The organism is Neobacillus canaveralius (assembly GCF_047237705.1).
In the GTDB taxonomy this organism is placed as follows: Bacteria; Bacillota; Bacilli; order Bacillales; family Cytobacillaceae; genus Neobacillus; species Neobacillus niacini_K.
Genome location: NZ_JBDFLL010000001.1, coordinates 5,495,001 through 5,725,686, shown reverse-complemented (window position 1 = coordinate 5,725,686; position 230,686 = coordinate 5,495,001). Strand labels below are relative to the sequence as shown.

At 38.6% G+C, this 230,686-nt stretch carries 184 protein-coding genes, 2 rRNA genes and 1 pseudogene (2 of these 187 only partly in view); 144 read left to right on the top strand and 43 right to left on the bottom strand.

The window, feature by feature from the left end:
* A protein-coding gene (locus ABC255_RS27870) for an ABC-F family ATP-binding cassette domain-containing protein (RefSeq protein ID WP_412998358.1) crosses the window boundary here: on the bottom strand, positions 1-90 show its beginning. Its footprint begins 1,464 nt before the window's first position; 90 of the gene's 1,554 nt are visible here — the first part of the coding sequence; its start codon is at positions 88-90; its stop codon lies off the left edge, out of view.
* Between the two features lie 296 nt (positions 91-386).
* Here ABC255_RS27870 and ABC255_RS27865 point away from each other — a divergent pair, with 296 nt between their 5' ends.
* Positions 387-1,655 carry a mechanosensitive ion channel family protein gene (locus ABC255_RS27865; RefSeq protein ID WP_412998357.1) on the top strand — a complete coding sequence of 423 codons (1,269 nt, stop codon included), beginning with the start codon at positions 387-389 and terminating at the stop codon, positions 1,653-1,655.
* 196 nt (positions 1,656-1,851) lie between these two features.
* Here the strand turns inward: ABC255_RS27865 and ABC255_RS27860 are convergent, their stop codons facing one another.
* Positions 1,852-1,998 (bottom strand): hypothetical protein, encoded by a 147-nt coding sequence (locus tag ABC255_RS27860; protein ID WP_412998356.1) that lies wholly within the window; start codon positions 1,996-1,998, stop codon positions 1,852-1,854.
* A 388-nt stretch (positions 1,999-2,386) separates the two neighbouring features.
* Positions 2,387-3,286, bottom strand: a complete 900-nt coding sequence (locus ABC255_RS27855; protein WP_412998355.1) for an aldo/keto reductase — start codon at positions 3,284-3,286, stop codon at positions 2,387-2,389.
* A 436-nt stretch (positions 3,287-3,722) separates the two neighbouring features.
* On the opposite strand from ABC255_RS27855, the gene ABC255_RS27850 reads away from it, so the two are divergent.
* The 5 genes from ABC255_RS27850 (at position 3,723) to ABC255_RS27830 (ending at position 11,270) form a co-directional block, all read left to right on the top strand.
* On the top strand, positions 3,723-4,964 hold the full coding sequence (locus ABC255_RS27850; protein ID WP_412998354.1) for an anaerobic sulfatase maturase: 1,242 nt from the start codon (positions 3,723-3,725) through the stop codon (positions 4,962-4,964).
* 529 nt (positions 4,965-5,493) lie between these two features.
* A complete protein-coding gene (locus ABC255_RS27845; RefSeq protein ID WP_412998353.1) occupies positions 5,494-6,255 on the top strand; it encodes a MurR/RpiR family transcriptional regulator in 762 nt (253 codons plus the stop codon).
* 274 nt (positions 6,256-6,529) lie between these two features.
* Positions 6,530-8,428, top strand: a complete 1,899-nt coding sequence (locus tag ABC255_RS27840) for a beta-glucoside-specific PTS transporter subunit IIABC (protein ID WP_412998352.1) — start codon at positions 6,530-6,532, stop codon at positions 8,426-8,428.
* Positions 8,429-8,517: 89 nt separating this feature from the next.
* Positions 8,518-10,290: a sulfatase gene (locus ABC255_RS27835; RefSeq protein ID WP_412998351.1), complete on the top strand. Its 1,773-nt coding sequence runs from the start codon at positions 8,518-8,520 to the stop codon at positions 10,288-10,290.
* Positions 10,291-10,307: 17 nt separating this feature from the next.
* The gene (locus tag ABC255_RS27830) at positions 10,308-11,270 is read left to right on the top strand and encodes a formylglycine-generating enzyme family protein (protein ID WP_412998350.1); all 963 of its coding nucleotides are present in this window, start codon (positions 10,308-10,310) and stop codon (positions 11,268-11,270) included.
* 447 nt (positions 11,271-11,717) lie between these two features.
* Here the strand turns inward: ABC255_RS27830 and ABC255_RS27825 are convergent, their stop codons facing one another.
* From ABC255_RS27825 to ABC255_RS27815, 3 genes are read right to left on the bottom strand one after another with little or no spacing between them, the layout of a single operon-like run.
* Positions 11,718-12,605 carry a LysR family transcriptional regulator gene (locus tag ABC255_RS27825; RefSeq protein WP_412998349.1) on the bottom strand — a complete coding sequence of 296 codons (888 nt, stop codon included), beginning with the start codon at positions 12,603-12,605 and terminating at the stop codon, positions 11,718-11,720.
* 39 nt (positions 12,606-12,644) lie between these two features.
* Positions 12,645-13,604 (bottom strand): formylglycine-generating enzyme family protein, encoded by a 960-nt coding sequence (locus ABC255_RS27820; protein ID WP_412998348.1) that lies wholly within the window; start codon positions 13,602-13,604, stop codon positions 12,645-12,647.
* Positions 13,605-13,608: 4 nt separating this feature from the next.
* Complete coding sequence (locus ABC255_RS27815) at positions 13,609-14,661, bottom strand: LacI family DNA-binding transcriptional regulator (RefSeq protein WP_412998347.1); 1,053 nt, start codon at positions 14,659-14,661, stop codon at positions 13,609-13,611.
* 330 nt (positions 14,662-14,991) lie between these two features.
* On the opposite strand from ABC255_RS27815, the gene ABC255_RS27810 reads away from it, so the two are divergent.
* The 14 genes from ABC255_RS27810 to ABC255_RS27745 all read left to right on the top strand — a co-directional run bounded on the left by ABC255_RS27810 (position 14,992) and on the right by ABC255_RS27745 (position 30,622).
* On the top strand, positions 14,992-16,770 hold the full coding sequence (locus ABC255_RS27810; protein WP_412998346.1) for a sulfatase: 1,779 nt from the start codon (positions 14,992-14,994) through the stop codon (positions 16,768-16,770).
* A 34-nt stretch (positions 16,771-16,804) separates the two neighbouring features.
* A complete protein-coding gene (locus tag ABC255_RS27805; protein ID WP_412998345.1) occupies positions 16,805-18,190 on the top strand; it encodes an MFS transporter in 1,386 nt (461 codons plus the stop codon).
* A gap of 83 nt (positions 18,191-18,273) precedes the next feature.
* Entirely contained in the window at positions 18,274-19,770 is a 1,497-nt protein-coding gene (locus ABC255_RS27800; RefSeq protein WP_412998344.1) for a sulfatase family protein, read from the top strand.
* Between the two features lie 190 nt (positions 19,771-19,960).
* On the top strand, positions 19,961-20,866 hold the full coding sequence (locus ABC255_RS27795; protein ID WP_412998343.1) for an ROK family protein: 906 nt from the start codon (positions 19,961-19,963) through the stop codon (positions 20,864-20,866).
* 346 nt (positions 20,867-21,212) lie between these two features.
* A complete protein-coding gene (locus ABC255_RS27790) occupies positions 21,213-22,574 on the top strand; it encodes a PTS sugar transporter subunit IIC (protein WP_412998342.1) in 1,362 nt (453 codons plus the stop codon).
* 32 nt (positions 22,575-22,606) lie between these two features.
* Positions 22,607-22,918: a PTS sugar transporter subunit IIA gene (locus ABC255_RS27785; protein WP_412998341.1), complete on the top strand. Its 312-nt coding sequence runs from the start codon at positions 22,607-22,609 to the stop codon at positions 22,916-22,918.
* Between the two features lies 1 nt (position 22,919).
* Positions 22,920-23,225, top strand: a complete 306-nt coding sequence (locus ABC255_RS27780) for a PTS sugar transporter subunit IIB (RefSeq protein WP_412998340.1) — start codon at positions 22,920-22,922, stop codon at positions 23,223-23,225.
* 83 nt (positions 23,226-23,308) lie between these two features.
* Positions 23,309-24,760 carry a sulfatase family protein gene (locus tag ABC255_RS27775; RefSeq protein WP_412998339.1) on the top strand — a complete coding sequence of 484 codons (1,452 nt, stop codon included), beginning with the start codon at positions 23,309-23,311 and terminating at the stop codon, positions 24,758-24,760.
* Positions 24,761-24,786: 26 nt separating this feature from the next.
* Positions 24,787-26,643: a BglG family transcription antiterminator gene (locus ABC255_RS27770; protein ID WP_412998338.1), complete on the top strand. Its 1,857-nt coding sequence runs from the start codon at positions 24,787-24,789 to the stop codon at positions 26,641-26,643.
* Between the two features lie 357 nt (positions 26,644-27,000).
* On the top strand, positions 27,001-27,627 hold the full coding sequence (locus ABC255_RS27765; RefSeq protein WP_412998337.1) for a chromate transporter: 627 nt from the start codon (positions 27,001-27,003) through the stop codon (positions 27,625-27,627).
* Between the two features lies 1 nt (position 27,628).
* A complete protein-coding gene (locus ABC255_RS27760; protein WP_412998336.1) occupies positions 27,629-28,168 on the top strand; it encodes a chromate transporter in 540 nt (179 codons plus the stop codon).
* A gap of 95 nt (positions 28,169-28,263) precedes the next feature.
* Complete coding sequence (cysK, locus tag ABC255_RS27755; protein ID WP_412998335.1) at positions 28,264-29,187, top strand: cysteine synthase A; 924 nt, start codon at positions 28,264-28,266, stop codon at positions 29,185-29,187.
* 145 nt (positions 29,188-29,332) lie between these two features.
* On the top strand, positions 29,333-30,040 hold the full coding sequence (locus ABC255_RS27750) for a M48 family metallopeptidase (RefSeq protein WP_412998334.1): 708 nt from the start codon (positions 29,333-29,335) through the stop codon (positions 30,038-30,040).
* A 57-nt stretch (positions 30,041-30,097) separates the two neighbouring features.
* Positions 30,098-30,622, top strand: coding sequence for a YehS family protein (locus ABC255_RS27745; protein ID WP_335535648.1), 525 nt, complete (start codon positions 30,098-30,100; stop codon positions 30,620-30,622).
* Between the two features lie 54 nt (positions 30,623-30,676).
* On the opposite strand, the gene ABC255_RS27740 is transcribed toward ABC255_RS27745, so the two are convergent.
* The gene (locus ABC255_RS27740; protein ID WP_412998333.1) at positions 30,677-31,597 is read right to left on the bottom strand and encodes a LysR family transcriptional regulator; all 921 of its coding nucleotides are present in this window, start codon (positions 31,595-31,597) and stop codon (positions 30,677-30,679) included.
* A gap of 186 nt (positions 31,598-31,783) precedes the next feature.
* Between ABC255_RS27740 and ABC255_RS27735 the strand changes: the two genes are divergently transcribed.
* The 3 genes from ABC255_RS27735 (at position 31,784) to ABC255_RS27725 (ending at position 35,519) form a co-directional block, all read left to right on the top strand.
* Complete coding sequence (locus ABC255_RS27735; protein WP_412998332.1) at positions 31,784-32,533, top strand: MurR/RpiR family transcriptional regulator; 750 nt, start codon at positions 31,784-31,786, stop codon at positions 32,531-32,533.
* A 151-nt stretch (positions 32,534-32,684) separates the two neighbouring features.
* A complete protein-coding gene (locus ABC255_RS27730) occupies positions 32,685-34,139 on the top strand; it encodes a glycoside hydrolase family 1 protein (protein WP_412998331.1) in 1,455 nt (484 codons plus the stop codon).
* Between the two features lie 186 nt (positions 34,140-34,325).
* Positions 34,326-35,519: a nucleoside transporter C-terminal domain-containing protein gene (locus ABC255_RS27725; RefSeq protein ID WP_412998330.1), complete on the top strand. Its 1,194-nt coding sequence runs from the start codon at positions 34,326-34,328 to the stop codon at positions 35,517-35,519.
* A 59-nt stretch (positions 35,520-35,578) separates the two neighbouring features.
* Here ABC255_RS27725 and ABC255_RS27720 read toward each other — a convergent pair whose 3' ends face one another.
* Positions 35,579-38,662 (bottom strand): efflux RND transporter permease subunit, encoded by a 3,084-nt coding sequence (locus ABC255_RS27720; protein ID WP_412998329.1) that lies wholly within the window; start codon positions 38,660-38,662, stop codon positions 35,579-35,581.
* Between the two features lie 100 nt (positions 38,663-38,762).
* Between ABC255_RS27720 and ABC255_RS27715 the strand changes: the two genes are divergently transcribed.
* The 9 genes from ABC255_RS27715 to ABC255_RS27675 all read left to right on the top strand — a co-directional run bounded on the left by ABC255_RS27715 (position 38,763) and on the right by ABC255_RS27675 (position 47,467).
* Complete coding sequence (locus ABC255_RS27715; protein WP_412998328.1) at positions 38,763-39,596, top strand: TetR/AcrR family transcriptional regulator; 834 nt, start codon at positions 38,763-38,765, stop codon at positions 39,594-39,596.
* A gap of 19 nt (positions 39,597-39,615) precedes the next feature.
* Positions 39,616-39,885, top strand: a complete 270-nt coding sequence (locus ABC255_RS27710; RefSeq protein ID WP_412998327.1) for an iron-sulfur cluster biosynthesis — start codon at positions 39,616-39,618, stop codon at positions 39,883-39,885.
* Between the two features lie 193 nt (positions 39,886-40,078).
* A complete protein-coding gene (locus ABC255_RS27705) occupies positions 40,079-40,852 on the top strand; it encodes an IclR family transcriptional regulator (protein WP_412998326.1) in 774 nt (257 codons plus the stop codon).
* A 55-nt stretch (positions 40,853-40,907) separates the two neighbouring features.
* Positions 40,908-41,795 (top strand): acetaldehyde dehydrogenase (acetylating), encoded by an 888-nt coding sequence (locus ABC255_RS27700; RefSeq protein WP_412998325.1) that lies wholly within the window; start codon positions 40,908-40,910, stop codon positions 41,793-41,795.
* 22 nt (positions 41,796-41,817) lie between these two features.
* Positions 41,818-42,834, top strand: coding sequence for a 4-hydroxy-2-oxovalerate aldolase (dmpG, locus tag ABC255_RS27695; RefSeq protein WP_412998324.1), 1,017 nt, complete (start codon positions 41,818-41,820; stop codon positions 42,832-42,834).
* Between the two features lie 173 nt (positions 42,835-43,007).
* Positions 43,008-44,417 (top strand): GntP family permease, encoded by a 1,410-nt coding sequence (locus ABC255_RS27690; protein ID WP_412998323.1) that lies wholly within the window; start codon positions 43,008-43,010, stop codon positions 44,415-44,417.
* Between the two features lie 247 nt (positions 44,418-44,664).
* Positions 44,665-45,735, top strand: coding sequence for an ATP-binding protein (locus ABC255_RS27685; RefSeq protein ID WP_412998322.1), 1,071 nt, complete (start codon positions 44,665-44,667; stop codon positions 45,733-45,735).
* 192 nt (positions 45,736-45,927) lie between these two features.
* Entirely contained in the window at positions 45,928-46,644 is a 717-nt protein-coding gene (locus tag ABC255_RS27680; RefSeq protein ID WP_412998321.1) for a Na-translocating system protein MpsC family protein, read from the top strand.
* 142 nt (positions 46,645-46,786) lie between these two features.
* Positions 46,787-47,467, top strand: a complete 681-nt coding sequence (locus tag ABC255_RS27675) for a Na-translocating system protein MpsC family protein (protein WP_412998320.1) — start codon at positions 46,787-46,789, stop codon at positions 47,465-47,467.
* 69 nt (positions 47,468-47,536) lie between these two features.
* On the opposite strand, the gene ABC255_RS27670 is transcribed toward ABC255_RS27675, so the two are convergent.
* From ABC255_RS27670 to ABC255_RS27660, 3 genes are all read right to left on the bottom strand, one after another.
* Positions 47,537-47,962: a MarR family winged helix-turn-helix transcriptional regulator gene (locus tag ABC255_RS27670; protein ID WP_412998319.1), complete on the bottom strand. Its 426-nt coding sequence runs from the start codon at positions 47,960-47,962 to the stop codon at positions 47,537-47,539.
* Between the two features lie 23 nt (positions 47,963-47,985).
* Positions 47,986-48,465 (bottom strand): glutathione peroxidase, encoded by a 480-nt coding sequence (locus ABC255_RS27665; RefSeq protein WP_412998318.1) that lies wholly within the window; start codon positions 48,463-48,465, stop codon positions 47,986-47,988.
* Positions 48,466-48,593: 128 nt separating this feature from the next.
* Positions 48,594-50,084, bottom strand: a complete 1,491-nt coding sequence (locus tag ABC255_RS27660) for a peptide MFS transporter (protein ID WP_412998317.1) — start codon at positions 50,082-50,084, stop codon at positions 48,594-48,596.
* 835 nt (positions 50,085-50,919) lie between these two features.
* Here ABC255_RS27660 and nagE point away from each other — a divergent pair.
* Positions 50,920-52,365, top strand: a complete 1,446-nt coding sequence (gene nagE / locus ABC255_RS27655; protein ID WP_412998316.1) for an N-acetylglucosamine-specific PTS transporter subunit IIBC — start codon at positions 50,920-50,922, stop codon at positions 52,363-52,365.
* A 51-nt stretch (positions 52,366-52,416) separates the two neighbouring features.
* Here the strand turns inward: nagE and ABC255_RS27650 are convergent, their stop codons facing one another.
* A complete protein-coding gene (locus ABC255_RS27650; protein ID WP_412998315.1) occupies positions 52,417-53,235 on the bottom strand; it encodes a PRD domain-containing protein in 819 nt (272 codons plus the stop codon).
* A 153-nt stretch (positions 53,236-53,388) separates the two neighbouring features.
* Here ABC255_RS27650 and ABC255_RS27645 point away from each other — a divergent pair, with 153 nt between their 5' ends.
* Positions 53,389-53,817, top strand: coding sequence for a DUF4395 domain-containing protein (locus ABC255_RS27645; RefSeq protein WP_412998314.1), 429 nt, complete (start codon positions 53,389-53,391; stop codon positions 53,815-53,817).
* 36 nt (positions 53,818-53,853) lie between these two features.
* Here ABC255_RS27645 and ABC255_RS27640 read toward each other — a convergent pair whose 3' ends face one another.
* Positions 53,854-55,047 carry an MFS transporter gene (locus ABC255_RS27640; RefSeq protein WP_412998313.1) on the bottom strand — a complete coding sequence of 398 codons (1,194 nt, stop codon included), beginning with the start codon at positions 55,045-55,047 and terminating at the stop codon, positions 53,854-53,856.
* Between the two features lie 275 nt (positions 55,048-55,322).
* On the opposite strand from ABC255_RS27640, the gene ABC255_RS27635 reads away from it, so the two are divergent.
* Positions 55,323-55,547 carry a hypothetical protein gene (locus tag ABC255_RS27635; RefSeq protein WP_335527561.1) on the top strand — a complete coding sequence of 75 codons (225 nt, stop codon included), beginning with the start codon at positions 55,323-55,325 and terminating at the stop codon, positions 55,545-55,547.
* A gap of 39 nt (positions 55,548-55,586) precedes the next feature.
* On the opposite strand, the gene ABC255_RS27630 is transcribed toward ABC255_RS27635, so the two are convergent.
* Positions 55,587-56,645, bottom strand: a complete 1,059-nt coding sequence (locus tag ABC255_RS27630; RefSeq protein WP_412998312.1) for a potassium channel family protein — start codon at positions 56,643-56,645, stop codon at positions 55,587-55,589.
* Between the two features lie 100 nt (positions 56,646-56,745).
* Between ABC255_RS27630 and ABC255_RS27625 the strand changes: the two genes are divergently transcribed.
* The 6 genes from ABC255_RS27625 (at position 56,746) to ABC255_RS27600 (ending at position 62,357) form a co-directional block, all read left to right on the top strand.
* On the top strand, positions 56,746-57,336 hold the full coding sequence (locus tag ABC255_RS27625) for a shikimate kinase (protein ID WP_412998311.1): 591 nt from the start codon (positions 56,746-56,748) through the stop codon (positions 57,334-57,336).
* A gap of 23 nt (positions 57,337-57,359) precedes the next feature.
* Positions 57,360-58,124, top strand: coding sequence for a type I 3-dehydroquinate dehydratase (gene aroD / locus ABC255_RS27620; RefSeq protein WP_412998310.1), 765 nt, complete (start codon positions 57,360-57,362; stop codon positions 58,122-58,124).
* A gap of 329 nt (positions 58,125-58,453) precedes the next feature.
* Positions 58,454-59,812 (top strand): arsenic transporter, encoded by a 1,359-nt coding sequence (locus tag ABC255_RS27615; RefSeq protein ID WP_412998309.1) that lies wholly within the window; start codon positions 58,454-58,456, stop codon positions 59,810-59,812.
* 27 nt (positions 59,813-59,839) lie between these two features.
* The gene (locus tag ABC255_RS27610; protein ID WP_412998308.1) at positions 59,840-60,517 is read left to right on the top strand and encodes a DUF2642 domain-containing protein; all 678 of its coding nucleotides are present in this window, start codon (positions 59,840-59,842) and stop codon (positions 60,515-60,517) included.
* Positions 60,518-60,807: 290 nt separating this feature from the next.
* Positions 60,808-61,308, top strand: a complete 501-nt coding sequence (locus ABC255_RS27605; protein WP_412998307.1) for a hypothetical protein — start codon at positions 60,808-60,810, stop codon at positions 61,306-61,308.
* On the top strand, positions 61,308-62,357 hold the full coding sequence (locus ABC255_RS27600; protein ID WP_412998306.1) for a DUF418 domain-containing protein: 1,050 nt from the start codon (positions 61,308-61,310) through the stop codon (positions 62,355-62,357). The genes ABC255_RS27605 and ABC255_RS27600 overlap by 1 nt, the downstream gene beginning before the upstream one ends.
* A 72-nt stretch (positions 62,358-62,429) precedes the next feature.
* Here ABC255_RS27600 and ABC255_RS27595 read toward each other — a convergent pair whose 3' ends face one another.
* Positions 62,430-64,265, bottom strand: coding sequence for an LTA synthase family protein (locus ABC255_RS27595; RefSeq protein ID WP_412998305.1), 1,836 nt, complete (start codon positions 64,263-64,265; stop codon positions 62,430-62,432).
* 196 nt (positions 64,266-64,461) lie between these two features.
* On the opposite strand from ABC255_RS27595, the gene ABC255_RS27590 reads away from it, so the two are divergent.
* A complete protein-coding gene (locus tag ABC255_RS27590; protein WP_412998304.1) occupies positions 64,462-65,730 on the top strand; it encodes an MFS transporter in 1,269 nt (422 codons plus the stop codon).
* A gap of 20 nt (positions 65,731-65,750) precedes the next feature.
* On the opposite strand, the gene ABC255_RS27585 is transcribed toward ABC255_RS27590, so the two are convergent.
* The 3 genes from ABC255_RS27585 to ABC255_RS27575 all read right to left on the bottom strand — a co-directional run bounded on the left by ABC255_RS27585 (position 65,751) and on the right by ABC255_RS27575 (position 69,041).
* A complete protein-coding gene (locus ABC255_RS27585) occupies positions 65,751-67,523 on the bottom strand; it encodes an ABC transporter ATP-binding protein (protein ID WP_412998303.1) in 1,773 nt (590 codons plus the stop codon).
* A 205-nt stretch (positions 67,524-67,728) separates the two neighbouring features.
* Positions 67,729-68,184 carry a peroxiredoxin family protein gene (locus ABC255_RS27580; RefSeq protein ID WP_412998650.1) on the bottom strand — a complete coding sequence of 152 codons (456 nt, stop codon included), beginning with the start codon at positions 68,182-68,184 and terminating at the stop codon, positions 67,729-67,731.
* Between the two features lie 113 nt (positions 68,185-68,297).
* Positions 68,298-69,041: a C39 family peptidase gene (locus ABC255_RS27575; RefSeq protein WP_412998302.1), complete on the bottom strand. Its 744-nt coding sequence runs from the start codon at positions 69,039-69,041 to the stop codon at positions 68,298-68,300.
* A gap of 331 nt (positions 69,042-69,372) precedes the next feature.
* Between ABC255_RS27575 and ABC255_RS27570 the strand changes: the two genes are divergently transcribed.
* Genes ABC255_RS27570 through ABC255_RS27550 form a run of 5 tightly spaced genes read left to right on the top strand, consistent with a single transcriptional unit; the run spans position 69,373 to position 73,346 of the window.
* The gene (locus ABC255_RS27570; RefSeq protein WP_412998301.1) at positions 69,373-70,323 is read left to right on the top strand and encodes an ABC transporter permease; all 951 of its coding nucleotides are present in this window, start codon (positions 69,373-69,375) and stop codon (positions 70,321-70,323) included.
* A complete protein-coding gene (locus ABC255_RS27565) occupies positions 70,316-71,266 on the top strand; it encodes an iron chelate uptake ABC transporter family permease subunit (protein WP_412998300.1) in 951 nt (316 codons plus the stop codon). The genes ABC255_RS27570 and ABC255_RS27565 overlap by 8 nt, the downstream gene beginning before the upstream one ends.
* Entirely contained in the window at positions 71,263-72,024 is a 762-nt protein-coding gene (locus ABC255_RS27560; protein WP_412998299.1) for an iron ABC transporter ATP-binding protein, read from the top strand. Before ABC255_RS27565 ends, ABC255_RS27560 begins: the two co-directional genes overlap by 4 nt.
* A gap of 18 nt (positions 72,025-72,042) precedes the next feature.
* Positions 72,043-72,990, top strand: coding sequence for a siderophore ABC transporter substrate-binding protein (locus ABC255_RS27555; RefSeq protein ID WP_412998298.1), 948 nt, complete (start codon positions 72,043-72,045; stop codon positions 72,988-72,990).
* A gap of 50 nt (positions 72,991-73,040) precedes the next feature.
* Positions 73,041-73,346 carry an antibiotic biosynthesis monooxygenase family protein gene (locus tag ABC255_RS27550; protein WP_412998297.1) on the top strand — a complete coding sequence of 102 codons (306 nt, stop codon included), beginning with the start codon at positions 73,041-73,043 and terminating at the stop codon, positions 73,344-73,346.
* A gap of 67 nt (positions 73,347-73,413) precedes the next feature.
* Here the strand turns inward: ABC255_RS27550 and ABC255_RS27545 are convergent, their stop codons facing one another.
* On the bottom strand, positions 73,414-73,896 hold the full coding sequence (locus ABC255_RS27545; protein WP_412998296.1) for a hypothetical protein: 483 nt from the start codon (positions 73,894-73,896) through the stop codon (positions 73,414-73,416).
* Positions 73,897-74,542: 646 nt separating this feature from the next.
* On the opposite strand from ABC255_RS27545, the gene ABC255_RS27540 reads away from it, so the two are divergent.
* A complete protein-coding gene (locus ABC255_RS27540) occupies positions 74,543-76,921 on the top strand; it encodes a M14 family zinc carboxypeptidase (protein ID WP_412998295.1) in 2,379 nt (792 codons plus the stop codon).
* A gap of 97 nt (positions 76,922-77,018) precedes the next feature.
* Here ABC255_RS27540 and ABC255_RS27535 read toward each other — a convergent pair whose 3' ends face one another.
* On the bottom strand, positions 77,019-77,795 hold the full coding sequence (locus ABC255_RS27535; protein WP_412998294.1) for a GNAT family N-acetyltransferase: 777 nt from the start codon (positions 77,793-77,795) through the stop codon (positions 77,019-77,021).
* A 151-nt stretch (positions 77,796-77,946) separates the two neighbouring features.
* Here ABC255_RS27535 and ABC255_RS27530 point away from each other — a divergent pair, with 151 nt between their 5' ends.
* The 3 genes from ABC255_RS27530 (at position 77,947) to ABC255_RS27520 (ending at position 81,594) form a co-directional block, all read left to right on the top strand.
* Positions 77,947-78,726 (top strand): hypothetical protein, encoded by a 780-nt coding sequence (locus ABC255_RS27530; RefSeq protein WP_412998293.1) that lies wholly within the window; start codon positions 77,947-77,949, stop codon positions 78,724-78,726.
* A 227-nt stretch (positions 78,727-78,953) separates the two neighbouring features.
* Positions 78,954-80,297, top strand: coding sequence for an alkaline phosphatase (locus ABC255_RS27525; RefSeq protein WP_412998292.1), 1,344 nt, complete (start codon positions 78,954-78,956; stop codon positions 80,295-80,297).
* A 202-nt stretch (positions 80,298-80,499) separates the two neighbouring features.
* Positions 80,500-81,594 (top strand): cytochrome-c peroxidase, encoded by a 1,095-nt coding sequence (locus ABC255_RS27520; RefSeq protein ID WP_412998291.1) that lies wholly within the window; start codon positions 80,500-80,502, stop codon positions 81,592-81,594.
* Between the two features lie 59 nt (positions 81,595-81,653).
* Here ABC255_RS27520 and ABC255_RS27515 read toward each other — a convergent pair whose 3' ends face one another.
* The 5 genes and pseudogenes from ABC255_RS27515 to ABC255_RS27495 form a co-directional block, all read right to left on the bottom strand.
* Positions 81,654-82,637 carry a metal-dependent hydrolase gene (locus ABC255_RS27515; RefSeq protein ID WP_412998290.1) on the bottom strand — a complete coding sequence of 328 codons (984 nt, stop codon included), beginning with the start codon at positions 82,635-82,637 and terminating at the stop codon, positions 81,654-81,656.
* A gap of 26 nt (positions 82,638-82,663) precedes the next feature.
* Positions 82,664-83,805 (bottom strand): annotated as a pseudogene (locus tag ABC255_RS27510) (glycosyltransferase family 4 protein).
* Between the two features lie 32 nt (positions 83,806-83,837).
* Positions 83,838-84,365, bottom strand: a complete 528-nt coding sequence (locus ABC255_RS27505) for a phosphatase PAP2 family protein (protein WP_412998289.1) — start codon at positions 84,363-84,365, stop codon at positions 83,838-83,840.
* 19 nt (positions 84,366-84,384) lie between these two features.
* Positions 84,385-85,713 carry a UDP-glucose dehydrogenase family protein gene (locus tag ABC255_RS27500; protein ID WP_412998288.1) on the bottom strand — a complete coding sequence of 443 codons (1,329 nt, stop codon included), beginning with the start codon at positions 85,711-85,713 and terminating at the stop codon, positions 84,385-84,387.
* Between the two features lie 185 nt (positions 85,714-85,898).
* Positions 85,899-86,435, bottom strand: a complete 537-nt coding sequence (locus ABC255_RS27495) for a ribonuclease H-like YkuK family protein (protein WP_412998287.1) — start codon at positions 86,433-86,435, stop codon at positions 85,899-85,901.
* Between the two features lie 297 nt (positions 86,436-86,732).
* On the opposite strand from ABC255_RS27495, the gene ABC255_RS27490 reads away from it, so the two are divergent.
* Positions 86,733-87,833, top strand: coding sequence for an amidohydrolase (locus ABC255_RS27490; protein WP_412998286.1), 1,101 nt, complete (start codon positions 86,733-86,735; stop codon positions 87,831-87,833).
* Between the two features lie 48 nt (positions 87,834-87,881).
* Here the strand turns inward: ABC255_RS27490 and ABC255_RS27485 are convergent, their stop codons facing one another.
* Positions 87,882-88,382, bottom strand: coding sequence for a DinB family protein (locus tag ABC255_RS27485; RefSeq protein ID WP_412998285.1), 501 nt, complete (start codon positions 88,380-88,382; stop codon positions 87,882-87,884).
* A 189-nt stretch (positions 88,383-88,571) separates the two neighbouring features.
* Here ABC255_RS27485 and ABC255_RS27480 point away from each other — a divergent pair, with 189 nt between their 5' ends.
* Together ABC255_RS27480 and ABC255_RS27475 are read left to right on the top strand one after the other, a co-directional pair.
* Positions 88,572-88,919, top strand: coding sequence for a PadR family transcriptional regulator (locus ABC255_RS27480; protein WP_412998284.1), 348 nt, complete (start codon positions 88,572-88,574; stop codon positions 88,917-88,919).
* A complete protein-coding gene (locus ABC255_RS27475) occupies positions 88,906-89,910 on the top strand; it encodes a hypothetical protein (protein ID WP_412998283.1) in 1,005 nt (334 codons plus the stop codon). The genes ABC255_RS27480 and ABC255_RS27475 overlap by 14 nt, the downstream gene beginning before the upstream one ends.
* Before the next feature lie 33 nt (positions 89,911-89,943).
* On the opposite strand, the gene ABC255_RS27470 is transcribed toward ABC255_RS27475, so the two are convergent.
* Positions 89,944-91,140 carry an MFS transporter gene (locus tag ABC255_RS27470; protein ID WP_412998282.1) on the bottom strand — a complete coding sequence of 399 codons (1,197 nt, stop codon included), beginning with the start codon at positions 91,138-91,140 and terminating at the stop codon, positions 89,944-89,946.
* Positions 91,141-91,296: 156 nt separating this feature from the next.
* On the opposite strand from ABC255_RS27470, the gene ABC255_RS27465 reads away from it, so the two are divergent.
* The 6 genes from ABC255_RS27465 to ABC255_RS27440 all read left to right on the top strand — a co-directional run bounded on the left by ABC255_RS27465 (position 91,297) and on the right by ABC255_RS27440 (position 97,547).
* Positions 91,297-93,207 carry an HD domain-containing phosphohydrolase gene (locus ABC255_RS27465; protein WP_412998281.1) on the top strand — a complete coding sequence of 637 codons (1,911 nt, stop codon included), beginning with the start codon at positions 91,297-91,299 and terminating at the stop codon, positions 93,205-93,207.
* 37 nt (positions 93,208-93,244) lie between these two features.
* Positions 93,245-93,748, top strand: a complete 504-nt coding sequence (locus ABC255_RS27460) for a hypothetical protein (protein ID WP_412998280.1) — start codon at positions 93,245-93,247, stop codon at positions 93,746-93,748.
* Positions 93,749-93,753: 5 nt separating this feature from the next.
* Positions 93,754-94,422: a PspA/IM30 family protein gene (locus tag ABC255_RS27455; protein ID WP_412998279.1), complete on the top strand. Its 669-nt coding sequence runs from the start codon at positions 93,754-93,756 to the stop codon at positions 94,420-94,422.
* 330 nt (positions 94,423-94,752) lie between these two features.
* Positions 94,753-95,469, top strand: coding sequence for a M50 family metallopeptidase (locus ABC255_RS27450; protein WP_412998278.1), 717 nt, complete (start codon positions 94,753-94,755; stop codon positions 95,467-95,469).
* 19 nt (positions 95,470-95,488) lie between these two features.
* The gene (locus tag ABC255_RS27445; protein ID WP_412998277.1) at positions 95,489-96,160 is read left to right on the top strand and encodes a response regulator transcription factor; all 672 of its coding nucleotides are present in this window, start codon (positions 95,489-95,491) and stop codon (positions 96,158-96,160) included.
* Positions 96,150-97,547: a sensor histidine kinase gene (locus tag ABC255_RS27440; RefSeq protein ID WP_412998276.1), complete on the top strand. Its 1,398-nt coding sequence runs from the start codon at positions 96,150-96,152 to the stop codon at positions 97,545-97,547. The genes ABC255_RS27445 and ABC255_RS27440 overlap by 11 nt, the downstream gene beginning before the upstream one ends.
* Before the next feature lie 79 nt (positions 97,548-97,626).
* On the opposite strand, the gene ABC255_RS27435 is transcribed toward ABC255_RS27440, so the two are convergent.
* Positions 97,627-98,493, bottom strand: a complete 867-nt coding sequence (locus tag ABC255_RS27435; protein ID WP_412998275.1) for a hypothetical protein — start codon at positions 98,491-98,493, stop codon at positions 97,627-97,629.
* Between the two features lie 181 nt (positions 98,494-98,674).
* Between ABC255_RS27435 and ABC255_RS27430 the strand changes: the two genes are divergently transcribed.
* Positions 98,675-100,057 carry an L-cystine transporter gene (locus tag ABC255_RS27430; protein ID WP_412998274.1) on the top strand — a complete coding sequence of 461 codons (1,383 nt, stop codon included), beginning with the start codon at positions 98,675-98,677 and terminating at the stop codon, positions 100,055-100,057.
* A gap of 365 nt (positions 100,058-100,422) precedes the next feature.
* On the opposite strand, the gene ABC255_RS27425 is transcribed toward ABC255_RS27430, so the two are convergent.
* From ABC255_RS27425 to ABC255_RS27415, 3 genes are read right to left on the bottom strand one after another with little or no spacing between them, the layout of a single operon-like run.
* A complete protein-coding gene (locus ABC255_RS27425) occupies positions 100,423-101,070 on the bottom strand; it encodes a TetR/AcrR family transcriptional regulator (RefSeq protein ID WP_412998273.1) in 648 nt (215 codons plus the stop codon).
* A 36-nt stretch (positions 101,071-101,106) separates the two neighbouring features.
* Complete coding sequence (locus ABC255_RS27420) at positions 101,107-102,207, bottom strand: ABC transporter permease (protein ID WP_412998272.1); 1,101 nt, start codon at positions 102,205-102,207, stop codon at positions 101,107-101,109.
* On the bottom strand, positions 102,204-102,926 hold the full coding sequence (locus ABC255_RS27415; RefSeq protein WP_412998271.1) for an ABC transporter ATP-binding protein: 723 nt from the start codon (positions 102,924-102,926) through the stop codon (positions 102,204-102,206). The genes ABC255_RS27420 and ABC255_RS27415 overlap by 4 nt, the downstream gene beginning before the upstream one ends.
* 149 nt (positions 102,927-103,075) lie before the next feature.
* Between ABC255_RS27415 and ABC255_RS27410 the strand changes: the two genes are divergently transcribed.
* The 15 genes from ABC255_RS27410 (at position 103,076) to ABC255_RS27340 (ending at position 125,237) form a co-directional block, all read left to right on the top strand.
* A complete protein-coding gene (locus ABC255_RS27410; protein WP_412998270.1) occupies positions 103,076-103,648 on the top strand; it encodes a TetR/AcrR family transcriptional regulator in 573 nt (190 codons plus the stop codon).
* A gap of 110 nt (positions 103,649-103,758) precedes the next feature.
* On the top strand, positions 103,759-105,867 hold the full coding sequence (locus tag ABC255_RS27405) for an MMPL family transporter (RefSeq protein ID WP_412998269.1): 2,109 nt from the start codon (positions 103,759-103,761) through the stop codon (positions 105,865-105,867).
* 296 nt (positions 105,868-106,163) lie between these two features.
* Entirely contained in the window at positions 106,164-107,636 is a 1,473-nt protein-coding gene (locus ABC255_RS27400) for an ATP-binding protein (RefSeq protein ID WP_412998268.1), read from the top strand.
* 374 nt (positions 107,637-108,010) lie between these two features.
* Positions 108,011-109,447 carry a GntP family permease gene (locus tag ABC255_RS27395; RefSeq protein ID WP_412998267.1) on the top strand — a complete coding sequence of 479 codons (1,437 nt, stop codon included), beginning with the start codon at positions 108,011-108,013 and terminating at the stop codon, positions 109,445-109,447.
* A gap of 51 nt (positions 109,448-109,498) precedes the next feature.
* Complete coding sequence (locus tag ABC255_RS27390; RefSeq protein ID WP_412998266.1) at positions 109,499-110,275, top strand: 3-hydroxybutyrate dehydrogenase; 777 nt, start codon at positions 109,499-109,501, stop codon at positions 110,273-110,275.
* Between the two features lie 112 nt (positions 110,276-110,387).
* Positions 110,388-111,800: a sigma-54 interaction domain-containing protein gene (locus ABC255_RS27385; protein WP_412998265.1), complete on the top strand. Its 1,413-nt coding sequence runs from the start codon at positions 110,388-110,390 to the stop codon at positions 111,798-111,800.
* A gap of 224 nt (positions 111,801-112,024) precedes the next feature.
* Positions 112,025-113,320: an ABC transporter substrate-binding protein gene (locus ABC255_RS27380; protein WP_412998264.1), complete on the top strand. Its 1,296-nt coding sequence runs from the start codon at positions 112,025-112,027 to the stop codon at positions 113,318-113,320.
* Between the two features lie 60 nt (positions 113,321-113,380).
* Positions 113,381-114,298, top strand: coding sequence for a carbohydrate ABC transporter permease (locus tag ABC255_RS27375; RefSeq protein ID WP_412998263.1), 918 nt, complete (start codon positions 113,381-113,383; stop codon positions 114,296-114,298).
* Positions 114,285-115,187 carry a carbohydrate ABC transporter permease gene (locus ABC255_RS27370; protein WP_335534941.1) on the top strand — a complete coding sequence of 301 codons (903 nt, stop codon included), beginning with the start codon at positions 114,285-114,287 and terminating at the stop codon, positions 115,185-115,187. Before ABC255_RS27375 ends, ABC255_RS27370 begins: the two co-directional genes overlap by 14 nt.
* Before the next feature lie 15 nt (positions 115,188-115,202).
* On the top strand, positions 115,203-118,031 hold the full coding sequence (locus ABC255_RS27365; protein WP_412998262.1) for a beta-galactosidase: 2,829 nt from the start codon (positions 115,203-115,205) through the stop codon (positions 118,029-118,031).
* A gap of 56 nt (positions 118,032-118,087) precedes the next feature.
* Positions 118,088-118,696, top strand: a complete 609-nt coding sequence (locus ABC255_RS27360) for a YesL family protein (protein ID WP_412998261.1) — start codon at positions 118,088-118,090, stop codon at positions 118,694-118,696.
* 216 nt (positions 118,697-118,912) lie between these two features.
* A complete protein-coding gene (locus ABC255_RS27355; protein ID WP_412998260.1) occupies positions 118,913-120,256 on the top strand; it encodes an ABC transporter substrate-binding protein in 1,344 nt (447 codons plus the stop codon).
* Between the two features lie 65 nt (positions 120,257-120,321).
* A complete protein-coding gene (locus tag ABC255_RS27350; RefSeq protein WP_412998259.1) occupies positions 120,322-122,163 on the top strand; it encodes a sensor histidine kinase in 1,842 nt (613 codons plus the stop codon).
* Positions 122,141-123,760: a response regulator transcription factor gene (locus tag ABC255_RS27345; protein WP_412998258.1), complete on the top strand. Its 1,620-nt coding sequence runs from the start codon at positions 122,141-122,143 to the stop codon at positions 123,758-123,760. Before ABC255_RS27350 ends, ABC255_RS27345 begins: the two co-directional genes overlap by 23 nt.
* A gap of 196 nt (positions 123,761-123,956) precedes the next feature.
* Positions 123,957-125,237: a glycoside hydrolase family 27 protein gene (locus ABC255_RS27340; RefSeq protein ID WP_412998649.1), complete on the top strand. Its 1,281-nt coding sequence runs from the start codon at positions 123,957-123,959 to the stop codon at positions 125,235-125,237.
* Positions 125,238-125,321: 84 nt separating this feature from the next.
* Here ABC255_RS27340 and ABC255_RS27335 read toward each other — a convergent pair whose 3' ends face one another.
* Positions 125,322-126,197, bottom strand: a complete 876-nt coding sequence (locus tag ABC255_RS27335; RefSeq protein ID WP_412998257.1) for a helix-turn-helix transcriptional regulator — start codon at positions 126,195-126,197, stop codon at positions 125,322-125,324.
* A 208-nt stretch (positions 126,198-126,405) separates the two neighbouring features.
* On the opposite strand from ABC255_RS27335, the gene ABC255_RS27330 reads away from it, so the two are divergent.
* The 21 genes from ABC255_RS27330 (at position 126,406) to ABC255_RS27230 (ending at position 161,341) form a co-directional block, all read left to right on the top strand.
* Positions 126,406-128,175: an ABC transporter ATP-binding protein gene (locus ABC255_RS27330; RefSeq protein ID WP_412998648.1), complete on the top strand. Its 1,770-nt coding sequence runs from the start codon at positions 126,406-126,408 to the stop codon at positions 128,173-128,175.
* Positions 128,162-129,943 carry an ABC transporter ATP-binding protein gene (locus ABC255_RS27325; protein WP_412998256.1) on the top strand — a complete coding sequence of 594 codons (1,782 nt, stop codon included), beginning with the start codon at positions 128,162-128,164 and terminating at the stop codon, positions 129,941-129,943. Before ABC255_RS27330 ends, ABC255_RS27325 begins: the two co-directional genes overlap by 14 nt.
* Before the next feature lie 169 nt (positions 129,944-130,112).
* Positions 130,113-131,939 (top strand): heparinase II/III family protein, encoded by a 1,827-nt coding sequence (locus ABC255_RS27320; protein WP_412998255.1) that lies wholly within the window; start codon positions 130,113-130,115, stop codon positions 131,937-131,939.
* A gap of 5 nt (positions 131,940-131,944) precedes the next feature.
* Positions 131,945-133,075, top strand: a complete 1,131-nt coding sequence (locus ABC255_RS27315) for a glycoside hydrolase family 88 protein (protein WP_412998254.1) — start codon at positions 131,945-131,947, stop codon at positions 133,073-133,075.
* A gap of 50 nt (positions 133,076-133,125) precedes the next feature.
* Complete coding sequence (locus ABC255_RS27310) at positions 133,126-134,976, top strand: DUF2264 domain-containing protein (protein WP_412998253.1); 1,851 nt, start codon at positions 133,126-133,128, stop codon at positions 134,974-134,976.
* Between the two features lie 655 nt (positions 134,977-135,631).
* Entirely contained in the window at positions 135,632-139,075 is a 3,444-nt protein-coding gene (locus ABC255_RS27305; protein WP_412998252.1) for an OmpL47-type beta-barrel domain-containing protein, read from the top strand.
* A gap of 165 nt (positions 139,076-139,240) precedes the next feature.
* Positions 139,241-140,758 (top strand): response regulator, encoded by a 1,518-nt coding sequence (locus ABC255_RS27300; RefSeq protein WP_412998251.1) that lies wholly within the window; start codon positions 139,241-139,243, stop codon positions 140,756-140,758.
* 14 nt (positions 140,759-140,772) lie between these two features.
* Positions 140,773-142,530 (top strand): cache domain-containing sensor histidine kinase, encoded by a 1,758-nt coding sequence (locus ABC255_RS27295; RefSeq protein ID WP_412998250.1) that lies wholly within the window; start codon positions 140,773-140,775, stop codon positions 142,528-142,530.
* Between the two features lie 175 nt (positions 142,531-142,705).
* Entirely contained in the window at positions 142,706-143,995 is a 1,290-nt protein-coding gene (locus ABC255_RS27290) for an ABC transporter substrate-binding protein (protein ID WP_412998249.1), read from the top strand.
* 251 nt (positions 143,996-144,246) lie between these two features.
* Positions 144,247-145,062, top strand: a complete 816-nt coding sequence (locus tag ABC255_RS27285) for a carbohydrate ABC transporter permease (protein ID WP_335535008.1) — start codon at positions 144,247-144,249, stop codon at positions 145,060-145,062.
* Positions 145,055-145,873, top strand: coding sequence for a carbohydrate ABC transporter permease (locus ABC255_RS27280; RefSeq protein ID WP_412998248.1), 819 nt, complete (start codon positions 145,055-145,057; stop codon positions 145,871-145,873). Before ABC255_RS27285 ends, ABC255_RS27280 begins: the two co-directional genes overlap by 8 nt.
* A 37-nt stretch (positions 145,874-145,910) precedes the next feature.
* Positions 145,911-148,937: a beta-galactosidase, LacZ type gene (gene lacZ / locus ABC255_RS27275; protein WP_412998247.1), complete on the top strand. Its 3,027-nt coding sequence runs from the start codon at positions 145,911-145,913 to the stop codon at positions 148,935-148,937.
* A 120-nt stretch (positions 148,938-149,057) separates the two neighbouring features.
* Complete coding sequence (locus ABC255_RS27270) at positions 149,058-151,286, top strand: alpha-galactosidase (protein WP_412998246.1); 2,229 nt, start codon at positions 149,058-149,060, stop codon at positions 151,284-151,286.
* A gap of 134 nt (positions 151,287-151,420) precedes the next feature.
* Entirely contained in the window at positions 151,421-152,602 is a 1,182-nt protein-coding gene (locus ABC255_RS27265; RefSeq protein ID WP_412998245.1) for a galactokinase, read from the top strand.
* Entirely contained in the window at positions 152,603-153,592 is a 990-nt protein-coding gene (galE, locus tag ABC255_RS27260) for a UDP-glucose 4-epimerase GalE (RefSeq protein ID WP_412998244.1), read from the top strand.
* A 5-nt stretch (positions 153,593-153,597) separates the two neighbouring features.
* Complete coding sequence (gene galT / locus ABC255_RS27255; protein WP_412998243.1) at positions 153,598-155,079, top strand: UDP-glucose--hexose-1-phosphate uridylyltransferase; 1,482 nt, start codon at positions 153,598-153,600, stop codon at positions 155,077-155,079.
* A gap of 69 nt (positions 155,080-155,148) precedes the next feature.
* A complete protein-coding gene (locus ABC255_RS27250) occupies positions 155,149-156,207 on the top strand; it encodes an aldose epimerase family protein (protein ID WP_412998242.1) in 1,059 nt (352 codons plus the stop codon).
* A 3-nt stretch (positions 156,208-156,210) separates the two neighbouring features.
* The gene (locus ABC255_RS27245) at positions 156,211-157,200 is read left to right on the top strand and encodes a LacI family DNA-binding transcriptional regulator (protein WP_412998241.1); all 990 of its coding nucleotides are present in this window, start codon (positions 156,211-156,213) and stop codon (positions 157,198-157,200) included.
* Positions 157,201-157,296: 96 nt separating this feature from the next.
* Positions 157,297-158,199, top strand: a complete 903-nt coding sequence (locus tag ABC255_RS27240; RefSeq protein ID WP_412998240.1) for a family 43 glycosylhydrolase — start codon at positions 157,297-157,299, stop codon at positions 158,197-158,199.
* Entirely contained in the window at positions 158,196-160,538 is a 2,343-nt protein-coding gene (locus tag ABC255_RS27235) for an alpha-L-arabinofuranosidase C-terminal domain-containing protein (RefSeq protein ID WP_412998239.1), read from the top strand. The genes ABC255_RS27240 and ABC255_RS27235 overlap by 4 nt, the downstream gene beginning before the upstream one ends.
* A 59-nt stretch (positions 160,539-160,597) precedes the next feature.
* Positions 160,598-161,341, top strand: coding sequence for an NRDE family protein (locus ABC255_RS27230; RefSeq protein ID WP_412998238.1), 744 nt, complete (start codon positions 160,598-160,600; stop codon positions 161,339-161,341).
* 74 nt (positions 161,342-161,415) lie between these two features.
* On the opposite strand, the gene ABC255_RS27225 is transcribed toward ABC255_RS27230, so the two are convergent.
* The gene (locus ABC255_RS27225) at positions 161,416-161,577 is read right to left on the bottom strand and encodes a DUF3934 domain-containing protein (protein ID WP_412998237.1); all 162 of its coding nucleotides are present in this window, start codon (positions 161,575-161,577) and stop codon (positions 161,416-161,418) included.
* Positions 161,578-161,622: 45 nt separating this feature from the next.
* Positions 161,623-161,865: a hypothetical protein gene (locus tag ABC255_RS27220; protein WP_412998236.1), complete on the bottom strand. Its 243-nt coding sequence runs from the start codon at positions 161,863-161,865 to the stop codon at positions 161,623-161,625.
* 246 nt (positions 161,866-162,111) lie between these two features.
* On the opposite strand from ABC255_RS27220, the gene ABC255_RS27215 reads away from it, so the two are divergent.
* Positions 162,112-163,344, top strand: coding sequence for a Zn-dependent hydrolase (locus tag ABC255_RS27215; RefSeq protein ID WP_412998235.1), 1,233 nt, complete (start codon positions 162,112-162,114; stop codon positions 163,342-163,344).
* 39 nt (positions 163,345-163,383) lie between these two features.
* Here the strand turns inward: ABC255_RS27215 and ABC255_RS27210 are convergent, their stop codons facing one another.
* Positions 163,384-164,844 carry a M20 family peptidase gene (locus ABC255_RS27210; protein ID WP_412998234.1) on the bottom strand — a complete coding sequence of 487 codons (1,461 nt, stop codon included), beginning with the start codon at positions 164,842-164,844 and terminating at the stop codon, positions 163,384-163,386.
* A 246-nt stretch (positions 164,845-165,090) separates the two neighbouring features.
* Here ABC255_RS27210 and brnQ point away from each other — a divergent pair, with 246 nt between their 5' ends.
* Together brnQ and ABC255_RS27200 are read left to right on the top strand one after the other, a co-directional pair.
* Positions 165,091-166,419: a branched-chain amino acid transport system II carrier protein gene (gene brnQ / locus ABC255_RS27205; RefSeq protein ID WP_412998233.1), complete on the top strand. Its 1,329-nt coding sequence runs from the start codon at positions 165,091-165,093 to the stop codon at positions 166,417-166,419.
* Between the two features lie 243 nt (positions 166,420-166,662).
* Positions 166,663-166,797: a hypothetical protein gene (locus tag ABC255_RS27200; protein WP_307305598.1), complete on the top strand. Its 135-nt coding sequence runs from the start codon at positions 166,663-166,665 to the stop codon at positions 166,795-166,797.
* Positions 166,798-166,867: 70 nt separating this feature from the next.
* Here the strand turns inward: ABC255_RS27200 and ABC255_RS27195 are convergent, their stop codons facing one another.
* Positions 166,868-167,104, bottom strand: a complete 237-nt coding sequence (locus ABC255_RS27195) for a YciI family protein (protein WP_412998232.1) — start codon at positions 167,102-167,104, stop codon at positions 166,868-166,870.
* 209 nt (positions 167,105-167,313) lie between these two features.
* On the opposite strand from ABC255_RS27195, the gene ABC255_RS27190 reads away from it, so the two are divergent.
* The 6 genes from ABC255_RS27190 to ABC255_RS27165 all read left to right on the top strand — a co-directional run bounded on the left by ABC255_RS27190 (position 167,314) and on the right by ABC255_RS27165 (position 173,578).
* Positions 167,314-168,756 (top strand): PstS family phosphate ABC transporter substrate-binding protein, encoded by a 1,443-nt coding sequence (locus tag ABC255_RS27190; RefSeq protein WP_412998231.1) that lies wholly within the window; start codon positions 167,314-167,316, stop codon positions 168,754-168,756.
* 373 nt (positions 168,757-169,129) lie between these two features.
* A complete protein-coding gene (mtnK, locus tag ABC255_RS27185) occupies positions 169,130-170,362 on the top strand; it encodes an S-methyl-5-thioribose kinase (RefSeq protein WP_412998230.1) in 1,233 nt (410 codons plus the stop codon).
* Between the two features lie 5 nt (positions 170,363-170,367).
* The gene (gene mtnA / locus ABC255_RS27180) at positions 170,368-171,432 is read left to right on the top strand and encodes an S-methyl-5-thioribose-1-phosphate isomerase (protein ID WP_412998229.1); all 1,065 of its coding nucleotides are present in this window, start codon (positions 170,368-170,370) and stop codon (positions 171,430-171,432) included.
* 115 nt (positions 171,433-171,547) lie between these two features.
* Positions 171,548-172,261, top strand: a complete 714-nt coding sequence (locus tag ABC255_RS27175; protein WP_412998228.1) for a class II aldolase/adducin family protein — start codon at positions 171,548-171,550, stop codon at positions 172,259-172,261.
* Positions 172,262-172,339: 78 nt separating this feature from the next.
* The gene (locus ABC255_RS27170) at positions 172,340-172,954 is read left to right on the top strand and encodes an MFS transporter (RefSeq protein WP_412998227.1); all 615 of its coding nucleotides are present in this window, start codon (positions 172,340-172,342) and stop codon (positions 172,952-172,954) included.
* 3 nt (positions 172,955-172,957) lie between these two features.
* Entirely contained in the window at positions 172,958-173,578 is a 621-nt protein-coding gene (locus ABC255_RS27165) for an MFS transporter (protein ID WP_412998226.1), read from the top strand.
* Between the two features lie 767 nt (positions 173,579-174,345).
* On the opposite strand, the gene ABC255_RS27160 is transcribed toward ABC255_RS27165, so the two are convergent.
* A complete protein-coding gene (locus ABC255_RS27160) occupies positions 174,346-175,290 on the bottom strand; it encodes an AraC family transcriptional regulator (RefSeq protein ID WP_412998225.1) in 945 nt (314 codons plus the stop codon).
* A gap of 92 nt (positions 175,291-175,382) precedes the next feature.
* Here ABC255_RS27160 and ABC255_RS27155 point away from each other — a divergent pair, with 92 nt between their 5' ends.
* The 5 genes from ABC255_RS27155 (at position 175,383) to ABC255_RS27135 (ending at position 181,233) form a co-directional block, all read left to right on the top strand.
* A complete protein-coding gene (locus tag ABC255_RS27155; RefSeq protein WP_412998224.1) occupies positions 175,383-176,549 on the top strand; it encodes a TraB/GumN family protein in 1,167 nt (388 codons plus the stop codon).
* A gap of 140 nt (positions 176,550-176,689) precedes the next feature.
* Positions 176,690-177,316 (top strand): histidine phosphatase family protein, encoded by a 627-nt coding sequence (locus ABC255_RS27150; protein ID WP_412998223.1) that lies wholly within the window; start codon positions 176,690-176,692, stop codon positions 177,314-177,316.
* Between the two features lie 257 nt (positions 177,317-177,573).
* The gene (locus ABC255_RS27145; RefSeq protein WP_412998222.1) at positions 177,574-178,785 is read left to right on the top strand and encodes a hypothetical protein; all 1,212 of its coding nucleotides are present in this window, start codon (positions 177,574-177,576) and stop codon (positions 178,783-178,785) included.
* Between the two features lie 28 nt (positions 178,786-178,813).
* Complete coding sequence (locus ABC255_RS27140; RefSeq protein WP_412998647.1) at positions 178,814-180,055, top strand: Zn-dependent hydrolase; 1,242 nt, start codon at positions 178,814-178,816, stop codon at positions 180,053-180,055.
* A gap of 2 nt (positions 180,056-180,057) precedes the next feature.
* The gene (locus ABC255_RS27135; RefSeq protein WP_412998221.1) at positions 180,058-181,233 is read left to right on the top strand and encodes an amidohydrolase; all 1,176 of its coding nucleotides are present in this window, start codon (positions 180,058-180,060) and stop codon (positions 181,231-181,233) included.
* 159 nt (positions 181,234-181,392) lie between these two features.
* Here the strand turns inward: ABC255_RS27135 and ABC255_RS27130 are convergent, their stop codons facing one another.
* Positions 181,393-181,980, bottom strand: a complete 588-nt coding sequence (locus tag ABC255_RS27130) for a DUF624 domain-containing protein (RefSeq protein WP_412998220.1) — start codon at positions 181,978-181,980, stop codon at positions 181,393-181,395.
* 95 nt (positions 181,981-182,075) lie between these two features.
* Between ABC255_RS27130 and ABC255_RS27125 the strand changes: the two genes are divergently transcribed.
* On the top strand, positions 182,076-182,480 hold the full coding sequence (locus ABC255_RS27125) for an HAD family hydrolase (protein WP_412998219.1): 405 nt from the start codon (positions 182,076-182,078) through the stop codon (positions 182,478-182,480).
* Positions 182,481-182,560: 80 nt separating this feature from the next.
* Here ABC255_RS27125 and ABC255_RS27120 read toward each other — a convergent pair whose 3' ends face one another.
* Positions 182,561-183,688: a GntR family transcriptional regulator gene (locus tag ABC255_RS27120; protein WP_412998218.1), complete on the bottom strand. Its 1,128-nt coding sequence runs from the start codon at positions 183,686-183,688 to the stop codon at positions 182,561-182,563.
* Between the two features lie 438 nt (positions 183,689-184,126).
* Between ABC255_RS27120 and ABC255_RS27115 the strand changes: the two genes are divergently transcribed.
* From ABC255_RS27115 to ABC255_RS27030, 18 genes are all read left to right on the top strand, one after another.
* On the top strand, positions 184,127-185,488 hold the full coding sequence (locus ABC255_RS27115; protein ID WP_412998217.1) for an ABC transporter substrate-binding protein: 1,362 nt from the start codon (positions 184,127-184,129) through the stop codon (positions 185,486-185,488).
* Between the two features lie 153 nt (positions 185,489-185,641).
* Positions 185,642-186,532, top strand: a complete 891-nt coding sequence (locus ABC255_RS27110; protein ID WP_412998216.1) for a carbohydrate ABC transporter permease — start codon at positions 185,642-185,644, stop codon at positions 186,530-186,532.
* 85 nt (positions 186,533-186,617) lie between these two features.
* Positions 186,618-187,460 (top strand): carbohydrate ABC transporter permease, encoded by an 843-nt coding sequence (locus ABC255_RS27105; RefSeq protein ID WP_335534611.1) that lies wholly within the window; start codon positions 186,618-186,620, stop codon positions 187,458-187,460.
* Positions 187,461-187,601: 141 nt separating this feature from the next.
* Positions 187,602-189,065 (top strand): arabinan endo-1,5-alpha-L-arabinosidase, encoded by a 1,464-nt coding sequence (locus ABC255_RS27100; RefSeq protein WP_412998215.1) that lies wholly within the window; start codon positions 187,602-187,604, stop codon positions 189,063-189,065.
* A gap of 360 nt (positions 189,066-189,425) precedes the next feature.
* A complete protein-coding gene (gene araB / locus ABC255_RS27095) occupies positions 189,426-191,120 on the top strand; it encodes a ribulokinase (protein WP_412998214.1) in 1,695 nt (564 codons plus the stop codon).
* On the top strand, positions 191,114-191,833 hold the full coding sequence (gene araD / locus ABC255_RS27090) for an L-ribulose-5-phosphate 4-epimerase (RefSeq protein WP_412998213.1): 720 nt from the start codon (positions 191,114-191,116) through the stop codon (positions 191,831-191,833). The genes araB and araD overlap by 7 nt, the downstream gene beginning before the upstream one ends.
* Before the next feature lie 77 nt (positions 191,834-191,910).
* Positions 191,911-193,395, top strand: a complete 1,485-nt coding sequence (araA, locus tag ABC255_RS27085; RefSeq protein WP_412998212.1) for an L-arabinose isomerase — start codon at positions 191,911-191,913, stop codon at positions 193,393-193,395.
* Between the two features lie 85 nt (positions 193,396-193,480).
* Positions 193,481-194,968 (top strand): alpha-N-arabinofuranosidase, encoded by a 1,488-nt coding sequence (locus tag ABC255_RS27080; protein ID WP_412998211.1) that lies wholly within the window; start codon positions 193,481-193,483, stop codon positions 194,966-194,968.
* A gap of 20 nt (positions 194,969-194,988) precedes the next feature.
* On the top strand, positions 194,989-195,261 hold the full coding sequence (locus ABC255_RS27075) for a DUF6171 family protein (RefSeq protein ID WP_412998210.1): 273 nt from the start codon (positions 194,989-194,991) through the stop codon (positions 195,259-195,261).
* Between the two features lie 73 nt (positions 195,262-195,334).
* On the top strand, positions 195,335-196,849 hold the full coding sequence (gene arfA, locus ABC255_RS27070; protein WP_412998209.1) for an arabinosylfuranosidase ArfA: 1,515 nt from the start codon (positions 195,335-195,337) through the stop codon (positions 196,847-196,849).
* A gap of 97 nt (positions 196,850-196,946) precedes the next feature.
* Positions 196,947-197,999, top strand: a complete 1,053-nt coding sequence (locus ABC255_RS27065) for an aldose epimerase family protein (RefSeq protein WP_412998646.1) — start codon at positions 196,947-196,949, stop codon at positions 197,997-197,999.
* 40 nt (positions 198,000-198,039) lie between these two features.
* On the top strand, positions 198,040-199,245 hold the full coding sequence (locus tag ABC255_RS27060) for a sn-glycerol-1-phosphate dehydrogenase (protein WP_412998208.1): 1,206 nt from the start codon (positions 198,040-198,042) through the stop codon (positions 199,243-199,245).
* A 221-nt stretch (positions 199,246-199,466) separates the two neighbouring features.
* Positions 199,467-200,417, top strand: a complete 951-nt coding sequence (locus ABC255_RS27055) for a glycoside hydrolase family 43 protein (RefSeq protein ID WP_412998207.1) — start codon at positions 199,467-199,469, stop codon at positions 200,415-200,417.
* Between the two features lie 41 nt (positions 200,418-200,458).
* Positions 200,459-201,424 (top strand): glycoside hydrolase family 43 protein, encoded by a 966-nt coding sequence (locus tag ABC255_RS27050; protein ID WP_412998206.1) that lies wholly within the window; start codon positions 200,459-200,461, stop codon positions 201,422-201,424.
* A gap of 75 nt (positions 201,425-201,499) precedes the next feature.
* Complete coding sequence (locus ABC255_RS27045; protein WP_412998205.1) at positions 201,500-202,870, top strand: MATE family efflux transporter; 1,371 nt, start codon at positions 201,500-201,502, stop codon at positions 202,868-202,870.
* 20 nt (positions 202,871-202,890) lie between these two features.
* A complete protein-coding gene (locus tag ABC255_RS27040) occupies positions 202,891-203,865 on the top strand; it encodes an aldo/keto reductase family protein (protein ID WP_412998204.1) in 975 nt (324 codons plus the stop codon).
* 34 nt (positions 203,866-203,899) lie between these two features.
* A complete protein-coding gene (locus ABC255_RS27035; RefSeq protein ID WP_412998203.1) occupies positions 203,900-204,736 on the top strand; it encodes an MBL fold metallo-hydrolase in 837 nt (278 codons plus the stop codon).
* A 48-nt stretch (positions 204,737-204,784) separates the two neighbouring features.
* Positions 204,785-205,726 (top strand): family 43 glycosylhydrolase, encoded by a 942-nt coding sequence (locus tag ABC255_RS27030; protein ID WP_412998202.1) that lies wholly within the window; start codon positions 204,785-204,787, stop codon positions 205,724-205,726.
* A 49-nt stretch (positions 205,727-205,775) separates the two neighbouring features.
* On the opposite strand, the gene tatC is transcribed toward ABC255_RS27030, so the two are convergent.
* The 3 genes from tatC to ABC255_RS27015 form a co-directional block, all read right to left on the bottom strand.
* Positions 205,776-206,501, bottom strand: coding sequence for a twin-arginine translocase subunit TatC (gene tatC, locus ABC255_RS27025; protein WP_412998201.1), 726 nt, complete (start codon positions 206,499-206,501; stop codon positions 205,776-205,778).
* A gap of 67 nt (positions 206,502-206,568) precedes the next feature.
* Positions 206,569-206,766, bottom strand: a complete 198-nt coding sequence (locus tag ABC255_RS27020; protein WP_412998200.1) for a twin-arginine translocase TatA/TatE family subunit — start codon at positions 206,764-206,766, stop codon at positions 206,569-206,571.
* Positions 206,767-207,164: 398 nt separating this feature from the next.
* Positions 207,165-208,784 carry a PhoX family protein gene (locus ABC255_RS27015; RefSeq protein ID WP_412998199.1) on the bottom strand — a complete coding sequence of 540 codons (1,620 nt, stop codon included), beginning with the start codon at positions 208,782-208,784 and terminating at the stop codon, positions 207,165-207,167.
* 304 nt (positions 208,785-209,088) lie between these two features.
* Between ABC255_RS27015 and ABC255_RS27010 the strand changes: the two genes are divergently transcribed.
* The 11 genes from ABC255_RS27010 to ABC255_RS26960 all read left to right on the top strand — a co-directional run bounded on the left by ABC255_RS27010 (position 209,089) and on the right by ABC255_RS26960 (position 221,030).
* Positions 209,089-209,937: a VOC family protein gene (locus ABC255_RS27010; RefSeq protein WP_412998198.1), complete on the top strand. Its 849-nt coding sequence runs from the start codon at positions 209,089-209,091 to the stop codon at positions 209,935-209,937.
* A gap of 136 nt (positions 209,938-210,073) precedes the next feature.
* Entirely contained in the window at positions 210,074-211,084 is a 1,011-nt protein-coding gene (locus ABC255_RS27005) for a substrate-binding domain-containing protein (RefSeq protein WP_412998197.1), read from the top strand.
* A 22-nt stretch (positions 211,085-211,106) separates the two neighbouring features.
* Complete coding sequence (locus ABC255_RS27000; RefSeq protein WP_412998196.1) at positions 211,107-212,900, top strand: cache domain-containing sensor histidine kinase; 1,794 nt, start codon at positions 211,107-211,109, stop codon at positions 212,898-212,900.
* Between the two features lie 19 nt (positions 212,901-212,919).
* Positions 212,920-214,143 (top strand): response regulator transcription factor, encoded by a 1,224-nt coding sequence (locus ABC255_RS26995; RefSeq protein WP_412998195.1) that lies wholly within the window; start codon positions 212,920-212,922, stop codon positions 214,141-214,143.
* A gap of 192 nt (positions 214,144-214,335) precedes the next feature.
* Positions 214,336-215,412, top strand: a complete 1,077-nt coding sequence (chvE, locus tag ABC255_RS26990) for a multiple monosaccharide ABC transporter substrate-binding protein (protein ID WP_335534589.1) — start codon at positions 214,336-214,338, stop codon at positions 215,410-215,412.
* A 79-nt stretch (positions 215,413-215,491) separates the two neighbouring features.
* Entirely contained in the window at positions 215,492-217,021 is a 1,530-nt protein-coding gene (gene mmsA, locus ABC255_RS26985) for a multiple monosaccharide ABC transporter ATP-binding protein (protein ID WP_412998194.1), read from the top strand.
* A gap of 4 nt (positions 217,022-217,025) precedes the next feature.
* Entirely contained in the window at positions 217,026-218,189 is a 1,164-nt protein-coding gene (gene mmsB, locus ABC255_RS26980; protein WP_412998193.1) for a multiple monosaccharide ABC transporter permease, read from the top strand.
* Between the two features lie 139 nt (positions 218,190-218,328).
* A complete protein-coding gene (locus ABC255_RS26975) occupies positions 218,329-218,709 on the top strand; it encodes a GntR family transcriptional regulator (RefSeq protein ID WP_412998192.1) in 381 nt (126 codons plus the stop codon).
* On the top strand, positions 218,706-219,608 hold the full coding sequence (locus tag ABC255_RS26970; protein WP_412998191.1) for an ABC transporter ATP-binding protein: 903 nt from the start codon (positions 218,706-218,708) through the stop codon (positions 219,606-219,608). Before ABC255_RS26975 ends, ABC255_RS26970 begins: the two co-directional genes overlap by 4 nt.
* 120 nt (positions 219,609-219,728) lie before the next feature.
* Positions 219,729-220,325, top strand: a complete 597-nt coding sequence (locus tag ABC255_RS26965) for a hypothetical protein (protein ID WP_412998190.1) — start codon at positions 219,729-219,731, stop codon at positions 220,323-220,325.
* The gene (locus ABC255_RS26960; RefSeq protein WP_412998189.1) at positions 220,326-221,030 is read left to right on the top strand and encodes a hypothetical protein; all 705 of its coding nucleotides are present in this window, start codon (positions 220,326-220,328) and stop codon (positions 221,028-221,030) included.
* A 60-nt stretch (positions 221,031-221,090) separates the two neighbouring features.
* Here the strand turns inward: ABC255_RS26960 and ABC255_RS26955 are convergent, their stop codons facing one another.
* A complete protein-coding gene (locus tag ABC255_RS26955) occupies positions 221,091-221,990 on the bottom strand; it encodes a DMT family transporter (RefSeq protein WP_412998188.1) in 900 nt (299 codons plus the stop codon).
* 163 nt (positions 221,991-222,153) lie between these two features.
* Between ABC255_RS26955 and ABC255_RS26950 the strand changes: the two genes are divergently transcribed.
* The 3 genes from ABC255_RS26950 to ABC255_RS26940 form a co-directional block, all read left to right on the top strand.
* Positions 222,154-225,378 (top strand): DEAD/DEAH box helicase, encoded by a 3,225-nt coding sequence (locus tag ABC255_RS26950; protein WP_412998187.1) that lies wholly within the window; start codon positions 222,154-222,156, stop codon positions 225,376-225,378.
* 559 nt (positions 225,379-225,937) lie between these two features.
* Positions 225,938-227,536, top strand: a 16S ribosomal RNA gene (locus tag ABC255_RS26945).
* 242 nt (positions 227,537-227,778) lie between these two features.
* Positions 227,779-230,686: ribosomal RNA gene (locus ABC255_RS26940) — 23S ribosomal RNA — on the top strand; it runs 29 nt beyond the window's last position.
* The 16S and 23S rRNA genes sit together here, the layout of an rRNA operon.

Here is a 230,686-nt window from a genome sequence, read left to right as displayed (position 1 = left end):
CTCTCCTTTTAAGAGACGAAAAGACACATTATTAAAAATCGCACGATCACCAAAACCGTGGCTTAAATTTTTTACGTTTAATACGCTCATTTTTTTAACCCCTTATCTAATGTCACATGTGGATATCATACTAGATTTTTTCTGCTTTTTCTATCTTGAAGTTGCTTTTGCATAAAAATGGAATTCGATTTTTGGGCTAGTTGTTATCTTTTAACGTTTCCTGCAACGTATGAACACTTCCATTTGAATGACTCAGTTAAACTGAAACGTTACAACTCAGGGGCTAAGGTACCATTTTTTCGTTTTTGATGAAGTAGTGATTGACAGGTTAGATGATTTCCCCGTAAAGTTGCTTATGATGCAAATGAATACGGAGGAATACAAAAATGCAATTCATTAATAATCTACTTCTGGATATGGAACTAGACCCTAGATTAGTAGAATATCTTTCGATTATCATCAAGATTCTGCTAATAGGGTTTATCTGTATCGCAGCAAATTTTATTTCAAAGAAAATCGTGATCAGAATCATTACTCGTATCGTAACAAACTCCAAAGTCAAGTGGGGTCCAATCATCTTGGATAGGCAAGTTTTTCGAAAGTTATCCCATATTGTCCCTTCGATCATTATTTACTCGTTTTCATCAACCTTTCCAACCTATCAATCAACCATTGAGAAATTGGCCATTGCCTATACTATTATTGTAGGGTTGGTGTTTATACAAAGCTTACTTAATACATTTAATGATATTTATCAAACCTTTGAGATATCCAAAGTTAAGCCTATTAAAGGATATATTCAGGTGGTTAACATTATTTTCATGACTATAGGGTTTATCTTAGTTATCTCGAACCTAATAGGAAAGAGTCCTCTTATTTTATTAAGTGGTATTGGTGCTCTCTCGGCCGTTTTGATGTTAGTATTTAAAGATTCGTTATTAGGACTAGTGGCAGGAATTCAGTTGACGGCCAATGATATGGTTCGGGTTGGTGACTGGATTGAAATGCCAAAGTATGGAGCAGATGGTGACGTTATTGATATTTCTTTAAATACCGTAAAGGTTCAAAATGGGGACAAAACGATTACAATGATACCCAGCTATGCCCTTATTTCCGATTCTTTTAAAAACTGGAGAGGGATGCAAGGATCCGGTGGAAGACGAATCAAACGCGCATTGTATGTAGATACCAGCAGTATCATGTTTTGCACAGAGGAAATGATTGAGAAATTTGTAAATGTTAATTACCTATCTGACTACATTATTCATAAGGAAAGGGAAATTGCTGAGTACAATGCCAAAAATGGTATAGATAGGAACAATCGCGTGAATGGAAGAGCCCTTACCAATATTGGTGTATTTAGGGCGTATATCAGCAATTACCTCAAAAATAATCCTGGAATCAATCAGAATATGGCCATAATAGTGAGACAGCTGGCACATAATGAACACGGATTGCCTCTGGAAATTTATGCATTTACCAATGATGTACAGTGGGCCGTTTATGAAACGGTACAATCTGATATCTTTGACCATCTATTTGCTGTTGCACCAGAGTTTGGACTAAGAGTATTCCAGAAGCCATCTGGGGCTGATTTAAGAAACATGGTAGAAGAATCGAGCAACAAAGCTATGGTTGGTGAAAAAAGCTATTGAAATAATTAATCACCCTGACCATGGGGACGGTTCTTATGGCTTTTTTGGTTATGACACTAACCTGAACCATGAGAACCGTCTCTGCGGCATCCTCCCTGCAGCATTCAGCTGCACACAAAAAAAGCTCAGAGTATGCCTCTAAGCTTTTTTGTGCTATTTGAATTGTGATATTGAAGTATTTATAATCGAATGTTTCTTAAGCAGCAGTGTTTTCATTCATTTTCATCAGTGTACCATAATAAATAACATGGCTAAATTCCTCATCTTGCTTTGGAATACTGGAGACGATAACCTCGTAATTAAATTTACCATAATCTGAGAGTAATTTAATCAAAGCTTTCATTTAAATTCCCCCTTTGAGATTTATATGGTTATCATAATGTAAATGTTATGAATGCTCAAATTCGATATTTTGCTTTGTAAGCGTCTATCAACACATGTTTTGGCCGTTTTATTCTTTATATGTCACTATTTCGCCATATTTTGTAGAAGAGAATCATTCTGTTTCATTTTTTTATCAAACACTTTTTGTGATTTTGTATATATAAATCAATAAATCAATAATCTGTTTATAAAAAACTTGTCCATGCAGTAGTACAGATAAGTGACCAAAGCAAAAGGTGTTTTGCATCCTTACAATTTTACTTGTATCTATGAAGGCTTCCGCTGGTTAAATAGAAGATTTCACAGTCAGCTTTTGAAGTTAATGAGGAAGGAACCCTTTTTCCAGACTAAACGATATCCAAATGAGTCTTCTTACGTGGTTTCGGAAAGACTTGATCTAGCTTGTCTAAATCTACTTGTGTTAATTGAATGGAAGCTGCAGTAGCATTTTCAATAACGTGTTCTTGTTGGACAGCTTTCGGAATAGCAATCACATCATTCGTACGTAAAGCCCATGCTAGAGCAATTTGAAGAGGCTTTACATGATGAGCCTTTGCTATTTCATTAATAGTAGAATTCGTCATTATTTGTTTTCTTAATGTGCCACCTTGAGCAAGTGGACAATAAGCCATGATTGGCATGTTCTGTTCGCGTTGCCAAGGGAGTAAATCAAATTCAATTCCTCTAGATCCTAGATGATATAATACTTGATTCGTTACGCAATTTTTCCCTTGTGGTGCACTTACTAGCTCTTCCATATCAGCTGTATCAAGGTTTGAAACACCCCAACGTAAGATCTTCCCTTCTTTTTTCAATTGCTCCATGCCGTTAATCGTTTCCTCTAATGGAATTCCACCTCTCCAGTGTAAAAGGTACAAGTCGAGACGATCGGTTCCTAAATGTTGCAAACTTTGTTCACAAGCATGTGCTATGGATGATAAACCAGAATTATGAGGGTAAACCTTTGACACTAGGAAAACATTATCTCTAAGTCCCTTAATTGCTTCCCCTACTAAAAGCTCGGCGCCACCTTCTCCATACATTTCAGCTGTGTCAATTAATGTCATTCCTAATTCGATACCTAGCTGCAATGCTTGAATTTCTTGCTCTTTTACTCGTGGATTTTCACCCATGAACCATGTACCTTGTCCTAGTTGAGGTACTACTGTTCCATCCCCTAAAGTTACCTTTTTGCTTTCCACGTGACTTCTAATAGCTGCTATGGTCTTGTCATCAAGTGTTTTCAATTCAACCTCTCCTTTTACTAAAACATATTGTACTAGACCATGGGGACGGTTCCGATGGCTTTAGTTGTGACACTAACCTTTAATTGAACCATCAGAACCGTCCCTGCGTCATCTGCGTCATCCTGTGTCATCTGTCAGAACCGACCCAGAGTCATCTCTTACTAAATTTTGGCTTCTTTTCCTATCTTTAATTTATTTTTATGTCAGTTCTTGGGATAAATTAAGGTTCTTCCATGTGGAACTACTGTCCATTATAAACCTTTTTAGCGTTATGGTTATTGGTAAGATATTTTCAAAAAAGGTAACACGGTTTGCTTAGGGAGTATTGAATTCACTCTGTCTCTATATTCTATAAACAATAAAGTGATTTATATCATTTCGTTTATCTTAATCTACTACTAACATAAGATTAAATACCAAAAGGGAGTAGACAGAAATGAAGTTAGGGGAAATCAGAGTAAGTCCTATGTTATCTGGTGTAATGTGGAAAACAGTCTCGGAAGCATGTAATCTGGCATGTGATTATTGCTACTATAGTAGATGCAATGGAAGACCTGACAACATTAAGAAAATTGAGGATGTTGTCCTTGAAAAATTTATACGTGAATATATGGCAATAAAAAAAGGAGCTGTCCCTTTTGCCTGGCAAGGTGGGGAACCATTATTAGCGGGCCTTGACTTCTTTAAGAAAGTTATACGATTACAAGCAAAGTACGCTCCCAAAAACACAATCATTAGTAATGCGATTCAAACGAATGGAACATTAATCAATCAAGAATGGGCGCAATTTTTTAAAAAGTATAACTTTTTGGTAGGGGTTAGTTTGGATGGACCTGAAGAACTTAATGATGCTAGAAGAGTGACTGGGTCAGGAAAGGGCAGTTTTAAGTCTATTATGAAGGGGATCCAATATTTAAGAGAGGCAAATGTAGAATTTAATATATTAACTGTCCTACATGAAAATAATATTACTAAAGCTAAGGAATTAATGGACTTTTATAAAAAAGAAGGCTTTAGCTTTATTCAATTTATCCCGTGCATGGATTTTCAATCTCAAGAACCCGGTCAACCGGGTAAATACTTAATAACTCCACAGCAATATGGAGATTTTCTCTGTGAAGCGTTTGATATCTGGTATAATGATGGGCAACCTGAATTATCCGTTCGATTCTTTGACAATATGCTTGCGGCATACCTACATCAGTCCGCAGAAGCTTGTATTCATCAAAAGACCTGTCCTAAAATGCTGGTTTTTGAACAAAATGGTGACGCCTATCCTTGTGATTTTTTTATTGATGGGCAGTATAAACTTGGAAATATAAAGGAAGATTCTTTAGAGAGTATCATCAATAATGAAAGAATGGATCATTTCTTATTACAAAAACCCTCTCTTCCTGAACAATGTAAGTCTTGTGAATTTCTCCATTTATGTCATGGAGGGTGCCCAAGAAACCGTATAACTGAAAATAATCTGACAGGTGTAGAGTTTTTTTGTAAGAGTTACAAACAAGTGTATCAATATGCGCATGAAAAAATGTTGATCCTTTCCAAGAATATAAAGAAACAAAGAATTAACGAGACGAAAGCAGCAGGCTATCCATTACCAGCGCGAAACGAAGATTGTATATGCGGCAGCGGCAAGAAATACAAAAAATGCTGTGAACCACTTTTAAGTTGAATATGAATAGAGAAAGAGGCAGCTGAGCTGCCTCTTTCTCTGTTTTGGATAGATGAAAATAATAATTTTGAACAAATTTGGTAATCTATTTCTGTTTCAGAGCCGATTAGATAATTTACATAAGTAAGGGCAGGCGAGTTATAACGTTCTATTATAGCCTATGCATTTATTGCAATTTATCTTATATAGTAAACGTGATAACGTATCAATGTCGATAAAATAAACATAAGTAGTCTAGTCTTTTTTACCGAAAAATGAGGGAAATAATGAGGTTATTTAATCAAATTTATTCCCGCGAAGACATTGAATTTTATGGGGTATAAACAACGGTAATACCCACTAATATGGTGGGAATAAATGCGAACTTGAATAGTAAACAGATAGTAAGTTTCAAATCTTATCATGGACTGCAAATGGTAAATATGTTTTTTATTCTTATAAGATTTCCTTTATAATTGATTGTTAATAAAAGGTGACATTCAATCAAATGCTATTGGAAGAGTATTTTTAAGTATGGGGAGGGTTACAAATGAAACTTGAGGATCTAATAAAAGAAAAATATACTTCGTTTACTGAGGGAGAAATTGCGATAGCAAGATATTTATTGAATCATACAGAAGAGATTCCAAAGCTAAATATAAATCAACTAGCTAAAAATAGTTTGACATCGAAATCATCTGTATTAAGATTTGCTCAGAAATTGGGGTTTTCTGGGTTTACAGAGCTTAAAAATTTCCTGAAATGGGGAAACTTTTTTTCTGAGAATCCAATAACATACAGTGAACTAGGTGATCTTTTAGGAGAGAGTATTCATAAAACAATAGATAATTTTAAGAGTATGAATCTCAATAACATTCATCAAGCCATTGATGAATGTGAACATATTTATTTAATTGGAACAGGACTCTCACAGCAAGGTATGGCAGCGCAAATGCAAAGAATATTCCTAGGGTTAGGTAAAGAAATGCAAGTTCTTCCTATAGGGATGCAGGCTACTCTTTATCAATTAATGATTGAAAGAATGGGTGAAAAAGACCTGCTAATTGTTTTTTCTGGGTCCGGTAATAACCCAATCTTAAAGGAAGAACTAACAACTCCCATTCTTAAAAATGTAAAAATATTAGCAATCACTTCTAATGGGGATAATTGGTTAGCTAATCATTCCACTTTTAGTATTACTGCTCAAGTGAACTTAGATAATACTATATCTAATTTAATTTCAATCGCCAGCCCATTCAATGTCATTATTGAAATGCTAGCTTATAGTTATATAAAATATAAAAATTTATAGTAGTGCTAATATATGTGTCATTGACTTTCAGTTAGCCTACCTTTTGACGTAAAAAACTGGATATGCATCGAATCCAGTTTTTTCTCTTTTTTAATTAATAGTATTTTCCCAAATGATGAAACCGTTTCCCAAAAGGTTTCCGAAACCTATTATTCACTTTGGTATTAAAATATAATCCGATGTAAGGCGCTTTCAGTCTTAACTAATATAGATTTGAGTTAGAGGAAAGAGGAGAGTCTATTATTAAATCAATAAAAGGGGAGAAGGGTTCATTATGAAATATGAACAATTAGCAAAAGACATCATTAAAAATGTCGGCGGCAAAGAAAATGTAATTAGTTTAGCCCATTGTATTACTCGTTTGCGTTTTAAACTCAAAGACGAGAGTAAAGCAAATACAGACGTCTTAAAAAATATGGACGGCATCATCACGGTCGTACAAAGTGGCGGACAGTATCAAGTGGTTATCGGCAATCATGTTCCGGATGTCTTTAAAGTAGTCCAAGATGTTGGCGGGTTTCAAACTCAAACAACTGTAGAAGAGGATGGAAAAAAACAAGGTTTATTTAATAGATTTATTGATATGATTTCGGGTGTATTCGCACCTACATTGGGCTTACTAACCGCAACAGGGATGATTAAAGGATTTAATGCCTTGTTTGTTGCATTGGGCATGTATACCAATACAACTGGAGTCTATCAAATTTTAAACGCTGTAGGCGATGCTTTGTTCTACTTCTTCCCTATATTTTTAGGTCTCACAGCTATGAAAAAGTTTAATGGAAGCCAATTTATTGGGATGGCAATAGGAGCAGCGTTAGTTTACCCGGCATTATCCGGTTTAAGAGCTGGAGAGCCACTTTATACTTTATTTGAAGGTACGATGTTCCAATCACCGGTTTATATTACCTTCCTTGGGATACCGGTTATTTTAATGTCTTATTCATCTTCTGTTATTCCGATTATCATTGCCTCATTTGTTGGAGCAAAATTGGAAAAATTCTTTACAAAAGTAATTCCAGATGTTGTTAAGACCTTTTTAGTTCCGTTTTTTACATTGTTAGTCATTGTTCCGCTGACATTTATTGTGATTGGACCAATTGCAACATGGTTAGGTATGCTTTTGGGTAACGTATCAGTCTGGTTTTTTGATTTAAGTCCTGTATTAGCTGGATTTGTAATCGGTGGATTCTGGCAATTATTCGTAATGTTTGGGCTTCATTGGGGACTTGTTCCAATCGGAATCAACAATTTAAGTGTATTAGGCAGTGATTCGTTATTAGCTTTTACTTCTGCTACATCAATGGCAACAACTGGTGTTGTACTTGCAGTATTAGTTAAGACAAAGCAGCAAAAATATAAATCACTAAGTTTACCAGCTGCTATTTCATCTCTCTTTGGTGTATCAGAACCAGCGCTTTACGGTATTACACTTCCATTAAAAAAGCCTTTTATTATTACCCTGATTACCTCATCAGTTGGTGGAGCGATCATGGGGTTAATGAATACAAAAATATATATGATGGGCGCTGGGGGAATCTTTGGCATCCCATCAAAAATTAGCCCAACTGAGGGCATCACTATGGGATTCTGGGGCGGTATTATCGCAATGTCCGTCAACTTGGTATTAGGCTTTATGCTAACCTACTTCTTTGGTCTTGGTAAGGAAAAGAACGAGGCGGAGTCTGCTAACGACAAGGGGTTGAATATGAACCCTAATAAGAGTGAAGATATTTCCAGCCCACTTAAGGGAGAAGTAAGATTATTGTCAGAAATAAAAGACCCTGCCTTTGCCTCTGGTGCACTTGGGCAAGGAGTCGCTATTGAGCCGGCTGAAGGAAGATTAGTTTCTCCTGTTTCTGGAACCGTCTCAGCCATATTCCCAACAAAGCATGCTGTCGGTATAACAACAGATGATGGTGCAGAAATATTGATTCATATTGGAATGGATACTGTACAACTAGAAGGGAAGTTTTTCTCTGCACATATACAACAGGGGGATAGGGTGGAGAAAGGCCAATTGCTTATAGATTTTGATATTGAAGAGATTAAGAAAGCAGGTTACTCGTTAACAACACCTGTCGTTATAACAAATACTGATAGGTATGAACAATTTATAGCAACTGCGAAAAAACAAATTAATCATGGCGATAGCTTAATCACACTAGTCTAATTTATTTTTGAAGGAAGGTATGTAATATTACTTTCCTTCAAGTTATTTACAGTAAGTAACTGTGATAAAGTGAAAGGAATGAGTAAGAAGTGAAAGTAATACAGGTTATGTTTGACACCTTAAGAAGAGATTATTTAACACCCTATGGCGGAACAGAGGTAGGTACACCTAATTTCAAAAGGCTGGCAGAAAAATCTGTTCGATTTGATAACTTCTTTGCTGGAAGTTTACCATGTATGCCTGCTCGCCGCGAACTTCACACAGGGCGATACAACTTTCTTCATCGGTCATGGGGGCCAGTGGAGCCATTTGATGACTCGATGCCAGAAATTTTAGCAAATAATGGCGTATATACTCATTTGGTAACGGACCATAAACATTATTGGAGAGATGGAGGTTCTACTTATCACCCACGATATTCTTCTTATGAATTAATCAGGGGTCAAGAGGGTGATCGCTGGAAGCCGAAGGTAATAAAGAATGTAGAAATCCAAGGACTAGAAAACCTGCACCCTAACTATAGGGAAAGGAAAATAGGCAGCATCTCTCAGGATTTGGTTAACCGTGAATATATGAAAAGAGAAGAAGATCATCCACTCAGTAGGACGGTAGAGGCAGGACTTCACTTTTTAAGAGAAAATAAAGATGCTGACAATTGGTTCTTACAAATAGAATGCTTTGATCCCCATGAGCCGTTTTTTGTACCAAAGAAGTATTTGGATATGTGCGGTATTTCCGATGAATATAATGGCTGGATCACGTATACACATGATGATTTTTCGAATGAAAAAAGACATATGGTACAAGGGTATTACAAAGCACTAGTCAAGATGTGCGATGAATATTTGGGGAAAGTGCTGGATTATATGGATGAATGGAATTTATGGGAAGATACCATGCTCATTGTTAACACAGACCACGGCTTTTTATTAGGTGAACATGAGTGGTGGGGGAAAAATATTATGCCTTTCTATAATGAAGTCGCTCAATTGCCATTTTTTATCTGGGATCCCCGTTTAAGGGTAAACAATGTTCATTGTGAACATTTGTCCCAGACAATTGATGTCCCTGCTACCATTTTAGAATTTTTTAATTTGCCAATTCCTGAGGATATGGATGGAAAGCCACTTTCAGCAATTATAGAGGAGGAACATCCAAATCATGAAGACATATTGTTTGGTGCCTATGGAAGCAGTATAAATATCTCTGATGGGAAATTCGTTTATATGCGGTTTCCAAGTCCAAACTATGAGGGGAAATTATACGAATATACCTTATCACCTATGCGAATGGAAAGACGTTTTTCGCCAAAAGAGCTTGCTACTATTACGTTAGAAGATACGTTTACCTTTACAAAAGGAATCAGAGTGTTAAAGGTTGAATCTGATACTAGTATGATGAAAAGCTATCAAAGATATCAAAATAGACTTTATAACTACCAAGAAGATCCAAAACAAGAAAATCCAATCCATGATTTTAAGAAAGAATTCGAGATGATTCAGAGAATGAAAAGCTTGATGAAGGAAAATGATGCCCCACAAGAGCTTTATGCTTATTATGGGCTTGATAAGATTCATACCGAAAACGATCTGATAAAGGAATATGAAATCCTAGATAAAGAAAAATCAATATTAATAAATGGGCTTAGATTTAACAATAGTGGTACCAAAGAGGGATACTTATTATTACAGGGTATAATTAATGGACAGCAGAAGGAAGATTTAACAAATTATTTTATAGCGCTGGGACAGAACCATATTATTGATGCTGAGGAACTTCAACTTTGGGTAGAGGGAAATGTGAACAAGGAAGTACAACCCTTTACTACCTATCAATTAAATATGGCTTTAAGAATTGATTAAGTTAAGAGGGGTCCTCTATGAGTAGGGAGATTACTAAGTCATGTTGTTCAATCAATAGGAGTGAAGGGAAAAAAATTGCAGAAAAAGAGGAAAGGGACGCTAAGAGGGATTCTATCAACGATCAACCGACCAAAACAAATGGACAAATGATCCTGATTCCAGGTGGTACCTTTTATATGGGGGATTCATTCCAAGAAGGTTTTCCTCAAGACGGAGAAACGCCCGTAAAGGTAGTTGAGTTATCTCCTTTTTATATGGATGCTTTTGTTGTAACGAATAAGGAGTTTTCTAATTTTGTAGAGGATACTGGTTATATTACTGAGTCAGAGAAATATGGTTGGTCTTTTGTGTTTTATCAATTAGTTGATAAGGATAAGGCTAAGTTAGTTGAACCATCAAATCAATGGTGGTTACCAGTTAAAGAGGCTTATTGGTCGCAGCCTGAAGGGAATGGTTCTACCATTGAAAATCGCATGAACCATCCTGTTGTCCAGGTGACATGGAATGATGCAATGGCTTACTGTCAATGGGCCGGAAAAAGGCTACCTACTGAAGCAGAATGGGAGTTTGCTGCAAGAGGGGGATTAGCTAAAAAGCGCTATCCTTGGGGGAATGAATTAACACCTGATGGAGAACATCGCTGCAATATTTGGCAAGGGTTATTCCCTACTTATAACGATATGAGCGACGGTTATTTAGGGACAGCACCTGTAAATACGTATAAACCAAATGGTTATGGACTTTATAATATGTCCGGAAATGTCTGGGAATGGTGCGCTGATTATTTTGATCCTAGATATAATCATGGTCAAGAAAAAGATCCCAAGGGGCCAAAGAGGGGTAGAAATCGCTCCATGAGAGGCGGGTCATTTCTTTGTCATGATTCTTATTGCAATCGATATCGCGTTGCTGCACGTAATTCCAATCCACCTGATACTTCTTCAAGTAATTTAGGGTTTCGATGTGTCGTTGACATTTGATCTGTATGTTTATGATAATTTTGATTCGTTGGAGGCAAATTCTTTTTGCCTCCTTTTAGTTACCTAGAAATAAAAAGGTAGTATTTTTTATGAACATAGAAATTACTCGACTGATTGGGATGAATTATTTTTAAAAGCCCGGGGTAATGTATATGATCGTACATCCAAGGACGCTGGCATGATTTTAGGAGGGGGATGGGTGTTGAACCTTCCAATTGCATAGTAAAACCTAGAAGTGCAGCACAAACTTCAAATTCTTTGACAATGCTAAAACTGGGAGAGAGTAAAATATTTTATATAGAAATCGAAATAAAAGTGGTCTTTACAAGTTTAGTATAGGTGTCTAGGTTATATTATATGCAAATGATGAAAAAAAGCTGTGAAATTAAATTTTAAGTTTAAAAGAGGCAGATTTCACCTGCCTCTTTTAATTGTTTTGGATTGAAGTTAATAATAACTCCGGATAAAATTAATAAAATCCTTCAAACCTGTTTTCTTAAACCGATTTGATTTTTGGACCATCCATAAATCTCTTGAAATATTGAAGTTTTGGACTTTTAACTCATGGAGAATACCGTATTTTAACTCCTTAGCAACTGTTAACTTTGGAAGAATACTAACACCTAAGTCCGCTTCCACAGCACTTTTAATGGATTGGTAACTTCCTAGCTCCATTGCACTATTGATTTTTTCTAATACTCCATATTCTTGTAAGGAATTCTCTACAATTTGCCGTGTTCCGGAATCAGATTCTCTCCAAATCATCTTTTCTTCAGGCAATTCTTCAATATTAATCTTGCCCTTATTCTTCCAACGGTGCTGGGATGATGTAACTAAAATCAACTCATCATCCGTAAATTTTTCTGTAATAAACTCCTCATTCTCTACGGCACCTTCAACAAAGGCGATATCAATATCATAGTTTTCTAACTTTGATAAGATATTCGGAGTATTACCGATGGATAGGCTAAACTTTAATTCAGGGTAGTTTTTGCTGAAGTTGCCAAGCAAACCTGGCAGTAAATATTCCCCTATGGTTGAGCTTGCTCCCACATTAAGCACGGTTTCTTGGTTTGCGGTTACCTCTTGAATCGCCTCAAAAGATCTTTTTGAGTATTGAACGATTTCTTTTGCATAAGGATAGAGGACTTCTCCAGCCACCGAAAGGGTCAACTTACCAGCAGTTCTTTCAAATAATTTCGCTCCATATTGTTCCTCTAATTGACGAATCTGCCTCGTTACAGCAGGCTGTGAAACGAAGTTTAAACGGGCTGCCTTACTAATACTTCCTTCGTCGACTACTAGACAAAACATTTTTATACTGTCTAAATTCATTCTATCCCACCTTAGTTATAATAAGGCTACATCTATAAGTTATACATCTGCTACACAACGGAAACCAAGGTGCCCTGATGAACTATCAGGTGTATTGGAGGTGCGTGCAGCTACGCGGTACCGGTTACAGTATGACTGATGGCACATATACGAACCTCCACGCATCACTTTTGTTTCCCCGGTTGCAGGTCCCTCGGGATTGGTTCGCCCTCCTCTATTATGGATGCTTCGAGTAAACCAATCAGAACACCACTCCCACACGTTGCCGGAAACATTGTAAAGACCATAACCGTTAGGAGGAAAAGATTTAGCGGGAGCTGTTCCTGCGTAACCGTCCTCTTTGGTATTTTGCTTTGGGAAATTTCCTTGCCAAATATTGCAGTAATGTTCACCATTCGGAGTAAGTTCATCCCCCCATGGATACATTTTTTGCTCAAGACCTCCACGAGCCGCAAATTCCCACTCCGCCTCTGTTGGCAATCGCTTACCAGCCCATTTGCAAAAGGCATCTGCGTCATTCCAAGATATATGGACGACAGGGTGGTCCATCCGATTTTCAATAGTTGAGTTAGGTCCCTCCGGCTGGTACCAATAAGCACCTTTGACACCATACCACCAAGGCGTATTTACTACTTGTTGTACTTGAACAGAGGGGTTTGGAGAAAGGAAACCATAAAATACGAATGACCAGCCAAACTGTTCCGCTTCTGTTTTATATCCTGTCGCTTTAACAAATTCGTTAAATTCAGCATTTGTAACAGCATAACTGTCTATTAAAAATGGTTTAACTTTTACTTTTCGTACCGGCCCTTCGCCATCTGTGGGGAATCCTTCTTTTGAATCCGTCCCCATTAAAAATTCCCCACCAGGGATAAACACCATTTTTTCCTTAAATACTGTTTGTTCACTTTCTTGAATCGTCTGAGTAGTTAATTCGCTTTCCTTGGAGGCAGCTAGTCTTTTTACGGCACAGCATGACATTTTCACTTCGTTTGCCATCATTTCACTTCCTTTTTACTAATTCATTTAAGATTGTTTTTACAGAATGACGTTCAATGATGTTTGAATTAACAATAACTTCTTTAGTGAAATTTTGGTTACCCTGCAAATAGTCAAAAAGAAGCTTTGTAGCTTCGACAGCCATTTGATAAGCAGGTACATATACGCTTGTAACAGCTGGAAAGAATTGTTCCCCAGCCTGGAAATTATGTTCGACTGTTATGAGTGAAACATCATCAGGGACTTTTAATTGTAAGTTGTTTAAATAGTTAATGGTCTGTTGGACTTTGGCTATATCTTGAACCAATAATCCTGTAGGTTTTTCGTTTTGAGTAAAGATCGTCCGTAATGTCTCTAAATAGGAATCAAGGTTTCCTGAGTAACTGAAAAGTTCAACCTTAAGATTGTCATCATTTTGGTCCATTTTAAATTCACGAATAATGGACTCCATTAAATTTTTTTCTGAAGAGATTACAGCCACATGTTGATGATTCCGTTGATAAAAGTACTCCAATATATCTTTATTGTATTGTTTATATTGGGCATATACATTCAGGCCAGCATTGTTAAAGCGTTTTTCACCAATGTATACCACTGGCATTTTAAGATTAAGCAGCTCAAAAAAAGACGAACAGTCAACGGGATTAGCACCTAATATAAGTCCATCTATTCTTTTCTGTTTCAAAAAAGAATAGTATTGAGGTTTACATTCATCCGCCATGATCTGTTCTCTTCCGTTCATTTCGTTAATTAATAGTAGGTGATAACCATGTTGAATTAAAACCTCATTCACGCCATTGATAAATTCCAAAATATACGTATTGGATATAGACCATTTTGAATCAAGTAGAGAAGGAAAATATAATCCAATTAATTTTGTTTCATTATTGGCGAGATTTTGTGCCATTATGTTAGGTGTGAAATTTAGCTTTTCTACTGCATCGTATACTTTTTTTTCTGTTTTACTGCTAACATATCCGCTCTTATTTAAGACCCTCGAAACGGTAGAGATAGAAACACCAGCTAAATTAGCTACATCATAAATCGATACTTTCATTTTAATCACCATTTATTTTTTTTATAGAAGTAGAAGTGCCTTAAAATGTGGAAGCGCTTCTATGTTTATTGATTTAAATGTAACAAAAAGTATGATTTTGGTCAATTGCCTATAACAGTTTGTTATACCCTATAAAATAAAAAGTTGTTGAAAAAGATTAATTTCTCTGATAAATTTATTGCTAACAAGGAAATGTAGAAGCGCTTCCATAATTTAATCTTCCAGTGGAAGCGTTCATTTTGATGATTTATAAAAGCGCTTTTATATATGGAGGTGTTATAAGGCTAAATAATCTAATTTTAATAAAACTAGAACTGGAGGCAAAATAACATGCGCGCTATCATGGTTATGTTCGATTCACTTAATAAGCACATGCTCCCTAACTATGGATGCGATTGGACTCATGCACCGAATTTTAAAAGGTTAGAAGAAAAAACAGTTGTGTTTGATCAGTGTTACGCTGGAAGTTTACCCTGTATGCCAGCAAGGCGTGAATTACACACAGGTCGTTATAACTTCCTACATCGGAGTTGGGGGCCAATTGAACCGTTTGATAACTCCATGCCGGAGCTTTTGAAAAAAAATGGTGTATATACTCATTTAGTCACCGACCACCAGCATTATTGGGAAGATGGCGGAGCGACTTACCACCCAAGATATAGTTCTTTTGAAATGATCAGAGGACAGGAAGGAGACCCTTGGAAGGGTCACGTCAGAAACCCAGAATTTCCTGAAACCGAAACATCTGAATCACTTGCGAGTTCTAATATGTATAGACAAGACGTTATTAATCGCAGCTATTTTCAATCTGAAGAGAACCACCCACAGGCAGTTACATTCTCTTTAGGGATGGACTTTATCGAAAAGAATAAGAGTGAGGATAATTGGTTTTTACAGCTTGAGACATTTGATCCTCATGAACCGTTTTTTGCTTATCAGCAATACAAGGATTTGTATCCTCATGAATACAATGGAAAGCATTTTGATTGGCCGCCGTATTATTTTGTACAAGAGCGTGAGGAAGTAGTAGAACATGGTAAGTATGAATACGCTGCGCTTTTAAGTATGTGTGATCATTATTTAGGGCGAGTCCTCGATTTGATGGATCAACATGATATGTGGAAAGATACAATGTTGATAGTGAATACCGATCATGGCTACTTATTGGGTGAACACGGATGGTGGTCAAAGAGTGTCATGCCAGTTTACCAAGAAATAGCTCACATTCCGTTATTTGTTTGGGATCCTAGACTTGGGATTAAAGGAGAAAGAAGACAATCCATTGTTCAAACCGTGGACTTAGCTCCAACTTTACTTGACTTTTTCGGAGTATCATTACCGGAAAATATGGATGGGCAGCCATTGAGACAAACCATTCAAACTGATCGGCCAATACGTGAAACCGCTTTATTTGGCTACCATGGGGGCCATGTCAATATTACGGATGGAAATTATGTTTATATGCGAGCTCCGGTTTCATCAGAGAATAAACCATTATTTGAATATACACTGATGCCAACGCATATGAGAGAATTGTTTACAACTGGTGAATTACAAAATATCGAAATTCAAGAACCATTTCCATTCACAAAAGGGTGCCAAGTAATGAAAATCCAGGCTGGAAAGGGATTTATAAACCCATTCCAATTCGGATCGAAATTGTTTGATTTAACAACTGACCCAAAACAAAAAGAGGAAATTGAGAATCTTGAGATAGAATTGAAATTTATAAAAAAGATAGCTGAGAAGATGAGAGAAAATGACGCACCAACAGAGCAATATGAAAGATTAGGGATTCCAGAAGACGGAATAATGACAGTTGAGGAGTTAATGGTTCAAAAAATAGCCATTCATAAGGCTGAACAATTAAGCGTTTTGGAAGACTATCAATGTGATAGGGCTGCACAAAATCAAATAAAAGCCTTACTAAATATTACACCAGTGAACTTACGCCAACAAAAATTAACTGAATTTAAAGAATTTATAGCCGGTTCGCACTCCAATGAGATCACCATAGACGTAGTTATGCAATATGTCGATTCGGCTTTGCCAAAAGGTGAAAAAGAAAAAGCAAAGTACTTCGTAGAGTTAGCCGGACGTACAAGCTAAGGTTTTATATGATACCCATAGAGGAGGAAAGCGTATGAGTTCACAGAATGTTAGTGTCAAAAAGAGTGAAATACTTTTATATTCTTTTGGTGGATTTGGGTCAAACCTGTTATTTGTTTTTACAACATCTTTCTTGATGTTTTTTTATACGGACGTTTTCAAGATATCACCTGCCGCTGTTGGTACCGTATTTTTAATAGTAAGGCTGATCGATGCCTTTTTGGATCCTTTCCTAGGTATAATGACAGATAGAACAAGAAGCAGATGGGGAACATATAGACCTTGGCTACTATTTGGTTCGCCTCTATTAGCAATGATGACTCTCTTATTATTTACTGCTCCTGATCTAAGTCCATCAGGTAAAATAGCTTATGCAATTGCAGTTTATATAGGGTACTCTTTTGTATCTTCTGTTGTGAACATACCCTACCATGCATTGAGTGCATCAGTCAGTAACGATACGACTCAAAGGAACTGGATTGTAACAGCGAAGAATTTTATGGGTAACCTTGGAAGTCTAGTGGTTTCCGCTTCAGTATTACCTTTAGTTGCGCTTTTTGGAAGCGGTTCAAAAGGTTGGTTTTTTGCGACACTCCTTTTTTCAATATCATCCATTTTTTCTTATTGGCTTTGTGCTCGTGGTGTAAAAAGCCATGATAACAACGAGGTGAATATTCAGAGGATTTCAAAATCAGATAATACTCATCCTTCAATGAAAGAACAACTGAAATTAATTTCGACAAATAGACCATTGACCATTCTTTTACTTGCAACTGTCGTTAAGATGGCTGCATTGATGTCTACAACTGCAATAGCTATTTATTATTGGCAATATAACATAGGCAGACCTGATTTATATTCCCAATTATTTATTTGGGGAACCGTATTAGCCGTTCCAGCCTATTTAATTACACCATACTTAGCTAAAAAGATTGGAAAGAAAAATCTATACAATTATAGTTGTGCGATCACGATTATTCCATCTGCAATTTTATTGTTTACTCCTCCTCAGTATGTAGCGAGTATCTTTATCCTTTCGGTTTTTGTAAAGGTTTTAGGGCCATTTACTACAGTATTGCCTTGGATGATGCTTCCAGATTGCGTTGACTACGGGAGATTGAAAACAGGTATTAATGGTTCCGCAACGGTTCATTCCATGATGATATTTATTAATAAGGTTGGGGCAGCAATTGGAGGTCTCCTTTCTGGGGTACTACTAGGGGCAGTGGGTTATGTTGCCGGACAGCAACAGTCACCTGAAGTTTTAAACATGATTAATTATGTATACTTCCTTGTACCAATCATCGGATATGGCCTAGGGCTAATCATTATGAAGTTCTATCCCATTACAAATGCATATCATTCGGATCTATTAAAGGAACTTGATGAGAAGGAAAATCAAACCAAAGCAGTAGTCTAAAATTGTAATGAAATCATCCCAAAAAATCTCATGGTGGATAGTCGAGAGATTTTTTGGGGTTAGATTAAAGGAGCAAATTGTATATGAATAAGAAAAAACCCCATATTATATTGTTTAACCCTGATCAATGGAGAGGCGATGTGTTGGGCCATATGGGCAATCCTGCTGCAGTGACTCCAAATTTAGACGATTTTGTCGATAATGATGCCGTTTCGTTCAGCAATGCATTCTGTCAAAACCCCGTTTGTACACCTAGCCGATGTTCGTTTATGTCAGGATGGTATCCGCATGTTAGGGGACATCGGACCATGTATAATATGATGAGCCCTGAAGAGCCAGTTTTATTAAAAACGTTAAAGGATGATGGCTATTTTGTTTGGTGGGGCGGGAAAAATGATCTTGTTCCAGCGGAAAATGGATTCGGTGCTTATTGCGACATAAAATATGTGCCTGAACGAAAACCGAAGCCTATGTTTGGCGGAGCGTTTGATGGAAAGGGGGATAACTGGAGAGGCTTGCCAGGCAGTGATACGTATTACTCCTTCCTTGTAGGCGAACTTGATAAGGGAACAGACGAAGAGTACTATTATGACTCAGACTGGGCTAATATTCTAGGTGCCATTGAGCTTATAAAAAATGCACCGCAAGATCAGCCTTTATGTATCTATTTGCCGATTCTCTACCCGCATCCGCCATATGCAGTAGAGAAGGAATGGTACAATCTTATAGATAAGTCCCTTTTACCAGAACGAATTTCTGCTGAAACACTATCCGATGAGAAACCATCTATGCTTTCCGGATTGCGAGATAGGTATAATATGCAAGGTTGGTCGGAGGAACGCTGGACCGAGCTCCGGGCTACTTATTATGCTATGTGTTCACGTGTGGATTTTCAGTTTGGATTGTTGATGGAAGCACTTAGAGAAGCGGGGATTTATGACGATACGGCAGTGTTCTTCTTTTCGGATCATGGTGATTTCGCAGGGGATTATGGACTTGTTGAAAAAACACAGAATACTTTTGAAGATTGCTTGACTAGGGTCCCGTTTATCGTAAAGCCACCAGCAGAAAGCGCAGTACAACCAAGAGTCAATGATGCTCTTGTAGAATTGGTTGATTTAACTGCAACAGTGCATCATTATGCAGGGATTACTCCTGATTATACCCAATTTGGCAGGAACCTAGCTCCTGTTATTGCAGGAGAAACGAATAGCCACCGAGATGCTGTATTTTGTGAAGGGGGACGTCTTCATGGAGAATTCCATTGTAATGAGTCGGCACCTGCAAATGAAGATCCGTCCATGTTGTATTGGCCAAGAGGAGAGATGCAGCGAAGCGAAGGGCCGGAGCATACGAAGGCGACCATGATTCGTACCAAAAAGTATAAATATGTACGAAGATTCTATGAATCGGATGAATTATATGACCTTGAACAAGATCCTTTGGAAACTACAAATAGAATCAAAGATAGGGACTTAGCAGATGTCCTAATTGAATTAAAAGAAAGACTGTTGGATTTCTATCAAGAGACCTGTGACGTGGTACCTCATGTGAAAGCCGCAAGAGAAATGTCAAAGTGATTTCAAGAAGTTAGTATTTTACTAATTTTAAATTACTAAGTTCTGATTTTCTATATGTTCAGTAGCTTTATTTAACTCTTGATTTACATTTATGGAGATAGTCCCAATAGATGCCTCTATTGGGATTCCTTATTATATGTCAATTATGTGATTTTGGATTTTTTAAAGAATTTTCATCAGGAGGATACCTATGTATTTAGTAATCGATATTGGAGGAACATTTGCTAAGTATTCCCTTATGGACTCGGCAGGGAATATAACCACAAAAAATAAAAGGCTGGCACCAAGAACGAATTATACTGATTTTGAACAAATGCTTTTTTCTATTATTGAAGAGCAGGATTTAACGACGATAAAAGGGATTGCAATCAGCTGCCCAGGTACGATTGATACGGAAACAGGCACTATTTATTACGGAGGGTCTTTCCCATTCTTACATGAGGTAAACTTAGCTAAAGTCATCACTGAAAAGTACGGAAAAGAAGTAACGATTGAAAATGACGGAAAATGTGCGGCTCTGGCGGAATTATGGCTGGGCAGTGTAAAAGGAGCAAAAGATGCCGTTGTTATGGTGCTAGGCACCGGTGTAGGCGGTGGTATTATTATAGATGGAAAGATCCACAGAGGGATTAACCTTTCTGCTGGAGAACTGAGTTATGTCATGAATCGTATAGATCCTGTTACTAGGGAAGCTAGTTTTTTTGGATTGGATGGCTCCGCTGTTGAAATGGTTCGTAAAATTGCTGAAAAGAAGCAGCTGGAAGATGTAACAGATGGAGTAGGGGTATTCGAATTTATTAACGAGAATGACAGGGAAGCAATGGAGGTTTTTGACGAGTATTGTATAAACATAGCCTCTCAAATCCTTAACCTGCAGTATATTCTTGATCCTGAAGTTTTTGCGATTGGCGGGGGAATCAGCGTCCAGCCTATATTGTTGGAACGAATTAAATGGGCTCTCGAGGAAGTGAAAAAGGCAAACCCGTTGCACATGGCATCGCCTAATATCGTATCTTGCAAATTCAGGAATGATGCGAATCTTTATGGTGCCTTATATCATTTCTTTATAAGTAATGAAAAGCTTGTCCTTAACTAATGATTCCTCTAATAGAAAGAGAAGTTGCACCGATAAATATCATGTTGGGGGCATGAACACAAATATACCGGATAGTTCACAGTGAACATTGTCATTAGCTGAGTGTACGATATTTAGTTTGTTAAATTTTCTCAAAGTAAACAAACCAATGATATTTTGAAAAGGGGCAGGAATGCTTCTTTTTTTTATGAAGAACTATTGAACAAGTATAAACAACTAGATTCTATATTCAATTCTAATTTTTCCATTTCAAGTGGAAAAAGTGTGAATTGAAAGAAAACGTAAAAAAATAAATAATAAAGGCAGAAGAAAAACTATTAAAGTAATCATAAAAGGGGGAAAAAACATGTTTGATAAAGTAATGGGTTTTATTGAAAGATTTATGGCTCCTGTAGCTGATTGGGCATCTAACAACCATTATTTAAGGTCAATCATGACCGCAACAGTGGCAACGATTACATTATCAATCGTTGGAGCACTAGCAGTAATTATTGGAAAACCACCTGTACCACAAACTGTCATGGAGTCTAGTAATTTTTTTGCAGGTTGGCTGCAAGCTTGGGCACATTGGGGAGAAAACAATTTATGGTTACGTGGAATTAATGATATCTCTACGGGGATTACTGGAATCGCGTTTACCCTAATCCTTACCTATAACCTGGCAAAACATTATAAGCTAAATGAAGCTGGTTCAATCATTATTAGTATGATGGTCTTTTTCTTAATTGTGGGTCAGCCAACAAGTGTATTGATTAACGAGGTTCCAACATTACAGGTTAATATGTCTGCATTTGGTGCAATCAGTATCTTTACTGGAATAATCATATCTAGCTTAGTCATTGAAATCATTAGATTCTTTGAAGTTAAAAAAGTCGGTTTTAAGTTTCCAGACTCAGTACCACCATTTGTTAAGACATCATTTGATTCTATCTTACCAGGGATTGCTTGTGTAACTGCGTTTGTTGTAATCGATAAAGTGCTTATGAGCCTTTTCGATTTAAAGTTACCAGGATTAATTACTACCATTTTTGGTCCATTAGTACAAAATTTTGACAACGTTTTCTTAGTTGGTTTTTTTATGTTACTGATTAATTTATTCTGGTTTATGGGGATTCACGGTGGCAGTATTGTTACGCCAATCATTTTACCAATTGAGCTGCAAAATATTACTGAAAACCTTAATAATTATACAAATGGTCTGCCATATGACAAAATCTTTACAACACCGGTTATGTTTGGCTTTATCATGATTGGTGGTGCCGGCCTTTTTGCATTAGCTGTACTTAACTATTTCAGTAAATCTAAAGGGCTTAAACAAGTTGGGAAAGTTGGTATCATACCTGCTATCTTCAATATTAGTGAACCCACATTGTTTGGATCACCAATCCCATATAATACTTATTTATTTGTTCCCTTCTTAATGGTTCCTGTAGTGAATACAGTAATTGTCTATACGGCTATTGATTGGTTGAATTTATTTAGCCCGCCGATTCTGAATGTTCCAGCACAAACACCAGTTATCCTAATTGCCATGGCTGCATCAACATCTGTTAAAGCAGGTCTTGTAGCTCTTTTCACTATTATAGTGGACTTAGCAATATATTTTCCGTTCCATAAACGTTTTGAACAGAAAATGATAGAAGAAGAGAAAGCTGATGAACTAGAAATAGCAGCAAAAGAAGCTGCGAAATTAAAGGCAATAAACTAGCTAGTCTCTACTATAAGAAAGAAGGTTTTTATATGAGTAAAGCAACAGAGGTAAATTTAGAGCAGATTTGTTTAGAAATAATTTTAGCAAGCGGTAATGCCCGTGGCTACTTATTAGAGTCTATGGAGTATTTAAAGCCAAGAAACGAGGAAAAGATTAAAGAATTGTTTGAACTAGCTAGAGTTGAATTAAATAATGCTCATAGAAGTCAAACGGCACTATTATCCAAAGAAGCTAATGGGGAAGATATAAAAATGACTGTACTTTTAGTACACGCACAGGACCATTTAATGACTACCATTACTATTCGTGATTTAGTAGAAAAATTTGTGGAGGTTTTGTAAAATGAAAATTTTATTAGTATGTGCTGGCGGAATTTCAACAAGTATTCTTGAAAAAAGCATTAGGGATTCATTTGGACCTGACAGAAATGATTGGAATGTAGAAGCTCACTCAGTCGATAAACTGTCTGAATTGATAAATGATTTTGATGTTGTATTATTAGGACCACAAATACGTCATAAATTAAGAGCTGTTAAGAAGATTGCAGATGAGAATGGAAAACCTTGTGATGTGATTGATAGCAGGGATTATGCTTTGGCAAATGGAGAAAAGGTACTAAGTAAAGCAGTTCAATTAGTTGGTGCATAACAATAACCAAATAAAGGAGGATAGTACGAACAAACAGATATTATATTAAAGAATATTAATATCTGTTTTTGTTTGTTTAAATTATGAAAAAACCAAATATTGTTTTAGTTGTAGCAGATCAATGGCGGGCAGATTCTATTGGATATACCGGTAATACAGCAACAGTTACACCAAATATTGATGAATTAGTGGAAGAAGGAGTTGCATTTTCGAATGCATACTGCCAGCTTCCGGTATGTGTACCTAGTCGAAGTTCATTTTTATCGGGGTGGTATCCTCATACAAAGGGTTTCAGAACCATGCACCATTTAATGGGTGACGAAGATCCTAATCTATTAAGGACCCTGAAGGAAAATGGTTACCATGTTTACTGGGGCGGCCGTAATGATGTGCTTCGATTAGACGCAGATGTAGATAAGTACTGTGATACTAGAAATGATAAATATTTAGAAATGTTTTCCAAAATGCGTGAACTAAAAGAAAAACAAACTACTATTCCTGTAACAGAAGAGAATAAGGAGCATGATTACTCCCATTATCGGGGTATTATTGATAATCCAAATAACCCTGATAAATTACAAATTGATAATGCTATTGAATTTCTAAACAATAAGGTTTATGGGGATGACCCATTCTGTGTATACTTAGCTTTGGCATTGCCGCATCCACCCTATCAAGTGGGAGAGGAATTTTATAATCAAATTAATAAGGGGCGAATCCCTGCACCAACTCGTTTAACAGAAGAAGAATGGGAAGCAAAACCTAGTATATTAAGAGGAATACGTGAAAATCAAAAACTATACAATTGGTCAGATGAACAGCTAAAAGAAATGAAGCATGTTTATTATGCTATGGGCACGGAACTTGACCACTATATTGGGGGTTTAGTTGATAAACTAAAAGAGAAAAATTTATACGAAGATACCTTATTCATTTTCTTTAGTGACCACGGTGATTATACAGGCGACTATGAAATCGCTGAGAAAAATCAGAACACATTTGAAGATTGCTTGACCAATGTGCCTCTAGTAATTAAACCTGCGAAAGGGATGGAGGTAAAACCTCGTGTGACGGATGCTATGGTGGAATTAATAGATATTCAGGCAACTTTGCTAGACTTACTAGAAATCACTCCTAATTATACACATTTTGGAAAATCATTAAAGGATGTTATTAAAGGGGAAGATAAACACCGAGATGTTGTGTTTGCAGAGGGCGGACGACTTGAGCATGAGGAACATTGTATGGATGCCGGCCATTCACCAGCAAATGAATACTGGGCTAGGACCATTGAACAAACGAAAATGCCACATCACGCAAAAGCAATGATGATTCGAAATGAAAAATATAAATACGTATATCGTTTATCTGAACAAGATGAGTTTTATGTATTAGACGAAGACCCAATGGAAAGAAAAAATCAAATAAATAATGCTCAGTTTTCCTCTATTATTGCACAGTTTAAAGAACGCATGTTAAAACACTTCTTTGAAACAGCGGACGTTGTACCACATCGACATGATAAAAGGTTTTAAATGGTAACTAAAAAGGGTGATATATATTGAACGTAACAAAGAAGGAAATCATACTCTTAAATTATTTTATAAAAAATACTGAATATATTCCTTTAAAGAATATCGTGTTTGATTTAGGTGTAAGTGATAAAACGATACGGAACATGATTCAGAGTCTGAATGAAGTGCTGAAGGAATATGAGGCTGAAATTGTTCTGAAAAGAGGGCAAGGATATAGGCTTTCTTCTAACGATGTGGAAGCAATTCAATCGATTATCGAGGCTTCTGAATATTCTTCTTCAGAAAATAACTTACAGGAATTAATCATTCAAGTATTTATTGAAAATAACACCTATATAACTATAGAAGAGATGAGTAACCGGTTCTTTATCAGTAAGAGTAAATTGAATAAAATGTTAATCAATATTAAGTCACTCTTTGATACCTATGGGTTAAAAATTATTTCAAAGCCTCATTATGGTTTGAAACTTGAGGGGGATGAGCTGGGGAAACGTATGGCGCTAGCTGCTTACGTTAATGAAACCCGTTATATAGATCACTCTACTAAAAGTTTCATTGAACGAACGGTTATAGAAGAAATAAAAAAAGAGGATGTTGTCTGCTCAGATGTAATGCTAAGAAATCTAGTATCCCAAATAGGAATAATGATAAAACGAGTAGAAAAGGGTTATAGCATTGTACTTCAACATAAAACAGAAATACAGGTTAATCTAGAGTATAGATTAACCTGTGCAATACTTAAACGAATAGAAGATACTTTTGATGTATCATTCTCTAATGCTGAAACTATGTACTTATATTCCTATGTAATCGGTCAAATTACAGTGGAAACACAGCCTGAGCTTAACCCTGAGAACCCCAAAATCAACATAATAATAGATGGATTCCTGCAACGAATTGAGAATATGTATGATATCTCATTGTGGAATGACCAAGAATTAAGAGAGGGTTTATTGGTACATTTACGTCCTTTAATTCAACGATTGAAGAGTGATATTCATTTGAAGAACCCGATCTTAAATGAAGTCAAGCAACAATTTTCTTTCGCGTTTAATCTTGCCGTTCTCCTTGCAGAAGAAATTTATCTCATTTATAAAAAAATACTAATTGATGATGATATTGCTTACTTATCAATGCACGTTGGTTTAGCATTGGAACGAAATGTGCATGAAGTAACACAAAAATATAATAGGATAGCGATTATTTGTACAACCGGAAAAGGAACAGCGCAATTATTGAAGTTTAAGATTGAAAGAACCTTCCCAAAGGCTAATAATGTAAAATCATTTTCATTATTTAATAAAGAAGAAGTGATAGATTTTAATCCAGACATCATATTTTCAACTGTACCTGTTGAGATGGATACAATACCTGTAGAGATTATCAGTCCCTTTTTTTCTGAGAATGATGAGAAGAAACTAATGAAATATCAGATGAAAAAGAACACAGAATTGGTGTTGGCTAAATATTTCGCAAAGGACCTTTTTAGCCCCGATTTACAAGCGCAAACTCAGAGAGAATCCATTTCAAAAATGTGCGATTTAGTTGGAAGAACAGGGATTACCCCTGCTAATTTTGAAGAGCTATGCTTGAGAAGAGAATTATTAGCCAGCACTTGTTTCGGAAACTTAATAGCCTTGGTTCACCCGATTGAGCTTTGCTCAAAAGTAACAAAGGTAGGAGTCGGTATTCTAAAAAAGCCAATCGATTGGGGCGGATTGCCAGTTCGTATCATCTTTACAATAGCTCAGGCAAAAAGTAATGAGGCGAGAGATTTACTATTATTTATTCAGAACTTGGTTCATAACCAGGAGATGATTATGCAATTGAGTGATGTAGAGGATTTCGAGGAATTTAGGAATGTTTTGTTAAAAGAATCTTAGTTTATTATAGAAAAGATGCCGGAATCGTTTTTAAAGCCGATAAATCCTACTCTAATTAAGGTAAAGTAACAATAGTGGTGAATGAGATCATAAATCAGATGTTCAGAGCTATTAAGATATTTTTTTTATAGGAAAGTGCCCCGATAGATAACTCTATGGGGTTTAATTTTTATATAAGAAGGAAGTAGAATTTTGAACCAAGGTAGTCTTATAACATTCCCTTATATCCTATGCATTTATTGCAATATACCTCCCTTCTCATTCGTGTTATCGTTATTAATAAGAACAAAATATATATTGAAATATACAGATATAAAGAAATCTGCTTCATCTTGATGAAAGAAAGGAGTTATTAATATGAAGGAAGAATGGAAGAAGTTATTTTTGATTTTCTGGACATTCTTTAAAATTGGACCTGTAACTTTTGGCGGCGGGTATGCGATGATACCGATTATTGAAAAAGAAGTTGTAGATAAAAAGAAATGGATCAAAACAGAAGAAATTACAGATGTATTTGCGATAGCTGGGTCAATACCCGGAGCAATCGCCATTAATTCATCTACCTTTATTGGTTATAAAATAGGGGGCATAAAAGGAGCAATTGCTGCTCTGATAGGAGTGTTTTTACCAACTTTTTTAATCGTCGTTGCTCTTAGTGTCATTTTTTTGCAGATTCAGAACAATCCTAAAATTGAAGCCGCCTTTCAAGCCATTCGTGCTTCTATAGTGGCCCTTATTGCTTATGCAGGTTATTTAATTAGTAAAACAGCGATTGTGGATAAAACCACAGTATGTATATCGTTAGGTTCCATGGCTATGTTGTTTTTCTCCCCGATACATCCTGTATTAATTATTTTATTTGGAATACTATTAGGTATTTCAGTTGTTAAGGTTAAACACATTATAGGTAATCCTGGTAAAACAGAAAAAGTAAAGCACCCTTCTACAGACGAACTAGAATGGTATATGGGAGATGGAATATGACATGATACTTATTCAATTATTCTGGGTGTTTTTGTTAATCGGTTTTGTCTCATTTGGCGGTGGGTATGCGATTATTCCTATGATTGAGATGGAGATTTTAAAACAAGGCTGGATGACAACTCAGCAATTTACCGATGTCATCGCAATTGCTAGTATGTCTCCCGGGCCAATTGCGACCAATAGTGCTATTTTGGTAGGTTACCAGGTTCAAGGAATCACAGGAGCAATTGCAGCTGGTTTAGGTATGGTGCTTCCGTCTTTAATACTTGTTATTATTATTGCGATGTTCTTTAAGAGAATTAGTAAAAATAAACATGTTGAATCAGCCTTTTATGGATTGCGGCCTATCATCACAGGTTTAATTGGTTACGCAGCTATTAAATTTGCTATTAGCAATCACTTGGTTTCTTCTATTTCGTGGTATTCATTTTCGTTGTTGGTGATATGCGCCTTGTCACTATTTGCTTTAATTAGACTTCGTATGCATCCTGCATTGGTTATTATTTTGTCTGGCATAGTAGGAGCGGCCATTTACAGTTAGTACTGAGATCTTGAAACAGTCTATGTTTTCCCCCATTGGTATTTACCATGGGGGATCTTTTTAATATATAATATATATTGAAAGGTGGAAGAACAATGAAACTTTACAGTTCAATACTTGACTTAATTGGAAAAACCCCAATTGTAAAACTAAATAAATTACCTGACCCAACAGGCGGGGAAGTGTACATAAAATTGGAATCATTTAACCCAGGAGGAAGTGTCAAAGACCGTGCGTCCATTAATATGATTGAACGTGCAGAAAAAGAGGGTAAATTAATTCCAGGAAAAAGTACCGTTATCGAGCCGACTTCCGGTAATACCGGGATTGGAATTGCGATGGTATGTGCGGTAAAAGGGTACCGTTGTATTATTACGATGCCTGATAACGCGACACTTGAACGTGTGAAGATTTTAAAAGCATATGGAGCGGAGGTTCATCTAACTCCAGCGAATTTGCGAATGCAAGGAGCGATTGATAAAGCAAACACTTTGGCTGAATCTATTTCTGATAGTTTTATTCCAATGCAGTTTGAGAATACAGCAAATGCTGATGCACATCGTGAAACAACAGCAGTAGAAATCTTAGAAGCTTTTGAAGGGAAATTAGATGCCCTAGTGTTGACAGCAGGTACAGGAGGAACGGTAACCGGGGTTGGGGAAGAGCTGAAAAGGCATATTCCAAACTTGAAAATATATGTTGTAGAACCGTTTGGATCCCCTGTGTTATCTGGTGGCGAACCTGGGCCGCACAAAATCCCAGGAACTGGACCTGGTTTCATTCCTACCATATTAAATCGTGCTATTTATGATGAAATATTGCTCATTAAGGATGAAGACGCCCAAGTTACGGCACGCCGGCTGGCTGCAGAGGAGGGGATTTTTGTAGGTGCCTCAGGAGCCTCCTCTGCGTATTTTGCAGTTGAAGTAGCAAGAAAATTGCCAACTTCAGCAAGAGTTCTCTGTATAGCTCCAGACACAGGAGAACGTTATCTATCTTCCGACTTATTTCTGGCTTGATTTTTTCCAAAGTGTTCTCAAGAAATGCTGTGGTTAAAGAGGTACGCATGTTTACAACCACAATATAATTAGAGTAGAATGATTACTTCTACTCTAATTTTTTTTGCATTATTTTGCGGTTGGTTAGCGCAATAGAGGTGATTAGATGTTTCATACCTATTCAGGTCAAACCATAGGTTTCGAGATAAAGTATAAACAGCGGACATCGATGAGCATTCATATAGATAGTAATGGGTATATTGAAATACACGTTCCTAAAGGGATATCGGATGATCGCGTTATTCAGGCGGTAGAGGAAAAGTGGGATTGGATTCAGGAGAAATTAACTGAAATGAAGGATAGAACGCGAGGGTTTAAGGCAAAGGTCTATGAACATGGCGAGAGCTTTCTTTATTTAGGAAAAGAGTACCCTATTCAAATTGCTCATGATATTAATATCCAGCAAGACTATGTTGTGTTTGAAGAGGAAAAGTTACATATATATGTGAAACATCTTGAGGATGAAAAAATAAAACAGGCATTAAAACGGTTTTACTATCAGCAATGTAAGATGTTAGTAGAGAAGACTATTAAATCTTATCAAAGTAATTTTAAAATAAAACCACGGTCGATTCGGATTACAGATAATAAAACAAATTGGGGAACATGTGATTCGAGGCAGCAGTTAACCTTTAATTGGCGGCTGGCGATGGCACCACAGAGTGTGATTGACTATGTAGTCGTCCACGAAATGTGCCATATGCTACACATGAACCACGATCGTTCCTTTTGGCGTCTTGTTGGAAAAATACTCCCTGACTATAAGGCGCAAGAGAACTGGTTGGCATTATCAAATTGGAAAATGACTGTTTAACATTTGGAACGGATATACTTGTGCTAGGCAAATAGCAATATTATTGGAGGTTTTTGCATGGAGAATAATGATATATTAATACGATTACGGTATGCGGTAGATATAAAAAATACAGATATGGTGGAGATTTTTAAACTAGGCGGCGTTGAAGTAACAAAGGATGAAGTACTAAAAATCCTTACCAAACCAAAGGACAGTTACGACGAAGAAGATTACTATGAAGATGATATTGTCGAAGATGAGGAGCATATTAAATGCACGAATAGTATGTTAGAGTCCTTTTTAAATGGCTTTATTACTTTTAAAAGAGGCAAGCAAGAACCAAAGCCAGGGCAGCCTGATACACCCTTACCTTCAAAGAGTAAAGAAAGTATTAATAACCAGCTGTTAAAGAAAGTAAAGATAGCGCTGGCATTAACCTCTGAAGATATGCTCGATATATTCGATAAAACGGGAGTAACCGTAACAAAAGGTGAATTAAGCGCCATGCTTAGAAAAGAAGGTCATAAGAATTATAAGCAGTGCCTTGATAAATACGCCAGAAACTTCTTAAAGGGATTAGCTTTAAAATATAGAGGATAAGTGTACTTTAGAGAATTCCAAACAAAGGCAGCCATAAATTGGCTGCCTTTTGCATTATAGAAATGGGCTCATTTTTCTTAACCAGTAATCACTGCAAATCATAATAAGGTCCCTAGCAGCACCACTTAGATAGCTGCCTTTTTTATAACAGGCGGCTAATTCCCATACGGGGTTTTGCTCAATTGAAAAATAGGAGACGTTAGAGTTGTTCTTGGCGTATGTGATTGGAAATACAGAACAGCAAATACCCTCAACGACCATGTTAAATAAAGTATGACAACTCCTAGTTTCTAAGAGAATATGAGGTGAGACGTTTTCTTTAGCGATGAGATTATCATAGATTTCACGAAGGGTAGAACCCTTTTGCATAAGGGCAAACGAATCATTCTCAAAACACTTTAAGCTTATTTTTGGCAGCTTTTCGCCAAGCTTTCCTCCCAAATGCGCAAGAGGATGAGAGATTGGCACACCTAAGATGATTTCTTCGGAACAAATATTGATATACTCATCATTCGTTTTTTGGGAGTTTTGTAAGGTTAAAAAGCCAATATCAATCTTCCCTTGTGCAATTTCATATTGCTGCTGTTTTACGGTCAACTCAATAGGCTCAATTTTTATGGCAGGGTACTTTTTATAGAAAGTAGGATAGATGGCAGCAAACATTTCTGTGCCACGTTCCGGTGTTAACCCCAAAGTAATAATCCCCTTCTTTGTATCTACGATATCATTGATCCGATTGTATGTTTCTTTTTTTATTTGGATAATTTTCTTTGCATTTTCAATATAGATCTCTCCAGCCTGTGTTAGGTGCCAATTGCTTCTTGAGCGAACGAAAAGCTGGGTTCCCAGCTCTTTCTCAAGCTTTAAAAGCTGTTGATTTAAGGCGGATTGAGTGATAAAGAGTTTTTCAGCAGCTTTCGTTATATTGTTTTCTTCGGCAATTTTAATCATATACTCTAAAGGCAGTATGTCCATAAAAGAATCCCCTCTTTACTCTTAATTTTATTAAGAGAAGTCGAAAAACTAACACTCTTTCTTTTTTTGTGATTTCAGATTACGATGAAATTAACTAAATAACAAGAGTAAAAGTGCCTTGCCCAGTTGTGGGAAGGCGCTTTTTGTTGTTCTGTGTGTTAGAATTTCTTAGGTGAGGTGTGAATAGTGGAGCAACTGATTTATACTCTTTTGGCATATATAAATAATTCTCTTAATAAGGATATAAATTATTACTTAGCAAAGAGTCTCTTGGAACAAATTCATAGTATTGAGAGTTTTTCATTAGATAGCGTTGCCGAGGCATGCAATGTGGCCCCTTCGACAATTAATCGTTTTTGCAAAAGGATTGGTTTTAAGAATTTTTCAAACCTAAGAAATAGTGTTGCTGTTCCAATGGGATCTTCTATTCATGAAAACGACGATATGGAATTAAGTACACAGATGTTTTATAAAAAATTAATTGAGAATATTGAGATGATTGACAATATCCAAATGTCACAGATTGATCGGATTGTAAACCAAATTAAGCAATCAAGAAGAATTGTGATCTTAGGTTTTGAAAAACATCAAGTTCAAGCAATGGAATTGCAAAAAAAACTTTTCCTTCTTGGAAAGCTATGCGAATGTGATACAAATCTATTTAAACAAATTGATGCATTATCTGATTTAACGGATGAAGACATGATTATCACGATCTCCATTCAAGGAAATATCCTTTCTAATCATTTTACCATCAGTGAAAAAATCAAAACCGCTAAAGGCAAGAAATTGCTCATTACATTTTCTAGTGAATTCGGTAATATGAATCTATTCCATGAAATTTTACAATGCGGCAGAATTGAGAATAGCAGTGTTAGCAGCTATACTCTATTGAGATTGTTTGATGTCTTAATCAATCGTTATCGCATTTTTTAGAAATCTAACTATGATTTAACTGGTCTTAAATAGACCAGTTTTTTTTGTTGGTTGATAGTATGATTATCTTATTCGCAAAACCTTTTGTATTAATGAGAATCATTAATGTATTAAGGTCAAAACTAATCATTAAACAATAGGAGGTACTGATATGAAAAAAACACATTTTCCAGAAGGATTTTTATGGGGCGGAGCAACTGCAGCTAACCAATTAGAAGGTGCCTATAATGAAGGCGGCAAAGGATTATCGATTTTTGATATGGTTACATTTATACCTAAAGAAGAACGAAGCAACGAAATTGAGATGGATGTCAGAAGTGAAAAAGAATTAGAAGAACTTTTAGCAGGAAAGGGTGGAGATAACTTCCCTAAGCGCCGTGGTATTGATTTTTATCATCGCTATCAAGAGGATATTGCTCTGTTTGCTGAAATGGGCTTTAAAACATTCCGTATGTCTATTTCTTGGCCGCGTATATTTCCAAATGGTGATGAATTGGAGCCAAATGAAGAGGGACTAGAATTCTACGACAAAGTGTTTGATGAATTATTAAAGTATGGAATTGAGCCTTTAGTTACTCTTTCACACTATGAAATGCCGCTTAACCTGGTACGAAAATATAATGGCTGGACTGACCGCAGCTTAGTAGATTACTTTGTTCATTATGCAGAAACTGTATTTAATCGCTATAAAGGCAAGGTAAAATACTGGTTAACGTTTAATGAAATTAATGTATCAACACTATCTCCATATATTGGAAGTGGTATTCTTATTGACCGTGTAGAGCATAAGGAACAAGCCGTGTATCAAGCTCTCCATCATCAATTTGTTGCAAGTGCACGTGCGGTAAAAGCTTGTCATGAAATCATGCCGGATGCCATGATTGGTTGTATGTTAGCCCGTATGGAAGTATATCCAGAAACTTGCAGTCCAGATGATATTTTAGCGGCATTAGAAGAAGATCAAAAGAATCTATTCTTCACGGATGTCCAAGTACGCGGATATTATCCAAGCTTTATGTTAAGTTATTTTGAAAAGAATAATATCAAAATTGAGATGTTACCAGGTGATGAGGAAATCTTGTTACAGCATCCAGTAGACTTCTTATCATTCAGCTACTATATGAGCATGGTGGCTAGTGGTGCGCCTGAAAAATTAAAAGAAAAAGGAAACTTTTTCAGTGGTATTAAAAACCCTTATTTAGAAGCATCGGATTGGGGCTGGCAAATCGATCCTAAAGGCTTAAGGATTACCCTAAAGAAAATGTACGATCGCTATCAAGTGCCTTTATTTATCGTGGAAAATGGTTTAGGAGCCTACGATAAAGTAGAAGAAGATGGTTCAATCAAAGATGATTATCGGATTGATTATTTACGCGCCCATATTGAACAAATGGGAGAAGCCATCAATGATGGTGTAGAAGTTATGGGTTACACAAGCTGGGGTTGTATTGATTTAATCAGTGCAAGCACATCGGAAATGTCTAAACGTTACGGATTCATTTATGTGGACCAAGATGATTACGGTAATGGTACATTAGAAAGAAAGAAAAAGAAAAGCTTTGATTGGTATAAGAATGTCATTGCCACTAACGGTGGAGATTTATAATTAAGATATATAGTTAAACTGTAACTGACTCAGATAAACTTGAGTCAGTTTTTCTGTTTATAAAGGGAAATAATATTAAGCCCTTAAAATATTTGTAGAAGCCCCTTTTTTCATTCTTTCCCTTTTGTTGGGAATAATGAAAGAAAAGGGCTTTTTCATTGAATTTCACATCTAGGAGTTGCTTTTATGTATTTTTTAATAAATCTAATAGGCTTTTTTGTTGTGATGGGAGTTGTATTTTTATGTTCGCCACAAAAGAAAGACGTTAAATGGAAAGCAATTTTCTCGCTTATTGTAGTTGAATTGTTAATTACATGGTTTATGTTAGGGACAACCATTGGCAGCTGGCTGATTAATCAAATCGCTGCATTCTTTACTTGGTTAATTGCCTGTGCCAGTGAAGGGATTGCATTTGTTTTTCCAAGTTCGATGGCAAATGAGACCATCGACTTTTTCTTCAGTGCATTATTGCCAATTATTTTTATTGTGACGTTTTTTGATATTCTATCTTATTTTGGTATACTAACGTGGATTATTGATAAGGTGGGTTGGCTAATATCAAAGGTTTCAAAAATGCCAAAATTAGAAAGCTTTTTCTCCATTCAAATGATGTTCCTAGGGAACACGGAAGCGTTAGCGGTAATTCGTAATCAACTGTCTGTTTTAAAGGATTATCGCTTACTTACTTTTGGAATTATGAGCATGAGCAGTATCAGCGGCTCGATTATCGGTGCGTATTTATCGATGGTTCCAGCTACATACGTTTTTAGTGCCATTCCATTGAACTGTTTAAATGCTCTTATAGTTGTCAGCATTTTAAATCCAATCATGGTGCCAAAAGAGGAAGATATTATTTACGAACCGCCGAAATCAGAGAAAAAGGATTTCTTCTCTACGATTTCAAACAGTATGTTAGTCGGTATGAATATGGTAATCGTGATTTTAGCGATGGTTATCGGATACGTAGCGTTAACAGCTGCACTTAATGGAATATTAGGGGTTATCATTGAAGGACTAACGATCCAAAAAATCTTTTCGTTTGTCTTTAGTCCATTTGCTTTTTTACTTGGATTGCCAGTAAAGGATGCCCTTTATGTAGCTCAGCTAATGGGAATAAAATTAGCAACGAATGAATTTGTGGCTATGATGGACCTGAAAAATCAGTTGGATACACTGTCGCCACATACGGTAGCGGTTGCAACGACATTTTTAACCTCATTTGCTAATTTTAGTACAGTGGGAATGATTTATGGAACGTTTAATTCCATTCTTTCAGAAGGGAAATCAGCGATTATTGGTAAAAACGTATGGAAGCTTCTCGTCAGCGGAATTGCTGTTTCTCTACTAAGTGCAATGATAGTTGGGTTATTTGTTTGGTAATAAAAATAGACAAAAGGTCCTAAAAGAGTGTGTTCACACCTTTTTAGGACCTTTTGTCATTAATTTTCTTGGATTTCTTTACGGTTTTTCTTAAACATCTTAGATAATACTTCATAAACAATTGGAACAACAATTAATGTTAATAATGTTGAACTGGTTAAACCGCCGATTACGGTAATACCAAGACCTTTAGAAATTAAACCGCCACCGCCTTGGCCAATTGCTAATGGGATTAACGCACCAATCGTTGCAATAGCTGTCATTAGGATTGGACGTAGACGTGTTGCACCTGCTTCTAGTACTGCTTCACGCATCGTCATGCCATCCCGTTCCATATGAATAATCCGGTCAACCAGTACAATCGCATTCGTAACAACGATACCAATTAACATCAATAGTCCCATCATAACAGATACTGAGATGGTTTCGCCTGCGATTAATAAACCAACAAATGAACCAATAACTGCAAATGGTAATGAGAATAGGATGGCAAACGGTGCGACACCTTCACGGAAGGTTACAACTAGGATAAAGTATACAATCGCAATGGCTGCAAGCATAGCCATACCAAGCTGTGTGAATGTCTCCGTCATATCTGCCTGGACACCGGCAACGCCGATGGTAACACCTTTCGGTAAGTCTAATTTATCAATTTCTTTATCTACTGCAGCTGTTGCCTTTGAAATATCCTTATCAAGGATTGTACCTGAAACAGTTGCATAGTATTCACCTTTGCTGCGAGCAAGTGTATTTAATGTTGTACCTTTTTCAACTGTGACCAGTTCAGAAAGAGGCATTGTCGTACCAAGAGCTGTCGGTACTTGTGTTGCTAAAATATCGTCAATGGATTTTGGCGTTGCAGCTTGTTCCTGCTGAACGATTACTTCTAGTTCGTTACCGTCCTTTTCAACCGTTGTTAATACATCTTGAGTTTTTGTCGGGTTTAACATCATAACGATTTGACCCGTTGTTAAACCATACTGCAGCAATTCATCTTGTTCTACGTTGAATGTATATTCAACGTATGCTTCCTCAGCACTTGAAGAAACATCTTCAAGACGATCATTTTTGCTCAGAACGCCTTCAACCATTTTTACAGCTTCATTTAGTTTGTCTAAATCTTCACTGTAGAACGTGTAGCTGACTTCGTTTGTAGCCATTGACGTAGGAGCGAAATTTTGAGACTTCCATTCGCCTGACTGTCCAATATTGAACACATAATCTTCAATTTCCTCACGGACGTCCGAAAAGTTTTCCATTTCAGGGTCGAAAATTAGGTACATTAACGCACCATCTCCGCCGCCGCCCATCATCGCAGCCATTGGATCTCCACTTTCCGTTACAGAAATCTGAACGATATCAATATCATCACGTTTAAGCATTTCTTCTTCAACTGCTTCAACGTTTGCTAATGTTTCATCCTTTAACTCGCCAGCTTCTGGCGTGTACGTTAAGTACATAACCTTTTCTTCTTCGCTTCCCATAAAGCTGAATCCGATTAATGGTGTTAACGCCAAACTTCCTGCTAATAACACAACGGCAATAATGGAGGTAATCACTTTATGGTTAAGTGTCCATCCAAGGATGCCCTTGTACCAGTTAGCCAATTTGCCAGCCTCTTTATGGCTGCTTTCTGTTTTTTCACTATATAAATTTTTCTTAAATAAGAAGTGTGACAACGCAGGAACGATTGTAATCGCAACAATTAATGAAGCTCCGAGAGCGAATGTCATCGTTAATGCGAACGGCATGAATAGCTCACCGACCATACCGCCAACGAAGATAAGAGGTGCAAATACTGCAACCGTTACTAATGTTGAGGACAGGATTGGTTTAAACATTTCAATTGTCGCTTCACGGACAAGCGCACGACCTGATAATTTTTCTTCTTTTAAATGAAGACGTCGATATATATTTTCAACTACTACGATTGAGTCATCGATTACACGGCCGATGGCAACCGTAACCGCACCAAGCGTCATGATATTAAGGGTAATTTCCATCCAGTTGAGCAAAAGGAATGCCATGAAAATGGAAACTGGAATAGATACGATTGAAATAATGGTTGATTTAAAATCACGTAAGAATAAAAGGATAATTAATACGGCAATTAAACCACCGAATAATGCCTTTTCAACCATTGTTGAAACTGATTTTTCAATTGGTGCACCTTGGTCGAGTGATACTTCAATGACAAGACCATCAATTTTTTCCTTTTGTTCCTTGATTAAATCCTTTACACTGTTTACAACATCCACAGTGTTTGCTTCTTGACCTTTAACAATTTGAATAGCAATCGCATTTTCACCATTTGTACGTGAAATCGATTGTACTTTACCAACTACTTCAATATCTGCGATGTCGCTAAGTTTCACAAATGGTAAAGGTTGGTTTGCAGATGGTGTTACAGGAATAAGCATTTCCTTTAATTCATCCGCTGTCATAAACTTCCCGTCGATTGCTACAGCTTGTTCGCCTTCTTCAAATTCATAAAGACCTAATGAAACTGCTAGGTCACTTGCTTGAATCATTTGTTTAACAGTATCTTCTTTTAAACCGTATTCAGCCATTTTTGCATCTTTATACGTAAGCTGAACTTCTTCTATATGTTGACCAGTAATGGTGGCAGAGGCAACACCATCGATTTTCTCGATTTTTGGAAGGATAATATCCTCAACGGTCGACGTTAATTCAACGATATCCTCTGTTGTGCTACTTACACTAAGTGCCATAACAGGCATCATGTTCATACTAATTGCCGTAATAATAGGTTCTTGGGCATTTTCTGGCAGCTTCACGGCCTCTAACGCAGATTTTAAGGCACGATTTGCCTCGTCCATATCTTCGCCGTATTCATATTCCACTTGAAGACTTGCCATATTCGCATTTGAATTGGAATAAACGGATTTTACACCCTTAAGGTTTTCTATCGCTTTCTCTAAAGGTTTTGAGACATCTTCCATTACTTGCTCTGGAGTGGCACCAGGATATACATCCATTACCATTAAGTATGGAATTGATATATCTGGAATTGTTTCCATATTCATTCTTGTACCTGAATATATACCAGAAACCGTAATAATGATTGTCAGTAACCATACTGCTAGTTTATTTCCTAGTACAAAGTTAACTAAACCTTTCACACTTACACCTGCCCTTAATTGACTTATCTAACCCATTTACTTATAATACTGACTAACCGGTCATCTGTCAATGATTGACCCTAGGAGTGAAGAATGAACGATGAAAAAACAATTGATTATGGAAAAAGCGATAGAACTCTTTGCTAAACAGGGTTTTGAAGCTACATCTGTCCAACAAATTACAGAGCATTGTGGCATTTCTAAAGGTGCTTTTTATCTATCTTTTAAGTCGAAAGATGAATTGATTATCGAGATAATCGATCACTTTATGATCCAATTCACCTCTGAGATTGACTATCTAGTCAGAAATGCAAAGGATGGAGAAAAACTTCTATATAAATTTTATTATGCGATATTCGACTCATTTCGAAAGCATTCTGATTTTGGGAAAATACTAATCAAAGAGCAGTCACGTTCTTTTAATGAGGATTTCATCTTAAAAATGCGTTACTACGACAGATTAATGGATAAAACCATTCTTTCGATGGTTGAGCGTTTATATGGAGATGCTGAAGTAAAAGAGATAAAATATGACTTAATATTTTGTATCAAAGGCTTTATGAGTATGTATTCTCAGCTATTTTTGTTTTATAACGTACCATTAGATTTGGATTTATTGTCAACGTCATTGGTGGAAAAAACAAATCTGCTTGCAAAAAACTCTACCGTTCCTTTTATTTCAAAAGCGCTGATTCAGGTGTTGGAAGAGCCGGCATTAGAGGATTTAACAAAAGAACAGATTCTCTTAATGTTGGATCAAGAAATAGAAGAAATGGAAGAGTCAGTAGAGAAGGAATCATTACAACTGTTAAAACAGCAGCTGCATGAACCAACATTTGGCCGGGCGATTATTAAGGGGTTACTAGAAAATATTCGAAATCATCCTCAAACCAAATGGATTTCTTATTTACTGGATAGTTTTTTTAATATGTAGTGTAAAAGGTGGGCTAACGGTGTTTAGTTTAACAGAGGCTGCAAAAACGGAAATACAAAACCGGTTGGAATTATCAGATTCTGCTAAGTTTATCCGATTACAAATGCGTAAAAGTTGTTTCATGAAAGTGAAAGTAACCGTAGAAGGAACGATGGAAGTTAATGATAGTGAGATGATAAAAGATGATCTTCATTTCATCATCGACAAAGGTGAATGTCATTATTTTCGTGATAAGAAACTGGATTTTATTCCAGATCAAACAGGTTTTAAACAGTTTGAAGTAATTTAATATTCTATAAACCAAAAAGAGCTCATTCTAAAAAAGATGAGCTCTTTTTATATTGCAATAGAAATACAGCCTGCTTATTAAGAATAATGAAATCAAATTTTATTGACATACTAGTAGTTGCGAGGTAGTATAAATACATCGATTAGATATTTATGAACGCCGTTCGATAATGGCGAATGAAAGAAGGATGGTAATGTCTGAACGCCTCATTCAATCGATTGAAAGGGCAGCTGATGTCCTTGAATTGTTTTTAACCACAAGCAGGGAGCTAAGTGTTAAAGAGATATCTGATAAGCTTCAGCTATCAAAAAGCACCGTCCATGGAATCATTAAGACTTTAGAACATAGAGGGTATCTCGAGCAGAATCCAGAGGATTTGAAGTATAAGCTCGGAATAAAGCTTTTCACATTAGGTAACTTCGTGGGTAAACATCTCGATATTGGTAACATAGCCAGACCGATTATTGCAGATTTAGCTGTTGAATTAAATGAAACCGTTCACTTGGTTACATTACAGCGTGATGAAGTTATATATATTGAAAAAGTAGAAGGCCCAAGAGCTCTTACAATCTATTCCCATATAGGAAAAAGAGCACCCGTTCATTGTACAGGTGTGGGGAAGGCAATACTTGCTCATTTAAGTGAAAAAGAGGTTGATAGGCTGTTATCAGCAGTAAGTTTAGAAGCATTCACAGAGTACACGATGACCGATGTTAACCAAATTAAAAAACATTTAGTTTCTGTCCGTGAGACTGGATATGCGGTTGATGATGAAGAAATCGAGCTGGGACTCAAATGTATTGCCGCACCGATATTCAATCATAAAGGAAATGTAATCGCTTCAATAAGCTGTGCGGCCCCAAAAATGAGACTTGATGAAGAGAAGCTTCCGAAAGTAATAGCGGGGATTAAGAGAGCTGCTTCCGACATATCAAGATCTTTAGGTTATAAAGGTAACGTCTTTTAAAAAGTAGTTAGTGTAAAGAAAAATATAAAAAGTAAAGTCTAGGAGGAGAATAATTTTGTCAAAAGTTAAAGTTGCTATTCTTGGCTCAGGTAACATTGGTACTGATTTAATGATTAAACTTGGTCGCTCGCAAATTTTAGAGTTGACTGCTGTGATTGGAATTGACCCGCAATCGGATGGATTACGCCGTGCGAGAGAAATGGGTTATGCAGGGGTAGACACTGGAATTGATGGATTTCTTGCAGATCCTACTTTAGAAGCTGATATTGTTTTTGACGCCACTTCAGCAAAAGCTCATCTTTATAATGCAAAAGTGTTAAAAGAAGCAGGTATTAAAGTAATTGATATGACTCCTGCTGCTGTTGGTCCATATGTATGTGCTGCTGTTAACATTGACGAGCATTTAGAAAAAGAAAATATCAATTTGATTACATGTGGCGGACAGGCAACAATTCCAATGGTTCACGCTGTAAATCGCGTAAGTCCAGTGGAATATGCGGAAATTGTTGCAACAATCTCAAGTAAGAGTGCAGGACCTGGAACGCGAGCAAATATTGATGAATTTACTGAGACAACTTCACGTGCGATTGAAGTGGTGGGCGGCGCTAAAAAAGGGAAGGCAATTATGATCTTAAACCCTGCTGAACCGCCAATCATGATGCGTGATACTGTTTATACCCTTGTAGAAGAAGGAACAATGGATGAAGAGGGTATCAGAAAATCCATTGCTGAAATGACAGAAGTCGTTCAATCTTATGTGCCAGGTTATCAGCTCCGTACTGAACCTATTTTCGAAGAAAATAAAGTAACCATCTTTATTCAAGTGGAAGGCGCTGGTGATTACCTGCCAAAGTATTCAGGAAACCTTGATATTATGACGGCTGCGGGCGTAAAAATTGCCGAAGAGTTTGCTGAAAATCTATTAAAGAAAGAAACCGTTTAAGCGGTAGAAAGGGGAAAATAAAATGACAAACGAAAGAGATATTCTTATCACTGAGGTTGCATTACGAGATGGAAGTCATGCAGTCTCTCACCAATATACAGTAGATCAAGTATTAAAGGTCGCAAAAGCATTGAATGATGCAAATGTTCCATATATCGAAGTATCACACGGTGATGGGTTAGCGGGATCATCCTTGCAATATGGCCTTTCACGTACAAATGAAATGGAATTAATTGAAGCTGCGGTTTCCGTTGCAGATAAGTCCAAAATTGCTGTCTTATTATTGCCAGGTATCGGGACCTTGCATGAATTGAAAGAAGCAGCAAATTTAGGAGCAAAAATGGCGCGTATTGCAACCCATGTTACAGAAGCAGACGTGGCACCACAACATATTGCCTATGCAAAAGAACTAGGGATGGAAACGGTTGGATTCTTAATGATGAATCATATGGCACCAGTTGATAAACTAGTTGAACAAGCAAAATTAATGGAAAGCTATGGAGCGGATACGGTTTATGTAGTAGATTCAGCAGGTTACCTCCTTCCAGGACAAGTTCGTGAAAGAATTCATGCACTTAAACAATCTGTAGGCATTAACATTGGATTCCATGGTCATAACAATTTATCTCTTGCGATGGCAAATACGCTTGTAGCGATTGAAGAAGGTGCTACTCGTATCGATGGCAGTGTTCGCTGCTTAGGGGCAGGCGCCGGTAATACACAAACAGAAGTACTTATTGCAGTTTGTGAACGGATGGGAATTAAAACTGGGGTAGATTTATATAAAATGATGGATTTAGCTGAAGACATCATTGCACCAATTTTACCTGTGCCGCAAGAAATTACAAAAGATAGTTTAACACTAGGGTATGCAGGCGTATACTCAAGCTTTGCTCTTCATTCTAAACGTGCTGCAGAGAGATATGGTGTTGATTCACGTGATATTTTAATTGAACTAGGCAGACGTAAAGTAGTTGGCGGTCAAGAGGATATGATCGTAGAAGTAGCTGCGGAAATCGCGAAAAACAAAAATCGTTAATCATTAATGTGAGATTAATAGATTGGTTGAGGAACTAAACGCCAAAAAAGTGAGTGAAGTGAGTATTTATTTTCTTGCTTCACTTACCATTTGTTATATTTGAAAACGTTTTATAAGTTTTTAAAGCTGTTTCTTCTTAGATACAGACATCCCAGAGTTAGAGGAGAAAAACAATGGAATTAGTCATTATACTATTAGCACTCGGAATGCTGATGTTTGTAGCATATCGAGGATTCACCGTTATCATTTTTGCACCTATTTGTGCATTATTTGCCGTACTTTTAACAGAACCCGGATGGATCTTGCCTTTTTACTCAAATGTATTTATGGGGAAAATGGTTGAATACATTCAGCTTTATTTTCCAATCTTCTTACTAGGAGCGATTTTTGGTAAAGTAGTAGAGATGTCAGGGCTTGCAAAGACCATTGCTTCTACTATTGTCCAAGTTGTTGGTCAAAAAAGAGGAATGTTAGCGATCGTTTTACTTGCTGCTATTTTAACATATAGTGGAATTAGCTTAGTGGTAGTAGCATTTGCAGTCTATCCATTTGCTGCACATCTTTTCAGAGAATCCAATATTCCAAAGCGTTTAATTCCGGGTACAATTGCTCTTGGTTCATTCACCTTTACCATGGACGCATTGCCTGGTTCACCGCAAGTACAAAACGTAATTCCAACAAGCTTCTTTGGAACAGATCTATATGCTGCACCTACGCTTGGTATTATCGGAGCCATTTTTATCTTCGTAATTGGAATGTGGTATTTAAACTCTCGTCGTATTAAAGCAGGAAAAGCTGGGGAAGGTTATGACAGCTTCGGTACAATTAAGGAAGACAATGAAGTAACGATGGATTTAGGGGAACAAGAAAGTATCGGACGTAAGATTTTTGCTTTTGTTCCTGTTGTTTTAGTAGCAGTTTTAAACAAAGTATTAACAACGATTATTCCAAAATGGTATCCAAATGGTTTCGACTTCGAAGCCATAGGAATGAGTTTTCCAAGCATTGATACTGCAAAGGTAATTGGAATTTGGTCGGTTGAAATTGCTCTTTTAGTCGGTATTATTGCAACAATTCTTTATAATCGTAAACCAGTATTGTTGAATTTTAAAGATGGAATGAAAGTCGGAGTAGCAGGTGCGCTTCTTGCTATTATGAACTCAGCAACAGAATATGGATTTGGTGCTGTCATTTCAAATTTACCTGGTTTTTCAATTGCAAGAGATGGAATTGCTAAAGTATTTGGTCATCCATTATTAAATGGAGCTGTTACCACCAATATTCTTTCTGCTATCTCGGGTTCAGCCTCCGCTGGTATTGCAATCACTCTTGGAATGATGTCAGATAAATATATTGAATTAGCGAACCAATTCGATATTCCGCTAGAAGTTATGCACCGTGTCATTTCCATGGCCTCTGGAGGAATGGATACACTGCCGCATAACGGAGCAGTTATTACGTTATTGGCTATAACAGGCTTAACACATAAGCAATCTTATCGAGATATTTTTGCTATTACCATTATTAAAACACTTGCTGCTTTCTTCATCATTGCAGTTTATCTATTAACTGGAATTGTTTAATTTCTAAATATAAATATTTAAGGAAATATTAATTGAATATTCCTAAATAAAAGTTTAATATTAAAGGTGGAAATAGGGATAAATGCTCTGTTCTACTAAAAATGACTCTTTTTATTGAGTTTGATAATTTACTATTCGGTAATGGGTTTCTAGATATAGACGCTAGAATTTAAGCCAAAATAAGACGTAGGAGTCTCTACGCTTATTTTGGCTTTTTTAAATGCTAAAAACGGGAGGGATGTTTCTGATGGATAAGGATGAAATGAAGCGATTAAACTTCTTACTTGGAATATATGTGGATGTTAATGTGGATAAAGATTTCTCTGTGCTTTCAAAAAAAACAGATCCATTTTTTATATTGAACATGTCTGGTCACCTGGTTTATGTAAATGAAGTCTGCGAAGAATTATTGCAATGTTCAAGAAATGACCTAATCAGTAAAAAGCTTAGTAATATTTTCATCTCGTCTGTTTTAAATGACACTCAAACGTTTTTTATTAAAAAGCAGCGTGAAAAACTAACCAATTTTGATTCTAAAATTAGTATGAGACCTGGAAATACAATGGACGTAAACGTAACCGCTTTCCCCATTCTTTTTAATGATGATGTAGTGGGGAGTTATGTTGTGTTAAAAGATATCACAATAATTAAGAGAGAGAGGCAATTGCTGTCAGAAAAACAAGCTGCGGCAGGTCAGCTGGCCGCAGGGATTGCGCATGAAATCCGCAATCCCATTACAGCTATAAAAGGCTTTCTGCAATTAATGATGGGGGAACATAAAGGGGAGAAAACCTACTATAATATTGTTGAATCTGAGATTGATCGCGTTGAAATGATTCTAAAGGAGTTAATGGTTCTGGCTAAACCAACCAAAATTAACTACCAACAGTTGAATATCCGCAATTTGCTAGATAAAGTTGTGACCTTGATGGAGTCACAGACATTATTAAATAATATTGAGGTAATTAAGAATTTCCATGCACTTGAGATAACCATTGTTGGAGACGAAAATCAGTTGAAACAAGTGTTTATTAACTTTATAAAAAATGCAATTGAGGCAATGCCAGCTGGTGGAAAAATTATCATTGAAGGAATAACCTTACTGGATAGAGTTCATATTCGAATCATTGATCATGGCAGTGGCATTCCACCTGAAATATTAGAGCGAATAAGTGAGCCGTTTTTTACAACAAAGGAACATGGCACCGGACTGGGGATACTTGTTTGCAATGAGATCATCGAGGAGCATAAAGGAAAAAGTAATATTTTTAGCAGCTCTGAAGGCACATGTATTGAAGTAATTTTACCAACTGTATAAACGATTGCAGTATAGTTAAAATAGTGTTAAAATAGCTATGTCTAATGTCTTGCTGTCATTAGTTTTAGAAGTCTTATATTTTCACATAAAAAACAATACTCGTATACTGTATGGTAAATGGAAGAAACTATTAATATAGTCGTCTGAACCGTGGCCTAACTTCTTTTTGAAGTTAGGCCTTTTTTATTTTTTGTGAAAGGAGAGGTATATATTATAGTTAATCAAGAGAATCTAGTATATCTCAGCAGCACGTTTAGCAAATTGCTTAAACGCAGCTTTGGAAAGGGGCCAGAGTCCTGTAATGTTTTCTTAAAAGGCAACAGATTTTACATTTATATGAGAAATTTTATGACACCTGTAGAGGAAGTATTGATTAATCAGGGTCAATTAGAACTTGCATACAATTTCCGTTCCGCGGTGCTTCATTCAGTTACTCAAGAGTTTATTCCAGAGGTAACAATGACTTTAGGAACATCCTTTGATTTTGTCTTTCATGATTGGAACTATGATAAAAACACAGGAATCCTTTTATTAGACTATGCTCAATCAAATTATGAGGAGAAGTTAGATAACAGTTTTCAAAATAGCCTATTCCGCTTAATTGAAAATGTAGGATCCTATTACCATAAAAAACCTGCCAGCTTGAATATAGTGAAATTCACACAAAATATTTGTGCAATCGAATCGAAAGATGTACTTCTGCCTCTTGAAAAATTAGTTTATGAAAATGGGAATTTAGATACACTGACCCAACATGCCAGGAACATAAAAGATGGATATTGGAAGAGAAAGGAACAATTTGAAAGTCTTTTTGGTCGTTTAATCGAGGATATGTTTATAATGTGGGACTATAAGAATAATAGAAATTATCTTGTTTTTATTTTTAACAAATTATACACAATGAAATAGCCTAAAGAAACATGTTGTAAAGAAGGAATTCCTAAAATACAATATGTTTTTTTATTTGTGTTTAAATAAATTTTAATAAAGGGGGCTTTCGTACATACTAAAGGAATATAAAGGCAAAATCCCCAGTAAGGAGTCAAAGGTAATGACCGATCAAAAAAAGGAAGAGTATATCAGCAGTTATATTAGTAAATTGTTGCGAAAACAATTTGGCAGGGGTCCACAAAGCTGTCAAACTACTGTTTCCAAAAATCATCTCGTCACTTATATACGTGGATTTTTATCTCCGATGGAGGATATCTTGTTAGAATATGGTCAGAACAAGTACGTGGATTATGCGAGAAACGTTATAATCACCCACCTTCTAGATGAAGTAAAAGGGGTAGTACAAGTTACTCTCGGTGTTGAGGTAGTAGAATACTATCATGATTGGAATTTGCCGAATAACTCAGGTGTCCTTATTTTTGAATTAGGTACAGATTCGGGGCAGGAATATAAAACAGATGTCGATATCCAAAGGGTAGAATTGGAAGTAGGACGAATTAGCTTCATGGTGGAAAAAGTTCCGGATAAAATAAAAATCTTTCCTATTTCACCTGCTATTTACTTAATCGAAAGAAGCGGAATTCTTATTCAAATAGAAAAAGCATTAATTGAAAGAGGATTCGAAAATGAACTGAGATTCACAAAGGATGAACTTGAAAAAAGTTATTTTCATCGCGATGGCCGATTTGAGGATATCTTTAATAAGTCAGTAATGGATATCTTTCTTGATTGGAATTTTAAGAAAGATAAATCCATGATGGCAATTATCCTGCGTTCATAAGGAAACCTAGCCTATTTTTAGCAGAAGAGAGCGTTTATCAAAGGAACACTCTCTTTTTTGGCCGATTGATTATATTTTTCTTTCTCTCATTTTTTTCTGTAAAGCATTTAACTGCTGCATTAACAGCTCATATTCTTTGAGCTCTATTTGACAGCTTTGGATTACCTCTGCGACCTTACTGGTAATAGTATGTTTCTCTTCTACAGCCTTCTCTTGTAAATAGATAAAAACTTTTCTTTCGTCTTCTTTGGAACGTTGTTTTCTTACCCATTCATTTGTTTCCATCCGTGAAACCATAGGAGTCAATGTTCCAGTTCCCAAATTCAACTTTTCCCCTAGTTCCTTTAATGTCACCCCATCTTGTTCCCATAAAGCCAATAAGACTAAATATTGAGGATAGGTTAAACCAAAAGGCTGGAGGACACTCGTATATAATTTGTTAAATTCACCAGCAGTCTCATATACAGCAAAGCAAAGTTGGTTTTTTAATGTCATGAAGTCTTTCAAGCAATCACCTTTTAGGATAATAATTTTTCTACATCGGTCTTCATTTTGGCGGGTTCTGTTGTTGGTGCATATCGTTCAATTACCTGGCCATTTTGGTCAACAAGAAATTTTGTGAAATTCCATTTAATGTTTTTAGAAAGTAGGCCTTTTTTCTGTTCCTTCAGGTAAGTAAATAAAGGGTCCGCCTTATTACCGTTCACATCGATTTTCGCGAAGATAGGAAAGGTTACCCCGTAGTTTAACTGGCAAAATTGCGTCGTTTCATCAATATTATCAAATTCTTGATTATTAAATTGATCACAAGGAAATCCTAAAATTTCTAAACCTTGCTCCTTGTAGGTATCATATAGTTCCTGTAAACCCTGAAATTGAGGAGTTAATCCGCACTTACTGGCAGTATTCACGATAATTAGCGGTTTGCCTTCATATTCTTTAAGAGATTTTTCCTCACCGTTGGTCATTCTTACTGAAAAATCATGGACTGTTTTCATTCAAATTCCTCCTGATGGATAGCGTGTAATTTATATCGTGTACGATTAAATCATACACGATATAGTTGAGTTTGGCAAGAACAAAAAAGCAGTATCCCAATTATGCTGGAATACTGCTTTAATAAAATTTAGCGAATACCTTTCATTAGTTCCTGAATTTTCGGAGCTAATGCAAATAGAATTATACTTAGTACGATAGCCGCGCCGCCGATGCTGCCAAAGTAGGCCATTTCATTCTCGGGAGAATAAAATTTAACAACCTGTGCATTAAGTGCCTGAGCAGCAGCACTTGCTAAGAACCATAAACTCATCGTTTGTGCTGAGAATGCTGCAGGAGCTAATTTTGTAGTTGCCGATAAACCTACAGGTGACATACACAATTCACCAAATACAACAATTAAATAACTAAGGACAAGCCACATTGGGCTAACCAGTGAATCCGTACCGCCAAGATATGCTGGGATAAGAATGACAAGGAATGACAAACCAGCAAATAATAAAGATAATGAGAACTTTTGAGGTACTGTTGGCTGGCGTTTTCCTAATTTCATCCATAATCCCGCAAAAATAGGCGCAAATACGATAATAAATAATGGGTTTAAAGATTGGAACCAAGCTGGTGATATATGAATTCCCATCCAATCTAGTTGAGTACGCTTATCCGCATAACTTGCAAGGATGGTTGAACCTTGCTCCTGAATGGACCAGAACATAACCGCTGCAATAAATAGCGGGATATAAGCGATAATACGGGAACGCTCTACCTTTGTTGTTTTAGGGCTGCGGTACATGACCACAAAATAAATAGTAGGAATTAAGATACCAAGAAATGTAACGATGTTAATGAAGCTGGCGAATGTTAAAACTCCCATTGGGATTAAAACAGCGCATAAGACAGCTAAAACAACGACTCCTAAACCGATAAATGTAAAAGTTTTTTTCTTCTCCGCTTTTGAAAGAGGGTTTGGAATAGTAGTACCTGCAAGACCAAGGTTTTTCTTCTTAGTTAATACAAACATAACAAGTCCAAGGAACATACCAACAGCAGCAACACCAAAACCTAAGTGGAAGCTATAATCCATCACACTTCCGACAATTAGTGGTGATAAGAAAGCCCCAGCGTTGATTCCCATATAGAAAATGGTAAACCCTGCGTCACGACGTTCGTCTGTTTCGCTGTACATTTCACCAACCACAGTAGAAACATTTGGTTTAAGTAACCCTGTTCCTAGTACGATTAAAACCATAGAAACAAAGAACATAGCAACACTGCCAGGTACTGCAAGGACAATATGACCGAACATAATCAGTATTCCGCCGTAGAATACCGCTTTAGATGTACCGAATATCCGGTCAGCTAACCAGCCTCCAATGATACCGGACATATAAACAAGTGATCCATAAATGGACATAATGGATAGAGCTAAGTTTTCGTCGATCCCTAATCCGCCTTTAGAAACTTCATAGTACATATAGTAAACTAGGATGGCTCTCATTCCGTAATAAGAGAAACGTTCCCAGAATTCTGTAAAGAAAAGAGTGAATAAGCCCTTTGGATGTCCAAAGAAACCTTTCTGAGGGACACTATCCACAATTTTCTGCCTATTATAATTCGACATAATTCTACCTCCCTTTATATTATATTATAATACTTTCGATTGTTTTCAATTGTCAAAAACTATTTTTGGTAAATTGGATACTAATCATTAAAAACATTGTTATAACAGGAATGTTGCATTTGATTAGGTGAAAAGAAAGTTTTTTTAAAATAATAATGCTATTTAGATAAGACGGATTATTGAAAAAACTAATTAGAAAAATGGTTGATAATTTCATTGAAAATGATACCGCTTTCACTTGTTTTTTACTCTTTTCATGGTATTATTGAATTAATAGTAAATAGTGATCACATGTTACTGATACGATCAGGCATGGTGGTAAATAAGAGGCGTTTTCTACCCTTTTATTGTACCCCCATGCCTTTTTTTATTTATTTTTTGGCTCTGTTAAAGAAAGATGTTGATTTTTCTCACGGAAATCCTTATGAAGGACTAAACTCAATGAGGAATCTTCTGATTTGTCTTTCATCAATTTTTTATTCCGTTGTACTAATAATCAACAATAAAAATTAACAAAGCTTATTTTTTAAAAGGGAAGGGGATAAGATTTCAGTTGGGCAGGTGATAATCGAGGATAATTGGGAATATATCTTAGGTTTCTTATGTAATCTTTTATTAAAGGGGGTGGTTGAGCTATAAAATATAGTGTAAGAATCTGTCCAGTGATTCCAATCTGGTGTAAGGATGGTTTTTGTGATTTCCATGCCGCAAAGCAATTATTATTTATTTTTACACTGTCTAAAGCAGTTTCAATCTTATAAAAGTGGTTGGAGTCAAACTGGACAAGAAAGCTAAATGCTATTTCTTTTATACAAAAAAATAGGGGGAATAAACAATGATGAAATATCTTCAAAGACTAGGCCGTTCCTTAATGCTGCCAGTAGCAGTTTTGCCTGCAGCCGCAATATTGATGGGTATCGGGTACTGGATTGACCCTATAGGCTGGGGTGCTGATAGTCCGATAGCGGCTTTCTTAATTAAAGCAGGGGGATCGATTATTGATAATATCCCAATTCTATTTGCAGTAGGAGTTGGATTAGGTCTGGCAAAAGAGAAAGATGGTTCGGCAGCGTTGAGTGGATTGGTGGCATTTCTGGTTATCACAACCTTGCTCTCATCAGATGTTGTTGCTATGCTGCAAGGAATCGATGCAGCAGATGTCGATCCAGCCTTTGGGAAAATTAAAAACGCATTTGTTGGTATTCTTTCAGGGGTGATTGCGTCTATCATGTTTAATCGCTTCAGCCATGTGAAGTTACCAGATGCTTTGGCTTTTTTTAGTGGAAAACGACTTGTTCCAATAATGACGGCAGTTTCAATGTTAGTTGTTTCCTTAGTACTGTTCTTTGTATGGCCAGTCATTTATACGGCACTCATATCTTTTGGTAAAGGGTTTAGTGAATTAGGTGCTGCTGGTGCAGGACTATATGGATTCTTCAATCGACTTTTAATTCCCACAGGATTACATCATGCATTAAACCAAGTTTTTTGGTTTGATGTCGCTGGAATCAACGATATCGGTAATTTCTGGGCTAGTAAGGGAGAAAAGGGTATTACAGGAATGTATCAAGCAGGTTTCTTCCCAGTCATGATGTTTGGGCTTCCAGCCGCAGGGCTTGCAATGTATCATACAGCAAAAACGGCTAAGAAAAAACAAGTGGCCTCATTAATGTTAGCTGCTGGTTTTGCCGCATTTTTTACAGGGGTAACAGAACCGCTTGAGTTTGCCTTTATGTTTGTTGCACCTGCATTATATTTTGTTCATGCTCTATTAACAGGACTTTCATTAGCGATTGCTGCGATGTTCCATTGGACGGCAGGATTTGGTTTTAGTGCAGGCTTGGTTGACTTTGTGTTAAGCTTAAAAATTCCAATTGCTAATCAGCCTTATATGTTACTCCTTCAGGGTCTTGTATTTGCAGTCATTTATTATTTCCTATTCCGATTCATCATTACGAAATTTAACCTAATGACACCTGGTCGTGAAGATGATATGGAGGAAGAGACAGAGGTAGGTCCAGTAGCAGGTAATAAATTTGCCTCGCTGGCAGCTAAGATTTATGAAGGCTTAGGCGGAGACGCAAATGTAACTTCGGTTGACAATTGTGTAACACGTTTACGTTTAGAAGTAAAAGATATGGATGCAGTCGATCAGAAGAAGATTAAATCAACCGGCGTTCCGGGGATTAATATTGTTGGCAAAAACAGTATTCAAGTTATCGTTGGCACAAATGTCCAATTTGTAGCGGATGAAATTGCAAAAATCCGTAAGGAAAAATAAGAGTAAACAAAAATCCGCTTGGACCTTATTTGGTTCAAGCGGTTTTTTTAACTATCTGTTGCGTATTCTTTCTATATGAATGGTGATATATCCAAGTTCTTGTTCAGGAAGGTGAATTCCATGGTTATTCTCAAGAAGCTTGGCTACTTTTTGTGAAGTTTTGTAGGAGAAGGCAAATTTTTTCTTTAGCATAGCAAGCATTTCTTCATCCATTATTGGCTGGGATACATCATTAACTCTGGATAGCGTAAATCTCAGATGAGTCATTAATCGCTGATAAGAAAGGTCATCTTCTTCTATTGATATGCTAAGTGTATTTTTTATGGTCTGAATCATTTCACCAATGATAGCAGTCTGCCGTAGTGTCTGCTTCATATCGCTGCTTTGGGGTTTTGAGGTATGAATGTGCAGTGCAATATAGGCTGCTTCATCCACTGGCATTTTTACTCCTGTCATTTTTTCAATATGTCTTATCGCCCACATACCGATATCAAATTCTTTTTTATAAAGGATTTTTATTTCTTCAAATAGTTTATTTTTCAGGTGAATGCCCTCTGTTGCTCTTTCTATAGCAAATGACAAGTGATCTGTTAGTCCGATATGAATATGTTCGTTTAATTTTAATCCCAGATTATCTTCTGCATAGGAAATAATATCTTCAGAAATAGAAAAATGTTTTTCAGGTATTTGCTGCAGAAGCTGTTGGAATTTCTCATTTTCCTTCATAACAAATAGCTTTTCAATTTTACTTGGATTTATGATGTCATTCTTTCCTTTGTCATAGGCAATTCCTGCACCAATTGCTATCTTTTCTTCATTGTTGTCTAAAACCACAACAGCATTGTTATTGAGGATTTTTTTTATTTTCACGAAACGACAGCTCCTTGTTACGCTATTACTTCCATCTTACATGTTAAAATAAAATGGGTCTACCTTTTAAAAACAAAGCTATACAAAACCGCATAAAGTAGGTAAACTAAAAGATAAATAACCAATAATTCCTATAAGAAAGGTGGGTTATGTTTGTCTGATGAAGTATGTTCTATACCAAGACCGCTTGTGAAAACAAACCAATGGGTGATTGTGATTAGTGCCGTATTAACGCTGGTTTTCGCTCAGGGATGGTTTTTAATAATCCCATTACTTGCAGGAATTTCAGGAATTGTTTTTAAATATAATCCCGTAATGAATATTGCAAAGCTTTTTCTAAGGAAAAAACCAGAAGAGTATATTCCGGAGGACTGGGAGCAGCAGCAATTTAATCAAAAAGTAGCTGTATTTTGTTTGGCTGCCGGATTCATAAGTTTTCTGCTTGGCTGGAATACAGTGGGGTATGTGTTCACAATTATGGTTGCAACCGCGGCATTTGTAGCTATCCTCGGATTTTGCATTGGCTGTTTTATTCACTACCAGTGGAAGATGTATAAGCATAAAAGAGCAATTAAATCGTAAAAAAACTGATGCAGGCTTCTGCATCAGTTTTTTTTACTATAAAGCCGCTTTTGTTTTTAGTGATTTCTTTTGCCATGTAAAGGTAATGAACAGTGTTATGACTAATAATACAAATCCCAATATGAATGGATAGGTAATTTTGACATCATATAGTAACCCCGCAAGTGTTGGTCCAAGTACGTTACCAATACTCATATAAGCATTATTCATCCCCATTGCAAAGCCCTGTTCGTTTCCTGCAAGCTTGGAAATCAACGTATTCAATACTGGGCGGAGAATAGAGGTGGATAGGAAAATAAACAGTGAAATAATAAAGAATAAAGAGTAGTTGGTAGCGAACAGCGAAAATAAGAATCCAGCTGCAGCTACAGCAATAAATACATTCAATACAGATCTTTCACCGTAACGATTTACAATTCTATCGACCACAAAGAGCTGAACAATAACGCTGACAACCCCGGTGGCTGTAACCATTACTGCAATATCTTTCGCGGATGATTGAAATTGATTATCAAGGTATAAGCCTATAACCGATTCGTAGGCAATTAATCCAAAACTCATTACGAGTGTAATAACAAGTGGAATAAAATAAGGCATTTTCACTGAGCGGGCAATTTTGCGTCCCATGGACTCATCGTCGTGAGGCATATCTGCCGAGTCTCCAATAGGAGCTGTTTGACTCTCTTTTAAAAGAAGTACGGAAAACAAGACAGAGACTAAAGATACGAGTGCTGACACTAAAATAGGAAATTTCAAACCGAACCCTGCCAGGAAACCACCAATTCCAGGGCCAACAACAATTCCAAGAGACATAGCTGCGGAAACTAGGCTATTTCCTTTGGCACGTTGCTCCATCGTCGTAATGTCTGCGATATAAGCAAAAATAGCAGGAACAAGCATTGCACAGCCGATTCCACCAACTGCACGAGAGGCATAAAGTACCCAAATGGAGTTGGACGCGTAAAAAATAAACATCGACAGAGTTAAACCTGCTAGTCCGTAAATAATCATCTTTCTGCGACCATACTGATCTGTCCATTTACCTGCTATCGGAGAAAAGATAAACTGAGCTCCGGCAAAGATGGCTATGAACAGGCCTGCAGCCGTTCCACCTTGATTAATGGACTCCAAATAGGCAGGTAATATGGGAATGATTATTCCAAAACTCCCGATTGCTATAAACATGTTGATCATCAACATGGTGATTTTCTTTCGTTGATCTCCTGTCATCAAGAAGCCACCTTTCTTACAAAAAATTACACCTATCTTTAAAGTGTATTCTTTTTCACTGCTTTCTATCTTATATAGGCGTACATGCTTTTGTCAAAGAGAAAGATTGTTATGACAAAAGAAATGGCGTCATAAATATATTAGAGAAGCATGAAAGGCAAGCAATATAGGAGGGTTTTATTTTTTGATAATTCTGTACAAACTGTTTCTAGAATTTGTTATTATTTATCATGAGGGTAAGTTTATATTTATGTAACAGATTAGGAGGAAGTAGTATGACGGGAACAATTGCGGTTATTATGGTATTCTCTATTCCAATCATTGCTATTTTGACGACACATTTTCAAAAGCAAAATAAATTCAAATATAAAATAATTCAAGGGGAACTTGAACTAGAAAAGCTAAAACATCAGAATTATTTAATTGAGACAGAAAGAATGAGACTCGAACTGGAGCATATGAAGCTTGAGGAGCCTCAGGATAAAATTAAATTAAGTTAAGTGAAATAATAAAAATAGGTTCTATCCATTAGATAGGACCTATTTTTTTGCGGGCTTGTAATCAGGATTTATCTTCAAAAGCGTTTCTTTATCGCAAATCACAAAAAGCTGGGCATCCTCCGGAACGGGTTCGTCGAGTTTCTGATTAATATGAAGGTTCCCTCGATCTGCTACAAGCGTTGCTCCTTTATTGAGCAAATCCTTAAAGGCATCTCGGTAGGTTTTCCATTCAGGCTGTTTCGATATTTCATACATAGCTTCTTTATATTGAGTGCTCATCAACTCAGAATACATGTTGGTAACACCATGGGAAAAGAGGGAGCGCACGGCTGCATGCGAGATCATTTCCTGTGTTGGGATAAATTCATCCACCTTTACTCTCTGGAATAGGTGAATATGCTTTTGATAAACAACCTCTGCTGTTACATGAATAGGGGTTTTTAATTTTTCTTCAATGGATGTAATGGCTGTAGCGATCAGCAGTGTTTTTCCATCAACGAGCATGGGGTCCTTTGATGCATAGCTGTCTTGTGTTATTTGGTCGGCAAAAATTATAACACCCTTTGCTTCAGGCAAATTTGCTTGAAACAGGGTTTCTTCATCGGTTGCATCACCGCGGACATAATACAATCGTTTCTCGACCATTGGTGCATTTTCTAGTTCATCAATTATGACAATATCAATGGATTTGTCCGATTTCAAAATTTCCTGGATAGCGAGCTTGGATTTGTCACTCCAGCCAATAAGGATGATATGGTTTTTTCCTGTATATTTCATTTTTCCACCAACTTTTAGTTTATCAAACAGATAGACTATTTTTATCATTTTTCCAATAAAAACGCTGACGAGCCCAATACCCGTGATATACAAAACAATCGTGAAAGCCTGGCCAAGCTGGGTGACGGGAGCATAGTCGCCAAACCCGACCGTGGCAAGTGTTGTCAGGACCCAATAAATAGCAGTAAGATAGGTCCCAAATGTCTCTGGTTCAATGTATAAAATAATATAGGCAGCGAATAAAACATATAAAATAAATATCGGAAAAAAGATTCTATTACGCAGCTTCGTTAAGTAGTATAGAAATTTTTTAAAGTACATCCCCATTTATTTCCTCCCTGTAGAGTCACCGACTAAACTTATATTCCCAAAAAAAGATAGAAAATAACCATGATTGGTTTTAGCTATCGGAAAGCTTATAATGATATCAATATTATTTGTCTTTGGGAGATGGAAGCCGTTGTCAAACAATTCATTGAGAGAAAGAAATATCGTATTTATAGGGTTTATGGGTGCGGGGAAAACCACCGTTGGGAAGCTGGTAGCAAAGAAGTTATACCGAGATTTTATTGATATTGATGAAGAAATTGAAAAAGAGTACAACATGCCAATACCGAAAATATTTGCCGAAATTGGTGAAAAAACGTTTAGAGAAAGGGAAAAAGAATTAATTCAAAATCTATGTGACTATAAGTTAAAGATTATTTCTGTTGGAGGGGGAGCATTCCTTCAGGAAGAAATCCGAAAGGTATGTCTTTCATCATGTATTGTATTTTATTTAGATATTACCTGGGATGCATGGAAGGATCGGTTAGGTTCAATAATTGACAGCCGCCCTGTTCTGCAAGGTAAGTCAATGGAAGAAATAGAAGAGTTATTTTACAAAAGAAAAGAAATTTATAAAAATAACTATCACTCAACGATTGAAATAAGCAATCAAAATATGGACGAATTAGCTGATAGTATTGTAAAAACCCTAAAATTATCTTGGGAGTTGCACGAAACCAAGTAAAAGGTTCGAGTGGAGTGGAGACGATGAAAAAAAACGTTACAGTTAGAGGATTAACAATAGGAGAAGGCGCACCTAAAATATGTGTTCCAATGGTTGGGAAAACCATCACAGAATTAGTAGAAGAAGCCTCATTTCTTAAAACGATTGACTTAGATGTTGTAGAGTGGCGTGTAGATTTTTTTGAACATGTGGAGGATATGGAGAAAGTAAAAGAGGCATTAAATGCAATCCGATCCATTCTGCTTGATACACCGCTCGTTTTTACATTCCGCAGTGCAAAAGAAGGCGGAGAAAAGGAAGTTAGCACAGAATACTATTTCGAATTAAATAAGGTGATAGCAGAGAGTGGTCAGATAGACATCGTTGATATTGAATTATTCAATGATGAAGAAGAGATAAACAAGCTACTTTCTGCAGCACATAGCAGTAATGTATATGTCATCATTTCAAATCATGATTTTGACAAAACGCCAGAAAAGGATGAAATCGTCTCTCGTTTACGCAAGGCTCAGGAGTTAGGCGGGGATTTACCGAAAATAGCTGTTATGCCGAGGAACACTGCAGACGTTTTGACCTTACTGGAGGCCACCAATACTATGTACCAGCAATACGCAGATAGACCGATTATTACAATGTCAATGGCAGGTAAGGGAGTGATCAGCCGTTTAGCAGGTGAAATATTTGGTTCTGCGTTAACATTTGGCGCTGCAAAGAAAGCTTCCGCTCCTGGTCAGGTGCCTGTCACCGAATTACGGAACATTTTATCAGTAATTAATAGACACATATAATCGTTTACTTTTTTACAAAAGTAATGCCCTATTTTTACGGACAGAAATGAGACATCCTCATTACTGTCCGTTTTTTTTTGCTTGAATTAATAAAATTTCTAATGCTTGGGTTGTTCCCTCAAAGACAGGTGACCATAGATTTTAGTGGATTTATTGAGGAAAAGGGTACAAACCCAATGCCTGTAACAGTGAGGATACATATAAATAAAGTACACTCTGACAATAGGGATAGATGGAAGGGGGGGACATGAGCGGACTTGGGCCTATGAGGAGGTAGAGTCATCTCATGAAACATCATGAAGAAATAGTTAGATTGGAAGGAGAAAATTATGATTCAACCTATGGTTTGGATGACCATTTTCGCTTTTGCAGCTACGCTCATCTTTATTCTTTGGAGACCTAGAGGAATAAATGAAGCCATTCCTGCCACAATTGGTGCAATTTTTGTATTAATCAGTGGAAGTGTTTCTCTTACAGACCTTGGAGTTATTACCGAAACCATCTCGGGTGCGGCCATTACCATTATGGCAACCATTGTTATGGCTATTGTTTTGGAAAGTTTTGGTTTTTTTAATTGGGTGGCAGAGAAGCTCGCTGCTAAAGCAAAGGGGTCAGGTATCCGCTTATTCTGGTATGTTAACCTTTTATGCTTTCTCATGACACTTTTCTTCAATAATGATGGAAGTATTTTAATCACTACTCCAATCCTTGTCATGTTGTTAAACAATATGGGGTTGAAAAATCATCAAAAAATCCCCTATTTATTATCAGGAGGGTTAGTTGCTACAGCCTCGAGTGCTCCCATTGGTGTAAGCAATATCGTCAACCTCATTGCCTTAAAAATAGTAGATATGGATTTGTATTTGCATACAGCAATGATGTTTGTACCGGCAACACTCGGTCTTTTGCTGCTAGTAGGACTGCTTTTCCTTCGCTTTAAAAAAGTAATCCCGAAAACTGTTCCTATTAAAGTATCCGGATTGACTCGAAGTTCTTATCATCCACTAAAGCCTAGTCCTGCTTATTCCACTGAAAAAGAACGGTCTCGGTTTATGCGGAATGTCCTTCTGTTCGTGTTTGCTGTACGTCTTAGTCTCTTTGCCGCATCATACTTTGACATCCCAGTTTCGTTAATGGCGGTTATTGGGTCTCTTGTTCTTTTAGGCTGGAGATGGGTTTATTTAAAAATTACACCGGTTGATATGCTAAAGAAAACTCCATGGTATATTCTTGTTTTCGCCTTTAGCATGTATGTCATTATTTACGGTCTGCATAATATTGGTTTAACCAATTTGCTTATTGATTATATGCGTCCAATGGTATCAGGAAGCCTGCTCCATGCAAGTGTGATGATGGGAGCACTATTAACGGTCCTCTCTAACATCTTTAATAATCATCCGGCACTCATGGTCGGAACGCTTACGTTAATGAATATGGACCTTAGCCCGCTTGCCTTAAAAGTCTCCTACTTAGCCAATGTGATAGGAAGTGACATGGGGTCATTATTACTGCCAATGGGAACACTTGCAACATTAATGTGGATGCACATCGTTAGAAAAGGAAAGGTCATGATCACATGGTGGGAATATGTAAAAATTACATTTGTTGTTATTCCTCCAGCGACATTGTTTACATTAGTTGTCTTATATTATTGGGTTTCATGGTTATTTGGAGGAGTACTTCAGTGAAGTAAAGAAACGATCAAAGGAGAATAAATGATGGTGTTTAAAGAATTAATGGGAAAAAATATTGAGATAGAGATTTCAGGTGGGAATTTTTACTCAGGTATATTAGTTGATTCTGGATTAGATATTCTTGTTTTATATGTGGGAAAAAGTGATAGGTTCTTTTATATTCCAACAGTTCATATTCAGCGGGTGAAAGAAGCAAAAGTGGACCAAAATTCGGTAGTGTACGAACCACCTTCAGAAAAACCACTTGAACCTGAATCCCAAACTATCTCATTTCGGGGAATATTAACGAATGCCAAGGGAAGATTTGTGGAGGTATATATAACAGGTAATAAATCAATTCATGGCTATTTGACGAGTATCATGAATAATCACTTCGTGTTTTACTCACCTGTATACAAAACAGTGTTCATTTCGATGGAACATGTTAAGTGGTTAATACCCTATCCGGAACATAGTACTCCTTATTCCATCAACAATCAGACACTGCCTGCAGCTCCTGCCTCCATTCCATTAGCGAGAAGTTTTGAAGATCAATGCAAAAAGTTAGAAAACCGGCTTGTGGTTATTGATGGTGGTGATAGCAGTGAAAAGATTGGCTTACTTCAAAAAGTCTGGAATAACCACTTAACACTAATTACAGCAGAAAGGGATATCGTGTACCGCAATTTGGAGCATGTTAAAACCATACATTTCGCGTGAAGGAAATGTAATAACTCAATCGATTTAAAATGGAAAGGAGCAGTATCTGTAAAAAAAAGCAAAAAAAATAATCCAAGCTTGTATGGCTGACAAGGAGGGATTATTCTTCGCTTTTAGTGTGATAAAGTTTAACCGTGGTATTAGGTGGTCCACGGTTTTTTTTTGTTATACTTATTTTAGTAATAATTTATGAATTGGTCATTTAATTGGTTCAGGTTCAGAAATAAAAATGTTGTTAAGGTGATTTGTAATGAAACACAACATTAGCCTCAATAAGAGGAGGGAATAGTTTGCCTCATAAACTATGGATAGCAGTAAATAGTATTTTAATTGTATTGTCGTTTATTTATATTTGGTTTATTCGTCCACATGACAGCAGTTTAGTGGTTTTGGCGCAATTTTTGGCACAAATAGCAATGGTTCTCTTTTTGATTAATATCAATATGTATTTCATATTCCTAGTTATTCGCAAAACTTCAGTAAGGCAGGTCAAAATACGTCTTGCGAAATTTTCAAGAGTTATGATGAAATGGCATATTTCAATAGCGGTAACTGCAACAACGATTATTATTGGTCATGCCGCTATCAATTTATATAAAATTGCCCCGGTTATTGGTTTTGATAACTTTAAAATCATCAGTGGGTATCTGGCTGTGTCCTTTCTGTTCCTTACTTTGGCTGCAGGGTATTTGCGTCATAAAAAGTCATCCGGATTTAGACGGAAATTCCATTTAACTACAGCCATGATCTTTTTTTTAATCTTCATTGTACATATGTTCATTCCAATTTAATGGAGGTGAGTTTGTTGAAGCCAACGAAAAGTACTGAACGAATAGAAGTTCTCGATTATTTACGGGGGTTTGCCCTGCTGGGAATAATCTTAGTAAATATCTTGCCGCTGTTGGCAGTTAAAGTGCCTGAACAAGGCACAGTGGATGCTTACTACCAAAGGTTTCTCTTTTTATTTGTAGAGGGTCGATTTTATACGCTTTTTTCTTTTTTGTTCGGTGTAGGCTTTTATCTATTTATCTCAAGAGCGAATGCGAAGGGGAAAAATGGCTACGTTTTGTTTTTGCGAAGGGTGGCGGCATTATTTATTTTAGGCTGGTTCCATGTTAAATTTCACACGGGCGAGGCATTGACCGTTTATGCAGTTACTGGTCTGCTTTTACTCCCATTTTACAAAGTGAAAAAAGAAATGAACCTTGCTATTGGTGTGATTCTGCTAATCGTACTCAGTTTAATGGCTTCGAAGTTGTTTATGGTTGTAGCGCTAATGCTGTTGGGGATAACTGCTGGTCAATATCGGCTATTTGAAGGATTGGCGGGGAAGACAAAAAGGGTGGCAATCTTTACAGCTATTCTGCTAATAGTTTGTATAACAGGACTCATTTATCAGTATCAACATGCGCCATCATATCCCTTTGGTTTTTATACAGGGATAGATGAAGTTACGTATCACTTTTTAAGTATAGGAATTATGATTGGACCACTTGTTTCCGCTTTATATGTTGGGGTGCTCATTCTGCTTTTGCAATTCCAGACTGTTCAGAAACTGTTATCCCCTTTAAAGAGCTATGGGCGGATGGCAATGACAAACTATATTTTTCAAACTGTCTTTATCTATGTAGCAGGCTATGTATTCAACTTGTTTGAGTCATTAACTTATCTCCAATCTCTACTGGTTTGTCTAACGATTTATGTTATTCAGCTTATCTTTAGTGTAGTATGGCTTCGTTTTTTTCAATTTGGACCACTGGAGTTGATTTGGCGTGTTGTCACGTATTTAGAGGTTCCTCCAATGAGGAAACGCGTTAAAATTGAAAGTCTCATAGATTGATTCATTTTTCATTATGAGAGCCCACTTCCACAAAAAAAGTGGCCTAATCGCACTACGATTAGGCCACTTTTACTAATTCTCTGTTTGTTCCTTGCGGAGATAATCTGAGTAATCCATGATGGATAAGGTGTTATCCATTCTTTCTTGAAGTCGATTGGTGTTTTTTGTTTTCTTCATGGTTTTTCGGTCATAGATGGAGGCAGGCTGCTTAGCACTTGGTGCTGTGTAAAAAGTTTTATCACTAATAAACGATCCTCCTGGCAGGTAATACCTCATTCCTAGCAGGTTCTTTTTATAGTGGAAAAGATTGTGACCAATCATCTGCGTATCGTGTTCTATGCCGAGTAAGTTTAATAGGGTCGGCATCAGGTCAATTTGCCCGCCGAGATGGGAATATTTTTCACCAGTAAAGATACCGGGTACTGTGAATAACACCGGTACAACAAAACGGTCCTGCATCGTATATTCATGACCTAGAACTTCTTTTAAAAGGGTTTTATCTGTTTCGGTAACAGGTGCACCGTGAAGACCAGAGTGATCACCATAAATCAGAATAACAGATTCATCATAGATTCCAAGCTTCTTTAGCTTTTTGATGAATAAGCCAATTTGTTCATCCGTATAGCGGACAGATTGAAAGTAGTTCCCTGCATACGTTTCTTTATAGTTTTCTGGTAAGTCTAGAAACTTGTATTCTTCAGGCATTTCAAATGGTGTATGGCTTGTGAGCGTAATAATATTTGAATACATTTTCTCGTGCGTCTTCAACTGTTTAGGAAGTTGTTCGTCCACAAAGTTAAACAGCACTTCATCCGCCGGACCAAAGCCGATTTCTTTTTCGTTTGGAATCTCATTACTTGTGTAAATATAATCAAATCCTAGTGCTGGATATAACTTATCACGACTCCAATAGGTAATATCATCGGCATGATAGGTTGCAGCGCCATAGCCATTCTTTTTAAGAGTCCTAACAAGTGAAGGAATCTCTTCACCCTCAAGGGTATTAACCGTTGGGTCCATGCCTTCAGGGTATAGGGAGGTATGCATGAGCCATTCAGCATCTGATGTGTTACCCGCCCCAATTTGCTGATAAACATGATCGAAATAGGCACTTTCTTTTAAGAGTGCATTTAAATTGGGTGTGATTTCCTGTCCATTAATCTTTTGATTAATGGTGAATTCCTGCAAGGATTCCACTTGAATAATAAAAACATGGCGGTTTTTTGCAAGTCCAAATGTGCTGTGTTGAGCAGCTGGGACATAGGTATTGCCTTTTAAACTTTCAAGTTCTTTTTCAGACATGTATTCCTGACTGGCAAAGGCTGTCCCAAGGCTGTTTTCATATGCTTGAACGAATTGAGATTGGATATAGCCATGCTTCTTTGCAAAATAAGATACATCAATTAACGGATAGCGAAAAGCGATAACAGTCATGATGAGTCCGATACAGCCAAAGCCAACTGCCCATCTCTTTGCTGAGGCAAAGGAGGTTGTCTTTTCTTTGAAAAACCAGATAAGCGGGACGATTAAGACCGTATCTAAGAAAAATAAAAAGTCATAAGGACTGCCGAGCAAGGCGACTGTGCCTCCAACTGAGTTGGATTGATAAATTTGTTTGACATCGTAATAAGATGGTACGGTTGAAAAATACCGAGTATAATAAACAACGACAATGAACAGAACTGACAAAATTAAGCTATAAAGCCATATGGCTAACCAGGTCCGTTTTTTGAAAAGTAGCATAAGGACCGATAAAACAAGAGCCCACATTGGAAACTCAACGAGTAGCACATGAAAAAATGATGTATTTTCAAAAACGACAACCTGGAAGGCATAAATTTTTATAAACAAAACAACCAATAGTAATACAATTGAATGATGTAAACCAGCACTCGAAATCTTATTCATAAAAAACACCTCAAAAAGATACTCTTCTCACTTAAACTTATCAAAACATCTACCGTACTATCAACTAATAATAGGTAAATAAATAATTAATTTTCTGAAACCTTAGGTTTCCCGGTGAAATAAATTTTCCAGTATGATATGATTATGCAGAATTTTGGCAAAAATAACTTTATTAGGAATTAAAAGGGGGAATACGATGGAGGTTAACAATCAGGGTACGGCATCCACTTCTACTGGGAATATATTTTCAAATCGAATTGTATTAGCCATTATGTCTTCAAACTTTTTACTGCAGTTAGGAATTTGGATAAGAAATTTTGCGATTTTACTATACGTAACCGATATTACAGATAATGATCCGGTTTATGTTTCATTGATATCGGTTGTTGAGTTTACCCCGATATTTATTTTTTCATTTATTGGCGGCACATTTGCGGACAGATGGAAGCCTAAATTGACGATGGTTTGGTGCGATCTGTTGTCTGCTGTATCAATTGGTTTGGTACTGTTGGCACTGCTTTTTGGCTCGTGGCAGGCAATATTCTTAGCAACGCTGATTTCAGCTATTTTATCTCAGTTTTCCATGCCTTCCGCAATGAAACTCCTAAAGCAGCATGTACCAGGTGAACAGCTGCAATCCGTTATGGCTATCTTCCAATCATTGATGGCAATATTCATGGTCATTGGTCCTGTGATTGGAACACTTGTCTATCAAAAATATGGAATTTTTATTTCGATTGGTGTCATGGGTGCGATGTTCTTACTTTCAGGACTGGTATTAATGTTCCTGCCACGTGATATAGAAAAGGAACAATCAGGAGTTGAAAATAACTTTAAAAAAGAACTAGCAGATGGTTTCCGCTATGTAATGTCAAAAAAAGTACTGAAATCAATGGGTGGTATTTTTGCAGTTTGTGGGTTAGCCGTTGGGTTGATTTCACCTTTAATGATTTTTATCACGATTGAAAAACTCGGGATGCCAAAGGAATCTCTGCAGTGGCTGCTGATGGCAAACGGTATTGGTATGTTAGCTGGGGGCGGAATTGTGATGGCCTTCTCGAAGAAGATTACTCCCCAGAAGCTGCTTGCAATCGGGATTTTTACCAGCATGCTGTTTACAGTTGGTATTGGCTGGTCAACAAGCTTTACAGTAACTCTTGTACTACAAGTATTGAATGGAATGTTCTTCCCTTGTATTCATATTGGCATTAACACTATCATACTAAAATATTCAGAAGAAGCATTTATTGGGCGTGTGAACGGTGTACTTAGTCCGTTGTTCATGGGGATGATGGTAATCGGAATGTCGGTTGCAGGTGTTGTGAAAATCCCGCTGACATTATCCGGTGTTTATACCGTTTCTGGTGTATTATTTCTGATTGGCTCCTTACTGGTTGTTCCGCTTTTCAAAGTAAAAGAAGAGGGAGTAAACCTCTCAATGACAGAGAAGCAGCCGCAGGCATAGAAATAAAAAGGTGCATAAGCTCAGCTTACTGCACCTTTTTTATGGCCTTCTTGATCGCCACTGGTTAATTGCTGCTCTGCGAATTCATGGTATAATTCATGTGACTGTGTCAATTCTTGATGAGTCCCGATTCCTGTGACTCGCCCTTTCTCGATGAAAATGATTTTATCAGCGTCCACAATTGTTGATAAGCGGTGAGCAATTACAAAGGTAGTACGGCCTTCCATTAACCGGGATAAAGCTTGCTGAACGATTCCTTCTGATTGGCTGTCTAAGCTTGCGGTTGCTTCATCCATCATTAATATTTTGGGGTCACGTAAAAAAGCGCGTGCGATCGCAATACGCTGCCGTTGACCGCCTGAAAGTTTTACCCCACGCTCGCCAACCTCTGTGTCCAATCCATCGGAAAAGGATTTAATAAATTCACTTGCATACGCCATCTCTGCCACTTTCCATAGAGTGTCATCTGAAATCGATGTACCATTTGGCAGCCCATAACATAAATTTTCGCGGATCGTTCCCGCCATCATCGCACTTTCCTGTGAAACATAACCAATTTGACTGCGCCATGCTTCAACGGATAGATCGGTTATTGGAATATCTCCTACCATTATTTTTCCGGAAGCAGGCTCGTAAAAGCGTTCTAGTAAGCCAAACATGGTGGTTTTCCCGCCTCCGCTTGGACCGGCAAAAGCAATCATTTCTCCTGGCTGTGCTTCAAATGATACATCTTCAAGAACCGGTTCATCATCGCTATAGGCAAATGAAACATGGCTGACGAGAATAGGTTTATTCGTGATGTCCAGCTTCAGACCTTCCTGACCTTCTTCTAAAGGCAGGTTTAAAATATCGATAATCCGCTCTGTAGCTCCTTTTGCTTTTTGTAACTGGGTAAAGAACATGGCGAAACTAGTTATTGGGAAAATGATTTGAAAAAGGTAAAGTAAGAAGGCTACCAGTGAACCAGTGGACATCGTTCCGTTGGCCACCCGCATGCCGCCGTACCCGATAATCATTACGATGACAATCATGACAACCAGGTACATGATAGGAGCGATTAATGCTGTGATTCGTGCTTCTTTTAAACCAAAACCGAGCAAATTGCCGATGCCTGTTACTCCTTTTGTCTCTTCATGGTGTTCTGCCGTTGATGCTTTCATTAAGCGGATTTCACTTAATGTTTGTTGAATGTTTCCTGTAAAGGCGGCAGTCTCATCCTGCAGGCCGCGGGAGATTTTGGCCATCTTCCTTCCGAGCGGCATCATTATCATAAACGTCAGCGGAACAGATATTAACATCATCAGTGTCATTTTCCAATCCATTATCAATAGAATGACGACCGCCCCAATAATGGAAATAATTCCTGAGATGAATTGCGGAAAATGGTTAGAAATTAAATCACGAACAACACTTGTATCGTTTACAATCCGGCTGACGATTTCGCCGCTCGATTGTTTATCAAAATAACTGACAGGTAAACGAATTAATTTTACCCACATTTTTTCACGCAGCCGGGCGACAATTTTTTGCCCGACAAAACTTAACAGGTAAATCGATACCCCGCTAATGATTGCTTGGAATATAAATGCCGCGCCAATTCCAATCATGAGCGGTACACTTAGCGAGGCTACAGAGAATCCATCTACTAAGTTTTTCGTCAATACAGGAACAAGAAGTCCTGCCAGTGTCGTAATAAGACTGGCGGATAATCCAATAATTAAAGCAGTTTTTGGGATATTAGCAGATAAAATAAGAGAGATAAATGGTTTTAAACCATCCTTGTTTTGTTTCATTTAGTATGACTCCAATCCTTATAAAAAGAATGATTTTCCATAAGCAATCATACGTTCATAAGGAATGTTATGCAAATGATAATTTAGTAAGATTGAGCGGTCTGGGCAAGCTCTAGGTATTATTTTTTTCAGTAATTGGTTTGAAGCTCGTCCATGAAATAAGAAGACATCTCTCGATTGGTCGGGAGATGTCTTTCTTTAGTGCTTAGGCTAGCTTTTCGAGCTCTGAAAATACTGCTTCGTAATCTTCTTTTTTGTCGGCTTTAAACGAGGTATTCATATAAGTAATAATTCCATCTCGATTGACAACAAACACAGAGCGGATGGCAACGCCGCCTTTTTCGTTATACACCTTATAGTCCTTTATCGTCTGCCTTTGCCAATCGGAAGCCAATGGATAAGGCAATGTCCCCATACTGGCAGCAAAAACCCTGTGTGAATGAATATGATCGGCACTAATTCCAATCACTTCTGCACCTAACTGTTCAAAACGTTTGTAATCCTCTTTCCAAGAGGCAATTTCTTTAATTCAGCCGGGAGTAAAATCCATTCCATAAAAGGCGACAACCAAGTTCGTCTTTCCCCGATAATCTGAAAGCGAAAGGGGGTCCTTTGTTGTTGCCGGTAATGAAAAATCAGGGGCTGCATTCCCAACCTTCAAGGTTGATTCCAAGATAACACCTCCATTCTTGAAACAATATCCTTTGCTAGGATTTCCATCTTCTTGAAAAATTACACAAAAAAAGATAGTGCACTGGCACCATCTAAGGGTACTTAATAAGAAATTGCCTCGCTTCCGAACTGGGTCCAGCTAGTGACAAAGCTTTGAAAATTGGCTGATTTATTCTGGTCTGGAAAAAAGGGATCATTAAAATACACGTTGTTTTGATCGTAGCCGGTGACTAGAACAGAATGCATTCTGCGGGTGATATTGATTTCTCCTTCTTTTGTTTTCCATGTTTCCCATTGCTCTTCTGGTAAAAAATTAAATGTACTGCCGACAATTACCCAAACTGGTTTACCCTCGTTTAGCTTTTTTTGCACGGAAGTAAAGCTATTTCCAGTTAGATTATCGATTTGACCGGGCAGATATTGGTTCGCAAGGTCTTCAATTACCTCGTGGTAAACACCTAATCCAGGTTGATTATAGGTATACATATTCCCGACAAATCCCTGATGAGGATTTCCGAAGTATCCATCACTGTGATAAGGAACCTTGGGAATCTCGTCTGCCAGAGTAAGTTTGTCAACGGAAACACCAGCAAAATTAAGTAACATCGCCAAACTGGTTACTTCACAGCCCCGAGGCAGTTCAGGGAATTGCAGCATTGTTGGAACAGTTAATAGGATACTTTGTCTCATTATGGTCTCCTTTCGATATACAACAACTGTCCGGTCAATATGAACATCAGATTTATATTCTGCTCTCGTTTGAATCGGGGAGTTAGAAGCATAGTAGATTGGAAGGATTAATAGGAGGCTTAACAATGATATCTTTTTTGAATGCTGATATTTCATGTAAGCAGCTCCTTTTTCTATTCGCCTAAACTATAAAACTCATATATTTAAAATTATCCAATAAAAGGGATTTCTCCTCACCGCCGAAAGGAGGAGAACTTAGGAATCATATATTACATTTACGAGTTTAGCACCTTCTTTATGTCACAAATTATTCAGAAATCACTGAAAATAGTTCTCACTAATCGGTTGACTTGAAAATTTTCACTGTTTATAATCAAATGTATAAGGCATTGATAATGATTTTCAGTGTCATTTATTTTGTCGCTAAATGAAAAACATTCTCATTTAGAATGATAATGATAGAAAAATAGAAATGTTGGGGACTGTCATGAAGAAAAGATATCTACTGCTAGCATTAATAGTCTTATCTGCTGCTTCCTTATTTGTTGGGGTTAGCAGTATATCTCCATTGGATCTGTTAGATTTCCAATCAGAGGAGACCCAAATTTTCCTTATCAGCAGATTTCCTAGGCTTGTTGCAATATTACTAGCAGGAGCTGGGATGAGTATTGCTGGATTGATTATGCAGCAGCTCAGCAGGAACAAATTTGTTTCACCGACTACTGCAGGAACACTAGACGCAACCCGGCTTGGTATCCTTGTTTCGATGTTGTTGTTTGCAAATGCAACCATGCTTGAAAAAATGGCAGTAGCCTTTGTTTTTGCTCTTGCTGGTACGTTTGTTTTTATGCAAATTCTAGATCGAATTAAGTTTAAAGATGCTATTTTCATACCGCTAGTCGGTATGATGTTCGGAAATATATTGTCCTCTGTGACGACTTTTTTCGCATATCGCGCTGACGTCATTCAAAATATGTCTGCTTGGCTGCAGGGAGATTTTTCAATGATTATGAAGGGCAGATACGAATTGCTCTACATAAGTATTCCAATTTTAATTATTGCTTATTTCTATGCAAATCGCTTTACAGTGGCTGGAATGGGTGAGGATTTTTCCAAAAACCTAGGGCTTGCCTATCGCCGTGTGGTTAATATGGGTCTTATCCTTGTTGCACTAGTAACAACAACGGTTGTTCTGACCGTGGGAATTATCCCGTTTTTAGGCTTAATTATTCCAAATATTATATCGATTTTTAAAGGCGATCACTTACAAAAAACATTGCCGCATACAGCACTCCTTGGGGCCATCTTCCTTCTGATTTGTGATATTTTGGGCAGAGTGCTCATTTATCCATACGAAATTTCAATCAGTCTTATGGTTGGGGTAATTGGAAGCGGAATTTTCTTATACTTATTGTTCCGGAGGAAGGCATATGCGTAACTCAATCAAACTACTAGTCTTTGCCTTAATTGCAGCCGGAGTGTGTGCCATCTATTTATTTCATGATTTAAACGGGAGTTTTGGATATGCCCTTCCGAAACGAACGATAAAAGTGCTGGCAATGGTCTTAACAGGAGTCACAATCGCTTATGCAACAGTGGTTTTCCAGACAATAACACATAATAAAATTTTGACACCGAGCATCATGGGGTTGGATTCACTCTACATGCTCCTGCAAACCTTAATTATTTTCTTTTTGGGCTCAGGACACATGATCATCGTCAATAAACAGGTAAATTTTTTAATTTCAGTTGTTGTAATGATCGTTTTTGCCCTGCTTTTATACAAGTTTTTATTTAAAAAAGGCAATCAGCCAATCTACTTTTTATTACTTGTCGGAATTATCGTAGGGACATTTTTCTCAAGTATCTCAACGTTTTTTCAGGTACTGATTGATCCGAATGAATTCCAAATCGTTCAAGACCGGATGTTTGCGAGTTTTAATAATATCAATTCAGACTTAGTTTGGCTGGCGATTGTCATCGTTGCTCTTGTGATGATTTATGCATGGCGCTTTTTAAAGTATTTAGACGTTTTGTCATTAGGCCGTGATACAGCAATCAATTTAGGGGTTCCATATGATTCAATCGTCAAAAAAATGCTTATTGTCGTAGCAGTCTTTATCTCCATCTCGACTGCTCTAGTTGGACCGATTACCTTTTTTGGCTTAATTGTGGCAAATCTATCGTATCAATTTTTCAAAACGTATAAACACAATATATTGATCACAGGGGCGATCCTTATGAGTGTCATTGCTCTGGTTGGCGGGCAATGGGTTGTTGAACGAGTCTTTACTTTTTCAACAACGTTAAGTGTGATTATTAACTTTATCGGTGGAGTGTACTTCATCTATTTATTGCTAAAGGAGAGGAAAGCAGCATGATACAAGTCCGAGCTTTGTCAAAGTTATATGGTAAAAAGTCTGTTGTTGAGGATGTGACCGTTGATATTCAGCCGCGCAAAATCACAAGCTTTATCGGTCCGAATGGAGCAGGTAAATCTACTTTACTATCAATGGTGAGCCGTCTTCTTGATTCAGATACAGGTGAAGTATTAATTGATAAAGCTGATGTGAAAAAGATGAAGTCAAATGATTTTGCTAAAAAGGTATCGATTTTAAAACAGTCCAATTATATGAATGTTCGCCTGACGATTCGCGAGCTCGTATCCTTCGGACGCTTTCCCTATTCAAAGGGGAGGTTAACAGAGGAAGACGAACGGATTGTTGACCAATCGCTTGATTACATGCACCTAACCGATATGCAGGACAGTTTTTTAGATGAGCTATCTGGTGGTCAAAGGCAACGCGCGTTTATCGCAATGGTTATTGCTCAGGATACAGAGTACATTTTGCTTGATGAACCATTGAACAATTTAGATATGAAGCATTCCGTCCAAATTATGAAAATACTGCGCCGTCTGGTTGATGAGCTTGGAAAAACAGTTGTCATTGTACTGCATGATATTAATTTTGCGTCAGTTTATTCAGATAGAATAGTTGCGATGAAGGATGGTAAGGTCGTGAAAGATGGACCTACAGAAGAAATTATTGAATCAGCCGCATTAAAAGAGATTTACGATATGGATATTCCCATTCAGAAAATGGATGGCTGCAGAATTTGCGTATATTTTAGTGCATAATAAAAGGAGAGATATGTTTTGAAAAAGTGGAGTTTTTTAGTTTTAATAGTTTCAATGATTTTTTTATTAGCAGCATGCGGGTCTAAGGAAGATAGTAAAGCAGAGCCAGCGGATGCAAAAACAGCAGGTTCTGAAAAAATGACCATTGAACATAAGTATGGGAAAGTTGAAATCGATAAAAATCCAGAAAAAATAGTGGTTTTTGACTTTGGTATTTTAGATACATTGGATGAATTAGGTGTGGAAGTTACTGGAGTTCCGCAAGCAGCCATTCCTCCATACTTAGAAAAATATGCAGATGAGAAATATACAAACGTCGGAAGTTTAAAAGAACCTGATTTTGAAGCGATTCATGCGATGCAGCCTGATGTTATTTTTATCTCAGCCCGCCAGGCTGAATTATACGAACAGTTTGCAGAAATCGCTCCAACGGTATATGTAGAATTAGACTATACGAAATATATGGAGTCATTCGAGAAAAATATGAACCTCGTTGCTGATATCTTTGATAAGAAAGAAGAAGTAGCCAGTGCTTTAGAAGAGATTAATGCAACCGTTGAAGCAGTAAATAAGAAAGCTTCTGCAAATGGCAAAAAAGGCTTAATCGTTCTTGCGAATGAAGGAAAAGTGAGTGCCTATGGACCAAGCTCCCGTTTTGGTATTATCCATGACGTTTACGGTTTTGGAGCAGCTGATGAGAAAATTGAAGTATCAACACATGGCCAAAGCATTACAATGGAGTACATTATGGAGACAAATCCAGACGTATTGTTTGTTATTGACCGTAACACAGCAGTAGGCGGTGAAGCTGGTGCTGAAAAAGTAATCGAAAATGAGCTTGTTAAAAAGACCACTGCCTTCAAGGAAAATAAGATTATTTACTTAGATTCAGATACTTGGTACCTAAGCGGCGGCGGATTAAAATCTGTCAAATTAATGGCTGAAGAGATCGAAACTTCATTATAGAAATTTGAGCCAGGTTCCTTACCTGGCTTAATTAATAAGGAGGGGATTTTATGTTTTATCAAGTTAGACGAATTGTAGTTAAAGAGGGATTTAGCGAGCAGGTGGTTGAGAACTTTTCAAACCGAGGCGGTTTGTTGGCAACTCGACCTGGATACATTGGCAGACAGATTTTGGTTAAGAAAGTTCGCCGTGGTGAAGAGGAAGTTATGGTTATGGTTCAATGGGAATCTGAAGAGGATTGGAAAAATTGGGAGAAGAGTCCCGAGCATATTGCCGGTCATAAGGCAAAGCCAAAGGCAGAGAAGCCTGAGTATATTGTTGAATCCAGTCATGACCTTTACTATGTAAAAGGTTAAGTTTAATTAAAGAGAGGCTGAAGCGTATGCTCACTTAATGTGAACTAAACGTGTCAGCCTCTTTTTATTATTCTTTTTCAATTTTGACGTTATGTTCTTTTGCCAGTTCATCCAGATTATTATTATAGTCTTCGATTTGTAGACGTCCTTCTTCAAGGAGCTGATTGGCTTCTTCAACCAAACTAGCATCTTGTTTTTCGAGTGCTTCCTTAATTTTTTCAAACGCACTAAATTGGAGTTTTGCACCAGCAAGGTAAATCTCATGGACCTCCTTCAGCTCATCACTTTCAATACTAACCGTCTCAAGTTCAGAAATTAAATCTGTATAAGTTGGGATAACATCGTTTACCAAGGCATCATACATGGTTTGATCATCTGTATAGTTGACCCCCGCAACACCTTCGTAAGCAGAAACAGCCTTCTCCTCCAGGGTTTGTGCCGTTTTCATCTCCTTATTTATATAATTTAGAATATCATCTTGAACCGGTCCTCCACAGCCAGCTAGAACAAGCAAAAGACCAAACAGAGCTACTGCCAACACTCGCTTCATTATAACCCCACCTCCACCCGACCATTATATGAACCACCGGAAGTCCACTATGTATGAGGAGATTGAAAATAGTCAGTTTTTAAATCCTTTTATTTTGTTACAAAAAACAATTAAATGCCTAACAATCTTTGTGCCAGTCCATCATTAGATAAAGAGACAAGATTAAATATGGATAGGATGAATGGAAATGGCGAAGAGGAACAGAGGGAAAACAATCAACTACCTGCCACAAAGAGGACGCGGGACATGCCCTTTATGTGGGAGGACGAGAATAAAGCTGTTATATCCGTTTAAAACAGAAAACAGCCAAACCATCAAAGTATGCAAAAACTGCAGAATTAAATAACAAAAAAAAAGTTCCTAAGGATGGTATCCTTAGGACTTTTTAATGACAACTGTCCACTTGGGGTGGAAAGTGTCCACGAGCGGTGCCTGTCACCATGATAAATCACCAAGATACTGTCACCAAGATACTTTCACCACTATGCAGTAATCTATAACTATATTCCTATTAAAATAATATTTATTCATTTTATTTCAGGAAAAAGGTTGGATAGTAATTTGTTTCCAGCAATATTAAAATAATTTTAAGTTATAAAAATACATAATTATTAATAAAAATACATATGGTTATGGGGGCTATTTTATGAAGAAGAAAAAAATTGCAGGTCTATTAGCAGTGAGTTTACTTACGGCTGTTCCCTTTTCTACAGGATTTGCTGAGGGACCGAAGTGGACAAACGTAAATGTATATGAGGAGCAGGATGGCAGCAAGTTTAATAATGAAAACTATGACTTTATGAAATTCTCACAAATTGGGGCTAAATTGACAGATATTGAAAAACAATCCAATCGTGTAAAAGTAGAAGTCCGCGGGACATCTGCTGATGGTCATCCACTTTATGTTGTAACGATTGCAGATCCAACTACACAAGGGAAGTTCGGAAAATTCCAATCTCTTAGAAAGCAAATGTTCAAGAATCCTGGAAAGGCCCAGGATTGGATTGCGAATAATCCTGATTTTAAAGTTCCGATTATGATTAACGGCTCAATTCATGGTACTGAGTTTGTGGGGAGTGACGCGGTTATCCAATTAATCGAACGCTTTGCAACACAAAATGATGCGGAAACGAAAAATATTTTAGAGAATAATATTCTTATTTTTAACGTCGTGCAAAACCCTGATGGCCGTGTCGACGCAACTCGTTTTAACGGGGATGGTATTGATTTGAACCGCGACTTTATCACCCAGTCTCAGCCTGAAACCCAAGAAACGGTGGAACTGATTAAAGAGTGGAATCCAATGGTGTTTCTTGATACCCATGGTTATGTGAAGAATTATGGACCTAACCTGCAGGGATTAATTGAACCTTGTACGCCGCCTCATAATCCTAATTACGAGTATGACCTTTATAATAAGTGGGCAGTGGATCAGGCAAAAGCAATGGAAGCAGAAATTATGGGAGACAAGGACAATTTTACAGGCAATTTGTATCAAAGTATGGAGGGTGTTTACGTACCACAGCGTGACGATGCTGCTGGCTGGGATGATTATCCGCCAATTTTCACTCCAATGTATGCGATGTACCATGGTGCATACGGTCATACGTTAGAAGCTCCGACAAATGACTTGGATGGGGTAAAATGGATGTATAATGCCATCATGGGTGCTTTGAATTTTGCTACCGAGAATAAGCAAGCCATGATCGCAGACCAAATTGAGATGTTCAAACGCGGCATTAACTTTGATCATCCTTTCCATGAAGAAGGATTCTTCCCTAATGCATACATTTTGCCAGTTGATGAAAAAGATCCAACGGTAACGAATAAGGCTGTGAAGCATTTACTTAATAACGATATTGAGGTAAAAGAAGCAACGAAAGCATTTACTGTTGAAGGAAAAACTTACCCTAAGGGAACGTATCTTGTTCAAATGGATCAAGCGAAGGCTGGTTTAGCCAATACAATGCTATGGGATGGTGAAGACATTTCAAACGATACGCCAACTATGTATGATATTTCTGCATGGAGCCTGCCGGAGCTTTGGGGCTTTGAGGCAGTTGAGACTTACAGTCCGGTAAACGTTACAGCTAAACAGGTTAACCAAGTTACTGTTCAAGGGACTGTGACTGGTAAAGGTCCTTACTTGATAGCTAATAGTTCTGTAAAAGCGGTTGAATTAGTTAATACCTTGCTAAAAGAGGGAGTAGCTGTATCACGCGATGCGTCGGGTGACTTTTATACAACTGCTTCAGCAAATACAATCTCTGCTGCTGTGAAAGAATCTGGTCTGCAGATTGGTTCGGTTTCGAATGTACCAGCCGAGGTCAGCGTGGTTTCAAGTTTACAGGTAGCGATTCTTAAGGATGGCGGTATGGGGAAAGCTCAGTCTCACAGCGGGACAAAGCTTGCCTTGAAGAGACTAGGTTTTGATGTTACAGAGGTGACACCTGTTGATGTAGCAGTGAAAGGGTTAGAAGGTTTTGATGTTTTTGTGTATAGTGGGACAGAAAGTCTTATTTCTACTAACTTATCTGCGGCAAACAAAGAGTTTGGATTCCAAAATCCGGAACAGCTTATAGCTTTTAAAGGAAATGTTAACAGTTTTCTTGACAATGGCGGAAAGTACATTGCAGTAGGTGCTGGTGCATCCCAGGCAACAGGGACTCTTGGATTGACTGACAACACAGTTAAAACTGCTGGATCGAACAGTAATGGAATTGTGAAGGTCGATTATCTTGGCAAAGGATTAACTGGAGGCTATGGTCAGGATGATGTTGGGTTCGTTTATCGCCCAGTTTGGTATCTTGTTAAAGGCAATGATGAAGTCGCTGCTACACTGGATAACTCTGAGGATTTCTTTGTAGCAGGACATTGGAGCAATAACAAAGCAGATGCACAGGGTCAGGCAATCATCGTAAAAGAGGAAAACAAAGACGTTACCCTTATTGGTTTAGAGGCAGGATTCCGTGACCACACTGACTACTTATTTAGACTCCTATCCAATGCTATATTTGAAAAATAATAATGAGTAAGGCCTGGTTCCACATTGGACCAGGCTTGTTTTTTATCCTTGTTAATTTTAGAAATAGAAAAAACTTCTAACTTATTAGGGAATTTTTCTATTCAAACTTTGGTGACATACAAGGTGTTGAATAACCATAGAAGTGGAATCCGTGCTTTTCAAGAATGGGCTTGCTCATAGGGCTGGCATCGACAATAAGTAACGGATAACCTTTTTCTGAAGCTTCACGTGCGCGGATTGCCAGCAGCGAACTGTAATAACCTCTCTTGCGGTAATCTGCCAGAGTTGAGCCTCCCCAGAGACTAGCAAATGGTGTGCCTTCATGAAGGTACATCCAGGCAGCGCTGACTATTTTTCCATTAACATAGGCTCCGTAGAGGGAAAGGTGAGCGGAACTGTCATTAAAGTCCCGAACAAGGCGTTGACCTAAATCTTGATAATTATCATTCCAAACTTCTTCCTCTAGTTTAATAATGTCCCAGATTTCCTGTTCAGTCGTAAGTCTTTTTACTTCAGGAAGGACCTGAGTATCAAGCAGCTGATTAGCCTCCGTTAAGTCAGAAATCATAAGTGCCTCTGATGCTTCAAGTGTGAAGCCCTTTTTCTGCAGTCTCTCCTTTAAATCCAAAGGCTGATCATAATCAAAAACCTTCCACTCAAACTGCTGCTTTAAGTTTTTATAGTATGCAATTTGTTCTTCTATGACTTTGTCGGCATGCGCTTCATCCATTTCCGAGTAAGATATAAAACCCGGTTCATTCGATAGTGAAACCTTTCTGACGACAGAATCGGTCCTTTCTCTTCGAGAATTCGGCTCTATTAGTCCAACCCTTAAGTGCTGGTTAAAAAGATCTAGTATTGTGACTCTGTCCATAAAAAACCCCTCCAAAAGTAATCAATAGGGAACAAATCAATCATATAACAATTTTTTCCTATTTAGTAGATGTTTTATTTTGGTTTTTTAAAAGATTTAGATATGATAGTACAGGATTGTATCCAAAAAATACAAAATGCGGGGAAATGATATGAAAAAAGTTCTGTTGATCATTGGGATTGGGGTTGGACTGGTCGTTTTATCACCATTTTTACTGTTAGGAGTATATGCTTTAGATTTTGTCTACTATGGAGCAAATGACGATAAAGCAGAAAAGGCTGCATTAGAATACTTGGAAGAAAAGTATAGTGAGCGTTTTGAAATTAACGACGTGGAGTACAATAAAATCTTAGGTGATGACGAGGGAGATTACACGCTTACTGTGCACCCAGTGGCAAATCCGGATATTACCTTCGGGGTAGATACTAGTGAGAAGTACCAAGTGATAAGGGATAGCTATAAAGAAAATAATTGGTCAGAACAATTTAGAAAAGAAATGATCCCACTCATTGAACCGATATTTAAAGGTACAGGGGAATTCTATGTCTATGGTTCTTTTCCTAGTGAGATAGAGGAGCAATACCGGATTGAGGACAGTTATCAAACCATTTATAATGAGAATTCTCATCAAAGCTACGAACGGATTCATATATTAAATTTCGACGATATCTTTAATAAGGAGAAAGAGTTTCAGCTGATATACCAGTTATGGGAAAGTGTAAAGGATAGAAAGTTTAACGATAATAATATTGAAATAGATTATTATCCCAATGCACTAAAGGAAAAACTTAAAACCTATCCAGATTTAAACGAATTTGAAAATGAACACCGGCAGGAAATGACCTACACCTGCAGATTCTCCAAACAAGAAACACAAGAAAAGCCAATAACAACACCAGGTGATATAGAAGCCTTTTGCAGACAAATGTAAGATGTGAAAGCTTTGATGGTGACAGGCACCGCCCGTGGACAGTGTCCATCTCAGGCGGACACTGTCATATTTAGTGAGGATTGGGCACTTAGCTCAAGCCTTTTTATTTTGAGGATTTTTTTTGAATGGTGCAGTGTTTGCTTGAGATATTTCTAGGAGTTGGATAATTCTTCTTTTTAATATCCATAATAATTACATTTAATTCAGTTGCATTCAGGGGGATATGTATGTTTTCTAAATGGCATATAAGGTGGACTTTTTCGATTTTTATTAGCTTTTCAGTTATGTTATCAAGCCCGATAGAAATATTTGAAGCTGAAGTTAATGAAGGTAACGAGGATATAAAAAATGTCATTTTTCTAATAGGTGATGGCATGGGAGTTTCATTCACATCGGGATACCGTTATTTGAAAGATAATCCAGCCACGTTAGAACTGGAATCCACAGAGTTTGGACCTTACCTTGTTGGTCAACAGACGACCTTTCCAAATGATCAAAGACATAATGTAACGGATTCTGCAGCTTCAGCAACAGCGATGGCGACCGGTGTGAAAACCTATAATGGCGCAATTGGAATTGGTAATGACCACTCTAAATTAAAATCAGTTATAGAGGCAGCTAAGGAAAAAGGAAAAGGGACAGGACTGGTTGCAACCGCACAAATTACTCATGGTACTCCTGCAGCATTTGGTGCTCATGTTACTCAGCGGAAAAGTATGAGTGCGATTGCTGATGATTATTATCAAGACCGAGTAGATGGTAATCATAAAATAGATGTTTTATTGGGTGGGGGGTCTGATTGGTTTATCCGTAAAGATAGGAACCTAGTGGAAGAGTTTGTTAAAGACGGCTACAGCTACGTAACAAACCTTAAAGAGATGACTAACGATGAAAGTGCTCAGGTGTTAGGTCTTTTTGCAAAAAGAGGGCTGCCGAAAATGATAGATCGGTCAAACGACAGTCCATCTCTTGCAGAAATGACCTCTTCGGCAATCCAGCGTCTGAATAAGAACGAGAAAGGCTTTTTTCTAATGGTGGAAGGAAGTCAGATTGACTGGGCCGCACATGACAATGATATCGTCGGTGTCATGAGTGAAATGGAAGATTTCGAGAAAGCATTTAAAGTGGCCATTGATTTTGCCAAAAAGGATGGACATACATTGGTTATCGCAACAGCGGATCATTCAACCGGAGGTTTCACGATGGGGGCCGAAGGACAATACAATTGGTTTAGCTCTGTAATAAAAACAGTTAAGCGAACACCTAACTATATGGCTTCTGAGATTGTTAATGGAGCGGGAGTTAAAGAAACGTTAAAGAAATATATTGAGCTTCCTTTAACAACCAATGAAATAAGATTAGTTGAAAGAGCTGCAAGAACACAAAAAGCAAGAAACATCGACAATGCCATCGAAGAAATTATTAACACCCGTTCCTATACAGGCTGGACAACCAGCGGACACACAGGCGAAGATGTAAACGTCTATGCCTACGGACCAGGAAGTGAGCGCCTGAGAGGCCAAATCGACAATACTGATCATGCCAAAATCATCTTTGATATTTTTCGTTGAGATAAGTGCGATCATTGGTGCCTGTCACCGAGCGGTTTACTCGGTGACAGGCACCGCTCGTGGACACTTTCCACCTCAGGCGGACAGTTTGTGATATGCAATTGTAACGTTTACTAATTTCTTCACAATGTGGTGCTCTTTTTTAATAAAACCAATTTTATAATGGTGATAAGAGAATAAAAACCAGAGGAGCACTCTATTTATGAATAAATTGGTGAAGGGCACGATTTTGACTCTTTTAATTTGTATGGGTTTGTCCGCTTGTGGGGAGAAGGAGAAGGTGAAGGCACCAACGAATTTGCAAACTGAGGAACAGAGTAAAGCACAAGGGAATGAAATGGATCCTGAGGAGCTGCTAACCAACCTTAGAAATCATACAACACTTGTACCAATTGGTGATGTACCAATCCCAGCGGATAATCCGATGAAGCCTGAAGTGCTTGAACTTGGGCAAATGTTATTTTTTGACCCGCGTTTATCAGGGAATAACGAGGTAAGCTGCCAAACTTGTCATGACCCGGATATAGGGTACGGAGACAATCAGCCTACTTTTGATAAGTTTACCGGCGGCAATGGAGCAAGAAATAGCCCGACGGTGATTAATTCCGGCTATTACAAATTTAATTTTTGGGATGGCCGAGCTGCGTCACTAGAGGAGCAAGCGCTGGGACCGATACGAAATCCAGATGAGATGAATCAGCCTCTCGATGAACTTATTAAAGAACTATCGGCTATCAAAGGATACCAGGAACGTTTTCAGGCTGCATTCCCTGATGGAATCAACGAGCAAAATATTGCCAAAGCTCTAGCCGCTTTCCAAAGGCAAATTGTTGTAAAGGATACTCCCTACGACAAGTTCCTTGAAGGGGATACAGAGGCTTTAACGAATCAAGAAGTCAACGGCCTCCGTTTGTTCACAGGAAAAGCGTTTTGTGTAACCTGCCATAATGGACCAAATCTTTCTGATAACAATTTTTACAATATCGGTCTCAATACAGAGGATAAAGGCCGCCAAGCGGTAACCGGGCAAGAAGGGGATTTAGGCAGGATTCGTACCCCAGGACTATATGGAATTACCCATACAGCACCCTATATGCAGGATGGAAGTCTTGCAACGCTTGAGGATGTAATTGACTACTATGACCGCGGCGGGGATAGCCATCCCAATAAGAGCTTTTTTATCCAAAAATTTATGAGCCCGATTGGTTTAACACAGCAGGAGAAGTCAGATTTATTAGCCTTTCTAAAAACCTTGGGTGGTGAGCCTCCAATTTTTACAAAGCCTGAACTTCCTTAATAATAAAAGTATAGTCCTGAGCCCCCTTGATTCGAAGAAGTCACAAGGGGCTCGGGATTTTATTTTATTGAGGTTTCCAACTTTTTTATTACCTTTTTATATTGCTTAATAGATGTTAATTTACCGGTATAGGATACTTGGTTTTGATGATCTAAGGAAATAAACATGATAGCAAGCTTAGGAAAAAATTTCTTTGATCGGAACCGAAGGTCTTTCCAATAAATGAAATAGCCGCTTTTTCTCTTTTGAACAAACGGGTAGGCGAAGTGGGTACTTCTTAAAAACCTTTCTACTTCAGGATGCTGACTGCTATCAATTACTAGTCCAGGGTAATCTGATTTTTTAGAAAAAGTATGCTCTATACATAGCTCTCCCATTAAGTAAGAACCGAATATAAAGTCCTGATTGGTTTCAATGATAACATTCCAGTGGAAAGGCGATGTTTTAGGGATCATTTTTACCCGGAGCGCACTTTGAAAATGCTGTGAAAGCATCCATTTCGTGTAATGTGTAAAAATGAACCGAGCCATTAAGTAAAAAATCATTGCAAGATAAATGAAAGTAAAGACTCTCCCAGTTTCAAAAAAAGGCAGGAGGCTAAATCCAAGAATATGGAGCATGATGATATATGGGTCAATTAATGGGAGGAAATCTAAGGACAGCCATTTTGTAGAAAATGGGCGCAGCGCTTGAGTCCCATTTACATTAAATATATCTAAAAGAACATGTAAGGTAACAGCAAGCAATATCCAAAAAAACAGGTGGAAAATTGAACTGCCTGGGAAGAAAGGCAAGGTAGCAGCTGTAGTAAGTATGCTCCATAATGGGATTGCAGGCAATGAGTGCGACCAGCCCCGGTGATTTTGGTAATAGCTGCTTTTACCCTTAAATCGATAGCAAAAATCGAAGTCAGGTGCATTGGAACCCACTACAGTCCCGACAAGGACAGCAGTCGATAATGCGCTATCATTTGCAATCACGGGGTCGATTTGAGCTAGAGCACCTAGGCCGAAGCCGAAAATAATGTGAGAAACTGTATCCATTCATATTCCTCCTTACCGAGAGTACTTCATGCATATATTTTCTTTGAGGGTTCATCGATAACGGCAGAATAATGGTTAAGCAGGTCTTCAAATATCTGATCCCACTTTTGTGTAAGTGCGTACTTCCTAGCATTTAACGACAGTTGATTCCGGAAAGAATCATTTCCTAACAACTGAACAATACGGTTAACAAAGTCTTCTGTATTACCCGGTTCACACAAATGTCCGGTAATACCATTCGAAATAATATGTTTCACTCCGCCAGCATTCGCCCCGATTACCGGTGTCCCACTAGCAAGAGCCTCTAACACAACATTTCCAAACGTTTCAGTAGGCGATGGAAAAATAAAGAGGTCTGTCGCTGTATAGGTCTCAGCTAATCCAACCCCTTTCAAATAACCAGTAAAGGTCATATTTGGCAGTGCAGCCATTCGGAGTTCTTCAAGTAAGGGGCCATCTCCGGCAATTAACCAATGTACCTGGTTATTCAACTCAGGTGGTAGTGAGTTTGCGATTTTCATAAGCGTTTTTAAATCCTTTTCGGGTGCCAGCCTGCCCACATAGGTAAGGAGGAATCTTTTAGAAATTCCGTATCTATTAAGGACAGACTCTTTTTGATAATTTGGATGATAAAGCTGGCAATCAACGCCTCTTGGAAAAATTTCTAAGTTTCTAAACCCACGATTTTTCAGTTTTTCCAGCGTATCAATTGAAGGGACAAAGAGCTTTTAAAAGGACTATGAAACCATTTCATGTATTTCCACAGCGGATTAGAAAGGAAGTCAAGGTCATAAAAATGTAAATAATCATTGAAATCGGTGTGATAAGATCCGACAATTGGGATGTTATATTTTTTTGCAAAATAAAGACCACAAAGACCTACCGTAAACGGAGTTGCTACATGAATCAAATCAGGTGAGAATTGCTCGATTTCTGACCTAACCTCAATAAAGTTTGGGAACGCTAATCGGCATTCGGGATATAGGAAAAAGGATCTGCTTTTTAACCGGTGAATATGATCAGAAACATATTCACTTGAAACAGGATTAGGTGCAAATACTTTATAGGAAATATGTTGACCCTCAAGATAGTTAGTAAACCTTTTGAGGGTTTGAGCAACCCCGTTAATATCCGGATAAAAGGTGTCAGAGAAAATTGCAATTTTCATATAAACCCCTCCTTCGCAGTTTCCATCAACATTTAGGTTAATAAATAATAGCAAAGGCTGCCGAAGAGCGCCCCGAGAGTTCCTCCTGCAATGACATCGGATGGATAATGCAGACCAAGATAGATTCTTGATAATCCTACGCATAGTCCTAGAGGAATCAGAACGGCGGCTAGAACAGGGTTTAGAATAACAAATGGAACAATGACTGAAAATACGGCTGTGGTATGTCCAGACGGAAAAGAATGATCCTTTAATGGATTTGGTAAAATCTTTGTTGTTTCAAATAATAAATAGGGTCTTTTACGAGGGAAAAGCTTCTTCACCATTTGAACTGGTATATGACTTAGCGTTAAGGATGCCGCACTTGATATCGCAGTAAGCCTGGTTGCACCCGTCGAAAAAATGATGAGTAACAGGGTTGTTACACTTATAAACAATGCCCCTCCTATTCCAGTAATCGTACGAAAAAAGAGATTAATAATTTTTTTATCAAAATGGCTATTAATCTCTTGAAAAACCATGCATTCGAAATGATAAAAGGATTGGATTATTCTCATCATGATTGTGTCTCCCTCTATTTTAAAGACGTTGGGCAGGCTTTACAGTCGATATAGATGGTCTTCCAATGGATACGTAGGTAATCGGATATCGTTGTATATCCTTAAGTGAATAGCAATTTCGCCCATCGAAAATAATTGGTTCCTTCATATAAGCGATAAACGCATCCAATGGAAGGTGCTTGATCTGGTCCCACTCAGTTGCAATGACAGCAAAGTCAGCCTCTTTCAGCGCTTCTCTAATATTGGTTGTGTACTCAATTGAATTTCCTAATAGCTTATGGGCATTGGGGATGGCAATCGGGTCATAAGCAGTGACCACTGAACCTTCTTCTAGTAATTCTTTAATAATAGTTAAGGAAACGGCTTCACGGATATCATCTGTTTCTGGTTTGAAAGCAAGCCCAAGTACTGCGACCTTTTTGTCCTTTAATGATTCGAGCATTTCTTTTGCCTTTCTCACTAGAAGGGAATGCTGATGCTGATTTACCTTAATGACGGATTCAAGCAATTCGAATCGATGTTGGACATTGCCTGCCAGTTGAACGAGTGCTTTTGTGTCCTTAGGAAAGCAGGAACCTCCATAACCAATTCCAGGCTGAAGGTAGGTCGGCCCAATTCGTTTATCCATTCCCATTCCATAAGAGACTTCCTCAATATTTGCGCCAACTTTTTCACAGAGATTGGCAATTTCATTGATAAAGCTTATCTTCGTAGCAAGAAAGGCATTGGAGGCATATTTAATCATCTCTGCACTTCGAATATCAGTGACAACTATCGGTATTTTTAATGGAAGATAGAGCCGCTCCATAATGGAGGCTGCCTCAGGGTTATCTGCGCCAATTACGATTCGATCACTTAAATAAAAGTCCATTATTGCACAACCCTCACGAAGAAATTCAGGGTTTGATACAACATCCACTTTAAGGTGACGGGGCTTACGATTCTGGAAAATTTGCTTGATGATTTCGTTTGTTCCAACTGGGACGGTACTTTTCGTACAGACAATGACATCATTTTCGATATTTTCAGCAATGTGGTAGGAAGCAATATAAATATAGGATAAGTCAACAGATCCATCTTTTTTTTCAGGAGTTCCTACTGTAATAAAAATGACTTCGGCATCACGATAGGCTTGTTTTGGGTTCGTCGAAAAGCGAAGTTTTCCGCTAGCGAGGTTTTTCTCTAATAAAGGTTCCAGTCCAGGCTCAAAGAATGGTGAGTACCCTTTTTCGAGCATTTCTATTTTCTCCTTTTGAGTATCTAAACAGGTTACTTGATGACCTGCTTCTGCAAAACAAACTGCTGTAACTAGCCCAACATTTCCTGCTCCTGCAACTGTAATCCTCATCTTATCCCTCCAAATAATAGCGTTTGCTTAATTTTATCTGAAAAGTTTGAATTTTTTCTTAATCTAGTGTTAAAAGAGTGTAAAGACTTTGTATAGTTGGAAGAGAATTAGTGATTTTACTGACCAAATAAAGTAAAGACCTGAGCCCTGGTGCGTTTTTTGCGAACGCAACATGGCTCAGGTCCCTATTTTGTGTAGCGGTTGGCATAGCTTGAGGCAACAAAAGCATTTGGCTTTATCTTTGGCTCCACCCCCATGGATTCCATTCGTGCTACCATTTCTTTCACAAATTCTCTTGTTTTATTGCGTTTTCCGGCTCCTATATCAATATGACCTTCCATGGTGAACGTGGCACCTTGATACACATAGGGAAGGACGATATTGATTAACCGGGTCTTTCTTTCCTCAGTAAATAACGCAACAATGTCCTCCGTTAATGACAGCTCGAAGGAAATCCGCTCGTGCAGATGAGTCATTTTTCTTGGAATTACGATCTTCCTAATGCAAGCCCATGCACCTTTGCCCTCATTTTGAATGACAATTCCCGTAATAAAAATGGTATGACGTTTATGGACCTGTGAATCCGTTCCAACCATTAAGCGATAATTCCCACTGGGTGCTAAATTCATGAACTTTACAATGTGTTCGAAAACCTGTTCAAACGACATACTTTTTTCACGCAGATTCTGAAACGAATAATCAAAAACCTGATAATTTTTCATTTAGAACACCACATCTTCCCTTTCGTTTAATAATTACTCTTACAATTCTTAATATTATTTTATGGAATAAAAATTATTCTTGTGCAGCCGTTATGGGACATGCTAAACATAAAATTATCTAATAGGAATTCCACTGTCCACCTGAGGTGGACAGTGTCTTTCTGTGGTGCCTGTCACCTTTTAATGTCACTTTTTTAATATTCACCTTTTAATGTCAGACTTTTTGAAAAGCATTGAAGGAACAAGTTCTTTTGATGTACTATGACTTTATTAGTTTTTTTGGGATAGGAGTGTGTAATGTTGACGGAAAATTTTGAAGGACAGATTTTGACTTGGTTTGAACATTTCCATGCTCATCCTGAGGTTAGCTGGAAAGAGGTTAAAACAACCCAGGCCATTGCAGATATTTTAGATAATCTAGGCGTTGAATATCGTCGTTTTTCTGATGTAACCGGACTTATAGCGGAGATCGGCGAGGGAGAAGAAGTGGTAGCTGTTCGAGCGGAAATAGACGCGTTATGGCAGGAGGTGGACGGAGTTTGGCAGGGGAATCACTCTTGTGGTCACGATGCGATTATCTCTATGGTTCTTGGAGCACTACTTTACTTGAAGGATCAGCGTCTTTCTAAAAAGCTGCGTTTTATTTTTCAGCCGGCTGAGGAAAAAGGGAACGGCTCGATTGCAATGATCGAAAGAGGGGCGATTGAAAACGTCAGCCACTTATTCGGCATCCACCTTCGACCAATTGAAGAGCTTCCGATGGGACGAGTTTCAGCCTCCATTCATCACGGAGCAGCTATCTTTTTGGAAGGAAAAGTACTTGGTGAAGACGCGCACGGTGCCAGACCGCACCAAGGCAAAAATGCACTAGACGTGATTGTTGGACTGCACCAGTTCGTCAAGTCTATTTATCTATCACCGTTCGAAGCCTATTCTGCAAAACTAACAAAAGTGATCGCTGGCGGAGAGAGCTTAAACATTATCCCGGGTTCTGCGGAATTTGCAATTGATGTCCGAGCTCAAAAAAATGAGGTTCTAGGAAAACTTAAGGACCAAATAGACCACGGAATTAACAGCTTAAAGGACCTTTATGGGGTAGATATTGAATGGAATTGGAGCGATTTTACTCCTGGGGCAGAGGTTTCTGCTGATGCCGAAGCAATTGCCGAAGAAGCGATTCTGAATGTTGCTGGTCGAGAGGTGCTTGCACCACCTGTTATCACGTCTGGTAGTGATGACTTCCATTTTTACACCATTAAGAATCCAAAACTCAAAGCAACCATGATTGGCGTTGGGGCAGACCTTCAACCAGGGTTACATCATCCTAAAATGACGTTTAATCCATCAAGCCTGAACATTGGGGCGCGTATTCTTGCTGAAACGCTGCTGAGAGCATAAAAAAGTGGGTGCCTGTTACCATATTAGTTGGTGACAGGCACCAATTTTTTATAACAAAGATTTAATTTCTCTGATTTGCTCGATATGCCGCTCTTCATGGAGATAAATTAAATCGACCCATTGGTCTAGAGGAGTATAACCAAAAAGTGGGTGCTTGGCTGATTTTTCGGCTAAAATTGACTTGTCTTCAAGCTGATTATAAAACTCCAAAAATAGGTTTCTTGATTGATTTAAAAGCTCTGTAATTTTCTCTAACTCCAACGGCTCATCGCCTGGGACAACCATATCAGGTGCCTTTGCCTTCTGAGAGCGGTCAACTGCCAGCTGAACAGGCTTCGGCTCTGCATTTTTCCCATTGCTTTTAGTAAGACCAAAAGAAATAGCTTGTGTAAAAACATTTTCGGTTAAATACAAATGATGGCATACCTGTGCAACACTCCATGTCTCCACACCAAGCTTTTTATTCAGCTGCTCATAGCTTAAACCAGAAATTTCATCTAATAACTTATTCCTTGTTGAAAGTAGAATCTCCATTACATTCTCCGTCATCGACCAACACGCTCCTCTACTAAACATACAATACTGTTTATATTCACCATGATAAAAAATATTCCTAGTCATACTGTAATCAAAAACTTAATTTCAATCGTCAACTATTATGAGAACTATAATAGTGTATGTCGCATAGTATAGAGTATAGTGTACGACGTACAGCATAAAAGCAACGGAGGTGGGCGGATGAATACCTTATTAAACTCATTAACGACAGAGCTAAGGAGGGGGACTTTGACATTAGCAGTATTAAGCCAGCTGCGCACACCACAATATGGCTATTCGCTTGTGCAATTATTAGAGCAGTGTGGGATTACGATTGAACAGAGTACACTATATCCCTTGCTTCGCCGTCTGGAAAAACAGGAGTTAGTCACAAGCAGCTGGGACACCACTGAAAGCAGGCCACGCAGGTATTATGTATTAACACCATTTGGAATAGAGATATTCCAGCAGCTAAAAAAAGAATGGGAAAAGACATCACATGAACTTTCCTTACTATTAAAAGGAGATGATACCGATGAGAATAATTGACCTTTATATTCAAGAGGTTACTCGCAGGCTCCCGGTAAAAAGTCGAGAGGATATTGCACTTGAACTTCGCTCAACGATTGAGGATATGCTTCCGGTTGATTACACAGAGGAAGAGGTTAAACCAGCTCTTGAAAAATTAGGAAACCCTGCTGTCCTTGCCAGCGGATACCTAGACCGTCCTATGCATTTGATTGGTCCCCGTTACTTTGATATCTATATCAATCTGTTAAAAATGATTCTCCCCATAGCCGCAGCCATAACCTTCATTTCCATAATTGCAGACAGTATTATTTCCTATCCTGAAGAAGAAGCAGTTTTAAACGTACTCTTAAATGCTATTGGTTTTGGTATTTGGAGGATATTCAGCACTGGTATTCAAGTGTTTTTCTGGTTAACAGTGGTGTTTGCAATCATAGAGCGTACAGACCATAAGAATAGACAGGTCCCATTAACACCATGTTTAAAAGAATGGACGCCTGAAGATTTATATAATATTCCTTATATCCCAAAGGAAAAAGCGATACCAAGGGTGGAAGTATTTCTTGGGATGCTTTGGACAGCAATCTGGGCAAGTGTCTATTTCAATGCAGCTAGTCTTCTGGGAGTCTATGAAAAAGGAAATAAGGGTCTCGAATTTATCATGCCGACTTTTAATCAAGAGGTTCTGTTGTCCTACTGGCCATTGGTGGTCATTGTAATCGGATTGGAGATTGCTGTAGCGTCCTATAAATTCCATAAAGGACAATGGACTGGGACAATGGCAAGTATCAACACAGTTATGCATGGTGTTTCTTCGATTGTATTTATCCTCATCATCAGTAATAATCAGTTATTTAATCCTGCTTTTGTTACGTATATAACTGACTTATTCAGTATTACAGGTGATGTCGGCACGTGGATTTTCTGGGGAGCCGTATTTACATTCCTATTATTCGCCGCCATCGATATTTACCAAGGATTTCGGAAGGCTAATCTAAAAAACTTAAAATAGAAAAAGGCATCATCCAAATGGATGGTGCCCTTGTTAGTTCTCCTGATTAGCCGTACGCATTTGTTTGTTTTTTACATAAAAAATAAAAGTAGTAACAATGCTTAGTAACCCATAAATTAAACACATTAGCTGCAGTCCAATAAAGTCTAGCAAGAAACCAGTCATCAGCAGAACGATTTGGAAACCAACTCGATCGAGCATATTGCGGAATGAGAAAAATCTTCCATGAAAATCCTTTGGTACTTTCGTTTGAAAAATAGTAGAAGCTGTTGGAAAAAAACAGCCTACTGAAAAACCAAAAACTAAGAATGCGGCGATGGTTACCACAAAAATATCCGCAAAATAAAGCAGAATCTGAGAAAAACCAACTAGGAGTGAACTGCCAAATAAAATTTTATAAGGTGAGATATAGTCGGTAATTTTTTTTATAAAAAAGGCTCCTATCATAAAGGAAATCCCTTCTGCAGCGTAAATCCAGCCTTTAATAGCAGAACTATCCTGCAATTCACTAATATTGATGACCAAAAGATTGAAGCCGCCAAGAAACAAAAGTGGAACAAGGGTCATCAATAGTGTCATAAACACAATTGGCAGCCCCTTGATTACTGGTAATACATTTTTAAAACTATTATTTCCAGCTGTAGCTTTTCTTGTTGAAGGTGTATCATTATTCTCTTCAAAGTTTAGGAACCAGGTTAGGATCAGTAATCCAAGGTAGGCCACTAAAGAACCAATATAGAGCATGGATAAGGGAAGGAGCACCAAGAGAATCCCTCCAACGGCAGTACCGACGATACGTGATAGGGTGGATACATTCATATGAACCCCATTGAGCTGGAGCAAATCCTTATCTTTAACTATAAGCGGTATCGTTGCTTGTAAGGCTGGAAAGTAGAAGGCAGCAGAAATCTGAATGGTAACGAAAAATACGAGCATCCACCAAACCGATCCAGTAGCGATAGCAATGAGCATGAAGATGACACTGATTGTACGTAATAATCCAGACCATAGCATGACCGTTTTCTTGCTCTTTTGGTCCGTAATTTTGCCTGCGTATGGACCAACGACAATACCTGCTACAAGTCCAGTAGCCATAAGGAGCGATTTTAAGAAATCAGAAGGGATCTTCTCCTGCATGAATTCTAAATTTCCGATAATCCCAAGCCATAAGCCAAGACCAGCGATAAATTCCCCCGTTAAAATAATCCAAACATTTCTATTTTTCCACATGTATTAGCCTCTCAATCTAGTATTCTACCTATTCACCATACTATAATCTTATGGAAAGTAAAATCCAGTATATTAATATCTGAAAAATTTTTATTTTTAAACAGTTGTGATTATGATATAAAGGTTTTATGAGTCTAATTGAAGGAAGAAACATATATGAAAAAAATACATATTTTACTTTGGGTAATGTTCATCCTCATCATTGGGGGATGTTCTAGCAGCCAAAGCCAAATCACTCCCTCTCCAAACGTCGAAAAAGGGAGTATTAATCTAGCAAATTGGAACTTCGAAACGAACCGTTTAGTAAAATTGAATGGAGATTGGGAATTTTATTGGCATGAACTCCTAATGTCTAATGATTTCAAAGCAAAAGAAACTCCAAACAAAACAGGCTACATTAAAGTACCAATGTTCTGGGGGAACAAAGTTGGTGAGCAGAACCTATCGGGTCATGGTTATGCAACATACCGAATGAAGTTGAAACTGGGTGAGCAGCAACAGGGACAATCACTAGGAATTTATATTCCGTTCGGCGTAGAGTCAGCCTATGAACTTTGGGTAAATGGGGAGCTATTAGCAACAGCGGGAAAAGTAGGGACTTCTAAAGAAAAGATGGTTGGTCAATATTATCCAAAGGTCGCTATTTTTGAGGCAAAGGCAGAAAATGAGATAATCATCCAGGTTTCAAATTATGTTCAACGAACAGGGGGATTATGGGACCCAATTACATTAGGTAATGCCGATGAAATGCTTCATTTTTGGAATAAGCGCCTTGCTTCTGAGCTTTTTGTAGCGGGAAGTATTGTCATGATTGGACTATATCATCTTGGTCTATTTCTCATACGTCGTAATGATCGCTCACCGCTTTATTTTGGATTGTTTTGTTTACTGTTTGGACTTCGGTCATTGTTTCTAGGAGAAGTATACATTAATCACCTTTTCCCAAATCTAGATTTTGATATATATAAGAAGTTTGAATATATTGGCCAGTACGCTGGACCGGCATTGTTCATCCTTTATGTTCAAAAGCTGTTCCCGTCAGACATCCATAAACGCATGGTACATGCAGCGGTGGTTATTTATGCACTGTTATGTACATTGGTAATCCTATTACCAGCTAGTCTATTTACTTACAGCTTACCCATTTCTCATTTGGTGTTAGCTGTTTACGCTCCTTACGTCATATTCGTATTTATTAAGGCAGCTATGTTAAGACGTGAAGGTGCTCTATTTTCCTGTTTAATGTTTCTCATAATGGCGCTGACAGTAATAAATGACCTTCTTTACTACAACAACATTATTGTGACTTTTGATATGGCTAAGTTCGGATTGTTTATCTTTATTTTTGCCCAGGCTTTCTTGATTTCGAAAAAATTCTCCAAGGCGTTTAAAACAGTTGAGAATTTATCTATGAAGCAGGCTAGAGACCTTCAAACCATTGATGAGTTAAATGAAGAAATTGAAAGTACTCAGCGAGAAGTGATCCTGACAATGGGAGAAATTGTTGAGACGCGTTCTAAAGAAACTGGTTTCCATGTCAAACGGGTAGCGGAATATTCCTGTCTCCTAGCAGAAAAATATGGTCTGCCAAAAGAAGAGGTTGACAGGATCAGGCTTGCAAGCCCTATGCATGACATTGGCAAGGTTGGAATCAGCGACGAAATTCTAAATAAGCCAGGAAAGTTAACTTCTGAGGAATACGATGTAATGAAAACTCATACGAATATTGGCTATGATATGTTAAAGCATTCCACCAGGTCTATTATGCAAGCAGCTGCTATAATTGCCTTGCAGCACCATGAAAAATATAACGGCAAAGGCTATCCGCGAGGACTTACAGGGGAGGAAATTCATATATTTGGAAGAATCACGGCTATTGCGGATGTATTTGATGCTTTATCGAGTAAGCGTGTCTATAAATCTGCATGGGACATGAACACAATCATTCAACTCTTTAAAGAAGAACGCGGCGAACATTTTGATCCAATTTTAACAGATCTATTTCTTGAACATTTTGATGAATTCAATGTCATATACGAAAAATATCGTGATGAGAAGGTATTTTAATAAGGAAAATGAGTGGTAAGGCTGCTCATTTTTTTTTGTGGAATTTTTTAATTACAAGATATACTTTTCACCAAGTTTTCACCATTGTCCTATAAACTTCAAACTATCAAGAACGAAAGGAGGAAAGATAGCGATGAATACTAGAGTTAAACTAGCCATTTTCTGGGGTGTAATTATAACTTCTGGACTGGTTGTAATTAATTTCTTCCTGCATCTTTTAGGAGGAAATCAAACCAATGTGGTGTTCCAAAATGGGTTTCGGCCTGAAGGGCGTGGGCACTTTGGCGGAAGGGGAGCTCACCAGTTTATGAATGGCCCTCATCCAGGAGGAGAATTTTCTTGGTTTGGACTTTTATTATTTCTGATTATTGGACTAGCACTTTTAGTTCTAATACTGAAATGGGTTAAAAGGAAAGCAAAAAATTCTGCCATGCAACAGTTTATTGATACACCTGTAGTAGGTTCACATATTCCAATTGTCAATCAAAATGCAAGTATGTTAGATCAGTGGGAAAAAAATTTAACTAAAAAAGGAGAATAAAGGAAATGGGTATTTTTAAAAGAGTAACAACAATTACGAAGGCTGAAATTAATGGATTATTAGATGGGTTGGAAAATCCAATTGCGATGTTGAATGAATATTCAAGAGAATTGGAACAGGAAATTCTAAAGGGCCAAAAAGCATTATCACAGCAATACCTTGTTGAGAAAAAACAAGCGGCTTTATTGCTAGATACGGAACAATTAATAGCAAAAAGAACGCGTCAGGCTAAACTGGCAATTGAACAAGAAGAGGAAGCAATCGCGAAATTAGCACTTCAGGAAAAATTACTTCATGAAAAACAGTTTGACCTCTATCAACAGCAATTCAATGCGATCAAAGAGCAAACACAAATTTTAATAGAAAAATTAAATGAGTTGAAGGAAACCTATAATGAATTGCAGCATAAGAAAATTTTATTAGCATCTCGGGCCAATGTGGCTCAGTCTATTAAACAAATTCAAAAAGCGACTGTTTCCTTCCAAACAGATAACATCGCAAGAGGAGTTGCACGTGCGGAAGAGCGTATTATGCTGATGGAGGCTCAGGTACAAGCTGGCAGTCAGTTCTCAAGCCCTTTAGCGCAGCATGATGCAGCATATCAAAATTATATAAGAGAAGAAGAGCTCGAACAGGAACTTGAGAAACTAAAACGTGAAAAAGTAACGTTGTAAGGATAACCAGAAAAAGGAAGCACTCTTTGTAGGATTGGTGCTTCTTTTTCTATATGGCTGTGTTAATGGATACTGATGACTTTAGAACCTGTTGATTGAAGCGGAAGGCGCTCGACTCCTCGAAAATGCTATCACATTTTCTTCGTGCGTGGGCAGATTCGAGGAAGTAAATCAAAGTCCTGCGGGATGTACGAGCTGAGTGAGACCCCGCAGGTGCGAAGCTGTAAGGAGGCTCACGGGCGAGCCCGCGAACCGCTCGCGCCTGGAGCGTAAATCAACAGCCTAATTTAACACAGCCTTTCTTTATATAAAGAGAAAGGAGATTTCATCGTGAGTACTACAAGCCTTATACTGTTATATTTGGCCGCGGCACTGGCTATTAGCAGGCTTCCTATGTTAAGAGTTTACTTTTCCCTATGTAATACACTAATTGAGAAGATCATTCATGTTCTATCAGTTGTGGTTACGAGAGAAGGAAAATCAAATAAAATTAAATTGTACAAAAACGGCTCAGGCGAGACGACAAGCATTGTCAATTCAAAAGTCCAAAAGGTAATGATTGTTTATATTGGGTATACGGGTACATTGTTATTAGCAATGGGGTTATTTTACTTACTATCATTAAATCAGTTTCATTTCGTCATTTATTTCTTTATCGGTCTAATGGTTATTTCTATTTTACTTTGGATTCGAAACCTTTTTGGGGTATTATGGGCGTTATCATTTGTCACAATATTAGCTGTACCACTGTATTTCAGCAATGAATTAGCGATTATGCATATAAGTATCTTTTTATCTTCACTTATTCTTGTTCAAGCTATCATAAATGCCTTCCAAGTAATAAGACAAAGTTTTAAAACCGAAGGAAAACCTGGTGCTTTAGCAAAAATAGTAAGGATTCCCGCGGTTATATGTGGAATCGCCCTTTTAGGTCAATCGCTCTATGCTGCTTATTTTATTTTCAATCATGTTCTAAATTTTAAGGTGGCTATGATAAGATTTGAGTTGTTGGAGATTTTCCAGACAATGGAGAAGTTTATCACCTGATAAAAGGGGTTTCCTGATTATGAATATTTTATTAGCTGAAGATGATTTGCAGCTTGGAGAATTAATTGTATATATGTTAACGAAGATTGGACACAAGGTAGAGTGGGTGATGGAAGGGGAAGATGCATATTATTATGCTTCCAACGCACACTATGATGTCTTAATCCTGGATTGGATGATGCCAAACGGCGATGGGGTAGATGTCTGCCGCAGATTACGGAAACAAGGATATCCGGGAGCCATCCTGATGCTGACTGCAAAGGATACGGTAGAGGATCGGATAGAGGGATTGGATTCCGGAGCTGATGATTATCTTGTGAAGCCTTTTGAAATAGGAGAATTGCAGGCAAGATTGCGGGCTCTTTCACGACGGAATTATGCGCCTCTATTAGAAGAGGAAATAAAGTTACAAGATCTAGTGCTGAATCGAAACGGTCATTTTGTTCGATTCGGGAGCGAAGAAATCCAATTAAGTCCCCGGGAGTATCAACTATTAGATTTATTGGTCCAGAATAAGGGTCAGGTCATCCCGCGAGAAGTGATTCTTGAGCGAATTTGGGGACTGGATTCTGATGTTGCGCCTAAGACAATTGATGCAACCGTTAAACTCATCCGGAAAAAGTTAGATAAGGCGGGGAAACAGGAGTTGATTCAAAGTGTAAGAGGGGTAGGGTATAAGCTTGAAAACTAATCTGCTTTCATTCTTCCACTTATTAACAAACCTTGGTGAGAAAGATGTTTTTAAAAGTACCCAAGGCCGGCTTACCCGTATTTATAGTGGATTGCTTATTTTATTTCTCATTCTCTTTATTATGATTGTTTATTCAGTGCTTTATTTTAGTATTCTCAGGAATCAGGAGACTGAACTTGAAACATTAGTGAAGCAGGAAGCAGGTGTCCTAGAGGATTATTTAACAACAAATGAAAAAAATGATTTTCGCGGAATTCAAAATCAAGAGGTCGTGTTTGCCGGAGTAAACCAGCTTTTTTATTATGTTGTGAATTCAAATGGAGAATTGATTATGGGAAACGAAGCAGACCAGCGAATTCAACCTGATGTGTTAGAAATGTTGAATCGAAGTGGCCTGAATGATGGAGAGATTCTAAAGGAAACACTTCATCTTGAAGGAAGTGAGAAAGGCAGAGGAAAACCGGGTGAATTTTTTCAGCGTGAGCCCGACAGAGATATCACCCTAATCATTGCCAGCCAATCGATTTACGATAAAGGCCGCTTTGTGGGTAAATTGTTTATTGGTAAGGATATTACTTTTGCCTATCAGCTGTTCCATTGGTTATTGATTATCCTTTTAGTAATTGGATTGGTGTTTGTTGTTGTGGCACTATTTATTAGTACTGCCATGTCCAAAAAAGCTATGATTCCGATTAGCAGGGCTTTTACGAGACAGCGGGAGTTTGTTGCAGATGCCTCGCACGAGCTGCGAACTCCTTTAAGTGTACTATTATCGTCTCTCGATGCGATTGAAATGACGATTGATACGAAGAAAGAGGAATTTGCCGGTAAACTGCTTTCAAATATGAGGCAGGAAGTGAAACGGATGACAAGTTTGGTCAGCGACTTGTTAACACTAGCACGTTCAGATTCAAGTATTATCGAACGGAGAACCGAGACGTTTGACTTTCTTCCTCATGCCGAGAAAGCGATTGAATCTGTCCAGTCACTTGCTGACACAAAGCAGATTAGCCTTCGTTTAGAAGCTCCTCATACATTGATGGCAAAGGGAGACCCGGACAGATTATCTCAATTACTATATATCTTATTAGACAATGCCATTAAATACACACCAAATAAAGGTGAAGTATGGCTCCTGCTTTCAAGGGAAGGGCAGGAAATGTGTATTAGTGTAAAGGATACGGGTATCGGAATTAACAAAGAAGATTACCATCGCGTTTTTGAACGGTTCTACCGTGCAGACAAATCCCGTTCACGGCAAATGGGCGGGCATGGATTGGGACTATCCATCGCCAAATGGATCGTTGAAACACATAACGGGACAATAAACATATCTAGTGAAGTCGGAAAAGGAACCGTATTTACTATTCGTATTCCACTGAATTAGTTCCTAAATTGGTGCCTGTCACCGCTCGTGGACACTTTCCACCTGAGGCGGACAGTCCCAATGTAAAATGCCTGATCCTTTATTTAGGGTCAGGCATTTTTTTCGGTCCATTTGATAGGTGTTTGCTGATGGTAACAGTTACTTTTAACATAAGAACTGATAGGATGACATAATACCATGTATCCCACCAGACGAGGCTGTGTAGGATTTCTGCTTTTTTCAGGATACCGTTCACCGTGTACATTAAAAGGGGGGTAAACACATATTTTAACCATTTAAACTCCCAATGACGGTTCGCTATCCATACGTAGAAAAGGCAGGCACATAAATAAAAGATGGAACCAAAGGCAGTAGTATCTTCAGATAGTTGGTCAAACCAGCCAAGTTCATAATATCGATTTGAAAAGAACATAATAGGTGTAAATTGGAAACTCGCTGAAATGGGACCAATTATTAAAAACAGTAAAATGTTATGAAGCTTTCCAGTCAAAGGATGGGACAGCAGTTGATCGAACACTTTTGATATAGGGAAGTAGAAGACAAGTAAGCCAAGTGCTGTGTAACCAATTTTCCACCAATTATGTGAATATATATTTAGCTGCAAGAATGTCCATTCAATCCCTGCAATAAGGCTAGTAAATAATATTATCCATATCCAATTCTTCCGTAAAGCACCAATAAATGTGGCTACGGCAGGTAATGCCAATGCATTCGAGGCAATGGCTCCCATATTACTATCATAATACGAATCATGCTTAATCAACTTAGGGAAATACTGATAGCTGTGACCGAAATTGTAAATTACAGTTTCTATTAAATATCCTAGACCAACCATCGCGAAAAAAAGCAGTAAACTCCTATTACTTCTTGTTGCTACATACACATAAATTAACAGAAGAATACTTAAGACCCCTAACCCCAGATACCAGTAGGAATTATACTCCATATTTAAATCTCCCTCTGTTTTCACTATTAGCAGCTAGTATTTATCAAAGTGGGGATTTTATTCAAATAGTTAGAACAAAAAACATATTATCCCGACTCGACTGGTAGGAATATATATACTAATATTCTCATAGACTAATTTACGCACCACGAAATATAAATAAAATAAGGGGGGAAACAAGATGAATGCATTTCTAATTATTGTGAATGTTGCCGTATTGCTTTTACTCATGGTTGGTTTGCGCATGATGGCAAAGAAGCATGTATCATTCTCAAAACGTGTATTCGCTGGTTTAGGGTTAGGTCTTATCTTTGGTTTTATTGTTCATTTAATTTATGGTGCAGATTCCGAGGTTACAACAGAATCAATCGCTTGGTTTAATATTGTCGGATCGGGTTATGTTAAGTTACTACAAATGGTGGTTATGCCGCTTGTATTTATTTCAATCGTAGGAGCCTTTACAAAATTAAAATTAACCAAGAATATCGGAAAAATCAGTGTTCTTGTAATTGGGATTTTACTTGGAACAACTGCTATTTCTGCAGCAATTGGAATTGGTACCTCATTAGGATTTGGTCTTGATGGTATACAACTGACTGAAGGTGAAGAAGAAGCGGCACGAAATGCTGCGTTAGAGGAAAGAGTGGGCACGGTTGAAGCTATGACCATTCCGCAGCAAATTCTTGAATTATTCCCGGCTAATCCGTTTTTAGATTTAACAGGTGCTCGGGCAACATCTACAATTGCGGTTGTTATCTTTGCAGCCTTTATCGGAATTGCTTACCTTGGGGTAAAGCGTAAAGACCCAGAACATGCTGAACTTTTCGCGAAAATAATCGATTCTCTATACGCAGTAACCATGAGAATTGTTACGTTAATCCTTCGTTTAACACCATATGGTATTTTAGCTATTATTACAAAGGTTGCAGCCACAAGTAACTATGACGCGATTGTAAAATTAGGGAAATTTGTTATCGCTTCTTATGTAGCACTTATTCTTGTATTTATAGTTCATTTATTGTTATTAGCGATCGCAAAAATTAATCCAGTTAATTTTGTGAAAAAGGCCTTGCCAACTTTAACATTTGCCTTTACTTCTCGTTCAAGCGCAGGTACACTGCCGCTAACGATTAAAACACAAACAAAAGACTTAGGTGTTTCTGAAGGGATTGCAAACTTTGCAGGTTCATTTGGTCTAACAATTGGGCAAAACGGATGTGCTGGCGTTTATCCGGCAATGTTAGCCGTTATGGTAGCACCAGCAGCAGGAATTGATCCGTTTAGCCCTGGCTTTATTCTTTCATTGATTCTCGTCGTTGCCATTAGTTCATTCGGTGTAGCAGGAGTGGGCGGCGGTGCAACCTTTGCAGCGCTAATCGTTCTATCTGTTATGAACCTTCCAATTGCTATTGTGGGTCTCCTAATCTCAGTAGAACCGTTAATCGACATGGGACGTACAGCCCTAAACGTAAGCGGAGCAATCACATCCGGAATACTAACAAGCAAAGCAACAGGTGAATTCGATAAAGAAGTATATCAACAACCGGATATTGTTGAAGCTTAAAATGAGTGTTTAAAATGGGTGCCTGTCACCAAGGTGATGTCACCTTTGGTGACAGGCACCGCTCGTGGACACAGTCCGTGTGGTGTGGACATTTTGGTAATTACTGGATAGTCGTTATGGCTATCCAGTTTTTTTTGGCTAAAAAACTAATTAAACGTTTGATTAAATCGGTTGATAAACTAATCAAACGTTTGATTAGACAGCACAGGACCCTTGGGAATAGTAGGTTTTTAAATGAAATGAGGAACCTATGTACAGTTCACTGATGAAGACGGTAATGAGTTTTTACTGAATGGGGTAAAAATAACCTCAACTAAAAAGGGCAGTTCCTCAATGTCCTAAACATTGTGGTGGCTGCCTTTTTATCAATCCCTTTTTCCTATTCCATGCATGATAAATTGTATAGTTTGCTCAATCTCAAGCTCATCATCCCAATCCAAATGAGGAAGAAGAACATAACGGGAGAATAAGAAGCCGAGTATATTGGTAATGGTTAACCGAGCGATACTTTCTGGCGGCATATCAACTAATAGCCCTTTTTCCTGATAGCCTATGATCACTTTTTCAACGGAGTTAAAGATATTTTTTGCGACGAGATCAAAAAATTGTTCACGCAGTTCCGGCTGAAAAGGAATCTCTTGAAACATGATTTTCACCACAGGCAGCATCCGGATGAGAAGGTCTCTTCTATTTTCAATCGTGGCACGCAGAAATTCTTCGACGGTTTCAAATTCCCGATCAAGTACTTTATTAAAGTCCTTAACCACCAATGGAGCAATGAACTTTGTCATTAACGGCGCCACAATCGAAACCAATAATTCCTTCTTCGTTTTATAATGCCGAAAGATGGTTCCTTCCGCTACTCCTGCCTTTTTAGCAATCTCACTAGTCGACGAAGCGGCATAGCCCTTTTCAGAAAAGGTTTCAATTGCGGCTACAATGATTTTTTTTTGCTTATCAGTCAATTTATCTTCATCAAATAACTGCTGCAGCATTAATTCTTCTTCAGTCATTGGTAACTCCTTTTTTTCATTTCAAAATGAACCATATCAAATTTTCCTGTATTTCTTCAATGCTACTATATTTAAAATAATGAAGACAAGGGCGAAGCCCAACAAGACGAATAAATCGTTTCTGATATCACTTAAACCTAGCCCTTTATACATCACATCAACTAAGGCATTTCCGCCATAATACATCGGCATGCATTTAGCAAGAATCTGCATCCATCCAGCCATAGACTCAAACGGAAGAATACCTGCAAAAAAGACCTGAGGGATGATAGCTATCGGAATAAATTGCATCATCTGAAACTCGGAATTAGCGAATGACGATAATAGAATTCCAAGTGTTAACGCCACTAATGCAAGGGTTAAATTGATAATGACAACATTCCAGAATGAACCTACAAGCGTTATATCTAATACATTTACAGCATACGTAACCACAATAATGGTTTGGATTACCGCAAATAATCCGTATCCCAACAAATAACCAAAAACAATATCTCTTCTTTGGATAGGTGTGGCCAGTAATCGTTCAAGAGTACCAGTCGTACGTTCCCGCAGCAATGCAATTCCAGAAATTAAGAACACGAAGAAGAAGACAAAGAATCCAACTAATATCGGGCTCAATTGGTCAAAAAAGATGGTATCCTTATTTCCATATATATAGGAAGTATTTACCTCAGGTGCTTTTACCTGGTCCATCTTAATGGGCACTCCTGGAAGTTTACTCTGAATACCCTCCATAAATGCAGATAAATTGGCTGCCTGCTCTTTTGCGTTCTCTGCCGCAATTGCCTGTTGCACCTTTATTTGTAAAGCCTTCGCTGCATTAGGCTGGTCATTAGTAAGGGTCAAAGTAATGTCCTCACCATCAAATTGTAGAACTCCGTCTAAGTCTTTTTCGAGTAAGAGGTTTTTCGTGTTTTCTTCTACTTGTAAAACGGAAATATTACTATCCTTTAATCTCTCAATTAATTTGTCATCTGCATTGATAACACCAAGTCTGGGATTAACGGTATTCCCAGAAAGCAGATAATTCATTAGGGTTAAAACGAGTAATGGAGCAACCATCATCAATGCTAAAGCCCGTTTATCACGCAGCATTTGGTGAAATATCCGTTTGACCATGGCTAATATTCTCATTGCTGCTTACCCCCTGCTTTTAAAAATACCTCTTCTAAACTTGTAATCCCGTATTGCTTTTTCAATTCCGAAGGTGACCCGCTTGTGATAATCTCACCATCACGCACCATAGCAAGACAATCACACTTTTCTGCTTCATCCATAACATGGGTAGTTACTAAAATCGTTTTCCCTTCATTCTTTAAACGATATAACTCGGCCCAAATGGACTGTCTTAGCTCGGGGTCAATACCGACAGTTGGCTCATCCAAAATAAGGACTTCAGGATCTTGTATTAACGCCACTGCAAGAGATAACCGGCGTTTCATACCGCCAGAATAGTTTTGAACCTTCTTTTTCAAATCTGTAGTCAGATTTACTAAGTCTGCTGCATATGCAATCCGTTCTTTTTGGACATCTTTTTTCAGTTTAAAAAGGGAGGCAAAGAAGGCGAGATTTTCCTCTCCAGTTAAATCGGTGTATAAGGCATCCGCTTGTGCCATATAGCCGATTCTTTGCAAAAGTTGTAGTTTTGGAACAGGTGTATTCAATACATGAACATTACCTTCACTGGGGGAATCCATGCCCACGATGATCTTTACCAGGGTTGTTTTACCGGAACCGGAAGGACCAATTAGCCCATAAATTTGGCCGGATTCAACTTTTAAGCTGATTTGATTTAGAACTAACTTTTTTCCGAAAGTTTTACTCACTTCATTTATGACTATAGTTGATGACATTATTAATCATTCCTCTCAAAATGAGTGATTACTCACTTTAATTATAACAAGTAAATTCCTTAGGTCAATAGGCTCCATGCATTGACATAACTAAAATTTTCCGCCTTTGTGGTATACTATTCTCACATAGTATCACGGAGGGTGAATGGATGGCGCGTGAACGGAAATTTAATACTGTAGAGTTATTTCATGAGGCGAAGCAGCTGCTCCTCCAGCACGGATATGACGGCTTTACTTTCAGTCTCTTGGCGGACCGGATGGAGGTTTCGAGGGCTGCTTTATATAAATACTACGACAATAAAGAAGAGTTAATTACAGACTTTATGATTTACGAAATGGAAGAATTTCTTCATGAATTAAAAGAAATTGAAAAACTTGAAGGTTTTGAAAGGCAATTCGACTTTCTGATTGATCTTATTTTTAAAAAGACCGAAGTACACGAATTAATCAGAGCTGCCGAGCACGTTATGGCAAGGATGGAGGCGACCCCTACAAATAAAGAAAAGCTGGAGAAGCTGCCATTAGATATGTACAAATTTTTACAGCGATTCATCTTAGTAGGTAAGGCGGAAGGAAAATTAAAAGAACATATTCCAGATGGTTTAATTATTGGATTTATTCTTCAAACAGTAGCAATTCCCAATCATTTTGGAATTCCAAAGGGTGTTTGGATTCATTCAATAAAGGAAGTTATTAGTCAGGGAATGTTCATGAATAAGTAATTGACACATGTGTAACTTTGAACGATAATGAAAGTGATATTTGTGTCAATTATTTTTTTGTTAAAAGTTACACAGGTGTCACTTATATTATCGTGAAGGAGAACGAGAGCATGAATTCATTCTTACAGCCGGTAACAGACCGAGTTACCTCAAAAAAAGGTATGTGGATTACGCTTGGAATCTGGCTCTTAGTAACCATACTGCTATCTGTCCTTGCCCCAAGTGCTAAGGAGTACGAGGTATCAAGCATTGACACTATTCCTGCAGACGCAAAATCTATTATTGCTCAGAATAAGGTCGATGAATATTTTAAAAATAATGATGGTATACCAGCCATACTGGTTTTTCAAAATGAAGGTAACAAGGTAGAAATATCTGACTTGAAACCGTTATTTGAAAAATTAGATCAAGTTGAGGGAATAAAAGAATATGTTCCTTTAACTAACTTGCCGCCACAAGCTACCGCAAGTTTTTTCTCTAAAGATCAAAGTACTTTGATCCTTCCAGTAACATTTGAATCTTCATTGGAGTCAAAGGAAATAAGAACCGCTCTAGAGGAAATTGATGAAATGGTTGAGAAAAGTACAGACTTAACATTATATACTACAGGTCCGGCAGGAATTGCGGTGGATTCTCTCAATCTCTTTTCCCGTGCTGACTTAGTTTTATTGTTTTCAACGGTTGGATTAATTCTAATCTTATTAATCGTGATTTATCGATCTCCATTATTAGCTTTGATCCCGCTGTTTGCAGCAGCATTTGTTTACCAGGTTGTGAATCAACTATTAGGTTTGATGGGGAAGGCTGGATTGCTGATTAGCAGCCAAACTTTTTCCATTATGACGATTCTTTTATTTGCAGCAGTTATTGATTATTCCTTATTTGTCTTCTCACGTTACCGTGAAGAATTGAAAAGATTTGAAAGTAAATTTGACGCAATGAAACATGCGATGAGAGAAACTGGAATGCCGGTCTTTTTCTCAGGGGGAACGGTTTTAGCGGCCATGTTAGTCCTGTTCTTTGCTGAATTTGGAGATTATCGTAATTTTGCTCCGGTGTTTGCTGCAGCCATGCTTGTTATTATGCTGGCTTCCATTACACTTGTACCTGCATTGTTTACTCTGTTTGGGAGAAAATCCTTCTGGCCTAAGATTCCTAGAGTGGGTGAAGAAACAGTTAAATCCAGTTCTGTATGGAGTAAAATTGGCAAATTTGTCGTGAAAAAACCAGTGCTTTCAGCTTCCATGATTGGTATCATTCTTCTAGCTTCAGCCCTAAACATGCTGAATTTGAATTATGAATTCGATACCATGAAGTCGTTTCCGAAGGATATGCCTTCAAGACAAGGCTATGAAATATTAGAGGGAAAGTTTGAAAAAGGTGACCTTGCTGCAACGACTGTATTGTTTGAAGCGAAAGAAGCAATTACATCTGAACAGCAAGCAGCATTACTCGAAACGCTGGCAGACCAAAATCTAGTCAGCAATGTTCGTCCGAATGGCACCACATCAGATAATAAGGTAATACAATATAGCCTCACATTTGAGGAAAGTCCATATGCAGTAGAAACAATGGATGCATTGGAGAAAATGCGAAACAATGAAGATAAATTAGTAGCACAAAGTAATCTGGACGGGGAGCTTTATTTTGCAGGAGAAACGGCAAAAAAAGTGGATGACCGTGCAACGAATGACAGGGATTTAATCGTGATCGTTTTGCTCGAATCACTTTTGATTTTTGCCATGTTGATTATTTTGACAAAATCATTTAGAATGCCAATCTATATGATGGGGACCATTCTCATATCCTTCCTGGCAGCAGTCGGTCTGGGAATGTTCTTAAGCAGTCTATTCTTTGATATTGACACCATCAGCAACCGTGTACCGCTTTATTCATTTGTCTTTTTAGTGGCACTTGGAATTGATTATAACATTATTCTCATTTCAAGATTTATGGAAGAACGGAAAAAGCACTCTGTGAAAAAGGCAGTAGAGATTGCTGTGGCAAATACAGGCGGTGTAATTTCTTCTGCGGGAATCATTCTAGCAGCAACTTTTGCTGTATTGATGACACAGCCAATCCAATTATTGTTTGTATTTGGCTTCATTGTCGCAGTAGGAATAATATTAGATACGTTCCTAATTCGAGGGATCCTTTTACCAGCATTGATCGTATTATTGGAAAAAGATAAACCAGACGCAGCACAGGAAGTTCAGTAAAAAAAGCAGTACCAAAGAATCCCTATCTTTGGTACTTTTTTTTCTGGGTTTAGATTCCATTTAAAATGAAAATTACATATGGTAATAGAGAAATTTCTAGTTTATGATAGAGTGAAAAGTATGATTTTTGGGGTGGGAGTTCATTGTTTTTAATAGATTATATAGTAAATGTTTCCGTTTTTTCACTCTTGGTTTGTACCCCATTAGTAATACGTTCTTTCATAAATCATAAACCCGTAAAAAATTTCCCTCTCTGGGCAGGCTGTTATGGAGGAATTGTTTCAATCATTCTCATTATGCTGTCTATCCATGAACAGGGGTATACCTACGATATTCGTTACGCACCTGTGATTCTAGTATTCGCCTACTTAGGTCCAGTTTCTGGAATGATAACAGGAGTATTCGGTTTACTCGCAAGACTGCTCTCAAGCGGACATTGGGACACAGCTATTATTGGCTGGCTATGGTTGATGTCAGGCTTCTCCCTTATGCATATGTACATAAAAAAACTTTCACCTATAAAAAGAACCGTTATTTTATCGGGAATTTATTTAATCATTTATACGATTACCGTTCCTATTATTTTTAATGTATTTAGAGATAAACCATTCTTCCATCTTCAATATGTATTCTTTGTTATTTTAGGCGTAATTATTGGGGTTTTACTGGTTGAATCCTACTTAAAGCTCTATAGGTTGAATAATAGATTAACAGATATGTATAAGATGGTTGAGGCAAGTGAAGCAAAGTACAGGCTGATTGCTGAAAATACTTCTGACTTAATTATGGTAATGGATAAAGATCATAATCTTACTTATTTCTCTCCATCCCATGAAATGGTTTTAGGTTATCAATCGAATGAATTGGAGGCGGTTAAAATATGCAGATTCATTCACCCTGATGATGTTGATTTGTTTAAAAGTACGATTGATGGAATGTTTCATCATAAAGAGTTTAAATCAATTGAATTTAGTCTCAACCATAAACAAGGTCGATGGATTGAATTTGAGTCCAGGTGTGTACCTGTAGAAGGAGAAAATGGCGAGGTTGAACATATTGTAATTATCAGCCGTGATATTTCAGAACGTAAAAAGGCAGAAGAAATTCTATTGCAATCTGAGAAACTATCGATTGTTGGTGAATTAGCGGCAGGTGTGGCACATGAAATCCGTAATCCCCTTACCACGATTAAAGGCTTTATACAGCTTTTTAAAAGGGAAAATGGTGCTGATGAAATAAACGACCTGCTCCTAAGTGAACTTGGACGAATTGAAACGATTACCAGTGAAATGCTTACGTTAGGAAAACCACAGGCTGTGCAGCTTCATCGGACGAATTTAGGAGATCTAGTTGAGAATACCCTTGAACTTTTGTCACCGCAAGCACATATGGAAAATATTCAATTCAATTTATGTGTCGAAGAAGGGGAGTTTTTTATAACAGGCGAGAAGAATCAATTAAAGCAGGTTTTCCTTAATGTTCTCAAGAACGCGATTGAGTCAATGCCTGAAGGAGGTACTATTCACATTAACCTGCATAAAGGTGAAAAGGGTGAATGTGTTCTTTCCGTTAAGGATGAAGGCTGTGGAATACCTGAAGAAATTTTACCTCGATTAGGTGAACCTTTCTATACTTTAAAAGAAAAAGGCACAGGACTTGGATTAATGATTTGTAATAAAATTATTAAACAACACTATGGAAGTATTACGTATCATAGTAAAGAACAACAGGGTACGTTAGTTGAAATTAAATTACCTCTGGCTAGTTAAATGAGAGGAGCGTTTTCCCACAGGGAAGATGCTCCTCTTTTTAAATTGCCTACCTTAAGAGAGGCTTCCACTAATTTTTAACTTGAAAAAGTTGATTCCGGAAATGCGGAAATTTCCGGAATTGCGGAATCTTCAATTCTCATTATTCCGTATTTCCGGAAAAAACTACTAATAATGTTACTGGTTTATAACTGTAACCAACTAGATAATAGTAATAAATAGTATAATAAGAAAGAAAATTACTATTATTTAGAATTTAAAAATAAAACTGGCATGGAACTTGCATTTATATAAACGTAGGCATTAAATGAAAACGCTTACGATGGGGGTATTTTGTTTGAAGCTTGTAAAATAAAAGGTTTAGGGGGATTTAAATGGATTTAATTGTTATTCTTTTGGCGCTTGGACTGCTAATGTTCGCCGCCTACCGTGGTTTTTCTGTTATTTTATTCGCTCCATTATGTGCAATTTTAGCTGTTTTATTTATTGAGCCGAGTCAAGTTTTACCATTTTTCTCTGGTGTATTTATGGAAAAAATGGTTGGATTCATCAAATCCTACTTCCCAGTCTTCTTACTAGGAGCGATCTTCGGGAAAGTAGTTGAAATGTCAGGGATTGCCGAATCCATTGCAAAGACGATTGTTCGTATATTAGGTGCAAAACGCGCCATGCTAACCATTGTTTTACTAGGTGCCATCTTAACATATAGCGGTGTAAGTTTATTCGTTGCTGTATTCGCTATTTATCCGTTTGCAGCTCAAATGTTCAGAGAAGCAAATATTCCTAAAAGACTTATTCCAGGAACCATTGCACTTGGTGCTTTCACATTCACCATGGATGCCCTGCCAGGAACGCCGCAAATACAAAATGTTATACCGATTGCTTTCTTTAAAACCGACATTTATGCGGCCCCGATCCTTGGTATCATAGGTGCAATTTTTGTTTTAACAATTGGCTTATTGTACTTGGAAATGAGAAGGAAAAAGGCAGAAAAAGCTGGAGAAGGATATTATGGCTTCGGTGCTGAGAATGCCGCGGCTTTAGCGAAAGACTTAATAGATGAAAAAGAAGACGGAGCACCTGATTTAACTTCCAATCAATCCGTTTTGAGACAAGTTTTAGCATTTATTCCACTTATTCTTGTAGGTGTTACGAATAAACTATTCATTACCATGATTCCTAAATGGTATCCAAATGGGTTTGATTTTAAAGCGATAGGTTTACCGTACACTGTTGACGTTGCAGCGAGTGCAGCAATCTGGGCGATTGAAATGGCATTGGTTGTCGGAATTCTGACTTCGCTTTTATATGATTGGAAGCGTGTAACAAATAAATTTAAAGATGGACTTAACCAAAGTATTGGCGGTTCATTACTAGCAACGATGAATACTGGTGCAGAATATGGATTTGGCGGTGTTATTGCTGCACTTCCTGGCTTTGCAAAAATCAGTGATGGAATCTCCACTACCTTCACAAATCCGCTGGTAAACGGTGCTGTAACAACTAGTACACTTGCAGGTGTTACGGGATCGGCATCTGGTGGTATGGGAATTGCGTTAGGAGCTATGGCTGATCAATACAATAAGGCCATTGCCGCAGCCAATATTCCACCTGAAGTTATGCACCGTGTGGTTGCGATGGCATCAGGTGGAATGGATACACTGCCGCACAATGGTGCGGTTATCACACTTTTAGCGGTAACAGGATTAACTCACAAACAATCCTATCGTGACATTTTTGCGATTACGATCATTAAAACAATAGCTGTTTTCTTTGTTATTGCAATTTATACTTTCCTAGGACTTGTATAGAATTCAAAAACATACGTTGTATTAGTAAGTAAATATTTTAGGAGGCTCAACATGTTAGTAGGAAAAGTAGCGTTTATTACTGGATCTGCAAGTGGAATAGGTTTGGAAATCGCTAAGACATTTGCACAAGAGGGTGCAAATGTGGTCATCTCTGACTTGAATAAAGAAAAAAGTGATAGTGTTGCAAATGAACTAAGAGAGCAAGGGTATGAAGCATTTTCTGCTCCTTGCGATGTCACGGATGAGGAAGCATTTAAAAATGCATTAGAATCAACTCATGGCAGATTTGGAAGAATTGATATTTTAGTAAATAATGCTGGACTTCAGTATGTTTCACCAATTGAGGAATTCCCTACTGAAAAGTTTGAATTATTAATAAAGGTCATGCTGACAGCCCCGTTTATTGGGATTAAACATGTGTTCCCAATCATGAAACAACAGGGCTTTGGAAGAGTCATCAATATGGCATCTATTAACGGAGTTATTGGTTTTGCGGGTAAGGCAGCTTACAATAGTGCGAAGCACGGAGTGATTGGGTTAACGAAGGTTGCGGCTTTAGAGGGTGCGGAGCATGGAATTACTGTTAATGCTCTATGCCCAGGTTATGTTGATACGCCACTTGTAAGAAACCAGCTTAAAGACTTATCTATCACAAGGAACGTTAGCTTGGAACGTGTAATTGATGATGTACTTCTAACCCTTGTACCTCAAAAAAGGCTGCTAGCAGTATCTGAAATTGCTGATTATGCTGCTTTCTTGGCTAGCGATAAGGCAAGAGGAATCACAGGTCAAGCCGTTGTTCTTGATGGCGGTTATACAGTGCAATAACGAAAAAGTTATCCTGCTCGGTTTACCGAACAGGATTCTTTTATTCTACTTGGTGATTAACCAAGCCTCTTTGATATAATAAACATAAACAAAACTACCAGGGTGAATAGATATGAAACCAGGAACGGAAAAAATTCCACATCATTGGATTGAAGAAATTATCAACCTTGCAGGTGAACGAATTGTTGTTGTTGATCGTGAAGGGATTGTTCTATATATCAATGAAGCCTATTGTGAATTTCTAGGCACCACGGTTGAAAAAGCTATAGGAAAGCCTGTTCAAGATGTAATTGAGAACTCAAGGATGCATATCGTTGCGAAAACTGGACAAAAAGAACTGGCGTCCATACAGCCCATAAACGGCAGTGAAATGATTGCAAACAGATATCCGCTTATCATTGATGGTGAATTAGTAGGAGCTGTCGGAACGGTTATGTTCCGTAATCCCGAAGATTGGTTATTATACAAAAATAAAATTCAGCACCTCGTTGAAGAAGTGAATTATTATAAAACAAAAGCTGAAAAAAATAGTAAAAGCAAATATTACTTTAGTAATCTCATTGGAAATAGTCCTTCTTTTTTAGCTGTTAAAAAGTTGGCTGAAAGAATTTCCGTCAGTCAATCAGCCGTTTTAATACTTGGAGAATCGGGTACAGGTAAGGAATTATATGCTTCGGCAATTCACAATAACAGCATGCGTGCTGACTACCCTTTCGTGCCAATCAATTGTGCGTCTATCCCGGAACACTTACTCGAATCCGAATTGTTCGGTTATGATGAAGGTGCCTTTACTGGTGCTAAAAAGGGCGGAAAGAAAGGTCATTTTCAAATAGCCAATCGTGGCACGATTTTTCTTGATGAAATCGGAGATATGCCGCTCGCGATGCAAAGTAAGCTTTTGAGAGTTTTACAGGAACGTGAAATACTGCCAGTCGGTGGTCAAAAATCAATTGCAGTAGATGTTCGCATCATTGCAGCTACACATCAGAATTTAGAGAAAATGGTCGAAGAAGGAACGTTTCGTCAAGATTTATATTACCGGTTAAATGTAATTAAAATTGAACTCCCCCCACTCAGGGAGCGTAATGGCGATGTTGAGTTAATAGCCAATAATCTATTAAGAAAATTAGAAAGAAAGTTTTATCGTAAAGGTATTAAGCTATCTTCTGAAGTAATAGAGAGACTGAATCAGCATAAGTGGCCAGGAAATATACGGGAACTCGAGAATGTTCTAGAAAGGTCTATCAATGTCTTAGACGGAGATACAATAGAAGTAGCGCACCTGCCATTATATTTACGAGATGATGAGACAGTAAGTATTCCCAAAAAATTAAACGAGATAGAATCAATAAACGTTGCGGAAAGGCATGTTCAGTCATTAAAAGAAACACTTGCACAAGCGGAAAAACAAGCAATCCAAAATGCTCTTTCTGTTTCAAATGGTAATAAACTGGAAGCAGCAAGGCTGCTCGAAGTTGGGAAAACGAAATTCTACGAGAAATGTAAAATCTATTCTATTCATTAAAGAGAAGGGTATCTTCCTAAACGGAAGATACCCTTCTCTTTGTGTAATGGTCAAAAATTTCGTATAACAAGTAAAATTATTATTATAGTGACGAAAAGTAAATTTGATAAGATTTATTTGAAAAGGCTTACAAGTAAAAAATGAGAGGTGAAGGAAAGGGAAAAGGTGTTTCCAGACGAAACTATTTGTATGGTTTAAAAAAAAGGAAATTCGGGGGGTAAATAATGAAAAGTTTAAAGAAAATACTTACTGCAGTAACGCTTTCTGCGACATTACTTGCGGCTGGTTGTTCAAGTGATTCTGCGAAAACCTCTAGTTCATCAGGTAGTGATGGAGACAAAAAAGAAACAGTTTCCTTTACATATTGGGGCGGGGACTTCGACAAGAAGCGAATGGAAGCCATTCGAACAGAATTCAATAAAGAGAATCCAGATATCAATGTAAAATTAATTCAGATTCCTTCTGATGGGTATGATCAGAAGTTATTAACATCTATGGCTGGCGGATCTTCATATGATGTTGTTCAGCTAGCAGAAGCATTTAATACTTATGCTGGCAAAGGAACATTAGAAGACTTGACTCCGTATATGGAAAAAGATGGAGTTTCTAAGGATGATTATTTCAGCGCAGGGATGGAAGCGTACTCATATGACGGTAAAGTCATGGCGATTCCTATGCGTTTAGGTGCAATGATCATGTTATACAATAAAGATCTATTTGATAAAAATGGTATCCCTTATCCGACTGACCAATGGACATGGGAAGATTTCCATAATGCAGCCCTTAAAATTACCAACAAACAAGATGGAGTTTTCGGTGTTCAAGGCGTTGGAACTTGGTGGGCAAACTACATGGCTTATGTTGAATCATTTGGCGGAAGCTTAATGACAGAAGACCATACTAAGTTTAATTTGGATTCACCAGAATCAATAAAGGGACTTAAATTCATGCAGGATTTAATCTATAAGGATAAAGCTGCTCCTCTTGCTAGTGATATACCAAAAGGCGTTGATTTATGGACAAGCGGTAAGATTGGTATGTTAGTAGATGGACCGTGGCATATATTATCAGCGATTGCAAACATTAAAGACTTCAATTGGGAAGTTGCTCCTATTCCTACAGGGGAGAAATTTACAACACCTTTATTCTCTAATGCGTTTGCAATTCCAAAAGGATCTGAACACAAGGATGCTGCTTGGAAGGTTGTAAAGTTTTGGACAGGTGAAGTTGGTCAAACCATTTTGGCCAAAGAAGGTGGAGAAGTACCTCCTTTAAAATCAGTAGCGAACTCTGATGTTTACCTTAAAGTTCATGGAGATGCAGTAAACCTTCAAGCACTTGTTACTTCAGTAGATGGTGCCTTCGTACCGCCAATTACATCAAAGTGGGGCGAAATCAACAAACTAGCAGATACTTACTTGGCTCCAATTTTTTCAGAAAATGCAGATGTTGAAAAACAACTTAAAGATATGAAGCCTCAAGTAGAAAAAATGCTTACTGAGGCCCAAGAGACAAAGTAAAAAAAATGGGAGGGTAGAGGTAGATACTTCTATCCTCCTAAAAGTTAGGAGGATTCTATGGTGGCAAAAACAAAACAAAACTTTTCTTCCATTTCAAAACATGAAAAGAGAAATTTCTGGATTTATATTTCACCTTGGATTATTGGTTTTCTAGCATTTACTGCTATCCCATTTTTTTCATCATTAGGTTTAAGTTTTATGCAGTGGGATATCATTACTTCGCCTAAATGGGTGGGGTTTGATAATTATAAAGAACTAATGGATGATAAGATTTATTTTTGGAATGCCTTACGTAATACAATCTTTTATGCGCTAGTAGGGGTTCCTCTCTCAGTGACATTAGGTTTGCTCTTATCAATCTTGCTTTCAAAAGAAATAAAAGGAATAAATGTCTTTAGAATTATTTTTTATCTGCCAGCAGTGTTCGGTGGAGTAGCTGTACTTATGTTATGGAGCTACTTGTTGTATCCAGGAACCGGAAATGGAGACGCTGGATTAATTAATGCAGTACTTGGATGGTTTGGAATTGAGGGTCCCGGCTGGTCTCAGAGTGAGTTTTGGGCTAAACCAGCAGTTATACTCGTAGGTCTATGGGGTGTAGGAGGAAGTATGATGATTTGGCTGCCAGCGTTAGCGGGTGTTCCTAAGGAACTTCATGAAGCAGCTGAAATAGATGGAGCTTCAAGATGGCGAAAATTTTGGAGTGTTACATTTCCATTGATAACTCCAGCAATTTTCTTCCAAGTTACCATGGGAATCATTGGCTCATTCCAAATATTTATGGAACCAAAGATTATGCCTGGTAATCAAAAAGCATGGACAGACAGTTTAATGGTGAATTTATTTGACAATGCATTTACATTTTACAAAATGGGATACGCTTCTGCAATCGCGTGGGTTCTGTTCATCATGATAATGGTATTGACTGTTATTAATCTAGTAGTCTCAAAGAGGTGGGTATACTATGAGTCAAACTAATACCGAGGCCATTTCACAAGTTCAAATCAATCAAAAAGCAAGTACGAGATCAAAACTTCCGAAGATTATTTTGCGGTCTTTACGGTATTTGGTGCTAACTTTAATTGCAGCTGCGCTGTTATTGCCTTTAGTTTGGACCATTTCGGCTTCATTAAAACCGTCAAGTGATATCTTCTCCGTTCCAATTAAATGGATTCCTTCTGAGTTTAAGTGGGATAATTATTCCCGAGTTCTAAGTATTTTCCCGATGTTTCAATATTCAGCTAATACGCTGATTATTACCATCAGCGCCATTATTGGACAAGTATTATCCTCCGTTTGTGTCGCTTATGGATTTGCCCGTTTTCGTCATCCGCTAGCTAATGTCATATTTCTTCTTGTATTAGCAACCATGATGATTCCCGGACAGGTAACAATGATTCCGCAGTTTTTAATGTACAAAGAATTTGGCTGGGTGGACACTTATTTACCACTAATTGTTCCCAACTTTTTTGCAGCTGCGATTAACATCTTTTTATTACGTCAATTTATTATGGGAATTCCAAAAGAATTGGATGAGTCCGCAAAAATGGATGGCTGCAGTTCCTTTGGAATTCTTACGAGAATTATCGCCCCAATGTGTAAACCAATTATTATCACGATCATGATTTGGACGTTTAACGCCAACTGGAATGATTTCATGGGACCGCTTATTTACTTAAATGATCCAGAAAAGTTTACATTACAGCTAGGAATCTATAGTTTAAATGCAGGCCAACAGGGCATTACAGATTATGGTATGATGTTTGCCGCAACGTTATTGGCATTAATTCCAACTCTTTTGCTATTCGCAGTAGGTCAGAAGTATTTTATGAGTGGAATCAAACTTGGTGGAGCACTTAAAGGTTAAAGGAGAAGTGATTCTATGAGTATACAAGATAAAACTAAAACAGGTGTTCAATTATCTAGTAAGGGTATTGAAATTAATGGAAAGCCAACGGTTATCCTTTGCGCTTCCCTCTTTTATTTTCGCATTCCAAGAGAGCTTTGGAAAGATCGTCTATTAAAAGTTAAAAAGGCCGGGTACAACTGTATAGATGTCTACTTTCCTTGGAACTTTCATGAAACGGAACAAAATAATTGGGATTTTAGCGGAGAGAAAGATATAGAAGCATTTATGCAGATGGCTGCCGAAGAAGGGCTCTATGTTGTGGCACGTCCAGGACCATATATTTGTTCTGAGTGGGATGGCGGAGCTCTTCCTTCTTACTTATTTTCTGATACAAATATTAGATTGAGAGATAATGATCCTGTTTTTCTAGCTCATGTTAATCGATGGTTTGAACAGATTTTGCCAATTCTAAAAAAATATGAATTGGGTGAAAAGGGAACGATCATCTGTGTTCAGCTTGATAACGAACTTGATTTTTATGGCTGCCAAGACCCTGAGGGTTATATTTCAGCACTCCGGGATATGGTGTTGGGGAATGGTTTAGAGGTCCCATTAATTGCCTGCGCGGGTCAAGGGGATTTATTCTTAGCATCAGGAAATTCAACGGGTGTTATCCCGGCGTGTAATTTATATCCAAATGATCGAGATCCAGAATTTGAGGCTAAGGTTCATGCATATGCAGATACCCTAAGCAGTGAAAATATACCATTAATGGTAACGGAAACAAATCGATCTCATTATTTACTGCGACGTTTATTGGCAGGTGGAGCAAAACTATTAGGACCCTACTTGCAGGTGTCAGGAACAAACTTTGGCTTTACGAACGCAGCTAATAATTGGGGAGATCCGCTCGCGCTATTGACTTCTGATTATGACTTTGGAGGTATGATTTCTTCTACTGGAGAAGTCCGACCTGAAGCATACGAAGGCAGATTAATGAGCCGGATCATACAGGCTGCAGGTGATTCACTGGCACTCTCCTCTTATACAAATGATCACAGTTTTACGCTAAGCGGAGCATCCTCATATGAGGTGACAGGACCTAATGTCTTGGCATTATATGGCGGCGGATATTTGTATTCACTACCTAATGTCAGTAATCAAGAGCAAACTATTTCCGTTCATATAGATGGTAATACCTTCCCGGAACAGACAAACCTGATGATTCCAGAGTGGGGCTGCCCGCTATTATTAGCTCAAACGCCGCTAAGTCATTGGGGTGTGCCTGAAGGAAGATTAGAATTTGCTTCTGCTGAACTGATTTATGCACAAACGGAAGGCAATCAAACTAACTTTGTGTTCTCTGTGCAGGGTGAGTCAGAGTTAGCACTTTTTCTTCCTAATTTGATGGAAATTGAAACGAACGGCGATCTCAAATTTAAACAAAATGGAGAACGAATTACCTTAACAGCTCATAGAAATGCTGCAGGCTCTGCAAAAATCCTCTTATCAACAGGGCAAAACCTTACAATCGACCTGCTTGTGCGTGAACAGGCACTTAGATTAAAGGAAGTACAGGCAGATGGGCAATTCATTTTTGAGGAGCTCATTGCACAAACAGAAGAAAAGGATATCCCTCAAATTCAGTGGTCAGTTGCTGCCTTAAATAACGGTGCACCTGAATTAGGAGGGAACCTTCAACAACTTGGCCCCGATGCTGAATGGTTGGAAAACAGAGGAGTATACAAAGGATATTCTTGGTATAAGGCTAAATTTAATTCACCAGAATCTAAAGCTGTATCAGGAGTTCTGCTTCAGGATGCAAGTGATATTTGTTCTGTTTATACGGACGACCAATATCATGGGACAGTTGTACCTGGTGGCGGAAGTTATTATCTTCCGTTTGAAGCTGAGAAATCCAGCAGGGAAATGAAGTTATTGGTTCGTTCAGAAATTTGGGGACATTCCAACTTTGATGATGCCCGGCTGCCTGCTTTTCGTCTGAAGGGGCAAAAAGGGTTAACGGGTGCTGTTGCCGTGACTGATATTATAAAATTAAACAGTAATTGGCGCTTTAAGGAAGTTCGCTCCTCTAATGAGCATCATTTATACACATCTTTATCTTGTGACACTAAAAACTGGCCGCTCATTGGCTGGGGTTCATGGATGACAGAACAGCATCCATCATATGGTTATTACAGAAAAAGTTTCTCACTATCTGACCAATCAGACACCTGGGTTCTTCACCTTCCGGGAATAAAGTCTCTCGTTACAGTTTTTATTAATGGGAACTTAGCAGGCAAGGTGAATCCATTAACCCCCTATATAGACCTTACTAAGTGGGTAAGGGGCGGCGAGGAAGTTCAGCTTACTCTATTTCTAGAAACCTATTATGGCTTAAGTAATGGATCTGTCATCCTTTACGAGGGTGTTAAAGCAGTAGATTGGGAGTTAACTTCTGCGGATGAAGCTTCTTTATGGAAACATGCTGTAAAGGCTAAAATCTTAGCAGTCCCCGCTGATTTACCTGTTGAGTTAGCTTCTGGAAGCAGTGCTTGGGCTTTTGGAAATCTTGATGGCATTGATACAACCAGCTGTTGGAAGGCAGTATCCAGCGGTTCAAATATGAAGTTAACATTGTATTTGAATGGTAGATTGATTGGCCGGATATGGAACCCATCGAGTACTGCGAGGCCGCAAATGAGAGGCGGAAATCCTGAATTGACCTTTATCCCAGGCCCATGGATTCAGAAAGAAGGTAATACATTTGCTATCTTGCTAGAGTCTATTGAACAAGGCGAACCTGGTGTTGTGGAAGAGCTTCGTTTCTTACAAGTGGAAGATGAATGGAAAAGCAGATAATGTAAAGTAGATATACATGCAACGTGGTAGTAAAAACAGTTAAGGAAGTGGATTAAATGTTTAAGGTAGATGGCTTAGTTCATCGTGTATGCACATGGATATATCGTTTTTCTTATTTAAACCTATTATTCTTAGTTAGTTGTCTCCCAATCATAACCATTTTTCCTGCTGCGGCAGCACTTTTTGGTGTGGTTAGACAATGGGTGAAAAAGAATGATCCACCTGTTTTTACTACTTACAAATTGCTTTTTGTTGAAAATTTTAAGCAGAGTATGATGATTGGTCCGGCTGTAACGGGACTATTTATGCTAATCTTTGCAGATTTCTATTTAATTAGTCGAATGCAAATAGGTATAAAGGAAATTTTATTTATTTGTTTACTGATGATCAGCTTCTTTTTATTCATTTCTGTTCTTTATCTATTACCTTTAATGGTTAATGGTTACTATTCATCCAAACAATTGGTGAAAAATGCTTTTCAATTAGCAATATTTAAGCCTTTCATATCTTTGGTGAATGTATTGACCATAATAGGCTTGATATTTATATCGCTTCGTTTCTCTTTTTTCTTAGTATTCTTCTTTTTCAGTGTTTCCGCCTTTATTACTTATTGGTTTTCTGAAAAGAAGTTTTTTCATGCTGCGTTAACAGTAAAGCAAAGATAAAAGTTTCTCTTAGATGGTAGGGGAGATTGTTTCATAAGGAGCAAATTGCTACCTAATTGAGACAATCTCCTTTATATTTACCAAATTCAAACCGCCCCCCCAAAAAATGGGATGTCAAATTATCTGATAAATAGTATAATAATTTATATAAATTTGTAGAATTGAGGGTTATTTTGTAAAGGTTTTCATTCAGAGTTAATCTCCGGGGGGATGAGGATGAAGAAGATTTGGGCTTTCTTGACAGGTGCCGTAATATTTTCAGTCCTAGTCACAGGATGTTCAGAAAGCGGTAAAAAGGCAGCGTCTGATTTGGAAAAAGACAATAAAGTCACGATTAAGTTCCATTCTCATGGAAATGAGGAATCCTACAACTGGAAGAACACCATTGAAGCTTTTGAAAAAAAATATCCAAATATCGATGTAGAATTAGTGATCCTTAGTGATAAAGGAGATACCCAGGAAGCAGCAAAGAAATTAGGTCTTGCAGCAGCGTCCGGAGAACAAATGGATGTTATCATGTTTAGTGAATCCGCTAGTTATGCCCAGAATGTAAGTATGGGTATGGCCGCTCCTCTGGATGAATTCATTAACGAAGAAGGATACAAAGTTACAGAAGAATATAAGGTCGATACTGAAATAAACGGGAAATATTATGCTCTGCCAGGTAAATTTAATCCTTGGTATGTTCTTTTAAATAAAGACCATTTGGATGCCGCAGGTCTTACGACCCCAAAGGATTGGACCTGGGATGAATTCATGGAATATGCAAAAGCCATGTCACGAGACGGGCATTACGGAACCTATTTCCATGGACCGCAGGATGGAAGCTGGTTGGAGTATATGAGACTCGCACTTGCAAGTGAGGATGAAGATACTGAATTTACTAAAGAAGAAGGGGAATCTAATTTGGGTCACCCCCTCTTTAAGAAGACACTTGAAATGAGAGTAAAGATGGAAAAAGAGGACCAATCAGCTGTTCCTTATGAGGAGGTCCTGACTCAAAAGCTTCATTACCGCGAACAGTTTTTTACTCAAGCTGCCAGCTCCATCATCATTGGAAGCTGGATAAATGCCGAGCTTGGAGGCACTGAGCTAAATCCATTAAGTTTCAATGTTACAGTTGCACCTTACCCGAAGAATGAAAAAGCTGATAAAGGTGGATATGCTCCAGTCACAACAGACTATATGGCGATTGCAGCGAAATCAGACCATAAGAAAGAAGCATACACATTTATCCGATGGTACACGACTGAAGGACAAATTATTCAAGGTAAAAACGTGCCATCTTGGAATAAGGTTAGTAATCATGATATTACGGTAATCATTGATAAAATACTTAATGGTACAAAAAATCCTGAGAAAATTGATAAAAAATCACTGATAGATGTATTAACAAACGCGAAATCTTCGAAGTTTGTTTCACCTGTTCCAAACCAGGCGGAAATTTATAAAGTACTAAACGAAGAATATGAAAAATTAATTTTTGGTGAACAAAATATTGATAGCACTATTGAGGTTTCCAAAGAGAGAGTACAAGAAATTCTTAACAACAATCATTAAACGATTTGTCTATCGAAAGGTTTTATCGTACCTGCGCAAACTCCGATATAGGAGGATTGAGGATTATGTGGAATAAGGTAAGGGAGCTGCTAGTATCATCAAGTTCTTTTCGTTTTAAAGTCATGTTCATTTCTATCATTTGTCTTGTCATCCCTGCAACTTTTAGCTTATTTATCTATAACTATTTAACGAAAGATACGATAAAGGAACAGGCACATTCAAATGCAAATAGGGAGCTCACCATTGCCAATGAATATGTGGAAAAGCTTCTTGAAGATATGATGTACATAACAAACTTTATACAAGTCGACGCAGAAATGAATACCATATTAAAGCGGAAAATTAAGAGTACAGAAAATCAAACTTCACAACAAAAATACGAACAGTTTTTAGCTGATAGCAAAATAATAAAAACGCTTGAAAATATTACATTGGTTGGAGGAAAGTCGTATGTGACGATTCTCCTGGAGAATGGTATTTCGTATACAAATTATTCTAACTATGAATTAAATCCCAAAGATATCTATAATGAAGATTGGTTTAAACAATTAAATAAAATAAAAGGCTATGAAACAGTGTGGATTAGAAGCCAGCCTACCATGTTTAAATCAGAAAAGCCGATTAATCCATATCAAATATCAGTTGCTAGAACATTAAGGGATGAAAATTTAAATATTTACGGCTATGTAATTGTAACCATAATGGAAAATAAGATTAACCAAATTTTCGAGAACATGAATGGCAAGGAAGAAATGATCCTTTTAGATTCTTCAAATCAAATTATATCCCACACAAACGACGATAGAATTGGAGAAAAGTTCAAATATGGTGATCAGCTTACAGAGGAAAACTCGTCAAATATATTCGAGATTTCAAAAAAAGATTATTTAATAGCTGAACAAAAAATCTCTTTTACCGACTGGAAGTTAGTATCGTTAATTCCTTATAAACAAGCAACAAGCAAAGTTAACGCAATATTCAATAAAGTGGTTGCGTTTCAAGTTGTATTTTTCACGATTTTTCTAATCCTTATGACTTATTTCTTGAGAACGATTACAAAGCCGATTGTTCGTTTAGGCAATGTTGCAGACTTAGTCCAGCAAGGTAATTTAAACATCCGCTCTCATATCAAAAGCAAGGATGAGATAGGCAGACTGTCCTCATCCTTTGATCAAATGCTAAATACCATCAATAAAATGATTCAGGATATAACAGCCACGCAGGAAAGAAAAAGGAAAGCAGAATTGGATATGCTTCAGGCACAAATCAATCCTCATTTCCTTTTTAATGTCCTTAACTCCATTCGAATGAAGGTCATGGTAAAAGGAGATAAAGAAAGTGCCAATATGATAAGTTCCTTGTCAAAATTACTTCGTATGACGATATCGAAAGACAAAGAAATCATCACGTTTCAGGAAGAGGTTCAAATCGTTTTGGATTTTATTAATATCATGAATATGAGGCAAAAGGAAAAGGTGAATGTAGAAATAACCATTCATGAAGAGGCTAATTTAATCATGATTCCAAGGTTTATTCTTCAGCCAATTATTGAAAACAGCATCATTCATGGTCTAAACCAGAGTGCAGGCATGATTATAGTCAATGCGGAAATGACGAAAAATGAAGTCACTATCATAATAGAAGATAATGGCGGGGGAATGGACGAGCAGACATTATTTCAATTAAAAAGGAAATTTATTCACTCTAACACCCTAGATAATAGCACGTCTAAAAATAATAAAGGTTTCTCGTCTATAGGAATATCAAATGTATTTGAACGAATGTATATGACTTTTGGTGAGGAATTCAAAATGGATATAAAAAGTGAATTAGGTAAGGGAACACAAGTCATTATGTCCATCCCTAAAGGAGGCAGGAGACCTAATGTACAAAGTAATGCTAGTTGACGATGACTATCCAGTAATAGAATTATTGTCTGAAACAATTGAGTGGGAGAACCTGGGATTAATGCTTCAAAGTACGCACGAAAATGGTGCAGCCGCCTTCGAAAAAGCTCTGAATGAGATGCCTGATCTCTTAATTACAGATATCGGCATGCCAAAGATGAATGGAATTGAACTAACTAAACGGCTAAAAGAGCTAAATCCCCATTTGCAGGTTGTCATTTTATCGTGCCATTCTGAATTTGAATTTGCAAAACAGGCATTAAGACTGCAGGTACAGGATTATTTAGTAAAGGACATGTTTGATCCAGAAGACCTGTGCAAGGTAATCAAAAAAATCGTAGATACCCTTGAAAAACAAAAAAAGAGAGACGTTAAGCAGGTTCAATTACAACAGTTGATAGATAAAAATAAGAACAGCATCAGGGAAGGATTTATTAAGAAAACCATCAATCAAGTATCAGTGGATGAAAAAGAGTGGGTAAATGAGGCTGAATCTTTAGGACTTCAGTTAGATCGAACAACATACACAGCTTCAATGGCGATGATTCTTGATTACAATGTAGAAAAAGAAAGATACCTATCAGAAGAAATATTAACTTTTGCGATACAAAATATTTTCTCAGATATTAATAAAGATTCTAAATCTGAGGCAGTTTTCTTTAGTATCGGGGCTAAGGAATTTATTCTGTGTTTTCCAGATCCACTAAAACGAAAAAAAGGCTCCTTTGATGAAAAACAAGAATGTATACAAAAGGTTCAACAAGCCTTAAAAAAATATTTTAATATTAATCTATCTTTTATGATTGGGGAGAGCTTCTCAAGCTTTACTGAATTGAGACATGAATTAATACTTTTACAAAGTGCAAAACACCAGCGGTTTTATATGCCTAAAGGAACGATCCAAAAAAGAAAAGTAGTACAACCTGAAAATGATGACTTATTTTCGAAATACGACGAAGCAGCTTCAGACTTTAGAGAGTTAATGGTTATAAAAGATGAGGGTATGATAACCTCTATTGTTACCAAATGGATAACCTGTATTGAAGAAAAGAAGTACCATCCTGAATTGGTGAAGGAATGGATGTTGAAGCTGCTTTTAGATTTTAAGGTTAAATTACAGGCACTGCAATTATTTCGTTCTGAATATATTGTGGAAGGTCTGCATAATAAGATTATTTCCAGTAATTATTTATGTGAATTAAAAGGCTTGCTCATTGACTTTTTCAAATTACTTTTGAAGCGTTCTGAAGCGGCATATAGTCAGACAAAGCGAAAGGAAATTTTGGATGCCATCGGTTACGTTTCTAGAAATTTAGAAAAGAGAATCAGTCTGGAAGAGGTATCCAGCTATTTGTTTATAAACCAAAGTTACTTTAGCCGCCTGTTCAAGAAAGAGGTTGGTGAAAACTTTGTTGAATTTGTTACCAAAATGAAGATTTCCAGGGCCAAGGAATTGCTTGAACAAACGACTGACTCTGTAGGGAAAATTTGTGAACGTCTCGGGTATGATAACCAAAGCTATTTTATTAAACTATTTAAAACGCATGTGGGGGTAACGCCTATTGAGTTTCGAGGCGGGAAGGTATCCGCAGGGTAAAGTCCAGATTCTTTAATGGACTGGGCTTTATTTTTCCGTAAACAATATTTGTCCGCCGCTAATAAGGATAAAAAGTAAAATTACTTGAGTGTTGAGTAAAAATAATTGCATTGTGTTAAATCTATTAAATATTATAATAGTTTGTAAGCGCTTTGAATTATGAATGAATAACACTTTGAAAGGAACTAAAATCCAAATGAGACATCATACATTTGCAAAAACACCTCCATTAGGCTGGAATAGCTGGGATTGTTACGGGGCAGCCGTTAGGGAAGAAGAAGTAAAAGGCAATGCTCACTATATGGCTGAACATTTAAAACCATATGGCTGGGAGTATGTAGTGGTAGATATTCAATGGTATGAACCAGGTGCAGTCTCTTCTGTATACCGCCCATTTGTACCACTGGAAATGGATGAGTATTCTAGGTTAATTCCTGCGGTAAACCGCTTTCCTTCTGCAGAAGGTGGTAAAGGGTTCAAACCCTTAGCAGACTATGTGCACAACCTGGGGCTAAAATTCGGTATACACATCATGCGAGGAATTCCGCGGCAGGCTGTTCATGCGAACACACCAATTTTAGGAACAAGCGTTGGGGCAAGAGATATAGCCCATCCAAATTCGATTTGTCCATGGAATACGGATATGTATGGGGTAGATGCAGCAAAAGAAGGGGCACAGGAATACTATAATTCCCTGTTTCAATTATACGCAGAATGGGGAGTAGATTTCGTTAAAGTGGATGATATTGCAGCCTCGAGGCTTTATCACATTCATGATGGAGAAATAGAACTGATTCGAAAAGCCATTGATCATTGTGGAAGAGATATGGTTCTAAGCCTATCACCAGGACCCGCACCACTTGAATATGCAGAGACTCTAAAAGCGAATGCCAACATGTGGAGAATGACGGATGATTTTTGGGATCAGTGGAACCTGCTCTATGGAATGTTTGAAAGATGTGAAAAATGGGTTGAGCATTCTGCTCCTGGCCATTGGCCAGACTGTGACATGCTGCCTCTAGGTCATATAGGCATCCGTTCTGTTGATGGGGGTGGCAGTGATCGCTGGACACGTTTCACCAGAGATGAACAAGTAACAATGATGACACTGTGGTCTATTTTCCGCTCGCCACTGATGTTTGGCGGAGAACTCCGAGACAATGATGAATGGACCCTTTCATTGCTTACCAATAAAGAAGTATTGGAATTAAATCAAAACAGCCATAGCAAACGATTTGTTTACCGTCAAGATGATAGAATCGTCTGGACCGCTAAAGATAGACAAGATCATACCTATGCTGCCCTTTTTAATGCAAGTGATGAAACGGCATTGGTACAAGTATCATTGGAACAGTTAGGACTTACCTCCTCAAAAAAATTGAGGGATATCTGGAAGCAAGAAGAACTTGGGCATGTCGAAGATAAGATCAGCCTATCTTTGCCGCCACATGGCTCTATGCTTCTTAAACTATACTGATTAAAGTCGAGCAAAGTCTTTAAGAAAAAAGACTTTGCTCGATTTTTGTGATATCTGGAAATTTTTTTAGGGTAGTGGGTTTCTTTACAGAATACTCCCAACATATTGTTTTCGAAATTGACTGGGTGATAGTTTTTCTAGTTTTTTAAAGACCCTGCTAAAATATGCCGATTGGGTGAATCCACAAACTTCTGAAATTCTATCCGTACTCCAATCTGTTGAAAGTAGCAGAATCTTTGCTTGGTCTATACGTATTTTATTAATATATTCAATCGGCGTACAGCCAAAGGCCTGGATCATACATCTTGCAATATGATTAGGATGGAACCTGAGGGCATGGCCAAGATCTTCGTAAGTAATCTTTTGGGCATAATTTTTCCTCAAATAGATGGCAGCTTTTTCTGCTACTGCAAATGCAGGCATTGAGTTCGCTAATTTCGTATGCGTTGAAAGCTCCTGAAGTAATTGTTGAAAAAGAATTTGTCGCTGCCATTCTCCAGTGTAGATTGACTCATGTTCAGAAGAAATAATTTTCGAGCAGAGATGTTCGATCGTTTCTAAATTTGATAATTTACAATACTGAGGCAGTGTAATTCCGAATGGATTTTCAACAAAGACGTTTCTCGACTCTTCAGTTACTTTTTCACCGTATTGGAAAGGTTTAGATGTCGTTAAGTCCTGCCAGCCTTTGGAAGCATTGAAATGAAACCAAAAAAAGTGAGTAATTTGATCACAGGGTGATATAGAAAAATGGTGCCGGTCGGGGTAGAGGATTAGCGTATCACCGCTGCTAACCTGAAATTGTTGGTCATCTTCACCCATGTGCAATCGTCCTTCTGTGACAACTAACAAATCAAAAACACCAATCTTGTTACGATTTATATGTGATTGTCCAATATCAAAAGTATTTTGACCTGCAGCAAGCAAGGTTGGCAGGGGAGGGGCAAATAATTGAAGCATTCCTATCTCCTTTTATGTTAGGATTGTGCAAATTTTTGTTATGATATTGCATTTTATTCTTTAATTATAACCATATAATAGGTTCATAAATGTTTTATTTTTGTTACTAAGAAAAAAAGATTAAAAGTTAAATATAAATACATATAAGGGGAAATGTGATAATAATATGTATTTATGTTTTACGCATCGGGGAGGGATGAAGTGAATGATGCAAAGCATTCGCTGGGTATGGGGGTATATAAGGAACTTTCGGATAAGGTTATTTAGCGGCCTTTTTCTAGCGTTAGTGGTTTCTGTTTTAAATATGCTTAACCCCTATTTCGCTGGGAAAATCGTGGATAAGGTTATTTATGGCCAAGAGAATGAACTATTATGGATTTTTTTAGGTTCAATGATTGGCGTAACTGTTATTAAAACAATCGTTCGCTATAATTACCAAATAATGTTCGAACGAGTCTCCCAAAGTGTCATATTCAACATACGGGAAAAACTATATGACACGCTTAACAAATTAGATTTTAGGTTTTTCGATCAGACAAAAACAGGAGATATCATGGCTCGAATGACAGGGGATATGGAGGCTGTCAGGCATTTTACCGCATGGACGATTTATATGATATTTGAAAACATTACAATCCTGCTATTTGCCATTGGGTTTATGTTCTATATTCATCCGCCGTTAGCTTTAGCCATGCTTGCGGTTACACCGATTATTGGATTCTTTGCAATGCGTTTATCCTTTACGGTCAAGCCGACGTTTTCAGCCATTCGAGGACAGTTTGCTAGGTTAAATTCAGTTGTACAGGAAAACATTAGTGGAAATCGAGTCGTAAAGGCCTTTGCTAAGGAAGGGTATGAAATTGAAAAGTTTTCAAAAGAAAATGAAGCATTCAAGGAGAAGAATCTTGACTCCTCAAGAGTCTGGGAAAAGTATTTGCCTATTCTCGATTCACTTGCAGGCGTATTAACAGTAGTAATGATTGTAGTTGGAGGATACATGGTCATTAATCAGTCGCTGACTATGGGTGAGTTAGTCACGTTTAATTCATTAATTTGGGCATTAAATAATCCAATGCGAATGGCTGGGTGGTTACTTAATGATGTCCAAAGGTTTGTTGCCTCGGCTGAAAAAGTGGAAGAATTATTAAATACAGAACCAGAGATAAAGAACGAAACAAAAAGCTACAATGTTAAACATTTCAAAGGTGTTGTGGAATTTGACCAAGTTTCATTTAGTTATGGGGACGAACAAGTATTGAATGATATAAACTTCAAGGTTAGACAGGGACAAACAGTAGGCATTGTCGGTCCTACAGGGGCCGGTAAATCGACATTGGTCAATCTTCTAAGCAGGTTTTATGACGCTTCCGAAGGGGAAGTAAGATTGGATGGACTTAATGTAAGGGACTGGGATATTCATAAATTGAGAAATAGCATGGCTACCGTTATGCAGGATATTTTTCTTTTTTCAGATACGATTGAAGGGAATATAGCTTATGGCAACCCAACTGCTTCCTTCCAAGCTGTTCAAGCTGCGGCCAAAATGGCAGAAGCGGATGACTTTATTTCAAAGCTGCCAGAGGGGTACGATACCATTATTGGAGAACGGGGAGTAGGTCTTTCCGGAGGACAGCGGCAACGGATTGCTTTAGCACGAGCGATACTAAAAAATCCATCTATCCTGATTTTGGACGATACAACATCAGCATTGGATATGGAAACAGAGCTGCGGATCCAAAGAACTTTAAAATCATTTTTAAAGGAAAAAACCTGCTTTATTATTGCCCATCGTATTTCTTCCGTAAAAGATGCAGATTTAATTCTTGTAATGGAAAATGGCACAATCATTGAAAGAGGGAATCATAAAGAATTGCTTGCGAAAAAAGGAAATTACTATAAAGTGTTTAGAAATCAAGTTGGAAACTTTGATGGTGTGCATGACTTTGAGGAGGTGAACTATCTCAATGGCGCGCAATAAATTTGATGTGGATGAAGAATTGGAATCTCCATTTAGTTTTATTCAGCTAAAGCGGTTGATGATTTATCTAAAGCCCTACAAAAAAAAGATTCTATTTACGGTTTTTATCATGTTGATTGCCAGTGGAGCAAACTTAATTGGGCCGTATCTAATTAGTAAAGCCATTGACGAGGAGATTCCAGGCAAGGATATAGGCGGCTTAATGGTTCTTGCAGGTGTTTACTTAATTGCCATTATCATTACTGGGATATGTATGAAATATAAAATTAGAATGATGTCCCAGATTGGGCAAAGTGTCATCGTCCAGATAAGGAAAGACTTGTTTACTCACTTACAAAAGCTATCATTTACCTTCTATGACAGCAGACCGCATGGGAAGATTTTGGTGAGGGTAGTAAACTACGTAAACTCCTTAAGTGATCTACTATCGAATGGATTAATTAATTTGATTACGGACCTTTTTAGTCTCTTTGTTATTCTAGGGTTTATGTTTGCGATTGACGTAAAATTAACCCTTATGGCGATGATTGGGTTTCCAATTCTTGCAGCGGTGATCCTGCTTATAAAAAATGCCCAGCGGAAGGCATGGCAGATGCTAAGTAACAAACAATCCAACATGAATGCTTATATTCATGAAAGTATTAATGGTATTAAAGTGACGCAGGCATTTACAAGAGAGGAAGAAAACAAACGGATTTTTAGTGAAGTATCTGATAGTTACAGAAGCTCGTGGATGAGGGCAGTAAAGATTCAGTTCCTTTTATGGCCATCGATTGAAAATATTTCAGTACTTACCACCTCACTCATCTATGTTGTCGGAATCTCTCTAATTGGTGATGGGGTAACAGTTGGAGCATTGGTTGCATTTGTTGGTTACATAGGGATGTTTTGGGCGCCAATCGCGAATATTGGGAACTTTTATAATGCAATCATTAATGCTACAGCATATCTAGAGAGAATATTTGAAATGATTGATGAAAAACCAACTGTTAAAGACCTTCCGATTGCGTCTGAGCTACCTTTGATAAAGGGTAAAGTAGAGTTTAAAGATGTTACTTTTGGGTATGAAGAAGGGGAAAAAATCCTTAAAAACATTGATCTCAGTGTGAATCCAGGTGAAACGATTGCTCTAGTTGGAGCTACTGGATCAGGGAAGACAACAATCGTCAGTTTGCTTAGCCGTTTTTATGATGTAAGCAGCGGTCAGATTGAAATAGACGGAGTTGATATTCAATCGGTAACCATTGCCTCTCTTAGAAAGCAGATGGGGGTCATGCTTCAGGATCCTTTTATTTTCTCTGGCACGATTATGGATAATATCCGTTATGGCCGACTTGATGCTACAGATGAAGAAGTGATTGAAGCAGCGAAAGCTGTGCAGGCTCATCCATTTATTAGTGGATTGTCTGAGGGCTATAAAACGGAGGTAAATGAAAGAGGCACAAGACTTTCTACTGGACAGAGACAGCTGATTTCGTTTGCACGAGCACTCTTAGCTGATCCCAAGATATTAATTCTTGATGAGGCTACGTCATCCATAGATACAGAAACGGAGCTTGCATTACAAAAAGGACTTGAAACACTGCTGGCAGGGAGAACATCCTTTATTATTGCACATCGTCTTTCTACCATTCAAAATGCAAACCGTATCCTTGTCATCGATAAAGGCAGAATCATAGAGGAAGGTTCTCATAAAGAACTGATAGGGAAAAAAAGTTACTATTGGAAGCTGCATCAATCACAGCATCAATCCTTAGATGCGGGATAACCAAAAGAGTAAGAGTGTTACGTAAAGTGACCCAATAGGGACTGTTCCTATTGGGTCACTTTCATGAAAAAAGATAGTCAAATTTTTGTATATATATATCAAAATACCGTTAATAGTTTCAACTCGCCCTATTTTATAATAAAAGGAATTGGAGTAGGAGGTATATATTTTGCTTACCACACAGCTTAAGAGTTTATTAGGTTCCGAAACTTCCCTATTGTTTCCTACTAAGGAATCCAAACTAAATTGGTGGAAAGATATTAGGGAAAATCCAGCTTATCAATTGCTTCTTAATGAAATTAGGGATGAAGGGGATAGACTTTTAAAAGAAAGTGATCCTGAACTAACGTTTTCATTGTTCAAAATTTTTGATGAAACCGGCTCCCGCCTAGAATTCGAAAAGGTATATTTCGAAAAGCGGAGACGATTAACGACCTTTGCCATTATGGTTTTACTTGAACCTGAACAAGACGAATATTTGACAGCGCTAGAAAACACGATATGGTCACTTTGCAATGAATATTCCTGGTGCCTGCCTGCACATTTACAAAATAGTCCGGAAACGTCGGTGAACGTTAATTACTCACTCTTTGAGCCGAGTAAGAGGGAGTATTCTATTGATTTATTTGCTGCTGAAACCGCCTTTTCGTTAAGTGAAATAGTAAAACTAACGGAGGAACATTTAAATCCGCAAATTTGTAAGCGCATTTATGAAGAAATATACAATAGAATCTTTTTCCCATTTAAAGAAAAAACCTTTGGCTGGGAGAAACAAACACATAATTGGGCGGCAGTATGTGCCGGATCCATTGGCTCGGCAGCACTGCATTTAATCCAGGACCAAGACGAACTTGCCATCATTTTGGAAAGGGTAATTGATGCAATGAGTTCTTACTTAAAAGGCTTCCAAGATGATGGGATATGCCTTGAGGGCTATGGTTATTGGCAATATGGTTTTGGATATTATGTCTATTTTGCAGATTTACTGAAAAAAAAGACAGAAGGAAGGCTGAACCTATTCGACTCTGAAAAGGTTCATCAAATTGCTCTCTTTCAACAACGGACCTTTTTAAATCGGAATCTCGTTGTTAACTTTTCAGATTCACTTCCGACAGCATCCGTTTTTCTCGGGCTGAGCCATTATTTAAGCAAAATTTATAGTGATTTCGAAGTTCCGGAAAACTCTCTTCGTTCACATTATACGGACGACCATTGCAGCAGATGGGCTCCGGCAATTCGGAATCTATTGTGGTTTGATGCAGATTCTGTTCCATTACCTTGGAGAAATGGCACCTATTTTTCAAAGGACTCAGAGTGGTTTCTTTCGAGGCACATTTGTGAATCGGGAGGTTTTGCATTTGCAGCAAAAGGCGGACATAACGACGAACCTCATAACCATAACGACACTGGCCACTTTATTCTGCAAGGTAATACAGAAGTGTTTTTTAAAGATCTAGGAAGTGGTTTATACAGTAAGGATTACTTTAGTGAAAAACGGTATTCTTATTTTTGTAATGGCTCCCAAGGGCATTCTGTTCCAATAATAAACGAACAATTTCAAACACCAGGGTCAGCAAAATATGCAAACATTCTTGATGTATTAATAGGGGAAGATGTTGATATCTATGAAATGGATATCGCAAATGCGTATGAGGTTAAGAGTCTTCAAAGATTAAAGCGAAGGTTTACCTGGGTAAAAACAAATCCTCCAAAACTGGTATTGGAAGACACTTATTCTTTTGTTGAGCAGCCACGTTCAATCGTGGAAAGGTTCATTACACCTGTATTATTAATAACAAAAACCGATGATGGAGTTATCCTAGAAGGAAAGAATAAAGTAAGAATTTCATATGATACGAGTCAGCTAAAACTAGAGACAAAACTGATTACTTTTATTAATCATTACGGTAAATCGGAAGATAATTTAGCCCTCGATTTTATTGTACTGCACCCTGAAAGGGAGTGTAGTGTCGAGTTGGTATTTCAATTTGAATAGGCGGGGTGAAGAGATTGACTGAACAACAGTGGATAGAAGAAGCTTGGGAAAAGGTAACGAATAAAATTAGCAGAACGAGTGAGAAAATAGGTGCGAATTTTCCTCATGCAAGCGAGAATGGTCAGTATGTACTTGCAGATCCTCATTGGTGGACTGCGGGGTTTTGGCCAGGAATTTTATGGCTTATTTATCGAGATTCAAAAGATGAGAATTTAAGAAAACTCGCTGAAGAATGTGAAGAAAAGTTAGATGCTGTTCAACGGGATTATTACAGACTCGATCATGATATGGGTTTTATGTGGACTTTGACCAGTGTCGCTAGACATAAAATCTTAGGTGAAGAAGAATCAAAGCGGCGTGCGCTGGTAGCAGCAAATCTATTAATGGGTCGCTTTAACCCAAATGGCAACTATATTCGCGCTTGGAACCCTTGGACAGAAGGAGAAGACAATAGTGGAATTGCCATTATCGACTGTATGATGAACTTGCCCCTCTTGTATTGGGCATCTGAAGTAACAGGTGATCCCAGATTCAAGGGTGTAGCAAAAAAGCATGCCGAAATGGTGTTAGATCACTTTATCCGAAGCGATGGGGGAGTTCATCATATTATTGTGTTCAACCCTGAAAGCGGTGAAAAGATAGAAGCGCTTTCAGGGCAGGGGTATGCACCAGAATCGGCATGGTCTCGCGGAACCGCATGGGCCATATATGGACTCACATTAACTTATCACTATACAGGCGAAGAAAAATACCTAGAATATGCCAAACGGGTTGCTCACTTTTTTATTGCCCACTTGCCGGAAGATTTCGTTCCAGATTGGGATTTCCGTCTCCCATCGGATGTAGCTTCGCCAAAGGACTCCTCAGCAGGAGCCATAGCTGCGTGTGGCCTGCTCTTACTTGCGGATAAAGTAGCTTCCACAGAGTCTCCTATATATAGGAAAGCAGGAGAAAGGATTCTTCAGTCCTTATATAACCATTACAGTGATTGGGAAGGTTCAGAAGAGGGATTGATTCTCCATGCAACCAGTCATTTCCCGCAAGGTAAATATATGGATAATCCGCTTATATATGGTGACTACTATTTTGTCGAGGGTCTAGCGTATTTAAAAGGGTTTAAAGAATTATTTTGGTAGATTGATAGCAACTGAAAAAAAGAACCAATTCTCTGTCAGGAGGGAAGTTTATGATAAAACTCAGGTTACCTATTCAGAAAAATCCACTTCAATCACGGGAGGATTTGAGTGAGGCTGTAAACCAAATTCTAAACCCGTTAAAACCTTTTTACTCCAAGGGGAAAACCCTCCTCCAATTAGGCAGTACAGGTGCGGGGTACCCGGATTCCTTAGCTGGAATGGAAGGGTTCTCAAGAGTATTATGGGGACTCGTGCCCTTGTTAGCAGGTGGAGAGAAATCGGAAATTTGGGATATCCACATTCAGGGCATAAAGAATGGTACAGATCCTTCTCATGAAGAATATTGGGGAGAAATCGCAGACTTTGATCAGCGTGCAGTAGAAATGGCGGCATTTGGATATGCACTCGCGCTCATTCCTGAAAAGATTTGGGATCCTTTAAGTGATTTGGAAAAATTCAATTTGTTCCAGTGGCTGAATCAAATCAACACCATCAAAGTTTATGATTGCAACTGGTTATTTTTCCCTGTAATAGTCAACTTAGGATTTAAAAGAGTTGGCTTACCTTATAATTCTGAAACAGTGAAAGAGAATCTTGATCGAATAGAAAGCTTTTATTTACAGGATGGATGGTATTCCGATGGGGTGAATGCTCACTGTGATTATTATGGACCGTTTGCCATTCATTTTTATAGCCTGCTTTATGCAAAATTGATGGGCAGTGAGGACCCGGAAAGGGCAATGGTGTACAAAAGCAGAGCAGCGACATTTGCTAAGGATTTTATTTACTGGTTTGCGAATGATGGTTCCGCCCTGCCTTTTGGGAGAAGCCTGGCGTATCGATTTGCACAATCTTCCTTTTGGAGTGCTCTCGTTTACGCAGAGGTTGAGGTGTTTCCGCTGGGCGTGATGAAGGGACTAATTCTTCGGAACCTCCGCTTTTGGTTTAGTCAAGACATCTTTGACCATAATGGACTGCTTACCATTGGCTATAGTTATCCAAATTTGGTCATGGCAGAGAACTATAATTCACCTTGTTCACCTTATTGGGCATTAAAAACCTTCCTGCCTTTAGCGTTGCCTGTTGATCATCCTTTTTGGAAGGTGGAGGAGGAGCCTCTTCCTTCATTAAAGGAAAAAGTGGTACAACACTCACCACGTTTTATCCTAAGCAGGAACGATGAACAAAACTATATTGCTGCATTTAATGCTGGGTATCAGCACACAAATGATCACTCTCATATTGCAGCGAAATATGAAAAATTTGTTTACTCCAATCTTTTTGGATTTAGTGTGCAGAAAGCAGAATGGGGACTTGCACAGGGGGCATTTGATTCGATACTTGCTGTCAGCGAGGGTGACAATATCTATAGAGGCAAAAGAAAGTGTGAGGAATATGAAGTAAACGATAATGTAATCTACACGAAATGGAAGCCGTGGGAGGATGTTGAAATTAAAACCTGGCTTGTTCCAGGGACCCCGTGGCATATCCGAGTCCATTGTATAGAGACAAGAAGAAACCTTGACGTTGCAGAGGGTGGATTCGCTCTAGGATTGGAGCATACCCAATATGTTGGGCAAAAGCCAGAGGAAATTACACATTTAAAAGAATGTGCGGCCATTTCACCTTGGGCTGTTAGCGGTATAAAGAACTTATATGGAAATGGCAAAGCAGAGCTCGTCTATCCAAATGCAAATACAAATCTAGTAAATACACGCACCGTTATTCCAACCATAAAGGCTAGTCTAAAACCAGGAACACATTGGCTTGTAAATGCCGTTTTTGGGGAACCAGGAAATGAGAACATTATGAACCAATGGGAAACCACTCCAAAGATTGAATTTGGGGAGGAAGGGATATACTTGGAGCTCGGAGAAGAGAAGATTATTATTCATAAGTGATGATAGAATGAGAGTCTGTTCACGCCGTTTTCGGATGCTATCTTAATAAAAAGACGTATGAATTGGCATACGTCTTTATCCTTTATGATTAAGCTCCGGAGCTGATAGATAGGCGGAAGAATTCCGCCTATCTAACAATTATAGTAAAAAAGGGCTCGAATAGACGGAGAGATTCCGCCTATTGGCTCGAAAAATTTGAAAATGGGAGTTTTTGCTTGGCATAAGCGGAAAACATCGGCTTATTTTCCTCGAAAACGAGCTCCATTTTGCATTTAACCGGAAAATCTCCGGTTATTTTATTTTTGCTGGTTACTCCGTTTTAAAAGCTGAATGAAATTTATTTAAAAAGTCAAAATTTTAAAAAACTTAGTAAAAATATTCGTATATCTAGGAAGATATTTTAGATAACCTAGTAGTTGTAAAGAGTTCAAATAAATTAAGGAGGGTAATAGTTTAACGTGGAAGAGTGAGAGAAAAGAAAAGGAGAATTGCAATGAAACCTAGATTAGGGATAAATATTGGTGAATGGGTGAAGAAATTATTGCTTTTGTTGTTAATTGTAAGCGTAATCACCAGTGGCTTTACACCATCTCATTACGTCCAAGCGGCCGACACAGAATTTGACTTCGACGCAAGTTCGCTAGATGGTGTCACAGTGGCGCACTACCCGCTGAATAGTTCTTATCAGTATAAAAACAAGTTGAATGAGAGTCAGCAATTGTCCGGCAGTGACGTGTCCTGGAAAACGGACTACGTTACATTGGTCAATCCGGGAAATGCAAACAATGGACATATTGCAGGCAACAATCCGGGAAACCCTGTAACGGGAAAGAAAATTTCTTTTTCGTTAAATATTAAATTAAATAAGACACAAACACGTTCTACCAGTGCGGTAAATACCCTCTTATCGTATGGGTCTGATAATAATAACAATCTTACGCTTCGGCCTTACTACAGTAACGGTATGGCTGCGGTTGTTCTTAAACGGAATGGGGCGGATTCCATAGTGGCATCTTTCCCGTCACCGGCAGCCGGTATGTGGCATAATTATACCATTTCGCTGGATGGTACAGCCGGTACTGGTAAGCTGATCGTCTGGGTCGATGGAGTTAAGGCAGCGGAGGTTGCTTCTAACGGGATTGGTGCGGACGAAATTGGCAATGGACAATTTCGACTGAACCGTACGATTGCTACCTTCTCCAATCTTGATTCGCATTACCGCGATGTGCGTGTATTTAAAGACGCACTTGATCAAGATGCTGCGACTTATTTTGCGAAGGAAATTCGCAGTTTTACATGGAACGACTTGCTCACATTGAAGCCGCTCACCGATGGGATGGTGGTTCGTGAGGATCTTGCGTTGTTTCGTGATCCCAACATTATCTGGACCTCAAGCGACAACAGCTTGATTGATCCAAGCACAGGTTTAGTAAATCGTCCGACGGAAGGCACGAGCGCAAAACAAGTCATTCTGACCATGAAATGGTTTGACTTCAGTCAGGAATACACTGTGACGGTGCCGTCGCTCAAATCGGAGCTTCAGGCTAAATACGATGAGAAGAAAGATACTATAAGAGGGGAATATACCAACGGAACATGGAAAACCATTACTCGGGCGCTCGATCATGCGAAAAAGATTTTAGCAGATGAATCTGCGCCGCAATGGGATATAGACCGGGCGGCTTTGCAAATTGATGAAGCCTTCAAATGGGCACAAACCGTTCAACCTGAAAATGTAGTGAACTATTCCACTGCCGGTGTACCTGTTGGAGAAACCTGGTACGATAACGAAGGGAATCCCATCCAAGCCCACGGCGGCGGGTTCCTTCAGCAAACTGCAGAAGACGGCAAGCCAATCTACTATTGGGTTGGGGAAAACAAAATTCACAACAGTGCAGTTTTCCATGCGGTATCGCTTTACTCCTCCCGCGATTTGGTCAATTGGGAATATGAAGGTAACATTCTTGACCAATTCTCTCAAACTGTAGAAGGCGCGGAATACGGACTTCTAAATAACAAATGGGAGCGTCCGAAGCTACTTTACAACGAAAAAACTAAAAAGTATGTTCTCTGGGGCCATTGGGAAACAGCGGGCAGCTATGCAAGCAGTCAAATTGCGGTAGCTACAGCGGATAATGTAGCAGGTCCGTATACCTTCCTTGGGCACTGGCGTCCAGGAGGTACCCTGCGTAACTGGCGTAGTGACAACGGTGTTTACTCCGATTCTGAATACTATAAGACAAGCGGAGACAGGACGACCGTTCCATCGAACGTGCAAGACGATGTGACTCAAATGGGATATATCTCCCGTGATTTTACAGTGTTTTCCGATGATGACGGGACTGCTTATCTGGTATCGTCGGAAGGACATTCCATGAGGATCCACCGACTAAATGACGAATATACAGATGTGGACTTTACGACCTACACCTTCAGCGACCCTGCTGCTAAGGCGACAGATTTTGAATCCTACAACTTCTATGAGGGTATCGGACGAGAAGCACCAGCGGTTGTAAGTACGGGCGATGGTTATTATTTAATTACCTCCGGACAATCTGGCTGGCTGCCAAATCAGAGTGCGATTAGCTATAATGCAGACATTACAGATCCACATGGCTGGACGCCAATAAAAGATGAGAATGGCAGGATACTTCCAAATTTCACCTTTGGGAACAACAGCACATACTACAGTCAATCAACCAACATTATGAAACTGACCAGATCGGATGGGTCAAATAGCTATGTTTATATGGGTGACAGATGGAGACCAAGTCAACTTTCCGATTCACGTTATGTGTGGTTACCGATTGCCTTCAACGAGGCAGAACATAATGCTTCGGCCACCTTCACAACAGGTTGGAAACTGAATGCAGAGACCGGAGATGTACAATTCCCTAAGGTTGAACTCGTTTCAGAAGGTAAGCCAGCAACCATCACTAATAATGATTCTGTTACTGGAATAGAGAAAGCAAATGACGGCATTACCTACAATCTTAATACATGGGGGGATACGAGCCATTTCTTTGGCGGCTTAGTTGCTCCGTATGAATATACGATTGATTTAAATGAAGTCTATGACTTAGCGCGAATTGACGTAGCCTATAGGCTATATAACGGTTCTGAAATGTACCACAGGTATCAGATTTTTGGTTCAACGGATAACGAAAATTGGACTGAATTGGTCAACAATAATACGAATATGTGGGCCGGTTTCACCTCGGATAAACTAAGTGGAAATTACAGGTATGTAAAGCTCAAGGTGAATGAGGTAAGGCGTGTTAACAACAATGCTCTCAGCAATGGTTGGGGAAGCGGGCTCGTTGAGGTTCAAGTTTACTCCAATGCCGACAGCACACCACCTGAGACGACAGCTGAAATGACCCCGGCAAATCCGGATGGGGAGAATGGCTGGTATAAAAACCCGGTTACAGTCACATTGAGTGCGACGGATACCAAGCCTGGATTAGATTCTACCTTCTATAGCTTGGATGGCGGAACTACCTTTGAAACTTATACTGCACCATTTGTGGTCAGTCAGGATGGGAATAATAATGTAAAATACTATTCGGTGGATAAAGCGGGCAATACTGAACAGGTACTTACTTTAGATCCAATTAGTCTAGACCAGACTCGTCCCGAAATCAATATCGAAGGTTTAGTGGATGAAAGCTATTTGGACGATGAAACCGTGACAGTGAATTACACGGTATCTGACAATATATCAGGTGTGAATCATTCGTCTGTGGTTGCGTTGTTGGATGGACAACCAATCGTAAATGGTACGGTTATTCCGCTATATAAGCTATCACTTGGAGAGCATGTTCTCACTGTGAGTGCGGTGGATCAAGCGGGAAATTCTGCTTCGGCAACAAGATCGTTTAAGACTAGCACAAGCATATCTTCCTTAATACAGCTTGTAAATCTGTTTCAATCTGACGGATCCATCAATAATATAGGAATAGTCAATAGTCTTATTATGAAGTTGCAAAACAATAACCTAGAAAGCTTTATAAACGAAGTAAAAGCACAAAACAACAAGCACATTTCAATTGACGCCGCAACCTACTTGTTGAGAGATGCCGAGTATCTTTTGAAATAAGTTGCAGCTATAGAATTGATTTTAAGGGCTGCAGTCATAGACTGCAGTCCAGATTTTTTTTTGAAAACCTTTTTGTTATTAGCTGCTATCTTCAATTCTCCCCAAATGGGGGAAAGTATTATAGAATAGGAATATTAATTATATTCACCATCCGGAGGGATAGGTTTGACAGTTGGGGAACGTGGAAGAGTACTTATAGTTGACGATGAACAATTAATTAGACAAGGCATTAAACATTATCTGAATTGGGAACAGGAAGGGTTTGAAATCGTTGGGGAAGCTTCAAACGGCAGTGAAGCACTTGAATTAATTGAGATGAAACAACCGCATATCATTATTACCGATATTGTCATGCCGATTATGGACGGTGAGGAATTAACAAGAATTGTTAAGGATCGTTATCCACATATTGAAATCATTATCCTAAGTAGTTTTGGAGAATTTGACTATGTCCGCTCTACCTTCCAAAGCGGAGTGGTTGATTATATTCTTAAGCCGAAACTTGATTCAAAGGGACTTTTAAAAGCGTTAAAGGCAGCTGCTGAAAGAATCCCGTCTCTTCAAACGATGGACAAGCATGTTTCAGTGGAGCTCTCCGTCGGGCAAATGATTCAGAAAATGATTTCAGGTTTTGAAGTTACTTATGATACCGAGAAGATTTCTGAAATATTTCATCATCACAAATTTTGTTTATTAGGTGTTGTGTTAAAAAGCGGGGAAACAGAACTGCCAAAACAGATAAAGGAGAAAATTGAAACAGAGTTTGGACGAGAAGAATTTTCGTTTCATTTCGAGCGAAATATCGTACTTGTGAATGGAGATGACTTCTCTAAGTTTATTGAGTTTGCATTGAAGCTTGGGGAGTCAAATAGCGAATATGGTTTTGCACTTAGTGAAACGTTCACGGATTTTTCGCAGCTAGTGGTAATTTACAAAGAAAGTCTAGCGAAATTATTAAAATATCGTTTTTATTTTTCTGAGCTGCCATTATTAATGAAACAGAACATGCCAATCCAGGAGCCGGTATGTGAAAGTTTCAATTTGGATTGGTTTACAGGTGAATTAAAGCGGAAGAATTTTGAAGGTGCCTTTCAGTACCTCCAGGAACATGTAGCTGCTTTATCGATATGTTATACATTAGAGGTTTATGAGTATAAGGCCTTTTTTGGGAACATTGTCTTCAACATTACGGTTCTGCTTGGAAACATGGAGTACGATGTAAAGGAATTAGATCATGCCAAGTACTCTTATTTTAAGGCGATTGAGGATGCACAAAACACAAAAGAGGTTATCGCTCAATTGAATAAATTTATTAATGAAGCAAAACAATGTATTTTCTCTTCCGAAAATCAAATCGACAATATCAATTTGAAAAGGCTTTTAGAATTTATCAAAGAGCATTACGCTGAGCCGATTACGCTTACAGAAGTAGCAAAGCATTTTCATTTCAACCCTTCCTATTTATCCAGTTACTTTTCAACTCATAAGGGAGAAGGTTTTATTGAATATTTGAATCGAATTCGAATTGAAGAAGCTTCCAAACTTCTTGTAGAGGGCAGGGCAAATATTTCTGAAATCAGTGGATTGGTTGGCTATTCCGACCACAGTTATTTTTGCAAAGTGTTTAAAAAAATAACAGGTCTATCACCAAGTCAATATAGAAGAAAACAAATCACGAGATAAGAGATGGTGAGCAGATGAGATTAATTCCTGAACGGTTTAGACATAACAACTTATTTATCACCATGTTTCTCATTAGTGTTATCATCGTGATCACCGTTTCAATAACAATAACATGGACAACCATTCGGATGTCAGAGGAATTCTTTTTTGAAAAATTTAGTATCACAAACGCGAAAGTAATGGATCAGGTAAAAGATAGCTTCGAAAATTATAATTATTCGATTGTCGTGGCTTCCAATCATATATTGCAAAGCGGATCCATCAAGAAAATTCTTACCGAAGAGGGTACGAATGTCCAAAAATTAAATGCTTATTATTCATTAAGCCAGCAGATTAAACGGATCGAGACGGGTTTTGATACGTACGAACCGGGGATCATTGTCACCGGTATTAATGGAACCATTTATGCAACCGACCGTACCTACTGGCCGATTACCGATGATGAGTTGAAGACGGGGAACATTACCCACAACACGCTTAAGCAACCGAAACGGTTAATGTACCAATATGACGAGCGTCCTGATGAAGAGGATGGACAATACATAGTCACTACAAAGGCGTTAATGGAACGGACTTCTGGAAGTGTTTATGGAACGATGTATTTTGCTATTAAAGAAAATGACTTCAGAAAGTTTTATTCAAGCTACACAAGTCCTGGTAATCATGTTTTCTTAGTTAGCAAATCAGGGGTTATTATGTCGAGCGACCAGTCAAATATGATTGGCAAACATTCGGAGGAACTGCTTCAATATGCACAAGAAATTGAGGCAGAATCAAAAGAGTACATCATTGAAGACTTTTTGGGAAAGGAACAAATCCTCTTGATGGAGTACCTTCCATCTTTTGAGATGTATATGTTTAATGTCATCGACAAAAATGTAACATTCGGCAACTTGATCGATAAGAAACAGATTGTACTGATTTCTATGGGTATTGTCTTTGTTGCGCTGATTATCGTGTTCCTTGCCTCAAGAAGAATGACGAATTCATTATCAAGGCTGGTAAAACAAATTGAGAATACTTCTAAGCACGAATTTGATGAGTATGTAACCGTTTCGGGGACGTATGAAACAAGGCAAATCGGCCATGCATTTAACTCCATGCTCGATGAGCTGCATGAGTATGTAGACCAGCTTGTTATCTCACAGAAGAATCAGCGGAATGCGGAACTCGAAGCCTTGCAGCAGCAAATTAACCCGCATTTCTTGTACAATACATTGACTTCGATTAAATTTATGGTTCAACATGGCGGAAAAGAAGAAACGGAAGAAACGTTTAATGCCTTGATATCCTTGCTGCAAAACACTATTGGCAATGTCAGCGAAACGATTACAGTTAAGCAGGAAATCGATAATTTGAAGAATTACGTGCTAATTAATCAAAAACGCTATGGTGACAGGATTAAAGTAAATTATTTTATTACATCGGATTGTATGGATTTGCAAATACCGAAACTGATTCTTCAGCCATTCATGGAAAACTCCTTTTTCCATGGATTTATCCGTAAGTCTGAAGGGTATATCAATGTTCTTGTTTGGCAGGACGGAAACACCTTGATTTGTGAAGTGCTTGATAACGGTGATGGAATGGAAGTTTCAGAGGACAGCACTCTTCCAGATACGAAGCGAAAAAAGCAGCAGTTCTCAGGCATTGGTGTACGTAATGTACATGAGCGAATTCAATTAATTTATGGAGAAGAATTTGGAGTGACTATCTCGAGTACGTTAGGAGAAGGGACAAAAGTCAGGATTACATTGCCAATTCAAAAATAGTTTTAGAATCTAAAAAAAGTACAAATTTTCAAATGTAACCGTGTTCAATAATCTGAAAATAGTACAAGGAATTAAAAATATCGTCCTAACAGTTAATCCCATGCTGGTGCTAACATAGAAAGTGTAAGGCGGACAGCGCTTACAATAGCAAATTAAAACACATGGGGGAATATCAATGAAAAAAGTACTTGCTTTATTTTTAGTAAGCCTACTGTTATTGACTGCCTGTTCTTCGGGGTCGAAAACAGAAGATAATTCCAAAACTGCTGAGGATTCCAATAAAATTACTGTATGGGCATGGGATCCAAACTTTAATATTAAAGCAATGAACATTGCAAAAGATACTTATGCTCAAGAAAACAAAGATGTTGAGATTGAAGTGATTGAAAACGCTCAAGATGACATTATTCAAAAGCTAAATACAAGCTTAAGCTCTGGTACTACAAAAGGGCTACCGAATATTGTGTTAATTGAAGACTATCGTGCACAAGGTTTCCTTCAGGCTTTTCCTGATATGTTCCACGAATTGACTGGTTCATTTAATGCAAAAGATTTTGCTGATTATAAAATTGCTCCAACAAGCTTGGATGGTAAAAACTATGGCCTTCCATTTGATACAGGGGTAACAGGATTATATGTAAGAACGGATTATTTAGAGCAAGCTGGATACTCAATTGAAGATCTGCAAAACATCGACTGGGACAAGTATATTGAAATTGGTAAGAAAGTAAAAGAAGTAACTGGTAAACAAATGTTAACACAAGATCCTAACGACCTTGGATTAATTCGTATGATGATCCAAACTGCTGGTTCATGGTATTTAGAAGAAGATGGTGTAACACCTAACTTAGCTGATAATAAAGCACTTAAAGCAGCGTTTGAAACATATAAAAAGCTTTTAGATGCTGATCTAGTGAAGCCTGTATCCGACTGGAGCCAATTCTTAGCTGGATTTAACAGTGGTGATGTGGCAACTGTTCCAACAGGTAACTGGATTACTCCTTCTATTAAGGCTGAAGAGTCACAATCTGGTAAGTGGGCAGTTGTACCTTTCCCTAAACTTCCTGGAGTAGCGGATTCTGTCAACGCTTCAAACCTAGGCGGAAGCTCTTGGTATGTTCTTAATGTACCAGGAAAAGAAAAAGCTGCTGAATTCTTAGGAAAAACATTTGGTTCAAGCGTTGAGTTCTATCAAACAATCAACACAGAAGTTGGTGCAATTGGAACGTATAAGCCAGCAACTGAAGGTGAAGCATACCAGGCTGCAGATGAGTTCTTTAGCGGTCAGAAAGTTATAGCTGATTTCGCAAAATGGACAACTGAAATTCCACAAGTAAACTTTGGTTTACACACATATGCAATCGAGGACATACTTGCAGTTGAAGCACAAAACTTTATTAAAGGTAAAGATCTTGATAAGGCATTAAAAGACGCTCAAGGTCAAGCTGAAACACAAGTGAAATAATTAAATAAGAGTAAGCCTCGGGTACTCGCCGGCTTCTCCTCTTCGGTTAAGTGGAGCGATTAGTGTCAGGCGAGTGTTTCGGGGCTTTTATATTAAAAAAACAAAACAGATAAAAACATAACTAGATAAGGAGCTGACTTGATGTGATACCTCCAAAAGCCACCCCCTCTATACAGACAGTTAGGTCCACTCGTGGACTAAGGGTTAAAAATACAGCCATCGGCTGGTCATTTGTAACGTTAGCTGCTGTGATGATTTGCTTGTTTTATTTTTATCCGATGATTCAGGCTTTCATTATGTCATTACAATCGGGCATGGGAACAAACTTAACATTTGTCGGCCTCGAAAATTATGCACGATTATTAAAAGACCCTGTATTTTTGACGACACTGAAAAATACAGTGATTTATTTAATCATTCAAGTACCAATTATGATTATTCTTGCTTTATTTATTTCTGTTTTACTAAATGATAAAGCATTGAAGTTTAAGGGCTTTTTCCGTACAGCCATCTTTTTACCATGCGTAACCTCACTAGTTGCATATTCGGTTACGTTCAAATATTTATTTGGGCAAGATGGTATTGTTAATATCATGCTAATGAAATTAGCTCTTATTTCAGAACCGGTTCAATGGCTAACAGATCCGTTCTGGGCAAAAATCACAATCATTGCTGCGATTACATGGCGCTGGACTGGCTATAATATGATTTTCTATTTATCTGCGCTGCAGAACGTCGATCAATCTATTTATGAAGCGGCGAAAATAGACGGGGCTTCACCGATACAAACCTTTTTCAAAATTACAGTTCCGATGTTAAAACCAATTATTTTGTTTACTTCGATTACTTCAACGATTGGAACGCTTCAGTTGTTCGATGAAGTAATGAATATTACAGCGGGTGGACCAGGGAATGCAACGATGACCATCTCCCAGTATATTTACAATCTATCCTTTAAATATACTCCGGACTTTGGCTATGCAGCTACTGTTTCATACGCGATTGTTATTCTAATTGTTATCTTCTCCATCATTCAGTTTAAAGTGGCAGGTGATAAAAATGCTTAAAAAAGTCTTCGGTTATGGGTTTCTTTCGATTTGTGCTATCATTTCAATTTTTCCATTTTTATGGATGATTGTCAGTTCAACAAATAAATCAGTTGACGTTACAAAAGGCAGATTGTTGCCTGGAAGTCATTTTATGGAGAACTTAACCAATCTTCTAAATACTGTTGATCTCGTTCCGGCCTTAGTGAATTCTGCGAAAATCTCAATTATCACTACGGTGATTGGCATGCTCATTGCCTCATTGGCTGGTTATGGGTTTGAAATTTACCAAAGCAAGGCAAAAGACTCTTTATTTAATTTCCTGCTGCTCTCGATGATGATTCCATTTGCAGCATTAATGGTTCCGTTATTCCGAATGTTTGGAACGATATCCCAAACAGCGCCGATGATTGGAATTGATACAATCTCCGCTGTTATTTTACCGACGGTTACCACCGCCTTTCTAATCTTCTTCTTCAGGCAAAACACGAAGATGTTTCCAAAGGATATACTTGAAGCGGGAAGGATTGACGGATTAACGGAGTTGGGTGTGTTTTTCAGAATTTATATTCCAACCATGAAAACAACTTACGCAGCAGCTGCGATTATAACGTTCATGGCAAGCTGGAACAGCTACCTATGGCCGCTTGTCGTGCTGCAGTCTCCAGAAAATCAAACCATTCCTTTGCTGATTTCTGTCTTGGGTTCAAGTTATTCACCTGACTACGGAGTCATTATGACAGCCATCGTTATTGCGACCCTGCCAGCAGCTCTAATTTTCTTTATTATGCAAAAGCATTTTGTTGCGGGAATGATGGGTTCTGTAAAATAGTAGATTTAGATTAATTTAGATAGGAAGTGTAATAGAAATGAAAACCACTCCAAGCTTAGATTGGCTTACAGATGTGAATGTATTTTCAGTGAACACGGTTCCTGCTCATTCCGACCATGTCTATTATGAAACATTGGCAGAGGCCAAGAGCGCTTCCCCAATGAAAATGCGTTATGAATTAAACGGAGACTGGAAGTTTTATTACAGTATTAATCCAGACCATAGACCGGTAAACTTTTTTGAGAAAGAATATGCTTGCGCTGGCTGGGGCGATATTACCGTTCCGGGACATATCCAACTCCAAGGCTATGGGCAGCCGCAATATGTCAACACGATGTACCCTTGGGATGGGCACCATGAGCTTCGTCCGCCAGAAATTCCAACTGATCATAATCCTGTTGGAAGCTATGTGAAATATCTTGATATTCCTGGAGCTATGCAAGGAAAACCAGTTTTTATTTCCTTTCAAGGTGTTGAATCTGCTTTTTATGTTTGGTTAAATGGTGAATTCGTAGGCTACAGTGAGGATTCTTTTACACCTGCCGAGTTTGACCTTACCCCTTATTTAGTAGATGGAGAGAATAAGCTGGCAGTAGAGGTTTATCAGCGGAGTACCGGCAGTTGGCTTGAAGATCAGGATTTTTGGAGATTTTCAGGGATCTTCCGTGATGTCTACCTTTACACAGTTCCGGAAATTCATGTTTCTGACCTGCATGTTCGTCCTGAACTTGATTCAACTTTTATAAAAGGGACACTTTCAGTCGATATAAAACTTCAAGGATCGGCAGTTTCCAAAATAGAGGCAGAATTAGTAGATGCCAACGGTGCTCTTGTTCAAACTGCCAAAGGAGAAAATATCGATGGCAAGTGGTCAATTACCATGCCTGTTGAACAGCCTGCACTTTGGAGTGCAGAAGACCCTTATTTATACAGATTATTCATCCAAGTCTATAACGAATCAGGCAGCTTGGTTGAAGCAGTACCACAGAAGGTTGGATTTAGAAGATTTGAACTCGTGAATAAAATCATGCACCTTAATGGAAAGCGGATTGTATTTAAGGGTGTCAATCGGCATGAATTTAATCCTCGCAGCGGTCGCGCCATTACAAAGGAAGATATGCTTTGGGATATAAAAACATTGAAACGTCATAATATCAATGCGGTTCGAACATCTCATTATCCAAACCAAAGCTATTGGTATGAGTTATGTGATGAGTATGGAGTTTATGTCATTGATGAAATGAATCTTGAAACCCATGGGTCATGGCAAAAGATGGGCGCGGTCGAGCCATCCTGGAATATACCAGGTAATAAGCCTGAATGGGAACCTATTGTCATGGACCGCGCAATCTCCATGGTAGAACGGGATAAAAATCACCCGTCTATCTTGATTTGGTCTTGTGGTAATGAATCATACGCTGGTGAAGTCATTTTAAATGTCTCTAAATATTTCAAAAAGGTTGATCCAAGCAGACTGGTTCACTACGAAGGAGTTTTCCATAATCGTGATTATAACGATACGAGTGATATGGAAAGCCGCATGTATGCAAAGCCAGCTGATATTGAAAAATATTTAAATGACAATCCAGAGAAGCCTTACATTAGCTGTGAGTACATGCATGCAATGGGAAATTCACTTGGCGGTATGTACAAATATACAGATTTAGAACAGAAGTATCCAATGTACCAGGGCGGGTTTATTTGGGATTATATTGACCAATCACTTTATAAAAAGGACCGTTACGGCAATGAATTCCTTGCATATGGCGGAGATTTTGATGATCGTCCGACAGACTATGGTTTCTGTACAAATGGGATTGTCTATGCGAACCGAGAGCTTTCTCCTAAAATGCAAGAAGTGAAATTCTTATATCAAGATTTCAAACTAGTACCGGATGGTACTGGTGTAAACCTAAAAAATGAGAGTTTGTTCTCCAATACTGCAAACTATGATCTCGAGTATGCTCTATTCCTAGAAGGGAAGGAATTGTATCGTAATAAACTACTGGCTGTGGTTGAACCGCAAAGTGAAGAACGCTTCGAGTTTGATATCCCTGAAGAGTTTGGTGTAGAACCAGGTGAGTATTGCATTCAAACTTCACTAGTTTTAAAGGAAAGTACCCTTTGGGCAGAAGAAGGGTATGAGATTGCATTCGGTCAGTTTGTTTACCAAGTGGGTACAAAAGGATTAGCGCCAGTTAACGGCGACTTACGGGTTGTCCATGGGGATGTCAATATTGGTGTTCACGGCCGTGACTTCACAGTGATGTTCTCAAAAGGTGCAGGAAGTTTAGTTTCATTGAACTATGCGGGCAAAGAGATGATCGCACTTCCGCCAGCTCCATTATTCTGGAGAGCTGCGACAGATAATGATCGAGGGTATTCTCAAGGTTTCCATTCTGGTCTTTGGTATGCAGCGAGCCTGGCGAGAAAGTGTGTAAATATTGAAGTTGAAGAAAAAGAGTCTCATGTGCGTGTAGGCTTTACTTATAAATTCTCCATAAATCATGAAATTGAAGTTAAGACAATTTACACAGTTTATTCAGATGGAAGTGTTAAGGTTCGGTCTGTTTATAAAGGGGCAGAAAATCTGCCGCAACTGCCAATTTTCGCAGTTTCCTTCAAGGTTCCTGCCGATTATGATCAATTAGAATGGTATGCAATGGGACCAGAAGAAAACTACTCTGACCGGGCTATGGGTGCTAAACTTGGTATCTTTAAAAACCAAGTAAGCGATAATCTATCTGGCTATGTAATGCCTCAGGAATCGGGTAATCGAACCGGTGTCAGACGAGTCAGTGTGACAAACCGTAATGGCAAGGGAGTAAGAATCTCTTCAATAACAGAACCGCTTGAATGTAATGTTAGTCCATATACGGCTTTTGAACTTGAGAATGCACAACATGTTTATGAACTTCCACCTGTTCATTATACCGTTGTAACAGTTGCCGGTAAGCAGATGGGTATAGGAGGAGACGACAGTTGGGGAGCGCCTGTTCATGATGAACACCTTATCAAGGCTGACGAGGACATGGAATTCGAATTTTTGATTCAAAGGGTTTGATTGTTGGGAAATCTTTGGATAGATAAATGAATAAGAGCAATCTATCCTTCTAAAAAACGTGTGAAATATAGAAGAGCCTGAAATGCTCAGGCTCTTTATTTTATATATAAGGAGCAGGTTATGCATATTTATATAAATCAAGAAAATCAGCAGTTTCATTTAACAAATGGTCAGGTAAGTTATATTTTCCACGTGATGAAAAATGGACAGTTAGGTCATCTTTATTATGGAAAGGCATTGCGGAATAGGAGCGATTTTTCCCATCTTCAAGTTTATGATGTTCCAACCGGTGCAAGCTGTCATGTGTATGCTGATGATCCATCATTTGTTTTGGAGACATTAAGACAGGAATATCCTGCTTACGGAAATTCAGATTTTCGTGAACCAGCTATTTCTGTCCAGAAAGAAAACGAATCTCATGTTCCAACTTTTACCTATGACTCCTTTAGTATGCTAGAAGGAAAACCACGGCTTGAGGGCCTGCCAGCAACGTACGGCAACGAAGCCAGTACATTACAAATTCTATTAAAGGATGATTTCCTTCAGGCGGAATTAACATTAAACTATACCATTTTTCCGGATAAGCCTGTGATTACAAGAAGTGCAACGCTGAGAAACTATGGCGGCGAGAATCTTGTAATTGAAAGAATAATGGGGGCAGCACTCGACCTCCCAGATAAGGATTTTATTTTTACTCATTTAGCTGGGGCTTGGGCCCGTGAAAGGCATGTGAAGGAACGTGTGCTCGAAACGGGTATTCAATCAATTTCAAGTTTACGGGGTGCCAGCTCTCACCATCATAATCCATTCTTAGCTTTAAGAAGACCGAATGCCACGGAGCATAGTGGTGAAGTGTACGGCTTTAACTTCGTTTATAGCAGTAATTTCATCATGCAGGTTGAAGTAGACCACTACGATATGGCGAGGTTAACAGTGGGAATTCATCCCTTTGGTTTTCAGTGGGGGCTCGCGCCAACAGAAACCTTCCAAACGCCAGAAGTGGTCATGGTTTATTCTGATCAAGGCTTAAATGGGATGAGTCAGGCCTTCCACCAGCTTTACCGAGAAAACCTAATTCCTGAACGATGGAAAAGGGAAGATCGTCCGATATTGATTAATAACTGGGAAGCGACATACTTTGATTTCGATGAAGATAAACTAGTGAATATTGCGAAGTCTGCCAGTGAATTGGGCATTGAGATGTTAGTCCTTGATGATGGCTGGTTTGGAAAAAGAAACGATGATACCTCCTCGCTAGGAGATTGGCATGTTGACTTTAATAAACTTCCGAATGGGTTAGAAAGCCTGGCAAAAAAAATTAATGATGCCGGGATGAAATTTGGTCTCTGGTTTGAACCGGAGATGATCAGTCCTAACAGTGAGTTGTTTAAAGCGCATCCTGATTGGGCTGTCGGGATGGCAGACCAGCATCGTACTTTAGGGCGAAATCAGCTGGTACTGGATTTCTCTAGACCTGAAATTGTTGATTATCTGTATGAAAAGATGTCCGGGATAATTAAGCAGACAAATTTATCTTATATCAAGTGGGATATGAACCGTAACATTACAGAGCCTTTCTCACAAAAATTAGCATCCAATCAGCAGGGAGAGTTTTTTCATCGCTATATTTTAGGTGTGTATTCTCTGTATGAAAGGTTAACGAGTGAGTTCCCTCATGTCTTGTTTGAATCCTGTGCTGGCGGCGGCGGGCGCTTTGACCCAGGAATGCTGTATTATGCGCCGCAAACTTGGACGAGTGATAATACGGACGCGGTCGAAAGGCTAAAAATTCAATATGGCACATCCTTCGCCTATCCATTGTATAGTATGGGATCGCATGTATCGGCGGTTCCAAATCATCAAACATATAGAGAGACCCCGCTGTCTACACGTGCAAATACGGCCTACTTTGGAACGTTCGGCTATGAACTAGATCCACACTCATTAACGGAAGAAGAACGGGAGGAGATTAAAGGGCAGGTTGCTTTTTATAAAGATCAGCGCCGCTTGATTCGCGAGGGCCATTTTTACCGTTTATTAAGTCCGTTCTCAGGTAATGAGACAGCTTGGATGGTGGTAAGTCCAGATCAGTCCGAAGCATTAGTTGGTTATTATAAGGTATTGGCAACACCAAATTCCCGGAAACATCAAACACTGCCTCTAAGTGGACTATCTGCTGATAAAGCATATGAAGTGAATGGGCGGACGTATTATGGGGATGAGCTAATGCAAGTGGGTCTTCAGCTTCCAACCGAGTTTAACGGAGTGAACATGCAATCCTCGAAACGAAGAGGGGACTTCCAATCAAACATATTTCATTTAAAAAGTACGGATGGAAATTTGGATTAATCTCCAGAAAAAGCAGTGTGTATAGGTATACACTGCTTTTTGATGTTTTTAGTAAAAATTTTAGTAAAAATAATAGATTTCTTTTACCTGATGTATTAAACTAAACATATAGCTTAAATAGTGGAGGGACGACAATGAACATCACAAAGTTAACAACTACATTCAGACATATATTTGAAGCTCAGCCTGAGCAAGCATTCTTTGCTCCGGGGAGAATTAATTTAATTGGTGAACACACAGATTACAATGGTGGTCACGTATTTCCATGTGCAATTACCTATGGTACTTATGCTGTTGCAAAGAAGAGAGAGGACAATCTTGTCCGCCTTTATTCAGTAAACTTTCCAGATAAAGAAATCATTGAGTTTGATCTAACGCAATTAGAATACGATAAACAGCATAATTGGGCAAATTACCCCAAGGGAATGATTCGTTATATAAAGGAAACAGGATTTTCAATTCCATCCGGATTTGAGTGTGTAATTGAAGGTAACATTCCTAATGGCGCTGGCCTATCTTCTTCCGCGTCTATTGAGTTATTAACTGGCGTGCTTCTAGACGGGTTGTTTAAATTAGGAATAGATCGCCTGGATATGATCAAGATTGGTAAAAAAGTTGAAAATGAATTCATTGGTGTAAACAGTGGCATTATGGATCAATTTGCGATTGGAATGGGTAAAGAGGACGCTGGAATTTTGCTGGATTGCCAGACTTTAAACTTTCAGTATGCACCGATTCAACTTGAAGGTCACAAAATTTTAATTATGAATACAAACAAACGCAGAGAACTTGCCGACTCGAAATACAATGAGCGCCGAGGAGAATGTGAAGTAGCGTTGTCGCTGCTCCAGCAAAAACTACCAATCGAAGCGCTTGGACAGCTTACTGAAGCCGAGTTTGATGAAAATCAATCATTAATCGCGAATGAAACCGTCCGTAAGCGTGCAAAGCATGCGGTATATGAAAATATGAGAACTTTAAAAGCTCTTGAAGAACTGAAGGCAGGGAACCTAGAGGCGTTTGGGCAGCTAATGAATCAATCGCATATCTCGTTAAGAGACGATTATGAAGTGACCGGAATTGAACTTGATAGCTTAGTCGAAGCAGCATGGAAACAGCCAGGGGTTATTGGTGCGCGCATGACTGGAGCTGGATTCGGAGGCTGTGCAATTGCGATTGTTGAAAATGGAGAGGTCGATAATTTTATAGCTGAGGTTGGCGCAGCATATCAGGACAAAATCGGCTATCAAGCGGATTTCTATGTTGCAAGTATTGGTGATGGAGCAAAAGAAATTCAGATGGAGGGTGCTATATAAATGAGTATTCTTGTATTAGGAGGTGCGGGCTATGTTGGTTCGCATGCTGTTTATCAGTTAATTGACCAGGGTTCTGAAGTGGTGGTTATTGATAATTTGCAAACAGGTCACCGAGACGCAATCCATCATAAGGCTCACTTTTATGAAGGTGATATACGCAGCCCTGAGTTTATGCGCTCTGTTTTTGAAAAAGAAAACATAGAAGCTATTCTCCATTTTGCAGCTAACTCCCTTGTTGGCGAATCGATGATTGAGCCACTAAAATACTTTGATAACAATGTGTACGGTACACAAGTTGTGCTTGAAATGATGAAGGAATTTAACGTAAAGCACATCGTCTTTTCCTCAACAGCGGCAGTTTATGGTGAACAGAGGGTGGTGCCAATTAAGGAAGAGGCAGCAACAATACCAACGAACACCTATGGTGAAACGAAACTGACTATGGAAAAAATGATTTCCTGGTGTGAAAAGGCATTTGATCTTAAGTTTGTATCACTCCGCTATTTTAACGTTGCCTCAGCAAGGAGTGATGGGCAAATTGGCGAGGACCATAATCCTGAAACCCATTTGATTCCTGTTGTATTGGAAGCTGCTTTAGGAAAAAGACCAGCTGTGACGGTCTTTGGTCAAGATTATGATACAGCAGACGGGACTTGCGTACGAGATTACATCCATGTTGAGGACTTGATTGAGGCGCATCTCCTTGCACTCCGTTACTTGCAAAATGGCGGGGAAAGTAATGTTTTCAATCTAGGCAGCAGTCAGGGATTTTCGGTAAAAGAAATTATCGAGACAGCTAAAGAGGTAACAGGTATTGATATTCCTGTCCAATTCGGCGAACGTCGTTCCGGTGACCCTAGTACATTAATTGCTTCATCGGAAAAAGCAAGACATGTGCTAGGCTGGAATCCAACAAGGACATCGATTCAACAAATTATTAGAGATGCATGGAACTGGCATCAACATCATCCAAATGGGTATGAGGGGTGAAGGGTATGATATATGAACGTATCCAACAATTAATAAATAGCGCCATTTCAGCTCAATTAATCGAGCCGGAGGACGAAATCTATGCCCGTAATCAAATTCTTTCCCTTTTACAACTAGTCGATTTTAAGGAATGTGACGCAGAGAGTGATATGGAGATACCTGATTTGCTCGAACAAATAGTTGATTACGCTTGTGAGCAGGGGATTATTGGTGATATCTTTGATGAAAAGGAAATCTTTTCAAGTAAAATCATGAACTGCTTTATGGCACGTCCATCGACCGTTAATCAGATATTTTTCGAAAAGTACAATCAGAATCCAAAGGAAGCCACAGAGTACTTTTATCAGTTAAGCAAAAATAGTAACTATATTCAGATGAAGAGGATCCGTAATAATATTGAGTATAAGGCTGGTACGGAATATGGTGAACTCGATATAACTATTAATCTTTCGAAGCCGGAAAAAGATCCTAGAAGTATAGAACTGGAACGTGCAGCGGAGAAAACAGATTATCCTAAATGCCTGCTTTGTGTTGAAAATGAGGGCTATGCTGGAAGAATTGGTCATCCCGCACGTTCGAACCACCGTATGATCAGGTTAAACCTTTTAGACAAGAAGTGGCTATTACAATATTCACCCTACGTGTATTACAATGAACATTGTATTGTTTTATCAGAGCAACATACTGATATGAAAATTAGTCATGTTACGTTTCAGCGGTTATTAAGTTTTGTGGAGCAGTTTCCCCATTATTTTGTCGGGTCAAATGCTGATTTACCGATTGTCGGCGGTTCTATCCTTTCACATGATCATTATCAAGGCGGACATTATGACTTTGCGATGGCCAAAGCAGAGGATGATTGTACATTTACATTAGAGCAGTTTCCAAAGGTTCAAGGATCTGTTGTCAAATGGCCAATGTCCGTCATTCGATTACGTTCGAAAGAAACTGGACCACTTGTGGAAGCGGGCGAGCATATTTTATCACGCTGGAGAAATTACAGTGACGAAACAGTAGGAATCTTTGCGAAAACAGGCCATGTCCCGCATAATACGATTACACCGATCGCACGTAAAAATCAGGAATTTTATGAACTGGATTTAGTCCTTCGGAACAATCGTACCAGCGAGGAACATCCACTAGGAATTTTCCATCCTCATCAAGACGTTCATCATATTAAAAAGGAAAACATCGGGCTAATTGAAGTGATGGGGCTCGCTGTATTACCTGCACGTCTAAAAGAAGAACTTGAGGAAGTTGAAAATTTCATTCTTGGAAAAACGGATTCCGTTGCACAATATCATTTAGAATGGGCTAAAAGCCTAAAAGTGGGCTATCAATCAGTTGTAACACCGTCAAATGTTGAAGCACTGGTCAGAGAAGAGACAGGGAAAAAGTTTTTAAAGGCATTAGAAGATGCGGGTGTTTATAAAACAAATGAAGAAGGAAAAGCCGGATTCAACCGCTTTATCTTGTCATTATCATAAAAAGCTTGCAGCATGGAAAATGGCGGAACGGCTCATATTTTTTGATATGAAGTAATGGAGTGGTAAAAAATGAAAATAGTAGATAATCTATTCGGTCAATATAATGGTGAGCCCGTGATGGAGTATACCCTGATTAATAACTCAGGGATGTCTGTTTCATGCCTGAATTATGGTTGTATCATTACGAAAATAATGGTCCCCGACCGCAATGGGAAGATTGAAAACGTAGTGCTTGGTTTTGAGCAAATTGAAGATTATGTAGATTTGAACCCGTATTTTGGGTCCATTGTTGGTCGAGTAGCTGGAAGAATTAATCATTCAGAGTTTGAGTTGGATGGAGAAGTATACAGGCTGACACCTAATGAGGACCCTAATCACCTGCATGGCGGTACGAAGGGCTTTAATTCGGTTATTTGGAAAACAGAACACTTTGAAACTGAGAGTGCAGTTGGATTGAAATTTTTCTATCGAAGTGTAAATGGTGAAGAAGGGTATCCAGGTAATTTGGATACGACTGTCACCTATCTCTTAAATAATCAAAATGAGTTAAGTATTAGGTATGAGGCTCGTACGGATCAAAAAACGATCGTTAATTTAACGAATCATTCCTATTTCAATTTAAGCGGTAATTTAAAAAGAGATGTTTCTGAGCATATTCTTCAATTGGATAGTGCTCGTTTCTTAGAGCTGGGTTCAGATTTGATCCCTACCGGTAAAATGATTGACTCTACTAATACGCCGTTTGATTTTAAACATGGCCATTTGTTAAAGTCAGGGATGAAATCCGATTATCCACAAAACGTACTTGCTGGTCATGGTTACGACCATCCGCTTCTTTTTTCAAAAAAGGGAGAAAACACAGTGGTTTTAAGTGAAAAAGAAAGCGGAAGGACATTGTTAGTTACAACGGATCAACCCTGCGTAGTCCTTTATACGGGAAACTATTTGGAAGGTCCTTATTCCATTTCTGGTGTTCGAGCGAGAAACCACTTGGGTGTGTGCCTCGAAACGCAAGGGCTGCCTGATGCAATTAATAAGCCTGATTTTCCATCAATCGTGTTAAACCCAGAGGATGTATACCATGCTGTGACTAAATACCGGTTTTTTTCTAATACAATAGGAGTTTGATTTATGGCTACGATAAAGGATATTGCAGAATTAGCAGGAGTATCGATCGCAACAGTATCCCGAGTATTGAATTATGATAGTACCCTATCTGTTGGTGATGAAACAAAAAAGAGGATATTTGAGGTTGCAGAGCAGCTTTCTTATAAGAAGAAACCAGCTAAAAAAATAGAGACAGGCAAAATCGCCCTCCTGCAGTGGTATACAGAAAAAGAAGAACTGGAAGATTTATATTATATGTCGATTCGTTTAGGAGTTGAAAATCAATCCAGGCAAATGGGCTTTTCTGTATCTAAGTACTTCCAAGATAACTTTGAGACTCTTAAACAAGATGAAATCCAAGGTCTTATTGCGATTGGCAAATTTAGTGATAAACAAATAAAAGAAATGGTTTCCATCACAAATAATATTGTCTTTGTGGACTTTTCTCCTGATGAAGAACAGTTTGATTCGATTGTTAGTGATTTTGAAAAAGCTACTAAAAAGGTCATCGATCATTATTTGGAGAACGGTCATGAGAAAATTGGTTTTATTGGCGGTAGAGAGGTCTTCAAAGATAAAACATCTCGAATCGAAGACCTTAGAGAGGTGACCTTCAAAACTTATTTAGCAGAAAAAGGGCTGTTCAATGAAGCCTTCATGTACGTTGGGGAATTCTCCGTTGCTGTTGGTCATTCACTCATGAAGAAAGCCATTCAGGAACATGGAGAAAACTTGCCGACAGCTTTTTTTGCAGCGAATGATTCTCTGGCGATTGGTGCGCTCAGAGCTTTATTAGAGGAAGGGATATCTGTTCCAGGACGTGTTAACATCATTGGTGTAAACGACATAAGCATATCCAAATATGTGTTTCCGTCATTGAGCACTGTAAAAGTCTATACCGAACTAATGGGAGAAACGGCCGTCAACACCCTTGCCGAGAAAATTGAAGGGCGACAAACAGCTAAAAAAATCACCATCTCCACCAAACTTATAGTAAGGGACAGCAGCACTTGATTGTAAAGAAAAAGCTCATCAAATTCTTATTGGTGAGCTTATTAAACTATTAAAATGCAACCGGTTGCAAAAATACTATTTAAAAGGGGAAAAGTTATGAATAAACAAGGACCAATTGTTAATGGAGAATGGGCAGATCCTTTTATATTGAAGGATGGAGATGATTATTATCTGTATCCTACAAAGGATAGTGACGGGTGGCTTTATGAAAAATTTCATGTATTTCATAGCAAAGACCTCATCAATTGGGATGGTCCTTACTTGGCACTTGATTTAAATGATGTAGAGTGGGCAAAAACAAGGGCATGGGCTCCAGGGATAAATAAATACAATGGAAAATATTATATGTATTTTTCAGCAGAGGCGCAGATCGGGGTAGCTATTTCGGATTCTTCAATGGGACCGTTTAAGGATATTTTAGGTAGACCGTTAATTTCTAAGAACGAATTTGGGTGCCAGAGTATTGATGCTGATTTGTTCATTGATGATGACAATCAGCCTTACCTATTGTGGGGACAAGGGAAGTGTTGGATTGTTCCTTTGGAGGAGGACATGGTTACTTTCAAAGCTGAACCTGTTCAATTGTCTACCCAATTTTATAATATTCGTGGTAAAGATCCAAATGTGTTTGATATTGGTGTTTATAATGAAGGACCTCATATGCAAAAAATTGATGGAAAGTATCTTCTTACCTGGAGCAATTATGATACACGTGATCCTAGGTATCAAATATGTTTTGCCAATAGCAGCCATATATACGGACCATACGAAATGCCAGAGGATAATAGAGTGACACAACCATCAGAACAATCCTTTGGGACTGGGCATGCTTCCATGACTGAATACAAGGGAAAGTGGTTCTTAGTTTACCACCGCCTAATTGACCCTGAAAAGTCATTGCTTCGTGAAACCTGTATAAGTGAAATTAAATTTATCGATGGTAAGCCAGTCGTGAATGTTGACCAACAAATTGTTGGGAAGGTAAGGTCAGAGCTGTGACCAATAAAAATACTTTAAGGGTCTTCACAAAAGAAAAGCGTGAGGAATTGGGAGATTTGTTTGGTATTTTTTTCGAAGACTTAAATCATGCAGCTGATGGTGGACTTTATGCTGAATTAATCCAAAACCGTTCGTTTGAATTTAATCCGATAGATAACAAGGATTATCATGCGTTAACAGCATGGGAAAAGGTAGAACGCACCCAGGCAAAAGTAGAGGTCACTGTTGAAGATTCTTATCCTATTAATGAAAAAAACACTAATTATCTTCACCTTGCAATTATTGAACCTGGAGAAGGTGCAGGTGTCATGAATCTAGGATTCAATACTGGTATCCCTGTGAAGCAGAGCGAAAACTATCTATTTTCATTTTATGCTAGATGTGAAACTGATTCTCCTAAACAGGTTACTGTTACATTAGAAGGTAAAGAAGGTAGAAGCTATGCAAAAAGTGAACTATCTATTACTTCGCGAGATTGGCAAAAATACGAAGCTAAGTTAACAGCAACTGAGACAGATTTTAGTAGTCGCCTTGTTTTGACATCTAAAGACAAGGGGAATTTATATTTTGATATGATATCCCTTTTTCCTGAGAAGACTTTTAAAAACCGTCCAAATGGAATGCGCGAGGATATAGCGCAGATGCTTGCTGATTTGAAGCCGAAATTTATGCGATTCCCTGGTGGTTGCTTAGTGCATGATGGCAGTATTAATGCAGATGATAGGGACTCGATGTATCGCTGGAAGAATACAATTGGAAATGTGGAACAGCGTCCTGCACGAAGAAGTAATTGGAATTACAATCAGACATTAGGGCTAGGCTACTATGAGTATTTTCAATTTTGTGAGGATATTGGAGCAAAACCGATTCCAGTATTGCCGGCAGGTTATGACCCACATCATCAACGTATTGTACCAATTGAAGAATTACAACCGTGGATTGACGATGCACTTGATTTAATAGAATTTGCTAATGGGGATACAACTACTTCATGGGGTGCAAAGCGTGCAGAACTAGGGCACCCGGAACCCTTTCATATGGAATATTTAGGCATAGGAAATGAAGAGGTGGGAGAACCATTTTTCGAGCGCTATGAATATTTTCATAAGGCCATTAAGGACAAGTATCCAGAAATAAAGTTAATTAATTCAAGCGGTCCCTTCGCAGCAGGTAGTGAATATGACAGAGGTTGGAAGTCTGCAAAAGAAAACAAATCAGATTTGGTAGATGAGCATTATTATCAGTCTCCAGAGTGGTTTCTAGCAAATTATCATCGTTATGATGAATTTAGAAAAAATGATCCCAAGGTTTTTTTAGGAGAATATGCTTCTTGGGGAAATACTTACTATAATGCACTTGTGGAAGCTGCCTTTATGACGGGGCTTGAAAAAAATGCACATGCAGTCGGGCTGGCTTGTTACGCACCAATGCTATGTAATGTTGATTATGTTAACTGGAAACCTGATCTAATTTGGTTCAATAACCATGATGTATATGGAACCGCAAATTACTTTGTCCAGCAGCTATTTATGCATCATCAAGGGGATTACACTTTGAAGGTTGAAGCAAATGACCTACAAAATACTAATCATTCTTTTTACCAGCCTATAGTCGGTACGGTCAATTTAGGAGATGGTATAACACCAGCACACTATTATGATATAAAAATAAAAAACAAAGACACAGGTGAAGAAAAATGTTATTCAAATTGCATGGTTGAAAACGATGTTGTTGAACTCGACCATATAGAATGGGAAAATTATCAACTCTCTCTAAAAGCTAAGAAAATAGGAGGCAACAGGGGGTTTAAGATCTATTTTGGTAGTTTAAATAATAAAAACCGTTTATTTTGGGAGATAGGCGGCTGGCAGAATCAAGATTCTATCCTTTGCTCGGTTGTAAATGGAAGAAATTCATGTCTTACTCAAAGCTTATTTACAGTTGAAATAAATAAGGAATATATTCTCGAATTAGACGTTACAGGAAGACAGATTCGTACGTTTATTGACGGATCATTGATAAATGAGACGGAAGATAAGCTGCCGGTTATAGAGCCACTTTACTATTCTGCCAGTGTAGAATCCTCAACAGGGGATATTATTATTAAAGTGGTAAATGTACAAAATACACCTTTAACAGCACAAGTAGTATTAGAAGGATTCAATAAGGATACGATTAAAGGAAGTATTTTTGAAATGTCAGGTTACGAATTAGACGATGAAAATAGTTTTGAAACACCTGGAAAAATAGTGCCAAATCAAAAAGACATTACCCTCTCAGACAATATTCTGGATTATCAATTTCCAAAGCAATCAATAACTGTATTTCGATTTAAATAATATAAAATGGAGATAACATTAAATGATTTTAAAGGGTAGTGATTACTTTGTGTTTAGTTTTGTTTGCATATAATGTACATTCGAAATATAAGTTAGTGGTTGCTGCGAATCGGGATGAGTTTTATCAGAGACCTACAGCTCCTGCTCATTTTTGGGAAGACGCTCCTGACATCCTCGCAGGACGAGATTTAGAAAAAATGGGTACGTGGATGGGTGTTACGAAAAGTGGGCAATTTGCTGCTTTAACAAATTATCGGGATCCCAATGAAGTGACAGAGGGAAAACGTTCACGTGGAGAACTTGTATTAGAAGCCTTAAAGTACAATGGAGATGTTTTAGAGTATATGAAGGGTCTGGCGAGAAATAATGAGGTATATCCTGGATACAATTTGTTGGCAGGAGATGGAGATAATCTATACTATTATTCGAATGTAGGACAGGAGATAAAGAAGTTAACGCCGGGGATTTATGGTGTCAGCAATCATTTATTAAATACTGAATGGCCAAAAGTGCAAATGGGTAAAGTTGGGTTAACAGAGATCGTAAACAATAAACAGTCTGATTTTGTAGAAAAACTTTTAACTCTACTTCAAAAAGCAGACCAAGCTCCGGATGAAAACCTTCCTAGTACTGGCGTCTCATTAGAATTGGAGAGAATGCTTTCACCAATGTTTATCAAGAGTGAAAATTATGGAACAAGAAGTTCCACTGTTTTATTAATGTCTGATAAAGAAATACATTATGTGGAACGTGTTTTTTCCAATAATGAAATAAAGGACCAGCAGTATACAATTAAACGGTGATAAAAAACTAATCAAACGTTTGATTAGATTGGTTGGTAAACTAATTAAACGTTTGATTAAGTGTTTGAATGAAATCATTCGGATTTATCGGGGGCTGTATCGGACTCCGCTCTTTTAGTTCCTTTGCTGACATAGGGCTTAGCATTTTTTGCTTTTTTAGCACCAGCCTGCCAACGATTCCAGCCTTTCTTACCTGTTCCTCTGCCTACTCCACTTTTCGCCTTTGCTTTGGGCATATAACCACTCCATCATAATTGAAGACAGGATCCTTTTGAAAAAGGTTATTGAGTCTTGTTCTCAAAAAAACCTAATGCATATTTAATACCTTCTTCAATTTCGTTTGTATCATAACCTTGTAAATCCTCATGAGTAATTTCCAGGGTTGTTCTTGATAATGAATAGCCGCTGTCTAAATTAATATCCAGCAGGACAAGAAACCCATTTGCCGTGTTCTTAATATTAATAATATCATAATCAAGTATAGGTGCTCCCGTTTGGTACTCTAAAGGTTCTAACTCTGACATTACCATACCTCCATCTTTACTTCTAGTCCATATTCGAACATAGGTTATACAAAAAGGGGTAAATATAAACATTTTTTTGCAGGAAATTCCTTCGCGATAGCTACAAAACCAAGAAGTGGAATAAATTGATATTTTATTTAATGAAAGAACAACTTTAGTAGTTATAATTAATATTAACGGAATATTTACATAATTATATACAAGACTCCCTGACTACAATACCACCTTTAAAAAGGAGAGATGTGCATGCAGCGGCAAAAGCTTTTAATTAATGGGGAAAGATTAAAGAATGAGCTTGAACGGTTTGCAGGCTTTGGCAGGACTGAGAATAATGGGGTAACCCGGCTGGCATTATCAGAGGAGGATCGTTTAGCGAGAAACTTCTTCCAAACATGCTGTGAAGAGTTAGGCTTAACTGTTAAGGTTGATGATATGGGCTGTATGTATGCAACATTAGAGGGCGCGGAGAATAAGCCTCCAATCCTGATTGGGTCACATTTGGATTCCGTAAAAAAAGGTGGCAGATTTGACGGTGTGTTAGGGGTTTTGGCGGGTTTGGAAGTAGTCCGAACACTTGTAGAAAATAATATTAAGCCACGCGTTCCGATCACTCTTGTTAATTTTACGAATGAAGAGGGAGCGAGATTTGAGCCTTCGATGATGGCATCAGGGGTGCTTTCAGGTAAATTTGATAAGAATGTAATGTTGAAAAAGATAGATTCCGCGGGGATCACGTTTGAGGAAGCACTTAAATCGATTGGCTACGTAGGTGAGGTAGAAAATCGTCTAAAAGAGGGTACAGCATTCTTAGAATTGCATATTGAACAAGGTCCGATTCTAGAAAAAGAAGCTTTGGCAATTGGCGTGGTCGAATGTGTGGTCGGCATGGCCTGCTATGATATTGAAATCACAGGTGAATCCGATCACGCTGGAACCACACCAATGAGTATGAGAAAAGATGCTCTTTTTGCCGCTAATAACTTTATTAATGAGATCCGCAGGGTATTAGGTTCGTTAGATGAAGAATTGGTATTTACAATCGGCAGGGTAAACGTGTACCCGAGTATTCATACCGTGATTCCGAATAAGGTAGTATTTTCCTTAGAGGCTAGACATAAAAATCCTGAGATTGTAAGGACTTTTAAAGAATTTGTAGAAGAGCTTCCAAATCGCGGCATAAATGAAGGCTGTGATGTAAAAACAACGAAATTATGGGAGAGGGATACGGTTTGGTTTGATACTGAAATCGTTAACCAATTAGAAAAATCATCACAGTCGCTGGGCTTTAGTAATAAAAGAATGGTCAGCGGTGCAGGACACGACGCGCAATTTATTGCCAGCCTTGTACCGTCTGCAATGCTTTTTGTTCCGAGTTTTAACGGGAAAAGCCATTGTGAAGAAGAACTGACCTCATGGGGAGAGTGTGAAAAGGGCGTAAACGTACTATTGGATACCGTTTTAGCGCTATTATCGAAATAACAGCAGACACCTGGTGAATGACCAGGTGTCTGTTCTTATTTATTTGTTCGATTCTTTAATAATCTCAGCGTAAAATTTAATTGCCTGTATAAAGTTATCCTTACTAATATGTTCGTTTGTACCATGCATTCTATTTAAGTCCAGAGAGGTGATTTGCACGGGCAAAAAACGATAGGTGTTATTCGAGATACTGTCATAGTGCTTGGCGTCAGAACCAGCAAACATTAAATAAGGAGCAATAATGGCGTCTTTATAGACATTTCTTGCTGCCTGTTGAATCGATTTAAATTCCCACCCGTCAGTCGAAGAAACCTTAGAAGCTTCACTTCCTGTAACAGTGACATTAATGGCTTCATCCTCGATGGTATCTTCGATGAAGGTTTTGACATCACCTAAAGAATCCCCAGGCATTAGACGGTGATTGATAATCGCAGTTGCTTTCTCAGGCAAAGCATTATATTGTTCTCCCGCCTGAAAAATGGTTGGGGCAATAGTGGTCCTAATTAGAGCGGCAGTCGCAGGCTGCTGCAATAGTATTTGTTCAATAATAGGCTCAAAGATAACTTTATTGGCAAAAACATATCTCATCGGAAAGCTCATTTCTGGTGCCACGTATTCAAAGAGGTCCTCACCGGGACCTTTAAGGTCGCCTTTAAACTGTGCATCTTCAAGCTTTGCTATTGCGCTCGCAATTCTGCCGATGTTGGTGTGGTCTTTCGGCTGAGAGGAGTGACCGCCGCTTCCTTCAATAGACAATTCCGCAGTAGCAGAGCCTTTTTCAGAAATTCCGACCACTCCTACTGGCTGGTCGACACCGGGAACCATGTTCTCGACAATCGCTCCACCTTCATCTAGTACGAAGTCAAAGGTAATTCCTCTGTCTTTGAGGGTATTAACAATCTGTAAGGCACCTTCATCTCCGCCAATTTCTTCATCAAAACCAAACATTAGATAAACATCTCTGGCTGGTCTGAAACCATCATTAATTAAAAATTCTACCGCTTCTAAAATTCCAATTATTCCTACTTTGTCATCCAATGTACCGCGGCCCCATATTTTTTCGTTTTCAACAGCGCCGCTAAAAGGAGGCTGTTCCCAATTTTCTTCAGTACCCTCTAACACAGGAACAACATCATAATGACTTGTTAAGCCAATGGGGTTTTTACCAGACTCTGCCCCTTTCCATTTATAAATAAGAGCATACTTATTTATTTTTTCTAATTCGAGTTGATCATGTACTGATGGATAACTCTCTTCTAAGAAGGAGATAAACTTATCAAATTCAGTAAAGTCAAACTTACTTCGCTCCTGATAGGATATTGTTTTATACGTAATGGCTGTTGAAAGGTGCTCGACAGCTTTAGCCTCATTAATCACAACTTCTGTTGGCTGGGGAGAAGGTTGCTTTGATTTAACCATCAATAAATTGAAAGTGGTTACAAAAATAAAAATTAAAAACAGTCCACCGATAATACCAAAGATCAGTTTTCGTTTTTTCATGATAGGATCCCTCCATTCTAATTTCTATATTTCAATACTATGAAGAGAAATCCCTTTATTTGTTATAGTAGATTTTTTATGAAGTAATTTCTATTGAGAATTGAACTACTATTTTAAAAATTCTTTGCAGTTTATCATGATATTTTGTATATTAATATAGTTATATTACTGAGTATTACTTAATTATCTCTTTATTTTTTTGAAATAAGGATTTGGAAAATATTATTTTATAGATTGGAGCACCACATGGAAAGAAAATTACCATTAAGAGAAATTATAGCCTTAGGCTTTTTTATGTTTGCCTTATTTTTAGGTGCTGGGAATATTATTTTCCCGCCATTACTTGGTCAGCAGTCTGGTGAATCCCTTTTGTCAGCTATTATTGGTTTTTTAGTCACGGGTGTTGGTCTGCCTCTTTTGGCTGTCTTCACCATCGCACGATCAGGCGGGGATTTAAATGACTTATCAAATAGGGTACATCCCACATTTGCAAAGGTCTTTCCGGTTATTATTTATTTAGCGATTGGACCATTGTTCGGATTGCCTCGTACGGGAACGGTAACGTATGAGATTGGAGTTGCACCATTCCTTCCAAACGAAAGCAGCATGGGGTTATTTATTTCAACATTCGTATTTTTCCTTATCACGTATTGGCTTGCACTTAATCCAGCAAAGCTAGTGGATCGTGTAGGAAAAGTTCTTACTCCGGTACTTTTACTATTAATCGTAGTAATTTCAATCAGAGGATTTGCGTCTCCGATTGGTTCCATTGGTGAGGCAGTAGGAAAATATAGAGACGGAGCGTTTTTTGGCGGTTTTGTCGAAGGGTATTTAACGATGGACGCGATCGCTGCTCTTGTTTTTGGGGTTGTTGTGATTAATCGTGTGCAGGAAATGGGAATAAAAACAGCGGCGGTTATTCGTTCTTATACGATTAAGGCTGGGATCATTGCAGGGATTGGGTTATCGTTTGTTTATATATCATTATCATTTATTGGTGCCACATCTGTAGATGTTGTTGGAATGCAGGAAAATGGCGGGGATATCCTTTCTTCTGTCACATCACTTTTATTCGGACCTTTTGGGTCCATCATTCTTGCATTAGTTATCACCGGCGCCTGTTTAACCACTTCTGTAGGTTTGGCTGCTGCATGTGGTGAGTATCTAAGTCAACGATTTACTAGACTTTCCTATCCTGTTGTCGTGACCATTCTTTGTTTATTTAGTTTTACAATGGCGAATCTAGGTTTAAGTCAATTAATTTCTGTATCTATACCACTGTTAATCAGTATTTATCCGATTGCGATTGTCCTGATTTTATTATCTCTATTGCACTCCTATATACCGGTGTCGAGGGCTGTTTATATAGGTGCAATCATTGGTGCGGGAATAATTAGTATATATGATGGCTTATCAATTGCTGGTTTTGAAATAGCATCCATTTCCACAGCATTTACTTTCATACCGCTTTATACAAATGGATTAGGATGGCTGGTCCCGAGTATTGTGGGCGGTCTGCTTGGGCTGCTTTTTCAATATGCAAAGCTTTTAAATTTGGCAACATCATCAAAATAAGAGACTAGGGCAGGTTCCCTAGTCTTTTTCATATTACCTGAATGACCTGTCAGCTGGAGAAGAAAATTACTGAAATGTAAAATAACGAAAAATCGTGAAATGATAAGAAAACTGGGTATGTTACACGTTTACATTGAGTTTGTTATCGTTTTTATGGCAGATGTTTCCGTTTTCCAGAGCTTTGTAAAAAGTGACACCTATGTACGATAATAAAGGTATAAATCATACAAAGGTGGTAATAAAATGAAAAAGGCAATTGAAAACTTTATGGATACTTACGGAAAATACATCGTTGCATCAACATTTGCTCAAAAACAATGGACTAAAAATGAATTAGAATATGTAGTAAGCTTGTTTAGAGACGATTCTCAAAGATAATGTTGAGATTCGTTTTTTTATTTGGTTGTAGTTTATCAGAACCTGTAAGGCTACTCTTTTTTTATTAACGCTACGCGATATGGAAGATTCCTTCTTTTACAGCCGGGTCATTTTCCATCAGTTCTCTTGCTTCTTCCTCAGAGTCAACTTCGAGAATAACAATCCCCATCCCAGATGGATCCATATTCAATGTCCTTCCAGCTAAGATAAGCTTTCCTTCCTGCACAACCCCCCTATTGTAATGCTTTGCTAATATGGTAATGTTCTTTATGTATACCTTGAAAATTTTATTTATGATAGAGGCCAATTCGAAAAAATGAATTGGCCACTTTTTTTAGGATTTCCACATTCGGACAGGCAATGACAAAAACAAGCGAGCCCAGTCCGAATCATCCGTCCGTTGAGGCAATCATAACAATACCAAAATACCATTTAACGGAAGTGTTGTAAAAAAATATAAAAAGGTGTAAAATTACACTAAAAGAAGAATATAAAAAGTTTTTAGGAGTGGTATTTATGGGGGGAAATAAGCTTCCAATATTTTTGTATTTTGGTGTAGTTCCACTTGTTATTTCATTCATCACACTGTTTATTACAACAAACAATTTTTTGATTAATATTATTCTGCCGCTTATTATTGGCGGGTGCATTGCAGGTGGGATTGCAAGTCGAACACTGCTCAATCCAGATGGTCATAGCCGACTCAGTTTTATTTTCCTTCTTCCGATTGTTTACACTGCGGTATTTTGGGCAATTTTTATGCTGATTAGCGGCGGGTTTCTCGGGGCAGATTCATGGTTATTTTATGGTATTTTACATATAGCTATGGCACCAATCTTTTTTATAACGATGTTAATGGGCGAAGGAAGATTGTTTCTTTGGGCGCCATTAGCATATGAACTAGCATTTGTGTTTACTATTTTCGTATCACTCCTCATAAAAAAGGTCCGTCCTGCTATTAACAAAAAGCAAGTAGTGACACTGTTGGCAGTATTCATCCTGGCAATGGGGACGGGGGCCGCAATTCAGTGGCAGCGAAGTAAGACGGTCCTGCCATCCTATGGCTTTGAGTATGGCGGCGGCTACTCATCTACGGACTTAATGCCTTATGATGTTACAAATCCAGCTAATATCTTACCTAAATTAGAAGCTTCTCCTACTTTTACAATAAAGAATTCTAGTGAAATGCCTAGATTAGACGGTGCAGAAGCAGCATACCCAGTCTATTCCGCTTTTGCTAACACAGTCTATGAAAACATCAGTAAAGTCGATAACGTAATGGAAATCGTCAGCTTCACAAATACAATTTACGCCTATGAACGGCTCTTGTCAGGTGAAGTGGACATATACTTTGGTGCAGAACCCTCGAAAGAGCAGCAGGAAATGGCAAAAAGGCGGGGGAAGGAACTGGTCATGACGCCCATTGGCAAGGAGGCGTTTGTCTTTTTTGTTAATCCGGATAATAAAATAAATAGTTTGGACGTCTCCGAGATTCAGAGTATTTATTCTGGGAAAATAAAGAATTGGTCCGAGCTTGGTGGACAGAATGAAAGAATAATAGCCTTTCAACGTCCGAAAAATTCCGGCAGCCAAACGCTGCTGGAAAAGATTATGGGTGACACACCGATTATTGAGCCTTTGAAGGAAGATGTTCCAGAAGGGATGGGCGGAATTATCGAACAAGTTGCGGATTATCGGAATTACGACAATTCAATCGGATTCTCGTTTCGCTTTTTTGCAACGGGAATGAGAGGAAATCCTGTTATTAAACTTCTTGCTATCAATGGAATCGAACCATCTCCTGAAAATATCGCTAGTGGTAAATATCCTTTTACTGCTAACCTTTATGCGATATCCTTAAAGAATAACACCAAGCCTGCCATTGAACCATTTTTGGAGTGGATGAAGGGACCTCAGGGTCAAGAAATTATCGAAAAAATAGGTTATATTAAAAATTGAGCTCGAATCGTATTATTCGCGTGAAAATACCATCCAGAATATAAAATTCATTGAGGCATGTCACAGGAACTATGATTAAATTAGTATAGTAGAAAAGCAACATGCTCCCTAAGATAAATCAGGGGATGTGCTGCTTTTTTCTTATTGCTAGTATTAATTACCAACACAAACATAGTGTTTTACCACTTTAGTTAGAAATAGTATTATAGAGAGAGGCTGAATTTTCTGAGATATCAGTGAAAGGGGAAGCATGTCAACAAAATTAGTAATTAAATATTTCAATAGAATTTCCGAATTGTTTAGAATGGGACATTTCTAACACTCGAACTTGCATAAACATACTATAACAAGAAGTAATTTGGAGGGGTTCGTGATGAAGGACTTCACAGTTGAATATTTCACCATGACGGAACAAGATGCAATTGAATATGCAAAAGCAATTAAACTTTTTCCAGAAGAAGCAGAATTGACTTGTAAAGAAATTGGTGATGGTAACCTAAACTATGTTTTTAAAATAGTAGATGTAAAAAACAATCAGTCAATCATTATTAAACAAGCGGGACCGGTGGCGCGAATCTCTGATGAGTTTAAACTTTCACCAGATCGGAATCGGATTGAAAGTGAAATTCTAGGACTCCAATACAAACTGGCACCCGGTTTTGTACCAGAAGTATACAACTATGATCCGATTATGAACTGCACGGTAATGGACGATTTATCCGATCATGAGATTATGAGAACAGCATTAATAAAACATAAAAAATTCTCACTTTTCGCGGACCATATTTCTACTTTTCTAGTGAATACCTTATTGTTAACATCTGACGTCGTAGTGGAACATAAGGAAAAGAAGGAACTTGTTAAGCAATTCATTAACCCAGAGCTTTGTGAAATATCTGAAGATCTGGTTTATACAGAACCATTTTATGATTGCCCTCGTAATGAAGTGTTTGAGGGGTCAAAGGAATTTGTAAAAGAGAACATTTGGAATGATAAAAAATTAGTACTTGAAAGTGCAAAGTTAAAATTTGAGTTTATGACAAATGCTCAGTCGTTGCTGCATGGGGATCTTCATACTGGCTCTATTTTTATAAAAGAAGATTCTACCAAGGTAATAGATCCTGAATTCGCTTTTTATGGACCAGCTGGTTATGATATTGGAAATGTGATTGCCAATCTCATTTTTGCCTATGCAAACGGCAAGTTTACTATCGAAAATGAAGAAACACAAGATGACTATTTAAATTACCTTGTAACCACTATTAAAGACGTTGTAAACTTATTTACTGATAAATTCAACAAAGCTTGGGATGAGAAAGCGACAGAACGTGTGGCAAGCTATGAAGGATTTAAGGAATATTACTTAGATACTATTTTAAGAGATACTGCAGCTGTGGCAGGACTTGAGCTTTTGCGAAGAATCATTGGGCTGGCGAAGGTGAAGGATTTAACTACCATTGAGGACCGTGAAGCAAGAATCCGTGCCGAAAAAATTTGTTTAACCGCTGGAAAAACATTTATATTAAACCGTGATTCCATTAAAACTGGAGCAGATTTTATCAATGTGATTCAATCTGCTGAACTTACATCTGTGAAAGGGGCATAAGCAACGTGCAAAACCCAGTTACTGTCATACAATCCGTAAGACTAGATGATGAGAATGATACATTAGTATTATTAGATCAAACCGTTTTACCAAACGAAACGAATTTCCTAGAATTAAAGGAAATGGAAGATATATGGGACGCTATTTATCAATTAAAGGTCCGCGGAGCACCCGCTATCGGGATTGCTGCTGCATATGGAGCCTATTTAGGAACAAAGAAATCGACTGCGGAAACATATGAGGCTCTTTTTGCAGATTTTAAGAAGGCGAAGGATTACTTGGCTACTTCGCGACCAACGGCTGTTAACCTGTTCTGGGCATTAAATCGGATGGAAGATCGTTTTAAGCAGGAAGCAGGGAAAAGTGTTGCTGAAGTGAAGGCAGCACTGAAAGAGGAATCTGAAAATATTCGTGCAGAGGATGAAAAAATCTGCGAAGCAATTGGAGAGAATGCATTGTCCTTGCTTGAGCCAGGCTGGGGATTACTCACCCATTGTAATGCTGGGACCATCGCAACGGCCAAATACGGCACGGCATTAGCCCCGATTTATTTAGGTCAGGAAAAAGGCTATAACTTCAAAGTCTATGCAGATGAAACAAGACCATTACTCCAGGGTGCCCGCTTAACAGCTTGGGAGCTGCAGCAGGCTGGAGTAGATGTCACATTAATTTGTGATAATATGGCTTCTATCGTTATGAAGGAAGGCAAAATTCAGGCTGTTCTTGTTGGCTGTGACCGTGTAGCTGTAAATGGTGATGCGGCAAATAAAATTGGAACATCTGGTGTGGCGATACTTGCAAAACACTACAATATTCCTTTCTATGTTTGTGCACCGCTATCTACAATTGATTTAGAATGCAAAACAGGGGATGACATTCATATCGAATTGCGTCCTGCTGAGGAAATTACAAGTAAATGGTATGAGAAACCGATGGCACCGGAGGGGGTTCAAACCTATAATCCGGCTTTTGATGTAACGGATCATTCATTAATTACTGGTATTGTTACGGAAAATGGTATTGCATACGCACCATATACCGAAAGCCTTCCGAACATGTTTAAAAAATAATACATTAAAGCTGAGTCTACATAGGCTCAGCTTTTCTTTTTTAGAACAAATTGACTTACTCCCCATAAAATAAGAATATTGATGTAGCAGGCTAATAATAAAGGAGCTCTATCATATGAAGGATAAGCAAACATACTATTCCGATAATGAAGCTAAGGAAATGATCTGTGAAATCGGAAGAAGGGTATACAACCGAAATTATGTAGCGGCGAATGATGGAAATATCTCAGTGAAAGTCGATCCTAACGAAATTTGGACAACACCCACTGGAGTAAGTAAAGGTTATATGACACCTGATATGATGGTAAAAATCGACCTTTCTGGTAAGGTCCTTTCCGGGAATTTGAAGCCTTCATCTGAGGTGAAAATGCACCTTAGGGTTTACAATGAAAACCCAGAAGTCAATGCTGTCGTTCATGCCCATCCGCCAGTTGCAACATCATTTGCAATAGCGGGGGTCCCGCTTGATAAACCAGTTTTACCAGAAGCCATTGTTCTTTTAGGGACGGTTCCGGTGGCACCTTATGCGCTGCCGGGAACACAAGAAGTGCCGGAGTCCATTGCTCCATATTGTAAAACACATAATGCGGTACTATTGGCTAATCATGGAGCATTGACATGGGGAAGAGATCTGATGGAGGCTTATTTTCGAATGGAATCCCTTGAACATTATGCGACAATCCTTATGTACTCCAACAATATTTTGAAAAAAGCGAATGAGTTAAATGGTTCACAAATTGCTGACCTGATAAAAATTCGAGAATCCATGGGGATAAAAGCAGGCGGCGTACCGATAAGTGAAGGGGATAGGAAAGAAAACAGAGAATAGCTAAATTACAAGAATCGCAAATTAGGAAAAGAAAAGGAGTACCCTCTTGCTTTATGATTTAGGTGAGGGGGAAAGAAGATGAGTTTATTAAAGAAAAAAGATCCGTATCAGGTTTATATTTACACCTGTTTCTTTTCGCAATTGTTTTTTACGTTTGTATTTACCGTCAACTTGTTATATCAAGTAGAAACTGTTCAACTTAGCCCATTGCAGTTGGTTTTAGTGGGGACTGTTTTGGAGGCGACTGTATTTCTTTTTGAAATTCCTACTGGAATTCTTTCCGATTTAAAAAGCAGAAAGCTATCTGTCATTATTGGCTTTTTCTTAATTGGGAGCGGGTTTATGATTGAGGGATTGTTTCCGGTTTTTACGGCAGTGATTCTATCTCAAATTATCTGGGGGATTGGCTATACCTTTACAAGTGGTTCTCATCAAGCTTGGATTGCCGATGAGATTGGGGAAGAACGTGCTTCATCAGCATTTGTTAAAGGGGCCAAGACAGGTAATCTTGGAAAAGTCCTTGCCATTCCATTAAGTATGCTGGCAGGTTATTATTTCCTTAATCTGCCGATCGTTTTAGGCGGTATTGGACTGGTTGTGCTATCCATCCTGTTAGTTTTCTTTATGAAAGAAGAGAATTTTAAACCAGCTGAAAAGGTGGAGAGAGTATCGGTTTGGAAGAACATTAAGTAAAATATGAGCCAAATTCTTTATTATTCTAGAGTGAATTATTTGATGAGAATCCTATTTTTGATTGCGTTATTTTTTGGTTTATACAGTGAGGGTTTTGACCGCTTGTGGATTCCACACTTAATTGAGCAATCAGGTCTATCAAATTTATCGGAGAGTCAGTTAGTTTTGTTAATGGGTGGGGTTCAATTCATTGTTGTTCTTTTTACACTTGCTGCCCTCCATTTAATTGATAATAGTTCCATCCACCAGCAGCTTAAGCATATATATGTGGCCCTTTTTATAGGGAGCATTCTAATTATTGGTGCATTAATTGGTTTTGCTTTTACCACCGCCGCTGTTGGTTTGTTGATTTTCTATATCATCATCCAAATTTCAAGAAGCTTTATGTATCCGTTAGAGAGTGTCTGGTTGAATAAAATCATCCCGGATTCTTCTACACGTGCGACCTTTTTTTCAGTCAAAGGCCAGGTAGATGCAATAGGACAAATCGGCGGTGGTCCTGTGATTGGCGTGGTCGCTTCAAACTTTACCATCAAAATTGCTGTAATGGTTAGTGCGATTATTTTAATGCCTGTCTTATTTTTATATAGAAATATTATGAAAAAAACTAGTATGAGAGGGTGAGACTTCACCCACAGGCTGTCGGGGAAATTCCCGACAGCCATTATTTTTTATAACCTTGACAATGCATAGCGTTTCTAATATGAGTGGCGCTTAAGGCGTTCGGATTGAGGACAAATCCTTGTGGGTAGGAAGTAAGATTAGTCCACAAGCCCCCGGATTGAGGACAAATCCTTGTGGGTAGGAAGTAAGATTAGTCCACAAGAGCCCGGATTGAGGACTAATCCTTGTGGATAGGAAGCAAGATTAGTCCACAATCCCCCGGATTGAGGACTATCCCTGTGGATAGAAAGTAAGATTAGTCCACAAGAGCCCAGATTGAGGACAATCCTTGTGGATAGACGGTAAGATTAGTCCCCAATCCTCTTGATTGAGGACAAATCCCTGTGGATAGGAAGTAGGATTAGTCCACAAGAGCCCAGATTGAGGACAAATCCTTGTGGATAGGAAGTAAGATTAGTCCACAAGAGCCCAGATTGAGGACAAATCCCTGTGGATAGAAAGTAAGATTAGTCCTCAAAAGACCTGAGTGAGGACAATCCTTGTGGATAGAAGGTAAGATTAGTCCCCAATCCCCTTGATTGAGGACAAATCCCTGTGGATAGGAAGTAAGATTAGTCCACAAGAGCCCCAGCTTAAGGACAAATACTGCAGTCAGGAGCATCAAATATCTTGTCAAATATTTTTCTGAAAAATAGATAGGTCAGACTCAGAGAAAATAAAAAAATACAGAGAAAAATGCCCTTTCCCGACAATCTAAAGGTGATGAGCTAACCTCTTTCTTTTATAGGAATATGAATCTCCATATAAATTTTTTCGTAATCCCAATGATGGCAATGTTCATCATAGTATTCAAAGTCATATGCCTCTTCGTCCACTTCATAAGATGATTGTGGGAACCAGTCCTCCAGTATATATTTCCATGTTCCTTTGATCGCTGAAGCAAACTTCTCAACTGCAACCAACGGAGTTCTAAATACAGCATAAGTAGCTGTTGGTATTTTTAATGGTGTCAGCTCATGAGAAAGCGAAGTATCATCGTCTAACTCTACAGCAAACAAATAGATAAACTTATCTTCTGCTGAGGAAGGGCTTAAATTTATACAGTACTCCCCATGCTTTTTGGGAGCAAGCGATTGATAAAGGAATCTTTCAATGGATCCGTCTGCCAGCCCTTCTTGATCCCAAATAGCCGGTGCATCTCTTGTATAAGATACATTTCCCATATTAATCTCGAATGTTTTACCTGCAACAGTGAAGGACTCCCGCTTTACAATCATTGGCTGCATCACCATCCCGCCTGTGTTCTTTTGATGAATAGAAATTAAATCTAATTTTTGCGGCAGTGATTTAGGGCAATGAATCTTATATAAACTGGGAGGACTGCCAAAGCATTTTTTAAAAGCTTTTGTAAAACCGGCATGGGTTTCAAATCCGTAATCCATCGCAATTTCAATAACTTTTTTTCCATTGACTAGTTCGTGTAATGCATACTGGAGTCTCCTTTTTACGACATAGTCCATTAAGGTATAACCTGTGTGCTTTTGAAAAACCCGATAAAAATGGTAAGGGGAATATCCTGCCATAGTCGCTAAGTTCTCTGGAACAAATTCGTCCTTAATATGTTCTTCAATATAATCGATTACTTGTTGCAGTAATAGTAACTGTTGGATAGCTATCACCTCAGATCTACTAAGCTTTTTTGATAACTGCATCGAAATTTAATGTGTTGAAATTCTCCGGGTTCTACTTCATTATAAGGATAGAGACATTTGTATAAGTATATTTTTTATGAAGGAAGTAGATTATGACGGAAGAAAATATAACCCGAATTGATTTGGATGGCAAAGAAATTATTTTAATTGGTACCGCTCATGTTTCGAAACAAAGTGTAGAGCAGGTGAAAGAGGTTATTGACCGAGAACGTCCAGATTCTGTTTGCATCGAATTGGATGACCAACGCTACAAGTCGATTATGGAAGGAAGCAAATGGAGAGAAATGGATATCTTTAAGGTTATCAAAGAAAAGAAGGCGACACTTCTTTTAATGAATCTTGCCATTTCTTCGTTTCAAAACAGATTAGCTAAGCAATTTGACACAAAGCCTGGACAGGAAATGATTCAAGGGATTGAATCAGCAAAGGAAATAGGAGCTGAGCTCGTATTAGCCGACCGTAATATCCAAATTACTTTTTCGAGAATTTGGAGCAATGTTAGCTTTTGGGGAAAAGGGCAGCTGCTAACTTCTATTTTCTACAGTATTTTCAATAAAGAGTCTATTTCAGAAGAAGAACTTGAAAAAATGAAAACGCAGGATACATTGAATGCCTCTCTTGCTGAAATTTCGGAAGCATTTCCCAGGTTAAAGAAGCCTTTAATTGATGAACGAGATCAATACTTGGCTCAAAAAATTAAGGAGGCACCTGGTAAGAAGGTGGTAGCTGTTTTAGGAGCTGCACACGTTCCAGGAATTACGAAAGAAATTCATAATGACCAGGACTTGCAAGCTTTAACAAAAATAAAACCAAAATCTAAAACACCGCAAATTATCGGCTGGGCCATCCCAGTGCTCATTGTTGCTCTTATTGCGTTTACCTTTTTTCTTAATCCAGCGGCTGGTATGGACCAAGCGATTAGCTGGATACTTTGGACCGGAATCACAGCTGCGGTTGGTGCTGCTGCAGCCTTGGCGCACCCACTGGCGATTTTGTCTGCCTTTATTGCCGCACCAATCACCACCTTACATCCATTACTTGCGGCAGGCTGGGTGTCTGGGATTGTACAAGCTTATATCAAACGACCGAGTGTCGCAGACTTTGAAACCTTATCAGAAGACGTTTTCTCCATTAAAGGCTTTTGGCGTAATAAATTTACGAGGGTCCTATTAGTCATCATTCTTACCAACATTGGAGGTTCGTTTGGAACCTTAATTGGGGGAGCAGACGTAATACGTACGTTCCTTAATAATTTGTAAAAGTGTTAAATGTCTACCACAGTACCGGGAACTGTGGTATTTTTTTATCGTTGTAGAAGGTTGTCGAACGTTTACTAGGTAATGGGTAAGCAGCTGAAGTAGAATAGAGGTAATAGACTAGTTTAAGGGGTTGGAAATGGTTGAATATCTATCTCATTCGTCATGGCGAAGCCGAGCATAATGTGGATAAAACCGTGATGGCACATACCCATGATTCACAGCATAGCTTAACGGAACTGGGACATAAACAAGCCAGGGTAACAGCTGAATTTTTCAAAACGATAGTCACTCCAAAGACTGTATTGTACAGTTCACCTTATTTAAGAACAATGCAAACCGCTCAGGCCATTCATTCTTTATTACCAGATAGCGTTCCATTTTACGAGAATCCATTAATACGAGAATGGGAGCTGGGGAATCTGTATGATTTTGCCGATCGTCCACCTGAAAAGAAGAAGGAGTTCAAAGCTGCGGGCCAATTCTACTTTCGCTTTCAAAATGGAGAATCACTGGCGGATGTGTACCTGCGTGCGACGATGTTCATGCATACGGTAGTAGAACGTGTGAGGCAGCAGCGACGGTATGAAAATGTTGTGATTGTCACCCGTGCAGCCTTTATTCACATGCTTTTAACGTTCCTGATGAATTGGCCAATAGAAGACTTAAAACATTTCAAACCAGTAGAAAATGCATCTGTAATCAAATTAAATGAAATAGATGGAGATTATCAGTACGAGAAAATTTTCGTGCCAGTCGTGGAAAACTAAAACACAAAATACACTCTCGTTCCATTCGAATGAGGGTGTATTTTTTTATATTATTTCCTTTTTTGAAATAATAAAGTTAATTTCTAAAATAACAAAATATTTATTTTTTAAGCTAAGAAATGCATTGGAAACGATTACAAGAAAATTTTTAATAATTTAAATTGACTGAAAAGTATAATTATATTATTATTCTAGTAATAACAAATCCTTCGTAAAACGAAAATTTAGTAAAACTAACCAGAAAGAAGGGACTCTATATGTCACAGATGTTAGCTTTAGTTATTCTTATGCTTATTTTATTTATTGGAGATTTAGTTGCCGTACGCACAAAGGCATGGGTACCTTCTATTTTTATTTGCGCGGTCTTGTTCCTTGGGGGATATTGGACCTTCTTCCCGCAAGACATTGTAGCACTGGCAGGGGTGCCGCCAGTGGTTGCAACCATGATGATGTACTTATTAATTACCAATATGGGAACTTTACTATCGCTTCAAGAATTGAAGAATCAGTGGAAAACGATTGTAATTGCTCTCTCGGGGATTTTAGGAATTATTGCAATATTATTTGGAATTGGAACATTCCTATTCGGCTATCAGACAGTTGTTGTTGCTATCCCTCCTTTAGTAGGTGGAGTTGTTTCTGCCCTAATCATGTCTGAAGGTGCAAAGGAAGCAGGGCTTGCTTCATTATCTGTATTTGCCATCGTGATTTATGTCATGCAGGGTTTTGCAGGATATCCGATTACTTCTATTGTTTTGAAAAAAGAAGGGAAGAGACTTCTGCAGCAATATCGCAGTGGACAACTTGCGGAAAAAGCACAAGGGAAAGCTGCTGTTGAAGTTGCGGCGGCGTCAGCGGCTGCGGCTGCTAAGCCAGAGTTAAAACTTTTTAAGAATATGCCAGAAAAGTATAATACAGACTTCTTTAAGTTTCTGAGGCTTTCATTGGTCGCATACCTAGCTTATCTAACTTCAACTCTATTAGCTCCAGTTGTTGCAGTCAGCCCATTTGTACTTTGCTTATTGTTCGGTGTAATTGCTACAAGTGCTGGATTCTTGGAGAAACAGGTTTTGCAAAAAGCGAATGGTTTTGGATTTGCCATCATGGCGCTTATGCTGTTTATCTTTGACGGATTAAAACAAGCAACACCAAGCATGATGCTTGAGATTATTTATCCACTTGTCGGTACAATCGTTTTAGGCGTAATCGGGATGTATATCTTCTCATTCATTGCCGGAAAGATTTTAAAAGTGAGTAAAGAAATGGCCTTCGCTGTTTCGCTTACAGCGTTATATGGTTTTCCAGCTGATTACATTATCACAAACGAAGTCATTAAATCCTTAACAGAAGATGAAAAGGAAAGAGAAATGCTGACCAGCAATATGTTGCCTCCTATGCTAGTTGGAGGATTCATTACCGTTACAATGGTGTCGGTCATACTAGCAGGTATCTTTGTAGGATTCTTGTAAGAAGGGATTGGAGTATATGGAAACAAAAATGGGAACAAATTTAGATCAAGTTCAGGCTAGAATTGAAGGCCATATAGATACATTGAGTGCCTTTACCGCTACACCGGGTAAAGGCACTACCCGGCTTACATATAGCCCTGAGGATTTGCAGGCACGCCAATATATAAAGACAAAAATGGAAGAATACGGTTTAACTGTTCGGGAGGATGGATTTGGTAATATTTTTGGGAGACTTGAAGGAACTTTTAACGATGCACCGAGTGTTCTTGTTGGTTCCCACTTTGACTCAGTTCCAAATGGCGGTTCTTATGATGGACCTGCAGGAGTTGTGGCAGGACTTGAAGTTGCGGCACTTTTTGCCCAAAACAAGTTAACGCCTAAATATCCTTTAGAAGTGATTGCTCTTGTTGAAGAAGAAGGGTCAAGATTTGGCGGCGGACTGATGGGTTCACGCGGAATCGTAGGATTATTAGATGAGGAAGGTTTTAATAGTTTAAAAGATAAAGATGGAATTTATGCTGTCGATGCCATGAAGAAAATTGGACTTGATCCTTCGCTTCCGAAAAAAAGAGATCCCAAAACCATGAAGGCATACCTGGAGCTGCATATTGAACAAGGACCGATCCTTGAAGAAAAAGGTATTCCTATTGGAGTCGTTGAATCGATTGTTGGTTTAACTCAATTAGAAGTAACCGTAAAGGGACAAGCCGGACATGCTGGTACCACTCCGATGGTTCGCAGAGCTGATGCGTTAGTCACTGCAGCTAAGATGATTGCACAATTCCCAGACCTTGCTGAATCGGAAGGGGAAGGAACAGTTATTACTACTGGGCGATTAAATGTATTCCCAAATGGGGCAAATGTCATTCCTGATAGGACAGTATTTACGGTGGACATCCGTTCAGGCAAGGAAGAAAATGTTTTGAATGTAATCCAAAAAGTGAAAGACTTAGCGGTTTTTTATAGCAAGCAAGGTATTGGGGTAAGTGTTGAGCAACTTTTATATATACAACCGAAAGGAATGAACAAGGATATTGTCTCTTTGCTGAAGGGAAAGAGCGGTGAACTTGATATTCCTAGGTGTTCCATTAACAGCGGCGCAGGTCATGACGCAATGGTCTTTTCTGATTTTACGAATGTAGGTATGCTGTTTATTCCGAGTAAAGATGGGTTAAGCCATTGTCCGGAAGAATGGTCCGATTCAAGGCACATAGCAAATGCTGTTCAGGTTCTATATGAAGCAGCCAAAAAGTTGACGGAGGCTGAATAATCATGATACATGCAAAAATAAAAGAAGCCATTCAAACATACAGCGAAGAATTAACAGAATTACGTCGAAAGCTGCATTCTGAACCAGAAGTATCGTGGGAGGAATTCAAAACTACTCAATTTGTCTGCGAGTATCTTGATGAATTAGGAATCACTTTCAGGAAAACTGAACCCACTGGTGTGATTGCGGAAATTCAAGGAGGCAGACCGGGCAAAACAGTGGCGCTGAGAGGTGACATGGACGCGTTACAGGTAGAGGAACTTAACAAAGATTTACCGTATGCCTCAAAGGAAGATGGAAAAATGCATGCATGCGGCCACGATGCACACACATCGATGCTATTGATTGCTGCTAAAGCTCTAAATGAAATCAAAGAAGAATTACCAGGTAATGTACGCCTATTGTTCCAGCCGGCTGAAGAAGTAGCAGAAGGAGCAAAGGCGTTGGTGGGGCAAGGTGCGATGGAAGTCGTTGATAACGTTTTTGGGATCCATATCTGGTCGCAGATGCCTACCCATAAAGTTTCGTGTACACCAGGACCATCGTTTGCTTCTGCTGATTTATTTAAAGTTACGTTCAAGGGCAGAGGCGGACATGGAGCCATGCCGCATGCATGTATTGATGCTGCTGTCGTCGCTTCATCCTTTGTTATGAATTTACAAACGGTTGTATCTAGAACCATTGATGCACAACATCCAGCTGTTCTGACGATAGGAAAAATGGTTGTCGGTACAAGGTTTAATGTAATAGCAGAAAATGCGGTAATAGAAGGAACAGTCCGTTGTTTCCATCCTGAAACAAGAGATTATATTGAAACTCAGCTTCAGCACTATGCAGAACAGGTTGCTGCACTATACGGCGCCACTGCAAAGGTGGAGTACATTCATGGAACCAAAGCGGTCATTAACGATGAATATAGTGCAAACTTAGTTCAAAAAGTTGCCTCGGTTGCGTTTGGGAATGATGTGGTGTACAACGAAAAACCTACCATGGGCGGTGAAGACTTCAGTGAATATCTCGCCCATGCACCAGGCAGCTTCGCCCTCGTCGGCAGCGGAAATCCTGAAAAAGACACACAATGGGCCCATCACCACGGCAAATTCAATATCGACGAAGACGCCCTCGCCACAGGCGCAGAACTCTATGCCCAATATGCATGGGCATACCTGAATGAATAATAGTTAACGTTGAAAAACCAATAACGGTGCCAATAACGGTGCCTGTCACCATCCGTGGACACTGTCCACCTCAGGCGGACAGTCGCTAAATAAAAAACAATGTTACGATTAGAAAAGGATACCGCGGTGGGCGGTATCCTTTTTATGCTGCTTGTACGGTTAAGTTGTTTGTTGTCTTAGTATTTTTTCAAATACGAGGTTACATAAATGGTAGTTACAATACGCATATACACAGAAAATAAACATGAAGGTAATTTTCCAGGTGAATAGGATTAATATCGTTAAGATTAGTAAGACAATAAGAGACAGTGTAACTAGTATATATCTGATTGAAAAGAAAAAGGAGTTCTTGAGTGCAGTCGTCCAATTAACATTGTAATTTGCAATGGTTGAAAAAATAAAAATGGTGATGAAAAGCATTACTAATCCAATTAAAGTTAAAATGGCTAAGAGCACATACTGGAAAGAAGCAAAGTTTTTCAATAACATAAAGTTAAGGGAAAATAGACCAGCAAAAATAATCCAGATAATCCCTAAGACAAAACTTTGTTTAAAGTTTTCTTTAAAGTATTGGAAAAAATTCCGAAAAACACTATAGTCTTTATGTATCACCCACTGGCGGATCACGCAGAACATTGCCACAGTTGCGGGGAAAATCGTGATGACCGGCAGGCAAAACAAAAGCCATAGGAGATTTAATTGGAAAAAGGCTGTTACAAATTCAAGTATTTTGAATAATTGTTTCATGTAAGATCTCCAAATTTCGTATTTGCTAGTAGTACTATTAAAATACCATACAACTTTTTAAAAAAGAAGTACAAGTTGTCTTTAAGGAGGACAGAATGGCGATTAAAGCAATTTTCTTTGACTTAGATGATACATTACATGATCACCTATATCCTTTTTCAAAAGCGTTTAAAGATTCATTTCCTCATCTTTATGAACAGATGGATGTTGTGTCATTGTACAAAAAATTTAGGGATTTCAGTGATTTGCTATGGAAAAAATATAGTAATCACGAGTTGACGTTAGAAGAACTCAGAATAGCTAGAATTGAGATGGCATTTGAATATTTTAAAAAGGGCATTAACACTGAACAAGCAAGTGAATTTCAAGCACAATATGAGTTGAATGGTGACAACCTCCAGTTATTTGCGGAGGTTCCGGAACTAATAAACGAGATCAAAGCTAAGGGAATACTTGTTGGTATCATAACAAATGGGCCAGTACAACATCAGTTCTCGTAATCGGAAAATTAATCTTAACAAAAAAACACACTTTCAAGCGTGTGTTTTTCTTTAACAAAGTTCGAAAGTCGCAATCACTATCATTCTTGTATAACCATATCCACGCTTTTTAACGGAGCAGTGGAATTTCTTACGACCAACTCAGGTTCATAAACAATAGACTGGGTATTATTTTCCTTTCCTTCTACAGCTGAAACGATTTTCTTTGCTGCTTCAATCCCCATTCCCATTTTAGGATGGGCGACAGTTGTTAGTTTCACTTCAAATGCCTCAGCTAAAAACGAGTCATCATAACCAACAATTGAAACATCATCTGGGACACTTATTTGATAATTTCTTAATACATCTAGAACCATCAGAGCCAATTGGTCATTGTAACAAACAATTGCAGTCGGCTTATCATCTGATGAATAAAACTTGTTTAATTGATCCTTAATTTTTTCGTTCATGTCCTCGGTCGAGTAGGAGATAACCATGTCTGGGAAGAACGTGATCCCGTGTTCCCGGAATGCGCGGATGAAGCCCTGCATACGGTTAACGCCTTGAAGATCGTCGGTTTTAAATAATCCAATAATCTTGCGATGACCAAGCTTAATTAAATGTTCAGTAGCAATATAGCCTCCATGTTCATCATTAACAACAATATGTGGAGGTGCTAACTGTGGATAAAACTGATTAATCATTAAATATGGAATGTTACGCTGTTCTAGTTCTAAATAGTAATGAATGTTAGGATTATAAACACTACTTTTTGTCGGTTCAACGATAAGTCCATCGATATTTCTGTTTAACATGGTTTGTAGGCACTGTTTTTCTTTTTCAATGTCGTTATCCGTACATGCAAACGTTAACGAATAACCTTGGGCCGTAAGGTAGGATTCAATTCCTCTAATAATAGAAGGGAAAATATAGTCGGAAATATAGGTTGTTATTACTCCGATATTTTTGCCATTCGTTTGAGCTGGCAGAACAGTTGGCTTTTTTTCTTCCTGTTTAAACGAACAAAAGGTTCCGGCTCCTTGTTCCCTATAAAGCCATCCCTCATGTACTAAATCCCCCACTGCTTGACGAACTGTATGCCTGCTGACACCAAACATTTTAACAAGTTCATTCTCTGAGTAGATTTTTTCACCAGGCTTAACCTTGCCACTGGTGATCCAATCTGTTATCTGTTCTTTCACCATATTGTACTTGGTTTTTTGTGCCATTGTTTCACCACTTTCTATATTACGTATAAGTATAACAATTAGAGTATTGGAGTATAGAATAAAAAAGAGATTACGATGTTTTAATTATACACTAATTATTATACCTTAAAAACACGTACGTACATAAGTAAAAAATTTATTAAAACATGATTGACATGTACGAACAGGTATATTACTATTTTAACTGTAGGGAATACGCTTTCATAGTTTTACAAAGAAACAAGAAAAACGTAATGATAATGCCTGTTGTTAAGTGCAAAAAAGTTACGGCGGAAGAATATTCAGGAGGGATTTTTATGTAGTCGCCTAACATGTACGTACAATGCACGCGCATATTTTTACAACGAATCAACTATTATTTCATTAAATTATGGTTGCGTTTTCAATTTTTTCACTAAATTGTTTTACTATTAAAATAGTTTTGGAGGGATTACCTTGATGAAATCAACAAAAAAGCTAGGTTCATTGATTCTACTTACTATTATGATTATCGGTTCCATCCTTGCTGGTTGCTCTAATAGCTCAGAGACATCAGGAAAAACGAAAGATGGAAAAACGGCTATTACATTTATGTTTAGAGGCCAGCCTCAAGAATTGAAAGCTTATGAAGCAACTGTAAAACGTTATGAAAAAACACATCCTGATGTGAAAGTGACATTGGTTCAAGTTGCTCCAGATCAATATGATACAAAGTTAAAAGCAGCGATTGCTGGTAAGAAAATTCCTGATGTTTTCTTCTATAACCCAGCTCAAGTAAAAGCATATGTAAACTCTGGTGTATTAAAAGATATTACTGAGTTCGTTGAAGGTTCAGAAAATGTAAACATCGAAGATATTTGGGAAAAGGGTATTGCTAAGTATCGTTTTGATGGCGAAACTCTTGGACAAGGTGCAATTTATGGATTGCCAAAAGATTTAGGGCCGTTTGCTTTAGGTTACAATAAAACAATGTTTGAAGAAGCAGGAATTCCACTTCCTGACAAAGATAAGCCTTATACATTAGATGAATTCATTAATGTAGCACAACAATTAACAAAAGATAAAAACGGCGATGGAAAAAGTGATCAATTTGGTGCCGGGTTTAACATTCAATGGGCATTGCAGCCAATTGCCTGGAGTAACGGTGCTGACTGGATAGATGAAACTGGCACAAAAGTAACAATTGATACTCCTGAATTCGCTGAAGCAGTTCAATGGTTTGCTGATCAACAAAATAAATACAAAATTACCCCTTCTATTGCGGAAGCACAAACACTTGATACTTACCAAAGATGGATGAAAGGCGAATTGGCTTTCTTCCCTGTTGGTCCTTGGGATATGGCAACATATGCAGAGCAATTAAAGTTTGAATATGACTTAATTCCATGGCCTGCAGGCAAAACAGGTAAACCTGCTGCTTGGGTTGGTTCTCTGGGTATTGGTGTAGGTGCTACAACTAAGAATGCGGAAGCTGCAGCTGAGTTAGCATTATACCTATCTGCTGACCAAGAAGGTAACCAAGCTTTAGTAGATGCTCAAGTTCAATTACCAAACAGCGTGACTGTTGCTGAGCAATGGGCAGCGGACACATCAATTAAGCCTGAAAACAAGCAAGAATTCTTAGATATTATTAACGATTACGGTCGTGGATTCCCAGCTGAAAAAACTTACACAGCTGAATGGTATGATGAATTCTTCAAAAACATCCAGCCAGTTCTTGATGGTAAGATGACAGCAGAAGATTATGTAAAAGAAGCGCAACCTAAGATGCAAAAATTACTTGATGCAGCAATCGCACAAGAAAAGCAAGCTAAGAAATAAGCAACAAACTGAACTTTGACACAGTGTAAATGGTGCTAGTTTTCTTGAAAACTACTAGCACCATTTATTCCTTTTATCTAAATTTTTTGGTGAAAAAGAAATTTAGAAAAAGGAAATGTGTCATCATTATAGCTTTTGAAAGGGTGAGGGAAGATGAAAACGACATCCAAACTGTATCGCACAGAGCAAAGATATGCCTATTTATTTATTGCAGCACCTGTCATAGGATTCCTCATATTCGCAATGGTTCCGCTTATTTATTCCATTTATGGTGCATTTACAAACTGGGATGGTCTAGGGTCAATGGACTTTATCGGGTTGGAAAACTTTATCAATGTATTCCAAGATGAGTACTTCTATAAGTCGATGTTTAACACGATTTATATGATGCTTGGTATTCCAATCGGTATTGTTTTAGCGTTATTACTTGCTCTAGCTTTAAATCGTGGAATTCCTGGAACCAATACATTTAGGGTTCTATACTATATTCCGGTTATCTCTTCTATCGCAGCGATCTCTATTCTATGGCAATGGGCTTACAACGGAGATTACGGATTAGTCAATCAGTTCTTAGCTATTCTTGGAATTGAAGGTCCTAACTGGCTGCAAAATACTTCTACGGTAAAACCGGCATTAATCATCATGGCGGTATGGAAGGGATTAGGTTATACAATGCTGCTATACTTAGCTGCCCTTCAAAGTGTGCCAAAATCATTTTATGAAGCGGCGAAACTGGATGGTGCTAATGCATTCAAAGCATTTTGGCACATCACTCTTCCTATGGTAAAACCTGTTACCTTCTTTATCATCGTAACCAACATTATTGGCGGGGCTCAGATTTTTACTGAAATTAACGTAATGACTCCAACTGGTGGTCCTGAATATAGTTCAGCATCCGTGGTGTTTTATATTTGGCAAAAAGCATTTGGTAACTTCCAATTAGGTTATGCATCTGCAATGGCGTTAGTATTAGGACTTTTCATCTTCATTATTACTTTAATCCAATTTAAGATAAACGAGAAAAATTCCTTCGAACTGGATTAATAACCGTAAAGTAAGAGAGTAATAGAGAGGAGCGTATAAAATGGAAGTTGCAGTTGCAAATAAAAAGTCAGTTAAAGCAGAACCTATGTCTGAAAAGAAGAAAAATAGAATTACCGACGCCGTGGTATTTATTTTCCTAAGCTTTGGAGCAATCTTCATGGTAGCGCCTTTGTTATGGATGTTCTCGACTTCGATCAAGACACGGGAGGATGTTTTTGCATTGCCTCCGGTGTGGATTCCAGAAACGATTTCTTTTGCTAAGTATTCTGAAATTTGGTCTATGGGACCGCTGCTTTCAGGTATTAGTAATAGCTTAATCGTCGCTGTATCGGTAACAGTGATTGGTACATTCACCTCAAGTTTAGCGGCATTTGCATTTTCAAAGTTGCACTTCAATGGCAAAAATAAAATCTTCATGATGTTATTTGCATCGGTTATGATTCCTTATCCAGTACTAATGATTCCGCAGTTCATCATGTTTTCTTCCATAGGATGGGTTGATACTTTACTGCCATTAATCGTCCCTGGATTTTTCGGAAACATTTTCATGATTTTCTTTTTACGTCAGTTTTTAACTAGTATTCCTAACTCGATCATTGAAGCTGCAAAGATTGATGGATGTTCTTATTTCCAAATCTTTTATAAAATCATCTTCCCGTTAATTAAACCTGCGGTAGCAGCGCAGTTGATTTTATGGTTCATGGGGATTTGGAATGATTACCTTGGACCGATTCTTTATCTGAACTCACCAGAGAAGCAGACACTACAGCTTGTAATTGCAAACTTTAATGCTTCATATGCGATCCAAAGTGATTATCCACTGATCATGGCTGCATCGGTTGTTGCGTTATTGCCAATGTTGATTGTTTTCATCGTCTTCCAAAAACAAATCATCGAATCGATTGCAATTTCAGGGGTAAAAGGTTAATACCACTAAATCAAATGCCTGTGCATTTTTTAGCTCAATAAAGATAGAAGTTAATAGAGAAATAAAAGAGCACTTATCAGAGTTACTAGATGATAAGTGCTTTTTGTTTAAAAAATACTCAAATACAATGGGAGTCCATCAATGAAACTTAAAACCAAAAATTCTTTAGTTGGGATTGTTATTTTAATATTGATAATCATAGGAGTGTGGCTTGTTGTGACTCTTGCCATACCTAAAACAGGAAATTTGTCTGGCGTTACATTACCAGCGGCCCCTGCCGATAAGCGGGTGCAAAATGTTAACGGTGATATCCTTTATAAGGAAAAGGATTGGACCACCAATTTTACTCATGATGCTTCGATTATTAAAGCAGATGGCTGGTATTATGCGTTTTCTACAGACTACATGGTAGGAACCCCGCCAAAACCCGGAATCCAAATTAGGAAGTCAAAGGATTTAATTAAATGGGAGTTTGTTGGGCGTGTGTTTGAACAAGTATCTACAGAGGCGTGGGAATGGACGAAAGGAACAACCTTTTGGGCGCCGGATGTGGTGAAATTGAATGATAAATATTATTTATACTACTCTGTCTCCTCTGTTGGAAAAAGGAACTCATATATTGGTGTGGCGGTAAGTGACTCTATTGAGGGCCCGTGGAAAGACGAAGGGGCCGTATTTAAAACCCAAGAGGGCGATGACCACAGTGTAAATGCAATCGATCCGGATATCGTATTGGATGAACAAGGTCAGGCTTGGATGGTTTATGGCTCTTATTTTGGCGGAATTTTCATCACAAAAGTAGATTCTAACACCGGAAAATTAGTCAATCCAAATGATGAGGGTACGATAGTGGCGCAAAGGAAAAATATGAATTACGGCATAGAAGGACCTGAAATTATTTATAACCGTGATACCGGTTATTATTATTTAACTGTATCTTATGAGTGGCTGGAGGATACATATAATGTCCGGACAGCTAGGTCGAAAAATATAACGGGACCGTATGTGGACTATAATGGCAACGAAATGATTGATACAACGGATGAATCCTTCAATACTGGGAATAAATTAGTAGGAGCCTATCGATTTGAAAATAGTGATGGCTGGCTGGGGACTGGTCATAATGCCTTGTTTGAGGAAGATGGGGAATATTATCTGACCCATAATGCCAGAGCGGGCGAAGATGTCTATTGGTCCCATTTACATGTCAGGAAAATGGTTTGGACCGATGAAGGCTGGCCAGTGGTTTCGCCGGAAAGATATGCAGGTGAAGCAGAACAAGAAATAAACGAGGAAAACATTATTGGCAAATGGGAACAGATTCTTCTCCCAAGATATGATGATAGTTTACAAGTTTCCCAGAATTTAAAATTAAAATCAAATGGGAAAATAGGTGAGGATAATAAGAGTCATTGGGCGCTAACGGGTGAAAACACACTAGAACTCACTATTTATGACCCTGGCAGAGCTCCTGATGATTACTGGAAGTACAAGTTGGAAGTGATTCCTGCTTGGGACTGGGAAAATTGGAACGGTACGCTTGTTTTCACTGGTTTAAACCAAGAGGGAACCGTTTTGTGGGGTAAAAAGACGGTTGAAAACTAAATAAAGAAGTAAAAGAGTAGGAAAAAACAACATGTTTTCCTACTCTTTTAACTTGTATGCAAAAAGTTTTTAAATAAATAGTAAAATACCTTGAAAAAATATTGATAGGTGGTAAAATCAAGTTAAAGGTTATACGTACAAGTTTTGAAAGTGACTACAATGTCGGTAACTTGTAAGGTGCGATAGATAGTGAAATGTCGAAAAATGACCATTCTTGTACGGATGACATACTAAACTTAATAAGCAGCGTTTAATTTTAACCTGAGTGAGATACGAATGTTGTTATTCACATTCTATTAAACTCAGAAAAATTTTTATTGATTATGTAAACGTATTCTTTCTAAAAGGCAGGGTGAGAAAATGGCTAAATATGCAATTGGTGTCGATTATGGTACACAGTCAGGAAGAGCCGTTTTAGTTGAGGTTGGAACTGGTAAAGAAGTTGCAACAGCTGTAAAACCGTACACACATGGAGTAATGGATGAGTTTTTACCAGATGGATCAACAAAATTAGAACATGATTGGGCACTGCAGCATCCCACAGATTATTTAGAAGTTTTACAGATTACCATTCCAGAAGTATTAGATAAGGCACAAGTTTCCCCGGATGATGTCATCGGATTAGGAATCGACTTTACAGCTTGTACGGTCCTACCGGTTGATCAGACTGGGACTCCATTATGCTGGAAGCCTGAATATAGTAAAAATCCACACAGCTATGTAAAGCTTTGGAAGCACCATTCAGCACAAGACGAAGCAAACCGTTTGAATGAAATTGCTGCACAACGTGGTGAAAAGTTCTTACAACGGTACGGCGGAAAGATTTCTTCCGAGTGGATGATTCCGAAGGTATGGCAAATTCTAGATGAATCACCTGAAATTTATGAAGCTGCAGATCAAATTTTAGAAGCAACCGATTGGGTTATTTCTCAATTGACTGGTCAAGTAAAGCGCAACAGCTGTACTGCGGGTTATAAAGCAATGTGGCATAAGCAGGATGGCTACCCGTCAAAAGAATTTTTTAAAGCGCTTGATCCTCGTTTAGAAAATGTTGTTGAAGATAAATTATCTACTGATATTGTTCCAATTGGCTCTAAAGCTGGAGAAATCACTGCTGAAGGTTCTAAGTTAACAAGATTGAACCCAGGTACTGCAGTAGCAGTTGCGAATGTGGATGCACACGTTGCCGTCCCAGCGGTAGGGATTACAGAACCTGGTAAACTACTGATGATTATGGGAACGTCTACATGTCATATTCTACTAGGTGAAGAGGAAAAGATTGTACCAGGTATGTGCGGTGTGGTTGAAGATGGAGTCATTCCAGGATATATGGGATATGAAGCTGGGCAATCCTGCGTAGGTGATCATTTTGAATGGTTTACTGAAAACTGTGTACCGGCAAGTTACTATGAAGAAGCAAAAGAAAAAGGCATCAATATCCACCAGCTATTAACGGAGAAAGCAAGTCAGTTAAACGTTGGTGAAAGTGGTCTCCTTGCTCTTGATTGGTGGAACGGCAATCGTTCAACACTTGTAGATGCTGATCTTACAGGCGTGCTGCTGGGACAAACATTATTAACAAAACCAGAGGAAATCTACCGTGCGCTGATTGAAGCAACTGCATACGGTACACGAATGATTGTTGAAACGTTCCGTGATAATGGTGTTCCGGTTAATGAAGTGTATGCTGCAGGCGGAATTGCTGAGAAAAATACAATGATGATGCAGATTTATGCAGATGTATTAAATATGAGTATTAAAATCTCTGCTTCCTCTCAAACGCCAGCACTAGGTTCTGCTATGTTTGGTGCTGTTGCGGCAGGCAAAGAACGCGGCGGTTATGACAGCATTACAGAAGCAGCTAAGGATATGGGCAGAGTCAAAGATTATGTATACCAGCCTAAGGCTGAAAATAAGGTCGTCTACGATCAGCTTTATACCGAATATGCACGTCTATATGATTATTTTGGACGCGGAGAAAATAACGTGATGAAAACATTGAAAAAAATTAAGAGTGCAAGCTCCTTAGAAAAAACGGAGGAGACAGTATGCTAGAACGACTAAAAAAAGAAGTTTTGGAAGCTAATTTGCAGCTTCCAAAACATAACTTAGTTACGTTTACTTGGGGAAATGTAAGTGGGATTGATCGTGAACAGAACCTTGTTGTCATCAAACCAAGCGGTGTACCTTATGATGAGCTTACGATTGAGGACTTGGTAGTAGTAGATTTAGAAGGAGAGATTGTCGAAGGAAATCTGCGCCCTTCATCTGATACACCAACACATCTTGCACTCTACCGTGCTTTCCCAACGATTGGCGGGGTGGTTCATACCCATTCGCCGTGGGCAACAAGCTGGGCGCAGGCAGGTCTTCCGATTCCGGCACTTGGAACTACACATGCAGACTACTATTATGGAGAGATTCCTTGTACACGTGAGATGACTCAAGAGGAAATTGATCGTGCCTATGAACTTGAAACAGGAAATGTAATTATTGAAACGTTTGAAAAATCAGGATTAGACCCTGTGGCAATGCCAGGAGTTCTAGTGTTTAACCATGCACCGTTCTGTTGGGGTAAAAACGCCAATCAGGCTGTACACAACGCAGTTGTGTTAGAAGAAGTAGCGAAAATGGCGCTGCATACCTTCCAGCTAAATCCTAGCGTAAACCCAATTCAACAATTCTTGTTAGATAAGCATTACCTGCGAAAGCATGGAAAAAACGCATATTACGGCCAAACAAAACAAACAACCAATCAAACGCTTTAATGGTTGTCTTATAGAATAACTGAAACACATATGTTGTTTGGATTTTGAAAATATTAAACTACTTAGGGGGATTTACCTTGTTAACGACAAAAGCCTATGAATTTTGGTTTGTAACTGGAAGTCAATTACTTTACGGAGAAGATGTACTAAGAGTAGTAGAAGAGAATTCAAAAACGATTGTAAGTGGTCTAGATAATGATTCAGCTGTTCCATATAAATTAGTTTTTAAATCAGTTGTAAAGGATTCGGATGCGATACGCCGCTTGATTCTTGAAGCGAATGCTGATGAAAATTGTGCAGGAATCATTACATGGATGCATACATTCTCACCTTCAAAAATGTGGATTGCAGGGCTTTCAGCTCTTCAAAAACCATATCTTCATCTAGCCACACAATTTAACCGGGACATCCCATGGAATTCAATTGACATGGATTTCATGAATCTTAACCAAGCTGCACACGGAGACCGTGAACATGGATTCATCGCCAGCCGCTTAAAGGTTAAACGTAAGGTGGTTGTTGGGCACTGGGAAAATGCAGAAGTTAGAGAACGTGTTGGCAGTTGGATGAGAACGGCAGCAGCTTTTGAAGAAAGTAAAAATTTAAAGGTTGCTAGATTTGGTGATAATATGCGCCAAGTAGCGGTAACGGAGGGTGACAAAGTAGAAGCTCAAATTAAATTTGGCTGGACAGTTAATGGTTACGGTGTTGGCGACCTCGTTCAACGCATGAACGATGTAAGTGAACAAGAGCTTGACCAGTTAATGGCTGAATATGAAGAAAAATATGATATTACACCAGAAGGTCTTACTGACGGACCAGTAAGAGACAGCATCCGTTATCAAGCCAGAATCGAGCTTGGAATGAAAGCATTCTTAACTGAAGGCGGATATAGCGCATTTACGACTACTTTTGAAGATTTACATGGTATTCGTCAGCTTCCTGGACTTGCTGCTCAACGTTTAATGGAGCAAGGGTATGGTTTTGCTGGTGAGGGTGACTGGAAAACAGCGGCACTCGTACGCTTGATGAAAATCATTGCTGGCAACGAAGGTACATCCTTTATGGAAGACTATACCTATCATTTTGAGCCAGGAAATGAAATGGCTCTTGGTGCACATATGTTAGAGGTTTGCCCAACAATCTCAGCTATCCGTCCTAAAATTGAGGTTCATCCGCTAGGAATTGGCGGTAAAGAAGACCCTGCAAGAATCGTATTTGATGGAAGAGGCGGTTCTGCGTTAAATGCTTCAATTGTCGACCTTGGACATCGTTTCCGTCTTCTTGTTAATGAAGTAGATGCCCTGCAACCAGAACAGGATATGCCGAATCTTCCTGTTGCACGTGTGCTTTGGAAGTGTCAGCCATCTCTTAGTCAAGCCGTTGAAAACTGGATCGAGGCAGGCGGAGCTCACCATACTGGATTCTCTTATAAAGTAACAACAGAACAGTTAAGAGACTTTGCAGAGTTAGCTGGAATTGAAATGGTTGTCATTAATAACGACACAAAAACAGAATCTTTTATTAACGAATTACGCTGGAATGACGTTATCTACCGTTAATTTTTAAACTAGGGGCTATTAGCAATAATAGCCCTAAGGTTTACCAGGATAGCTTTAATTACATAAACGACTGGAGGACTACTCTATGAAAAATAATGTCATTTTAAATGCCGATATTACAAAAGGCAAAATTAATAAAAATATATATGGTCACTTTGCAGAGCATTTAGGCAGATGTATCTATGAAGGAATCTGGGTAGGCGAAGATTCATCGATTCCAAATACAAAAGGTATCCGTAACGATGTATTAGCAGCTTTAAAGAATATTAACGTTCCAGTGCTTCGCTGGCCAGGCGGCTGTTTTGCTGATGAGTATCACTGGAAGGATGGTGTAGGTCCTAGAGAAAACCGTAAGCGTATGGTTAATACTCACTGGGGCGGTGTAGTGGAAAACAACCACTTCGGAACACACGAATTCATGCTATTGTGTGAATTACTGGAGTGTGAGCCGTATATTTGCGGAAACGTCGGCAGCGGTACGGTTCAAGAAATGTCTGAATGGGTTGAATATATGACATTTGAAGGTGAATCACCAATGGCAAACTGGCGCCGTGAAAATGGCCATGATGAGCCTTGGAAATTAAAGTATTTTGGTGTGGGTAACGAAAACTGGGGCTGCGGTGGAAACATGCGTCCTGAATATTATGCAGACCTTTATCGCCGCTATCAAACTTATGTACGTAACTATGGCGGCAATAAAATCTATAAAATTGCCGGCGGGGCAAATGTGGATGACTATAACTGGACAGAAGTGCTAATGAAGAACGCTCACTGGTTAATGGATGGTTTAAGTCTTCACTATTACACCATCCCTGGAGACTTCTGGCTTGGTAAAGGATCAGCCATTGATTTCCCTGAAGACGAATGGTTCATTACGATGAAGAAATCTCTTCATATGGATGAGTTAATTACAAAGCATAGTACGATTATGGATAAATATGATCCAGATAAGCGGATTGGCATGATCATTGATGAGTGGGGAACATGGTTTGATGTTGAGCCAGGAACAAATCCAGGATTCTTATATCAGCAAAACACGATCCGTGATGCGCTTGTAGCTGGCTTGCACTTCAACATTTTCCACAATCACGCTGACCGTGTTCAAATGACGAATATTGCTCAAACCGTCAACGTGCTGCAAGCGATGATTTTAACTGAAGGCGAGAAGATGATTCTTACTCCAACCTATCATGTATTTGATATGTACAAAGTTCACCACGATGCTGAACTACTTGCTGTTGATTCTACATTTGGTACTTATGAATATAACGGAGAAACGTTACCACAGGTAACCGTGTCTGCTTCGAAAAATGCTGAAGGTATCGTTCACATCAGCTTATGTAACATTGACCATCAGAACGAAGCAGTCTTAGATTTAGACCTTCGCGGAGTAATCGGTAATGAGACACAGGTTTCAGGAACAATCATTACAGCTGACTCTATGAATGCGCATAACACTTTCGAACAGCCTGAGGTTGTAAAACCTGTTGAGTTTACAGGTGTGAGTGTTGAAAATAATAAATTATCTATTAAACTTCCAGCAATGTCTGTTGTCACATTAGCGGTTGAATAATGAATGAGGGGGATCTAGCAGTGAGTAAGCAAAATCTATGTAAAGGCTGCGTTGAAAGTGTGATGGTAACAGAGGAAATCATCCAGGAGCTTGTTAAGGAAACGGAAGAAGACTTATCTGTTATCGTATCGGACGAAATCTACTCAGAACGATTAAAGATTTGTGAAAGCTGCCCATCTCTTCAATACGGTACCACTTGTGCTCATAGCGGATGTATTGTTCGTTATCGGGCCAAGTTTAAAAACAAGAGCTGTCCATTTGCTCAGAAAGCAAAATGGGAAAAGGTTAGTTAAGGACTCATAGTCTTATAGAAATGAAGCCGCTGCTTTTGCAAACTCTATCTTAAAAAAAGGAAGGACAGTGAACATGGGTAAAAATAAAGCAAAAATGATTCTAGAAAAAGACTTTAAAATCTCTGAAATAGATAACCGAATCTATGGTTCATTTATTGAACATTTAGGTCGTGCAGTATATGGCGGCATGTATGAGCCAGGACATCCTCAAGCCGATGAAAATGGATTCCGCCAGGATGTTATTGAAATGGTTAAGGAACTTCAAGTTCCCCTTGTCCGCTATCCGGGTGGTAACTTTGTTTCCGGATATAACTGGGAGGATGGTGTAGGACCAGTAGAAAGCCGTCCGCGTCGTTTAGATTTAGCTTGGCGTACAACAGAAACTAACGAAATGGGTACCAACGAGTTTATGAAATGGGCGCAGCTAGTCAATGCTGACGTAAATATGGCTGTTAACCTTGGAACCCGTGGTATTGACGCAGCTAGAAATCTAGTGGAATATTGCAACCACCCAGGCGGTTCTTATTATAGTGATCTTCGTATTTCTCACGGCGTAAAGGATCCCTACAAAATTAAAACATGGTGTCTTGGTAACGAAATGGACGGTCCATGGCAAATCGGGCACAAAACAGCTGCGGAATATGGCCGCCTTGCTCAAGAAGCTGCGAAAGTAATGAAGTGGGTAGATCCTACAATCGAGTTGGTTGCATGTGGAAGTTCAAACCGCAATATGCCGACCTTTGCTGACTGGGAAGCAACAGTTCTTGACCATACGTATGATCATGTTGAATTCATCTCTTTGCACCAGTATTACGGCAACCGTGACAATGATATTTCTAACTATTTAGCATTGTCTCTAGAAATGGATGACTTTATTAAATCGGTTATTTCAATTGCTGACTACATTAAAGCGAAAAAACGCGGTAAAAAGAATATTAACCTCAGCTTTGATGAATGGAACGTATGGTATCACAGCAATGAGGCAGATAAAAAAATTGAGCCATGGAGTATTGCACCACCTCAATTAGAAGATATTTATAACTTTGAAGACGCTTTATTGGTTGGATGTATGCTGATTACGCTTTTAAAGCATGCTGACCGTGTGAAAATTGCCTGCCTGGCTCAGTTGGTCAATGTAATTGCACCAATAATGACAGAAGAAAATGGACCTGCTTGGAAGCAAACTATTTTTTATCCTTATATGCATACTTCTGTGTATGGACGCGGCGTTTCACTAAATCCAATCGTAACAAGCCCTAAGTATGATAGTAAGGATTTCACAGACGTTCCTTATCTAGAGTCCACGGCTGTTTATAATGAAGCGCATGAAACATTAACCATCTTTGCTGTAAACCGTCATCTGGAAGAAGGATTAGAACTCGCTGTGGACATCCGTAACTTTGATGGATATGAAGTAGTCGAGCATATTGTTCTAGAAAACGACGGGAATCTAAAACAAACCAACTCTGCTAAAGGTACACCAGTGGCACCGCATTCTAATGGTAATGCAAGATCTGAAAACGGTGGAGTTAACGCGGTATTACCTAAGTTATCTTGGAATGTAATCCGCCTGGCGAAGCGTAACTAATATCACTTATTCCATACCTGTTCTGTTTACATTTGTTAACGGAGGAGGTATGGAATCATTTTTCTACGGTATCTATCGGAAGGAAGGGCTGAACGATATGAAGGTCTTGAAAGAGGAGTTTGGAAGGAAAGATAACCAAACTGTTTTTTTATTTAATCTCATTAATGATCATGGAGTAGAAATTGGTTGTATTAATTATGGCTGTATTATTACAAAAATTATAACTCCAGATAAGTACGGCAACTTTGAAAATGTTGTTATTGGATATGACACATTGAACGAATATGAAAAAGATACTTATTTTCTAGGCGCTGCAATTGGCCGCGTCGCCGGAAGAATAAAGGCTGGTTCCTTTGATATAAACGGGCAAACCTATACACTCGCAAAAAATGAAAATAATAATCATCTGCATGGCGGAAATAAAGGGTTTAACCAGATCGTTTGGGATAGTGAAGTCATCTTTAATGAACAGGAGATTGGCGTTCGATTCACTTATTTAAGCCCGGATGGTGAAGAGGGGTATCCTGGAAATTTAAAGGTTTCCGTTACTTACACCTTGAATAATGACAATGAACTCTTCATCCATTATTCTGGTGTGTCTGATGAGGACACATTACTAAATATGACAAACCACTCTTATTTCAATTTAAGTGGAAATTTAAAACGAGATATATTAAATCATACTTTGCAAATAAAATGCGATAAGTTTCTTGAATTAAATGATGAACTGCTTCCTACGGGAGAAATGCTGGATGTTAAAGGTACGGCATTTGATTTTACAACAGAAAGAATAATACAAACTGGAGTGGTATCAGACCATCCGCAAAATAAATTAGCCGGCGCTGGGTATGACCATCCATTTTTGTTGAATACACAACACGATCAAGAAATTGTCCTGAAGGATATCGAAAGTGGACGAACCTTAACGATTGAAACAGATGAAGCAGGTGTTGTTGTTTATTCTGGCAATCAGATGAAATCAGAAGGAGAGATTGCCGGGGTGCCGTCACGGAAGCACTTAGGGATCTGCTTAGAGACACAGGGATTGCCGGACGCAATTCATCACCCTCAGTTTCCTTCCTGGATTCTAGAAAAAGATCAAGAGTATTCGACGGTAACAACCTATAAATTTGGGACTTTAGAAGAATAGATTGCCCGATACTTTTTCGAGTGGAGCAGGAGGAAATTAAGTGGAAAATTATATTGCTGAACTCATGACTCTAGCGCAAACCTGTGATTGTGGAAATCACCATCACCCAATTCCAATTGAAAGAATCAAGATTGGAAACAGTGTTTACGAAGAACTTGCAGCATATGTAGAAAAAAAGGGATTTAAACATGCTGTCATAATCGCAGATGAAAATACCTATCAAGCTGCAGGCAAAAGTCTGTCAGAAATTTTAAAAGAAACAGGTATCAGCATTTCTCTTAGTGTCATTACCCCTGATGAAAACAAAGATGTTGTCGCTGATGAGCAATCCTTAGTTCAGGCATTGTTAGAGATACCAGTAGAAACGGACGTAATTATCGCTGTAGGTGCAGGGACACTCCATGATATTGCTCGTTTTTGCAGTACAAAAGTGAAAGTGCCATTTATATCAGTCCCTACCGCACCTTCTGTCGACGGCTTCACATCAATGGGGGCTCCATTAATTGTTAGGGGTGTGAAAACAACCTTCCAAATGTCAGCTCCGATTGCCGTATTTGCCGATTTATCTGTACTTAAATCGTCACCAAGAAAAATGGTTGCAGCAGGCTTTGGGGATATGCTGGCTAAATATACATCGCTTTCCGATTGGAAATTTGGCCACCTTGTTAAGGGAGAACCCTATTGTCCGCTAGTTGCCGCTATTACCCGTGAAGCTTTAGATTCATGTGTGGAGAAAGTAGAAAAGATTGCCGCAGCTGATGAAGAAGGAATTCAGATTCTAATTGAAGCTCTGATCAAATCAGGGCTGGCGATGCTTGTTTTTGGTCAGTCACATCCAGCTTCTGGAGGCGAACACCATCTCTCACACTACTGGGAAATGGAATTTTTACAGCGAAAGCGCCCTGCAGTGCTTCATGGAGCCAAAGTTGGTGTATCAACCGTACTGCTTGCGGAAGTATATAAAGAACATTTGCTTCCTTTACTATCTGAATCAGCTCGTTTACAGTCAGAAAACTTACAAGAAAACTTCAACGAAATCATGAAAATATATCAAGAGATCCCAACCCCCGAACACCTAAAAAATCTGTTAACACAGACAGGTGGGGAAATCATGCCGGAACAGCTGGGCATTGATGAACAGTTAGTTGCAGCAAGCTTAAGTGGAGCACATACTTTAAGAAATCGATTTACAGCTTTAAAATTTATGAATCTTGCTGCAGAAAGCAGCCCCCTCATACGTCGGTGATTTTTTTAAAAAGAAGGCTGTGTTAAAGCTAAATATTTATATTTGCACTCTGTTGATTTGCGCGGAAGGCACGAAGACTCCTGCGGGAGGACGGGGCAGGGGAGACCCCGCAGGCGCTAAGGCGCTGAGGAGGCTCCCCGGACCGCCCGCGGAAAGCGAAGTGCCTGGAGCGCAAATCAACAGACCTAATTTAACATGCCCAAAAGGAAAGGTGAAATATCATGCAAAAAGTTGAAACGTTGAAAAATCCTATCGTCGAGCAACGCGCAGATCCTTGGGTTTATAAGCATACAGATGGATACTACTATTTCACTGCTTCAGTACCTGAATATGACAGAATCGAAGTAAGAAGGTCAAAAACCATTCAAGGACTAGGCGATGCAGAACCAGTTATTGCATGGACTAAACATGAAGACGGAATCATGAGCGCGAATATCTGGGCTCCAGAAATTCATTTTATTGACGGCAAATGGTATATCTATTTTGCAGCGGCACGCAAGGATGCTATTTTTGACCATCGGATGTATGTAATTGAAAATGACTCACAAAATCCGCTCGAAGGAAACTGGGTTGAAAAGGGACAAGTAAGAACCGCTTGGGAATCATTTTCTCTTGATGCGACCACCTTTGAGCATCAAGGTAATTTATACTATGTTTGGGCTCAACAAGATCCTGAAATCGAAGGCAACTCAAACCTATACATTGCTAAAATGGCGAACCCTTGGACACTTACAGGTCCTCAAGTCATGATTACCACTCCTGAATTTGATTGGGAGAAAATTGGATTTTTAGTGAATGAGGGTGCTGCTGTTCTAAAAAGAAACGGGAAGATCTTTATTTCGTATTCGGCAAGCGCTACGGATTATAACTACTGCATGGGCTTACTTTCAGCAGACGAAGACAGCGACCTGCTCAATCCGAAATCATGGAAAAAATCGCCGGAACCTGTTTTCCAAACAAACGAGGAAAACAGCCAGTACGGTCCGGGACATAACAGCTTCACAGTTTCAGAAGATGGCAGTCAAGACATCCTGATTTATCATGCGCGTAATTACCGTGAAATCGTCGGTGACCCGCTTTGGGATCCAAATCGTCATACACGTGCACAAGTGTTCACTTGGAATGAAACTGGAACTCCTAACTTTGGCACTCCGGTACCAGACGCAAACTAAGTTTATTCAGTTGATATCATTTTCTATAAAGGGAGATTTTTATGGTAAGAGTAACAATCGACGAAGCGAAAAGAGCACAGGACCTCATTATAGAGCAAAGGGCAGATCCGTGGATTTATAAACACACAGATGGCTACTACTATTTCACTGCTTCAGTCCCTGAATACGACACAATTGAAGTAAGGCGATCTAAAACGATTAAAGGAATTGCAGAAGCCCAACCAGTGGTTGCGTGGCGAAAGCATGAAACGGGACCAATGAGTTCCCTTATTTGGGCTCCGGAAATCCATTACATTAACGGAAGCTGGTATATCTATTATGCAGCTGCGCCATCAAAGGAAATTGTAGATGGACTTTTTCAACATCGCATGTTTGTCATTGAAAATAAATCTGCTAATCCTCTAGAAGGCAGCTGGGAAGAAAAGGGACAAATCAAAACAGACTGGGAGTCCTTTGCTCTTGATGCGACTTCGTTTGAGCATAAAGGTCAGCAGTACCTTGTCTGGGCACAAAAGGATCCAAACATAAAAGGAAACTCAAACCTTTATATTGCTCCATTGAAAAACCCATGGACGATTCAGGGACCGCAAGTCATGATTACTAAACCGGAATATGATTGGGAAACGATTGGATTCTGGGTAAATGAAGGACCTGCAGTCTTGAAGCGGGACGGTAAAATCTTTATTTCATTCTCTGGCAGTGCCACGGATGAAAATTATGCAATGGGAATTCTGACAGCGGACGAAGACAGTGACGTGATGGATCCAGCATCTTGGAGTAAATCGACAGAGCCTGTGTTTAAAACTTGTTATGAAACAGGACAATACGGTCCAGGTCATAACAGCTTTACAGTCTCAGAAGATGGAAGCAAGGATGTCTTGGTCTACCATGTAAGGAACTACACAGAGATTGTCGGCGATCCGTTATATGATCCAAATCGTCATACCTGTGCGAAGGAATTTACGTGGAATCCTGATGGGACACCAAACTTTGGTTCTCCGAAGTAAATAAATGACGAACGATAAGGTTCATATCAGTTTCATGATATGAACCCTTTTCTGTAAAAGAAGGCGGGCAGCAAGATGGAAAGTTTACAAGATTCACAGGAAAGACGTTTGACCCTGCGTGCCATAACGTGGCCGATTTTTATCGAATTGTTTTTGCAAATGATTATGGGAAGTACAGATATCATCATGCTATCCCATATTTCAGATGATGTTGTCGCTGCAATAGGTGTAGCCAATCAACTAGTCTTTTTTGCAATTCTCCTTTTTAGCTTTACAGCTACTGGAACAGCGGTTTTAATCTCACAGTATTTAGGTGCTGGTTTGAAAAAAGACGCCAAACAAGCCTCGGCAATATCCTTAACTATCAATCTGGGTATTGGTTTAGTTGTGAGCGTATTGTTTGTGATATTTAAAGGTCCGTTATTAGATATTTTTCATCTCGATAAGGAAATAGCCATTATCGGATACGATTATTTATCCATAGTCGGCGGTACCTTATTTCTACAGGCTATGCTTGTCACTATTTCTGCCATTCTGAGGTCAAATGGCTTCACGAGGGAAGCGATGTTTGTATCTGTCATGATGAACCTCATCCATTTAGTTGGAAATGCCTTAGTCATTTATGGATGGTTAGGATTTCCTGAAATGGGCGTTAAAGGGGTGGCGATATCGACTGCTTTCAGCAGAGCAGCAGCATTAGTCATCGCGTTTTGGTTAATGTATAAGAGACTTCCAATCAGAATTGAATGGAATGATTATATCGACTTCCAAATGACGCATATTAAAAAAATATTAAAAATAGGCATACCATCTGCTGGAGAACAACTTAGTTACAATACGAGCCAGATGGCGATGACTGCTATTACGGCCCTTCTCGGTGCAGCAGCTTTGTCTACCCGTGTTTATACGTGGAATATTATGTCTTTTATTATGCTGTTTGCGTTAGCCGTTGGGCAGGGCACGCAAATTTTAATCGGATATCGTGTAGGAGCTGGTGATTTTGCAGGAGCCTATAAGCAATTACTAAAAAGCCTTAAAGTAAGTTTTATTATTACTATTTTTATAGCCATATTTATAGCTATTTTTAGAGAAGCTATTATGGGTCTTTTCACAGATGATCCAGAAATTATTAAGGTCGGGAGTACACTTTTATTATTATGTCTAATTCTTGAGCCTGGAAGGACATTAAATCTCATTGTTGTTAACTCCCTTCGTGCAACCGGAGATGCCGTTTTTACGGTGAAGATGGGTGTTCTTTCGATGTGGGGAATTGCCGTTCCGGTATCGTATTTACTAGGAATACAGTTTGGACTTGGTTTAGCCGGGGTGTGGATCGCTTTTATTGCCGATGAATGGTTTAGAGGAATCGTCATGTATTTTAGATGGAAAAGCAGGGCGTGGGAAAAGAATGTTCTTGTTGATAAAAAACAAGCAATTACTAGTTAAAGGTGATGGGGGAGACGTTAATGAAATACCGCAGACTTGGAAACAGTGGATTAAAAGTAAGTGAAATCGGATTGGGCAGCTGGCTGACCTATGGAAAATCAGTAAAAAATCAGACTGCTCATGATTGTATTCATAAAGCGTATGAACTAGGTATTAACTTCTTCGACACAGCGAATGCCTATGAAAGTGGAAAGGCAGAAGAAGTGTTGGGTGAGGCGTTAAAAGAATATACAAGAAGTTCGTACGCAGTAGCAACGAAGCTATTCTTTCCGATGGGCCCTGGACCAAATGAGCGTGGTCTATCAAGAAAACATATTGTCGAACAGTGTGACGCGAGTTTAAAACGATTAGGCTTGGATTATATTGACCTCTACCAATGTCACCGCTATGACCCGGAGGTTCCGATGGAGGAGACATTGTTTGCTCTTGACGATTTAATCAGGCAAGGAAAGATCCTTTATGCAGGTGTGAGCGAATGGAGCGCGGCACAAATTGAAAAAGCTGTTGGGATAGGCAAGGATTATCGATTAAGACCAATTATTTCTAATCAGCCCATTTATAATATGTTTGAAAGATATATAGAGGATGAAGTCCTGCCAGTATCAACAGAAAAAGGGATTGGACAAATCGTTTTCTCCCCGTTAGCGCAGGGAATCTTAACTGGTAAATATAAACCTCATACCGAAAAACCAGCCAATAGCAGGGGTGCGAATGATGCAACAAACTTTGTCATCAATAGCTATTTCCGGGACGATGTCCTCACAGTCGTACAGAAATTAAATGATTTAGCTTCTGAATTAGGGGTTACGTTAAGTCAGCTGGCATTGGCATGGATTCTCCGCCATCCGATTATAAGTTCGGCGATTATTGGTGCGAGCAGGACGGAGCAAATTGAAGAAAATGTAAAAGCGGTGGATATCAAATTGGAGCAAGATGTGTTACAAGCGATAGATTCAATTCTTGAAGCAGTAAAAGACTTTGCACCATTAAGATAGCGATTTTTTAACTAAAAGCGGGTGAGGTTTGTTGATGAAGGTTTATAAACAGGGGGAATCTTTAGTAAAAGAAATTACTGGCACCAGAATTTATGATGGTGCTATTTCGTTTTGGAATTTAGGGCAGGCAGGTATCTTGATTAAAGGCAGAGAGGAAGATGGTTTAGTCTGTATCGATCCGTATCTATCAAATAGTATTGAACAAGCAAATCCTGATACAGAATTTAAACGGGCCTACCCGCCTGTTCTCTCGCCTAGTATGTTGGAAAATGCAGATGCAATTTTGATCACTCACCAACATGATGATCATTTGGATTTTTCCACGTTAAGGGAAGTCGGACAAAATAGGATTGTTGTTCCAGCCCCAATCGTATCAATGGTCCAGTCAGAAACATGCTACAAGAACATTGTAGCAGCAAAAGGGAATGAATCTTTTCAAATAAAAGGATTTCAGATTACACCTGTTCCAGCAGCACATATTCGTTATGAAGTTGATCTACAAGGTAATCATCACTATTTAGGTTATTGTTTAGAAGTAAATGGTGTTCGCCTGTTTCATAGTGGTGACACAATCGTCACTCCGGAATTGATAGAAAAGGTAAAGGATTTCCAGCCCCATGTTGTATTCTTGCCGATTAATGGCGGGGACTACTTCCGTTCATCACGAGAAATTGTTGGAAACATGAGCTTCCGTGAAGCTGTGGAATTTTCAATTACGGTAGGTGCTGATCTCGTTATTCCGATTCATTATGATTTGTTTCCGAATAATCGGGATAATCCTGCTTATTTTGTAGATTACTTGTTTACTCATTATCCAAATCAAAAGTTTCATATGATGGCACCCGGAGAACGTTTTATTTATCACCTATAAGCAAGAGGTGGTAACGGTCGAGAATTCAAACACTTGGAGGAGTAAGATATGAATAACTCAAAAGGCTTTGATAACGTAAATTTTTACGACATAGAATGGGACCTCAAAGGCGATTTATGGGCCCATGATCCGGTTATAGCTAAGGAAGATTCTCGCTGGTATGTTTTTCATACTGGTAACGGCATTCAAATAAAAACGTCTGAAGATGGGGTTCACTGGAAGCAGGCAGGTCAAATATTTCCTTCATTGCCCGAGTGGTCTAAACAGTATGTACCTGAGAAAGAGGAGGAAAGTATTTGGGCACCAGATATATATTTCCACGATGGAACATATTATATCTACTATTCTGTGTCTACTTTTGGTAAGAATACTTCCGCCATCGGATTAGTAACCAATACCACGCTTAACCCTGATAATCCTGATTACAAATGGGTGGACAAGGGATATGTTATCCATTCAAGTGAGTCTGACAACTATAATGCCATTGATGCCAATTTGATTTTCGACCAAGAAGGTGTGCCGTGGTTGAATTTTGGTTCATTTTGGTCCGGTATCAAGCTCATTCAATTGGACCCTGTAACGATGAAGACAGCAGAGGGTGCGCAAGTTTTGTCTATTTCAAGCAGAACGGAACAGCCCAATACCATTGAAGCGCCTTTCATTGTCTACCGTAACGGCTATTATTATCAGTTTGTATCTTTTGATTTTTGCTGCCGCGGGATTGAAAGTACCTACAAAATTGTCGTTGGCCGTTCAAAGAATATAACAGGACCCTATTTTGACCAAGATGGTGTATCAATGATGGAGGGCGGAGGAACAATCATCGATGCAGGAGATGAAAGATGGATCGGTCCTGGACATTGTGCTGTTTATTTTTCCGGAGACTCATCCCTTCTAGTCAACCATGCTTATGACGCCTTAAAAAAAGGAAAACCAACCTTGCGTATTAAACCATTATATTGGAATCAAGAAGGCTGGCCGCATATCTGAGAATAGAAAAAGACTTTGGGACAGTATGATCCCAAAGTCTTTTTTACAATTACTGTGGTGCCAAGTTTAATTTTTGTTTTCGCTTATAAACTACCATTGATAATAACACACTGCACTCATATAAAAAGATTAGCGGGATGACTACCAAAATATCAGATAGGAAATCCGGCGGAGTAATTAAAACAGCAGTTACGATAAGCACAAAGTAGGAGTACTTGCGAATCTTTTGTAGTCTATATGGATTTAATACCCCAAGACTAGTCAAGAACATGATCACCACTGGAAGCTCGAATAAAAATCCAAAGGGCAGGGTCATATGCAGTAAAAACGTAAAATACTTTTCTGTGGTGAAAAAGGTCATAAACACACCCTCCGACATGGAGAGAAGGAACTGAAAAACAATAGGGAAAATGATAAAGTATCCGAAACTAATTCCAACAATAAATAAAAGGAATAAAGACGGTATATAAGCTAATGTTACTTTTCGCTCGGTATCTTTCAATGCTGGACGAACAAAAAGCCAAATTTGATAGGCTGCTATTGGAATACTCCCTGAAATTGCCACCACAAAGGATAGCATCAAGTATACCCATAAAATATCGCTTGGCCCTAAAATAGCTAGTTTTACCTCTAGGTCCTGAACCAGCCATTGATAAATATCTTGAACATAGACAAATGCTAAAATAAACAAAATCATAAAGGCCCCGAGTATAATGATCAGTCGTTTACGTAATTCTTCAAAATGGCCAATCAAAGCCATATCATTCTTTGACATCGAAAATCCTCCTTAGAAAAAGAAGACGCAAGCGCCACATTCTGCCTGCATCTTCCCGAGATAAGTGTTAAATAGTCTTTTCCTCTTTTTTAGGCTGTACCTTACTAGGGTCCTCATCGGAAACCAATTCACGTGTTGATTTTTTAAATTCCTTTAGGGTGGATCCTATAGCACGACCTAATTCAGGTAATTTGGAAGGTCCGAAAATGATTAATGCAATGACTAAAACAAGAATTAAACCAGGAATACCTATGTTCTGAAGCATAATTGTTGTATCCTCCTTTAGATAGCTTTTTTCGACTGATGACGCTGATAGATATATTGGAATAGCTTATACTTAGCTTTACTTTTACAAAGATGACAACGTTGACTTTCTTCCTCTGAAATTAGCTTTATATGAGGAACATACATATGCTCCAAGGCATCCTTGACGTGGTTTGAACAAACAAACATGATTGAGAAGTGCCCCTTCCACTTGATTGATTAAGATTGTTTTGTAAAATGGTTGTTAAAATCTTAAAGCCGATTTTAACGTGGAAATAGTTATTTTGAGCTTTTGGATTTAGTTTGCAGGCTCTTTTCTTATAAAATCTATTCTATTTTCTGCAGATACCTTTAGCATTAAATTTTGTTTGATAAGCAACAAAGTATAAGAAAAGAGCCTTATTTAAAGCTTCCACCTTGTACTGCAACTAAACAAGAACGTCCGAAAGTCTGGCCAGGGTATGGATTCCATGTTTCTGGATGCTGTACATCTAGGAACAATGTTTTTTCGTCTGGAGTTAACCATGGTCCTGTAACTTCACAGCCTTTTGGACCTGAAGCAAATTGGAAAGGTTCCCCGTATTCTTTTCCGTCAGTTGGTACCATGAATACTCCACAATTTTTATAAGCGGCATATTGATTTGTTTCAGTAGCAGCGTAATCTTCGACTACCCAAAGGTTGCCTTTGCTATCAAAGTGCAGGTTATCTGGGCAAGTAATCCCGCTTTGCTGACCGCCGGCTACAAATACTTCAAACGTGAACGATTCACTAGCATGGTCATCGTTTGCAGGAACAAAGCGAACAATTTGTCCATGGAAGTTTCCGTGACCTGTGTTGTTGGTTAGTGATAAGAAGACGGATCCATCATGTGGGTGGATTTCTACATCTTCTGGACGATCTAATTTTGTTCCGCCAACAGCAAGTCCCGCTGCACGAGCATTCGTTAAGACAGCGGCTTGATCAGCAAATTCTGGAGTTTGCAGCTTAGTATTTGTAGCGCGATCAAGGGCAATCCATTTTTGTTGGCTCATACTTGCCACATATAAGGTTCCACTTTCTAAAATATCAAAGTTCGCCTCACGATTTGCCGAGTTAAATTTCTTGCTGCTAATAAATTTGTAGAAACAAGCGTCCCCTTTATCATCACCCATGTAAACGACGACTCTGCCGTCATTGGTTAAGCCCATTGCAGTATTTTCGTGGGCAAAACGACCCAAAGCAGTATGCTTGCGGACAGTTCTTTCTGGATCAAATGGATCCACCTCAACCACCCAGCCATAATGGTTATCATTAAAATTTGGCCAGCCATAGTCATCACCATATTCTGTGTTTTCTTCACAAGAGAGGACGGTATTCCATAAAGTACGTCCGCCGCTGCAGTTTCCTAATGAACCAACGACAGTCGTTGCTCCACCTACATACGAGCTTCCACGTGCGGGACCAGTTAATTCAATGGGAGTATTACCATCAACACGTCGATTATATGTATCATCTAAAATAAGCTTCCATCCATCTTTTTCTTTTTTAACGTGGATAACAGAACCACCGACTGCTTCTTTTTCCATTTTGAGAAGCTCAGGATAGTTTGCTAAATTCTCCTTATTAAAAGAAGCTTCATTGATTCCTAATATCTTCATGTAGTTTCCTGGTTCAGGGAACTCATGATTTACCCAAATCAACCCTTCTTCGGAATTATTTCCGCCTTTTAAGCTATCGATTGGAAAATAAACAGTTAGGTCTGCTGCATCCCCAAATTTATCACCCTTAGAATTAATCACATCTCCATAAGAAGCAATAATTGAATAGTTGTATCCGTTAGGCAGTACCATATCGTTTTCCCATGAACGGCTAACTGGTTTGAACGGTGCAGTAAGTGATTTGCCCTTTCCTGAAGGCTGTCCATTCATTAAGTGGTTTCCAGTCATCGCATTCCCAGTTAAAGTTCCAATTCCTGATGAAGCGGCAACTAGTGCGGCAGTTCCACTTCCAACATAGGTTAAAAATAAACGGCGATCCATATAAGCATTCTCCCTTTTAGCTGATTTAGTATCTTTCTCCTATGATTATAGGGAGTACTTTCGCTAATGTTAATTAAGGAAGTGTAAAGAATTGTTAAGAAAACTTTAATTATTTTAATAATTTGTAAAATGTAATATGACTGTCGGAAAAACTAAATTTTTGACGAAAAATAAATTGTTACTATTTTAAGTGCGTTTAATTTGCAATAAATAATGGAACAGATTTAAATATAAGTGCTAATAATGAATTTCTTTTTTGAGTTAATGAATAATATAAATACAGTGTGATGGAGGGGATAAGACGATGGAGGGTTTTCATCAGAGTCCAAATATCTATAGCAGCGAAGTCAATTTGAAAGTGAAAAATTTAGACTATGCCCTAACTTTTTATCAAAACATTATGGGGTTTAAGGTACTGGAGAAAACAGATAGGAAAGCCGTTTTAACTGCTGATGGGAAAAAACCGTTAGTAACGTTAGAACAGCCTGAAAATGTGATACCAAAGGAAGAGCGAATGTCAGGACTTTATCACTTTGCTATTCTACTTCCAAGCCGTGCGGATTTATCTGTCTTTTTACGGCATTTTCTTGGTACAGAATACCCGCTCGGTGCCGCCGATCATTATGTAAGTGAAGCACTTTATATAACCGATCCGGATGGCAATGGGATAGAAGTATACCGAGATCGCCCTTCTAATGAGTGGACTTGGAAAAATGGCTTGGTAGATATGGCAACTGTGGAACTTGATGGGAATAGTATATTAGCTGAAAGTGATGCGGAATGGACAGGGCTGCCGCCGGGAACCATTATGGGCCATATTCACCTTCATGTGGGAGATTTGCAGAAGGCAGAAGAGTTTTATACAAAAGGGCTTGGATTTAATATTGTCAGCCATTATCCGCAGGCGGTCTTTTTATCAACAGGAGGTTACCACCATCATATTGCCATTAATACTTGGCAGGGAGTAGGGGCCCCAACTCCACCCGAAAATAGTGTGGGATTAAATTGGTATACGCTTGTATTTCCGGATAATGCGGCAAGAGAATCAGCAATTGAACGCCTGAAGCAAATAGGTACAAGTGTCGAAAAAGAAGCAGATTATTATGTAACGAGTGATCCATCAGGAAATAAAATACGCTTAGAACTAAAATAAATTTCCATCAATGAAATAATGAAAAGAGACTTGGGAAACCTAATGTCTCTTTTTTATTTGTTCTGTTATAGCATTAAACATTGTATAATAGATTTTGCCAAATCCTTTAAATATAGTCTTTTGAAAGGGGTTTCAAGTGAAAAAGCTTATTCTTGTTTATGTTATTTTAATTGGTGCCTTTCTAATATATTTAGTAAACTATCAATCGCAGGAAGTACCTGCAAGTTCTAATGGAAACGGAGAAGGACTGCAGGGTGATATAGATGAAAAATATGTCATGGTTACATTCCTTGTTGGAATTGATTATTGGAAAAATGTTGTTAAAGGATTTGAGGATGCTGCCCAAGCGCTTAATGTATCCGTAGAATACCGGGGTGCAACACAATATGACGTGAATGAGCAAATCACCGTTCTTGAACAGGTCATCGCTAGGAAGCCATCAGGTATTGCCATCTCTTCGATGCATCCAGATGCATTAAATGCAACCATTGACAAAGCGATCAATGCAGGGATACCTGTTGTCATGTTTGATTCTGATGCACCTTACAGTAAGGCTTATTCCTTCTTAGGAACAGATAATTATAATGCAGGTGTTACAGTTGCACATAAAATGGCCGGATTAATCGACAATACCGGGAAAGTTGCCGTTATCACCTTGCCAAATCAACAAAATCACATGGATCGCTCGAGAGGATTTCGAGAGACAGTGGAGAGGCAGTACCCTAATATTGAAGTGGTAGCGATTGAAGATGGAAAAGGTGATGAGTTAGTTTCAGGAAATTTGGCGGTTGGAGTTTTAAAAGACCATCCTGATTTACAAGGTGTGTTTGTAACAGAGGCAAACGGCGGTGTTGGGGTTGCTAAAGCAACGAAAACTTTAAAGGTAGACAAACAAGTAAAAATTATTGGTTTCGATACGGATAAACAAACTTTAGATCTGGTAAAAGAAGGACGTATATCCGCCACTATAGCTCAGGGGACCTGGAATATGGGTTTTTGGTCCTTACAATATTTGTTTGAACTTAAACATGGTCTGATAGAACCGAAAAGTGCCCAGTATATAGCCAATAATCAATCACCACCAAAAATGGACACGGGTATAACAGTTGTGACAAAAGAGAATGTTGACAGCTTTTATGCGAAGTAAGGCAACTTAGAAAAGAGTGATAATGTTGAAAAAAGTAAAATCATTTGAGATAAATGATTTACCTATTCGTTCCAAAATAATTGTCCTATTACTTGTAATTAGTATTCTCCCTTCTATAGCTTTTGGTTCCTTAGTAAATATGGCAGTAGATAAAATCATTGAAAAACAGGCATCTGAGCATACACTTCAATTAATTGGCCAGGCGAATAAATCACTAGAATCCTACGGAGAAACGATGCAGGATGTTTCTTATTTAATCTCTTTCAATCCAGATATTATTCGTTTTCTTCACGGTGATGAGGATCTAGATTCAAATGATAATTATCTACTCAAGAAATTCTTACAAGGTTTCACAACGGTTAATCCTGAAATTGCGGGAATCCTTGTGATTAATGAGGAAGGTAATTATCTTAGTAACGAGCTATACCCCAGAAATATCAAATCACTGACGGAAGAAAGATGGTATCAAGACGCCGCCCGGAATAAAGGTATTTTTAAATTTATCGGTCATCCTACAGACAGAAGCTTAAAATCTCATGTCAATTATACGGATAATGAAATTGTTTCAGGTGCACGGGCAATCGTAGATCCTGAAACAGAAAAGGTGATTGGTGTCGTCTTAATCGACTTAAAATTGCGGGTAATCTCTGAAATTATTGAGGATGTTCGCTTAGGTAAATCAGGGTATTTAATGGTTATTGATGATGAGGGTGAGGTCATTTATTCCCCACGAGGGTCGCTAGTAGATAGTATTCAGCTAAGTTGGTTTAAATCTGACTCTCCAAACTCCTTTTCAAAAAAAATAAATGGTAAAAACATGCAGTTTATTTATAGAAAGTCCCCTTTTACGAATTGGACAACGATAGGAGTATTTTCTACAACGGAATCTGTTATGGAGGTCAGGCAGGTTAATTTTTATATTATAAGCATTTTATTTATTGTTCTTGCATTTGTTATTGGCGTCTCCTATTATTTTTCCTATTCGATGTCAAGGCCGATCAATCAATTAAATAGTGTTATGAAAAAGGTCGAATCAGGAGATTTATCAATTCGTTATCGGGGTACCCGCGCGGATGAAATCGGGATGTTGGGAAGAAGCTTTAATAACATGATTGAACAGATTAATAAGCTTATTGCCTTAATGCAGATACAAGGACGGCAAAAGCGGGAGGCAGAATTACAGGCACTTCAAGCGCATATTAAACCACACTTTTTATATAATACACTCGATACAATTAATTGGATGTCTCGGAAAAAAGGGGCATTGGATGTTGCCGAACTCGTAGAATCTTTATCTCAGCTTTTTAGAATTGGTCTGAGTAAAGGAAATGACATCATTTCATTAGAAGATGAAATGGAACATATTCATAGTTACCTTAAAATTCAGAGTGCAAGATATAAAGATAAATTGAATTATAGTATTTCAATAAATCCTGAACTAAACAATATAAAAGTTGTAAAACTAGTGCTGCAGCCAATTGTGGAAAATGCAATTTATCATGGAATTAAAGAAAGGCGGGGCCCAGGGAACATTACTATTAGTGGTGAAGAAGCCCAGGGGAATTTAGTCCTTTATGTAAAAGATGATGGAGTTGGTATACCTGAGGAAAGGCTTTGTAAATTAAACGAAAGTTTGGCAGTTTCTTTTGATAGTCTTGAAGAAACAAGAAACCGGGAGGCAATCGGTTACGGTGTCATGAATGTACAGGCTAGAATTCGGTTAACCTTTGGTGAACCATATGGTTTAAGCATTGAAAGTGAGCAGGGGAAAGGAACAATCGTAAAGATACTGCTCCCACTTAATAGAAAGCAATGAAAACAAGGGGATGTTTTGTATGCATCAGCTTTTAAAGGTACTAATTGCGGATGATGAGCCAATTATTAGAGAAGGCATTCGAGATTCGATAGAATGGGATAAAATTGGGATGGCGGTTACAGCAGAGGCAGAAGATGGGGAAGAAGCATTAGAATTAGCATTAGAATATGAAATTGATATACTTTTAGCTGATTTGAATATGCCTATTATGAGCGGATTAACATTAATTGAGAATATTCGTAATAACCTGCCGGATTGCAGAGTAATCGTAGTTTCTGGATATGATGAATTTCGATATGCCCAAGCGGCCTTACGCTTGCAGGTAGATGATTATATTTTAAAGCCTATTAAACCTAAAAATTTAACAGAGATTCTTGAAAGAACGCGGAAAGAGATAAAAGCACAGGCGGCTAAAAGAAAATATTTACAAATAGCTTCCAATCAAATCTCACAAAATACATTAATCATACAGGAAGAGTTTTGTCGAAACTGGGTTGCTGGAAGCTTAACAGAGGAAAGAATTAAGGAGCAGCTCCATTTTTGGGGGCTCCCAGCGGAAGAACCTAGACTGTTAGCTATTGTCCGTAGTCAGGAATTAGAAAGTAGACAGCCGATCATGCAAGAAAGTGATAAAGAGCTATTTCTTTTTGGGGTTAAGAACATTGTGTTAGAGGTTTTGAAAAAGGAACATAAACTAGTTTTTGGTGAATCATCTGGATTGCTTTATATCCTATTATGGGGTCAGGAGTACGATGAATTATTTCGATTAATAGAAAAAAGTATCGAAACCTATCTACAAGTATCTGTGACTGTCTATTCAGAACCAGTAACGGGGGGATTTGATTCTGTTCCTACTGTTTATAAAGGATGTTTAAAGAAGTTATATGAGGAAGTTCAGGTTTCTCCAATTGTAAAAAGGGCGAAAAATTTTATAACAGAACATTATACGAATCCTGAGTTAACATTAGAAATGGTGGCACAACAGTTACTGGTATCGCCGGTCTATTTGAGCAGAACAATAAAACAAGAATTAGGAACATCTTTTGTGGGACTAGTGACGCATAAAAGAATCGAAAAGGCTATTAAACTATTGCATAAAACAGATTTACAAGTATATGAAATAGCAGAGCAAACAGGGTATGCTTCTCAGCATTATTTTAGTACGGCATTTAAAAAATTTGTAGGAGTATCTCCAAACCAATATCGAAGAGGCAAATCCTCACTGACAGAAACAATCGAATAGCAAGAAAAAAAGGTTACGAATTGGTAACCTTTTTTTTGTGCAAAAAATGAAAGCGTTTTAAAAAAGTTAATTTTTTATAAAAATAGTCATTTTTTTGAAAAGACTGGATTTGGCTGCACTGTTATTATTTCTCTAGAGACAGGAAAACACCTTGGCTCATAAAAACTATTTCAAAAGGGAAGTGGAAAACTAATGAAGAAAACGCTCTCATTAATCTTGTTGTTAACCATGATGTTCATGCTTGCTGCATGCGGCAGTAAATCGTCTTCTGGTGACGCCGAAAAAGGTTATGTAGGAATTGCCATGCCGACAAAGTCCTCTGAAAGATGGGTACATGATGGAGACAACATGGTAAAAGAATTTGAAAAATTAGGATATAAAACAGATCTACAATATGCAGAAGATGTTGTTGAAAACCAAGTTTCCCAAATTGAAAACATGATCACAAAGGGTGTTGACGTACTGGTTGTTGCTTCTATTGATGGTGAAGCACTAACCGACGTTTTATCAAAAGCGAACGATGAGAAAATCAAAGTAATTGCCTATGATCGTTTAATCAAAAACACAGAACACGTTGAATACTATGCAACTTTTGACAACTTTAAAGTAGGTGTACAACAAGGTTCCTACATTGAAGAAAAATTAGGATTAAAAGATGGAAAAGGCCCATTCAACATTGAATTATTTGCAGGTTCACCGGATGACAATAATGCATACTTCTTCTTTGATGGAGCAATGTCAGTATTACAGCCGTACATTAAATCTGGAAAGCTAGTCGTAAAGAGTAAACAAACTTCATTCGAACAAGCTGCCACTTTAAGATGGGACGGAGCAACTGCTCAATCCAGAATGGACAACCTATTAAGTGCTAACTATGCTTCTGAGAGAGTAGACGCAGTTCTATCACCATATGATGGTATTAGTATCGGAATTATTTCTTCCTTAAAAGGTGTAGGATATGGATCTGCAAGTCAACCGCTGCCAATTATTACAGGACAAGATGCAGAATTAGCATCTGTTAAATCAATTATTGCTGGTGAGCAAACACAAACAGTATTTAAAGATACTCGTGAACTAGCTAAGAAAGCAGTAGAAATGGCCGTTGCAGTATTAAAGGGTGAAAAAGCGGAAGTGAATGATACAGAAACATATGACAATGGAAAGAAAGTTGTTCCTTCTTATCTATTAGAGCCAGTGTCTGTTGATATCGAAAACTATAAATCTGTATTAGTAGATGGCGGTTATTGGAGCGAAGACGATCTTAAATAGAGAATCCTAGAGAATGATTTAGTGGTTTTTTCATAAGACCACTAAATCATTTATTACATTATGAAAGTGTGGTGTTAGAATGTCGGAGATTATATTAGAAATGAAGAGCATAACAAAAGAGTTTCCGGGCGTTAAAGCACTTGAGAATGTTAATTTGAAAGTGAAAAAAGGAGAAATTCATGCACTTATGGGCGAAAATGGTGCAGGGAAATCTACTTTGATGAAGGTATTAAGTGGGGTATACCCGATTGGAACGTATACCGGGGATATTCTTTTTGAAGAAAATATTTGCGAGTTTAAGGATATCAAGCAGAGTGAAGATTTAGGAATTGTTATTATCCATCAAGAGTTAGCGTTAATACCGGACTTATCAATAGCAGAGAATATTTTTCTAGGTAATGAACAGGCGAAAAAAGGAATTATCAATTGGAACGAAACGACGCTGAAAACAAAAGAACTGTTGGATAAAGTGGGCTTGTTAGAAAGTCCTCACACCAAAATTACCAATATTGGTGTCGGTAAACAGCAATTAGTAGAAATTGCAAAAGCATTATCAAAAAAAGTAAAGTTACTGATTTTGGATGAACCGACTGCGGCATTAAATGAAAATGATAGTGAGAATCTCTTGAATTTATTACTAGAATTAAAAAAACAGGGGATAACAGCTATTATTATTTCACATAAATTAAATGAAATTTTAAAGGTAGCAGATTCTATTACAATCCTTCGTGACGGGCAAACGATTGAAACGTTGGATGTTCATGGCGAAAACATTACCGAAGAACGTGTCATTAAAGGAATGGTTGGGCGTGACTTAACCAATCGTTATCCAAAAAGGGAGCCTAAAATTGGAGACGTAATTTTTGAGGTAAAGAACTGGAATGTCTATCATCCGTTACATAGTGAGCGGAAGGTACTGGATGATATTAATATTAACATTAAAAAAGGTGAAATCGTTGGGATTGCTGGTTTGATGGGTGCCGGGAGAACAGAGCTTGCGATGAGTCTCTTTGGTAAATCCTTTGGTCAAAAAATTAGCGGGAACATCCACTTGAATGGTGAAGAGGTCCAGTTTAAAAATGTCAGCCAGGCGATTAAAAAAGGACTTGCCTATGTGTCAGAAGATAGAAAAGGAAACGGTTTGATATTAATGGACGATATTCGAAAAAATATCTCCCTTCCAAGTTTGTTTTCAATCTCAAAAAATAATGTGATTAACGAAAATCAAGAAATCATCGAAACGGAGAAGTTTCGTCAAAAGTTAAATATTAAAACACCGAGCGTTTGGCAATCCGCAGGGAATCTAAGTGGCGGGAATCAACAAAAAGTTGTTTTAAGTAAATGGATATTTTCGAAGCCTGAAATATTAATATTAGACGAACCTACTCGTGGTATTGATGTTGGGGCAAAGTTTGATATTTATACGATTATTAATCAATTGGCAAATGAAGGGAAAGGTGTTTTAGTCATTTCTTCTGAGCTTCCGGAAATCCTAGGTATTTGTGATCGGATCTATGTAATGAGTGAAGGCAGAATCACTGGTGAAGTAGAAAGAAAAGACGCCACTCAAGAAAATCTAATGAAGTTTATGACGAAGATGAGGGGGTAAAAAGATGCAAACGTTAGTAAGTATGGCAAAGAAAAATTTAAGATCATCCAGTATGATTATTGCATTAGTATTTATTATGCTGCTCTTTCAAATCTTAACGGAGGGCATACTTTTAAAGCCTTTAAATGTAACAAACTTAATTCTACAAAACAGTTATATTTTAGTATTAGCGATTGGAATGGTATTAGTCATTATTACAGGACATATTGATCTTTCTGTAGGTTCGATTGCTGCCTTTGTGGGTGCTATAGCTGGTATTTTAATTGTTACCTATCATGTCTCTACACCCCTTGCAATCATTATTTCATTATTAATTGGGGCAGTCATTGGAGCTTGGCAGGGATTTTGGATTGCGTATGTAAAAATACCAGCCTTTATTGTTACTCTTGCAGGGATGTTATTGTTCAGAGGTTTAACAATGGTTGTCCTGCAAGGACAATCGATTGCACCATTTCCAAAGTCATTTCAAGGTATGAGTTCTGGCTTTCTCCCTGATTTATTTGGAGGAGGAGAAATCCACCTTTTAACTATTGTGATTGGTGTCCTATTATCGGTTATTTTAATTTTTACTGAATTGAAAAATAGAAGAACTCAAATGAAATATCAATTTGATGTTTCTCCAACAAGTGTGTTTGTTGCAAAACTAGCAGCTCTGGTAGCTATTCTTCTAGTATTCTCATATGTGCTTGCGACTTATAATGGTATTCCAAATATTTTAATAATCTTAGCTGTTTTAATTCTTGTTTACACATTTGTTATGAGAAAAACAATCGTGGGCCGTCATATTTATGCGATTGGCGGTAATGAAAAAGCAGCGCTGCTTTCTGGGGTGAAAACCAAGAGAGTAACTTTCTGGGTATTCGTTAATATGGGAGTACTTTCAGCGTTATCTGGGTTAATCTTTGCTGCACGTCTAAATGCTGCAACTCCGAAAGCAGGTAACCTTTTTGAACTTGACGCCATTGCAGCATGTTTCATTGGAGGTGCTTCTGCGTATGGTGGAATCGGTACTGTACCTGGCGCCATTATCGGTGGACTTGTTATGGGAGTTATGAACAATGGAATGTCATTAATTGGACTAGGTATCGATTGGCAGCAGGCTATTAAAGGATTAGTTTTACTAGCGGCTGTAGCATTTGATATTTATAACAAAAATAAAGCAGCTTAAATAAGGTAGGAGACAGTTTGCAGCTGTCTTCTTTTTTTGTTTTTACTGGAAAAATTTACAATAATTATTGTTTTTTGTAAAATAAAGCAGTATAGTACATTACAACAGTAATGTACTATACCAGAAAGGAGGAAAAAGGTTGATTCTTAATATGGACGGTACGAAGCCAATTTATTTGCAAATTTCCGAATGGCTGGAGAGAGAAATCCTGAACGGGAACTTCGAGAGTGATCAAAAAATTTATTCTCAGTATCAGCTTGCCGAGATGTTTACGATAAATCCGGCAACAGCGGCAAAGGGATTAACACTGCTGGTCGAAGAGAATATTCTCTATAAAAAGCGCGGACTCGGTATGTTTGTTTCAAATCATGCGAAGGAGATTATCTTGAACAAACGAAAAAATCAAACCTTAAAAAAGTTAGTTCTTGATATTGTGTTGGAAGCAGAACGGTTGAAGGTGAGCAGAGAGGAACTAATCCAAATGATTCAAGATGTAAATGTAGAGGAGGCAGGGGAATGAATATCATTGAGTGCAGAAGTTTAACAAAAGTTTATGGTGCAACAAAAGCGCTGAACAATCTTTCTTTTGAAATACAAGAAAATAAGATTACAGGTTTAATAGGGCGAAATGGCGCGGGCAAAACGACGCTTTTGAAAATCATTGCCGGTTACTTTAGAGAGACATCAGGTGAAATAAAGGTTTTTTCTGAAAGGCCTTTTAACAATCTATTGGTATCGGCCAATGTGATTTATATAAATGATCAAATGAACTTTCCGGCAGCATTGAGTTTAAAAGAAATATTAGATTTTTCCTCCACCTTTTACGAGAATTGGAACCACGAGCTTGCTGAACGCCTTTTTGACTACTTCTCCTTTCAGCCAACCCAGCAATATAACAACCTTTCAAAAGGGATGAAAAGTACCTTTAATATGATCGTAGGTTTATCTGCACGCTGTGCCTTAACCATGTTTGATGAACCAACAACCGGGATGGATGCGGCGGTAAGGAAGGATTTTTATCGGGCGTTACTTAAAGATTACATTGATTATCCCCGTACCATATTACTTTCAAGTCATCACTTAGATGAGATAGAGGATTTATTAGAGGATGTCTTGCTTATTAAAGATGGAAAAGAACTTCTTCATATAGAAGTAGAAGATTTAAAGGGATGGGGGATTGGGGTACAGGGGCCGACTACAGCTGTGAAAGAATGGATAAAGAATCGAGATGTCATCCACTCAAAAAATATTGGTCTTGACCGAATGTATGCAGTGGCTAAAAACATTATTTCTGAGTCGGATAAACAACATGCCCAAGCTTCTGGACTTTTGATTACTGCGGTTTCTACAAGTGATGTATGTGTGTATTTAACAAGCAAAACTAAAGGGGGAATCGATGATGTCTTTATCAAGGATTAGTTTACAGGAGGTTGTAAAAAGGCAATATACTTATAAACTTCGGGCATACATTCAAGTGTTCATGTCGCTTGTTTTTATTCAGGTATTAGGTATTTTGTTTCGTTTAATGGAGTGGGAATGATGGGTACCAGCAGTAATACGTTTGATATTTCTGTGCATTTCTATTCTGCTGATATTGTAGTCATTTTCACGCTGCTATGGGCATTCATTTCCGCCATTTTGATTACCACTCAGGCCTATCGAAATGATGATTTTGCGTTTATTACGAATAGATTGTCGAGTAACTTATCCAATATGCTGTTTTTACTGACGATAAGTTTAGTTGGAGGATTAACCGCGCTGCTGTCCAGTCATATAATGAGGATACTGATGTTTGTACTAGGTCAAAGTGAGTACCTATTTACACCCACTGCAGTGTCTGAGTGGATCATCGGTTTAATCGCTACGGTCCTTTATGTTTTACTTTTCGCTGCAATCGGTTATTTCGTTGGTACACTCGTTCAGCTTCATAAGATATTTGCTGTTTTGCTGCCAGTTCTCTTTTTTGGGATCCTGATTCTTGGTGCAGGCACGATGAATGAAGCTATTTTTAGAAACGTTTTTGTATTTATTTTTGAGGAGTCATCTCTCGCTTTATTTATCGTTAAAATAGGAGTTTTGGCTGCCTTACTTTTTTCGGGTTCGGCACTTCTTTCGAATCGTATGGAGGTGAGATAAATGTTATCATTTGTGCCGATAGTCATCGTAGTCATCATGGTAATTGCAATTACTTCTCTTTTGATCAATCTAACTAAGCGCAGCAGTAAGGCATTATTCTCCGGGAGCCGAATCCGCTGGATGTTTGTTGGCTATTTTAGCATTTTGCTCATTTGTACTGGATTGAGTCCTTTGCTGCCAAAGGGGGAAATCACCTATCAAAAGGTTGATGTCGATCAACTTGAAAGAGATAGCAACGAGTTATATGAGGCAGCGATTCAAGGGAATATTGAAAATGTGGATAGTAAATATATCGTAAAGACTCGCAAGTTTGATTATACTGAAAAACAGTTAAATATTGCAGTGGTAAATGAGGACTTTCTTAGCGCTTCGATTTTTGTGGAGCGAAAAACAACGAATGATGGGAAAATTGAGGCGCTCCATTATCAAACAGGTTCGGGCTTAAATGAGATGTCTATATCAGATTTAATGCAGCCGCTTGGAATCAATATTGATAAAAACATATTAATGCTTGAAAACCCTGAAAAAATAAGATTGGAATTCTCCCAATTTCAACAAGCATTCCCAATTAATCAATTCACCGGTAAAGGCGATTTCAGTGACACAAACAATTTCTATGGTGGAACAAGCATTCTTTACCTAAAAATTCCGAAAGATTTAGAACTTAATAACACATACGAAATTGATCTACAATACGTTGAATGATTACTGTCCGGTAGAAAAAACAAAAGCCTAATCCTTTATTTATTGGATTAGGCTTATTCATTAAGCAGTTTTACTTATTGGGAATTTCTTTTCCTTTGGCTTTTTAGAAGATACATACACTCCGCCTAAAATGAAAATAAATCCTGTGATCATGGATAAATGAATCTCTTCCTTAAGTATGATTGCACCCCAGAGCATTGCGGATATCGGCACAAGATATGTGACCAATGAGGCAAATTCCGGGCTTCCTTTTTGAATACAATAATAGTACAAAAGATAAGCAATGCCAGATCCAAAGACACCTAGACCCACTAATGCCCCAAAAATAGAAGGCTCAAGCATTATGGTAAAAATGGATGTGTCTGTGAAGAGTACCATAATGAAACTTAAAATTGCAGAAACTGTTAGTGTGCTAACGGAAATCATCGTAACACTTACATTTATTAAGTATTTCTTCGTCAGGTGTGTGGAAAAACCATAACAGAGAGTAGCACCGACCATCGTGATTAAACCAACAACCGACTGGTCCATAATATTCGTAACATCAACACCAGACAGTATGATGATTCCAAAGAAACCTAGTGCAATCCCTAACCACTGGAACAACCGTAATTTATTCTGAAAGATAATAAAACCTATAATCAGTGTCCAAATTGGTGTCGTAGCGTTTATTAATGAGGCATAACTGCTAGTAATTTTCGTCTCACTTAGCGCTATCAAATACCAAGGAATCGCATTATTGAGAAGTGAAACAAGAATAATCATTCCCAGCGGCAACCCTTTAAATCCCTTCCAGTCATTTCGAAAGGCAACAATCAATAAAAGAAGAACCGTTCCAAATAAACATCGCCCAAAAACCACTCCCCAAGCTCCGAGTGGATCCACTAAGAGTTTAATAAATAAAAAAGAAGTACCCCAAATTAAACTAAGTGTAAACAAAGCCCCATATAACCTAACCAACTTTTCTCATCCCCTATCCATAAACAACGATAAACCAGGTGCCCTGCATCGTCAATCACTATAATAATTATAAAAAGATTTGATATAATGGAAACCAGTGTGAATTTAAGGCTGTTTGTCACCATTTTTAAATATAAATGAACCCTGGAGAGGAGCGGGACTTTTGGATATTACGTTAAGTCAAAAACAGATAAAAGAAATGTGTGGAACTGTCTCCTTTAAACGAGGGGATTCTTTTTATAGATCGGGAAAAGTTTCGTTTGATTATATTAGCGATACTCGTTGTGAAGCGACTGTTAAAGGGACAGAAGATTTCTATGTCACGATAAATAAAGAAGAGAACGGGGACCTTCGTACGACATGCAGTTGTCCAACTCTCCTATCTGTAAAAAACGATTGTCAGCATATTGCGGCCGTATTGCTCGCCATTAATGACCCTCAACAGAACGGAATAGTGCCTAAAGTGCGAAATGGTGAACAGGTTGATCCTTCAACGAGTCAGGCGCTGACAAAAGGATTGCTCACTCTTTTTACAAATCAACCCAAAAGGCCAAGCAGGCATCAGCTCCATTTCGAGAATAGGCAGGTTCTGCGTGCAGAATTTCTATGTAAACCTGTGGATATTGGGAATGGGAGGAAGCTGTTAGGTTTAGAACTGAAGATTGAACATGAAAAAGTGGCAGATATCCGGCAGTTTCTCTCTCAGGTAAAAGAAGGGATGCCAAGTGCGCTTTCCGATACATTAATCTTTAATACAAGACTTCATTGTTTTAATAAAGAGATAGATGACGTGATGCAGCAGTTATTCCTCGTGATTCAAGATGAAAAGTCATACGTGAATGCAATGGCAGACAGCTTAGACGAATCATTCTCCCCTAATCTTTTGCTCATACCGCCATCATCTTTTAATCAACTCTTACCTTTGCTTGTAAAAGCTCCACTAGTGAAAGTTGAAAATGATGGGGAAACGTATGAAGGTCTCCATCTCGCGGAAAAAATGCTTCCTCTTCAGTTTAGTTTTACATCCTCAGAGGATGGAGGCTGCCATTTCAGAATAAAAGGATTGAATCATTTAACTGTATTGGATTCTTACCACTTTGTTCTATATAAGGGTAAGTTCATTAGGCTTGAAGAAACGGACAGCAAGCGATTGGCCAACCTTAAAGAAATGTTGGAAGCTTCAAAAACAAATCAAATTGAGATTCTGCCTGAACAATTGGATTATTTTATAGAAAACGTGGTTCCGGGTTTAAAAAGACTCGGTAAGGTTGAACTGCCTCAGAATTTAACGAGCACCCATAAGAAAACGCCTTTAGTCGCCAAACTTTATCTGGATCGTTTGAAAAATCGCCTGTTAGCGGGCTTAGAGTTTCAATACGGTAATATCGTGATTAACCCGTTAGATATCCCACGAGAATTGCAGAACGGACTCGTACTAATAAGGGACCTGGAAAAGGAAAATCAAATCATGCAGCTGATGGAAGAAAGCTCATTTGCTACCACAGACAGTGGCTACTACTTGCATAACGAAGAGTTGGAGTATGAGTTTTTATATCATGTGGTACCTAAGCTGCAAAAATTGGTACAAATTTATGCTACAACAGCAATCAGGAACCGGATTTTTAAAGAAAATACGATTCCGAGGATTAGAGTAAAGGTAATAAAAGAGCGAACAAATTGGTTGGAATTTAAATTTGATATGGATGGAATTCCGGAAAGGCAGATAAAAGAGGTTTTATCCGCGCTTGAGGAAAAAAGAAAATACTATCGGTTGCGGAATGGGGCGCTGCTCTCATTAGAAACAAGAGAATTTGAAGAAATCCAACGCTTTCTACAAGCCGCACCTGTCCAGGCGGAGGATCTTGAAGCAGGGTTGAATGTACCAATACTTCGGGGATTAAAACTGCTTGACTCTGTTGAAGATGACTCAACATTTACACTGGAGGATTCGTTCCGTCAGTTCTTGGATACCATCCAAAATCCTAGTAGTATGAAGTTTGAGGTACCGAAACTGGTTGCGCCAATTTTACGTGACTATCAAGTTCAGGGCTACAAATGGTTGAAAACACTTGCTAGTTATGGCTTTGGAGGGATACTTGCAGATGATATGGGGCTGGGGAAAACACTTCAAAGTATTACCTATATCCTTTCGGAGCTTCCTCGTGTTCGTAAAAACAAGCTGCCGATACTGATTGTCTGCCCAGCGTCATTAACCTATAACTGGCTTAGTGAAATCAAGAAATTTGCCCCAGGAGTGCAGGCTATCATTTTTGATGGAAGTAAAACAGAGCGTGCAGCTAAACAAAAGCAACTTTCTGATTCAGATATTATTATTACTTCATATCCTTTGTTGCGAAAGGATATACTCTGGTACGAGAAACAAACCTTTCATACCGTGTTTTTTGATGAAGCGCAGGCGTTTAAAAACCCAATAACGCAGACAGCTAGAACCGTAAAGAGAATCAATGCTGATTACCGTTTTGCGCTTACCGGTACTCCTGTTGAAAATTCATCCGAGGAGCTGTGGTCTATCTTTCATGTTGTATTCCCAGAACTATTTCAAGGGCTGAGGGATTTTAGCCACTTAACCAGGAAACAGATTGCGAGAAGAGTCCGTCCATTTTTACTGAGAAGGTTAAAGGAAGATGTGCTAGCAGAACTTCCTGAGAAAATAGAGTCTGTGGACTTAGTGGAACTACTGCCAGAACAGAAGAAACTCTATGGAGCTTATTTAGCGAAACTAAGACACGACACCCTAAAGCATTTGGATAAAGACACACTTCGAAAAAATAAAATTAAAATCCTCGCTGGTTTGACAAGGCTCAGGCAGATCTGCTGCCATCCATCTTTGTTTGTTGATGGATATAAAGGGAGTTCTGCTAAATTCGAACAACTGCTAAGAATCTTAGAGGAATCCAGACAGGCTGGAAGAAGAGTATTGATATTTTCGCAGTTCACCAAAATGTTGCAGCTAATCGGCAGGGAAATGGCGCTTCAAGGGCTGCCTTACTTCTATCTAGATGGACAGACTCCATCAGAAGAAAGGTTAGAATTCACAAATCGATTTAATACAGGAGAGCGGGACCTTTTTCTAATTTCCCTGAAAGCAGGCGGAACGGGTCTGAATTTAACTGGTGCGGACACTGTTATCCTCTATGATCTTTGGTGGAATCCAGCGGTTGAGGAACAAGCAGCGGACCGTGCCCACAGGATGGGACAAACAAATATCGTACAAGTCATCAAGTTGGTTGCACGAGGCACAATAGAAGAAAAAATGAATGAACTGCAGGAGAAAAAGAGAGAATTAATAGAGGAAATTATTGATTCGAAAGATAAAGGAACTTCTTCTCTAACGGAAGAAGATATTCGAGAGATATTGATGATTTAGATTTTTCAAAAAAAGCTAAAGGTTCCTAATAGTAAGGAAACCTTTAGTTTTTTTCGTTTTGTATGTGCTGCTATATTCGCCCGTTCAAGGAATATTCCAACAAGAACTAGATAAATAATAAGGATAAAGTATTGATCCTGTTAGAGGTACCTTTTTATACCGAATCATATGTTTAGTAAGACCAGGTAGACAATGTTAATCTAATTCTCATGTAACAGCTATAACTTTTTTAAAATAATTTTACATTTTGTCTTGATTTTTTTTATTCATGATAGTAATATAGTAAATCTCACTGGGAAACATTGAAAAACAAATTAGTTCTTCCTGTGTGCTTAGAAATAGTGTTGACAATACGGATGGTATTTAGTAAAATAAATTCTGTTGTCGATTTTGAAAAGATATTTTAATAAAGTAATTGACACGATTGAAGTGAGATGTTATATTGATATCCTGCTTCAAAAACATTGCTCTTTGAAAACTAAACAAACAAGAACGTCAACAAAAAATAATAGTTTCTTCTATAGAAACTAGCCAACGTAACAAATGAGCTAAATCAACTTTCTTGGAGAGTTTGATCCTGGCTCAGGACGAACGCTGGCGGCGTGCCTAATACATGCAAGTCGAGCGAACACAAGAGGAGCTTGCTCCTCTTTGTTAGCGGCGGACGGGTGAGTAACACGTGGGCAACCTGCCTGTAAGACTGGGATAACTTCGGGAAACCGGAGCTAATACCGGATAATCCTTTTCCTCTCATGTGGAAAAGCTGAAAGTCGGTTTACGCTGACACTTACAGATGGGCCCGCGGCGCATTAGCTAGTTGGTGAGGTAACGGCTCACCAAGGCGACGATGCGTAGCCGACCTGAGAGGGTGATCGGCCACACTGGGACTGAGACACGGCCCAGACTCCTACGGGAGGCAGCAGTAGGGAATCTTCCGCAATGGACGAAAGTCTGACGGAGCAACGCCGCGTGAGCGATGAAGGCCTTCGGGTCGTAAAGCTCTGTTGTTAGGGAAGAACAAGTATCGGAGTAACTGCCGGTACCTTGACGGTACCTAACCAGAAAGCCACGGCTAACTACGTGCCAGCAGCCGCGGTAATACGTAGGTGGCAAGCGTTGTCCGGAATTATTGGGCGTAAAGCGCGCGCAGGCGGTCCTTTAAGTCTGATGTGAAAGCCCACGGCTCAACCGTGGAGGGTCATTGGAAACTGGGGGACTTGAGTACAGAAGAGGAAAGCGGAATTCCACGTGTAGCGGTGAAATGCGTAGAGATGTGGAGGAACACCAGTGGCGAAGGCGGCTTTCTGGTCTGTAACTGACGCTGAGGCGCGAAAGCGTGGGGAGCAAACAGGATTAGATACCCTGGTAGTCCACGCCGTAAACGATGAGTGCTAAGTGTTAGAGGGTTTCCGCCCTTTAGTGCTGCAGCTAACGCATTAAGCACTCCGCCTGGGGAGTACGGCCGCAAGGCTGAAACTCAAAGGAATTGACGGGGGCCCGCACAAGCGGTGGAGCATGTGGTTTAATTCGAAGCAACGCGAAGAACCTTACCAGGTCTTGACATCCTCTGACACTCCTAGAGATAGGACTTTCTCCTTCGGGGGACAGAGTGACAGGTGGTGCATGGTTGTCGTCAGCTCGTGTCGTGAGATGTTGGGTTAAGTCCCGCAACGAGCGCAACCCTTGATCTTAGTTGCCAGCATTCAGTTGGGCACTCTAAGGTGACTGCCGGTGACAAACCGGAGGAAGGTGGGGATGACGTCAAATCATCATGCCCCTTATGACCTGGGCTACACACGTGCTACAATGGATGGTACAAAGGGCTGCAAAACCGCGAGGTTAAGCCAATCCCATAAAACCATTCTCAGTTCGGATTGTAGGCTGCAACTCGCCTACATGAAGCCGGAATCGCTAGTAATCGCGGATCAGCATGCCGCGGTGAATACGTTCCCGGGCCTTGTACACACCGCCCGTCACACCACGAGAGTTTGTAACACCCGAAGTCGGTGGGGTAACCTGGGACAAAACTTAACCTCTTATTAAATTATAGGAAGTTAAGTTTTGTCCTAGGAGCCAGCCGCCTAAGGTGGGACAGATGATTGGGGTGAAGTCGTAACAAGGTAGCCGTATCGGAAGGTGCGGCTGGATCACCTCCTTTCTAAGGATAATGCAGTCCTTGTGGACTGATAAACCGTTGATACGTTACTTGTTTGTTTAGTTTTGAGGGAGCAATCTTTTTCTGTGAGGATTAAACCGTTAGGTTTAATTCGAAACAATTCTCTCAAAGCTTTTTTTAATCGTTCTTTGAAAACTAGATAATCGTAAGAAGAAGTCAAAGTAAAACCGAGAATCGCCACATTAGTTTTTCTCTCTTATTAATAAGAAGAAAATAACCTTTTAGGTTAAGTTAGAAAGGGCGCACGGTGGATGCCTTGGCACTAGGAGCCGATGAAGGACGGGACTAACACCGATATGCTTCGGGGAGCTGTAAGTAAGCTTTGATCCGGAGATTTCCGAATGGGGGAACCCACTGCTCGTAATGGAGCAGTATCTTTACCTGAATACATAGGGTATTGAAGGCAGACCCGGGGAACTGAAACATCTAAGTACCCGGAGGAAGAGAAAGCAAACGCGATTCCCTGAGTAGCGGCGAGCGAAACGGGACATAGCCCAAACCAAGAGGCTTGCCTCTTGGGGTTGTAGGACACTCAACATGGAGTTACAAAGGAACGGGGTAGATGAAGCGACCTGGAAAGGTCCGTCATAGAAGGTAAAAACCCTGTAGTTGAAACTTCGTTCCCTCCTGAGTGGATCCTGAGTACGGCCGGACACGAGAAATCCGGTCGGAAGCTGGGAGGACCATCTCCCAAGGCTAAATACTCCCTAGTGACCGATAGTGAACCAGTACCGTGAGGGAAAGGTGAAAAGCACCCCGGAAGGGGAGTGAAATAGATCCTGAAACCGTGTGCCTACAAGTAGTTAGAGCCCGTTAATGGGTGATAGCGTGCCTTTTGTAGAATGAACCGGCGAGTTACGATTACATGCAAGGTTAAGTTGAAGAGACGGAGCCGCAGCGAAAGCGAGTCTGAATAGGGCGTATGAGTATGTGGTCGTAGACCCGAAACCAGGTGATCTACCCATGTCCAGGGTGAAGGTGAGGTAACACTTACTGGAGGCCCGAACCCACGCACGTTGAAAAGTGCGGGGATGAGGTGTGGGTAGCGGAGAAATTCCAATCGAACTTGGAGATAGCTGGTTCTCTCCGAAATAGCTTTAGGGCTAGCCTCACGTTGTAAGAGTCTTGGAGGTAGAGCACTGTTTGGACTAGGGGCCCTCATCGGGTTACCGAATTCAGACAAACTCCGAATGCCAAAGACTTATCCGTGGGAGTCAGACTGCGAGTGATAAGATCCGTAGTCAAAAGGGAAACAGCCCAGACCACCAGCTAAGGTCCCAAAGTTTACGTTAAGTGGAAAAGGATGTGGAGTTGCTTAGACAACCAGGATGTTGGCTTAGAAGCAGCCACCATTTAAAGAGTGCGTAATAGCTCACTGGTCGAGTGACTCTGCGCCGAAAATGTACCGGGGCTAAACGTAACACCGAAGCTGTGGATTGACACCGTATGGTGTCAGTGGTAGGAGAGCGTTCTAAGGGCGTTGAAGCTAGACCGTAAGGACTGGTGGAGCGCTTAGAAGTGAGAATGCCGGTATGAGTAGCGAAAGACGGGTGAGAATCCCGTCCACCGTATGCCTAAGGTTTCCTGAGGAAGGCTCGTCCTCTCAGGGTTAGTCGGGACCTAAGCCGAGGCCGAAAGGCGTAGGCGATGGACAACAGGTTGATATTCCTGTACCACCTCTTTATCGTTTGAGTGATGGGGGGACGCAGGAGGATAGGGTAAGCGCGCTGTTGGATATGCGCGTCCAAGCAGTTAGGCTGGTAAGTAGGAAAATCCGCTTACCATAAAGGCTGAGCTGTGATGGCGAGGGAAATATAGTACCGAAGTTCCTGATTCCACACTGCCAAGAAAAGCCTCTAGCGAGATAAAAGGTGCCCGTACCGCAAACCGACACAGGTAGGCGAGGAGAGAATCCTAAGGTGTGCGAGAGAACTCTCGTTAAGGAACTCGGCAAAATGACCCCGTAACTTCGGGAGAAGGGGTGCTTTTTGAGGTGAATAGCCTCGAAGAGCCGCAGTGAATAGGCCCAGGCGACTGTTTAGCAAAAACACAGGTCTCTGCGAAGCCGCAAGGCGAAGTATAGGGGCTGACGCCTGCCCGGTGCTGGAAGGTTAAGAGGAGGGGTTAGCGCAAGCGAAGCTCTGAATCGAAGCCCCAGTAAACGGCGGCCGTAACTATAACGGTCCTAAGGTAGCGAAATTCCTTGTCGGGTAAGTTCCGACCCGCACGAAAGGCGTAACGATCTGGGCACTGTCTCAACGAGAGACTCGGTGAAATTATAGTACCTGTGAAGATGCAGGTTACCCGCGACAGGACGGAAAGACCCCGTGGAGCTTTACTGTAGCCTGATATTGAATTTTGGTACAGCTTGTACAGGATAGGTAGGAGCCTGAGAAACCGGAGCGCTAGCTTCGGTGGAGGCGTCGGTGGGATACTACCCTGGCTGTATTGAAATTCTAACCCGCACCCCTTATCGGGGTGGGAGACAGTGTCAGGTGGGCAGTTTGACTGGGGCGGTCGCCTCCTAAAGAGTAACGGAGGCGCCCAAAGGTTCCCTCAGAATGGTTGGAAATCATTCGCAGAGTGTAAAGGCACAAGGGAGCTTGACTGCGAGACCTACAAGTCGAGCAGGGACGAAAGTCGGGCTTAGTGATCCGGTGGTTCCGCATGGAAGGGCCATCGCTCAACGGATAAAAGCTACCCCGGGGATAACAGGCTTATCTCCCCCAAGAGTCCACATCGACGGGGAGGTTTGGCACCTCGATGTCGGCTCATCGCATCCTGGGGCTGTAGTCGGTCCCAAGGGTTGGGCTGTTCGCCCATTAAAGCGGTACGCGAGCTGGGTTCAGAACGTCGTGAGACAGTTCGGTCCCTATCCGTCGTGGGCGCAGGAAATTTGAGAGGAGCTGTCCTTAGTACGAGAGGACCGGGATGGACGCACCGCTGGTGTACCAGTTGTCTTGCCAAAGGCATCGCTGGGTAGCTATGTGCGGACGGGATAAGTGCTGAAAGCATCTAAGCATGAAGCCCCCCTCAAGATGAGATTTCCCATAGCGTCAAGCTAGTAAGAACCCTGAAAGATGATCAGGTTGATAGGTCAGAGGTGGAAGCGTGGTAACATGTGGAGCTGAC

Coding starts and splice junctions, on each gene's coding strand:
- ABC255_RS27370 (WP_335534941.1), top strand. CDS start 114,285: ATGAGTCAAACTAATACCGAGGCCATTTCACAAGTTCAAATCAATCAA.
- ABC255_RS27640 (WP_412998313.1), bottom strand. CDS start 55,047: ATGACAGGAGATCAACGAAAGAAAATCACCATGTTGATGATCAACATG.
- ABC255_RS27115 (WP_412998217.1), top strand. CDS start 184,127: ATGAAATCAACAAAAAAGCTAGGTTCATTGATTCTACTTACTATTATG.
- ABC255_RS27390 (WP_412998266.1), top strand. CDS start 109,499: ATGTTAGTAGGAAAAGTAGCGTTTATTACTGGATCTGCAAGTGGAATA.
- ABC255_RS26965 (WP_412998190.1), top strand. CDS start 219,729: ATGGGTACCAGCAGTAATACGTTTGATATTTCTGTGCATTTCTATTCT.
- ABC255_RS27215 (WP_412998235.1), top strand. CDS start 162,112: ATGCAGCGGCAAAAGCTTTTAATTAATGGGGAAAGATTAAAGAATGAG.
- ABC255_RS27100 (WP_412998215.1), top strand. CDS start 187,602: ATGAAACTTAAAACCAAAAATTCTTTAGTTGGGATTGTTATTTTAATA.
- galT (WP_412998243.1), top strand. CDS start 153,598: ATGATATATGAACGTATCCAACAATTAATAAATAGCGCCATTTCAGCT.
- ABC255_RS27590 (WP_412998304.1), top strand. CDS start 64,462: ATGGAGGTTAACAATCAGGGTACGGCATCCACTTCTACTGGGAATATA.
- ABC255_RS27105 (WP_335534611.1), top strand. CDS start 186,618: ATGTCTGAAAAGAAGAAAAATAGAATTACCGACGCCGTGGTATTTATT.
- ABC255_RS27825 (WP_412998349.1), bottom strand. CDS start 12,605: ATGAATTTAGACAGTATAAAAATGTTTTGTCTAGTAGTCGACGAAGGA.
- ABC255_RS27395 (WP_412998267.1), top strand. CDS start 108,011: ATGGATTTAATTGTTATTCTTTTGGCGCTTGGACTGCTAATGTTCGCC.
- ABC255_RS27730 (WP_412998331.1), top strand. CDS start 32,685: ATGAAAAAAACACATTTTCCAGAAGGATTTTTATGGGGCGGAGCAACT.
- mtnK (WP_412998230.1), top strand. CDS start 169,130: ATGAAGGACTTCACAGTTGAATATTTCACCATGACGGAACAAGATGCA.
- ABC255_RS27020 (WP_412998200.1), bottom strand. CDS start 206,766: ATGCTTCAGAACATAGGTATTCCTGGTTTAATTCTTGTTTTAGTCATT.
- nagE (WP_412998316.1), top strand. CDS start 50,920: ATGATGAAATATCTTCAAAGACTAGGCCGTTCCTTAATGCTGCCAGTA.
- ABC255_RS27140 (WP_412998647.1), top strand. CDS start 178,814: ATGGGAACAAATTTAGATCAAGTTCAGGCTAGAATTGAAGGCCATATA.
- ABC255_RS27715 (WP_412998328.1), top strand. CDS start 38,763: ATGAAAAAACAATTGATTATGGAAAAAGCGATAGAACTCTTTGCTAAA.
- ABC255_RS27220 (WP_412998236.1), bottom strand. CDS start 161,865: ATGTCAGAGTTAGAACCTTTAGAGTACCAAACGGGAGCACCTATACTT.
- ABC255_RS27705 (WP_412998326.1), top strand. CDS start 40,079: ATGTCTGAACGCCTCATTCAATCGATTGAAAGGGCAGCTGATGTCCTT.
- ABC255_RS27760 (WP_412998336.1), top strand. CDS start 27,629: ATGATACTTATTCAATTATTCTGGGTGTTTTTGTTAATCGGTTTTGTC.
- ABC255_RS27240 (WP_412998240.1), top strand. CDS start 157,297: ATGAATAAACAAGGACCAATTGTTAATGGAGAATGGGCAGATCCTTTT.
- ABC255_RS27665 (WP_412998318.1), bottom strand. CDS start 48,465: ATGAAAACAGTCCATGATTTTTCAGTAAGAATGACCAACGGTGAGGAA.
- ABC255_RS27520 (WP_412998291.1), top strand. CDS start 80,500: ATGAATAAATTGGTGAAGGGCACGATTTTGACTCTTTTAATTTGTATG.
- ABC255_RS27335 (WP_412998257.1), bottom strand. CDS start 126,197: ATGCTTCAATTATTTGCCCCTCCCCTGCCAACCTTGCTTGCTGCAGGT.
- ABC255_RS27065 (WP_412998646.1), top strand. CDS start 196,947: ATGAAGGTCTTGAAAGAGGAGTTTGGAAGGAAAGATAACCAAACTGTT.
- ABC255_RS27550 (WP_412998297.1), top strand. CDS start 73,041: ATGTTTTATCAAGTTAGACGAATTGTAGTTAAAGAGGGATTTAGCGAG.
- ABC255_RS27805 (WP_412998345.1), top strand. CDS start 16,805: ATGAGTTCACAGAATGTTAGTGTCAAAAAGAGTGAAATACTTTTATAT.
- ABC255_RS27210 (WP_412998234.1), bottom strand. CDS start 164,844: ATGAAAAAACGAAAACTGATCTTTGGTATTATCGGTGGACTGTTTTTA.
- ABC255_RS27280 (WP_412998248.1), top strand. CDS start 145,055: ATGCTTAAAAAAGTCTTCGGTTATGGGTTTCTTTCGATTTGTGCTATC.
- ABC255_RS27845 (WP_412998353.1), top strand. CDS start 5,494: ATGAAACTTGAGGATCTAATAAAAGAAAAATATACTTCGTTTACTGAG.
- ABC255_RS27250 (WP_412998242.1), top strand. CDS start 155,149: ATGAAAATAGTAGATAATCTATTCGGTCAATATAATGGTGAGCCCGTG.
- ABC255_RS27500 (WP_412998288.1), bottom strand. CDS start 85,713: ATGAGGATTACAGTTGCAGGAGCAGGAAATGTTGGGCTAGTTACAGCA.
- ABC255_RS27145 (WP_412998222.1), top strand. CDS start 177,574: ATGTCACAGATGTTAGCTTTAGTTATTCTTATGCTTATTTTATTTATT.
- ABC255_RS27560 (WP_412998299.1), top strand. CDS start 71,263: ATGATACAAGTCCGAGCTTTGTCAAAGTTATATGGTAAAAAGTCTGTT.
- ABC255_RS27415 (WP_412998271.1), bottom strand. CDS start 102,926: ATGTCATCAACTATAGTCATAAATGAAGTGAGTAAAACTTTCGGAAAA.
- ABC255_RS27535 (WP_412998294.1), bottom strand. CDS start 77,795: ATGGACAGAGTCACAATACTAGATCTTTTTAACCAGCACTTAAGGGTT.
- ABC255_RS27110 (WP_412998216.1), top strand. CDS start 185,642: ATGAAAACGACATCCAAACTGTATCGCACAGAGCAAAGATATGCCTAT.
- ABC255_RS27165 (WP_412998226.1), top strand. CDS start 172,958: ATGAGCCAAATTCTTTATTATTCTAGAGTGAATTATTTGATGAGAATC.
- ABC255_RS27585 (WP_412998303.1), bottom strand. CDS start 67,523: ATGAAACAAAACAAGGATGGTTTAAAACCATTTATCTCTCTTATTTTA.
- ABC255_RS27000 (WP_412998196.1), top strand. CDS start 211,107: ATGTTGAAAAAAGTAAAATCATTTGAGATAAATGATTTACCTATTCGT.
- ABC255_RS27545 (WP_412998296.1), bottom strand. CDS start 73,896: ATGAAGCGAGTGTTGGCAGTAGCTCTGTTTGGTCTTTTGCTTGTTCTA.
- ABC255_RS27515 (WP_412998290.1), bottom strand. CDS start 82,637: ATGGATACAGTTTCTCACATTATTTTCGGCTTCGGCCTAGGTGCTCTA.
- ABC255_RS27600 (WP_412998306.1), top strand. CDS start 61,308: ATGGAGGTGAGTTTGTTGAAGCCAACGAAAAGTACTGAACGAATAGAA.
- ABC255_RS27790 (WP_412998342.1), top strand. CDS start 21,213: ATGTTTGATAAAGTAATGGGTTTTATTGAAAGATTTATGGCTCCTGTA.
- ABC255_RS27350 (WP_412998259.1), top strand. CDS start 120,322: ATGTGGAATAAGGTAAGGGAGCTGCTAGTATCATCAAGTTCTTTTCGT.
- ABC255_RS27690 (WP_412998323.1), top strand. CDS start 43,008: ATGGAATTAGTCATTATACTATTAGCACTCGGAATGCTGATGTTTGTA.
- ABC255_RS27490 (WP_412998286.1), top strand. CDS start 86,733: ATGTTGACGGAAAATTTTGAAGGACAGATTTTGACTTGGTTTGAACAT.
- ABC255_RS27295 (WP_412998250.1), top strand. CDS start 140,773: ATGAGATTAATTCCTGAACGGTTTAGACATAACAACTTATTTATCACC.
- mmsA (WP_412998194.1), top strand. CDS start 215,492: ATGTCGGAGATTATATTAGAAATGAAGAGCATAACAAAAGAGTTTCCG.
- ABC255_RS27080 (WP_412998211.1), top strand. CDS start 193,481: ATGAAAAATAATGTCATTTTAAATGCCGATATTACAAAAGGCAAAATT.
- ABC255_RS27285 (WP_335535008.1), top strand. CDS start 144,247: ATGATTTGCTTGTTTTATTTTTATCCGATGATTCAGGCTTTCATTATG.
- ABC255_RS27525 (WP_412998292.1), top strand. CDS start 78,954: ATGTTTTCTAAATGGCATATAAGGTGGACTTTTTCGATTTTTATTAGC.
- ABC255_RS27675 (WP_412998320.1), top strand. CDS start 46,787: ATGACCGATCAAAAAAAGGAAGAGTATATCAGCAGTTATATTAGTAAA.
- galE (WP_412998244.1), top strand. CDS start 152,603: ATGAGTATTCTTGTATTAGGAGGTGCGGGCTATGTTGGTTCGCATGCT.
- ABC255_RS27225 (WP_412998237.1), bottom strand. CDS start 161,577: ATGCCCAAAGCAAAGGCGAAAAGTGGAGTAGGCAGAGGAACAGGTAAG.
- ABC255_RS27785 (WP_412998341.1), top strand. CDS start 22,607: ATGAGTAAAGCAACAGAGGTAAATTTAGAGCAGATTTGTTTAGAAATA.
- ABC255_RS27265 (WP_412998245.1), top strand. CDS start 151,421: ATGAACATCACAAAGTTAACAACTACATTCAGACATATATTTGAAGCT.
- ABC255_RS27425 (WP_412998273.1), bottom strand. CDS start 101,070: ATGACTGAAGAAGAATTAATGCTGCAGCAGTTATTTGATGAAGATAAA.
- mmsB (WP_412998193.1), top strand. CDS start 217,026: ATGCAAACGTTAGTAAGTATGGCAAAGAAAAATTTAAGATCATCCAGT.
- ABC255_RS27155 (WP_412998224.1), top strand. CDS start 175,383: ATGACGGAAGAAAATATAACCCGAATTGATTTGGATGGCAAAGAAATT.
- ABC255_RS27470 (WP_412998282.1), bottom strand. CDS start 91,140: ATGTGGAAAAATAGAAATGTTTGGATTATTTTAACGGGGGAATTTATC.
- dmpG (WP_412998324.1), top strand. CDS start 41,818: ATGACAAACGAAAGAGATATTCTTATCACTGAGGTTGCATTACGAGAT.
- ABC255_RS27385 (WP_412998265.1), top strand. CDS start 110,388: ATGAAACCAGGAACGGAAAAAATTCCACATCATTGGATTGAAGAAATT.
- ABC255_RS27775 (WP_412998339.1), top strand. CDS start 23,309: ATGAAAAAACCAAATATTGTTTTAGTTGTAGCAGATCAATGGCGGGCA.
- ABC255_RS27865 (WP_412998357.1), top strand. CDS start 387: ATGCAATTCATTAATAATCTACTTCTGGATATGGAACTAGACCCTAGA.
- ABC255_RS27745 (WP_335535648.1), top strand. CDS start 30,098: ATGGAGAATAATGATATATTAATACGATTACGGTATGCGGTAGATATA.
- ABC255_RS27750 (WP_412998334.1), top strand. CDS start 29,333: ATGTTTCATACCTATTCAGGTCAAACCATAGGTTTCGAGATAAAGTAT.
- ABC255_RS27435 (WP_412998275.1), bottom strand. CDS start 98,493: ATGGAGTATAATTCCTACTGGTATCTGGGGTTAGGGGTCTTAAGTATT.
- ABC255_RS27685 (WP_412998322.1), top strand. CDS start 44,665: ATGGATAAGGATGAAATGAAGCGATTAAACTTCTTACTTGGAATATAT.
- arfA (WP_412998209.1), top strand. CDS start 195,335: ATGGGTAAAAATAAAGCAAAAATGATTCTAGAAAAAGACTTTAAAATC.
- ABC255_RS27630 (WP_412998312.1), bottom strand. CDS start 56,645: ATGTACTTTAAAAAATTTCTATACTACTTAACGAAGCTGCGTAATAGA.
- ABC255_RS27245 (WP_412998241.1), top strand. CDS start 156,211: ATGGCTACGATAAAGGATATTGCAGAATTAGCAGGAGTATCGATCGCA.
- ABC255_RS27475 (WP_412998283.1), top strand. CDS start 88,906: ATGAGAATAATTGACCTTTATATTCAAGAGGTTACTCGCAGGCTCCCG.
- tatC (WP_412998201.1), bottom strand. CDS start 206,501: ATGTCAAAGAATGATATGGCTTTGATTGGCCATTTTGAAGAATTACGT.
- chvE (WP_335534589.1), top strand. CDS start 214,336: ATGAAGAAAACGCTCTCATTAATCTTGTTGTTAACCATGATGTTCATG.
- ABC255_RS27850 (WP_412998354.1), top strand. CDS start 3,723: ATGAAGTTAGGGGAAATCAGAGTAAGTCCTATGTTATCTGGTGTAATG.
- ABC255_RS27610 (WP_412998308.1), top strand. CDS start 59,840: ATGATGGTGTTTAAAGAATTAATGGGAAAAAATATTGAGATAGAGATT.
- ABC255_RS27430 (WP_412998274.1), top strand. CDS start 98,675: ATGAATGCATTTCTAATTATTGTGAATGTTGCCGTATTGCTTTTACTC.
- araB (WP_412998214.1), top strand. CDS start 189,426: ATGGCTAAATATGCAATTGGTGTCGATTATGGTACACAGTCAGGAAGA.
- ABC255_RS27345 (WP_412998258.1), top strand. CDS start 122,141: ATGTACAAAGTAATGCTAGTTGACGATGACTATCCAGTAATAGAATTA.
- ABC255_RS27635 (WP_335527561.1), top strand. CDS start 55,323: ATGACGGGAACAATTGCGGTTATTATGGTATTCTCTATTCCAATCATT.
- ABC255_RS27055 (WP_412998207.1), top strand. CDS start 199,467: ATGCAAAAAGTTGAAACGTTGAAAAATCCTATCGTCGAGCAACGCGCA.
- lacZ (WP_412998247.1), top strand. CDS start 145,911: ATGAAAACCACTCCAAGCTTAGATTGGCTTACAGATGTGAATGTATTT.
- ABC255_RS27130 (WP_412998220.1), bottom strand. CDS start 181,980: ATGAAACAATTATTCAAAATACTTGAATTTGTAACAGCCTTTTTCCAA.
- ABC255_RS27420 (WP_412998272.1), bottom strand. CDS start 102,207: ATGAGAATATTAGCCATGGTCAAACGGATATTTCACCAAATGCTGCGT.
- ABC255_RS27030 (WP_412998202.1), top strand. CDS start 204,785: ATGAATAACTCAAAAGGCTTTGATAACGTAAATTTTTACGACATAGAA.
- ABC255_RS26970 (WP_412998191.1), top strand. CDS start 218,706: ATGAATATCATTGAGTGCAGAAGTTTAACAAAAGTTTATGGTGCAACA.
- ABC255_RS27175 (WP_412998228.1), top strand. CDS start 171,548: ATGAAGGATAAGCAAACATACTATTCCGATAATGAAGCTAAGGAAATG.
- ABC255_RS27670 (WP_412998319.1), bottom strand. CDS start 47,962: ATGACATTAAAAAACCAACTTTGCTTTGCTGTATATGAGACTGCTGGT.
- ABC255_RS27780 (WP_412998340.1), top strand. CDS start 22,920: ATGAAAATTTTATTAGTATGTGCTGGCGGAATTTCAACAAGTATTCTT.
- ABC255_RS27595 (WP_412998305.1), bottom strand. CDS start 64,265: ATGAATAAGATTTCGAGTGCTGGTTTACATCATTCAATTGTATTACTA.
- ABC255_RS27815 (WP_412998347.1), bottom strand. CDS start 14,661: ATGAAAGTATCGATTTATGATGTAGCTAATTTAGCTGGTGTTTCTATC.
- ABC255_RS27625 (WP_412998311.1), top strand. CDS start 56,746: ATGATATCAATATTATTTGTCTTTGGGAGATGGAAGCCGTTGTCAAAC.
- ABC255_RS27365 (WP_412998262.1), top strand. CDS start 115,203: ATGAGTATACAAGATAAAACTAAAACAGGTGTTCAATTATCTAGTAAG.
- aroD (WP_412998310.1), top strand. CDS start 57,360: ATGAAAAAAAACGTTACAGTTAGAGGATTAACAATAGGAGAAGGCGCA.
- ABC255_RS27660 (WP_412998317.1), bottom strand. CDS start 50,084: ATGTCGAATTATAATAGGCAGAAAATTGTGGATAGTGTCCCTCAGAAA.
- ABC255_RS27015 (WP_412998199.1), bottom strand. CDS start 208,784: ATGGATCGCCGTTTATTTTTAACCTATGTTGGAAGTGGAACTGCCGCA.
- ABC255_RS27410 (WP_412998270.1), top strand. CDS start 103,076: ATGGCGCGTGAACGGAAATTTAATACTGTAGAGTTATTTCATGAGGCG.
- ABC255_RS27050 (WP_412998206.1), top strand. CDS start 200,459: ATGGTAAGAGTAACAATCGACGAAGCGAAAAGAGCACAGGACCTCATT.
- ABC255_RS27360 (WP_412998261.1), top strand. CDS start 118,088: ATGTTTAAGGTAGATGGCTTAGTTCATCGTGTATGCACATGGATATAT.
- ABC255_RS27310 (WP_412998253.1), top strand. CDS start 133,126: ATGATAAAACTCAGGTTACCTATTCAGAAAAATCCACTTCAATCACGG.
- ABC255_RS27540 (WP_412998295.1), top strand. CDS start 74,543: ATGAAGAAGAAAAAAATTGCAGGTCTATTAGCAGTGAGTTTACTTACG.
- ABC255_RS27765 (WP_412998337.1), top strand. CDS start 27,001: ATGAAGGAAGAATGGAAGAAGTTATTTTTGATTTTCTGGACATTCTTT.
- ABC255_RS27820 (WP_412998348.1), bottom strand. CDS start 13,604: ATGGCAAACGAAGTGAAAATGTCATGCTGTGCCGTAAAAAGACTAGCT.
- ABC255_RS27740 (WP_412998333.1), bottom strand. CDS start 31,597: ATGGACATACTGCCTTTAGAGTATATGATTAAAATTGCCGAAGAAAAC.
- ABC255_RS27795 (WP_412998343.1), top strand. CDS start 19,961: ATGTATTTAGTAATCGATATTGGAGGAACATTTGCTAAGTATTCCCTT.
- ABC255_RS27380 (WP_412998264.1), top strand. CDS start 112,025: ATGAAAAGTTTAAAGAAAATACTTACTGCAGTAACGCTTTCTGCGACA.
- ABC255_RS27810 (WP_412998346.1), top strand. CDS start 14,992: ATGCGCGCTATCATGGTTATGTTCGATTCACTTAATAAGCACATGCTC.
- ABC255_RS27565 (WP_412998300.1), top strand. CDS start 70,316: ATGCGTAACTCAATCAAACTACTAGTCTTTGCCTTAATTGCAGCCGGA.
- ABC255_RS27405 (WP_412998269.1), top strand. CDS start 103,759: ATGAATTCATTCTTACAGCCGGTAACAGACCGAGTTACCTCAAAAAAA.
- ABC255_RS27505 (WP_412998289.1), bottom strand. CDS start 84,365: ATGATGAGAATAATCCAATCCTTTTATCATTTCGAATGCATGGTTTTT.
- ABC255_RS27125 (WP_412998219.1), top strand. CDS start 182,076: ATGGCGATTAAAGCAATTTTCTTTGACTTAGATGATACATTACATGAT.
- ABC255_RS27355 (WP_412998260.1), top strand. CDS start 118,913: ATGAAGAAGATTTGGGCTTTCTTGACAGGTGCCGTAATATTTTCAGTC.
- ABC255_RS27120 (WP_412998218.1), bottom strand. CDS start 183,688: ATGGCACAAAAAACCAAGTACAATATGGTGAAAGAACAGATAACAGAT.
- ABC255_RS27725 (WP_412998330.1), top strand. CDS start 34,326: ATGTATTTTTTAATAAATCTAATAGGCTTTTTTGTTGTGATGGGAGTT.
- ABC255_RS27465 (WP_412998281.1), top strand. CDS start 91,297: ATGAAAAAAATACATATTTTACTTTGGGTAATGTTCATCCTCATCATT.
- ABC255_RS27485 (WP_412998285.1), bottom strand. CDS start 88,382: ATGACGGAGAATGTAATGGAGATTCTACTTTCAACAAGGAATAAGTTA.
- ABC255_RS27480 (WP_412998284.1), top strand. CDS start 88,572: ATGAATACCTTATTAAACTCATTAACGACAGAGCTAAGGAGGGGGACT.
- ABC255_RS26960 (WP_412998189.1), top strand. CDS start 220,326: ATGTTATCATTTGTGCCGATAGTCATCGTAGTCATCATGGTAATTGCA.
- ABC255_RS27615 (WP_412998309.1), top strand. CDS start 58,454: ATGATTCAACCTATGGTTTGGATGACCATTTTCGCTTTTGCAGCTACG.
- ABC255_RS27325 (WP_412998256.1), top strand. CDS start 128,162: ATGGCGCGCAATAAATTTGATGTGGATGAAGAATTGGAATCTCCATTT.
- ABC255_RS27045 (WP_412998205.1), top strand. CDS start 201,500: ATGGAAAGTTTACAAGATTCACAGGAAAGACGTTTGACCCTGCGTGCC.
- ABC255_RS27200 (WP_307305598.1), top strand. CDS start 166,663: ATGAAAAAGGCAATTGAAAACTTTATGGATACTTACGGAAAATACATC.
- ABC255_RS27445 (WP_412998277.1), top strand. CDS start 95,489: ATGAATATTTTATTAGCTGAAGATGATTTGCAGCTTGGAGAATTAATT.
- ABC255_RS27135 (WP_412998221.1), top strand. CDS start 180,058: ATGATACATGCAAAAATAAAAGAAGCCATTCAAACATACAGCGAAGAA.
- ABC255_RS27190 (WP_412998231.1), top strand. CDS start 167,314: ATGGGGGGAAATAAGCTTCCAATATTTTTGTATTTTGGTGTAGTTCCA.
- ABC255_RS26995 (WP_412998195.1), top strand. CDS start 212,920: ATGCATCAGCTTTTAAAGGTACTAATTGCGGATGATGAGCCAATTATT.
- ABC255_RS27160 (WP_412998225.1), bottom strand. CDS start 175,290: ATGCAGTTATCAAAAAAGCTTAGTAGATCTGAGGTGATAGCTATCCAA.
- ABC255_RS27530 (WP_412998293.1), top strand. CDS start 77,947: ATGAAAAAAGTTCTGTTGATCATTGGGATTGGGGTTGGACTGGTCGTT.
- ABC255_RS27270 (WP_412998246.1), top strand. CDS start 149,058: ATGCATATTTATATAAATCAAGAAAATCAGCAGTTTCATTTAACAAAT.
- ABC255_RS27290 (WP_412998249.1), top strand. CDS start 142,706: ATGAAAAAAGTACTTGCTTTATTTTTAGTAAGCCTACTGTTATTGACT.
- ABC255_RS27495 (WP_412998287.1), bottom strand. CDS start 86,435: ATGAAAAATTATCAGGTTTTTGATTATTCGTTTCAGAATCTGCGTGAA.
- ABC255_RS27570 (WP_412998301.1), top strand. CDS start 69,373: ATGAAGAAAAGATATCTACTGCTAGCATTAATAGTCTTATCTGCTGCT.
- araD (WP_412998213.1), top strand. CDS start 191,114: ATGCTAGAACGACTAAAAAAAGAAGTTTTGGAAGCTAATTTGCAGCTT.
- ABC255_RS27040 (WP_412998204.1), top strand. CDS start 202,891: ATGAAATACCGCAGACTTGGAAACAGTGGATTAAAAGTAAGTGAAATC.
- ABC255_RS27170 (WP_412998227.1), top strand. CDS start 172,340: ATGAGTTTATTAAAGAAAAAAGATCCGTATCAGGTTTATATTTACACC.
- ABC255_RS27860 (WP_412998356.1), bottom strand. CDS start 1,998: ATGAAAGCTTTGATTAAATTACTCTCAGATTATGGTAAATTTAATTAC.
- ABC255_RS27800 (WP_412998344.1), top strand. CDS start 18,274: ATGAATAAGAAAAAACCCCATATTATATTGTTTAACCCTGATCAATGG.
- ABC255_RS27575 (WP_412998302.1), bottom strand. CDS start 69,041: ATGAAATATCAGCATTCAAAAAAGATATCATTGTTAAGCCTCCTATTA.
- cysK (WP_412998335.1), top strand. CDS start 28,264: ATGAAACTTTACAGTTCAATACTTGACTTAATTGGAAAAACCCCAATT.
- ABC255_RS27455 (WP_412998279.1), top strand. CDS start 93,754: ATGGGTATTTTTAAAAGAGTAACAACAATTACGAAGGCTGAAATTAAT.
- ABC255_RS27830 (WP_412998350.1), top strand. CDS start 10,308: ATGAGTAGGGAGATTACTAAGTCATGTTGTTCAATCAATAGGAGTGAA.
- ABC255_RS27330 (WP_412998648.1), top strand. CDS start 126,406: ATGCAAAGCATTCGCTGGGTATGGGGGTATATAAGGAACTTTCGGATA.
- brnQ (WP_412998233.1), top strand. CDS start 165,091: ATGGAAAGAAAATTACCATTAAGAGAAATTATAGCCTTAGGCTTTTTT.
- ABC255_RS27400 (WP_412998268.1), top strand. CDS start 106,164: ATGCTGTCTATCCATGAACAGGGGTATACCTACGATATTCGTTACGCA.
- ABC255_RS27840 (WP_412998352.1), top strand. CDS start 6,530: ATGAAATATGAACAATTAGCAAAAGACATCATTAAAAATGTCGGCGGC.
- ABC255_RS27340 (WP_412998649.1), top strand. CDS start 123,957: ATGAGACATCATACATTTGCAAAAACACCTCCATTAGGCTGGAATAGC.
- ABC255_RS27010 (WP_412998198.1), top strand. CDS start 209,089: ATGGAGGGTTTTCATCAGAGTCCAAATATCTATAGCAGCGAAGTCAAT.
- ABC255_RS27035 (WP_412998203.1), top strand. CDS start 203,900: ATGAAGGTTTATAAACAGGGGGAATCTTTAGTAAAAGAAATTACTGGC.